We start from the raw sequence: 229,653 nt of genomic DNA, 5'->3' as shown, positions 1-229,653 counted from the left end.
CGCAACACTTCGTGCTGAGCCGCGCCCGGGACACGAGATCGGTACTTGCGGGGTGCAGAAGCAATGAGCGCTCTCCTCGAGGTCGAAGGCCTGGTCAAGCATTTCGTCGCCGAGCGCTCGCTGTTCGGCCGCGCATTGGCGCACGTCAAGGCCGTCGATGGCGTTTCGTTCTCGCTCGACGCCGGCAAGACGCTGGCGCTGGTCGGCGAGTCCGGTTGCGGCAAATCCACTGTCAGCCGCCTGGTCTTGCGGCTGATCGAGCCGGACGCCGGCACGGTTCGCTTCGAGGGCCGCGATCTGCTCTCGCTCGACGCCAACGGCTTGCGCGCCTTCCGGCGTAAAGCCCAGATCATCTTCCAGGATCCTTATGCCTCGCTCAATCCGCGCATGACGATCGGCCAGATCCTGACCGAGCCGCTGGCGCTGCACGATCTCGTTCCGGCACCGCGACGATCCGAGCGCGTCGCCGAGCTGCTGCGGCTGGTCGGGCTCGAGCCGCGGCTGGCACGGCGCTATCCGCATGAGTTCTCCGGCGGTCAGCGCCAGCGCATCGCCATCGCGCGCGCGCTCGCGGTCGAGCCGAAGCTGATCATCTGCGACGAGCCGGTCTCGGCGCTCGACGTCTCGATCCGCTCGCAGATCCTGAACTTGCTGCGCGAGCTGCAGGACCGGCTCGGCCTTGCCTACATTTTCGTTTCGCACGACCTGGCCGTGGTCAAGCACATCGCCGACCACGTCGCGGTGATGAATCTCGGCCAGATCGTCGAGACCGCGGAGGCGGACGCGCTGTTCGCCGCACCGCACCATCCCTACAGCCGGGCGCTGCTGTCCGCGATCCCCGTGCCTAAACCGCGGGCAAAGAGCAGCCGGATTGTGCTGCAGGGAGAGATCCCCAGCGCGCTCAATCCGCCACCGGGATGCCGCTTTCACACCCGCTGCCCTTATGTGGTCGATCGCTGCCGCAGCGAAATGCCTCGACTCGTCGCGGATGGCATCGGACATGCAACGGCCTGCCACCGAACATCGGAACTGCCCTCCTCGGAGGCGATCGTCCCAATGGACGGCGGCTTCTCGCCGGTCCTGGAAAAACTGGTCGCAGCCTTCAGCGGCGGGCCGGAAGCAGCACGCGGCGGCGGGGTTCGTTCATTGGGGGCGGCCCCCACAACGCCGTGAAACAGAGGTTGAGAACGATGAGCTTTGTGCGTTTGACAATCCTGGCGTCGGCATTGCTGACGTCGCTCGCGGGCACCGCCCAGGCGCAGACCACGCTTCGCATCGGCATCGCCGAGGACCCCGACATCCTCGATCCCAGCATCGGCCGCACTTATGTCGGCCGTATCGTCTTCTCCGCGTTCTGTGACAAGCTGTTCGACATCGACGAGAAGCTCAACATCGTGCCACAGCTGGCGTTGTCCTACGAGACATCGGCCGACGGCAAGGCCATGACGATCAAGCTTCGGCCGGGCGTCAAATTCCACGACGGCGAACCGCTGAACGCGGAAGCCGCGAAATTCTCGATCGAGCGTCACATGACGCTGCCGACCTCGTTCCGCAAGTCCGAGCTCGCCAGCGTCGACCATGTCGAGGTGGTCGATCCTCTCACCATCAAGCTGGTGCTGAAAACGCCCTACTCGCCGCTGATCGCCCAGCTCACCGACCGCTCCGGCATGATGGTCTCGCCCAAGGCTGCGAAGGAGGCCGGTGACAAGTTCGGCCTGCATCCGGTCTGCGCCGGTCCCTACAAATTCGTCGAGCGCGTCCAGCAGGACCGCATGGTGTTCGAGAAATTCGCCGACTACTGGAACAAGGACAACATCCACATCGACCGCGTCGTGTTCCAGCCGATCGTCGATGCCACCGTGCGCCTCGCCAATCTGAAATCCGGCGCGCTCGACCTGATCGAGCGCGTGCTCGCCACCGACATCAAGGACGTCCGCGCCGATTCCCGGCTCGTATTGTCGACCGCGCCGGAACTTGGCTATCTCGGCCTGACCATCAACATCGGTAACGACAAGAACAAGGGCCCGCTGAGCCAGTCGGCCAAAGTCCGGCAGGCGCTCGATCTGTCCATCGATCGCGAGGCGCTCAACCAGGTCGTGTTCAACGGAGAATTCACCCCGGGCAATCAGTGGGTCAGCCCGACGCATCCCTATTACCAGAAGGCATTCCCGGTTCGCGGCCGCGACGTTGCCAAGGCCAAGGCGCTCCTGAAGGAAGCGGGCGTCACCCTGCCGGTGACGGTGGATTACATGATCCCGAAGGGCGCGGAGAACGAGGCCGTCGCCCAGGTCGTCCAGTCGATGGCGGCGGAAGCCGGCTTCGACATCAAGATCCGCGCGGTCGAATTTGCGACCACCTTCAAGCAGGCCCAGGCCGGCGAGTTCCAGGTCTTCCAGATCAACTGGAGCGGCCGGATCGATCCCGACGGCAATTCCTACATCTTCATGCGCAGCAAGGCGCCGCAGAATGACGGAGGCTATTCCAACCCCGAGGCCGACAAGCTGATGGAAGAGGGGCGAGCGACAGCGAACGTCGACGAGCGCAAGGCGATCTACGCCAAGCTGGCCAAGATCCTGCTCGAGGACCTGCCGATCATCTATATCTATCATCGCACGCTCCTGATCGCGCACACCAAGAAGCTCGAGGGTTACCGGCAGATGCCCGATGGCCTCGTGCGCGTGGTCGGGCTGAAGTTCAAGTGATAGATCTGATGACGACGATGGCGTGTCCCGGACGCGGCGCAGCGCATAAGCGCTGCTCCGCAGAGCCGGGACCCACAGCAGCAGCGAACCGCGGCCATTGGGTCCCGGTTCAGCAGCGCAACATTGCATGTTGCGCAGCGCCCGGGACACAAGCCGCACCATGCTGAACTTCCTCGCCCGCCGCATCGCGCAGATCGTGCCGACACTGTTCTTCGTGTCGGTGCTGATCTTCTCGTTGCAGCAATTGTTGCCGGGCGATCCCGCGCTAGTGATGGCCGGCGAGGAGCGCGATCCCGCGGTGATCGAGCAGATCCGCCAGCAGTACAAGCTCGATCAGCCGGTCCCGGTCCAATATGTCTACTGGCTCAAGGGCGTCCTGACAGGCAATTTCGGCGAGTCGCTGCGCAACAAGATGCCGGTCCGCGAGCTGATCGCGCAGAAGCTGCCGGTGACGCTGCAGCTCGGCTCGATGGCGATCCTGATCGCGTTCTGCATCGGCATTCCCGCCGGCATCGTCTCCGCGGTGAAGAAGGGCACGGCCTGGGACTATGGCGCCAATCTGTTCGCGCTGTGGGGCATCTCGACGCCGAATTTCTGGCTCGGAATCCTCCTGATCTTCCTGTTCTCGATCAAGCTCGGCTGGCTGCCGGCCTCGGGCTACGTGCCGCTGACCGAGGACTGGCGCGCGAGTCTCGCCGCCACCATCATGCCGGCCTTCGTGCTCGGCAACGCGATTTCCGCGATCCTGATGCGACACACCCGCAGCGCCATGCTCCAGGTGCTGGAGAGCGACTATGTCCGCACCGCTCGCGCGAAGGGTCTTTCCGAGCGCTCGGTCATCCTCAAGCACGCCATGCGCAATGCGCTGACGCCGATCATCACGCTCGGCGCGCTCGAGCTCGGCACGCTGCTGTCGGGCGCGGTGCTGACCGAGCAGATCTTCTCCATTCCAGGCTTCGGCAAGCTGATCGTGGACGCCGTGTTCAATCGCGACTACGCCGTGGTGCAAGGCGTGGTGCTGGTGACGGCCACGGTTTACATCACCCTGAACCTCGTCGCCGACGTCGCCTATGTCCTCGTCAATCCGCGGCTGAGGGGCTAAGGCGATGACGGACACTGCGCTGCCCGCCAGCCCCGCCGCCCAAGCCTACGAGCTGGACAGCCCGGCGCGCCGCGCCCGGCGGCGGCTGTTCAAGCGCAAGGCGGCCGTGTTCGGGCTTGTCGTGATCACGGCATTCATCCTCCTTGCGGCGCTCGCGCCACTCGTCGTTCCCTACGATCCGATCGCGACGAGCTGGAGCCTGGTGCGCAAGCCGCCGACGGCAGCGCACTGGTTCGGCACCGACGAGCTCGGCCGCGACATCCTGAGCCGCGTCGTCTACGGCGCGCGCGCCTCCCTGCTTGCAGGCCTCATCTCGGTCGCGATCGCGCTCGGCATTGGCGTGCCGCTCGGCCTTCTCGCCGGCTATCGCGGCGGCTTCACCGATGCGCTGATCAGCCGGATCACCGATGCGATGCTGGCCTGCCCGTTCCTGATCCTGGCGATCGCGCTCGCGGCATTCCTCGGGCCGAGCCTCGGCAATGCCATGATCGCGATCGGCATCTCGGCGACCCCGATCTTCATCCGCCTGACCCGCGGCCAGGTGCTCGTCGTCAAGGCCGAGGACTATGTCGAGGCCGCGCGGGCGCTCGGCAATCCGCCATGGCGGATCGCGTTCTCCCATATCCTGCCGAACATCCTGCCCGCGCTACTGGTGCAGGCGACGCTCTCGATCGCCGCCGCCATCATCGCGGAAGCTGCTCTGTCCTTCCTCGGCCTCGGCCAGCAGCCGCCCGCGCCGTCCTGGGGCAGTATGCTCAACGCCGCGCAACGCTTCCTGACCCAGGCGCCCTGGATGGCGATCTGGCCCGGGCTTGCGATCTTTCTCGTGGTGCTGTCTCTGAACCTGCTCGGCGACGGCCTTCGCGATGCGCTCGATCCGCGGCAGCGCTAGATCACAACCTCGCGCATCACGCGGCGGCAATCCATCTCGTATTCGAGATCGACGACCGGTGGCCGGGCAAAATGCCAGGTCAGGCCGGAGCGCAAGGCGCCGCGACGGACCAGCTCATCGACCATCGCGTGGTGGAAGTCGTGCACGGAATAGGCCTGCACGCCGGTCGTGTCCTTCCAGCCGAAGCCGAAAGCGGCCATCCGGCTCTCCATTTGCGAGGTCGTGGTGAAGCGAACCTTTTCCCGCAAGCCTTCCGGACTGAGATCACGGTAGCGCACGGTGCGCTCGACATAGGTACCGCTGCCCTCGCGTGCCTCGGCGCCGCCGGCGATGACGAAGCTGGGCGTGTTTGATCGCGTCGGTCGCGTGAAGGAGAATGCGTAGAAGGACGGCTCTGACGGCGGATCGATCTCCGGACAGACATTGCTGCGCGCCACCGGATTGGTGGTGCCGTCGAAGATGCCCCACTCGGACAACGTCTTCACATAATGCAGGTTGAACGCACGAAAGCCCTCCTCGCTGAAGGCCGCCGGCGAGCGCAGCTCGCAGGCACAGAACGCCGTCAATGGACGCCCCGCCTCCTGGATAAATTTTGCGGCCAGCGCAAATCCTTCAGCGAGCGGCACCAGGCGGTCGAACCGGACGCGTTCGATCTCATAACCCTCATCCGCGGCGGCGCCGGCGGAATACTGGAACACGGATGGAATGAAACGATAATTTCCGGCGGAGAATTCGCGCGTCATGACGGACTCCTATTCCAATTGCATGCGAGTGCCCTTGGCGCCGTTGAGCAGGCGCCTCAGGTGAAAACCGGCCAGCGGATCGTCGGCATGCATCCCGACCAGCGCGGCAAAGGCCGGCATGGCGGCGGCATCGCCGGCCTCCATCTTGGCAAAAGCTTCGGAATATTGCGCCGTCGCCGGGGCTTCGAACTTCGCCTGGAGCAGCGGTTCGAACGCACGCAGCGGCTCGCTGCGCCCGCGCAGCATCAGGTCGCCCACGGGCCGACCATGGAAGTTCGCAGCCCCCTTGGCCACGCTGGCACTGACGCAGATGCGCGTTCCCAGATACTTGTTGGCCGCCTCCAGCCGCGCTGCCGTATTGACGGTGTCGCCATAGGCCGTGTAGTCGAAGAAGCGGTTGCCGCCGAAATTGCCGACCAGCGCGGGGCCAGCATGGGCACCGATGCGGGTGGTCCCGAAATTCACGCCTCTCGCCTTCCAGCGCGCCGAAAAGTCCTCCGCCCAGGCGTCGAGGTCATGGGCACAGGCGACTGCACGCGTCGCATAGTCCGGCTGGTCGCCGGGTGCATTGAACAGCACCTGGATCGCATCGCCGATGATCTTGGCGACCGTCCCCTCATGAGCGAAGACAATCTCGGTCATGCCGCCGAAATATTCGTTGAGAAGCTCGCCCAGTGTCTGCGGGGCCGCGGACTCGACCAGCGAGGTGAAGCCGGTGATGTCGGTGAAGAGGGTGGCGACATCGCGCCAATGCACCTCAATGCCGTCACCCTGGACATCCGCCGCCAAGCGCCTTGCGATCTCCGGCGAGAAGAAACGCGACAGCGAGGCATAAGCGCGCTCGGCTTCCATCTGGCGCCGCCGCACTTCGCGCAGCATCTCCACATGACGAATGGTCTTCTCGATCGTGGTCTCCAGATCGGCGAAGTCGATCGGCTTGGTCAGGAAGTCGAACGCGCCGCGGTTCATGGCGATGCGGATATTGCTCATGTCGCCATAAGCAGAGACGATGATGGTCGACTTCTTGTCCTCGGCCTCCTGGAGCTTCGCCAGCAGCGACAGCCCGTCCATCCGCGGCATGTTGATGTCGGAAACCACCATGTCGACATGCGGGTTCAGCTCGAGCGACTCCAGCGCCTCCAGGCCATCGCGCGCGAATATGAGAGCGAGCTTCCCATCGCGAATCTGCCTGCGGAATTTCTGCAGGATCAGCGCCTCGAGGTCAGGCTCGTCGTCGACGAAGAGGATGGTCGCAGTCATGCGGCTTGCTCGAGCCTCGTGTCGATCTCCTGCCGCAGCAGCGCGAAGTCGATCGGCTTGGTGAGAAGCCCGACGGCACCGCGCTCGATTGCCTTTCGGCGCGTCTCGGCGTCGCCATAGGCCGTGATCATGATGACGGGCACATCCGGATGCGCGGCACGCACCTTCGGCAGCATGTCGAGCCCGCTCATGCCGGGCATGTTGATATCAGACAGGATCAGGATCAGCGAGGGATCGCGAACCTCGGCCGCGCGCTTCAGCGCCTCGGGGGCCGAGAGCGCGAACTCCATCTGGAAGCGGCCGGTGCGCAGGTCGCGCCGGAACTGTTGCCGAAACAGCGCCTCGACGTCGGGCTCGTCATCGACGACCAGGATGTAAACGTTCAAGACTTGCCTCCGGGTGTGCTGCCAGTCGTGCCGCCTGTTGCCATCACCCGCGGCAGGGTGATGATGAATTCGGTGAATACACCGGGCTCGGTGTTCACGTCGATCGTGCCGCCGTGCTGTTTCACGATGATATCATGGCTCATGGACAGACCGAGCCCCGTCCCCTCGCCGGCCGGCTTGGTGGTGAAGAAGGGGTTGAACATCCTCTCCTTCACCTCGGGGGGAATCCCGGTACCGTTGTCGCGGATCCGGATTTCGACGCTGCCGCCGAGATCCTTCGTTGTCGCGCCCAAGGTGGGCGCGAAGCTGTCCCCCTCGCTCTCCTTGCGCTTGGCCGCCGCGTAGAAGCCGTTCGAGATCAGGTTGAGGAAGACGCGCGTGATCTCCTGCGGATAAATGTCGACCATGCCGGCAGCGGGATCGAACGCGCGCTCGAGCGTGACGTTGAATGCCGGCCTTTCGGCACGCGCGCCGTGATAGGCCAGATTGAGGCTTTCCTCCACGACGGCATTGATGTCGACGGCGCGATGCTCGCCGGAGCCTTCGCGCGAATGCAGCAGCATGTTCCGCACGATGGAATCGGCGCGCCTGCCGTGCTGCACCACCTTCTCGAGGTTACCCCTGAGCATGCCGGTCAGCTCCTCGACCTCCTCCTTCGTCTTGCCGTCGAGAGCGGCGGATCGCAACGTTTCGTTGAGCTCGTCGATCAGCTCCGTCGACACTGCGGAGAAATTGTTGACGAAGTTGAGCGGGTTCTTGATCTCGTGAGCGATGCCGGCGGTGAGTTGGCCGAGAGATGCAAGCTTCTCGGTCTGGATCAGGCGGTTCTGCGCGGTGCGCAGATCGTTGAGAGATTGGCGGAGTTCCGCGGTGCGCTGCTCGACCTTGTTCTCCAGGTCAGCATAGGATTCCTGCAAGCGTGCACCCATGTCGTTGAACTGGTCGGCGAGCCCTTCAAGCTCGTCGCCGGTCCTGATCGAGATGCGCTGGGAGAAGTCGCCGCCCCCGATCCGCTCGGCACCGCTGCGCAGAGCCTGGATCGGCACGACCATGCGGCGCGCCAGGAAGATCCCGGCGAGCACCGCGAAGATGGATGCTGCGAGCAGCACGATCGCAAGCCGCTGCAATGAAGCATAGAGCGCGGCATAGGCCTCCTCGACCGGCAGCTCGACGAACATGGTCCAGTGCAGCGGCTCGATCGGGGCCGATGCGGTCAGCACCTTCTGGCCCTGGATGTTGCGCGCTTCGGAAAGCGCGTCGGCGACGGTACCGCTCCCGGCCAGCGCGGCACGTACCTGCGCCAGGTTCGACATGTCGGTGTTGCGCAGGACGAGGCTGATGTCGGGATGCGCGATCAGTCGTCCCTCCGGACCGACCACGTAGGCGTGTCCGTGCTCGCCGACCTTGATCTGGGACACAACGTCCCAGATCAGCTTGAGATTGACCTCCGCGATGCTGACGCCGGCATCCTTGCGGGCACCGGCCAGCGCCAGCGTCATGTAGGGCTCGGACTCCCGGCGGAAATAAACCGGGCCGTAATAGACCTTGTGCGCGACCGCCTCGGTGAACTTCGGGTCGGCCGACAGGTCGATTCCGCTGTCGAGCGCGTCCATCGCCAGCCGCGAGACCCGCAACCGCTCCTTGCCGGTCGAATCCACTTGCGCAAGCTCGGTGATAGCAGGCACCTGGCGCAGGAGGCGCAGCGCATCGAACCGGCGCTGCTCGATCGAACCTCCCGACCAGGGCAGTTGCGTGGTCCAGCCGAGCTGGCTCTCGATCTCCTTGACGAACTGGCCGATCTTGGCCGCGGCGGCCTCGGCCTGCTCGTGCTGGACTCTGATCAGCGAAGCCTTGTGCTCGCGATAATAGAAGAAGACCTCGAACAAGCCATTGGCGAGCAGAGCGATGGCGACAACGGCCACGAACAGCGCGACGTATTTGGTGAACAGCCGCATTCTGATTCCGCGGCCCGCCGTTCCGCCGGACGCTGCCTTGCCTGGGGCCGCGCTCGGCAGCGTCCCGGCTCGAGGTGTGTCGGAGTGGAGGGAAAGGCTCATCCCGCGAAACCTAGCAAGAAGACCGGACCTTGTCTCTCGCAAGCGCAGGAAAGGGCCTCCCCCAGGACACAACGAAAAAGGGGCGGCAGCGGATGTCCGCTGCCGCCCCTGGACTGGCTTGTCTTGCAGCCTCAGGTCGGCCGCAGCACCTTGGAGTCGAGGTCGAGCTCGTTGACCTGCTTGTTCCGCTCCGAATCGGCCGCCGCGCGATGGTCGGTCGCCAGCACCACATAGACCGCCGGCAGCACGAACAGCGTGAACAGCGTGCCGATCGACATGCCGGCCACGACGACCAGACCGATCGAGAAGCGGCTGGCCGCGCCTGCGCCGGTCGCGGTCAGGAGCGGGATCAGGCCGGTGACCATGGCGGCCGTCGTCATCAGGATCGGCCGCAAGCGGATGCGGGCCGACATTTCGATGGCGGAGCGGCGGTCGAGCCGCTCTTTGACCTGGAGCTCGTTGGCGAACTCCACCATCAGGATGCCGTGCTTGGTGATCAGGCCGACCAGGGTGAGCAGACCGACCTGGGTGTAGATGTTCATGGTCGCCGCGCCGAAGAACAGCGGGATCAGTGCGCCGACGATCGCCATCGGCACCGAGATCATGATCACCAGCGGGTCGCGGAGGCTCTCGAACTGCGCGGCCAGCACCAGGAAGATGATGATCAGCGCGAAGCCGAAGGTGATCGCGAGCTGATTGCCTTCCTGCACATATTGCCGGGAGTCGGCCAGATAGTCGTGGCTGAAGCCCTGCGGCAGCTTCTTGGCCTCGCCTTCGAGGAAGTCCACCGCCGCACCGACGGTCACACCCGGCATCGGCACCGCCGAGAACGTCGCCGAATTGAGCTGATTGAAGTGAGTCAGCGAATTCGGGTCGGTCTTGGTTTCAATGGACACCACCGTCGACAGCGGCAGCTGCTGGCCGGTATTGGTCGTCACGTAGTAGCCGCCGAGCGATTCCGGCGACAGCCGCTTGGCGCGCGGCACCTGCGGGATCACCTGGTAGGACCGGCCCTCGAGATTGAAGCGGTTGATGTAGTTGCCGCCGAGCAGCACCGCGAGCGTAGCGCCGAGGTTCTGCATGCTGACGCCAAGGTCCTGCGCCTTGGTACGGTCGATGGTCACCTTCACGTTCGGCTGGTTGTAGGCGAGGTCGCTGTCGGAGACGATGAACATGCCGCTCTTGCGCGCGGCCTCCTTCAGCTTCTCCATCTGCTCATAGACGGTCTGGAACCCGGCGGTGGAGTTGATCACCATCTGGATCGGCAGGCCGCCCGGACCACCCGGCAGCGGCGGCAGGTTGAACGCGAAGGCCTGCACGCCCTCGATCTTGGAGAGCTCGGCCTGCACCAGCGGCTTGAGCTGGATCGACGAACGCGTGCGCTCGTCCCAGGGCTTGAGCAGCATGCCGGCGATGCCGCCCTGCGGGCCGTTGATGCCATTCAGCACGAAGCGCAGATCGGTCTCGGGGAATTTCTGGAACTCCTTGTCGAGCTTGTCGCCGTAGAAATCGACATAATCGATGTTGGCGTATTTCGGTGCCTTGGTCACCGCGAACACGATGCCCTGGTCTTCTTCGGGTGCCAGCTCCTTCGAGGTGTGCATGTAGAGGAAGCCGACGAGGCCGAGGATCGTGATCGCAAACAGGCCGGTGATGGCCTTGTAGTCGAGCGAGCGATCGAGCTTACGGCCGTACCAGCGCGTCATCGCACCGAAGACCCTGTTGACCAGCTTTGCGAAGCGGCCCTCCTCGGTGTTCTTCAGCAGCATCGAGCACATCATCGGCGACAATGTCAGCGCGATCACGCCCGACACGATCACCGAGCCCGCGAGGGTAAAGGCGAATTCGCGGAACAGCGAGCCGGTGAGGCCGCCGAGGAAGCCGATCGGCGCGTACACCGCCGCGAGCGTGATCGTCATGGAGATGACGGGGCCCACGATCTCGCGCGCACCTTGCAGCGAGGCCTGAACCGGTGTCTTGCCCTCCTCAAGGTGGCGATGGATGTTCTCCACCACGACGATGGCGTCGTCGACGACGAGGCCGATCGCCAGCACCATCGCGAGCAGGGTCAGGAGATTGAAGCTGAAGCCCAACGCCAGCATCAGGGTGCAGACACCGATCATCGACAGCGGAATGGTGACGACGGGAATGATGACCGAGCGAAGCGAAGCGAGGAACAGGAAGATCACCACGATCACGATGATCACCGCTTCGCCCAGCGTCTTCTCCACCTCGTCGATCGAGGACTGGATGAACTTGGTGGAGTCGTAGGCGACCTTCATCTTCATCGACGGCGGCAGATTGCGCTCGAGCTCGGGGAACAGCGCGCGCACGCCCTTGACCAGCGTCAGCGGGTTGCCCTGAGGCGTTGCCTGCACGCCGATGAAGATCGCGTGCTCGCCGTTGAAGGCAACACTGGCGTCCGTGCTCTGGGCGGCAAGCTCGACGGTGGCGATATCCTCCATCCGCACGAAGCCGCCGTCCTTGGCCTTGACGATCATCTTCTTGAACTGGTTGACGTCGGTGAGGCCGGTATTCGTCGAGACGTTCGAGACGATGAGATAGCCCTTGGTCTGGCCCGCCGCGGACTGGAAGTTGTTGGCGGTGATTGCCGCGGCGACGTCGGCCGGCGACACATTGCGGCCGGCCATCTTCACGGGATCGAGCCACAGACGCATCGCGAAGGTCTGGCCGCCGAGAATGTCGGCCGAGGCGACGCCGTCGACGGTCGACAGCACCGGCTGCACCACGCGCGTCAGATAATCGGAGATCGCCGAACCGGACAGTTCCTCGGACGAGAAGCCGAGATACATCACGGCCGTGGTCTGGCCGGTTGTCTTGGTGACGATCGGATCGTTGGATTCCTTCGGGATCAGGTACTTCACCGAGTTCGTCTTCGCCAGCACCTCGGTGAGCGCCTGGTTCGGATCGAAATTCAGCTTGATGTAGACCTGAATCGTCGAAGTGCCGAGCACGGAGGACGAGGTGATGTAGTCGACGCCCTCGGCGGAGGCGACTGCCTGCTCGATCGGCGTGGTGATGAAGCCCTGGATCAGGTCCGCGGACGCGCCGGGATAGACGGTCGTGATGTTGATGACCGTGTTCGACAGCTTCGGATATTGCCGGATCGGCAGCATCATCGCCGCGCGCAGGCCGATCAGCAGGATCAGCAGGCTGACGACGACCGACAGGACCGGGCGCTTGATGAAAATATCGGTAAGGGCCATCGCGGCGATCTCGATTTCCGATCTGGATTTCTATGTCTCAAGAGACGTGATCCGGCCGGGCCGGATCACGCGAGGATGTCGTCAGTAGCGCGGCGGCTGCGCCGGGATCGGCGGAGCCGGGTCGGTCGAGATCGATACCGGCGCGCCCGATTGCAGCTTGAGCTGGCCGACGGCGACGACCTTGTCGCCCGCTTTCAGGCCCTTGAGGATTTCGACACGACCCTCGACCCGGTTGCCGGTCTGCACGAAGGTGCGCACCGCCGAGAGGCTGGACTTGCCGTCCGCTTCCTTTTTCTCGGCGATCACGAACACCGAGTCGCCGTACAGGGTGTAGTCGACCGCCGTCTCGGGCACGGTGATCACGGCCGGCTTGTCCGGCAGCACCACCGTGGTGGTCACGAACATGCCGGGCTTGAGGATCTTCTCCGGATTGGCGATCGTCGCCTGCACGCGGATGTTGCGGGTGTCGGTCGAGATCTGCGGCTCGATCGTGGTGATCTTGCCCTCGAAGGTGCGGCCCGGATAGGCGTCGACCTTGAGCCGAACGGCCTGGCCGACCTTGAGGTTGCCGGAGTCCTTTTCCGTCACCGTGAAGTTGGCCCACAGCTCGGACAGATCGGTCAGCGACACGATCGCCGTACCTGCCGTCAGATATTGGCCGACCTCGACCTTGCGCATGCCGAGATCGCCGGAGAACGGCGCGCGCACCAGCTTCTGCGAGATCAACGCCTCGGTCTTGGCGATGCCGGCCTGCGCCTGGTCGTAGGCGGCCTGCGCGGTATCGACGGTCGCCTGCGGACCGAACTGGCGCGCGGCCAGTTGCTTGGCGCGGTCAAGCGACAGCTGCGCGACGGTCGCCTGCGCCTTGTAATTGGCGAGGTCGCCCTGCTCGGGCGCGTCGAACAGCTGGACCAGCGGCGTGCCGGCCTCGACACGCGTACCCGGCTCGAACTTGATCTCCGTGACGCGGCCGTTGACGTCGGCGCTGACGTCGACCTGATGCACGGCGACGAGGCTGCCGACCGCGGTGAGCAGGTTCGGCACCACCTCGGACTTCGCCTCGGCCGCGCTGACGGCCGTCGGCGGCGGCTTGTTGTTGGCGAAGAACTGCTGGATCATCTGGCCGCGGAAATAGTTGAACCAGACGAGTCCACCGACGAGCGCGGCCAGAAGCGTGCCGACGATGATGAACCAGAGCACCGGCCGGACCGGACGCTTGGGAGCCTTGTTGTCGATCGGTTCGCCCGAAATCTTGTGTTCGGTTACGATGTTCATGTCATGCACTTTCTGCAATCGCCGCCTTGCCGGCATCCGCGGCCTGATCGCGGCCCAGATGCGAAGCAATTGCGGCGTCGTTAAGTCCTATACCCCTCAGGAGAAACTCACAGAGCTGCCGCTCCAGGTGGTTCGCCTTGCCGTAAGCGAGACAAGGCGTGGCCGGCAGCCTGGTCAGCGCCGCGGTCATCACCGCATGATGCGCAAACCAGAACAGGTTGAGCGGATCGCCAGCGTAGGGCCGCGCATCCCCGGCGGCCACGGCGCGCTCGAGCGAGCCGACAAAAGCCGCCCCAATCAGTGTCTCGATCTTGGCATATAGCAAACGCGCGAATTCGCCGTCATCCAGATGGCTCGTGGCCATGAGTCGCAGGCGCTGGGCCTCTTCCTGATCGGGACCATCGGCAATGTGCAGGAAATGCCCGACCATCCTGCGGATCACCTCGACCAGCGTGGCGGTCGATGGCTCCCGCTCGAGAAGCTCGATGAATGCCGGATCCGCTTCGCATTCGTCGCTGAGAATTTCTGCATAGAGCGCCGCCTTGGATGGGAAATGCTTGAACAGCAGCGCCTCGGAAATGGCAGCGGCGGCCGCCACGCTCTTCGTCGTGGTGCCGGTGTAGCCATGTCGGGCAAAGCAGCGCTTCGCGGCACCGAGGATCAATTGACGCCTCAGGTCGCTCGTCATACGCAATGAGCTCATGGTGGGTGAGTAAACACTCACCCACGCAGAAGTCAAGCACTATGTTGCATCGCAACCTGAGTGCGTTGCGAATTCACGGGAAATTCCCACCACCACTCGGGCTGCTTGCAGGGTGACCACCCCCTCCGACAGCAGCGCCGCTAGATCGGCTGGAAGCCGAGGTCGCCGCGGATCCGGTTGAGGATATAGGTCCCATCCCGGCTTGGGAGGATCCGCTCCAGGCTGGCGCTGTCGATCTTCACATTGGCAAAGCGCGGCCCGGCCGAAACGTCGTGGACGGCTTTGGCAAGGGCCTCGACCTCGGCCATGGTCGTGACGGCCCGGCTGTTCGCAATGCCACATGCCTTGGCGATGCCGACGAGGTCGGCGGCGGCCGAGGTGTGGCTGGTCTGCCCGCCGGTCTCGCCATAGGCCTCGTTGTCGAGCACTGCGATCGACAGATTGGGCGGCCTTTGCAGGCCGATGGTGGCAAGGCTGCCCATCCCCATCAGCATTTCACCGTCCCCGGTGATGACCAGCACCGGCAGCTTCGGCTGCGCCAGAGCGAGGCCGAGCCCGATCATCGCGGCGCCGCCCATGCCACCCCACAGGTAGAAATTGCGCGCATGGTCGCCGGCCGCACACATGTCGTTGGTGGAGGCCCCCAGGCCTCCGATCGCGACGACGTCGTTGCGGTCCGCAAGCAGCGTGGACACCACCTTGCGGCGGTCGAGGAGATTGGCCTTGCTCATTTGGTGAAAACCTTGGCGCCGATCAGGCGCTGCGACAGAAGGACGGCGGTCGGCGTGAGCGCGTTGTAGGCCTGCGCGGCGGCGGCATCGAGCACGGCGGGCACCTCGGCGGCGTTCGAGGCGCGCAGCACCTTGACGCCGGAGAGCTCGAACACGCCCTGCGTGGTCGATCCCATCGGCACCTGCCACGGATTGAACTCGCCCCACTCGCCGCGCATAGTCACCAGCGTGAGGAACGGAAAGCGCAGGATCGGGATCAGCGACAGCATGTTGATGCAATTGCCGACGCCGCTCGATTGCATCAGCAGCACGCCACGCTGTCCGCCGGCCCAGGCGCCGGCGAGCAGCGCCACCCCCTCCTCCTCCGTCGTCAGCGGAATGCCGCGCATGGTGGAGGAGTCCAGCACGCGCTGGATCAGCCTGGAATGACCGGCGTCGGGCACATACGGCACCTGCCGGACGTCGAAGCGCTGCAATGTTGCGAAGATATCGTCGGGCCAGTTCGGGGCCGTGTCGGCAGCGTCAGCGCGTGCGTGCATTTTCCTGTCCGGTCGGCTAGCAAGGTGCAAAGACTGTAGACGTATGCATGCGCCGACCAGAACAACAAAAACGGCATATCGGCTTTAACCGGCGAGTATAACGGGATGAACGCAGATGCGAAGGCGCTGGCGGCCAGCTTCGACCTCGAGAAGCTGACGCCCGAGTTCTACGACAACCCCTATCCGACTTATCGTGCACTGCGGGAGAACGAGCCGGTCAAGCGCCTGCCGAACGGCACCGTGTTCCTGACCCGCTACGACGACCTCGTCACCACCTACAAGAACACAAAATCCTTCAGCTCGGACAAGAAGCGCGAGTTCGCGCCGAAATACGGCGACACCCCGCTTTACGAGCACCACACCACCAGTCTCGTCTTCAACGATCCGCCATCCCATACCCGTGTGCGCCGCCTGATCATGGGCGCGCTGTCGCCGCGGGCGATCGCGAGCATGGAGGGCGACCTCATCAAGCTGGTCGACGGCCTGCTCGACGCCATCGCCGCCAAGGGCTCTTGCGAGCTGATCGAGGATTTCGCCGCCTCCATTCCCATCGAGGTGATCGGCAATCTGCTCGACGTTCCCCATGACGAGCGCATGCCGCTGCGCGACTGGTCGCTGGCGATCCTGGGCGCGCTCGAACCCGTGGTGTCGCCCGAAGCCGCGGCGCGCGGCAACAAGGCGGTGACGGATTTCCTCGCCTATCTCGAAACGCTGGTGGCGCGGCGGCGCGCCAAGCCGGGCAATCCCGAGCGCGACGTGCTGACGCGGCTGATCCAGGGAGAGGAGAACGGCGAGCGGCTCACCGAGAAGGAGCTGCTGCACAATTGCATCTTCCTGCTCAATGCCGGCCATGAGACCACCACCAATTTGATCGGCAACGGCCTCGTGGCGCTGGCCCGTCATTCCGACCAGAAGCAGCGGCTGATCGACAACCCCGACATGATCAAGACCGCCGTCGAAGAGATGCTGCGCTATGAAAGCTCGAACCAGCTCGGCAATCGCATGACCACGGAGCGTGTCGAGCTCGGCGGCGTCGTGCTCGATGCCGCCACGTCGGTGACGCTGTGCATCGGTGCGGCCAACCGCGATCCCGCGCAGTTTCCAGACCCGGAACGCTTCGACATCGCACGCACGCCGAACCGGCACCTCGCCTTCGCCACCGGCGCGCATCAATGCGCCGGCATGGCGCTGGCGCGGCTGGAAGGTGCCATCGCGATCTCGCGCTTCCTCGAGCGCTTCCCGAACTATGCCGTGAGCGGGCAGCCGGTGCGGGGCGGACGGGTGCGGTTCCGCGGCTTCTTGAGCGTGCCCTGCGCGATCCGCTGAGGCCTCCAAGCAAAAATGACGAAAACAACCCCATGCACAGTAGAGGCCGGTCGACGAACGACACCCTGCGGATCCGCAGAACTATCGGACGTTTCAGGCGAATCGGGCTGCGCCACGCCATCGGCGCATGAAGGCTTCCAAGCCGGCCGGCGAATACCCAAATCAAGCTGAAGACCACCGGTGCAGTCAGTTGAGGACCCCGCGCGCAGCAATGGAGTGACGACAGATGAGCTCGTCGGTCATTGATTTCATCGCAACGGAAGCACGGTTTGGCGCCCATAATTACGAGCCGATCGGGGTCGTCTTGTCGCGCGGCGAAGGTGTCTGGGTCTGGGATACCGAAGGCAACCGCTATCTCGATTGCCTCTCGGCCTATTCGGCGGTCAGCCAGGGCCACTGCCACCCCAAGATCCTGGCGGCGATGGTCGAACAGGCGCACAGGCTGACGCTCACCTCGAGGGCCTTCCACAACGACCAGCTCGCCCTGTTCTACGAGGAGATCGCCGCGCTCACCGGCTCCCACAAGGTGCTGCCGATGAACAGCGGCGCCGAGGCGGTCGAAAGCGCGATCAAGGCGGTTCGCAAATGGGGCTATGAGGTGAAGGGTGTGCCGGACGGTGCGGCCGAGATCATCGTCTGCGCCAACAATTTTCACGGGCGCACGCTTGGCATCGTCGGCTTTTCAACCGACCCCGAGACACGCACACATTTCGGGCCGTTCGCGCCGGGTTTCAGGATCATCCCGTTCGGCGACGCCGCGGCGTTGCAAGACGCCATTACCCCAAACACCGTCGCCTTTCTGGTCGAGCCGATCCAGGGCGAAGCCGGTGTCATCATTCCTCCGGCCGGCTATTTCACTGAGGTGCGCCAGCTCTGCACCGCCAATAACGTGATGCTGGTGCTCGACGAGATCCAGACCGGGCTCGGCCGCACCGGCAAGCTGCTGGCCGAGCAGCACGAGGGAATCGAGGCGGACGTGACGCTGCTCGGCAAGGCCCTGTCCGGCGGTTTCTATCCGGTGTCGGCCGTGCTCTCGAACAACGACGTGCTCGGGACTTTGAGACCCGGGCAGCATGGTTCGACCTTCGGCGGCAACCCGCTTGCCTGCGCGGTGGCGCGTGCGGCAATGCGCGTGCTGGTCGAGGAAGGCATGATCGAGAACGCGGCCACGCAGGGCGCGCGCTTTCTGAAAGGCTTGAAAGACATTCGTGCCAATACGATCCGCGAGGTTCGCGGGCGCGGCTTGATGCTGGCGGTCGAGCTGCATCCCGAGGCCGGCCGCGCTCGCCGCTACTGCGAGGCGCTTCACGGCAAGGGCATCCTCGCCAAGGATACCCACGAGCAAACGATCCGCATCGCCCCGCCGCTGGTGATCACAAGCGACCAGGTCGACTGGGCGCTGGAGCGGCTCGCCACCACCCTGACGCAGGATTTCTCTTGAGACTGCCTGCGTCGGAAGATCGCAATGGCGGCCGTGGCCAACAACGAACGATTCCCCCAGCCGTGCGTTGAATGTCGTGGGCGATTACGAGCTGGGAGCCACAATCATGCTTCCGCGTGGCGTTTGCCTTACGGCTGTTCTAGTTGGTGCCTCGATGCTGGGGGCGAGCGTCATCGCGTTCGCCCAAGGACCCGGACAGGGACATGGAAGGGGCGGGCCACCGGGTCCAGCCGCAGCGCCGGCAGCACGGCCAGCAGCACCACCGGCCATGGCACGCCCGGCGGCGCCGCCAGCGATGGCACGTCCCGCCGCGCCGGCATCCCATCCTCCTTCCATGCCGCAGCGACCGGCCATGGCGCCACGTCCGGCACCACATGTCGCCTCGCCGCCACCGCGTCCGGCCCCACATGTCGCTGCGCCACCGCGAGCCGCCCCGCACGTGGCGGCGCCACGGCCTGAAGTCCATCGCCCGCCGGCAGCACCGCAACGTCCGGCCATGGCACCGCGGCCGACGCCGCACATCGCCGCCCCCTCGCGCCCGAGCGCGCCGCCCATAAGCGAGCGGCTGTCGCGACGGGAGCAGATCGAACAGCGTGCGCAGCAGCATCAGCAGCAGATCCAGCAGCGCCAGCAGGTGGTGCAGCAGCGACAGCGCGAGACGCTGTCGCGCCAGACGACGGAGCGCCAGACCCGCATCGATCGTCTGCAGCAGCGCGTTCAGCAATTGCAATCCCAAAAGGTGGAAGGCGCGCGAGCGCAACGCGAGCAGCAACGGATGCTCCAGACCCAGAACCGCTTGCTCGGTCGTGAGCAGCGCGCGCAGCAACTCGACCTGGCGCGCCAGCAGCGGCTCGGACTGCAGGCTCCGGCCGGGCGCGCCGCGGCGACTGCGGCCGCCGTGCAGGCCGCCGAGCGCGGGCGGTTCGCAGCGCGCTTCCGCGAGCATGCCACTCCGCAGACCCAGGCGGCCCTCGTCGCTCGCCAGAGCGGCTGGGCGCCCCGGCAAGCCTGGCGTCACCGTCATCCCGCGGTGTTCGTGGCATGGCTTGGGCCGGTGTTCTGGCCTTACGCTTATTCTGACATTTTCAACTATACGTTCTGGTCCTATGCTTACGAGCCCGGCTATTGGGCCTACGCCTATGACGATTTCGTCGATACCGTGTTCTGGGGTGGTGATAGCCCCTATTCCGCCTATGCCAGCACCACCCCGTATGACTATCCGCAAGCCCGCGGCGACCGCGCCCGTCCGCGCGCCAGCGTGAGCCGACAAACGGTACAGCAATTGTGCGGCACACCGGACAAGGGCGTGACCGCCTGGCCGCTTGCCGATATCGCGCGCGCGGTGCAGCCGACGCCGGAGCAACGCGCACTGCTCGACGAGTTGAAGACAGCGGCGGCCAACGCTGCCGGCGTGTTCAAGGACTCCTGCGCGGAGACCTATGCACTAACTCCGCCTGGCCGCCTGCGCGCGATGATGAACCGCATCAGCGCGACCCTGGAGGCCGTCAAGATCGTGCGACCGGCACTGGAGAACTTCTACAACTCGCTCAGTGACGAGCAGCAGGCCCGCTTCAACGCGCTCGGCCCCAATGTCGGCGACCGCTCATCCCAGCAGCAGGAAGCGAGTAGCGAGAGCTGCGGCGATCCGAAGTCCAGCCTAACGCAGTTGCCGATCCAGAGGGTCGAGGCTGTGCTCCACCCCGCAGGCAAGCAGAAGGAGGCGCTCGACCGTCTCAGCGATGCGACGGCCAAGGGCGTTGAAGCCTTGCAGGCGGCCTGTCCGAACGATGTGCCCCTGACGCCGGTTGGACGGCTCGAAGCGATGCAGCGTAGGCTTGAAGCCATGCTGACGGCCGCCAAGCTGGTCGAACCTGCGCTGGACGAGTTCTACGCCACGCTGAGCAGCGAGCAGAAGGCGCGTTTCAACACCTTACAACAGGTCGCAAGCCCGTGAGGGCACCGCGCCTGACCTGGAGCACGATGAAATTTGGCTCGGTCGGTTGTTCCAGGTTCACCTCTCCCCAGCGGGGAGAGGTGCTAGCATCGATTCAACCCAAACTCATACCGCATTAGACCACCGTCTTGTGCCGCGCGATGCAGGTGCGCAGCACCTCGTTCATCGGCTTGCCCCACCAGTCGTTGGAGAAGATCTCGATCTCGGAATAGCCGGCAAAGCCTTGCGCTTCGACCGCCTGACGCACCGATTTGATGTCGATGACGCCGTCGCCCATCATGCCGCGGTCGTTGAGGATGTCTTTTGTCGGCACCAGCCAGTCGCAGACGTGGAACGCGAGCAGGCGATCCTGGCCGGCACGCGCGATCTGCCCCATCAGCTCCGGGTCCCACCAGATGTGATAGACGTCGAGCGCGACGCCGAGCATGCCGGTGCGATCAGGGTCGAGCCGGTCGCAAATGTCGAGCGCCTGCTTCGTGGTGTTCACGCAGGCGCGGTCGGCTGCATAGGCCGGATGCAATGGCTCGATCGCCAGCGGCAGCTTCGCCTGTCGGGCGTAGTCGAGCATCTCGGCAAGCGCGTCCTCGGCCTGTCGGCGCGCCGCCACGATGTCCTTCGAGGCTTCGCTGCCCGGCCGCGAATATTGCGGCAGGCCGCCGACCACGAGGACGATGCAGGGCGCGCCCAGCGCCTTGGCCTCGTCGACGCAACGCCTGTTGTCGTCCCGCACCTCGCCCCGGCGCGAGGCGTCCGAGGTGAACATGCCGCCGCGGCAATAGCCTGACAGCTCGAGGCCGGCCTCGCGCACGGCGCGCACGGCGCGCTCGAGACCGACGGCAGCGACCTGGTCGCGCCAGGGATCGATGGCACGGATGCCGTGCTTGGCACAGGCATCGATGATCGCGACGAGGTCACCCTGCTTGCGGACGGTCGCCGTGTTCAGCGACAGCCAGCGGTGGTCGGACGAGAAGTCGCGCATCAGGGCTCCAGTCCGTGCGAGGCGAGCACCGTCTTCATCCGCCGCGTCGCCAACTCCGGATTGGAAAGCAAACCGGCCTGATCGGCCAGACGAAACAGCTCGGCCAGATGCAGCATCGATCGCGCGCTCTCCTGGCCCCCGACCATGGTGAAATGGTCCTGATGGCCGTTGAGATACGCCATGAACACGACGCCCGTCTTGTAGAAGCGCGTCGGCGCCTTGAAGATGTGACGCGACAGCGGCACGGTCGGCCCGAGCACGTCGTGGAAGCCGGTCTCGTCGCCGGCCGCCAGCCGCGACAACGCGTAGGACGCCGCCGGCGCGATCGCATCGAAGATGCCGAGCAGCGCATGCGAGAAGCCCTGCTCGTCGCCGGCGATCAGCTCGGCGTAATTGAAGTCGTCGCCGGTATACATCTTGATGCGCTTGTCGAGACGACGGCGCATGTCGATCTCGCGCTGCTTGTCGAGCAGCGAAACCTTGACGCCGTCGACCTTGGCTGCGTTGCCGTTGATGATGGCGACCGCCGTGTCCATCGCCTTGTCGAGATCCCTAGTGCCCCAATAGCCCGTCAGCGCGGGATCGAACATGTCCCCGAGCCAGTGAATGATCACGGGCTCGCGAACCTGCGACAGCACGCGGTCATAGACCTTGGCATAGTCGTCGGCGTTGCGGCCAAGCCTGGCCAGTGCGCGCGACGCCATCAGGATGATGCGACCGCCGACCTTCTCGACTGCCGAGATCTGCTCCTCGTAAGCACGGATGACGTCGTCAAGGCTCTTGGCATCCTCGACCGCGAGATGGTCCGTGCCGGCCCCGGAGAACACCAGCGCGTTGCGACGCTTGGCGGCGCCGACCGAGCGCGTGATCAGCTCCAGCGACGTCGGCCAGTCCAGCCCCATGCCGCGCTGCGCAGTGTCCATGGCTTCGGCAACGCCAAGGCCGAGATCCCAGACGTGCTCGCGGAAGGCGATGGTCTTGTCCCAGTCGACGGCGACCGAGAGCCAGGGATCGTTGTCAGCGAAGGGATCGGCGACGGTGTGCACGGCGGAGAAGGCGATGCGGTTTAGCGGTCCCTCGAGCTTTGCGGGAAACGTGCGCGAGGCCGCGAGCCGGTAGGTCTCGATCGAGCGATCGGCCTTCGGCAGCTTCAACGACAATGACGACATCGGCAGGACGGGTTTGTTCATTGTTCCACCCTCAGGCCTTGATTGGGGCGACGTCGATCCAGCGCCGCTCCTTCCAGCTCTTCAGCGCGCATTCGGCGAGCTGCACGCCCTTGGCGCCTTCGAGCAGCGTGAACTTGTAGGGCGCATCCTCGTAGACGTGGCGGATGAACATCTCCCACTGCTCCTTGAAGCCGTTGTCGTAGGTGACGTTGTCGGGCAGCTTCTGCCAGTCGCCGTAGAAATCGTGCAGCCGCTTCTCGTCGGGATTCCACACCGGCCGGGGCGTCGCCTGCCGCGCCTGGATCATGCAATCGGTAAGGCCTGCGACCGCCGAGCCGTGCGTGCCGTCGACCTGGAAGGTGACGAGGTCGTCACGATAGACGCGCGTCACCCAGGACATGTTGATGTGAGCGATGATGCCGCCCTCGAGCTGGAACGTGGCGTAGGCGGAATCGTCCGCGGTCGCCTTGTACTTCTTGCCCTGCTCGTCGTAGCGCTCGGGGATGTCGGTGTTGCCGATGCAGACCACGCTCTGGACGTTGCCGAACAGGTTGTCGAGCACGTAGCGCCAGTGGCAGACCATGTCCAGGATGATGCCGCCGCCGTCCTCGTCGCGGTAATTCCAGGACGGCCGCTGCGCCTCCTGCCAGCCGCCTTCGAACACCCAATAGCCGAACTCACCGCGCACCGAGAGGATGCGGCCGAAGAAGCCTGAATCGCGCAGGAAGGCGATCTTCTTCAGGCCCGGCAGGAACAGCTTATCCTGGACCGTGCCGTGCTTGACTCCCTTGGAATTGGCGAGCTTGACCACTTCGAGCGCTTCTTCGAAGTTCGTGGCGATCGGCTTCTCGCAATAGACGTGCTTGCCCGCATTGATGGCTTGCGTCAGCAGACCGGGGCGCGCCTGCGTGGTCGCGGCGTCGAAGAACATGGTATCGTTCTTGTCGGCGAGCGCTGCATCGAGATCGGTGGTCCAGCGTGTGATGTTGAAGCGCTTGGAAAGCGCCTCGACTTTCTCGGCGCTGCGGCCGACCAGGATCGGATCGGGCATGACGCGGTCGCCGTTCTTCAGGCGGACGCCACCCTGGTCGCGGATCGCGACGATCGAGCGGATCAGATGCTGGTTGAGCCCCATGCGGCCGGTGACGCCGTTCATGATGAGGCCGAGGCGTTGCGTGGTCATGCCAATTACTCCCAAAGTGAATTTGGCTGTTCGAGCGGGCGCAGCGCCGACCAGTCCGGATGGACCGACGTCGCAAAGCCAGTTGCGTGAAGCGGTTCGGTGAGAAGATCGCCGTCGTGGATGGAGAGCCGGACGCCCTGCCCGGCGTCGGCATAGAGATCGGGATGCGCGGCCGCGAAGGCCTGGGCTTCTGCTATGGGCGTTTCACCAAAGCCGTCGACATAGTGGTGGCCGTTACGCTCGGCGTGGGTGACGCCGATGAAGGCACCCAGCGCGAGGTCCTGCTGCACGGCAAGACCGGCCTGGCAGGTGAGGTCCTCGCCGGTCACGAAGTACTGCTCGCCGCCCGCGCTCCATTTCGCCGCGCGCGTCGCATTGACGATGGATTTGTAGAGGCCCTTGCAGGATTTGGAGGAGATGCCGCGATAGCCGAGGGCCCGGGCGGCCGGAAAAGCATCGTAGGAATCGTCGGCTTCGTCGATGATGAAGCCGTGCGCGGCCAGCGAGCCGAGCGGCGATTGCCGGGTGATGTCGCGCGGCATTGGCTGTTCGACATAAAGCAATCGCGCCGCGATCTGGCGCAGCGCGGCGTCATGATCAAGCCGGTCGATCAGCGCTCGCAACGCGGCGAGGTCGGCGTACTGCTCGTTGGCGTCGAGCGTCAGCTTGTAGTCATACCCCAGCGTATCGAGCTCCTTGCCGATCCGGGCAAGCCGCGCCGCGTCGGCCGCGGGATCGCCCGACAGCTTGAGCTTGAAATAGCGCGCACCCGCGTTCTCCCGCGGGTCGGCAACGCCGCCCTCGCCTTCTACGGGATCATCAAGACCGACGGTGTGCCTGATGGCAACACGCTCCAGCGGCGCCCGGCCGCGGAGGAACGTGGCGATGTCCGCCCCCACAAGGTCAGGCGAGAGTCGCGCGTCCATGCCGGCGATGTTGCCGGCCATCCCGTCGAAGAAATTGGTTTCAACGCCTCGCAGCAGCGCATCGAGGATCGCCTTGTCGATCTCGGCCGGCCCGTAAGCAGCGGCGAGCGCCGGAATGTTCTTCTTCGCGCAGGTCGCGATCTGCGCCCCGATGCACGAGGCATGCAGATCGAACGCGGTCTGGTATCCGGTCCGCGCCAGGTAGAGACCGCGCGCGATCTCCAGCGAGCGGCGCAAGCCGTCCACCGTCTGCGCCGGCGACAGCTCCGGCCGCTTGTCGAACCATTTCGGCACCAGCAGCTCGGCGCTGGCGCCGACGGCACCTCCCCTGCCCTCGACCTCGATCTCCACCCGCACGAACAACTGCGGCGTCGCGTTGATCGTGATCGCGCCGAAGCGGAACGGCCGTGCGAACTGCACAGGTCGTTCGAACAATGCGATGTCTCGCAGCTTCAGGCGGGGTGACATGGTGTTAGTTGGCTCCCGAGATGCGGCAGTGCACCTCTCCCGCTTGCGGGAGAGGTCGGCGCAAAGCGCCGGGTGAGGGCTTTCTCCTCTGGGGGGTTCTCGCGAGCGGAGACACCCTCTCCCCAACCCTCCCCCGCAGGCGGGGGAGGGAGCGCACCGATCGCGCAGCTGTCATCGGCATTCTCATCGCCCTAATCCAGCGCACCTTGCGAGAAGAAGTGCTTGCGGATGCGCTGCACGAGCTCGGTGAAGACAGGATCGGCCATCGCGTCGAGCGAGCGCGGGCGCGGCAGCGGCACGTCGTAGATCGCGGCGATCGCGCCGGGGCGCTCGGTCATGACCAGGACGCGGTCGGCGAGGAACACGGCCTCGGGAATCGAATGCGTGATGAGCAGCACCGTCTTCTTCGTCTCGCGCTGGATCCGCATCAATTCGACATTCATGCGTTCGCGCGTCAATGCATCGAGCGCGCCGAACGGCTCGTCCATCAGCATGATCCTGGGATCGTGCACCAGCGCGCGGCAGATCGAGGCACGCTGCTGCATGCCGCCGGAGAGCTGCCAGGGCAGCTTCTTCTCGAAGCCTTCGAGCCCGACCAGCTTCAGGAGCGCCTTGGCGCGATCGAGATATTCCTGCCGCGGCAGGCGCTTCATGTCGATCGGCAGCATCACGTTGGACAGGATGTTGCGCCATGGCAGCAGCAGCGCGTTCTGGAAGACGATGCCGACATTGCCGTGCGGCGCCGTTACCTTCTGGCCCTCGACCAGGATCTCGCCCGTGGTCGGCGCCAGCAGGCCCGAGATCAGCTTGAGCAGCGTGGACTTGCCGCAGCCGGATGGGCCGACCACGACGAAAAACTCGCCGTCGTTGATGTGGAAGTCGAGCGGCCGCAGCGACGGCACGTCGCCGTCGCGCGTCCGATATGTCTTCGACACGCCTGACAACTTGATGCCCGACGCATCGCCCGCCCGGTCGCTCACCAGTCGCAGATGGGCGGCCGGTGTGCTGACATCGATTGGTTTGGTCGCAGGACTCATCGCAGCCTTCTCCACCCGTCGTCCCTGCGAACGCAGGGACCCATACGCCGTGCCGGCGCGTTCGGGCATACGGGGAGAGACCTTCCGCACCAATTGAGGCCGGTGGTTATGGGTCCCTGCGTTCGCAGGGACGACAGCGGAGAATGATCGCTCACGTGCCACTCTTCGGCAGATAATCGTTGGTGTAGAAGGCCTTCGGATTGTCTTTGGCCTTGGCGTCGAGACCGCCATATTCGACCATCAGATTGACTGAATCCGTCATGTTCTGATCGGTGACCTGGAACGGCCGTTTGCCCTTGGTCTCCGCGGTCCGGTAGAGCGGAATGGTCAGCTCGAAACCCTGCGTCAGCGTGTCGATCTTGCCGCCCTTGGGGTTGGCATCGAGGATCGCCTGCGCTGCGGCTTTGGGCTCCTTCTCGGCGGCTTCGACGGCCTTGGTCGTCGCCGACATGAAGCGGCGGACGAGATCGGCATTGGCCTTCACATAATCGGCGTTGGCGATGATGCCCGACGACACCATGTTGATGCCGTAGTCGGCGAACTTAATCGGATAGACGTCCTTGCCGGTGGCGTCCTTGATCTTCATCGACTGGTCCATGACGTAGCCGAGCAAAAGGTCGGCCTGGCCATTGATGACGGCGTTGAGCTTGGTCTGGCCGTCGCCGGCCACGGTCTTGAAATCGCTCTCCTTCAGGCCGGTCTTCTTCAGGAACAGCGGCCAGATCTGGGTCATGGAGTCGGCCGGCGTGATCGCCACCGTTTTGCCCTTGATGTCCTCGGGCTTCCTGATGTTCTTGTCGGCGAAGCCCATCGCGGACATCGGGCTGGTCTGGAGCAGCACGCCGGTCGCAACCACGGGCGCGCCCTTGATCGCGGCACGCATCATGGTGGGGACGTCGACATAGCCGAAGTCCGCGGTCTTGGCAGCGACGGCCTGCGTGGTCGCAGCCGAGCCGCGGCCTTCCTGGATCTCGAGGTCGATGCCTTCAGCGGCATAAATGCCCTTGGCCTTGCCGTAATAGAACGGTGCGTGCTCGCCATAGACGTACCAGTTGAGCATCAGCACGACCTTGTCGGCCGCCTGGGCCGGCATGGCCGCAAAGGTCATCAGCACCGCCGAGACAACCCCAATCAAGCGCTTCATCGTCAATCTCCCTTGCCCTTGTTGCGTCGGCCGTTGGTGGCCGTTCGTTGCTTCATTTCAGAGCCGAAAATACTCAAGCGGCGAAAATCACGTCCTCGCGCTGGCTGACATGCCAGGGAATGACCAGCTTCTCGATCCGGTCCACGATCCAGAACAGGACCACGCCGAGCAGCGCGAGGATCACCAGCGCCGCGAACATCGTCGGCAGGTCGAACGTGCCGATCGAGCGCTGCATCACGTAACCTAAGCCGGAATTGGAGCCGACGAACTCGCCGACGACGGCGCCGACCACGGCGAGCGTCACCGACACTTTGAGGCCGGAGAAGATCGCCGGCAGCGCATGCGGCAGGTTCACCGCGCGGAACACCTGGAAACGGCTGCCCTGCATGGCGCGGGCGAGATCGACCATGTCAGGATCGACCGACTTGAAGCCCTGCACCGCCGAGACCACCACGGGGAAAAAGCCGAGCAGGAACGCGGAGATCACCTTTGGAATGATGCCGAAGCCGAACCAGACCACGAACAGCGGCGCGATCGCGATCTTGGGCACCGACTGCGAGAACACCAGCAGCGGATAGACGTAGCTCTCCACCGTCTTCGAGCCCGCGATCAGCATCGCGATGGGAATGCCGAACAGCGCCGAGAGCACGAAGCCGCAGATGGTCGCATAGGTGGTTGGCCATGACTGGCGCAGCAGTTCCGGCCATTCGGTGCGAAGCACCGCGACGACATCGAGCGGCGACGGGATCTGATAGGCGGGAATCCTGAAGATTCGGATCGCGAGATCCCAGGCGACCACGATGAAGACCAGGAACAGAAACGGCCGAACCCAGGCCGCGTTCAGCATCTTGGAGACCGCGTTTTGCGGCTTCAGCTCGGCCAATTTTCACTCCCGGCATCTTCTTCGTTGTGCGCAGAAATTAACCCGTTGGATAAATACTGTCCAGAGCTTTCCCTGTGACGTTTTGCGCCGGGTTCCGGCAGCGGAAGCCACGCGAGGGATGTGAGTGAATGGCAGCGTGGCAGGACCGTCGCGCCCCCATCTCCGGTGTCATTCCCCGCGAAAGCGGGGAATCCAGTACGCCGCGGCTTGTCCGCATCCCACCAGCGTCTCTGGAATACTGGATCGCCCGATCAAGTCGGGCGATGACAGCGGAGATTGGGAAGAACAGCGACTACGCCGTCTGCACCACCGCGCTGCGCGACTTCGGCGCCTTGGCAATCTCGAACAGTGCCACGGATTGCCCTGTCAGCGCGGCAAGCACGAGGCCGACCATATGGGCAAGCCGCTCGTCCTTGGCCTTCTTGTCCAGGAGATCGCGGCCGAAGATCACGCTGAGCGTGGCCGAATTGGAAAGATAGAAGAAGCTCAGCGCCGCGATCGAGATGTAGAGCTGCACCGGATCGACCGCGACCTGGAAGTCGCCGCTGTCGACACCGCGCCGCACCACGGTGCGGATCATCTCGACGAAGGGCGAATGCATCGACTTGACCTTGGTCGATTTCTTCAGGTGTTTTGCGCGTGCGAGGTTCTCGGTCTGGAGCAGCGACAGGAACTCCGGATTGCGCAGGAAGTAATTCCAGGTGAACTCGATCAGGCGGCGGATCGCCTCGGGCGGATCGAGGTGCTCGAGATCGAGCCCCCGCTCCTCGCTGCGGATCTTGTCATAGGCGCCTTCGAGCACGGCGAGATAGAGCTCGTCCTTGTTGCCGACGTGATAGTACAGCATGCGCTTGTTCGCGCCGGCCTTGGCGGCGATGCGGTCGACGCGCGCGCCGGCGAGCCCATGGGCGGAGAACTCCTGCTTGGCAGCTTCGAGAATGCGCAGCCGCATCCCCTCGGGATCGCGCTGCCATTTCAGAGTTCGCTTTGCCTTCGCCAAACCGGGTGCTCGCTGGAGGTTCTCGGGTCAGCGTGTAACACGCGTGCGGGCGTTTGAGAACGATCTCGTGCCCCAGACGCAATTTCGTAGGGTGGGCAAAGGCGCACTTGCGCCGTGCCCACGCCTTCTCATCAAGCCGCCAAGACGTGGGCACGCTTCGCTTTGCCCACCCTAGGGAGTCTTCGACGGAGGAGAGAGCGACGTCCCTCACTCCACCGGCTTCGGCGAGCGCTCCAGCAGCACGGTCTGAATCCCGCAGGTCCCGTTGCGCACCGTCATGATCCGCGTGCCCGGCTTGCGGCCGTTGCGGACTTCGCTGACGTCGAGGCCGGCAGCGATCAAGCGGGCACGAGTGGCGTCGATGTCGGCGACCCGCCAGCTCAGGCCCCAGAGCCGGTCATGCGTGAGGTCACCGCCGGCGACGGGCCGGCGCACCACCTCGACAATGAGGTCGCCGCAGCGGAAAAACATCAGCTGGCCCCAGTCCTGGTGCGAGCGGTCGAGCGCGAGATCGAGCCCGAGCCGGGCGCCGTAGAGCGCGGCGGCGCGCTCGGAATCCTCGGTGGTGATGACGACGTGGTCGAGCGCGTCGATCGGCGCGATGTCGGTCGCGACCGACTTCGGACGCTCGTCGGCCAGTTCGAGGAAGAACATGCGCACGCCGCGCGTGAGCTCCGTGGCGGCACGCGTGCGCTTCCAGTGCAGCACGGCATCGCTGACCGCATCGCTGCTTTCGACCTCCGCAACCGGGTCCGGCCTCAGGGCCACCCGCTCCAGCCGCCGGTGCATCCTGCCGATGTCCGCGACCCGAAAGCACAGGCTGGCGAGCATGCCCTCCTGGTCCTCGAGCAGTGCGCGCATGCGGTCGGCGGTGACGCTGAAGCCGCTCGGCGCCATCAATTCGATCGTCATGTTGTCGAGGGTGAACAGCACCCGGTCAGCGCCCTCGCCGGAGTTCTGCCAGGCCGGCGCGCGGGCGAGCAGCGTCTGATAGGCCGCCTTGGCCGCACCGATATCGCTCACCAGAACGACGATGTGATCGAGGCCGGTGATCATCCTGCACCCTTAAATCGACTTGGAACCCATGGACCGACAGACGGCGTTTGTCCGGGCTTGGCATCGGCCCGACATGGTCGTATTCCGGCACCATGCTGACCTCAAGCGCTTCGGGCGGCAGTTTTGCGAATAATTTCAGCGTCCCTCCGGAGCGGAACCGGTGCTAGAGTAATCCCGCCGGCCGGGACCACAAGCGCATCACGGACAAGCAATGCAGGCTCTCTTCATCGGACAGACCTATATCGACGTCGTCTTCATCACCGACCACATGCCGACCGGCGACGAGAAGCACGTGGCTTCGGACTACGCGGTTTCCTTCGGCGGCAATGCGGTGACGGCGGCCTTCTGCTGCGCCAAGCTCGGCATCGTGCCGGACCTGATCGCGACCGCAGCCAATGACTGGCTGGGGCGCATGTTCCAGGACATGTGCGCGAAGTACGGCATCTCGCTGCATGGGCGCAAGGTCAACCAGTCCTCGCTCTCCTTCATCATGCCCAAGGACGGCAAGCGCGCCATCGTCCGCTGCCGCGACGACGAGCACATCCACCCATTCCCGATGCTCAATCTCGGCGGCTGCCGCGCGCTGCATGTCGACGGCCACCAGCCGGACGCCGCGATCCACTACGCCAAGGTGTGCCGGGAGGCGGGCATCCTGACCTCGCTCGACGGCGGCGGCCTGCGCACCAACACGCATGAGCTGCTCGAATATATCGACGTCGCCATCGTCGCCGAGCGGCTGTGCGAGCAGATGGACCTGACGCCGGAGAAGATGCTCGATTACCTCAAGGGCCGCGGCTGCAGGATCGGCGGCGTCACCATGGGCGAGAAGGGCCTGCTCTGGTACGACGAGACAGGGACGGTGCAGGTGATGCCGGCGATGCCGATCCCGCGCGAGCGCGTCATCGACACCAACGGCGCCGGCGACGTCTTCCACGGTGCCTATGTCTATTCCTACCTCGCCCATCCCGGCAAAAGCTGGCGCGAGCATTTCGATTTCGCGCGCGCCGCCTCGACCTTCAAGATCCAGCGCCTCGGCAACGAGGCGGGCTTGCCGACACTCGTCGACATCGCCAAGGTCAGGCATGAGTTCGAGGTCAGGGTCTAGCGGTCGCAGGGAATACGATGGGACGCGTCTACGTCGCCGGCAGCATCAACATGGATGTAGTGGCGACCGCCGATCGCCATCCGAAGGTCGGCGAGACAGTCGCCGGCCGCCAGGTGCTGTACTTTCCGGGCGGCAAGGGAGCGAACCAGGCGGTCGCGGCGTCAAGGCTTGGCGCGCGGACCACGCTGATCGGGCGGCTGGGGAAGGATTCATTCGGAGGCGAGCTGAAGGCCTTTCTCGGCGAGCAGGGCATCGATCTCGGTTACGTCCAGGAGACGGCGGAGGCCCACACCGGGACGGCCATCATCACGGTGGCGGAGGCCGACAACACCATCGTCGTCATTCCCGGGGCGAACGGGCTGGTCGGCGCCGACGACGTCGAGGTCGTGCCGCTGCTGGCGGGCGACGTCGCCGTCAGCCAGTTCGAGATTCCGCTGCCGGCCATCGCCGCGTTCTTCCAGCGCGCCCGCGGCGCCGGAGCTACGACGCTGTTCAACCCGGCACCGGCGCAGGCCATGTCCCGCGAGCTGCTCGCGCTCGTCGACATCCTCGTGCTGAACGAGACCGAGCTCGGCTTCCTCGCAGGCAGCGGGCTCTCCGAGAGCGACGAGGCGGCAAGGATCATTGCCGTGGCGCGGCAGCTTCAAGCGCGGGAGGACCAGACCATCTGCGTCACGCTCGGCAAGCGCGGCGTGCTCGCGCTGGCGGGGCGCGAGGAGATTGCCGTGCCCGGCCGCGTGGTCAAGGCGCTCGACACCACGGGCGCCGGCGACTGCTTCGTCGGCGCGCTGGCGGCGCAACTGGCCGACGATGTGCCCTTGCGCGCCGCCCTCGCCTTCGCCAATGCCGCCGCCTCGATCAGCGTGCAGCGGATGGGCGCCGGACCGTCGATGCCGACGGCCGCCGAGGTCACGGCGGTTTTGCCGCGCTAAGCGCTCACGCCAGCGCGCTCTTCAGGTCGAAGCTCTCGTCTGCGGCCTGCTCCGGAGTGATCGTGCGGTCCATACCCTGCAAGCGGCGGCCGAACATATGGTCGCCGGCGCGGTTGATGGATTCGATGCCGAGCAGCTTGTCGCCCTTGTAGCAGAACGCCGAGAACGCCTTCTTGGCGGGATCACCGCGCAGCACGACGCGGTCGTAGCCGGTGGTGAGCCCTGCGATCTGGAGCTTGTCGTCGCCCTGGTCGCTCCAGAACCAGGGATGGCCGTCGTAGGGCTTCTTGTCGCCGGTCAGGCGCGCCGCAAGGCAGCGGGCGTGATCGGTGGCGTTCTGCACCGATTCCAGCCGCAGCGATCCGCCGAAGCGCGGGCTCGCGAACAGCGCGCAATCGCCGATCGCGGAGATGTCGGGATCGGCCGTCGCAAGATATTCGTCGACGATGATGCCGGCCGCGACCGGCAGCCCCGCCTCGGCCGCAAGCTCGATGTTCGGCAGCACGCCGACGCCGACCACGACGAGATCGGCCGGCAGATGCCGTCCGTCGCTCAAGGAAACGCCGGTGACCTCGCCGCCCTCCGCCTCGATCGCGGTGGCCTGCACGCCGAGATGGATGCGGATGCCGGCCTCGCGATGGCGGTCCTGGAAATATTCCGAGACCTCGGCGGTCACTGCGCGCGCCATCACGCGCGGGGCGAGTTCGAGCACGTCGACCTCGAGGCCCTTGATCCGCGCGGTGGAGGCGAATTCGAGGCCGATGAAGCCGGCGCCGATGATCACCGCGCGTGTCTTCGACGGCATGATCTTGCGTAGCGCCTCGCTGTCGTCGAGGATGCGCAAATATCTCACGTCGGGCAGGTTGGCATTGGGCAGGTCGAGCAGGCGATTGCGCGCGCCGGTCGCCAGCACGAGGTGGCCGTAGGACAGCGTCTCGCCGGATGCGAGATGCACCTTGCGCCCCGCGCGGTCGATCGAGGCGGCGCGGCCCGCGATCAGCTCGATCTTCTGGTCCTGGTAGAATTTCTCGGGCCGGAACATCAGGCTCTCCGGCCCCGCCGAGCCCTTGATGTAGGCCTTCGACAGCGGCGGGCGCTGATAGGGCAGATGCGCCTCTTCGTTGACCAGGCAGATGCGCTCCGAAAAGCCGGCCTGGCGCAGCGATGCCGCGGCCTGGTAGCCGCCATGGCCGGCGCCGACGATGATCACCGGACCGCCCGTCATTGGACAGCCCATTTCTGGAAGACACGAGCGTAACCCATGCCGTCTCCTCTCTCGCTGATTTTGGTTTGCTGGCCTTAGGTGGAGCCGGCGCTCGTGTCCGTTCCCTGGCGAAGGCGGGCCTATTTGAGCCTATCGTTCCGCCCCGCGCAAGGGCGGCGGCTGGGGATTGTCACCCCTCGCCTTCTGCGATTTAGTTCGAGCCTCGACCTCCTGCCGGGGATTTTCCAGATGACTGCTCCCGTCTCAAAGCCCGATGATCCCGCGCTGCTGCGGATCGACGGCCCGATCGCGACCATCACGCTGAACCGCCCTGCTGCGTTCAACGCGATCAACCTTGCGATTGCCCAGAAGCTCGAACAGCTCGCGGCCTATATCGAAGCCGCGGACGACATCCGCGTCGTCGTCCTCGAAGGCGAAGGCCGCGCGTTTTGCGCCGGCGGCGATCTGCAGACGATCGGAGCCGCCGCCGAAGCCGGCACGGTGACGCCCGTCGTCGGCGAGCTGCTCAAGCACTATCATGCCTTCATCGAGATCGTCAGGCGCATGCCGAAGATCTCGCTGTCCAGCGTGCACGGCTCGGCCGCCGGCGCCGGCATGGGCCTCGCCTTCGTTACCGACCTCTGCATCGCCGCCGACGACGCCAGGTTCACGCCCGCCTATGCCAAGATCGGGGTGTCGCCGGACGGCGGCTCGACCGTCGGCATCGTCGGTACGGTAGGCTCGCGCCGGGCGCTGCAGATCTTTCTCGCCGAGGACAATTTTACCGCGCAGCAGGCCTATGAATGGGGCCTCGTCGCCAAGACCGTTCCCGCAACCGAGCTGAAAGCGGCGACGCGGCAGCTTGCCGAACGGCTGGCGCAGAACCCGCCGGCCGCGATCGCCGGCACCAAGCAGCTGGTCTACCAGGCCGCGACCACGCCGGTGAAGCAGCAGCTCGATGCCGAGGAGCACAAGATCATCATGGCGATGAACACGGAGGCGTTCCGCACCGCCGTGAAGAAGTTCACCAGCAAGGGGAAATAGCGGCGCGGTCGCTCAGCCCTTTGCGGCTCCGGGCCCGGTCCTCTGCATGAAGTCGAAGTCGCAGCCCTCGTCGGCCTGCATGATGGTCTCGTTGAACAGCCAGGCGTAGCCGCGCCGCGTTTCCTCGGGGACGGCGGCCGGCTTCAGCGCGGCGCGGCGCCGCTCCAGCTCGGCGGCATCGACCAGCAGCTCGATGCTGCGCTTTTCGACGTCGAGGCGGATCATGTCGCCGTTCTCGACCAGCGCCAGCGGCCCGCCGACGGCGGATTCCGGCGTGATATGCAGCACGATGGTGCCGAACGCGGTGCCGCTCATGCGTGCATCCGAAATGCGCACCATGTCCTTGGTGCCGCCGCGCGCGAGCTTCTTCGGGATCGGCAGATAGCCGGCTTCCGGCATGCCCGGCGCGCCTTTCGGGCCGGCGTTGCGCAGCACCAGCACGTCGTCGGCGGTGACGTCGAGATCGGGATCGTCGACCCGCAAGGTCATGTCCTCGACCGATTCGAAAACGACTGCCCGCCCGGTGTGCCGCAACAGTTTCAGGCTTGCGGCCGACTGCTTGATGACGGCGCCGCGCGGTGCGAGATTGCCGTGCAGGATGGCGAGGCCTCCTTCCTTCTTGATCGGATTGTCGCGCGGGCGGATCGCGTCCTGACCGGGCACGTCCTCCGCGTTCGCCGCGACATCGCGCAGCGTCTGGCCCGAGATGGTCCTGGCGTCGAGATCGACGAGATCGCCGAGCTGCGCCAGCAATTTCGGCACGCCGCCGGCGTGATGGAAATGCTCCATGTAATGCTCGCCGGACGGCTTGAGATCGACCAAGACCGGCACCTGGCGCCCGATCCGGTCAAACACTTCGAGATCGATCCGGTGCGGCGAGCGATGCGCCATCGCGGTCAGATGGATCAGGCCATTGGTCGAGCCGCCGATCGCCTGGAGGACGACCTGCGCATTCCTGAAAGAGGCCGGCGTCAGCAACTCGCTGGGCTTCGGCCCCTTCGTCTTCGCCATCTCGGCGGCCACCTTGCCGCTCGCCTCGGCGAGACGGAAGCGCTCGGCATGCGGCGCCGGGATCGTTGCGCTCATCGGTAGCGACAGGCCCATGGCTTCGATCATGCAGGCCATGGTCGAGGCCGTGCCCATCACCATGCAGGTGCCGACCGACGGCGCGAGGCGCCCGTTCACCGCCTCGATCTCGACGTCGTCCATGTCGCCGGCGCGATATTTCGCCCATAGCCGGCGGCAATCGGTGCAGGCGCCCAGCACCTCGCCCTTGTGATGGCCGACCACCATGGGCCCCACCGGGATCACCACCGTCGGCAGATCCGCGCTGATCGCAGCCATCACCTGCGCCGGCAGCGTCTTGTCGCAGCCGCCGATCACGATCACCGAATCCATCGGCTGGGCGCGGATCATCTCCTCGGTGTCCATCGCCATCAGATTGCGCAGGTACATCGAGGTCGGATGCGCAAAGCTCTCGGCGATCGAGATGGTCGGAAACACGAACGGCATCGCGCCCGACAGCATCACGCCGCGCTTGGCGGCTTCGATGATGTCAGGGACATTGCCGTGGCAGGGATTGTAGTCGCTATAGGTGTTGGTGATGCCGACGATCGGGCGCTCCAGCGCGTCGTCGGAGTAGCCCATCGCCTTGATGAACGCCTTGCGCAGGAACAGCGAGAAGCCGGCATCGCCGTAGCTGGTCAAACCCTTGCGCAAGCCACTCGTCATCAGGTCGCTCCCTTCAGCTTTGTCGCCGTGGTAAGGCCAGCCCCCTGATTGTCAATAAGCCGAGTTGCAGCCCTGACGCTTGGTGGCCGGGGCCCTCCTCGAGCGAGCATGCCACAGCACGGCTCGTCGCAGGTTCAACTCCCGAAGGTGATCCCGCATCCGGTTTGCCGATTTCGACGCTCCCCGAACGAGTGTGGAGTGCTCCGGCTTTCCGGCTTCTCTGGCGCGGATTCGGTGGAACTCGACGCAGCTCCAATTCTCATGGTGCAAGCAGCCTGAACCTCGTGGCCACCAGCACAGCTGCGCACCTTCAGATTTCCCTCGCTCTCTGGCCTCGAACGCAACTAAGAACGATTAGCAAGTAGTTGCATTCCCGGCAATTCTATGGGATCTTCTTGCGAATGACTTGCAATCGCAGGGCGCTTGCGCGCGAACCCACAGCCCCCTGCGTCGATTAGTGCCCTGGTTTGCGTGGGTTGGTGGACTGTTGTGGTGAGAAAATCGAGATTCCCGGGCGCAATGGCAGCGGCAGCCATCGTCGCCGGTCATCTGGCGAGCTGCGCCTCCGCTTCCGCTGACGAGGGCGCACGCGGCCTCGCCTATGCCGCTCCCTGGCCCGGCTCCGCACCCGGCCTCGGCGTCGACAAGCTGGCGGGCGGGTTGCCGTCGACCCATGCGGAGATCGACACCGAGCACATCTTCGGTTTCAGCATGGGATCCGACATCGGCAAGCCCGGGGAAATCGAAGTGGAATTCGAAAATGTCGGCGCGTTCGGCAAGCGCTCCGGCACCTACGCGGCCTGGGCCAATCTCAATCAGGTCAAGTACACGGTCTCGGACAATTTCCGGATCGCACCGGGATTTGCTCTGAGCGGACAGCGCATCAACGGCGTTCCGGGACTTGCCGATCATTCGGATGTCGCTTTCGGCGGCGCCGCGCTTGAACTGCGCTACAAGCTGGTCGATCGCGCCGTCGCACCCTTTGGGCTCACCCTCCACGCACAGCCCGGCTGGAGCCGGATCGACGACGCCAGCGGCATGCATATCCAGCAATATGGCGCAGAGTTTGCCGCGCTGTTCGATCGCGAGCTGGTCAAGGACAGGCTGTTTGCGGCCTTCAACGTCTGGTACGGGACCGGCGGAACCCGCGAGATCGTCACCAATCTTTGGCGACACGATTCCGAGATGCAGCTGCAGGCAGCGATCTCGTACGCAGTGCAGCCCGAGCTCGTGCTCGGCCTCGGCGTTCGCTACGCGCGGGCGTATGACGGCGGCGCACTCGACCGCTTCGTAGGCGATGCGGTCTTCGCCGGCCCGACCTTCTCCTACACCATCTCGAAGGAAGTCGGCATCTCCGGCACCTGGCAGATGCAAGTTACAGGCAGCGCGGTCGGCGACAGCCGCAGCCTCAACCTGGAGCAGTTCGAGCGGCACCAGGCGCTACTGCGTCTCAACCTGCATTTCTGATGTCCGCGCCCGACACAGTCACGTCCGCTGCTTCCGCAACGCCACGTCCCGGGGCATGTCGGCCAGGCGCGCCCTCAGGCGCGGTACTGCAAAATCGAGAAAGGCTCGCAGTTTGGCCGGCATGAAGCGGTTGGGCGAATAGACGAAGTTGACCGGCTGCGGCGGCGGCTGAAAGTCCTGCAGAAGCGCGACCAGCTCTCCGGACCGCAGCGGGTCGGCGACGAGGTATGAGAACGCGACGGTGACTCCTATGCCTGCGCGCGCGGCATCGAAGGCCGATTCGAGATTGCTCGCAATGAAGCGCGACCGCACCGGGACAGCATACTCGGTCTGCCCTCGTTTGAACCTCCAGATGTTCGGCGACTGAAGCGGAGGATAGCTGATGCAGTCATGCGCAGAGAGATCGTCGGGGGACTTCGGTATCCCGCGCAATTCCAAATAGGCCGGACTGGCGCAGGCCACGCGGCGAATTTCTCCCGCTCGCACGGCGATCAGGCCGCTGTCGGCGAGATCCCCGACGCGAAGCGCGACGTCAATGTGCTCGTCCAGGAGATTGAGCGTCCGGTCCTGCAGGTTGAGCTGAACGTCCACTTCCGGGAATGCCGCAAGGAACTCGGCCAGAATTGGCTGCAGGCACAGGCGACCGAGTGCGACGAGCGTCGTGACGCTCAGATCTCCGCGCGGCGTGGTGTATTCGCCGGAGGCAACGCGCTCGGCCTCGGCGAGATCGGCGAGAATTCGCTTGGCCGCGGCGATGTAGGAGCGCCCGGCGTCGGTGGGAACGAGGACGCGGCTCGATCGGTGAAAGAGCTTGGTGCGCAGGTGCTCCTCGAGCTCCGACACCTTCCGGCTCACCGTTGCCAGCGGCATTTTCTGACGGCGTGCGGCGGCGGACAGGCTGCCGGCCTCCGCCACCGCCAAAACCACCGACATGCTTTCGAGACGATCCATGGGAAACTTCCATATTCTGGAAGGATACATCCCGATTTTGCCAGATGCCCGTCATTTCCGGAAGCACCTATTCCTCTCCGCACCGAAACGGAGAGACGAAAATGACCCAGACCAGAAAAGGCATTGCCCTCATCACCGGTGCTTCGACCGGAATCGGCGCGATCTACGCCGACCGCCTGGCGAAGCGCGGCCACGACCTCATCCTCGTTGCGCGCAACAGGCAGCGGCTCGCATCGCTGGCGCGCAGGCTCGCCAACGAAAGCGGCGGCAAGGTGGAGACGGTGCAAGCCGATCTCACATCCCCTGCCGACCTGCGCCATGTCGAGCAACTCCTCAGAACTAACAGCCACATCTCGATGCTGGTCAACAACGCCGGCGTCGGCGCCTCAGCTCCGCTGATTGCCTCCGACGTCGAGAAGATGGAGGACATGATCCGCCTCAACGTCAGTGCACTGACGCGCCTGACCTACGCAGCGGTGCCCGGATTCATCGACCGCGGCCACGGTACAATCATCAACATCGCTTCCATCGCCGCGATCGCGCCGGAGCTGCTCAACGGCGTCTACGGCGGCTCGAAAGCGTTCGTGCTCGCATTCACCCAGTCACTCGCTCACGAGCTCGCCGGCAAGGGCATCCGCATTCAGGCCGTGCTGCCGGGCGCCACTGCGACCGAGTTCTGGGATGTCGCCGGTACACCAGTTCATCAACTGCCCGCCGAGATCGTCATGTCGGCCGACGACATGGTCGACGCGGCACTCGCGGGTCTCGACCTCGGCGAGGTCGTGACGATCCCGGCGCTGGCCGACAATTCCGCATGGGATCGCCACGAGAGCACGCGGCTCGCCATGACGAACAAGCTCTCGAGCGCCATTCCCGCCCCTCGCTACAACCTGCACACGCACGTGAATGCGTGAGCGATACCCAGCGTCAAAACGGAGACAACCATGTCACGCATCATCAGCCACCCGTCCACCTCACCCATCGCGCTGAGCCGCACCATCAGCTGGCGCGATCAGACTGAACGCCTGCTCGCCTACGCCGAACCGGTCAGCCGGATCGGTCTCTATGCGTCGCTCGCAATCATTTATGCCTGGTTCGGCGGGATGAAGTTCAGCGATTACGAAGCGCAGGGGCTGGTGCCTCTGGTGGAAAACAGCCCGCTGTTGCGCTGGTTCTACGCGCTGTTTTCGGTCCGCGGCTTCTCCACTTTTCTCGGTTTCGTCGAACTGAGCATCGGGCTTCTGATCGCGCTCCGGCTGTCCAGTCCGATCTATTCCGCGGCCGGCGGCCTTCTCTCGGCCGGACTGTTCGTCACGACGCTGAGCTTCATGATCTCGACCCCCGGCGTCGTCGTGCCGGAGCTCGGGGCGCCCGCGATCACGGTCGCTCCGGGGCAGTTCCTGCTGAAGGACGTCGGCCTGCTCGCCGCTTCCTTCTGGGTGTTCACGGACTCGCTGAAGGCCGCCATCCGCAGGTGAAAACTCACCCCGCAGCGCAACAGACACGAATTCGAAAACAGGAGACCCTCCATGAAAGTGCCAGACGGGTCTACCGCACCGGTGAGAGCTTTTACGAGCCGCCGGGCTCCCGTCATCCCGTCAGCCGCAATGCGAGCCGGTCCAAACCCGCAAGCCTGCTCGCAGTATTCGTCGTCGACAGCAGCGAGAAGGATCTGACCACTGCCGTCCAGCAGAATCATCATCAAGGAGAGAAACATGAGTAAGCGTCTCGACTACAACCAGATCGCGCCGGCAGGCATCAGGGCGCTCGGCGGCGTCTACGGCTACGTCCTGCAGAGCCGGCTCTCCGCCACGCTGATCGAGCTGGTTTATCTGCGGATCTCGCAGATCAACAATTGCGCCTACTGTCTCGACATGCACACGCGCGACCTGCTCAAGAAGGAAGAGAAGGTCGAGAAGATCGCGTTGCTGCAGGCCTGGCGCGAGGCCGGCAATCTCTTCGACGAACGCGAACAGGCTGCCCTGGCATGGGCGGAAACGGTGACACGGGTTGCCGAGACGGGCGTGCCCGACGAGGCATACCAGGCCGCACGCGCCGTGTTCGAGGAGCGTGAGCTTGTGGACCTCACGATCGCCATCAGCCTGATGAATGCCTACAACCGCGTGGCCATCAGCTTTCGCGCAACGCCGGCGGCTGCCGCCGGCTGATGCGCTCCCCACCAACATCTTGCACGACCCGAAAGGACATTCACATGACGAAACGTGGGATCATCGTTGCGGCGGCGCTAATCGCCGCAACCAGCCTGACTTCGTTCGCCGCACGATCCGAAGAGCCACGGCTCGGAGACATCAAGCGCACCCATCTCATGAAGGAAGCTCTGAGCGCGCCCGGGCGCGAGGTCGTCCAGGTCCGCGTCGACTTTCCTCCGGGCGTCGTTGCCGTCAGGCACAGTCATCCGGGCGAAGAGCTCGTCTATCTGATCGAAGGCGAGCTGGAATATCGGCTCGACGGCAGGCCGCCGGTGATCCTGAAGGCCGACGAGGTGCTGCTCATTCCTCACGGCGTACATCATGCGGTGACGAACGTCGGCAGCGGCAACGCGGCGGAGCTTGCGACCTACATTGTCGAGACGGGCAAGCCGTTGTTGACGCTCGGCAGGTGAGCCGCTTTTAACGCTTGGTCCAGTCGATCACGCCGCCTGGGTCGGCATCGAACTCCATGCTGCAGAAGGTGCCGCCCTGGAAATAATCGCCGACGGGATCCGGCTTGAGCTTGGCCTGCTCCGCCATCGCGTGGTCACGGAAATCTTCGGCGCGGCCGGTCGGGCGATAGCCGAGCTCGTAGGCGCGGTGATTGTCCCACCAGGCACGCTCGTTGAAAGAGGCGCCGTAAAAGACCTCGAAATGGATGTCAGGATGTTCGAGCCCGATGCGGCAGAGCTGCACGAGATCATCGGGCTTGAGCCAGATCGCCAGCCGGCGCTGGTCGAGCGGCATGTCGCCGAAATTGCCGATGCGCAGGCAAGTCACCTTCAGGCCGTGCTTGTCGGCGTAGAGCGCGCCGACGGCCTCGCCGAACACCTTGCTGACGCCGTAGCGGCTGTCGGGCCGCGCGGTGACGTCGGTGCCGATCTTGTGGTGGCGCGGATAGAAGCCGACGGCGTGGTTCGACGAGGCGAACACCACGCGCTTGACGCCCTTGCGATACGCGGCCTCGAACAGATTGTAGCCGCCGATGATGTTGGCCTGGAGGATTTGACCCCAGGTGCCTTCGACCGAATAGCCGCCGAAATGGAGGATGCCGTCGACGCCCTCGCAAATCGCCTCGCACTGCGCGAGATCGGCGAGGTCCGCCGCCTTGAATTTCTCGTTGGCTCCGAGATCGGCCGGTGGCTTGATGTCGGAGAGCAGCAGATCCGGATAGATCGGCGGCAGCAGTTTGCGAAGGCGCGTTCCGATTCCGCCCGAAGCTCCCGTCATCAAGATGCGCGGCATGTCTTTCCTCGTCTTATCGACCGATTTGCGACCATGGATATCTGATGCTAGCAGACTTGGACAGAGGGAACGCAACAACGAGAACCGCACATGAACGATGCCTCGTCCCATAGCCAAGGCTGGCGGCCGGCGACCTATTACCCTGACCCCGCGATCAAAGCGCTCGATCCCCGCTTCGAGAAATACTGGCTGAAACTGTCGGCGGTGGAGCGGCTGACGACCGGCATGCGCTGGGCCGAAGGTCCGGTGTGGTTCGGCGACGGGCGCTATCTGCTCTGCAGCGACATTCCGAACCAGCGCATCCTCAAATGGGAGGAAGAGACCGGCACCGTCAGCGTGTTCCGCAAGCCCTCGAACTTTGCCAATGGCAACACCCGCGACCGGCAGGGGCGGCTCATCACCTGCGAGCATGGCGGGCGGCGCGTTGTTCGCACCGAGTATGACGGCAGCATCACCGTGCTGATGGATCAATTCAACGGCAAGCGGTTGAACTCGCCGAACGATGTCGTCGTCAAATCGGACGGCTCGATCTGGTTCACCGATCCGACCTTCGGCCTGCTCGGCAATTACGAGGGCTACACGGCAGAACCCGAGATCGAGCCGAACGTCTACCGGCTCGATCCCGCGACCGGCAAGGCGACGATCGTCGCCGAAGGCGTGCTCGGTCCGAATGGGCTGTGCTTCTCGCCGGACGAGAAGATTTTGTATGTCGTGGAATCGCGCGGCGTGCCGAACCGCAAGATCCTCGCCTATGACGTCTCGCCTGACGGCACCACGATTTCCAACAAGCGCGTCCACATCGATGCCGGTCCCGGCACGCCCGACGGCATGCGCTGCGACATCGACGGCAATCTCTGGTGCGGCTGGGGCATGGGCGATCCCGAACTCGACGGCGTCGTGGTGTTCGCGCCCGACGGCGTCATGATCGGCCGCATCGCGCTGCCCGAGCGCTGCGCCAACGTCTGCTTCGGCGGCGTCAAGCGCAACCGCCTGTTCATGGCGGCGAGCCAGTCGATCTACGCGCTGTATGTGAATACGCAGGGCGCTGTGGGAGGATAGGCTCCACAGCGCGCCCACCACGACCTACCGCCCCTACCCTTTCTTCTCCTGAGCCGCTGCGGTCTGCTTGACGAGCGCCTCTTCGAAGGCCTTCTCCAGCGATGCCGCATAGACCTTGAACTCGCCGGGATCGACGAACGGATTGGGTCCGCCGTCGGCGAGCTTGGCGCGCTTCTCGGCCATCTTGTACATCTCGGGATGAGGAGCCAGCAGGATGTCGACCTTCATGTCCTTGGCGCGCGCAAAGGTCTTGCGATAGTCGTCAACGATGCCGGAATAGGTCGGGTTGCCGACAAGCCGGTTCAGCGCGACCGTGCCGCTGCAGAAGATCAGCACCGAGCGTGTTGCATCGCCATCCTTCACCGAGAATGCCCAGCTGGTGCAGCCCGGCGAATGGCCGGGCGTCTCGCGCGCCGTTAGCGTAACGCTGCCGACCGCAACGGTGTCGCCCTCACGCACCGTTCGGTCCACTTTCACCGGCGGAAAGTCGAGCGCCTTCTCCTCCTGCGCACCCGGATAATAGCCGCCTTCGAGCAACGGCTTGTCGGCCTCGCCCGCGACCATCTGCGCGCCGCTCGCCTGCTTCAACTCGGCAAAGCCACCGGTGTGGTCGATATGGGCGTGGGTGTTGATGAGATACTTGATGTCGCTGATCTTGAAGCCGAGCTTCTCGATGCTCGTCCTGATCTGCGACGTCGATTCCGGCATCACGGTATCGACCAGAATATGCCCCTGGGGCGATGTGATCAGGTAGGACGCAAGTCCGTTGGTGCCGACATAGTAGACGCTGTCGATGATCTTGAACGGCTCGGTCGGTTCGTTCCATTTCGCCCTGAGCGTGTTGAGCAGATCCTTCACCGTCTGGGCCTGCGCAGCGCCTGACAGCGGCAGCAGCGCAACGAATGCGATGATCAATTTTCGCACGTTCCGTCCCTTTGCTTTTCTTGATTTGACGGGCTGTTGTCGCAGTGAAGCGGCCGGTCTCTGAGCAAAGAATGCCGGCTTCCTTGGAAGCCGGCATTCCCTGTAGTGCAAGCGCCGTATGAACTACGCCGCGTTGAAGCCGGCGACGGCCTTCACTTCGAGGAAATCCTCGAGACCGAACTTGCCCCACTCGCGACCGTTGCCGGACTGCTTGTAGCCGCCGAACGGCGCGGTGCGGTCGTTGGGCACGCCCTGGAGATTGACGTTGCCGGCGCGGATCTGGCGGCCGACGCGCTTGGCGTCCTCGACCGACGGACCGTAGACGTAGCCGGCGAGACCATAGGGCGTGTCGTTGGCGATCTGCACCGCGTCGGCTTCGTCCTTGGCGCCGATGATGGTCAGCACCGGTCCGAATATTTCTTCGCGCGCGATCGTCATGTCGGGCGTGACATCGGCGAAGATAGTCGGACGGACATAGAAGCCCTTGTTGACGCCCTCGGGCAGGCCCGGGCCGCCGGCGACGAGGGTTGCGCCCTCGTCGATGCCTTTCTTGATCAGGCCCTGGATCTTGTCCCACTGGCCGCGATTGACCACGGGTCCGATGGTGGTGCCTTCGGCGCGGGGATCGCCGGCCTTGGTCTTGTCGGCCACCGCCTTCGCGATCGCGGCGACTTCCTTCATCTTGGACAGCGGCACGATCATGCGCGAGGGCGCGTTGCAGGACTGGCCGGAGTTGTTGAACATGTGCATCACGCCGCCGGTCACGGCCTTCGTGAGGTCGGCGCCTTCGAGGATGACGTTCGGCGACTTGCCGCCGAGCTCCTGGCTGACGCGCTTCACGGTCGGCGCCGCGCGCTTGGCGACGTCGATGCCGGCGCGGGTCGAGCCGGTGAAGGAGATCATGTCGATGTCGGGATGCTCGCTCATGGCGGCGCCGACCTCGGGGCCGAGACCGTTGACGAGGTTGAACACGCCTTTGGGCACACCGGCTTCATGGAGGATTTCCGCGAAGATCAGCGCCGAGGTCGGCGTAAACTCGCTGGGCTTCAGGATCATGGTGCAGCCGGCGGCGAGCGCGGGCGCGACCTTGCAGGCGATCTGGTTCAGCGGCCAGTTCCAGGGCGTGATCATGCCGACCACGCCGATCGGCTCACGCAGCACCATGGCGGTGCCGACCGGCTCCTCGAAATGATAGTTCTTGAGCACGTCGAGCGTGGTCATGAGATGGCCGAGGCCGGCGCCGGCCTGGAGCTTTTCCGCCATCGGCAGCGGCGCGCCCATCTCGTCGGAGACAGCAGCGCCGATCTCCTTGAGACGGCCCTTGTAGACCTCGATGACCTTCGACAGCAGCGCAACGCGCTCCTCGCGGCTGGTCTGGGAGAAGGTCGCAAAGGCGCGCTTGGCGGCGGCGACGGCCTTGTCCACGTCGGCCTTGGAGCCCAGCGCAACCTCGTACATCGCCTCTTCCGTCGCCGGATTGACCACGGCGGTGGACTTCTTGACGGCGGGATCGACCCAGGCGCCGTCGATGTAGAATTGCATGCGATTGACCATCGTTAACCTCTTCTTGGGGCTTGGAGGGGGCGTTTCGGCAGGCATCCTTGCACGAAAGCGCCGGCAATTGAACCCGCCATATGCGGGGCCAGCGTTGCGGCGAGCGGAGGCTATATGAGCCGATGGCGGGAACGTGGCAAGATTCTCTCAGCAGTCATTCCGGGGCGATGCGAAGCATCGAACCCGGAATCTCGAGATTCCGGGTTCGGCTCTCCGAGCCGCCCCGGAATGACACCGTGGCTACCTCGACTACACCGCCATCTTCCGGTGCAGCACCGGCGCACCGGTGGTGAGGCTTTCGGCCGCATCGATGATGGCGTTGGCGTCGATGCCGTAGTGCCGATAAAGGTCCGCGATGCTGCCGGTCTGGCCGAACTGCTCGACGCCGAGCGCCTCGACGCGGTGGCCGCGGACGCTGCCGAGCCAGCCGAGCGCGGCAGGATGGCCGTCGATCACGGTCACGATGCCGCAGTCGCGCGGCAGCGGCGCCAGCAGTTTCTCGATGTGGCTGAGATGCTGGACGCCGCGGCGGTCGCGCCGCAATTTCCGCGCGGCGGTCCAACCGGCGTGGAGACGATCCGCCGAGGTGATCGCGAGCAGGCCGACGTCGCGGCGGCTCTCGCCGATGAAGCCGGTCGCCTCGATCGCCTCGGGCGCGACTGCGCCGGTATAGGCGATCACGACTTCGGCATTCGGGCCCGGCTTGCGCAGCCAATAAGCGCCATCGGTGATGCCCTGCCTCAGCTCAGGCGTGATGATCCGCTGCGCCTGCTCGATGCTGCGCGTCGAAAGGCGCAAGTAAACCGAGCCGCCCTCGCCGGGATCGCGCTGCATGTGGTCAAAGCCGAAAGCCATGATGACGGCGAGCTCGTCGACGAAGGCCGGCTCGAACGAGGCCAGGCCATCCTGCGCCATGCCGATCAAGGGCGTCGCGATCGACTGGTGCGCGCCGCCCTCCGGCGCGAGCGTGATGCCGGACGGCGTCGCCGCCACCATGAAGCGGGCATCCTGGTAGCAGGCATAGTTCAGCGCATCGAGCCCGCGCTCGATGAAGGGATCGTAGAGCGTGCCGACCGGCAGCAGCCGCTCGCCGTTGATCTGGTGCGACAGGCCGAGCGCGGAGAGCATGATGAACAGGTTCATCTCGGCAATGCCGAGCTCGAGATGCTGGCCCTTGGGCGAGGCGTCCCAGTTGTAGGTCGACGGAATTTTCTCACTGCGGAATAAATCCGCCTTCTCGGCGCGCGCGAACAGGCCACGGCGGTTAACCCAGGGGCCGAGATTGGTCGAGACGGTGACGTCGGGCGAGGTCGTCACGATGCGCCTCGCCAGCTCGCTGTCGCTGCGCGCGATCTCGTTGAGCACGAGGCCAAAGCCCTGCTGGGTCGACATCTGCGGCGACGGCTTGAAGGCGAGCTGCTGGGGCACCTCGACGACGGGAGCCGTCAGCCGGCGGCCGTCCTGGTTGAACGGCACCCGCGCGAGGAAAGCTTCGAGTTCGGCCGCATCCTGCGTCAGCCCTTCGAACTTGTCCCATTCATGCCCGGGCCGGATGTTCTGGCTGTCGCGGTACTTCTCCATCTGCGCGACGGTCATCAGGCCGGCGTGGTTGTCCTTGTGGCCCTGGAACGGCAGGCCGACGCCCTTGATGGTGTAGGCGATGAAGCAGACCGGGCGATCATGATCGATCGAGTCGAACGCCTCGAGCATGCTCGCCATGTCATGGCCGCCGAGATTCGACATCAGCGCGAGCAGCTCCTCGTCGCTGCGCCTGTCGATCAGCTTCGTGATCGGGCCCTGGTCGCCGATCTCGTCGTGCAGATGCTTGCGGAAGGCCGCGCCGCCCTGGAAGCATAGCGCCGCGTAGAGCGCGTTCGGGCAGTTGTCGATCCAGCGCTTCAAGGCTTCGCCGCCTGCTTCCGCAAAGGCCTCGCGCATCAGCCGGCCGTACTTCACGATCACCACGTCCCAGCCGAAATTGCGGAACATGGTCTCGAACTTTTCCCAGAGCCCTTCGCGGACGACGGCGTCGAGCGACTGCCTGTTGTAGTCGACCACCCACCAGGTGTTGCGCAGGCCGTGCTTCCAGCCCTCTGCCAGAGCCTCGAAGATGTTGCCCTCGTCCATCTCGGCGTCGCCGACGAGGGCGATCATCCGGCCTTCGCGGCGGTCCTTCATCCAGCCATGCGCCTTGACGTAGTCCTGCACCAGCGAAGAGAACAGCGTCTGCGCGACGCCGAGGCCGACCGAGCCGGTGGAGAAATCGACGTCGTCGACGTCCTTGGTCCGCGAAGGATAGGACTGCGCGCCCCTGAAGCCGCGAAAATTCTCCAGCTTCTCACGGGTCTGGCGGCCGAACAGATACTGGATGGCGTGGAACACCGGGCTCGCATGCGGCTTCACCGCGATGCGGTCCTCGGGGCGCAGCACATGGAAGTACAGCGCGGACATGATGGTCGCCAGCGAGGCGGAGGAGGCCTGGTGGCCGCCGACCTTGAGGCCGTCCGCATTGGCGCGGATGTGGTTGGCGTGGTGAATGGTCCAGGACGACAGCCACAGCGCCTTGCGGGCAAGCGCGGTCAGTGTGTCGAGGCGAGCGGGATCAACGGGCATGGCGATGCTCCGGGAAATAAGCCCCGATCATACGCCTGCGAGCCGCGCCAAACTTCTCAATTTTTCGCGCCATACCGGTCAAGATTGGGATATTTTACCAATCAGACGCCTCCTGACCCAGGTTCCATCCCAATGCCAGAGCTCGACGCCATCGACCGAAAAATCCTCAGCCATCTCCAGAACGACAGCCGGATGACCATGCAGGAGCTCGCCGACAAGGTCGGGCTCTCGGTCTCGCCCTGTCATCGCCGGGTCAAGCTGCTGGAGGAACGCGGCGTCATCTCGCGCTATATCGCGACCGTGGACCAGAAGGCGCTGGGGTTGCATGTCAGCGTCTTCATCTCGATCAAGCTGGCGCGCCAGAAGGAGGAGGACCTCAACCGCTTCGCCCGCGCGATCTCGAAATGGGACGAGGTCCTGGAGTGCTACCTGATGACCGGCAACCGCGACTACCTCTTACGCGTTGTCGCAGCCGACCTCGCCTCCTACGAGACGTTCCTCAAGACCAAGCTCACCCGGCTCGACGGCATCGCCTCCATCGAGTCGAGCTTTGCGCTCAGCCAGGTGAAGTATTCGATCGCGCTGCCGGTGTGACCTGCGTCGGCGGGATCGCATGTCACATGGACGCAACAAACCCCGCCGATGGTCGTTGTGACTGGTATCCGAGCCGAGAGAAGGACCATGACCGCATCCGATCGAAAATCCGAGATCTCCAAGCGCGAGCGCATCATCCAGGAAATGGCCGATGATCTCGACGAGGAACTGGAGATGGAGCTGGATGATGCCCGTCTCGACGAGCTCCTTGACGAGGCCGGAACGCTGAGGCCGACGGTCGATCGCAGGCTCTATTTCCGGGAACTGCTTCGCCTGCAGGGCGAGCTCGTCAAGCTCCAGGACTGGGTGCAGAGCGAGAAGAAAAAGGTCGTGGTGCTGTTCGAGGGCCGCGACTCCGCCGGCAAGGGCGGCGTGATCAAGCGCATCACCCAGCGACTCAATCCCCGCATCTGCCGCGTCGCGGCGCTTCCGGCGCCGAGCGAGCGCGAGCGCACGCAATGGTACTTCCAGCGCTACGTCGCGCACTTGCCGGCCGGCGGCGAAATCGTGCTGTTCGACCGTAGCTGGTACAACCGCGCCGGCGTCGAGCGCGTGATGGGCTTCTGCTCGGAGGACGAGTATCAGGAGTTCTTCAAGTCAGTGCCGGAATTCGAGCGCATGCTGATCCGCTCCGGCATCATCCTGGTCAAGTACTGGTTCTCGATCACCGACGACGAACAGCAGTTCCGCTTCACCATGCGGATCAAGGATCCCTTGAAGCAGTGGAAGCTGAGCCCAATGGACGTCGAGTCCCGCAGTCGCTGGGAGGCGTACACCAAGGCCAAGGAGACGATGCTGGAGCACACGCATCTGCCGGATAGCCCATGGTGGATCGTCGATGCCGTGGACAAGAAGCGCGCCCGGCTCAACTGCATCGCGCATCTATTGACCCAGATCCCGTACCAGGAGGTCGCACGGGCTCCGGTGAGGCTGCCGCCGCGCGTGCGCAACCCCGACTATCAGCGAGGCCCGGTCCCGCCGGAGATGTACGTGCCGGCGAAATATTGACGGTGGTCTCGCAGGGTGGGCAAAGGCGCGTAGCGCCATGCCCACCATGCGTCCGCGTTTGTGGTGAGAATGGTGGGCACGCTACCGCTTTGCCGACCCTACGTGGCCGTCACCGCCACGGCTGCACGATGATCTTGGTATGCATCTCGGGATTGGCGAGATCGGCGAACGCCTTGGCGACGCCGTCGATGCCGACCTCGGCGGTCACCATTGCAGCAGCATCCACCTGCCCTTCCGCGATCAGGCGCAGTGAGCTTGCGAATTCGTCCGGCGTGTAGCCGAGCACGTATTGCACGCTCAGTTCCTTCATGATGCCGAGCATGGGCTCGCTTCTGTCGGTCTCCATGCAGACCCCGACCACCACGATCCTGGCGTCGCGCGGCGCGCCTTCGAACACCTGTTGCAACAGCCCGGGCACGCCGACGCATTCGAAGATGATCGCCGGCTTCAGCGCCGGCAGCATGGCCTGGAACGGTGGCCGCGCCGCTTTCTCGGCCTCCGACATCTGCGCGTGCTCGGCCCAGGTCGCATAGGGCTGTGATACCTTGGGATCGACGACGACGTCGGCGCCGAGCTGTGCGGCGAGCGCGCGCCGGGCCGGCGAATAGTCCGCGGCGATGATCGGATGCAGGCCCTTGAGCCTGAGCGCGGCGATCACCGCGAGCCCGACTGGGCCGCAGCCGATCACGAGCGGCACCTCGCCGCCGCTTATATTGGCTTTCGCCACGGCGTGGACCCCGACCGCCAGCGGCTCGGTGAGCGCGGCATGCTCGGGCGCAAGCCCGTTGGGCACCGCAAGCAGCAGCGCCTCGCTCAGCAGCATCGCCTCGGCGTAGCCGCCGACATTGTCGTTGGAATAGCCGATGCCTTCGATACCCTGCGGCGTCAGCAGCGCCGGCAGCGAGCAGACGCGGGTGCCGGACTTGAGCTTGCGTTCGGTGCCGGTGCCGTAGTCGACGATTTCGCAGCAGAACTCGTGGCCGAACACGACGTCGCGGGAGAGATCCATCGGCTTGCGCCCGACCTTCCGTGCCATCTCCACCATGCGATGGGCGTGCTGGCGCGCGTGCAGATCGGAGCCGCAGATGCCGCAGGCAAGCGTCCTGACCAGCACCTGGCCGGGGCCCGGCTTCGGCTCGGCGATCCGGTCGACGACGATCTCTCCGTTCCTGAAAATCGCGGCCCGCATCCGACTCCTCCCGTATTGTTTGGAGCGCTGATACCACGAAGCACGAGGGGCGAACTTGCGTCAGGCGTTCGGCGAACGCTCTTCCAGCACCAGGAGCTGGGCGCGACGGACACGCTCGCGATGGGCGATGTAGAGGCCGCTGGCGACGATGAAGGCCGCGCCGGTGATGGTCCAGATGTCGGGCACTTCGCCGAAGATGAAGAAGCCCAAAATACTGACCCAGAGCAGCTGCGTATAGGAGAAGGGCGCCAGCACCGAGGCATCGCCGTAGCGATAGGCGAGGACGACGATCCACTGACCTGCGGTCGAGGCGACACCGATGAAGATGCCGAGCGCGACCGCGGTCCAGGATGGCGTGACCCAGACGAACGGCACCAGCGCGGTCAGGATCGCAAGGCCCGTCAGCGAGGAATAGGCCATGGTGGTGACGACGGCTTCCCGCCCGCTCATCATGCGCGTCAGGATCAAAGTGCCGGCCCAGCATGCCGCCGAGACCAACGGAAAGAATGCGGCGGGGTGAAACGCGCTGGTGCCCGGGCGCAGGATGATCAGCACGCCAATGAGGCCGAGCGCGGTCGCGAGCCAGCGGCGCATGCCGACCTTCTCGCCGAGGAAGACGATCGAGAGCGCAGTAACGAACAGCGGGGCGACGAAGCCGGTGGCGGATGCCTCCGCGATCGGCAGGAAGCCGAGGCCCGTGATGAAGAACAGCGAGGAGCCAAGCAGCGCCGCCCCGCGCATCACGTGCAGGCCGGGACGCTTGGTGCGCATCGCATAGAGCGGCGATGCGGGCAGCATCACCGGCGTGAACAGCAGCGTGAAGGTGAGGAAGCGGATCCAGGTGATCTCGATCGAGGGCAAGCTCGTCGACAGATATTTCGCGGTGACGTCGGAGCAGCCGAGGAACACCGTCGAGAGCAGGATCAGTGCGATGCCTCTGAAGGGATGATCGACGCGCGCGGGTGCGCGGCGACCGACATGCTTCCTCTCGGGCATGGACATGGAAATACTATCGAGCCTTGCGGCTGCGGCTGGCGGCGGGGTCACGGCTGGAACTCGGGAAAAATGCGAATCGAGCGCCCTAAAAAACGACAAATGCGTCGCGTTCACAACTTCCGAAAACAGGATGCCGATATGCGCGGGCCGCCGCGCGCGTCAATGCTCCGTTAATATTGCCCGTTGTGCATTACAGCATGGGCAGGCCGCGCGGCTTCGGCCCGCGCGGAAACGCCGCGTCAAGCGCCGCAACCTCGTCTTTCGTCAGCGCGAGATCGCCCGCGGCCGCATTTTCGCCGGCATGTTCCGCGGACGAGGCCTTCGGGATCGCGAACACCGTAGTCGCACGGGTGAGGAAGCTCAGTGCGACCTGACGCGGCGTCGCGCTACGCGCCTCCGCGATGCGCGCCAGCACCGCGCCGCCCTTGCTGCTGCTCGCCGGGAAATCGTCGTGCCCGAACGGCGAGTAGGCAACGACGGCGACGCCGTGCCGCTCGCACCACGGGATCACCGCATGCTCGATCGCGCGCTCCTTCAGATGATAGAGCACCTGGTTGCACGCGATCCGGCCTTCGCCAGCGACCTCGAGAATTTCGTCGAGATCGTCCGCGTCGAAATTGGAGACGCCCCAGGACTTGATCTTGCCTGATGTCGCCAGATCCTCGAATGCAGCGACGGTGTCCTCCAGTGGATAGGAGCCGCGCCAGTGCAAGAGATAGCAGTCGAGCCGGTCGGTCTTGAGCCGCTTCAGCGAGCGCTCGCAAGCGGTGATGGTTCCGCGGCGCGAGGCGTTGCTGGGCAGCACCTTCGAAACGAGGAACACCTCGTCGCGCCGGCTCGCGATCGCATCCGCGATGACGAGCTCGGCATCGCCATACATCTCGGCGGTGTCGACATGGGTCATGCCGAGATCGAGCCCGCGCTGAAGCGCCGCGATCGCGCGCTTGCGGTCGCCGTGGTCGAGATACCAGGTGCCCTGCCCGATGACGGAGACGTTGGCGCCGGTCCGGCCGAAGGGATGTGTGTTCATGTTTACTCCTTCAGATGCTCTACAGCATGATCCGGAAAAGTGTGCAGCGGTTTTCCGAAAAGATCATGCTCAAACAATGACCCAAAGCGCGATGACGATTCATCCAATCGCATCGCGCTTTAGAGATCACTGATGTCGGCAACCAGCACGCTGCCCGTCGCCGACTCCGTGATATAGAGCCGATCCTTCTTCGCGCCACCGATCGCGACATTGGTGCAGTTCGGCCCCGCGCAGGATTTGATCCGCGCGATCAGTTCGCCGTTGGGCGCGAACGCGAAGACGTGGCCGAGCGAGGCGTGGCCGACGAACAGGCGGCCTTTGGCATCCATGGTCATGCCGTCAGGACCGCTCGTGCCGAACAGCGAGCAGAAGCGGCCGACCTTGGACACGCTGCCGTCCTTCATGAAGGGCAACCGCCACACCGCGTTGTCGCGCGTCATCGCGACGAACAGCACGGTCTCGGTCGGGTCGAGCACGAGTCCATTCGGGCTGATGCCGGTGTCGATCAGGCAATCGAGCCTGCCGCTCGACGCGAGACGATAGACCCGGCCGCTGGGGTCGTGCAGCCCGGTCTGACCCTGATCGGTGAAATAGACGTCGCCATTGGTGGCGAGGTGGAGATCGTTGCAGCCGCGGAACGATTCCGAATTGCGCGCAGTCAGCACCGGTTTGATCCGCCCGGCCTTCGCATCGAGCTCCATGATGCCGTGCATGTAATCGGCAACCAGGATGCGGCCGTCTGATGCGATCTTCAGCCCGTTCGGCCAGCCCTCATATTCGGCGACCTGCGACCACTCGCCGTCAGGCGCAATACGGAAGATGCGGCCGAAGGGAATGTCGACGATGTAGAGGTTGCCATCCTCGTCGAATGAAGGACCTTCGATGAAGCTGTCGGTGGCAATGCCCGGCCGGTTGGCGTCGGCCCACTCCGTCCGCACGCCCTTGCGGCGGAACTTGTCGGGCATTGTGGAGAAGACTTTTGTCTCGATCAGGCGGGGCGGCGTTTCCAGGTACATCATTGTTGTTGTGATTGCAGAGGGGGAGCGCGGCAGCATAGGGCACAATCGACGGCGCGTCGATTGGCGTGGGCGGCATGGCGCCTCGCCCTCATTGTCATTCCCCGCGAAAGCGGGGAATCCAGTACACCGCGGCCTCACCGCTTAATCATAAGTGTCTCGGCGTACTGGATCGCCCGGTCAAGCCGGGCGATGACATCGGAATATTCGGCGACGCCCCAGAAAAGCAGCGCTACCCCGCCGCGCCAGCGACCTTCACCTGCTTTGCCGGCACCGCCTCGGTCGTCGCGATCAGGCGCTTCATCTCGGGGATGCAGGAGCCGCAATTGGTGCCGGCCTTGAGCCTGGCGCCGATCTCGGCGGCGGTGCGTGCGCCGCCAGCTATGGTGTCGCAGATGGTGCCGCGGCCGACGCCGAAGCAGGCGCAGACGATCGGGCCGGTCGAAGCGGCGCCCTCTATCGACTTGCCGGACAGCAGCATGCGGCGCTGCTCGTCGGTCACCTGGTCGGCGGCGAATGCGCTTTTCACCACCTCCCAATCGCCGGCATCGTGCGCGGGTCCGACGAACAGGCAGGTCTCGATGCGGTCGCCTGCGAACGAGCCGGCGCGATAGACCCCGCCGCCGAAGTCGCGGTACTCGGCAACGTCCGCGCCCGCGACGTTCTCGAGCCAGGCGGGCCAGCGCGAAAGATCGCCGTTGTCCGCAAAGAGATAGCCGAAGCCGCCGGCGACCGTGACGCGGGTCCACAACAGGTTCTCCGGCAGGTCGATCTGCTTTCGCGACAGCGCGAAGCCGCGGAAGACGAATTCGTAAGGAGCGATCGCGGCCGGTGTCGCCTTCGCCTCCGGCTGGCCCGAGAATGGATCGGTGAACGACTGCACCAGCGCGCCAACGCGGCCGTGCGAGGTATTCATCGCGCTCCAGTGGATCGGCACGAACAGGGTGCCGCGCTGCTGCCGTTCGCTGACGACGGCCTTCAGGATGCACTGGCCGTAATCGGTGGTGATGCGGGCATAGCCGTCATGGGCGATGCCGTATTTGCTGGCGTCATCGGGATGAATCTCGACGAAGGGCTCCGGCAAATGCGCGCCCAGGCGCTGGCTGAGACCCGTGCGCGTCATGGTGTGCCACTGGTCGCGGATGCGCCCGGTGTTGAGCCTCAGGGGACGCGACGGACCGGTCTCGCCGCGCAGCGCCGGCACCTCCGGCGCGACGAAGCGGCCCTTGCCGTCATTGGTGAAGAACCCGCCGCTCGCAAAGAAGCGCTCGCCGGGCGTCTGCCCCTCGCGCGCGGGCCATTGCACCGGCTTCAAGGCGTCGAACGCTTCGTCGGACACCGAACTCAGCGCGCCGATATCGAAATCGCGGCTGCCATTGTTCTCGAAAGCCGAGAGTGCGGCGTGCTCGCGGAAGATATCGGCGGCGGATTTGTAGTTGAAGCTGTCGCCGAAACCGAAACGTTTTGCGATCTCGCTGAGAATCCACCAATCGGGGCGCGCCTCGCCCGGCGCCGGCAGGAACGAGCGCTGGCGCGAGATGCGCCGCTCGGAATTGGTCACCGTGCCCGACTTCTCGCCCCAGGCCAGCGCCGGCAGCAGCACATGCGGACCGGCCTCGACCGTGTCGTTGGAGAGCACGTTCTCGGAGACCACGAACAGCTCGAGCTTCTTCAGGGCATCGCGGACCATGTCGGCATCCGGCAGCGACACCGCCGGGTTGGTGCCCATCACCCACAGCGCCTTGACCTCGCCGCGGTTGATGGCCTCGAACAATTGCACCGCCTTCAGCCCCTCATGGGTGGCGATGCGCGGCGCCTTCCAGAACCGCCTGACACGATCGATGTCGGGCGGCGTGAAACCCATATGGGCGGCAAGCATGTTGGCGAGGCCGCCGACCTCGCGACCGCCCATCGCATTGGGCTGGCCGGTGAGCGAGAACGGCGAGGCACCGGGCTTGCCGATGCGCCCCGTCGCGAGATGGCAGTTCAGGATGGCGTTGACCTTGTCGGTACCCTGCGCCGACTGGTTGACGCCTTGCGAATAGAGCGTGACGACCTTCTCGGTGTCACGGAACATCCTGAAGAAGGTGGCGACGTCCTGCTCGGAGAGGCCCGTGGCAAGCGCCGTCGCAGTGACACTGCCTGCGATGTTGCGCGCACGCGCCAGCGCGTCGTCGTATCCGCTGGTATTCTGCGCGATGTAGTCCCGATCGAGCGCGCCATTGTCGACGAGATGAACGAAGAGGCCGGAGAACAGCGCCGTGTCGGTGCCGGGCTTGAGGCCGAGGAAGAGATCGACATCACCAGCGGTGTCGGTACGGCGCGGGTCGATCACGATCATGCGCGCGCCACGCTCCTGCCGGTTCTTCAGCATTCGCTGGAACAGCACGGGATGGCACCAGGCCGCATTCGAGCCGACGAAGACGAGCAGGTCGGCCTGGTCGAGATCCTCGTAGCAGCCGGGCACGGTGTCGGCGCCGAAAGCACGGCGGTGACCGGCGACCGAGGAGGACATGCAGAGCCGCGAATTGGTGTCGACATTCGCCGTGCCGACAAATCCCTTCATCAGCTTGTTGGCGACGTAATAGTCCTCGGTGAGGAGCTGGCCGGAGAGATAGAAGGCGACCGCGTCGGCGCCGTCGCGCGCCACGATGTGCTGCATGCGATGGGCGACATGATCGAGCGCATCGCTCCAGGCAACGCGCTCCAGCACGCCCTTGCAACGGATCATCGGGTAGAGCAGCCGGCTTTCGAGCCCGACGGTCTCGCCGAGCGCTGAGCCCTTTGAGCATAGCCGGCCGAAATTGGCGGGGTGGTCGGGATCACCGGCGATAGCCGCCCCGCCCTTGCCGTCGGGTGTCGCCAGCACGCCGCAGCCGACACCACAATAGGGGCACGTCGTCTTGGTGGTGCGGAGCGCGGGATCGATCGCCGTCATCGTCAAACAGCCTTGTCAAGCAGCCTTGGAGGGGTGCGCCAGCGCGCGGCCGAACATCATGTCTGTACGGATCGCCGCGACCTTGTCGCGATTGCGGATCAGCTCGAGATACCAGAGCGCATCGACGGTATCGCCGATCAGCACGGCGCCGGTGAGCCGGCCGTCGGCAATCACGAGCTTCTTGTAGGTGCCGCGGCTGCGGTCCGACAGCACGAGGCTCTCGCTGCCATCCCCGCCCATGAAGTCGCCGGCGGAAAACACGCTGACGCCGGAGACCTTCAGATTGGTCGAGACCACGCTGCCCTGATAGGCGGCGGGGCGGCCGGCAAGATGCCGCGCCAGCACGCGCGCCTGCTCGTAAGCGGGTTCGACAAGACCATAGCAGGTGCCGCGATGCTCGGCGCATTCGCCGAGCGCGAAGATGTCGGGCGAGGAGGTCTGCATGACGTCGTTGACGACGATGCCGCGATTGACCGCGATGCCCGCATCCTTCGCCAGCACGACGTTCGGCTTGATGCCGGCAGCGAAAATCACGGCGTCGGCCTCGATGCGGCTGCCGTCGGCAAGCTCGACGGCCTCGACATGACCGTCGCCATGGATGCACTTCGTGCTGGCGTTGAGCAGGATGCGGATGCCCTTGCGCTCGACCAGCGTCTTGAGCAGGTCGGCGGCGGGCGCATCGAGCTGGCGCTCCATCAGCCGGTCCATCAGATGCAGCAGCGTCACGGGGGCACCGGCCTTGGCGAGGCCGTAGGCCGCCTCCAGCCCGAGCAAGCCGCCGCCGACCACGACGACGCGCTTCTTCGCCGCGGCCAGCGTCAGCAGCAGGTCGACGTCGCGGGTGTCGCGAAAGGTGTGCACGCCGGAGAGATCGGCACCCGGCACGTTGAGCCGCAGCGGCGTCGAGCCGGTGGCGAGGACGAGCCTGGAGTACTCCATGCTCTCCTCGCCTTCGATCTTCAGCTCGCGGCGGCCGACGTCGATCTCGGTGACGCGATAGCCGTAGCGAACCGTCACGCCGCGATGGCGCCACCACTCGGCCGGCCGCAGTTCGATCTCGTGCGATCCGGTCTCGCCGGCCAGCACAGAGGAGAGCAGCACGCGGTTGTAAGCGAGCCGCGGCTCTTCGCCGATCACGGCGACGGCGTAGCGGCCGAGCGCGGTCTTCGCGAGCTCGTCGACCAGACGCGCGGCCGCCATACCGTTACCGACGATGACCAGCGGTTCACTCACGAGGCATCTCCTATTCGGCGGCCTGCGCTTGTGCGCCATAGGCCTCGGATATCATGTAGCCGGACAGCACGCCGTAGGCGTCGGTCCAGGCCTTGGCGAGTTCGGGCGTCCAGGCTTCGCCAAGACCCTTCTCCAGGGTCCACAGCAAGGTCGCGCCGACCACAGGGTAGTGCTCGGCCTTGGCGCCGTAGGCGACGTGACGCTTGGCGAGGGCGGAGGCCGCGGGAAGAATCGACTCGAGGTTCGACAGGCCGCCGACCACGGCAGCGAGCATGCCCATCAGTTTCTTGCGCTGCTCGGTCATGTCCTCGGGAAACATCGCGCGCACGGACGGCGCCACCTCGAACAGGCGATCGTAGAACAGCACCGCGGCCTGCTCCGATATCGGCGCGACCTTGGCGAAGCTCTGCTGAATGAGGGCGATCTGCTCTGGCGTCATGATGTTCTCCTGTCTGTTTCGGTCTGCCTTCGTCCGCGCCGTTGCGGAAGAAGTTCATGGGTCAAACGTCATCAGAGAGACTTCTCCCCGCGTACGGGGAGAAGCGACATTCGTGCCAAGTGCTCGCGCTCACACACGTGCTTCGGCGAGGCTTGGCGCGCCTTCACCCTGCGGGCTGCGACGCAGGTAGAACCACCAGGTGAGAGCTAGGCAGGAGGCGTAGAAGGCGAGATAGACCGCGAGCGCGAGCTGCGGCCCGCCGGTCATGGCGATCGACTTGCCGAAGCCGCTCGGGATCAGATAGCCGCCGACGGCACCGATCGCGCCGATGAAGCCGACCGCCGCGCCGCTTTCGATGCTCGCGGTCTTCAGCGCGGCCGCACGCGCGACATCGCCCTTGCCGCGCACCTTGAACAGATTCTCCTCGCGGAAGATCGAGGGGATCATGCGGTAGGTCGAGCCGTTGCCGATGCCCGTCGTCACGAACAGGATCAGGAACATCGACAGAAAGCCGATGAAATCCTTCTGCCCGACGAAGTAGAGCACGCCGACCGTGGCGCCCGCCATCGCGATGAAATTCCAGAAGGTGATGATGGAGCCGCCGACCCGGTCTGCGAGCCAGCCGCCGAGCGGACGCGACAACGAGCCGACCAGCGGGCCCAGGAAGGCGATCGAGATCGTCACGGCGGGGAATTGCGTCTTGATCAGAAGCGGGAACGCCGCGGAGTAGCCGATGAAGGACCCGAATGTGCCGATATAGAGATACGCCATGATCCAGGTGTGCTTGCGCCTGACGATCGCAAGCTGGTTCTTCACCGACGATTTCGCCGTGGTGAGATTGTTCATGAAGAACACCGCGCCGAACACCGCGATCGCGATCGGCAGCACCCACATGAGTCCGGCATTCTGCAGGAAGACGCCGTCGACGGGCGTTGCCTGGAACAGGTTGAAGACGGCGAGCGTCATCAGGATCGGGGTCAGGAGCTGCACGCTGGAGACACCGATATTGCCGCCGGCCGCGTTGAGTCCGAGCGCCCATCCCTTCATCCGGTCGGGGAAGAAGAAGGAGATGTTGGTCATGCTGGAGGCGAAATTGCCGCCGCCGAGACCCGCGGTCGAGGCGACCAGCAGCATCAGCCAGAACGGCGTGTCGGGCTGGCTCACGAAATAGGCAAGCGACAAGGTCGGAATGAACAGGATCGCCGCGCTGAAGATGGTCCAGTTGCGGCCGCCGAAGGTCGTCACTGCGAAGGTGTAGGGAAAGCGCATCAAGGCGCCGATCAGCCCCGGCACGGCGACGAGCTGGAACAGCTGGTCGGTGGTGTAGTGGAAGCCCGCCTGCGGCAGCTTGGTCGTGACGATGCTCCAGATCAGCCAGACCGAGAAGCCGATATGTTCGGCTACGATCGACCAGATCAGGTTCCGCCGCGCGATCGTCTTGCCGGTCGCGTTCCAGAACGCCTCATCTTCGGGGCGCCAGTCAGAAATCCAAGTGGGACTCTTCGTCATTGCATATCCCTTCCAGTCTCACCGCTGCGTCGTTGCAGGCTCAGCCTCCGGCCACGGAGGCGCGCTCCGAGGCTTCACCCCGGTGGCGAGTTCACGATGCTGATTGATGATGTTGAGGGACGTCGTCGTTGGCGTCGCGCAAAGACGCTTCAATTTCCGTGCCAGTTGCGCGCATCCTGGAAACGCAGGGATTTCAGGGTGTTGTTCGTGTCGCCCGAAATATTCGCAGGGCTTTCTCGCACGCCAAATTTGCGATTCGCTCAATCCTTGTGCGACGCACAAGGATTGAGCGGGGTGTCGATTATTTGGGCGCGTGCATGTCGTTGCGCTAAACTCTTCGCTTACGCGGCCTCGACGAAGCGGTGACGCTCGTAGAGGAATTCGAGCACGCGCTGGCGGCACTTCAGATAGGTGGCGTTGGTCGCGAGCTCGAGCCGCTTGCGCGGCCGCGCCAGCGGCACCTCCAGCACCTCGCCGATGCGCGCGCTCGGCCCGTTCGTCATCATCACGATGCGGTCGGACAACAGCACGGCCTCGTCGACGTCGTGGGTGATCATCAGAATGGTGTTGCCGAGCTTCTGATGCAGCGCCATGACCGAGTCCTGCAAGTGGGCGCGGGTCAGCGCGTCGAGCGCGCCGAAGGGCTCATCCAGCAACAGCACCTTCGGCTCCATGGCGAGCGCCCGCGCGATGCCGACGCGCTGCTTCATGCCGCCGGAGATTTCGGAAGGACGCTTGTCCCTGGCATGAGCCATCTGCACGAGGTTGAGATTGTGCATCACCCAGGCGTCTCGCTCGGCGCGGGACTTGGTCTTGGCGAAGACCTTGTCGACGCCGAGCCTGACGTTCTCGTAGACGGTCAGCCACGGCAGCAGGCTGTGATTCTGGAACACCACGGCGCGATCGGGCCCCGGCGAGTTCACCTCGCGGTTTTCCAGCAGCACGCCGCCGGTGGTGGCGCCGGTCAGCCCTGCGATGATGTTGAGCAGGGTCGACTTGCCGCAGCCGGAATGGCCGATGATCGAAACGTACTCGCCCTTCTCGATCGTGAGGTTGATGTCCTTCAGCACCTCCGTGGTGGCGGCGCCGCGGGTAAAGACCTTGTCGATGTGGTCGAGCTTCAGATAAGCAGTCATGTCCCCACTCCTTTCAGTTCTGCGCGGTGCCGCGGGTGACGAACTTGCCGAGGCCCGCGATCAGGCGGTCCAGCACGAAGCCGACGATGCCGACATAGAACAGCGCCAGGACGATCTCGCTGATATGCGAGGAGTTCCAGGCGTCCCAGATGAAGAAGCCGATGCCGACGCCGCCGATCAGCATTTCCGCAGCGACGATCGCAAGCCACGACAGGCCGATGCCGATGCGAAGGCCGGTGAAGATGTACGGCGCCGCCGCCGGGATCATGATCTTTGCGAAGAACTCGAGCGGATTGAGCTGCACCACGGCCGCGACGTTGCGGTAGTCCTGCGGGATGTTGCGGATGCCGACCGCGGTGTTGATGATGATCGGCCAGATCGAGGTGATGAAGATGACGAAGATCGCCGAGGGCTGGCCGTCGCGGAACGCCGCGAGCGACAACGGCAGCCAGGCGAGCGGCGGAATGGTGCGCAGCACCTGGAACAACGGATCGAGCCCGCGCATCGCCCAGACCGACTGGCCGACCAGCACGCCGAGCGCGATGCCCGCGATCGCCGAGAGCGAGTAGCCGAAGGCAACGCGCTGGAGACTGGCGGAAAGATGCCAGAACAGGCCCTTGTCGATGCCGCCATGGTCGAAGAACGGATCGAGGATCAGCTCCTTGGTGTCCGTGAACACCTTTGACGGCGGCGGCAGCGCCGAGCCGGCGCGGCGGCAGACCAGCTCCCACACCAGCGTGAGCAGCGCGATCACGACCAGCGGCGGGATGACGCGGGCGGCCGTCTCCCGTGCCATGCGTGCGTAAGCTTCACTGCGAGGCGGACGCTTCGGCGTCATCGTAACGACCGGCGCGGCACCGACCGCAGGCATCGCGGTCTCAATTTCGATCTTGGCGGCAGGCATATTCATCGCAATATCTCTCCGGCTCCAAAAAACGATGCGGTCACCCGAAGGCGGCCGCTGGCTCCATCAGACTTCGACGCGCTTGATCGCGAGCGACTTCAGATAGGCGGCCGGATTTTCCGGATCGAACACCTTGCCGTCGAAGAAGGTCTCCTTGCCGCGCGAGGTGGAGGTCGGAATGTCGGCAGCCGCGACGCCGAGGGTCTTGGCCGCGTCCTTCCAGAGGTCCTCGCGGTTGACCTTGGCAATCAGCGCCTTGGTGTCGAAGTTCGGCTCGTACTTGCCCCAGCGGATGTCCTCGGTGAGGAACCAGAGATCGTGGCTCTGGAACGGATAGGAGGCATGGTCGCGCCAGTACTTCATGATGTGCGGGGAGTTCTCGACCACCTTGCCGGGGATGCCGTAGTCGAACTTGCCGGCGCTGCGGTCGAGCACGTCCTCGACCGGGCAGTTCATCCACTGCCGCTTGCCCATGATGGCGGCGAGCTCGGCCTTGTTCTCGGCCTTGTCGGCCCATTGCTGGGCTTCCATCACCGCCATCAGCAGCGCCTTCGCCGCCTTTGGATATTTGTCGACGAAGGCGGCGCGCATGCCGAAGGACTTCTCCGGATGCTTGTTCCAGAGCTCGCCGGTATTGACCGCGGTATAGCCGATCTTCTGATGGATCAGCTGCAGGTTCCAGGGCTCGCCGACGCAGAAGCAGTCCATGGTGCCGACCTTCATGTTGGCCACCATCTGCGGCGGCGGCACCACGATGGTCTCGATGTCCTTGTCGGGATCGATGCCGCCGGCGGCGAGCCAATAGCGGATCCAGAGATCGTGGGTGCCGCCGGGGAAGGTCATCGCGGCCTTCACGGCCTTGCCGGAGGCCTTCTTCTTCTCCAGCGCGGCCTTGAACGGCGCGGCATCGACGCCGAGCTTCAGGTCGGCATATTCGTTCGCGACGGAGATGCACTGGCTGTCGAGGTTGAGCCGCGCCAGGATGTACATCGGCGTCGGCTGGTTGTTCTGCGTCACCTTGCCGGCCGAGATCAGATACGGCATCGGGGTGAGGATATGCGCGCCGTCGATGCCGTTGCCTTCGGAGCCGAGCACGAGGTTGTCGCGCGTCGTGCCCCAGGACGCCTGCTTTTGCACGTCGGTGTCGGGCATCCCATATTTGGCGAACAGCCCCTTGTCCTTGGCGACGAAGAGCGGGCCGGCATCGCTGAGCGCAATGAAGCCGAGCTTGGCGCCCTTGACCTCGGGGCCCGCATCCTGCGCGAAGGCGCCGGCAGGGAAATTCAGTTTTGCGGCGGCGAGAAGTGCCGCGGTCGAGCCGGTGGCCTTCAACAATTGACGGCGGCTGAGGCCAGTCGTTTCGGAGGGCCGGCGGGTGCGCTTGGTCATAGGCTGTGTCGTCCTTTGCGTCTTTGCGGAATGATTTGCGGCTGTGCGCGCGAGCGACCCGTCCGTCCGGTTGCGCCGAATTTGGCGCATGCGAACGCGCGACGGGGAGGACCCCCGTCTGGTGGCGTCAGCAAATCGGATGAGAATTCTCGCGGGACGGCTTCAATGGCGTCGGCTGGAACCATTCAAGCTTCATGCCAAGCCCGGCGTTATGAAAAGAACAAACGAATCAATTTGTTATAGCGGTAGCGCAAGACTGTCGCAGGTCGGTTCCGCATGAGAAATTTGCGACCTGCACATTGCTTGTGCGGCGCACAAAGCTTGTGCAATAGCTTAAGGAAGTGGCCGAGGCGGCGTCAGAATCAGATCGGTCAGAGCGGCATCGCATTGAAATCACTTGGTATTTTTGACGCCCGCGCCGGCACGCAACTTGCATTTCTTTCGGCGTCAACGAAGACTGCGGCTCGCCGCATTGATGCAGCCTCTGGCGGCTGCATCCCGGAAGCTCACCTGCTTCGCGGCCCTCCCGGCTCAAAGTCCTCGTGACGCGATTCCCAAAGCTTCCAGATTTTCCATAGCCCTCGTGCGCGGCAGGCCAGCCCGCACGGCCGATGACGTTCAGCCGCGCTCTCCGGAGCGTGTCGATCTCACTTACGAAGCAAAAGGAACCATTGATGTCGTATCTCGCGCCTTCGGAATTCGTCACCAAGATGGTGGATGCGGGCGAGTCCAAGATCTTCATGTCCACCCGGGATACCATCATCCGAGCCTATATGGCGGGCGCCATCCTGGCGCTGGCGGCCTGGTTCGCCGTGACGATCAACGTCAACACGGGCCAGCCGCTGATCGGCGCGCTGCTGTTTCCGGTCGGCTTCGTCATGCTCTATCTGCTGGGCTTCGATCTCCTCACCGGCGTCTTCGTGCTTTCCCCGCTCGCCCTGATCGACAAGCGTCCGGGCGTCACCCTCGGCGGCGTGCTGCGCAATTGGGGCCTCGTGTTCGTCGGCAACTTCGCCGGCGCCTTTACGGTGGCCTTCATGATGGCTTTCGTCACGACCTTCGGCTTCACCCAGGCGCCGGACAAGGTCGGCGCCGCCATCGGCAATATCGGCGAAGGGCGAACCCTCGGCTACGCCGCGCACGGCGCGGCAGGCATGGCGACGCTGTTCTTGCGCGGCATGCTCTGCAACTGGATGGTCTCGACCGGCGTCGTCGGCGCCATGATCTCGACCTCGGTCCCGGGCAAGGTCATCGCGATGTGGATGCCGATCCTGGTGTTCTTCTACATGGTGTTCGAGCATTCCGTCGTGAACATGTTCCTGTTCCCGTCCGGGCTACTGCTCGGCGCGAAGTTCTCGATCATGGATTATCTGATCTGGAACGAGATCCCGACCGTGCTCGGCAACCTCGTCGGCGGCCTCGCCTTCACCGGCATGACGCTCTATGCCACGCACGTCATGACCCTGCCGAAGCGCCAGGCCACCAAGGTTGCGAAGCCCCGCGTTGCGGCCTGATCGAATCCATCTCGACAGAGGAGCCTCGCCCGATCAGGGTGAGGCTCCCCTTTGCCGGTGATGACGATGCCCCGCGGACTCCTGATTTCGGTCGGCCAGCATTCCGACAAGGGCCGCAAGCCCATCAACCAGGACTTTCACGGCGTCCTGATTCCGGAAGAGCCGCTGCTCAGCCTGAAAGGCATCGCGGCCGTCCTCGCCGACGGCATCTCCTCCAGCACGGTGAGCCAGATCGCCAGCGAGTCGGCGGTCAAGAGCTTCCTGATGGACTATTATTGCACGTCGGAATCCTGGACGGTGAAGACCTCCGCCCGCCGCGTGCTGGACGCGACCAATTCCTGGCTGCATGCGCAGACGCGCAAGAGCCAATATGCCTATGACCGGGACAAGGGCTATGTCTGCACCCTCAGCGCCATGGTCATCAAGGCGACCACCGCGCACATCTTTCATGTCGGCGATTGCCGCGTCTACCGCCTCGCCGGCAAGACGCTCGAGCAGCTGACCGACGATCACCGCATCATCGTGTCGTCGGAGCAGACCTATCTCGGCCGCGCGCTCGGCATCAATCCGCAGCTCGAGATCGACTATCAGGCCTTCGAGGTCGAGGCCGGCGACATCTTTCTGCTGGCAACCGACGGCGCCTATGAATTTGTCGATGCACGGTTTGTCACGAGCGCGATCACCGAGCATGCGGGCAATCTCGACCACGCGGCAAAATCCATCGTCGAGGAAGCCTACCGGCGCGGCAGCGACGACAACATCACCGTCCAGATTCTGCGCATCGATGCGGTGCCGGAGGAAACGGGCGTTTTCGATCGGACCTCGACGCTGCCCCTGCCTCCCCTGCTGGAGCCGCGGGCGATGTTCGATGGCTATCGGATCATCCGGGAAATCCATGGCAGCAGCCGCAGCCACATCTATCTCGCCGTCGACGCGGCGACCGAAGAACCGGTCGCACTCAAGATTCCCTCGATCGATCTGCGCGGCAACCAGGCCTATTTGAAGCGCTTCCTTATGGAGGAATGGATCGCGCGACGGATCGACAGCCCATACGTGCTGAAACCCAGGTCGCGATCGGAGCGTCGCAGCTATCTGTATGTCGCCACCGAGTTCGTCGAGGGGCAAACGCTAAGGCAATGGATGCTCGACAACCCCCGCCCCGATCTGGAGACGGTCCGCACGATCGTCGAGCAGATCGCCGCGGGGCTTCGCGCCTTCCACCGGATGGAGATGCTGCACCAGGACCTCAGGCCCGACAATGTCCTGATCGACAAGACCGGCACCGCCAAGATCATCGACTTCGGATCGGTCAGGGTCGCAGGGGTCGCCGAAGCGACGCCCAACATGGACGCGGAGGAAATTCTCGGCACCGTTCAATATACGGCACCGGAGTATTTCCTCGGTGAGGGCGGATCGCCCCGGTCCGATATGTTTTCACTGGCCGCCATTTGCTACCAGATGCTCACCGGACATCTGCCTTACGGCGCCCAGCTTGCCAAGATCCGGGGAAAATCGGACGCATGGAAATTGAGATATCGTCCGGCGATCGATGCCGAACGAGGCATCCCGGGCTGGATCGACGGCGCGCTCAGGAAAGCGCTGCATCCCGATCCCTACAAGCGCCACGAAGACATCTCCGAGTTCTTGTTCGAGCTCAGAAACCCAAATCCGGCCTATCTCGCCACGCGGACAACGCCTCTGTTGGAGCGCAATCCGCTGCTGTTCTGGAAGCTGACCACCGCGATCCTGGCCTGCACCGTCGTGGCCCTGCTCGCCGCCCTTCGGCTGCGATAGCCGAACGAGATCGTCAGGCCGGCTCTGCCGCTTTCGTCCCCAGCGGCTTCGGCGCCATGCCGCCGCCCGGCTTGAGGTGGAATTCGTAGCTCATCAGGTGCCATTGCCCGTTCGCCTTGGTGCCGTCGGGCATCTCAAGGTCGTTGCGCGGCTCGACCTTGGCGATGAGATCGTCCTTGACGCCGAACACCACGTCCGAGTCCAGATACTTGTCGCCACCGATGAAGACGTGGGTGATCAGCGGCTCATAGCCCTTGGCATTGACCAGGAAATGCACATGCGCCGGGCGCATCGGATGACGCTTGGTTTGCACGATCATCTCGCCGACCGGGCCGTCGGTCGGGATCGGGTAGCTGCACGGCAGGATGGTGCGGAAGAAGAAGCGGCCGTCGCTGTCGGTGATGAAGCGCGCCCGCGCCGAGGCGCCGACCTCGTCATAGTTCGGCTTCTGGGAATCGTAGAAGCCGTCATCGTCGGCATGCCAGACGTCCACAGGAACGCCCGCGAGCGGCTTGCCCTTGAGATCGGTGACGCGGCTCTGCACGAACATCTTCTCGCCGGTGAGATTGTGCGGCGAGATGTCGGTGCCATGCGCGGTCACCTTGTGCTCGCCGACATAGAACGGACCGAGCACCGTGGTCTCTGTGGCGCCCTCGCGGTCGCGGTGGTTGACGGCGTCGACCAGCATGGAGACGCCGAGCACGTCGGACAACAGGATGAACTCCTGGCGCGTGTCGGTGCATTTCTGCCCCGTCCGGGTCAGGAAATCGATGGCGTATTCCCATTCCTCGAAGGTCAGGCCGGTCTTGCTCACGTAATCGTGCAGCGACTTCACCAATTCCTGCAGCAGGAATTTTGCCCGCGTATCAGGCGTCTGGTCGAAGCTCTTGACGACGGCTTCGGTGAGTTCGGTCTCGTTGAACTGGGTCATAATGCGTTGCCCTCGCGTTTTTCTCGTTGGCCCGGGCGGGCTCCCTGGAGGCGTTCCGCCGCCGAGCCTACACCAGTCGGCCCGGCCGCGTTAAGCGCAACCGACTTGGAATGGAGCCGCCATTTCGGTATCAACTTTCCGACAAAACGCCCCGGAGGAACTGATGCTCGCCCCCACCCCCGCCTCGCCCGAATCCGTCGGCCTGTCCAAGGCCGCGCTCGACCGCGTCGATGCGCATCTGAAGAACCGGTACATCGATGCCGGCCGTTTCCCCGGCACGCAGCTCCTGGTCTATCGCCGCGGCAAGATCGCTCACAGCTCGGTGCAGGGCTTTGCCGACGTCGAGCGCAAGGTGCCGGTGAAGGACGACACCATCTACCGCATCTACTCCATGACCAAGCCGCTCACCAGCGTCGCCTTCATGATGCTGGTCGAGGAAGGCCTCGTTGCGATCGACGAGCCCGTCGCCAAGTACATTCCGGAATGGAAGGATCTCGGCGTGTTCGTCGCCGGCACCTACCCGGCCTTCCTGACCCGGCCGCCGTCCCGGCCGATGCTGATCGTCGACCTGCTGCGCCACACCTCCGGCCTCACCTACGGCTTCCAGCAGCGCTCCAATGTCGATGCCGCCTATCGCAGCGAGAAGATCGGCGAGGTCGAGAAGTCAGGCACGCTCCAGACCATGATCGAGGGATTGGCAAAGATCCCGCTGGAATTCTCGCCGGGCGAATCCTGGAACTACTCCGTCTCAACCGACGTGATCGGCTACCTCGTCGGCAAGATCTCGGGGATGCCTTTCGAGCAGTTTCTCAAGCAGCGGATTCTCGATCCGCTCGGCATGACCGACACCGGTTTCCACGTGCCGGCCTCGAAGGCGCATCGCTTCGCCGCCTGCTACTCGGCGGACCCCGGCGGCGGCATGACCTTCCACGCCGGCCAGCGTCGCGAGGGCCTCACGCTGCAGGACGATCCGACGACGAGCTCGTTCCTGTCACCGCCCTCCTTCATCTCCGGCGGCGGCGGGCTGTGCTCGACGGTCGCCGACTATCTCACCTTCTGCCGCGCCCTGCTCAATGGTGGTGAGCTCGGTGGTGTCAGGCTGATCGGGCCGAAGACGCTGGCGCTGATGACGAGCAACCACATCCCGGGCGGACGCGCGCTGCCGGAGGTGTCGCGCTCGCTGTTCTCCGAAGCCACCTATAACGGCATCGGCTTCGGCCTCGGCTTCGCCGTCACCATGCGCCCGGCGGAGACGCTGATCGCCGGCAGCCCTGGCGAATACAATTGGGGCGGCGCGGCCACGACCTCGTTCTGGATCGATCCGGCCGAGGAGCTGATCACGATCTTCATGACGCAGGTGCTGCCGTCGAGCGCCTATCCGATCCGCCGCGAACTGCGCAGCATGGTCTACGCGGCCATCACCGAGAGCAATCTGTAACCGGTGGAATCGATCCCGCGGCCGTCCGCCGCGGGATCGCACTCTCAGAAGCTCATTTGCCGACGCTCATTTCAGCATCTCCGGCACGATCAGACGCGGCAGGAACAGCGACACGCTGGGCCAGACGATGACCGCCGCAAGCACGAGCAGCATCGGTATCAGCATGATCACGGTGTCCTTCAGGGCGTAGCGCAGCCGCACGCCCGCGATCGAGCAGGCGATCATCAGACAGAGGCCGTAGGGTGGCGTCACCAGCCCGAAGGCGAGCGATACGATGGAAATGATCGCGAACTGAACCGGATGGAGATCGACGGACTTGGCGAGCGGCTCCAGCACGGTGCCGACGATGATGATCGCCGGGATGGCGTCGAGGAAGCAGCCCACGACCAGAAAGCAGAAGGAAATGAAGAAGCCGGCCGTAACAGCGCCCATGCCCCAGGTCGAGACATTGGCCAGCAGCTCTTGCGGGATCTTGTAATAGGCGAGCAGCCAGCCGAACGCGCTCGCGGTGCCGACACAAAACAGCGCCACGCCGGCAAGGCGCCCGGTGTCGAGCAAGGCCTTGTACAATTCGCGTGGCCCCGTCTCGCGGTAGAAGAATGTCGAGAGCGCCACGGAATAGAGCACCGCGACGCAGGCGGACTCGGTCGCGGTGAACCAGCCGAGCAGAATACCGCCGACGACGATGAACGGCGTCATCAGCGCCGGTATCGACCGCCAGATAGCGGATCCCATCTCGACCCAGGTCGATTTCGGATAGGTGGGGTAGCCCCGGCGCACGGCATAGATGTGCACCGTCGCCATCTGCGCGCCCGCGATCAGCAGGCCCGGCACGATGCCGGCCAGATACATCGCCGCGATCGAGGTCGAGATCAGCCCACCCCACACGATCATCAGGATCGACGGCGGAATGATGACTGCAAGCACCGCCGACACCGCGGTGATGGCGATAGAGAACGAAAGGTCGTAGCCCTCCTTGTTCTGCGCATCGATGAAGATCTTGGACTGACTCGCCGCATCGGCGGTGGAGGAGCCCGAGATACCGGCAAAGAACACCGACAGCACGACGTTGATCTGCGCCAGGGATCCCGGCCAGTGCCCGACCATCGAGCGCGACAGCGTCACGAGGCGATCGGTGATGCCGCCGATGCTCATCAGGTTCGCCGTCAGCAGGAAGAACGGCACCGCGAGCAGGATGAATGAATTGTACGCATTGAAGGTCTCCTGCGCGAGCGTCATCAGCGACAGGCGCGGCTCGATCAGCAGGATCGGCACGCAGGCAAGACCGAGCGCGAAAGCGACCGGCACGCGCGCGATGAGCAGGCCGACGAAGACCCCGAACAGCACCATCGCAGCCTGTCCGGCAGAAAGTACAGTACCGCTCATCTCTGTGCCCCGACCAGAACGCGCATTTCATCGATGATCTGTTCACCCGCAAAGACGATCCACGTCAGACCGGCCACCGGCCAGGCGACGTGGATCAGCCAGAGCGGCAGATCGGCCAATTCCGACGTTCTGTTCCAGGCAAAACGGGTGAACTCTATGCCGGCGGTTACGAACACCAGCGCCAGCGCCAGCACGCCGAGTCGCGCGAGGATCCGCACCGCGGCCTCCGACCGCCGCGACAGGTCGGGCCATACGTCGACCTCGAAATGCTGCGCCTCCCGGATGCCCACCATGGCGCCAATCATGATCGTCCAGATGAACAGGAAGCGCGCCATTTCCTCCGTCCAGATATAGGACGGAATGAACGGCGTGTAGCGTGAGACGATTTGCAGCGTGACCGGAACAACGAGGATGCCGACGCAGGCGGCCAGCAGGAATTCCAGCAATTTCGCATAGGCCGCGGTGACGCGACGCCACAGCGACGGTGTGGACGGGACGGGCATGTCGGACATTGGGGCTCCGTACGGCGCTCATCCGCCAGGTCCGGGCAGGAAGCGGGGCCTGCCCGGACGATCGCCGGCGGACAGAGCGACCTCAGACGACGTTGATCTTCTCGAAAATGCCTTCCGCGCCAATTTCCTTGGCGTAGGTGGCCATCACGGGATCGGCGAGCTTCTTCATGGCGTCCCGCTCTTCGAATGGAACGCGCTTGAGCTTGCCGGCCTTTTCGAGCGTGTCGAGCTTGACGACCTCTTCGCTCGACTCCAGCTGGCGCCCGTAATCGCCGGCCTCCTTGCCGGCCTTCATGATCGCGTCCTGCAGATCCTTCGGCAAGGTCTTCAGCGTCTTCACCGAGAAGCAGATCGGCCGGATCGATACGGCGTGCTGGGTCAGGTTGAGATGCGGGGCGACTTCGTAGAACTTCATCGCCTCGACGCCGGCCGCCTCGTTCTCGCCGGCCGAGATCACGCCGTTCTGGATCGCGTTGTAGATTTCGTTATAGGCGATCACGGTCGGGCTCATGCCGACGGCCGCGAACGTCTTCGACCAGATCGGCGCCCCCTGCACGCGGACCTTGAGCCCCTTGAGGTCGGCGAGGTTCTTGAGCGGCTTGTTGGCGAAGATGTTGCGGATGCCGCCGCCGGCATAACCGATCAGAACGACGTCGGCCTTCGCCGCGACCTCGTCGGCGACCGGCGCCAGGATATTGGCTTCGACGACCTTGTTCATGTGCTCGATACCCTTGAACACGAAGGGCGCATCGATGAACGGGGCAGCCTTGGCGAAGGTCGACATGTGAGCCGGCGAGACGATACCGTAATCGACAGCCTTGCCCTGCGACATGTACTCGAAATACTGCTTCTCGAGGCCGAGCGAGGAGTTCTTGTGCAGGGTGAAGTTGACGGGCTTGCCGTAGTATTTCTTCACCAGCTCCTCGAACCGGATCAGTGCCCGGTTGAAGGCATGGTCGTCATTGAACTGGACCGCGCCGTTCAGCGTGATCGGGGCTTGCGCCCTGAGGATCGACGGCATGCCGAGCGTAGCCGCCGCAGTGGTCGCACCGATACCAGCGAGAAATGACCTTCGCTTCATCGTCTCCCCTCCCTTTGATGCTCCGCCCCTGTCGCCGGGGCGTGAGCGCAGCCGCTATGCGGCTTGCATTCATGGAGCGTATGAAAAACTACGGCGGGACGGAAGTCATTTCGCTTGGCCTGGACGTCCTCTTCGTCGCAGAACTCCGGCCGCGCCGCCTGCTGCACTGCAACTCGCTTGCTGCGTTCGCCGGCTTCCTTGTCGACGTCGGCGCACTTCCTCCTGGTGTTGCGTCCTGCTCGACATAGGACTCCCTGAGCGACGTCGAGCTCGATGCTCTTGCCGGATCGGCTCCGGACGCGAAAATCGTGGCACCGAGCAAGTACTGCCCTTATGGTCCTCCCAAAACCATGATCCGGCGCCGCTGCGCTGGAACCGGGACGCCCGCGCTTGTCAAAGCTCACCCTGCCGGTCCGGCTCGCCCTCCTGGTCGCGGGAACGATGTTGCCGCTGATCGTCTTTGCGGTCGGCCTTGCCTATTCCAACTATCGCCAGGATCGCAACGAGGCGACGCGCCGGGTGCTGGAGACGGTGCGAAGCATGCGCCTCGTGCTCGACTCCGAGGTGCAGCGGATGACGGGCGGCTTGCAGGTGCTCGCGCTCAGCGATTCCCTGCAAAGCGGCGATTTCGACGGCTTCCGCCGGCTGGCGGCCGAGTTCACGAGCCAGTATGGCGGCGACAGCGTCCTGCTGCTGGCCGACAGATCCGGCCACCAGTTGTTTTCGACGGCCACGACGCAAGCAGCGGACTTGCCACCGCGCAACAACCGCGAAATCGTCGAGCGGGTGTTTGCAAGCAAGGCGCCACAATATTCCGACCTGTTCATCGGTTCGACCAAGAAGCGGCCGATCGTGACCGTGGAAGTTCCAGTGCTTCGCAATGGCGAAGTCGCCTATGCACTCTCCTTCAGCCCGCCGATCGCGATATTCCAGAAATTGGTGGAGCAGCAGCGGCCAAACGATCAATGGACGGTGTCGCTGCTGGACACCAAGGCTCGCGTGTTCGCGCGTACACCCAACCCTGCCGAGACGTTCGGCAAGCAGGCTTCCGGCGCACTCTTCGATACGATGTCCGGCACGCCGGAGGCCGCGCTTTCGACCGTTTCGCTCGACGGCGTGGCGCTGTCTTCCGCCTTCACCAGATCGCAGCTGACCGGCTGGACGGTCGTGGCCGGCGTCAGCGAGAGCTCGCTGATCGCGCCGCTCTGGCGCGACATCGCGATCACCAGCCTAATCGGCGGCATCCTGCTGCTGGTGGGCCTCACCTTCGCGGTGCGGATGGCGACCACGATCGCGCGCGGCGAGATGCTGCACAATCTCCTGATCGAGGAGCTCAACCATCGCGTCAAGAACACGCTGGCCCTGATGCAGGCGATCGCGGTGCAGACCTTCCGCAGCGCCAGCCGGGACGAGCGGACCAAGTTCGAGGGACGGCTCGGCGCGCTGGCCGAAGCGCATAATCTCCTGAGCCAGGAGAAATGGGCAGGCTCGGAGCTAAGGGACGTGATCGTTCGCGCGCTCCAGCCGTTCCTGCTGAGCAATCACGACCGCATCCGCATGGCCGGCCCGGCCGTACCGCTGTCGCCGCGGCTCGCCGTAGTGCTGTCGATGATCGTGCACGAGATCGCCACCAACGCCGCGAAATACGGCGCGCTGTCCAACGAGACCGGCCGGGTGACGCTGGACTGGGAAGTCATCGCTGATGCGCCGAAGCCGCGACTGCGGCTGATATGGACCGAGACCGGCGGGCCGCCGGTGACGGCGCCGGTGCAACGCGGTTTCGGCTCGCGCCTGATCGAGCGCAGCGCGCGCGACCAGCTCGACGGTGAGGCAACCGTCGACTTCCTGCCGCGCGGCGTGGTCTGCACGGTGATCTGCACGCTGGACGAGGCGCCCTGATCCACGGCCTCCCAAGCGCATATCGCAACGCAGCACAGTCATGCTGCGACAATTGCGCTTGCCCGCACCCAATCATCCGATGTTAAACATCGGATGATTGTGAAGCTGCTGGCGTGGCAGCCAACGACAAATGAACCGGCCGCGACAGGCCGGACGGGAGAAACGTACGAGTGGCAAGAGCGCGCCCGAGCCCCGTCGACAAACTGGTCAAGCCCGGCCGCATTCGCGCCGTGCTGACGACGCTCGGCCGCGAGATCGCCCAGGATCTCATTCCCGTCGGGACGACCCTGCCGCCGGAGCCGGAGCTCGAAACCCGTTTCGGCGTCGGGCGCGGCGTGGTGCGCGAGGCCATCAAGACGCTTGCCGCGAAGGGCCTCGTCAGCGTGCGCCCGCGCCACGGCACGCAGGTGCTGCCGCGCCACGAATGGAGCCTGCTCGACCGCGACGTGCTGAGCTGGCTCGTCGGCCAGGACGAGCCCGACCGCGACCTCCTGCTGGCAATCCAGGAGGTGCGCTCGATCATCGAACCTGCAGCCGCAGCTCTCGCCGCCGAACGTGCCACCAGGAACGACCGCTGGCGGATCGACACGGCCTTGGCCGCGATGCAGACCGCAAAGGACCAGGCCAGCGCCCTCGCCGCCGACAAGGCATTCCATCTCGCCATCCTGGACGCGACCCACAACCCGGTCCTCCAGGGCTTTCGCGGCGCGATCGATACCATCCTGAGCACCGTCTTCACCGTCGCCGTCGTCAGCACCGGCGGCTGGTTCAGGGATAATCTGCCGAACCACGTGGCGGCGGCGCGAGCCATCGAGAGCGGCAACCCGGAGAAGGCGCGCGCCGCGATGGAACGCCTGCTGGGCTACACCCGATTGAAGCTTTCGAACCGGAAGACGGCCATCGCCGCGGCGACCCGTAAAACGGTCGGATCGGCCGTGCGCTCGCCCAAGAAAACGAACCTCAAGAACACGAGAAAACGCCATGGACCGTGACACGAAGGGCTCGGCCCAGATCCTCGCTCCGCCGGGAATCGTAAGGCTCGCACACCGACGGAGATATGCCATTGCGCGGGACGTGGTTACGATGGCGGGAAGATCAGCGTGAAATGCCGGCACAGGCATAGCTGAGCCAGGGAGGTCCAATGCAGGTGACGGGCAGTCTGAAGGGGCGATCGTCCCGGCTGATGCGCAGCGTCAATTCGCTGGCGGGAGCCGCGATGTTCGTCGCGCCGCTGCTTGCGCTCGTCGCGATCTGGGCCATCGTCGTGCCGCTGTTCAACGTCAATCCGCGCGTGTTTCCCTCGGTCGGTGCGGTCGGCGCGGCCGCGCTGGACTCGATCCGCGACGGCACGTTGTTCGCCCATGTCGGCGCGAGCCTCTTGCGTGTCGGCCTGGGCACGCTGATCGGGATCGCAACGGCCGTGCCGCTCGGCATCGCCATGGGCGTCAGCCCGACGGTCGCGGCCTTCCTGACGCCGCTGTTCCGCTTCTTCTCCGTGCTCGCCGGCATTGCCTGGATCCCGATCGCGACGCTGTGGTTCGGCTACGGCTTCGGCGCGATCGTCTTCGTGATTTTCAACGCCGTGTTCTTCGTCGTCGCCTACAACACCCTGCTCGGCGTCAGGACCATCCCACACACGCTGCGCAATGCCGCCGCCTCGCTCGGCGCCGGCCGCTGGGCGCTGCTGACCGAAGTGCTGCTGCCGGGCGCGCTCCCCAACATCGTCACCGGCATTCGGACCGGCCTTGGCTTCGCCTGGCGCGGGCTGATCGCCGCCGAGATGATCGCGACCAATGTCGGGCTCGGCTACATGCTGTTCGTCGCGCGCGACTTCTACCGCACCGAGGTGATCGTGTTCGGCATGATCGTGATCGGCGTGCTCTGGCTTCTGATCGACCGTCTGCTGCTGGTCCCGCTGGAACGCGCGACCATCGAGCGCTGGGGCATGGTGAGGCGCGCATGAATCTGATGCTGCAAATCTGGGCCGGCTATACCCGCCTGACCCGGCGCTGGCCGGGGCTCGCCGCGGTCATTCCCTTCATCCCGGTGCTGGCGCTGTGGACGGCGGTGAGCGAGGCCGGCTTGTTTCCGCGCGCGTTCTTTCCGGGCCCGGCCGACGTCATGCGCGCGTTCTTCACCCTCACCTACAAGGGCATCCTGCCCGATTATCTCCAGGACAGCCTGATCCGGCTCGCGACCGGCGCTGCGGTCGGCATGGCGCTCGGCATTCCCTTGGGGGTCCTGATCGGCACCAGCCGCTGGGCGCACCGCATCTGCTGGCCGGTGCTGCTGTTCTTCCAGGCGATCGGCGACATCGCTTGGCTGCCGATCCTCTTGATCTGGTTCGGCTTCGGATTGACGACGATGACCTTCGTCATCGTCTACACCGTGCTGTTCCCGGTCGTGCTCAACACCGTGCTCGGCGTCGAATCCGTGCCGCGCGACCTCGCGCGCGCCGCCCTGAGCCTCGGGGCCTCGCGCGCGCGCGTGCTGTGGGAGGTGACGCTGCCGGGCGCGCTGCCCAACATCATCACGGGCCTGCGCAACGGGCTCGGCTATGGCTGGCGCGCGCTGATCGCAGTCGAGATGATCGTCGGCACGTCGGGCATCGGCTTCATGATGTTCGACGCCCGCCGCGCCGGCTCGACCGTCGAGATCCTGCTCGGCATGATCATTCTCGGATTGCTCTGGTACATCGTGGACGCCTGGATCCTCGCGCCGCTCGAGCGCGCGACCGGCCAGCGTTGGGGATTGGTGACATCATGAAGACGCTCTCGCTGCGAAATCTCGGCAAGACCTATTTCGATCCCTATGCGGGCGCGCATGTCACCGCCGTCCACGACGTCTCGCTCGACGTCGAGCCCGGCGAATTCATCTCGGTGGTCGGCCCCTCCGGCTGTGGCAAGACGACGATCCTGAACATGATCGCGGGCTTCATCCCCTATTCGAAGGGCGACATCCTGCTCGACGGCAAGCCGGTGCACGGGCCCGGCCCCGAGCGTGGCGTCGTGTTCCAGTCATTCGCGCTGTTTCCCTGGAAGACGGTGCTCGACAATGTCGGTTTCGGCCCGAAGATGCGCGGCGTGCCGAGGGCCGAGCGCGACCGCATCGCGCGCGAATATCTGGCGCTTGCCGGACTCTCGCACGCGGCGCACCGCTATCCCAACGAGCTCTCCGGCGGCATGCAGCAGCGGGTCGGCGTGGTGCGCGCGCTCGCCAACAACCCCGACGTCCTGCTGATGGACGAGCCGTTCGCCAGCGTCGACGCGCAGACGCGCATGACGCTCCAGGAGGAACTGACCCGCATCTGGCAGGAGCGCAAACCGACGGTGATCTTCATCACCCACGACGTGGCGGAAGCGGTGTTTCTCGCCAACCGCGTCGTCGTGCTGTCGAAGGGACGCGTGCTCGACCAGATCGCGGTCGACCTGCCGCGGCCCCGGGTCTGGGACGACCTGGTCAAGGACGACCGCTTCAAGCAGCTCTCGGCGCGCGTACTGCAGATGGTGCGCGCAGCATGAGCATCGCCTCCGAGGTCCTGCGCTCGCCCAAGGGCCGCATCGTGCTCGGCACGATCGCCGCATGGGCGCTGTTTCAGCTCTGGCTGACGATCGCGGCGCCGGGCAAGATTTCGCCGGAGCTCACCGGCACATCGGAGAAGGTCAACGTGCAGATCGAGCTGCCGTTCATGCCGGAGCGCTTCCACGTGCTCGCGTTCCAGCAATACGGACGCGTCTCGGGCACGGACGAGCACTCGATCGAACTTCGCGGTGTCAAAAGAACGGACCTCAACGCCGTGGCTCGACCTTACTGGGTCACGGCGGTGGGGCCGATAAAAGAGGGAGGCTGAGGACATGAAACGACTCTTGCTGCTTGCGATCGCGCTTCTAGCCGGCATGGTGCCGGCGAGCGCCCAGACCTTGACGAAAGTGAAGGCCGGCATGGTCACCGGCATCGACCAGATCGGCCTGCCGATCGCACTAGAGCGCGGCTTCTTCGAGAAGTACGGGCTCGACGTCACGATCGCGCGCCCCCTACGCGACCGGCGTCGACGCGCTGAACGCGCTGCAGGCCGGCGAGAGCGAGATCGTGCAGGTCGGCGTGCCCATGATCGGCGCCGTGCTGCGCGGCATGGACCTCGTCGCGCTCGGCAATTACAGCGGAAACGCCACCAAGGCCGGCTCCGACGCGACGATGGCGATCGTCGCGCGCGAAGGTTCGGGCATCGTCAAGGGCGACCTGTCGACGCTGAAGGGCAAGAAGATCGCGGCGTCCTTCGGTACGATCAACCATCTCTACATCCTGGCGACGCTGGAGAAGGCCGGACTGAAGCCCGACGACGTGACGCTGGTCAACACGCCGCCGCCGGACATGACCGTCGCCCTGCTCGCCAAGGGTATCGATGCGTTCTCGGGCTGGGACCCCTGGCCGATCGTCGCCGGCAAGGATGTGCCGGGCGCAGTCGAGATCATCCGCGGCGGCGACGTGATCTCCTATATCGGCTTCAACGTCGCGCTTCGCCCCTGGGTGCAGGCCAATGGCGAGACCATCGAGAAATTCCTCGCGGCCGTCTCCGAGGCCGACCAATGGATGCGCAAGAACCCGAAGCTGGCGGCGCAAGTCGCCACGCGCTGGATTCCGGGGCTCAAGCAGGAAGTCGCCGAGGCGGCGATGCAGTTCAACATCCAGCAGGCCGACCGCCGACTGTCGGCGAACAATTACCGCGCGCTGTGGAGCGCCGAGGACCGGCTCTCCCGGCTCGGCATCCTGAAATCGACCTTCGACGTCAATGCGCATATCGAGCCGAAGCACATTCTCAAGGTCATGAAGGATCGCCCCGAGCTGTTCGCCGACCTGCCGCCGATCCCGGAGACGGCGGCGATCACGCCGGGCTATGTGTTCAAGCCCTGAGCCGGCCGCACACATCGAGATCGGCGCGCTCAGTGCGCCGGTCTCGCCACGCACTGGATTATCGTTCGAGCACGACCTCTCGGAGAACCGCTGCACCGTTCTCCGGAGCGCGCCCTAACCGATCGTCTGCAGCGCCGGAAACGTCTCGAGCAGCCAAATGCTCACATTCGAGACCGCGCCGGTGAGAAAGCCGATGCCGGTGATCACCATCAAGACGCCCATGGCGCGCTCGACATTGACGAGGTGGCCCTTCATGCGCGCGAACAGCGCGGAGAACTGTTCGATCATCAGCGCGGCGATCAGGAAGGGAATGCCGAGGCCCGCGGAATAGACCGCGAGCAGGCCGGCGCCCTTCGTCACCGTGGCTTCGGCCGCGGCGATCGAGAGGATCGCGGCGAGGATCGGGCCGATACAGGGCGTCCAGCCGAAGGCGAAAGCGAGGCCCATGATGTAGGCGCCCCAGAGGCCGACCGGTTTGGGGATCGGCAGCCGTCCCTCGCGCATCAAGAGGCCGATGCGCGTCAGGCCGAGGAAATGCAGGCCCATGATGATGATGACGATGCCGGCGAGAATCGACAGCTCCGCCGACCAGGCACGGATCAGCCCGCCGACCAGCGAAGCGCTGGCGCCGAGCGCCACGAACACCGTGGAAAAGCCGAGCACGAACAGAAGTGCCGACATCATGATCGCGCGCTTGGAGGCAGCGACCGGCTCGTCGCTTTCGACATGCTCGATCGTGGCGCCCGTCAGGTAAACCAGATAGGGCGGAACCAGAGGCAGGACGCAAGGCGAGAGGAAGCTGACGAGTCCGGCAATCAGCGCCGCCGGGATCGAAACATTTTGCATGATGCAATCGGAGCCATCTCAGGCACCGGTACAGCGCGCAAGGAATGCGCCCGGCCCGGAGCCGAACCGGCTCTGGTGTAGCCGATGGCTGAGAATGCGCAACAGAGGCGCACAAAAACCAGGGCTCCTCCCGATGCCATCCGTGATCACAGATGCGGCATCGGGACGCGCACAAACCTCGCCAAAAAGCGAGATTCGGCGGCGCGGCTACTTCACCACGCGGAGCAGCGGACGCCGGGGCTGGTCCTGCGTCTGCTTGGAAGGGGTTGGCGGCTCGCTCGCAGCGCTCCGCAGCATTTCGTCGCACAGCGCCTTGAGATCGGCACTGTCAATTCCTTTCAGCTTCATCCGCACGTCGAGGATGACAATGGACAGCATCTCGGCCGACTCACGGTTGTTGCACTCGTTGAGAGCCCTGCGGCACTCCTCGAGCGTTCCCAGCACCGACTGCAACTGTTCGTCTGAATGCGACACTTGCGTTCTTTCCGTTAACTCGGCCTGCGAGACGTGCTTGTGGCGCCCCCTTTGGCCCGCATGGAAGACCAAAGATAGCACGAGGCTACTGTGCCTCCGAACCTGATTTCAGTGTGTTTCTGCCGTGGGACCGCGGTTCCGGCCGCAGTCGCCCCGCAGCAGCATTGGCGATCGCCGAACTGGTCCGGGAGCAAACGTCTTGCGCGGTGCGATCGATCCATCGCGTGAGACGGCATTTGCCTTCGCGCAAGAATTTCCATCACGGACAGCGCCAGCAATCCCGCAGCCATTTCACGGCTCGCAACGGAACTCACGCCACACCCCCCTCAGACGGGCAATAGCTGCCCGATCCCCCAACCCAAGACAGCACCCCAATACCGCCCACAAGTTGATAAGGATGACGTTCAAAACTCGTCATTCCCCAACCCGCCGTGGTTGTGGTTTGCGTCAGATTCTGCCAGTTTAGCTACCTAAAGGAAATTGTATGCACTCCTTGGCGGCAAGGGGCGTTCCGCTGGCGGAACGCCCAAAAACAAACCTCAGCGGCCTCTCGGATTGGGATGCGGCCCGCATATTCCTGGAAGTCGTCCGATGCGGAAGTTTCCGCTCGGCCGCCGAGCGTTTGTCGCTGTCGATCAACGCCGTGCGCCGGCGGATCGACGATTTCGAACGCCAGACCGGCACCACCCTGTTCACCCGCGACGTCCACGGTACCCATCTGACCGACGAAGGCGCCCTGGTGGTCTCCGCCGTCGAGCGCATGGAGGCGGCCACGTTCGACGTGCTGCGCGCCAGCGATTCGATGGCCAACGCCTTGTCCGGCGAAGTCCGTGTTGCCGTCACCGAAGGGCTCGGCACGTTCTGGCTGGCCCCGCGCCTGGTCGAATTCCAGCAGGCCTATCCGAAGATCCTGGTGGACCTGCATTGCGCGATGCGCTCGGCCGACGTCTCGCGCCATGAGGCCGACGTCGCCATCCATCTGTCGCGTCCCTCGGCGCTCGACGTCAAGCTGGTGCGGCTCGGCCGCATGCATCTGATGTTCTGGGCCTCCGAGAAATACATCGCAAAGCATGGCGCGCCGCGTTCGGCGGCGGAATTGATCAAGCATCGCCTGGTGCTGCAATTCGCCGACCAGCTCGCTGCCAAGGAATCCTTCGAAAGCTTTTTCCCTGGCGTTCCGGAACGTGACCTTCTGGTCATGAAGACCAATGTCTCGAGCGCCAACTACTGGGCGGTCGCGAACGGCGCCGGCATAGGCGTATTCCCGAGCTATGCCATTGCGCTTGGCGGGAAGTTGATTCCACTGGAGGTCGAGCTGAACCGACCGCTCGATATCTGGCTGTCCTACCATCCCGGTAGCGGCCGTATTCCGCGCGTGCGGCACATGATTGACTGGCTGATCGAGGCTTTCAATCCGGCTCGCTTCCCGTGGTTTAAGGAAGAGTTCGTGCACCCGCATGAATTCAAGGACTCGTATATGGGCGAACCCCTGACCCAGCTCTTCGGGGGATTTTCAACCGAAGAACAAAGGTGAGAACAGAGATGAAAGCAGCGGCAAAAAGAATGAAGCAGCGCAGTGCCGGCAAGCCGGACATTGAGCTTGGCAAGCGGATCCGTCTGCGGCGCGTCGAGATGAAGATCTCGCAGGCCGAGCTCGGCGAGAAGCTGGGTGTCAGCTTCCAGCAGGTTCAGAAATACGAGAAGGGCGTCAATCGCGTCGGCGCGGCTCGGCTTCAGCAGATCGCCACCGCCCTCGATGTGCCCGTGACCTTCTTCTACGACGGCGACAACAAGGCCCGCGAAGTCGAGAGCCTGCTCTTCCTCGACTCCGCCTTCAGCCTCCGCCTGCTGCGCGCCTACAGCAAGATCAAGGACCAGACGGTGCAGCGTCAGCTCGTCTCGCTGATGGAATCGATCGCGGCGAACGAGAGCTGAGCTCGATCGGCGATCTGGCCTTTATGGCCAATGTTCAATCCGCCGCGTCACAGGGCGCGGCCGGATTGAACGAGATCCGATGAGATATGTCTGCGCCCGCACGCTTGCGCGCGGTCTGTCTCGGGGCGGCCTGGCCGTCCTCTTTTCTTGGCGGTTTGCCGCCATTCGCCGAACTTCGCGCGCCATGCAATCACAGCACAGGCGGATGCAAGCTCTCCTCCCCTGCGCCGGTTGACCTCGGCGGCGGCTGCGCCGCACATTGCGCTCGGCCACCGACAAGCGAGCGCGCGATGCCCGACATTTCCAGCACGACCGGAACTCCTTACGCCGACGGCAAGATCCTCAAGCACTCGGCCGGTGGCGTCGGCGTGATCACTTTCAACAATCCCGACAAGCGCAACGCGATGTCGCTGGAGATGTGGGAGGGATTTGGCGAGGCGCTGACGGCCTTGCGCGACGACGACACCGTGCGCGTCGTGATCCTGCGCGGCGCCGGGGGCAAGGCGTTCGTCTCGGGTGCCGACATCAGCCAGTTCGAGAAAGTCAGGCACAATGCAGCGGCGTCGGAGGAGTACGCCAGGCGCAGCGCCGCCCAGCGCGCGCTGCTCGCCGACTATCCCAAGCCGACCATCGCCTGCATCGACGGATACTGCCTTGGCGGAGGCATGCAGGTTGCGATGCTCGCCGACATCCGCCTCGCCTCGCACGGCAGCCAGTTCGGCATTCCCGCAGCCAAGCTCGGCATCGCCTACGGCTATGACGGCTTGCGGCATCTGGTGTCGCTGGTCGGCCCAGCCTGGGCGCGGCTTCTGATGTACACGGGCATGCGGATCGATTCCGCCGAGGCGCTGCGCATCGGTCTCGTCGAGCGCCTGTTCCCGGTCGACGACTTCTGGGGCGAGACCATGACGATCGCCGAGTCGATCGCGCAGAACGCCCCGCTCGCGATCAAGGCCGCCAAGATCACCATTGCGCAGGTGCTGAAGGACGAAAGCGCGCGCGACATGGAGGCGATCAAGGCGATCGGCAACGCCTGCATGGACTCGGAGGATTTCCGCGAGGGCCGGCAGGCCTTCATGGAGAAGCGCAAACCGAAGTTCCGGGGGCGCTGAAGCTGAACCCGCGTTCAGGTAGATTAAATTCCTCGTGCAACTCAGCACAGCCGCAACCACTTGATGTCGCGAAAGTTCTCCCGCCACCAACGAGGGAGATTACGATGACACTGAAATTAGCTGTTCTTGGTCTGGCTGCCGTCGGCGCTGTGGCCTTCGCGTCGGGACCGGCCCTCGCGGCAATGCCGAACGGCATCCCGCAGGCCGACAAGATTGCAAGCGGACCGGCCGCTGACGTCGATCAGGTGCGGTGGGGTGTGTAACCCCTGGGGCCGCTGCTGGTGGCGCCCGAACTATTATCGCGCCTACGGCTATTACGGCGGCCCGCGCTTCTACGGCCCGCGTCCGTGGGGCTGGCGTCATCACCATCACTGGCGCCGCTGGTGAACGACAAAGGGGCCCTCGGGCCCCTTTCCTTTGATTACAGCGCCGCGAGCACGGCCTTCGTGATATCCGCCGTGCCGTTGCTGCCGCCGAACTCCATCGGCTTGATGCCGCCGGCATAGACCTGGTCCACCGCGCGCTCGATGGTCTCGCCCGCCTCGGCCGCGCTCTCGATGCCGTGCTTGTCGGCGAGCCAGTCCAGCATCATCGCGGCCGACAGGATCATGCCGGTCGGATTGGCCTTGCCCTGCCCCATGATGTCGGGCGCGGTGCCGTGGCACGGCTGGAACACCGCATACTTGTCGCCGATGTCGGCCGAGGGCGCCATGCCGAGGCCGCCGATCAGGCTGGCGGTGATGTCGGAGACGATGTCGCCGAACATGTTCTCCATCACCATCACGTCGAAGTCCCAGGGACGCTTCACCAGCATCGCCGAGCAGGCATCGACATAGAGGCGGTCGGTCTTCACCTCGGGATGCTTCTTGGCGATCTCGTCGAAGATGCCGCGGAAGAAGGCAAACGCCTTGAACACGTTCGCCTTGTCGACGCAGGTGAGCATTCCCGGCTTGCCGCGGGCCTTGCGCCGCTCGGCCAGGCGAAACGAGAACTCGAACAGGCGCTCGGACGTCTTGCGGGTGATCACCATGGTCTCGCGCGCGTCCTCATGGGTGACGACGCCCTTGCCCATCGAGGCGAACAGGCCTTCGGTCGATTCCCTGATGACGACGAGATCGATGCCACGCTGGTCGGCGCCGACGATCGGGCTCGGCACGCCCGGAATGAGGCGCGCCGGACGCACGCCGGCATAGAGATCGAAGATGAACCGCAGCTCGATCTGCGGCGCGATTTCGGTGTTGTCAGGGTAGCGCACCGACGGCAGCCCGCAGGCCCCGAGCAGAATCGCATCCGCCTCCTCGCACAGCTTGATCGTGGTGTCAGGCATCGATTTGCCGGTTGCGAGATAATGGTTCGCGCCGGCCGGCGCGTCGGTGAAGCGGAAGCGCAGGCCGGATTTCTCGCCGACCTTGCGCAGCACCTCAAGCGCCGGCGCCATGACTTCGGGACCGATGCCGTCACCGGCGAGCACGGCAATGTGGAAGGCGTTGTTTGCGGACATGGGATTCCTACTCTCTCCACCGTCATGCCCGGGCTTGACCCGGGCATCCACGTCTCGATGCTGTCTCTGTGGCCAGACGTGGATGGCCGGGTCAAGCCCGGCCATGACGACAAACCAACGATGAAATTACGGCGTCAGCACCGTGCGTCCGACCACCGCGCCCTGCTGCAACTGCACCAGCGCGTCATTGGCCTTGGCGAGCGGCTGCCGCGTCACCGGGATCGGCGGCACCTTCTTGGTTCGCACGAGCTCCAGCAGTTCCTGCGTCTCGCGCAGATTGCCGACATAGCTGCCCTGGATCGTCACGGCCTTGATCGGAATCAGCGGCAGCGCCCAGGTCGCACCGCCGCCGAACAGGCCGACGATGACGAGCTTGCCACCCTTGGTCAGGCAGTCGAAGCCGAGCTGCGTCGTGGCGGCGTTGCCGACAAGGTCGATCACGGCGCGAATGGGGCCGCCCGCTTTCTTGGCAAGCTGCTCCAGCGCGTCCGGCGCCTTGGGATCGACGGTCGCCAGCGCGCCGGCCTTCTCGGCGGCCTCACGCTTCTTCGCGTCGATATCGACCATGATCGCGCCCTTGCCACCCATGGCCTTCAGCAGCGACAGCGCCATCAGGCCGAGGCCGCCGGCGCCGAACATCACGATCGGCGTGTCGAAATGCTGCTCGACCTTCTTCAGTGCGCTGTAGGTGGTGACGCCCGAGCAGGCATAGGGCGCGGTCGTCGCGGGATCGAGCCCCCGGAGGTTGAGCAGGTAGCGCGGATGCGGCACCAGCATGTGGTCGGCATAGCCGCCGTCGCAATAGACGCCGAGCGAGCGCGGCGTCAGGCACATGTTCTCGTCGCCGGCCAGGCACGTGGCGCATTTGCCGCAGCCGATCCAGGGATAGACCAGGCCGACATCGCCGACCTTCAGATCGCCCTGGTCGGTCGGCTTCACGTCGGGACCGAAGGCGAGGACTTCCCCGACGGTCTCGTGGCCCATCGTGAGCGGCAGGTTGATGCCGCGGTCCTTCAGTGACAACGGCTTGCGGCCATGGCCGAGATCGTAGCCGCCTTCCCAGATGTGGAGATCGCTGTGGCAAACGCCGGCCGCCTTCACCTTGATCAGCACCTGCGTGCCCGATGGCTGCGGCGTCGCCTCGTCGACCTCCTTCAGCGGCGCCTTGAAATCGGCAACCTTGAAACTCTTCATTGGCGTCCTCCCGGAATGCTTCTCGTTCGCGGCGCAGCATGCCATGGCCGGCGCAACGAGACAAACCCGGGAGCGGTCTTAGTTCAGGCCAGCGGATGATGGCAAGCGGCGAACTGGCCGGGTGCGATCTCGCGCAACTCCGGTATCTCCGCGCTGCATCGCTGATCGGCCCGCGGGCAGCGGGTGCGGAAGCGGCAGCCGGACGGCGGCGCAATCGGTGATGGCGGCTCGCCGGTCGCCACGCTCTCGGCGGGACGAACGTCCGGATCTGGCACCGGGATCGCCTGCAGCAACAGGCCGGTGTAGGGATGCGCCGGACTTGCGAACAATTGCTCTGACGGCCCGACCTCGCAGAGCCGGCCGAGATACATCACCGCGACGCGATCGCTGACCGCTTTGACCACCGCGAGGTCGTGTGCGATGAACAGCAGCGTCAGACCGAAGCGCGCCTTCATCTCCTCGAGCAGGTTGAGGATCTGCGCGCGGATGGAAACGTCGAGCGCCGAGACCGGCTCGTCGCAGACGATGAACTCCGGGTTGAGCACCAGCGCTCGCGCGATGCAGATGCGCTGGCACTGACCGCCGGAGAATTCGTGCGGCAGACGGCCCGCCACAATATCGGGATCGAGCCCGACCGCGGAGAGCACTTCGTGAACCCGCCGCTTGCGCTCGGCAGCATCCTTGACGCCGGCGATGATCAGCGGCTCGGCCACGATATCGCCGATGCGACGGCGCGGATTGAGCGAGGCGATCGGGTCCTGGAAGATGAGCTGCACGCGGCGGCGCATCCTGCGCAGCGCCTCGCCCTCCATGGCCGTGAGGTCCTCACCGTCGAACAGCACGCGACCAGATTTGGCGCGGCGCAACTGCAGCACCGCGCGTCCCAGCGTCGACTTGCCGCAGCCGGATTCGCCGACCAAGCCCAGCGTCTCGCCGCGTGCGACCTTGAGGCTGACACCGGAGACGGCGTGCACCGTCTTGTTGCCGAGACCATATTCGACGACGAGATTGTCGACATTCAGAAGCGGTTCGGGGCGCACGGCAAGCTGCATCATGCGCCGATCCTTTCCGTCATTCGGATCGGATGGAAGCAGGCATAGAGGTGCCCGGGCATCTCGGCACTCTTCAGCTCGGGCTTGACCTCACGGCAGCGCTCCCCGACATAGCGGCAGCGCGGCGCAAAGGAGCAGCCTTTCATCGGCCGTGTCGGATCGGGCGGGCGGCCGGAGATGGCAGGCAGCGGCGTATGCGGCGCGGTCTCCAGCTTCGGGATCGCGGCCAGCAGCGCCTCGGTGTAGGGCATGTGCATGCGCTTGAACAAGGCCTGTGTCGGCGCACGCTCCACCACCCGGCCCGCATACATCACGGCGACCTCGTCGGCACGGCCGGCTACGACACCGAGATCGTGGGTGATGATGATCATGGCCATGTGCCGGCGGCGCTGCTCGCGCGCCAGCAGATCGAGAATCTGCGCCTGGATGGTGACGTCGAGCGCGGTGGTGGGCTCGTCCGCGATCAGCAGCTTCGGCTCGCAGGACAATGCGATCGCGATGGCGATGCGCTGGCGCATGCCGCCGGAACATTGGTGCGGATATTGCGCAAGCCGCTGCTCCGGCGCGGGAATGCCGACGGCCGCGAGCAGCTCGATGCTGCGCTTGCGCGCCGCCGGCGCATCCAGCTCGAGATGCTCCTGGATCGTCTCCATCAACTGCGTGCCGATGGTCAGCACCGGATTGAGCGAGGTCATTGGGTCCTGGAAGACGACCGCGAGATCGCGCCCGCGCAGGCGACGCAGTCTTTCAGGCGCGAGCCGCACCAGGTCCTGACCATCGAACATCACGCGCCCCGTCAGCTTCGCCTTCTTCGGCAGCAGCTGAAGCACCGCGCGCGACAGCATGGTCTTGCCGCAGCCGGACTCGCCGACGATTCCGAGCGTGCGGCCGGCCTCCAGCGACAGATCGACATGATCCACCGCGCGCAAATTGCCGCGCGGGGTCGGCAGCTCGACCGCGACGTCCTCGATCGTCAGCAGCGGCGCGTTCACAGCGCCCCCTGACGCGGATCGGTCAGTGCCCGCAAGGTATCGCCGACGAGGTTGAACGCCAGCACGGTCACAAACAGGGCCGCGGCCGGCAGGAAGGCGAGCCGCGGCGCGATGTCGAGACTCTCGCGGCCCTCCCCGATCATGCTGCCCCAGCTCGCCATCGGCGGCGGCACGCCGAGACCGAGGAAGGACAGCGCGCCCTCGACCACGATGGTGACGGCGACGCCGAGCAGGAAGAAGGCGAGCAGCGGCAGGATCACGTTCGGCAGCAGCTCGCGGAGCAGGATGCGCGCGTGGCTGGCGCCGAGCGCTTCGGCGGCGATCACGAACTCGCGCCGCGCCAGGGTCAGCGTCGCCGCGCGCGCCACCCGCATGAAGGCGGGAATGCCGAGCACGCCAAGGATCAAGGTGAGATTGGGAATGGACTGGCCGAGATAGGCCGTCACGGCGAGCGCGAAGATCAGCGGCGGAAAGGCGAGCAGCACGTCCATGCTGCCGACCACCAGCGTCTCGAACCTGCCGCGGAAATAGCCGGCCAGCAGCCCGAGCGCACCACCGACAATGAGGCCGATCATCGGCGCAATCAGCCCCACCGTTAGCGACACCCGCGCACCAAAGATCAGGCGGGCGAGCTCGTCGCGGCCGAGCCCGTCGGTGCCGAGCCAGTGCTCCCCAGAGAACGCGGCGCGGCGCTCCAGCATGTCCATGTCGGTCGGGTTCTGCAGCGGCAGCACCGGCGCGAGGATTGCGAGCGCAAGAATGATCGCGACCCAGCCGCTCGCGAGCCAGAACAGGAAGCCGAGCTTGCGCCTGCCGCGAACGGGCGCGGACGCTGCCTCGTCCTGAATTGACAGCTCAAGCGTGGCCATGGCGGATCCTCGGGTCGAGCACGGCGTAGAGCATGTCGACGATGAAATTGACGATGACGAAGCCGCAGGCGACCAGCAGCACCACGCCCTGGAGGATGACGAGGTCGCGGGTGTAGATCGCGCCGACCAGCAGCCGGCCGATGCCGGGCAGCGCGAAGATCGATTCCACGATCAGCGTGCCGCCGAGCAGGCGGCCGATATTGATGCCTGTCACCGTCACCAGGGTCAGCGACGAAGGCTTGAGCGCATGCACGAACAGGATGCGGGATGGCTTGAGGCCCTTTGCTTTCGCGAGCGCGATATAATCCTCCTGCAAGGTCGCGATCATGTCGGAGCGCAGCACCCGCATGATGCCCGGCCATTCCGCGAGCGCGAGTGTCAGGGCCGGCAGCACGAAGAAGCGCAAGTTCGCAAGCGGCTCCTCGGTGAACGGCACATAGCCGGTCGCCGGCAGCCAGTGCAGCTCGACCGCGAACAGATAGATCAGCAGGATCGCGGTGAGAAAAGAAGGCATCGACAGCATGGCGAAGGCGCTTCCGGTCATGAAGCGGTCGAAGGGGCCGCCGGCGCGCGCGGCGCAGGCGATCGCAACGGGAACGCCGATCAGGAGCCCGATGAATTCGGCCATCAGCATCAGTTGAAGCGAGACCGGGATGCGCTCGGCGACTGCCTGCAACACCGTCTGCCCGGTGCGGAACGAACGTCCGAGATCGCCCTGCAACACGTGGCCGAGCCAGCTCAGGTAACGCCACCACAGCGGCTGATCCAGCCCCATGTCACGCCGCAGCGCCGCGACATTCTCCGGCGTCGCCTGGTCGCCGAGGATGACGAAGGCGAGATCGCCCGGCAGCAGCGAGGCGATCAGGAAGGTGAGCAGCGAGACGGCTAGCAGAACCGGCAGGATGGCAAGGAGCCGCCGCGCGACGAAGTTCAGCATCGCGTGGTCATTCCAGCCAGGTGTTCGAGACGTCGATCACACCGTTGTAGATTTTCGGAAAGCCCTTCAGCTTGGCGCTCGACAGCGCGTAATAGGTGTTCTGGAAGGTCCAGAACCAGATCGCCTCCTTGTTGATCAGGCGGCTGATGGCGCAGTAATCCTCGGTACGCTGGCCGAGGTCGGCAGTGACGCGTGCGTGGTCCAGAAGCTTGTCGAGCTCGGGATTCGAGAAGCCGGAGAGTGCCAGCGGGCTGCCGCTGCGGAAGTTCGCGTACATCTGCGGATCGGGATCGGCGAGATCGACGATGCGCCACGGCGTCAGCTGGAACTGCCGCGTGAAGGCGCGTGACGGAATGGTGGCCTGGTCCACCTGCTCGATCTCCATGTTGGCGCCGACGCGCTTCCAGAATTGCTGGAGCACCTGGCCGACCATGCGGCCGCGGGGCGTCGCAGTCACCAGCATCTTGAACTCGACCGGCTTGCCATAATCCTTGATCAGCGCCTTGGCCTTCTCGACGTCGAACGGCAGCGCGCCGTCGTCCTTGCACTTGACCCAGGAGCCGTCGCCGTAAGGATTGCTCGCGGGCCGGCTGAGGCCGTTGCTGATCGCCTGCGACATCTTGGGACGATCGATCGCCATCACCAGCGCCTGGCGCACGCGGACATCGTCGAACGGCGCAACCTTGGTGTTGAAGGCGTAGACCTGCGCGCCCGAGCCCTTGTAGGTGTGCACGGTGAGCTTGGGGTCCTTCTGCGCCTTCATGATGTTGTCGGCATCGTTCTCGTCGTCCCAGATGATGTCGGCCTCGCCCGATTGCAGCGAGGCGAAGCGCGATTGCGCGTCAGGCAGCGGCTTCAGGATGATGCGGTCGAGATAGGGACGGCTCTTGTCCCAGTAGTTGGGATTCTTCTCCAGCACCATGCGGTCGCCGGCAGTCCATGATTTCAGGATGTAGGGACCGGTGCCGACGGGATTGCGATTGTAGTCGTCACCCTTGGTCTTCCAGGCGGTCGGAGAATGCACCGCATTGTTCTGGCTCTGGATGGTGATCACCGCCGGCAGGTTCACGGAGGGGTCGGTGAGTTTGTAGACGACGGTATACTCGTCCGGCGCCAGCACCTCCTTGACGTTGGTGATGTAGAAGGCGCAGCGGCACTTGTTGGCGGGGTCCTTCTGCCGGTCGAAGTTCTCCTTGAAGGCTTGCGCATTGAACGGCGTGCCGTCGTGGAATTTCACGCCCTGGCGCAGCTTGAAGGTCCAGCTCTTGTAGTCGTCGGAATGGGTCCATGACACCGCCAGTTTTGGTGCGGCCTCGCCCTTGTCGTCGAGCGTGGTCAGCGTGTCGAAGATCGCGGCCGCCGCGGTGAAGGTCGAGGTGTCGTAGACACCGACCTTGAGGGGATCGAAGCCCGGGATATCCAGCTCCTGGCCGACCGTGATGCTGCCGCCCGGCTTCTGCGCCTGGGCGGGCCCGGCCAGTGCAAACGCCGCAACGAGGAAAATCGGCACGTGCTTGCGCACTGCGGCAGCAATGTTCGTCATGGTTCCTCCCGGGATCCCTCGTCCGATGTTTCGGATCGCTGAACGACTTGAGGGCGAGATTGGCGACAAATGCTCGCCACGGCAAGAGGAACACACAGGAGTTCAAACGCCGCATGCGGCGGCGATGTTGCTCAATATGTCTTGGCTGTTTTGCCTGGCGGAATTGGCGCATCGCCTGCGAGGCCGATCTCGTCGCGCAGCGCATCCGTGTGCTCGCCAAGCGCAGCCATCGTCTTGCCCGGTGTGGTATCGGCGCCGGACATCCGGAACGGGAGATTGAGCACCCGGAACGAGCCACCCTCGTCCCGCACCTCGGAGAGCGCCTGCCGATGCGCGAGCTGCGGATCGGCCAGCGCCTCGGACACGGTGCGATAGGCCGAGGCCGGCACGCCGGCAGCACCAAGCGCGAGGAGGCATGCATCGGTCGTGAGCTGACGCGACCAGACTTCGACGCCATCCATCAAATCCGCCCAGTTCTCGCGGCGCGCGGCGTAGGTGGCGAATCGTGGATCGGAGATCCATTCGGGGCGTCCGATCACGCCCATCAATCCCTGAAACGTCTTCTCGCTGGCGACCGTGATCATGACATAGCCATTGCCCGTTTCGGTCGGGCCGAACATCGGGCGCGGCGGCGGCTTCACCGCGAATTGCGCGCTCTGCAGTTCGATCACGGTCAAGGTCAGCATCGATTCCAGCATGGAGACGTCGATGTGCTGGCCAAGCCCGGTGACCGTGCGCTGATAGAGCGCCGAGGCAATCGCGCCGAAGCCGTAGATGCCGGTGACGACGTCGGCATGGTAGATGCCGCAATAATCGGGACGGCTGCGGCCTGGCTGGTAGGCCAGATGCGCCATGTCGTAACCGGAAGCCGCATGGATCACGGGAGCGTAGGCCGGCAGTTCGGCCGAGGGGCCGGTCTGGCCGTAGCCGGAGATCGAGCAGTAGATCAGCCTCGGGTTGACCTGATACAGCCTGTCGTAGTCGAGCCGCAGCCGGTGCATCACGCCAGGGCGGAAATTCTCCACCAGAATGTCGGCCGTCGCGGCCAGCCGGCTCACCGCCTCCCTGCCGTCCTCGGACTTGAGGTCGAGGACCACGCTCTTCTTGCCGACATTGAGCTGGCCGAACACGGTGCTGCACCCCTTGCGCAGCGGCGGCCGAGTCCGCATCGTCTCTCCGCCGTCGGTCTCGATCTTGATGACCTCGGCGCCCATGTCGGCGAGCATCCGCGTGCAATGGGGGCCGGCGATGGTGGTCGAGAAGTCCAGGACCCGCAAGCCCGCCATGACTTTTGTCAACGTCCCCTCATGCTTATCTGATAGCTGCATGTCTGCTCACGCCTTGGGTCTCGTAGGAACCAACGAAGTGCTTTGTTGTTGATGCGGCGACCCTAGAGGGCGGCGGCCGAGTAGGAAAGTGTTTACCGGACGGACGCGTCGCGTGGGCGGGCTTGGGAATTCCAGGACAACTGGACCCGTTCTTGCATAGCAGCAAGCGGGATCGGAAGAGGGCAGCTGTTCTTGAGGGTCTTGTTCGTCACCACAGAGTTGGACGACTTCGTCCGCGTTGGCGGACTGGGCGCCGTTTCCGCCGCCCTTCCCCGTGCGCTTCGCTCCTTCGCCGATATCCGGATCATGCTGCCCGGCTATCGCGACATCATCGAGCAACTCACGCATATTCAGATCGTTGGCCGCTGCCCTGCATTCGCGGAGATGCCGGCCTGCTCGCTCGGCCGGGCCGCGACCAAGGACGGCCTGCCGGTCTATGTGCTGTTGTGCTCACAGCTCTACGACCGGCCCGGCAATCCCTACGGCGACGAGTCCGGACGCGACTGGCCCGACAACGACATCCGCTTCGCGCGCTTTGCCTCGGCGGCGGCTGAGCTCGCCATGGGCAAGCTGGACAAGAATTGGGCAGCAGATCTGATCCATGCCAATGACTGGCAGGCCTCGCTCGTACCGGCGTACCTTGCCTGGCGCGGCGCCAAGCTGCCGTCGATCCTGACCATTCATAACCTCGCTTATCAGGGCCTCTTCCCGAAGGACTCGCTGCGGCGGATCGGCGCACCGGAGAGCTCCTTCCACATCGACGGCGTCGAGTTCTACGATCAGGTCTCCTTCCTCAAGGCCGGGCTGGTCTACGCCTCGCACCTCACCACCGTCAGCGGCACCTATGCGCGGGAAATCACCACGGCCGAATTCGGCTGCGGCCTGGAAGGCCTGCTTCGCATCCGCTCCGATGCGGCCGAGCTCACCGGCATTCTCAACGGCATCGACGAGAGCTGGGATCCGCGCTCCTGCGCCCAGCTCGCCCAGCAGTTCGGCGCCGGCGACTGGGCCGGCAAGAAGGCCAACGCGGATTACGTGCGCAAGCAGTTCGGGCTTGCGGTCTCGCGCGGCCCGATGTTCGGCATCGTCGCGCGGCTCGTGCACCAGAAGGGCATCGACCTCGTGCTGTCGGCGGCGGACGAGATCGTCGACGCCGGCGGACAGATCGTGGTCACCGGCTCCGGCGAGCCGGCGCTCGAGCAGGCCCTGATCGACGCGCATCGCCGCCGCCCCGACGCCATCGGCGTCGCGATCGGCTTCAACGACGCCCAAGCTCGCCGCATCTTCGCCGGCAGCGACTTCACGCTGATGCCGTCGCGCTTCGAGCCGTGCGGCCTCAGCCAGATGTATGCCCAGCGTTTCGGCTCGCTGCCGATCGGGCACCAGACCGGCGGCCTCGCCGAGACCATCACCGACGGCGAGACCGGATTCCTGTTCTCGAGGCCCTCGCGCGAATCTTTCCTCGGCGGCGTCCGCCGGGCCTTCTCGGCCTTCATGGCGCAGGACCAGCTCGATACCATGCGCCGCAGCGCCATGGGACGATCGTTCTCCTGGAGCATCTCGGCCGGCAGCTACAGCGCACTGTACCGGAAGCTGGCGTCGGTGTGAGGCGCCGCTGTCATTCCGGGGCGCGCCGCCTGGCGCGAGCCCGGAATCCATCGTGCGGCCGGAATGCTCTGAGAAATGGATTCCGGGCTCGCGCTCCGCGCGCCCCGGAATGACCGAGGAATGACGGCGGGCCGTGAACTGCACGGATAACCGACTTCCAAGACCCTACTTCCCGCGTACGTCCATCTGCGGCCGTCCGATCCAGGCGCGATTGAGACAGCGGGTCATCCAGTCGGGCTGCGTCTCGCCCCGCAGCCGCGCCTGCGCCTCCTGGTAGGGGCCGACATAGCGCAGCCTGTCAGGCAATTTCGGATAGACGCGCCTGATCCATCGCAGGGCATTGTCGGCGGATCGGATCTCCCGCTCGTCAAGCTCGAAACCAAAGCCGGCGCGCAAGCGCTCGGGCAGCATCCTCGCCGTGAGCGCGCGATACCATGGCGGTGGCCGCAACCACGGACGCGCGCCCGTAAAGATCTGCGTGGCGATCTCGCGTGCCGCCGTGCTGACGGTCAGCGTGTCCGACTGCGCCATCGCCGCGGTGTAGTCGGCGAAGCCGGCCCAGTCCGCGGGCAGTTCATTCCCCGTCAGGCCGAACAGGGCACCGAACATCCGGCTCTCGGCCCAGTAGCGCTCGCGCTCTTCCGCCGAGAGCGGTGCCAGAACGAGGTCATGCGCCATCAACGCGGTCTCGACCAGCGTGGCGTGGACCCAGCGCAGCGACGGAACGTCATTGGCGCAGTAGCGCGAGCCTGCCGCGAACGGGCCGACGGTCTCGGGCATCTCGCCGACGATCATGCCATGACGCCGGTGCAGCTGCCGCGACGCCAACAGCGCCCGGTCGAGCGAGCCGAACACCATGGCGAAGACGATGTCGAAGGTGCGATGGAAGCGGCCGATCGGATCGGCAAAGGTGTTGGAATGCTCGGCGATGGCGGCTGCGACCCAGGGATGGGCGAGCTGCAGCAACAACGCGCGGCCGGCGCCGAGGAAGATCACGGCCTCACGGTCGATCCGCCAGGTGACGGAGTTCGGGCCGAACACGCCCGCAACCGGGCCCGCGGCGTGAGCGCGGACCTGTTCGAGGGACAGTTCCAGATCTTTCCCGGAAACCAATTGCGAGAACTTTCGACTGCGGGCCAACACCGACGATCCGCAAGGCCTGTGGCAATTCGATGAAGAGGGACGCCGCCCCTACTCCGCCGCCATCGGCATCTCGTCCATATGCTCGTGCAGCACCACGCCGGCGAGCGGATCGAATTCGCCGATCCAGGGCTTGCGCGCCAGCACCGCCTTCGTATGAGCATAGCCAGCATGCCACCGCCGCGTGATCCCGGACGGACTGAAATCGATGTCCTTGGTATGGGTCTCGCGCTCGAGCTGCGGCGCCAGCAGCCGCACCACATGCATGCGGGTCGGACAGCCGTAGCTCGTCAGCTCGCGCACGGCGGGGTCGTTGCGCTCGTTCTCGGGCAGCCGCGCCGCAAGCTGGTTGATCACGTGGCGCAGGCGATGGGCCTGCTGCTGTCGCACGATCTGGCTCGCGATGCGGCTGGAATATTGCACGTCCTTGTGCCGGTTCAGCACCTCCGCCATCGTGGTCGGCTCGGGCCCGACGGGATTCCACAGATGCACGGAGAAGATCAGCGAATCCCTGCGGGGATTGTCGTCGAACACCGCTTCCGTCGGCGTGTTCGACAGGATGCCGCCGTCCCAATAGAGCTCACCGTCGATGCGCACGGCCGGGAAAGCTGGCGGCAGCGCGCCCGAAGCCATCACATGCTTCACCGTCAGCTCGCCGTCGCGGCTGTCGAAATAGCGCATCTCGCTGGTGCCGACATGAGCCGCACCGACCGTCAGGCGCGGCGCGCAGCGATTGGCCAGGTCGAAATCGACGAGCTCGCTCAGCGTCTGCTCCAGCGGAGCGGTCGAATAATAGCTCGCGTGATCGGCACCCAGTGGATAGGAATCTCCGGCATGCGCCAGCGGATTGGGGCGGAAGAAGCCTGGAATGCCGTGGGTGACGGTCGACCAATAGGCCAGCTTTTCGTTGAAGCCGGGAAATCCGGCACGCCAGTCCCAGACCGGCTGCTGCTCCATCCGCTTCCAGAACTCCCTCAAGCGCGCGAGCCGTTGCGCCGGCGCGTTGCCCGCGATCAGGCTCGCATTGATGGCGCCGATCGAGGTGCCGATCACCCAGTCCGGCTCTATGCCGGCCTCGTGCAGCGCCTGGTAGACGCCCGCCTGGTACGAGCCGAGCGCGCCGCCGCCCTGGAGCACCAGCACGACCTGACCTGGGATGTCCGCACCTGTGCCCTTGATGCCGTTCATGCTACGCTCCTGGTGAGCCTGCACCGGTCGAATTTCGTCGGACGCGGCGGTGTTGTTACGCGCGATCTTAAAAGATCCCGGGGCCTTTTGGAATGCCGGTTGGCTTCCGAGTCCATACGTCCGCGCTATCGCGCCGAGCATGTCATTTCCCGCCCCGATCGGCTAGATTTGAAGCTGATCCTGCTGGGAGCCGATCCATGGAAATGCACCAGGTCCGCTATTTCCTCGCGGTGGCGCAGCTCTTGAATTTCACGCGCGCGGCCGAGGAGTGCAACGTCACGCAGCCGTCGCTGACGCGCGCGATCAAGCAGCTCGAGGCCGAGCTCGGCGGCGACCTGTTCCGCCGCGAACGGCCGGCGGCGCAATTGACCGAGCTCGGTCAACGCATGCATCCGCTTCTGAAGCAGTGCTATGACGCCGCCGCCGGCGCACGTTCGCTGGCCTCCTCGTTCAAAAGCGGCGAGATCGGTGCGCTCCGCATTGCGCTGACGCATTCGATCGACCTCGCCTTGCTCATTCCGCATCTCAACGAGATCAAGCGGCAGTTCAACCGGCTCGAATTCCGCTTCCTGCGCGGCTCGAACCGGGAGGTCGGCGATTTCCTGAAGAAGGGCGAAGCTGAGCTCGGCATCGCCGCGGAAATCGACGAGGCCTGGGACCGGCTCGACGTATGGCCGCTGTTCACCGAGAATTTCGAGCTCGTGGTCGGCGACGGACACCGGCTGGCCGGCCGCGCCAGCATCGATCTGGACGATTTGCGATCCGAGCAGCTGCTGAGCCGCACCTTCTGCGAGCACGCGCGCAGCATTTCCGCGAGCCTGCGCGAACACGGCATCGACATCGAGCATGGCCATGAGGTCTCGAACGAGCGCGATCTGATTGAGCTGGTCGAGGCCGACATGGGCGTCGCCATGGTGCCGCACACCTCGCCCGTGCCTGAGCGGCTGACGCGCGCCGCGGTCGCAGGGCTGGACGCCCGCCGTACCGTCAACCTTTATGGGGTCGCGGGCCGGCAACGCACGGCCGTAGGCAATGCCGTGATGCGCATGCTGCGCGGCGCCGATTGGCGGGAGATCGCGGGGTAGCGCGGACGCTGCTTTCCCTTTTCCTCTCGTAGGCGAGAAGGAAGAAAGTGCGCGCCTCAGCGCTCCCGGCTCGCGCTCTCCAGCGCTTCGATCAGATCGTCGATCTCCATGCGCTTGCGGAAATCTGGATCGACGAAGCGGGCTTTCACGATGCCGTCGCGGCCGACGACGAACACGGCCGGGATCGGCAGCATCCAGCCGTCATTGCCGTGGAATTTCGCCATGTCCTGATAGGACAACAGTTGCTGAACCTCGGTGCCGAGCCAGATCGCGAGATTGAGTGACAGCGCGTAGCCGTTGTCGAGATCGGTCAGGATCGGAAACGGCGCGCCGGATTCGGCCTTGAGCTGCCCGGTATATTCCTGCGTCTCCGGCATGATCGCCACGACCTGTGCCCCCATCGCCTTGATGCGGTCCAGCGCCTGGACTACGGCGCGGACATTGAGCCGGCAATAGGGACACCAATGGCCGCGGAAGAACATCACGGCGAGCGGACCGCGCGCCAGCAGCGCGGGCAGCGCGACGAGACGCCCGCCCTCGTCGGGCAGCATGAACGGCGGCATTGCATCGCCCGGGCGCGGCGCCGTCGCGCCGCCGCCGTTTCCGTCCAATCGCGCCACCAGGCGATCGACCGCCTCGCCATAGGCCGGGAAGACCTTGCGGCTGGCATCGGCATAGGCGCGGAGCTGCTCATTCAGCGTGCCGTCCATGTCGCGGCAGCGCTGGAAGGCGAGCCTGAGCTGTTCGGCGTCGGCTGGCGACAGAGACGTCATCTTTCTGCTCCGGCATTCCTGGGGCGAATACTAGTTTCCCGGTTCGGCCGCCCGCAAGGGGCGGCCGCGATGCCGGGATCGGTTCAGTTCACGTAGAAGTTGCCGGTGGGATCGAGCCGCCCCGAGGCAGAGTACAGCGTGCCGTTGTCCATGAAGAAGACCGTGTTTTCGGGGACCTTCTTCGCGTGCTTCATCATGGCCTCGTGGTTCTTCTCGGCCGGCGCCATCGCCATCGCCGACATCTTGCCGGGCCCGCCATAGACATAGGCCATGCCGGCCTTGAAATCCCAGGCAGCCTCCGAGAGGGCCGATGTGGCGATGACCGCAAACGCGGCGGTGGCGATCAGGGTCTTGGACAGTCTTGTCATGGGATTGCTCCTCCGGATTGACGTGAACGCCCGCCAATCGGGCGCTTTGCCATCGAACAGCGGAAGCTGCGCAAGCGGAAATGCCGATCCACAATCAGTTCGATAGCCGCCGCCTATCGGCATAGCGCCGGGCTATTGCACCGAGAGCGAAAGGGCATTTCAGGACGAGCCGTGGCTCGAAGAAACTCCTGCCGCAGCCGGCGACCAGCGAGGTTGCGGCCAACACAGGAGACCTCCCCATGTTCACGAGCCACGCTCTGTCGCGCCTGACCTGGCCAGGCCTTGCAATCGTCGGCGCGCTGATCCTCTCGGCGCAGCCGGCATTCGCCGGCGAATGCCCGGCCGGCAAGATCAAGCCGAACGCGCAGCAGATGGTCGACCACAAAGCCGTCGGCGTTACCGACGTCACGCTCGGGGCGATCGATCTCGGCAAGCAGCCGGCGCATATCGAGGGCCGCGAGCTGCGCTTCCGCAAGCTGACCATCGCGCCCGGCGGCATCGTGCCCTGGCACAGCCATGACGACCGCCCCGCCCTGATCTTCGTGCAGCAGGGCGAGATCGTCGAATACGCCTCCAACTGCGTCGATCCGATCGTGCACAAGGCCGGCGACATCCGCCCCGAAGTCTACGGCACCTCGCATTGGTGGAAAAATCTCGGCAAGGACACCGTCATTCTCTACGTCGGCGACGTCCGCAAGGATCCCAACGACCATCACATGTGACGAGCACCGAGTGTGCCGTCGTTCCGGGGCGCGGAGCGAACCCGGAACCTCGAGATTCCGGGTCTGGTGCTCCGGCCCGCGCTGTGCGCGTCCCGTCCGCACCAGCCCGGAATGACCACTATCGTTGGAGGAGAAGCCATCTCAATGACCGATCTTTCCGCTCCCATCAAACAGGACGCGATGACGACCGGAGCGCATTCCCCCGGTCTCGCGCGTCGCTCGCTCGTGATCGGCCTCACCGCCTTCCTGACCGTCGTCGATCTCTTCGCGACGCAGGCGATCCTGCCCTCGTTGACGCGGCACTACGGCGTCACCCCTGCAGCGATGGGCTTTGCCGTCAATGCCAGCACCTTCGGCATGGCGGTCGCCGGTCTCGTCGTCGGCTTCTTCAGCCCGCATATCGACCGGCGGACCGGCATCCTGCTCAGCCTGACGCTTCTTGCGATTCCCACCAGCCTGCTGGCGTCCGCGTCCGATCTTGTCGTCTTCACCGCCTTGCGGGTCGCGCAGGGCCTGTGCATGGCGTCCGCTTTCGCACTCACCCTCGCCCATCTCGGCGAGCAATGCAGCGCCACGGATGCCGGCAGCGCGTTTGCCGCCTACATCACGGGCAATGTCGCCAGCAATCTCGTCGGCCGGGTGGTCTCGGCGGCGGTTGCCGATGGCCTTGGCCTTGCCTGGAACTTCTATTTCTTCGCGGGGCTCAATCTTGCCGGCGCGTTGCTGGTCTATTTCACCATCCAGCGCGTGCGGCCGATGCATGCGATGATGCCGGCGGCTTCGCCCTTCTCCGCCACCATCGCACATTGGCGCGATCGGCGGCTGCGCGCCGCTTTCGGCATCGGCTTCTGCATCCTGTTCGCGTTCATCGGCACCTTCACCTTCGTCAATTTCGTTCTGGTCCGGCCGCCGCTGTCGCTCGGCATGATGGATCTGGGCCTCGTCTATTTGGTTTTTCCTGCCGTCCGTCGTCACGACGCTGCTGGCCGGCAAGGCGGTCGGGCGGCTGGGAACGCGGCCCACGATCTGGAGCGCGCTCGCTGTCGCCGGGCTGGGCCTGCCCTTGATGCTGGCGCCGCATCTGGGCGCGGTGCTCGCCGGCATGGTTCTGGTCGGCGCCGGCACATTCTTCGCGCAGGCCGCCGCGACGGGCTTCGTCGGACAGGCCGCAACCGACAACCGCGGCATCGCCAGCGGGACCTACCTTGCGTGTTATTTCTGCGGCGGGCTCGTCGGCACGGCCGTGCTCGGCCCACTGTTCGATGCTCTCGGCTGGCAGGCCTGCGTCGCCGGTGTGGGCGTGGCGCTCGCGCTGGCGGCCTTGTCGAGCTTCGCCCTGAAACCCTAGCGTTTGACCGGGGCCTCCTGCGGCGGCTCGTCGTCGGCGATGGCGCGCCACGCGGCACCGTCGAGATCGTCGTACTGGCCACTCCTGAGCGACCAGAGGAAAGCGACGAGACCGGCACCTCCGAGCATCAAAGCCAGCGGCACCAGGATGACGAGGATCTCCATCACACGATCTCCCGCGAGGCGCTGCGGGCACGCAGCGAATTCAGCATGACCAGGATCGAGGATCCGCTCATGGCCGCTGCCGCGATCAGGGGCGTCACGACACCGCTGATCGCGACCGGAACGGCAAGCACATTATAGCCGATCGCAAGCCAGAGGTTCTGCCGCATCAGGTGCAACGCCTTGCGCGAAGCATCGATCGCGGCGACCACGGGGGCGAGCGGCCGGCCGAGGAAGACGAGATCGGCGGTGGCCTGGCTGAGATGCGCGGCCGAGATCGGCGACATCGACACATGGGCGGCCGCCAATGACGGCGCATCGTTCATGCCGTCGCCGACCATCAGCACCTTGGCGCCGCGCTGCTTCAGCTCCTCGATCCGCGCGATCTTGTCGGCCGGCGTGACGCCGGCGCGCCACTCGGGAATGGCGAGCGCATGCGCCGCCGCCTTCACCGCCGGCTCGCGGTCGCCGGACAGGATCTCGATGCCGATGTTGCGCGCTTTCAGGGCCGCGATCACGGCCTGCGCATCCGGGCGCAGGCCCTGGCGAACCGAGAGGACGAATTTGTCGCTGCCCTTGCTGAAGGCGACGACGGAGGCTTCGGGATCGAGCGTGGCGCCGCCGACCAGCGCCTCGGCACCGCAGTAGGACGGACGGCCGAGGCGAAGCTCGACGCCGTCCACGGTCGCGCGGACGCCCTGCCCGGGTTCCTCGACCGCGCCGACGATCGGAGACTTCGCATCGGCAGCCTGAGCGACGGCGGCGGCGACCGGATGATGGCTCGACAGCGCGAGCCGGCCGGCGAGCTCGAAGATGTCGGCGGGGATGTCGGCCGCATTCATCACTTCGAGATCGGGCAGCGTCAGCGTGCCAGTCTTGTCGAAGATGACATGGTCGGCTTCTGCCAGCCGCTCGATCGCGTCGCCGGAATTCAGCAGCACCCCGGACTTGAACATCGCGCCGGAGGCGATCGTCTGCACGGTCGGAATGGCAAGGCCCAGCGCACAGGGGCAGGTAATGATGAGGACGGCAACGCCGGTGACGATCGCGTCATGCCAGCTCGCGCCGGCGATGACCCAGCCGAGGATGGTCAGAAGCGCGGTCGCATGCACCACCGGCGCGTACAGCCGCGAGGCGCGGTCGGCGAGCCGCATGTAGCGCGAGCGCGCCTGCAGCGCATTGTCCAACAGCCGCGTGATCTCGGCGAGCAGCGTCGCCTCCGAGGCCGCCGAGACCCGCACCCGCAGCGTGCCCGAGATGTTCATCGATCCCGCATAGACCGGCGTGCCCTGCTCCGCCGTGACATAGAGCGTCTCGCCGGTGATCAGGCTCTGGTCGATCTCGGAACGCCCCTCGATCACGGTGCCGTCGACCGCGCAGCGCTCACCGGGCCGCAGCAGCACGATGTCGCCGGGGTGGATGGCTGCCACCGGCACTTGCGAGATTTCGCCGGGACCCACGAACTTCGCAGCCGTCTCCGCTTTCAGCGCCGCGAGATTGCCGGCGACCGCGCGGGTCCGCCGCCGCATGTTCTGGTCGAGGAAGCGGCCGACCAGCAGGAAGGTCAGCAGCATGATCGCGGCGTCGAAATAGGCGTGCTCGGCGTGATTGATGGTCTCGACCACGGACATGCCGAGCGCCAGGATCACGCCGATGGAAATCGGCACGTCCATGTTGGTGGTCTTGGCGGACAGCGCGCGCCAGGCGGAGCGGAAGAACGGCTGGCCGGCATAGGCCGCCGCCGGCAGCGCGATCAGCGCCGAGAGCCAGTGGAAGAAGTCGCGCTGCTCGGGCAGCATGTCCGAGACGTTGCCCGACCACACCGGGATCGACAGCATCATCACGTTCATGGTGGCGAATGCCGCGACGCCGAGGCACCGCAGCAGGAAGCGCGATTCGGCGACCTCGGCCTCCTCCGCGCTTTCGGTCTCGAACGGATAGGCCTTGTAGCCGAGCTCCTCGAGGCGATCGATGAAACGGCCGGGATCGAGCGTGCCCGCCTTCCATTCCAGCGCGACGCGGCGGTCGGTGAGGTTCACGCGTGCCAGCGTGACGTCGGGGATGGCGGACAGGCCGCGTTCGATCTTGGCCATGCACCCGGCGCAGTGAACGCCTTCGACCGCGAGATCGATGTGCTGGATGCCCTCGCCCGCGCTTCGGACGAAATGCGAGAAATCCCGCGTGACGTGCATGACGAAGTCCTTCAGTTCAGGATCACGCGGTTGCGCGACAGGAACACGCGTGTTCCCCGCGCCTCGCCCTCGATCACCAGGTCCCATTGGCCCGCCGCGACGGACGCGGCGCTGCCGCGATAAAGACCGATGCCGGATTCGGTGAGCTCGACGGCGAGATCGGCACGCTTGTCGGTCGGCCGCTCCAGCCGGCCGCCGAACTTGAGCCCGGAGATCGGCTGGCCGCCGGCATCGCGGGCCTCGACCTGGACCGAGGCGCCGCCGTCGCTGCGGCGCTCGATATGGGCGTTGACCTTCCATTTGCGCGCGGCCTGGTCCTGCGCCGCCGAGATCTCGCGGTCATAGACGAGGCCCGCGGCGTAGGGGCTGTCGACGTCGGTGCCGGGCAGCGTCGCGATCGCGAGCTTCATCATGGTCCCGTTGACTCCGATCACGACGCCGAAGAAAGCGACCAGCATCAGCAAGACCTTGGTTCCGGTCAGAGGCTTGGAAGCCATGGCAGTCTCCTGATCCCTAAGGCGCGACGAAATTGTCGGTGGCGGACGCGACGACGCCGAGTCCGATGTCCGTGACGTGGAAGCGGACCGGAATCGACTTCTCCGGGTTGTTGTCGGCCGGCGCGGTGACGAGCAGGCGGAGCTCGCTCGTCGAGTCGCGCGGGATCACGATCATCGGCCGATCCGGGGTCACCGAATCGACGCCGACGACGTGAATGGTCGAATTGACCGGCCCGTCAGCGTCGATCGCGATGACGCGGTCATAGCCGCTCTTGTTCAGCAGCCGCACCGTGTAGGCGTTGCGGATCGAGCCGTCGCTGAGCTTGACCGCGACCGGATTGCGGTCGTGCAGCACGTTGACGTCGAGCAGGCTGCGGGTCGCGAGCGTGTAGATCATGATGCCGCCGACCGCCGCGATGATCGCGCTGTAGACGACGGTGCGGGCGCGGACGATGCGGTAGACCGGCGCCTTGCCTTCCTGGCGGCGGTGGATGTTGATGTCGTTGTCGTAGCCGATCAGGCGCTTCGGCCGGCCGATCTTCGCCATCACGTTGTCGCAGGCGTCGATGCAGAGCCCGCACTGGATGCATTCGAGCTGTGGTCCGTTGCGGATGTCGATGCCGGTCGGGCAGACCGCGACACATTGGTAGCAGTCGACGCAATCGCCGACCTGCTGGCCGAGCGCGCGCAGCTCGGCCGCCTTCTTCACCGACGTGCGCTTCTCGCCGCGGTCGTAGCGATACGTGACGTTGAGCGCCCATTCGTCCGTGAGCGCCGCCTGGATCCGCGGCCACGGGCACATATAGGTGCAGACCTGCTCGCGCATGAAGCCGGCGAGGAGGTAGGTCGTCGCGGTGAGGATGCCGATCCAGATATAGGCGATCATCGGCGCCTGGAAGGTGACGAGCTCCTTCACCAGGGTCGGCGCGTCGCTGAAATAGAGCACCCAGGCGCCGCCGGTCCACCAGGCGATCATGATCCAGATCGAATGCTTGAGCACGATCTCGGAGATGCGCTCGAGCTTCAGCGGATCGGACGATTTGTCCTTCTTCATCCGCTCGCGCCGGTCCCCCTCGACCAGACGTTCGACGGCGTAGAATAGGTCGGTCCACACCGTCTGCGGACAGAGATAGCCGCACCAGATGCGGCCGCCGACCGAGTTCATCAGGAACAGCGCCACCGCGGCCACGATCAACAGGCCGGTGAAGTAGTAGACCTCCTGCGGCCACAGCTCGATGAAGAAGAAATAAAAGCGGCTGTTGGGAAGATCGATCAGCACCGCCTGGCTGGGGGCGCCGAGGCCGCGATTCCAGCGTACGAACGGCAGGAAATAATAGACGCCGAGGCAGATCGCCATCAGGGTCCATTTGATCCGCCGAAACGTGCCCGAGACGCTCTGCGGGTAGACCTTCTTGCGGGCCGCATAGAGTGGCCCGCTGTCGTCCGCAGGCTTCAGTTCGTTCGGATTGACGGCCTTGTTCATCGCTGAATCTTTCAAGAGGTGCGATTAAACCTAGACCCGACGCCGGAAAGTCCCTTGATCCAACGCAAACGGGGGCGCTTTTCTTCGCCCCCGCCGGAAGTCGTCGGTCGCGGATCGGCTATTTGCCGCCGCCGAGCGAGTGGACATAGACCGCCATCGCCTTGATGGTGGCGGGATCGAGCCGGCCTTCCCAGGCCGGCATCACGCCGGCGCGGCCTTGGCCGATGGTCTCGATCAGGCTCGCCTCGTCGGAGCCGTAGAGCCAAATCTTGTCGGTCAGGTTCGGTGCGCCGAGCTCCTGGTTGCCCTTGCCGGCATCGCCGTGACAGGCGGCGCAGTTCTCCGCAAAGATCTTCTGCCCCTTGGCGGCGTCGTAGCCGTTGCGGGTGGAAAGGCCCGACAGCGACCGCACGTAATTGGCGACCGTGACGATCTCGTCCGGCTTCAGCACGCCGTCCTTGCCGAAGGCGAGCATCTGGCCCTCATGCGTCTTGGCATGACCGGACCGCGCGCCGAACTGGATGGTCTGCATGATCTGGTCCAGCGTGCCGCCCCACAGCCAGTCGTCGTCGTTCAGGTTGGGATAGCCCTTGGCGCCGGCGGCGCCGGAGCCGTGGCACGGCGCGCAATTGTCGCCGAACACGGTCTTGCCTTTGGCGCGGGCGAGCGCCAGCAGAGCGGGGTCCTTCTCGATGTCGGCAAGCGAGGCCGCACCCAGTGCCACCATCTTGTCACCGCGGATCTTCTCGAGGTTGGCGAGCTCGACCGCGACGTCGGCGCGCGACGAGTAGCCGAACACGCCGGTGGTGTTGCTGGAGATCAGCGGCCAGGCCGGATAGACGATCCAGTAGCCGATCGACCAGACGATGGTGAGATAGAAGGTGATCACCCACCAGCGCGGCAGCGGCGTGTTGAGCTCCTTGATGCCGTCCCACTCGTGACCGGTCGTGGACTTGCCGGAGACGGAATCGATGTCGCTAGAATGATCGGTCATGGTTCTCTACTCCTCCCGCAACGGCAGGTGCGCTGCTTTATCGAACACAGCCTTGTTACGGGGCCAAAAAGCGTAGGCGACGATCGCGAGAAAGATCGCGACGAACACCGGTGTCCAGATCGTCGTCACGAGATCGGACGCAAGATTATGGACGGTCAGGATGGCTTTCATCGTTCATGCCTTCTCAGCGAAGATTGGCTTTCTCGTTGTAGATCTTGAAGTCGACCAGCGTGCCGAGCATCTGCAGGTACGCGATCAGCGCGTCCATCTCCGTCGGCGTGCCGGTCTTGCCGTCGAAATTGCGCACGACGGCCTTGGCGTAGCGCTTGCCGAAGGCATCGGTGCCGGCGTTGTCCGGATCGGCCTGCGCCCTCAGGTCGGCGGCGGCATTGGCAATCTGCTCGTCGCTATAGGGTACGCCGACGGTCCTGAGCGTGCGCATGTCGCCGGCGATCGCATCCGGGTCGATCTCCGCCCTGCTGAGGAACGGATAGCCCGGCATCACCGACTGCGGCACGATCGCGCGCGGGTTGGTCAGATGGGTCACGTGCCAGTCGTCGGAGTATTTGGCGCCGACGCGGGCGAGGTCCGGACCGGTGCGCTTGGAACCCCACTGGAACGGATGGTCGAACATGCTCTCGGCGGCGAGCGAGAAGTGACCGTAGCGCTCGACCTCGTCACGCAGCGGCCGGACCATCTGCGAATGGCAGAGATAGCAGCCCTCGCGGACGTAGACGTTGCGTCCGGCGAGCTCCAGCGGCGTGTAGGGCCTGACCCCGTCGACCTTCTCGATCGTGCTCTTGAGGTAGAACAGCGGCGTGATCTCGACGAGTCCGCCGATCGCGATCACCAGCAGGATGCCGACGACCAGAATGATCGAGTTCTTTTCGAAGATTTGGTGGCGTGTCCAGAACGACATTTCTTTAGCTCCTCATTCCGCCGGCTGAAGAGCGACGGGCATCTGGACTTCCGCCTCGCCGACGCGAACCGTCATCCAGAGATTGTAGGCCATGATCAGCGCGCCGATCAGGAACAGCCCGCCGCCGGCGGCGCGGATGATGTAGAAGGGATGCATCGCCTCGACGGTCTCGATGAAGGAATATTCGAGGAAGCCGAGCGAGGTGTAGGCGCGCCACATCAGGCCCTGAAGGATGCCGGACACCCACATCGCCGAGATGTAGAGAACGATGCCGAGGGTCGCGATCCAGAAGTGCCAGTTGACGAGCTTCAGGCTGTAGAGGCCCTTGCGATTCCAGGCCCACGGCACCAGGCAGTAGAGCGCGCCGAAGGAGACGAAGCCGACCCAGCCGAGCGCGCCGGAGTGCACGTGACCGATGGTCCAGTCGGTGTAGTGGCTGAGCGAGTTGACCACCTTGATCGACATCATCGGCCCTTCGAAGGTCGACATGCCGTAGAAGGCGACGGAGACCACGAGCATGCGCAGCACGGGATCGGTGCGCAGCTTGTCCCAGGCGCCCGACAGCGTCATCAGGCCGTTGATCATGCCGCCCCAGGAGGGCATCCACAGCATGATCGAGAAGGTCATGCCCAGCGTCTGCGTCCAGTCCGGCAGCGCCGTGTAGTGCAGATGGTGCGGGCCGGCCCAGATGTAGAGGAAGATCAGCGCCCAGAAGTGGATGATCGAGAGCCGGTAGGAATAGATCGGCCGCTCGGCCCGCTTCGGGATGAAGTAGTACATGATGGCGAGGAAGCCGGCGGTCAGGAAGAAGCCGACCGCGTTGTGCCCGTACCACCACTGGAACATGGCGTCCTGGATGCCACCCCAGGCGACGTAGGACTTCGAGCCGAACACCGAGACGGGGAGCGCCGGATTGTTGCCGAGATGCAGGACCGCGATCGTCACGATGAAGGCGAGATAGAACCAGTTCGCGACGAAGATGTGCGGCTCCTTGCGCTTGAAGATGGTGGCAAGGAAGACCAGCAGATAGACGACCCACACGATGGTCAGCCACAGGTCGGCGTACCATTCCGGCTCGGCATATTCCTTCGACTGGGTGACGCCGAGCAGATAGCCCGTGCCGGCGATCAGAATGAAGAAGTTGTAGCCCAGCACGACGAACCACGGCGCGAGGTCGCCGGCGAGGCGCGCGCGGCAGGACTTCTGCACCACGTAGAAGGAGGTCGCGATCAAGACGTTGCCGCCGAAGGCGAAGATCACGGCGGAGGTGTGCAGAGGCCGCAGGCGGCCGAAGCTGATCCAGGGCAGATCGAAGTTCAGTGCGGGCCAGGCCAGCTGCGAGGCGATGATGAGGCCGACGAGGAATCCGGCAATGCCCCAGAACATCGCCATGAAGGCCGAGAATTTGATCGGCCCCATGTTGTAGTTCGGGCGGCCGTTGATTTCCTGGGGCGGCAACGCCGCCGGCCGTTCGAAGTAGCGGTTGACGATGAAGAACACCGCAGCCAGGCTCGCCGCCGCGCTGAGCGCGGCGTGAAAGGCGAAGGGCGCATCGAGCGCCTTGGCCGAGGCGATCACGCAAAGGAAAGCGGTGACTGCGAACACGACAGCCAAGCCGCTTTCACCGATGGTCATGGATTTGGGGATGGAGGGCTGGCTCATGCGGATTCTCTCTGAAAGAACACGCTGCCAGAAATCACATTCACCCTCGCGGGGAATTGATTGAAATCAAGCTGAATGGATTTCTGTTAATGTGAGCCGATACGCCGCCAGTTGAAGTGTCCTCTCCCCCTATGATTGTGTTGCAAAACTCCAGTTGAGGCGACTCGCGAACCGTGATTCCGTTGGTTTGAGGCGGCATTTGCGGGAGCAGCGGATGTTAGGGCGGCAGGAGAGCGGTCAGGGCCAGTTCTTTTACTCCTTTGATCTCGACAGGGTGGTGCCGGCTGATCACTTGGTACGACAAATCGACGGTTTGCTGGACCTGAGTTGGGTGCACAACGAGCTCGCTCCGTTCTACTCGCACACTGGCCGGCCTTCGATTGATCCGGTGCTCATGATCCGGATGCTGGTCTTGGGCTACGTATTTGCACTTCGTTCCGAGCGTCGGCTCTGCGCCGAGGTCCAGGTCAATCTGGCTTACAGATGGTTTTGCAAGCTCGGCATCGAGGATCATATCCCTGATCACTCGGTGTTTTGCCGGGCGCGGCGCGAACGCTTCCGTGAGAGCGATGCCTTACGCCGGGTTTTTGAGCGTGTAGTGACGCTGTGTATTTCGGCGGGGCTGGTCGGAGGCGAAGCGTTCTCAGTCGATGCGAGCCTGATCAAGGCAGATGTGAACAAGACTAGGCGACTTCCCGGCGACCAGCCTATTACCTGGCCAAAGGCGGAGGAAGCATCCCATGCGGTTCGGGAGTACATCGCAGCGCTTGATGCCGCCAATAGCGATAAGGACAGCGATGAAGACGGCGGCGGTTCAAGTGAAGGCAGCCGTCGCCGCAAGCCTCCCAAGGAAGTCTCGCTCACCGATCCGCAAGCAACATGGGTTACGAGGCCGGGCGTGGATCCATTCTTTGCTTATGATGCGAACTATCTGATCGACAACAAGGCCGGGATCATCCTCGATGCGGTAGGCACGCGCGCGAACCGTGCGGTTGAGATTGCTGTCACCCAGATCATGGTGGACCGCGTTGAGCGTCGCTTCGATCTGCGCCCCAAAAGGTTGGCAGGCGACACGGCTTACGGCGCGGTCAGACTGCTCAAATGGCTGGTGGATCGCAAGATCACGCCGCACGTTCCGGTGTGGGACAAGTCGGCACGCCCCGATGGCACCTTTAACCGAGCGGACTTCGTCTTCGACCAGAAGCGCAATGTCTATGTTTGCCCGGGTGGCGCGGAACTGACCAGCACCGGCAATATCGATCAAGGTCACATCGTTTACTACAGGGCCAGCAAGAGCGATTGCTCTGGCTGCGCCTTGAAGCCCAAATGCACGACGGCGGTCGTGCGCAAAATTACCCGCGACGTCAACGAAGATGTGCGCGATCATGTCCGTGCGCTGGCCAATACGGAAGCCTTCGAGCAATCGCGCCGCGAGCGCAAAAAGGTCGAGATGCGGTTTGCTCATATGAAGCGCATTCTCAGGCTCGACCGGCTTCGGCTGCGGGGCCTGAATGGCGTCAGGGACGAAGTGCTGCTCACAGCCACCGCGCAGAACCTGAGGCGGCTGGCCAAGCTAATCTGCCGTCCTCCGCCACAACTGGCAGTCGCGTGCTGAAATCCACCAGCAAAACGGAAACCGCCGACACCCCGTACCCAAAAAAACCGCCGAAACTCAAAAGCCAAGCTCGCCCCAAGTCAGAAACCAGTTTTGCAACACAATCCCTATGGGGGAGGACGAGGCGCGGCAAACTTCGGCGTCTTCGAGAACGGCGGCCGAAGGCCGCCTATGCCACTTCTCCCACAAGGGGAGAAGGGAAGAGGAGAAACATCTCCGTAAAATCACGGAGCTCCTCTTCAGTCCCGCGCCGTCGCCTTGAGCGCCGCGATGACGTCCTCGCGGGCAATGATGCCGACCAGCTTCTGTGCACCGTCGAGCACGATGATGCTCCTGATGCGGTGCTCGACCATGATCTGGAGCACGCGTGTCAGCCGCGTGTCGGGGCTGACATAGATGAACTCGGGAGTCATGATGTCGCCGATCTTGCGTCTCATCAGGTCATCGTAGCGCGGCAACATCTGGCTCGGCGTGAAGGCGAAGCACTTCAGGATGTCGAACTTGGTGACGATGCCGACCACCTGCCCGTCGTCTTCGACCGGATAGGAGTTGAAATCGTCGGCCTCGAACATCTCGCTGAGCTGGAACAAGTCGAGGCCGCGCTGCACCGTCTTGACGTTGCGCGTCATGTAGCCGTCGACAGTCTGTTCAAGAAATTTATACACGACGCGTCCTCCTCGATTCGATACTGACCGGCCGGCGGTCAGTGCGACAGCAGCACGCTGCGGGCGGTTTGCGTGACCAGATGCTGGGTGACGCCCCCGAGGATCAGTTCGCGAAACCTCGAATGACCATAAGCGCCGGCGACGATCAGGCCGGCGCCGACGTCGCCGGCGACCTTCTCCAGATGCGCCGCGGGGCTTTCGTCTCTTGCGGCCTCCGAGACGCGTGCGGTCGCGGTGACGCCGTGACGGCCGAGCCAGGCGGCGACGTCGATGACGCCGGCCATCACGGCCGAACGGTCGTCGTCCTTCTCTGGAATTTCAACGATGGTGACCTCCCTCGCCTTGCGCAGCATCGGCAGCGCGTCGGCCACCGCCCGCCGCGCCTCCGGCGTATCCTTCCACGCCACCAGCACGTTGCGCAGGTCGAGCCAGTTGAGCCGATCGGGGACGACGAGAAGCGGACGGCCGGCCTGCAGCACCAGATCCTTGGGGCTCGCGAGCGAGAAAGCATCGGAGAAGGCCGGGCTCCGCCCTCCGCTGACGACGATGTCGGCGCAACGCGCCTGCGCCAGGACGAATCGCGCCGGAAAATCCATGGCGCTGCGCCACTCCACATGCCCGCCGCGATTCTTCGTGGCCGCGCGGAATTGTGCTTCCAGGTCTGCCAGCCGCCGCTTGACCGAAGCTTCGCCCTCGTCGATCAGCGCTTGCGCCTCGGTGCCGTCGGTGAAATAGAGTGGCGGCGCGAACTGCGCTGCGGCGACCCCGACGATAGCAGCCTCGAATCGTTCGGCGAGCTCGCCCGCGACCTGAAGACGCGCCTCGTTGGGCTGATCGAGTGTCAAGCTGACCATGACGGTCGCATATGTCATCGGGTATCTCCAGCATCACCAAATTTTCTCGAATCCTAAACCTGCTGACGCGCAACAGGCTGAGATAGATCAAAACAAGCGCTTCTGGCTCCCGCGCCGTTCAGCGGGAAATCCGCCAGCGAATTCAACGTCCGCGCTTGCCTCCGAGCGAGCCTTGGGCGAAATTGCCGTAGCGGTAAAGGCATCCTGCCTGCCCGCCGAGGATAGGAGCAGAGCTTGGCGTCGACCCGCGTGACCCATCCGGCAGACGATGGTCGGGGCGAACATTTCCGGATCCGCATCGAGGGACTCGGGGTGGGCACCTGGGACCTTGATCTGCAGACGCGCGAACTTGAATGGTCGGAGACGGCCAAGCGGCTGTTTGGCCTCGAGCGGGACCAGGCCGTCGGCTACGATCTCTTTCTTTCGCTGCTGGAGCCGGGCGATCGGGACCACCTCCTGGAGGAGATCGGGCGCACCTCGGACGGCGGCGGGGGACTTGACCTGTCCTTCAAGGTCGGCGACGCGTCCGGAAACGGTCAATGGATCCGAGCCAGGGCCGGTGTGATCCGGGACGATTCGGGCGCGCCACGTCATCTCAGCGGGATATTCCTCGACATCAACGAGGAAAAGCAGCTCGAGGAGGCCCTGCGCTCGCAGGAGAATCATCTTCGCTCGATTCTCGAAACGGTGCCCGACGCCATGATCGTCATCGATTCGCGCGGCATCATGCAGCTCTTCAGCAGCGCCGCGGAGCGGCTGTTCGGCTACAGCAAGCAGGAAGCCATCGGCCGGAACGTGAGCATTCTCATGCCGGAGCCCGACCAGTCGCGTCATGACGGCTATCTCGCGCGCTATCTCCGGACGAATGATCCGCACATTATCGGCATCGGCCGGATTGTGACGGGCAAGCGCCGCAACGGCACGACTTTCCCGATGCACCTCTCCGTCGGGCAGACGCAACGCGCGGGCGAGCCCCATTTCACCGGCTTCGTGCGCGACCTCACCGAGCACCAGCAGACCCAGGCGCGGCTCCAGGAGCTGCAATCCGAGCTCGTGCACGTGTCGCGGTTGACCGCGATGGGCGAAATGGCCTCCGCTCTCGCCCACGAGCTCAACCAGCCGCTGGCGGCGATCAGCAACTACATGAAAGGATCGCGGCGCCTCCTCGCGGGCAGCAGCGATCCCAACACGCCGAAAGTCGAGAGTGCGCTGGATCGGGCGGCGGAGCAGGCCTTGCGCGCCGGCCAGATCATCCGGCGCCTGCGCGACTTCGTCTCCCGCGGAGAATCGGAGAAGCGGGTCGAGAGCCTGTCCAAGCTGATCGAGGAAGCCGGCGCGCTCGGGCTCGCCGGCGCGCGCGAGCAGAACGTGCAACTCCGCTTCAGCCTCGATCCCGACGCCGATCTCGTCCTCGCCGACCGCGTACAGGTTCAGCAGGTGCTGGTGAACCTGTTCCGCAACGCGCTCGAAGCGATGGCGCAGTCGCCGCACCGCGAGCTCGTCGTCGCCAACACCCGTGTCGGCGACGACATGATCGAGGTGGAGGTCTCAGACACCGGCATCGGCTTCCGGGACGACGTCATTCCAAACCTGTTCCAGACCTTCTTCACCACCAAAGAGACCGGCATGGGCGTGGGACTGTCCATCAGCCGCTCGATCATCGAGGCTCACGGCGGTCGTATGTGGGCCGAGAGCAACGCGGCGGGCGGAGCGACATTCCGCTTCACCTTGCCGGCAACCGACGAGAGCTGAATCATGACGACCAAGGGACACGTCTACGTCATCGACGACGATGCAGCGATGCGGGACTCGTTGAATTTCCTGCTGGATTCCGCCGGTTTCGACGTCACCCTGTTCGACGATGCCCTGGCCTTTCTCGAAGCCCTGCCCGGCCTCGACTTCGGCTGCGTGGTCTCCGACGTGCGCATGCCCGGCCTCGACGGAATCGAGCTGCTGAAGCGGATGAAGGCGCAGCAAAGCCCCTTCCCGATCGTGATCATGACCGGTCATGGCGACGTGCCGCTCGCGGTCGAGGCCATGAAGCTCGGGGCGGTCGATTTCCTGGAAAAACCGTTCGATGACGACCGCCTCACCGCCATGATCGATTCGGCGATCCGCCAGGCCGAGCCCGCCGCCAAGAACGAAGCCGTCGCGCAGGACATCGCCGCCCGCGTTGCGTCCTTGAGCCCCCGGGAGCGTCAGGTCATGGAAGGGCTGGTCGCGGGCCTTTCCAACAAGCTGATCGCCCGCGAATACGACATCAGCCCGCGCACCATCGAGGTCTACCGGGCCAACGTCATGACCAAGATGCAGGCGAGCAGCCTCTCGGAACTGGTCCGCCTGGCGATGCGCGCCGGCATGCTCAACGATTGAGGCAGGTCAAGGCGCCTTTCCGGGGCCATGCTAACTGGAAAGGATGATCGAGGTCAGCTCACATCGCGCGTGGACGTCGTCCTCCCCACAGCCCACCGTCTTTGTGGTCGACGATGATGCCGCCGTCTTGGGATCCCTGCGGTTCCTGCTGGAGACCGACGGCTTCGCCGTGCGGACCTTCAGGAGCGGCACGGCGCTGCTCAATGTCAGCGCGCCTGGACCGGACTGCTACGTCATCGACTACAAGATGCCGGACATCAATGGCATCGAGCTGGCCGGCCGCCTGCGCAAATCCGACCGCGACGCGCCTGTGGTCCTGATCACCGGCTATCCCGACGACAACATCTCGGCCCGGGCGGCGACGGCAGGCATCAAAGACGTGGTTTTGAAGCCGCTACTCGATGAAAACCTGGTCAAGTGCATCCGCCACGCCATCCAGGACCGCCCCCGCGCCTGACCTACGGGATTCTACGTAAGGCACCCCCCTTAAGATATCGCTCGAAATTTTCGAAGCCCCCGATACCGCGTAGGAAAGCGCCATCACAACGGAGATGGCGCAGATGCTGACCCAGACAATCAACACCCAGGCGATCAACACCCAAATCGGTGGCAAGATTGCCCCTGCCCACCCCGTAACCGACCAGTTCGGCGCGATCACGGGCCATGTCGGCCTGGTTGCCACCGAGTTCTCCTACGGCAAGGACGAGGAGATCTACGGCGACGACGAGGCGGCCGAATACGTCTATCAGGTGGTCACCGGCGCGGTGCGCAGCTACAAGCTTCTCTCCGACGGTCGCCGTCAGATCGGTGCCTTCCATCTCCCCGGCGACGTGTTTGGCCTCGAATCCGGTCCCACTCACCGCCTCGCCGCGGAAGCCATCATCGACACCACCGTGCGCCTGGTGAAGCGCGCGAGCCTCGAGAAGGCCGCCGGCACCGACGTGCAGGTTGCCCGCAAGCTCTGGGCGATGACCGCCGGTGAGCTTCGTCATGCCGAGGACCACATGCTGCTGCTGGGCCGCAAGACCGCGATGGAGCGTGTTGCGACTTTCCTGCTCGAAATGGACCGCCGTCTCGCAGTTGCCGGCATGATGGCGCTGCCGATGTGCCGCCGCGACATCGGCGATTACCTTGGCCTCACCCTCGAAACCGTGTCGCGCGCACTGTCGCAGCTTCACGCCCAGGGCATTCTCGGTTTCTCCGGCGCCCGCCAGATCGTGCTGCGCAACCGCCAGCGCCTGCACAATCTCGACGCCTGACCGGTTTTTCTCCCCCGTGACTTGGCTGGCCGAACCCGATTCGGCCGGCCTTTTCTTTTGTCGCGATCATGCCTTGCGCCGGGTTTCCGGCATCATCAGCAGGATCAGAAGGAGCCCCGTCGCGGCGACGCCGGACAGCCCGATGAACGCGGTGGCATTGCCGAACTTGTCGCTGACATAGCCGCCGAGCACCGTGCTCAGCGATGCGCCGATGCCGGTCGCAGTCCCCACGATCCCCTGCGCCAGGTTGAAATGACCGCTGCCGAAGGCGACGTCGGCCACGATCAGCGGAATCATGACTGCGAACACCGCGGCGGTGAAGCCGTCGAACACCTGCACCAGCACCAGCAGATAGGGATCGCGCACGGTCGCAAACAGCAGTCCGCGAATCGTCAGCGCGCCGAATCCGATCAGGAGCAGCGGACGCCGGCCCCAGAGCTGCGCCTTGCGCCCGACCGTGGGCGACAGCAGCGCCACGATCGCCTGCGGCACGATGATGCAGGCGGCGACGAGCACGGTCGCCCATTGGCTCGACCGCGCCGTCACCGCGCTCGCCATCAGCGGCATCATCGCGGCGTTCGCGAGCTGCAACAACAGCACGCTGAGCGCGAAGACGATGAACGGACGCTGCCGGATCAAGTGCCAGATGTTGGTATCGCCGCGGTCCGCGGCTTCAGGCGGCATCTCGCCGTGACTGCGCCTGATGTCGACCTCATTCTCGCGGATGCGCGAGAGCGCGATCAGCGTCGGGATCGCGAGCAGGAAGGTGACCAGGAACACCGAGCGGCTCGACAGGAGATAGCCCGCGGTGCCCATCACCGCCGCCGCGACCCCGTTGCCCAGCGAGGCGAACCGCGCGTTGCGGCCGAGCCGCTCGCCGATCGCGAACGGACCGACGAGGCCAAGGCTGATCGCGGCGATCGCCGGCCCGAGCACGCAGCTCGCCGCTGCGTGCAAGGTGGCGGCGGCGACCACAACGGGGAAGATCGGCATGGCGGCATAGGCAAGCGCGCAGGCGCCGATGGTCGCAATCGCGAGGCCGGCGACCAGACGCTCCGACTTCGCGGCATCGATGATCGCGCCGCCCGGCATCTGTCCGATCAACGCGACGATGCCGCCGATCGACAGCACGAGGCCGATCTCGACCTGGGTCCATTTTTGCGTCGTCAGGTAGACCGCGATGAAGGGACCGAAGCCGGTCTGCACGTCGGCGAGGAAGAAGATGAACCAGTCGAGGCCGCGCAGGCTCTGGCGCGAGGGCGCCGGAATACCCGCGGCCGACGGCGCAGCGACGTTGTCCTGCTCGGCGCGGCCGCCGCGATCCGCATGGTTTGGCTTCCTCGACAACAGCACAGGCGTTGAGCCCTCCCGGCACCTCACTGGATCGCTTGCAGCGGCTGAAGGCTGCCGGACGCGCCGAGCACGACGATCGGCGTGTCTTCCTTGTACTCCGGCGCGGCCGCGACCTGCGCCTTGGTCAATTCGAGCGTGATGCTGTCCTTCTTGTTGGCGATCTTGCCGAAGCGCAGCGCGTTCCAGTCCACCACGATCTTGCGGCTGCCGACGCCGAGGAAGCCGCCGAAATCGATCGCCGCAGCGCGCACATGGCCGGTGCGATCGACGATGACGTCGACGATACGGCCCATGTCCTCGCCGGCGGCGCTGCGAACGTCGCGGCCGAGCACGCCGTGGGCCTCGCTCGCGCCGATGATGGTCACCGAGGGTGGCGGCGCGGCGTCCTTGGGCGTCACCGGAACGGTCGAGACCGGCGGCTGTGCCGTCGGCGGCGCATTCGCCTCATTCTGCCCTGCCGGCTGATCCTCCGCGGCGCGCGACGGTGCGACCGTCAGGGCAACCACGATCGCCACGCTCAGGATCAACGCTCCGATCGCACGCATGACACCCTCCTCACGATGCACCGCTAGCGCGCCAGCACGATCGAGACCTGGATCTGGCCGCGTGTGCGCAGCACCTCCAGCGCCACGTCGTCGCCGTGGCGGCTGACGCGAAGATCGACGCTGGATTCGCCGAGGCGCAGATCACGCAGGATCACCTCGTTGAGGAACGCCGGCAGATGCGGATTGCGCAGGCGAATCTCGCCGCGCGCCACGTCGAACTCGAGGCCGAGCGCCGCCTCCAGCAGCGTGAACGGCGTCGCGCTGGCCCAGGCCTGCGGCGCGCAGGCGACCGGGTAGAGCGTCGGGCCGCGACGCTTCTCGCGCCGGAAGCCGCAGAACAATTCGGGCAGCCGGCGCAGATCCATATAGGTCGCGGCATCGAACAGCCCCTTGAAGACATGCGCCACCGTATGCTTGAGGCCGTAGCGCGCGAGCCCGAGCGCGATCAGCGCATTGTCGTGCGGCCAGATCGACCCGTCGTGATAGGACATCGGATTGTAGCGCACTTCGCCTTGCGCGACGGTGCGGATGCCCCAGCCGGAGAAGAAATGCGGCCGCATCAGATCGGCGGCGACGAGGCGGGCGCGATCCTCGCGGATCATGCCGCTGAACAGGACCTGCCCGGCGTTGGAGGTCCGCACCTTGCAGGGCCGCTTCTCGCCGTCGAGCGCGAGCGCATAGGTGCCGAGCTCTTCGCACCAGTACGACGTCTCGAAGCGCTCGGCGAGTGCCCTGGCTTCGGTCTCGAGCTTGCGTCCCCGCTCCGGCTTGCCGAGCCGTAGCGCGCAACGCGCCGCGAGCTGCTTGGCGGCAAAGACGTAGCCCTGGACTTCCGCGAGCGCGATATTGCCCTCAGCAAGCTGTCCGTCGGCATGGAAGATCGCGTCGTAGGAGTCCTTCCAGCCCTGGTTCGCCAGCCCCTTCTCGGTCGCGCGCTGGTATTCGACGAACCCGTCCTGGTCAGGATCACCAGGGCCGTCGATCCAGGCCAGCCCCGCCTCGATCGCCGGCCACAGCTCGATCAGCGTGGCCTCGTCGCCGGTGCGCTCGAAATAGCTTCCTGCGAGCAGCACGAACAGCGCGGTCGAATCGACGCTGCCGTAATAATGCGCGAACGGCACCTCCCCGAGCGCCGCCATCTCGCCGCCGCGCATCTCGTGCAGGATCTTTCCGGGCGCAGCGTCCGCGAGCGGATCGATCGCCGTGGCCTGGAAATGCGCGAGCCGGCGCAGGACGCCCTTGGCGACGCGCGGATCGACCCAGAGCATCTGGAGCGCCGTGATGAGGCCGTCGCGACCGAACGTCGTCGAGTACCAGGGGATGCCGGCATAGGGGTATCGCCCCTGCGGCGTTTCGGTCATCAGCATGTTGAGGTCGGCCATGGCCTGGCACAGCACCTCGTTGAAGATGTTGTTGGAGGTCTCGATGCTGGCCGCGCCCATGGTCAACTGCCGCATCTCGCGGCGGTGCGCCAGCAGCCCCGGGAAGAACCGCACCGGCTTTTCCGTCACCGGCCGGTTGCAGGACACGGCCACGAACAGCGATTTGGCCTGATGCGGCTCCAGGTCGAGCTCCCAGGTCGCGGCATTTGCCGAGAGCCGCGTCGGACGCGGGTCGAAATGCAGTCCGGTGGCCCGTTCGGCCTCGTCGAGGCCGCGATATTCGAACAGGATGTCGGTCGGCCCGAGCAGCCGGCTGGTTCCGATCCCGCGGCGCGGCCGCCGCTCGCCGCGGACCTCGAACAAGTCGGCGAAGTCGTTGCCGAACAGCAGCGTCAGGTCGACGCTGGTGCGCCGGTCGCCATGGTTCTGCACGCCGATGCGCTGATAGGCCGTGCCGCGCCACAGGAAGATCGTGCGCACGATGTGCAGCAGGTCCTTCTGCAGAACGAGGCTGCCCTGCCGGTAGATGTCCGGATTGGTGAGATCGACGGTCAATGCCGAATTGTCGTCGCGCAGATTCGAGCCGAGCAGCAGCGGCTGGAGATCGTCGAGCACGAGCTCGAGCCGCGCGAGGTAGCGCGTATCGTGATGGAACAGGCCGTCCGGCCCGCCGGCGGATGCGCCGATGTCGCCATGGCTGTCGAGCACGATGAAGGTGTCGTCGTGCTTGAGCGAACGCCGTGGCCGTGCCGACGGCCCCGTCATCGGGATATAGAACGGCTGTTCCGCGACCTGTTCCGAGGTCCGCGTCACGGAGACGAATTGGGTGACGGCTTCGGCCGACATGAGCTGCTCCCCTGCGCCTGTTTCAAAACGCAACCGACTCGAGAAACGCGACTGTTGGTTTACGCGGCAGCTTGCGCGAGCCGGCTCATTTCCTGCGTGACCAGCTCACGATACGGCCCGTGGCCCTGCATCAGACGCTCGGGCGAGCCGTCCTCGATGATCTTACCATTTCTCAGCACCACCACGCGGTCGAAATTGCGCAGCGTCGCCAGTCGATGCGCGATCGCGATCACGGTGCGGCCGCGCATCAGGCGCGACAGCGCCTCGCGGATCGCCTCCTCGGACTCGCTGTCGAGCGCGGCAGTCGCCTCGTCCAGCAGCAGGATCGGCGCATCCTTCAGGAAGGCGCGCGCGATCGCGATGCGCTGGCGCTGGCCGCCGGACATCTTGACACCGCGGTCCCCGACCATGGTGTCGAGGCCGTCAGGCAGGCTCTCGACGAAGTCGCAGCGCGCAGCGATCGCCGCGCGCAGCACCTCGTCGTCGGTCGCGTTCGGCCGGCCGTAGCGGATGTTCTCGCGAATGGAGCGATGAAACAAGGAAATGTCCTGGGGCACGACGGAAATCGCCTCGCGCAGGCTCAGCTGCGTCACCTTGGAGATGTCCTGGCCGTCGATGGTGACGCTGCCTTCGTCGACGTCGTAGAAGCGCTGGAGCAGTGTAAACAGGGTCGACTTGCCGCCGCCGGACTGCCCGACGAGGCCGACGCGCTGGCCCGGCTGGAGGCGCAGGCTGAACCGCTCGAAGATCTTCTCGCCGCCGGGATAGCCGAAGGTGACGTTGTTGAATGCGATTGCAGCGCCGCTCTTCACCAGCGGCTCGGCCTCGGGGTGGTCGCGCAATTCGTGCGGCACCAGCAGCGTGGCGATCGCCTCGGTCAGGCGTGCGACGTGCTGGGTGACGTCGACCAGCGCCACCGCAAGATCGCGCGTGGCGCTCAGGATGGAGATGCCAAGCGTACAGACCAGCACGACATCGCCGGTCGTCGCCTGGCCCTTCTGCCACAGCGTGATTGCCCAGGCCATCAGCGCGATCGTCAAAAGCACGGTGATAACGGCATGCAACAGCCGCAGCTTTTCCAGATAACGCAGGCTGCGGCTTCGCGCGGTGAGCTCCCGGTTCACCGTCGCGTCGAATCGCTCATGCTCGTGGCCGATGCCGCAGAAGGCACGGACCAGCGGCATGTTGCTGATCACGTCGATCATCTCGCCGTCGACCACCGCGGCCTTGTCGGCGAAATCGTCATGCAGCGGCTTGCCGGCGGCTGCCAGATGGAACATCGCAACCACCATGCCGCCGGCGATCACGATCAGGCCGAGTGCCATGTAAGGACTGACGGTTCCAATCAGGGCAATTGCCGCAATTGTGGCAATGCAGGGCGGCAACACGTTCCAGACGAACATGTTCTCGACGGTGAACACCGCGTTCGACGTTGCCGTGATGCGGCTCGTCAGCATGCCGGGCATCCGGTCCGAGAAGTAGCTCGGCGCATGCCCGGTCAGATGACGAAATATGTCACGGCGCAAATCACCCGTGACACGGACGAAGGTGAAGCTGGCCGTCCAGCTCGCGATCCGCCACAGGAAGTTGTCGGCCGCGATCAGCGACATGAGCAGAATGAATGCCAGCCATACGCTGCCGCCATGCCCCGGTCCGGCGGACAGGCTGTCGACCAGGGATTTGACGCCATACTGGGTGCCCACGGAGCAGGCAACGGCCGCTACGACGGCGGCCAGGATCACCGAATGCGAAGCGAGACGACGCCGGAGATAGCGCAAGACAAAGGCAAATGGCCTGCGCGCGTATCCAGAAAGCTGATCCATATGGCTATCGCCCCGTTATGCTGATTTTCGTTTCGTTACTGGTCGAGTGAACATCGACCGCTTCGCCTCGGTTCCCGGGCAACGCCATCACGACATGCGGATGCGGGCGATGTGCGAAGATCTAGTGGCAGCATCGCGACGGTCCCCCGACGTGTCGAATATGTAACGTTCGGAGGAAGGAACTTCGCAGGTGCGGGAACGTTCCCTTGGCTGGGCATAGCCGGTGCCGATGTACGGGGGCTTTCAACGTTCATGATCGCAGAGGAGATGGTGAGATGCGCATCGCGCAGGTAGCTCCGTTGACGGAGGCTGTTCCACCCAAGCTGTATGGCGGCACCGAGCGGGTGGTGCATTGGTTGACGGAGGAGCTGGTAGCCCTTGGACACGACGTAACATTGTTCGCAAGCGGCGACTCGCAGACCTCGGCAAAGCTGGACGCGTTGTGGCCGAAGGCGCTCCGTCTCGACGGTTCCGTGCGCGATCCCAATGCGCTGCACATGGTGCTGCTGGAGCGGGTGCGGCAGAAATGTGACGACGAGGAGTTCGACTTCCTCCACTTCCATCTCGACTACTATCCGTGGTCGCTGTTCCATCGGCAGCCGACGCCATTCGTGACCACGCTGCACGGCCGGCTCGACTTGCCGGAGCATCAGCCGGTCTTCAACACCTTCTCCAAGATTCCCGTCATCTCGATCTCCAACGCGCAGCGGCGACCGGTGCCGCAGGCGAACTGGGTGACGACCATCCATCACGGCCTGCCGGAGAATCTGCTGACCCCGAAGCCGGCGAAACAGGAATATCTCGCGGTGCTCGGCCGCATCGCGCCGGAAAAAGGCGTCGACCGCGCCATCAAGATCGCGACTCATTGCGGCATTCCGCTCAAGATCGCGGCCAAGGTCGATCGCGCCGACCAGGATTATTACGACGAGCTGATCCGGCCGATGATCGAGAACAACCCGCTGGTCGAGTTCATCGGCGAGATCGGCGATCACGAGAAGTCGGACTTCCTGAGCGGCGCGCTCGGCCTCCTGCTGCCGATCGACTGGCCGGAGCCGTTCGGCCTCGTCATGATCGAATCCATGGCCTGTGGGACGCCGGTGGTCGCCTTCAACCGCGGCTCGGTTCCGGAGATCGTCGACGATGGGCTGACCGGCTTCATCGTCGAGGACGTCATCAGCGCCGCCGGTGTGGTGAAACGCCTGCCGCAACTCGACCGCACCGCGATCCGCAAGCAGTTCGAGACGCGCTTCACGGCACGGCGCATGGCGCTGGATTATCTTGCGGCCTATCGCAGCCTGACCGAGGCGCAGGCGCCGCGCATCAAGCTGGTGAGCAGCGCGGAGTAAGAGCCACTCTCACCAAAGGCACACTGTCATGCCCCGGCTTGACCGGGGCATCCACTACGCCGCGGCGTCTCGGCTCAAGCACTGCATTCTCTGGAATGCTGGATCGCGCGGTCAAGCCGGGCGATGACAGCGAATATGCGGTGGACGGATCACGGCACATGCGCGGCGAACTGCACCGCCCTACACCACCACCGTCCGCTTCGGCTCGACGATCTCGAACATGCGCGGGAAGTCGTCCATCAGGCCCATCAGCTCGGCTAGGCGCATCGGGTTGCCCGATAGCTCGATCTTGCCGGCGGCGACCGCTTCCGGAAAGCTCGTCAGCTTCGCGATCACCTCGTCCAGCGTCGACCGTGCCAGCGTGAAGCTGGCGTCCGCATTTTCCGCCTGCACCCCCTCGGTGTAAGTGAGCGCGCAGTTCTCCAGATTGAGCACGAAGGTCTCGCCGGTATCGGAAAATCGCCAGTTCAGGACGATGTGCTTGCCTTCCGCCTTGGGACCGTTGAGGCGGATGCCGAGCACGTCCCAGAGCTGGGAGGTACGCAGCGCCGCCAGCGTCTCCCGCGGCATCGGCGGGCGCGCCGGCACCTTCGGCATGCCCTGGCGCAATTCCTGCGCGCCGAACAGATAGGCGTTGCGCCAGGTCGCGCTCTCGGCGGCATAACCGAGCTGCTCCAGCGTATCGGCCAAGAGTGCGCGCGCCACCGCATTGTCAGGCTCGGCAAAGACGAGATGGCCGAGCACCTGCGCGACGAAACGGAACTCCCCCTTGTCGAAATCGGTGCGCGCCCGCGCCAGGATCGCGTCCGCGCCGCCCATGTACTCGACATACTTCCTGCCCGACTCGACCGGCGGCAGCGGATCGAGATTGACCGGATTGGCATCGTACCAGCCGAGATATTTCTGGTAGATCGCCTTCACATTGTGCCGGATATGGCCGTAATAGCCGCGGCCGTGCCAGGCGCCTTCCAGGCTCTTCGGCAGCTGGATCGTTTCGGCGATTTCGGCCGCGGTCAGGCCGTGGTTCATCAGACGGATGGTCTGGTCATGCGCGAACTTGTAGAGGTCGCGCTGCTGCCGGATCATCGTGCCGATGCGCTCGCGTCCCCACACCGGCCAATGGTGCTGGCCGCACATCGCCTCGGCCTTGCCGTCCCAGAGCTGCAAGGCCTCGCCCAGATATTTCGACCAGGCCAGCGCGTCACGCACGTCGGCGCCGCGGAAGGGCAACAGATTGTGGAAATTGTGCGTGCAGTTCTCGGCGAGGTTCAACAGCCTGTAGCGCGGAACGAAGAAGTGCATCTCCGCCGGCGCTTCGCTGTTCGGCGCCATCTGGAATTCGAATGCGACGCCGTCGATCACGCGCGTCTCGCCGGTCGCCATGATCAGATCCGTGGGGCGCAGCAGCGCGACGGAGCCCGCCGCCATCGACTTGCCGAGGCCGCAATCGACCTGCCCGCGCACGCCCTTGGCCAGAAGGGGTCCGAACTGGTACTGCGCCCGGCGCAGCATCGCAGGTCCTGCGATGATGTTCTCGGAGACGGCGTGCTCCATGAACAGGTTCGGCGCGATGATCGGCACGCTGCCAGTGGCGAGCGCATCCTCCGCCAGCACGCCGCGCGCGCCACCCCAATGGTCGGTGTGGGTGTGGGTGAAGATGATTGCCGCGACCGGCCGGGCGCCGCGGTGCTTGAAATAGAGATCGAGCGCGGCGCGGGCGCCTTCGATCGAGGTCAGCGTGTCCACGACGATGACGCCGCTGTCGCCCTCGATCAGCGTCATGTTGGCGATGTCGAGCCCGCGCACCTGGTAGACGCCGGGCACGACCTCGAACAGGCCGTGCAGCATGTTGAGGCGCGACTGCCGCCACAGGCTCGGATTGACCGTGTGCGGTGCCTGCTCGGCGGACAGGAAGCCATAGGGCTCGAGGCTCCAGACCGTCCGCCCTTGCGGATTCGTGATCGCCGCATTCTCGATCGTGCCGAGAAAGCCGCGCGCGGCGTCATCGAAGTCGCGCGTGTCGGAAAACGGCAGTGCGTTGAGCATGGCCTCGTGCTGAGCGATGACGGACGGCGATGCGTCCTTTGGCTCGCTGCTGGATTCCGTCATGTTGCTCCTCCCCGCCTGATGCACGGCATCTAACCGCATCTTGCGGTCGATTGCCATTGGAGGACACGAAGGAAATGGAGCCAGATGCCTTCTCCCTTCCCCACGAGGAGAGGGTGCATGGGCTAGGCAGCGACGCCTTCAACGGCTTGGCGCGATGCCATGGCGTTGTCCGCCATCCGCAGCTCGCTGGCCAGCACGTAGCCGCCACGATTTTGCTTGGCCCGATAGAGCGCCTTGTCCGAGCGCGACAACAGCGCCTCTGCGGTTCGGCCGTCGTCCGGGGCGACGGCAACACCGACGCTCGCACCGAGATCGATCACCTGTCCGTCAACCTCGTATGGCGTGCCGATCGATTGCACGATCCGCCGTGCCATCGCCTCCGCGTCGGACGCGGCGCGCTGCACCAGAACGAACTCGTCGCCGCCCATGCGGATCACGAGGTCGTCAGGCGCGGCCAGCGCCTTGAGCCGCCCGGCGACCTGCTTCAGCAGCGCATCGCCGGCGGGGTGGCCGAACCGGTCGTTCGCTTCCTTGAAGCGGTCGAGATCCAGCGTATGGACGGCAACCATCCCGGCCGACAGCATCACGGGCAGATCCCTTGCCAGCACCGAACGATTGGACACGCCGGTCATCGGGTCGGAGCGTGCGAGCTGCTCGAACTGGCGCTTGAGCGTGATCTGGCTGATCGAGGCGTTGAAGCTGAGCCGAACCATCTCGAAGCTCGCGACCACGTACATCAGAATGAGGAGACCGAGCCCGACATGGCGGAGATCGGGCTGCATGAAGCTCACGATCGCGGCAGGCGCGGCGATCGCGGCGAGATCGAGCAGCGCCGCAGCGGGACGCAGCGCCAGCCGCGCCACCACGCCGGCGCCGAAGCCGAAACCGATGCCGACCGCCATCACGCAGCAGAGCGCATCGCCCAGCACGATGCTGCGCGCGGCAAACACGCCAAGCACGAGGGCCGTTACAACGGTGCCGGCAATGTAGCGCCGCTCCCAGCGCACGGCCTCGGCCCGGCCGAGCCGTGGCGGAGCCGCGAGGCGGCGGCGGAATGCAAGTATCTCGACGAGACGGACAATCGCCACCACCAGCCCGGCGACCGTCAGGCCGGCCGTCATCATGTCACCGGTCTCGTAGGTCGTGATGGCGCCGACCATCGCCTGGCAGGCGGCCGCGAGAATGGTGGGCATCATCGTGCCGTGAAGGCCCGTGATGACTTCCAAATGGACGGCGTCCGAAATCGACGCCGGTCCGGATTCCATTCTGTTGAAGAACATGCCAGCTCCCATCCACTGGCATTTATCTACCGAAGACCCGTAAAGATGCGTTCGCTACTCAAGGATCGCATTTGAGCGTGCGGATTTACCGCGCATTAGCCATGTCTCGCCCCAGGACGGACGGAGACGCATACTGATTGTCTCCGTCCCCGCCTCGCGGCGGCTACATGCCCAGCAGCCGCGGCAGCCACAATGACAGGCCGGGCCAATACGTCACCACGACGAGGAATCCCAGCATGGTCAGGAGCCACGGCCACACCGCGACCGTCAGCTCGGTGATGCCCATCTTGGCGATGCCGGAGGCGACGTAGAGGTTGAGGCCGACCGGCGGATGGCACAGCCCGACCTCCATGTTGACCGTCATCAGGATGCCGAAATGAATCGGATCGATGCCGAGCTTGATGGCGACCGGAAACAGGATCGGCGCCATGATCAGGATGATCGAGGACGGCTCCATCACGTTGCCCGCCACCAGCAACAGCAGGTTGACGAGCAGCAGGAAGCCGATCCACCCCAGGCCCTGGTCGATCATCCATTGCGCCAGCGCCTGCGGTACGTTCTCGTAGGTCATCAGGAACGAGAACAGCACGGCGTTGGTGATGATGTAGAGCAGCATCGCGGAGAGATTCGCCGACGACAGCAGCACGCGCGGCACGTCGCGCAGCCTCAGGTCCTTGTAGATGAACACGGCGACGATGAAGGCGTAGACCGCGCTGACGGCGGCAGCTTCAGTCGGCGTGAACAGGCCGCTGTAGATGCCGCCGATCACGATCACGATCAGCAGGATGCCCCAGATCGACTTGCGGAACGCATCGAGACGCTCGAGGAAGGTGGCCTTCCGCATCCGCGGATAGTCGTTGCGCCAGGCCCGATAGAACGTCGTGGCGCCGAGCAGCGAGGCGAGCGCAAGCCCCGGCACGATGCCGGCGATGAACAGCTTGCCGACCGAGCTGTTGGTGGACACGGCGTAGAGCACCATCGGGATCGACGGCGGAATGAGAATGCCGAGCGAGCCCGACGTCGTGATCACGCCCGCGCCGAACCGTTTCGGAAAGCCTTGTGCGACCATGGCGGGAAGGATCACCGAGCCGATCGCCACGACGGTTGCCGGCGAGGAGCCGGAGATGGCGGCAAACAACGCGCAGGCGACCACGCCCGACAGAGCCAGACCGCCGTACCAATGGCCCACCAGCGAGGTTGCGAAGGTGATCATCCGCCGCGCCACGCCGCCATGGGTCAGGAAGTTGCCGGCGAGGATGAAGAACGGGATCGCCATGATCTCGAAATTCTCGATGCCGGTGAACAGCTTCAGCGCCACCGATTCGGTCCGCACGTCGGTCAGCGTGAACATGAAGCTGAGCACGGTCAGACCCAGCGCGATCGAGATCGGCATGCCCGTCAGCATCAGCGAGAGCAGCAGCGCGAACACGATGGCGACGCGCACGCCCTGCGGCAGCGTGATGAGATGGCCTGCATGGGCGAAGCATATCGCGACGATCAGGACCGGCAGCAGCATCAGGATCCAGCCAAGCGGGCTGCGCTCGTCGCGGACGACCTGGCTCGGCGTGACCGGCGCCGGATGCACCGGATCCGCCTCGACGCCTTCGACGCCGGCCATGTCGTGATGCGGCAACTCGCCGGTGCGGTAGAACGACCAGGCGACCTGCAGGAAGCGGAAACACATCAGGCCGGAGCCGAGCGGGATCGTGAGATAGACCATCCACATCGGCGCTTCGAGATCGTTGGATTGCTGGCCGCTCTGCCACATGTGGCCGACGAAGGCGGCCCCGAAATAGCCGACGATGGCGGTGAAGAGCGCGCCGCACAGAAGACCGAAAGTGATGACGCGCCGGCGCGATCCGCCGGGAAGCAGGTTGACCAGCACGTCGACGCCGACATGGATGCCGGTCCGCACGCCATAGGCGGCGCCGAACTTCGCCATCCAGATGAACATGTAGATGCAGAGCTCCTGCGCCCAGGACAGGTCGAGTGCGGCAAGCCAGACGAACGCCGCGCGCGCGGGGACTGCGAGGAAGGCAAGGTTGCGGGCTTCCGCCCATTTGGCGATGTCGATCGACAGCCCGGCACCGTAGCGGTGCAGCACGGCGACGAAGATGAGCGATGTCGCAGCCGCGATCATCGTCGCGATCAGCCACTCCTCGAGATGATCGAGAAAACGATTCAGCGCACGCAGCAACTTGGTCCCCCCAGGTTGGATCATTCAAGCGCAACGGCCGGGAGTGCGATCACCCCCGACCGTTGGTATTGTTCTTGTTAGGGCGCAGCCCGTCAGTTCATCTTGACGTCGAGTTCCTTGGCGACGAGATCGAGCACCTCCTGCCCGACCCGCCCCTTTGCCCATTTATACGTCGGCTGCATCGCCTCCTGCCAGGCCTTGCGGTCGGCGTCGGTGAGATAATGCAGACTGGTCTTCCCCGTCTTCTTGATCTCGGCCAGCGCGTCCTCGTTCTCCTGCCGCGCGATCGAGTTGGTGTAGTCGGTCGCCTCCGCCATCGCCTTGTCCAGCTTGGTGCGGATATCGGGCGGAAGACCTGACCAGAACTTCGAATTGACGATGACAGCATATTGCAGATGCGCGTGATAGGATACGGTGATGTCCTTCTGCACCTCGTAGAACTTTTGCGTGAGGTAGTTTGACGCCGTGTTCTCGCAGCCGTCAACCACGCCGGTCTGCAAGGCCTGGTAAACTTCCGAGAACGCCATGATCTGCGGGATCGAGCCCATGATGCGGAGATACTGGTCGGCGACCTTCGATCCGGAGATGCGGAATTTCAGCCCCTGGAAATCGGTCGGCTTCAGCAAGGGACGGTTGGCGGACAGCATGTGGAAGCCGTTGTCCCAATAGGCGAGCCCGGTGATGCCCTTGGCCTCGAGCTTCTGGAACAGCCACTTGCCGATCGTGCCCTTCATCGCGTTGGCATAGGTCTGGTCGTCCCTGAACAGCCAGGGCAGGTCGAGCGCCTCGAACTCCTTGACGCCGAGTGGCGCGAATTTCGCCGTCGAGGGCGCAAGCATCTGCACCGAGCCGAGCTGCAGCGCCTCGATCTCCTCCTTGTCCTTGTAGAGCGTGGAGTTCGGGTAGACTTCGACCTTGACCTTGCCGTCGGTGTACTTCTCGGCGAGCTCCTTGAATTTCAGCGCGCCCTTGCCCTTCGGGGTCTCGTTGGCGACCACGTGGCTAAACTTGATGACGATGGGACTCTGGGCTTGGGCGATGGCGGGAGCCAAGAGAACAGCCGCGGCGGCGACCGCGGCAAGCAGCGTGCGCATGAACGTACCTCCAACAACTCGGAAACCGGGTTCTTCTTGTTTTTCAGGTCGGTCCTGGCAGCAATCCGCTACCCGAACAACTAGACCTAAGCCCCATTTGCCGCAGCCAAGCTAACTTGAGGACGGCTGCATGCGCAACCCGGCGTCCGCGCGAGTCCAAAGGGAACGAACGCTTGTGCCGCAATGCGGCAGTGCAATCAGCCTTTGCGCTGGGCGACCATGAAGAGGCGCCGGAACGGGAACAGCGTCTGCCCCGCAGCATTCTTCGGATAGGCCTTTGCGACGCGCCTCCCGTAGGCGGCTTCGAACGCGATCTTCTCCTCGCCTTGCAGGACGTCGAGATAGCGCGTCAGCCAGGTCCCCTTGGTCCATTCCTTCACGGGGTTCTCGCCCTCGAGCACCTGGAGGTATTCGGTCTCCCAGATGTCGATGCTGGCTGACATCGGCGCAAGCAGATCGTGATAGAAGGCCGGTTCCTCGACCGGCGGCGGCGTGACGAGATGCTCGACCTTGGACCGCCACGGACCATCCAGCGCGGTCTCGCCGATCAGCACATGCGAAGGCGCGGTGAAGTTGCGCGGCATCTGCACCGCGAGCATGCCCCCACGCGCCACCTTCTCCATCAGCGACGGAAACAGTGCCGCATGATCGGGCAGCCAGTGCAGTGCGGCATTGGAATAGATCAAGTCGTACTGCCCGGCGGGACTCCAATGGCCGAGATCCTCATGCGACCATTCCACGTCGGGCGCCGCCTTCCGCCCCGCGGCGACCATCTCGGCCGAGCCCTCGACACCGGTCACGCGCGCATCCGGCCAGCGCTCCCTGATCAGCTTCGTCACGTTGCCGGCGCCGGCGCCGAGATCGGCGATCGCGCGCGGGGCAAAATCCGGAATCCGCATCAGGAGGTCGACGGCGGGCCGGAGCCGATGGCCGGAGAACTTCAGATATTGCTGCGGGTCCCAGACCATCGTGTCAGCCTTTTCTTTTTCGTGTTTCCTTCGCCGAAGCGCTTGGTTACCACTGCTCGTCTCGGTTCGGCAAATCGCCGCACTCGGGACGGGGCAGGAAACGAACAGCAAAGCGCAAGGCAACCAAGAGAGCGTGCGACCATGGACCTCGGGCTAAAATCGAAAACCGCTGTCGTCACTGGCGCGAGCATCGGCATCGGCCGCGCCATCGCCAAGGGCCTGGCGGCGGAAGGCGTGCGCGTCATCGGCGTGGCACGCCGCACCGATCTGCTGGCCGAGCTGGCGAAAGAAGTCGGCGGCGGATTGATCACACCGTTCGAGCAGGACGTGATGGCCAAGGACGCCGCTGAAAACATTGCGGCCTTCGCGCTGAAGGAGCTCGGCCATGTCGACATCCTCGTCAACAATGCCGGCGGCAGCCGTCCCCTCCCCGTCGATGCGCCCGACAGCAAGTGGGACGAGGCGATCGCGCTGAACTTCACCAGCTATCGCCGCATCGCGCATGCGCTGCTGCCGCAGATGATCGAACGCAAATGGGGCCGCATCGTCAACATTACCGGCAAGTCCGAGCCGGAAGGCCTCAACGCCGCCTTCGCCGCCAAGGCCGCCGTGCACGCCTGGGCCAAGGGCCTGTCGCGCGAGATCGGCGCGCACGGCATCACCATCAACTGCATCCCGCCCGGCCGCATCATGAGCGAGCAGATCCGCCGCAACTACGCGCCGGATTATCGCGAGCGCTTTGCGGAAGAGGAAATCCCGGTCGGCTATTGGGGCGAGCCGGAGGACCTCGCGGCCCTCGCGGTGTTCCTGGCCTCGCCGGTGGCGCGCTACATCACGGGGACGGTGATCCCGGTGGATGGGGGGCTGCGGAGGTATCAGTTTTAGGCAGGCAGATGCCCCAAGGCGCGCACGTCGTCCGCGTCGCGCGACGGAGCGATCTGCCCGCCGAACTGGCGCAGGAGGTGTGCGGCGAATTGATCACGCCGTTCGAGCAGGACGTGATGGCGGAGGTCGCCGCTGAAAACACGGCCGCCCTCGCGCTGAGGGAGTTCGGCCACGTCGACATCTTCGTCAACAATGACGGCGGCAGCCGCCCGCTCGCGCTGGCCTTCACGGGCTATGGCCGCATCGCGCATGCGCTGTTGCCGCGGATGATCGAACGCAAACGGGGCCGCATCGTCAGCATCGGAATCCACTCGGCCGGCGAAACGCATGCGGTGCCCGCTTTGGCGCCCGATCTCACGGTTTGACGTAGCTCCAGCCCTGTTCCTGCAACTCCATGACGCGGACGACACCGGATTTGACAACCGTGGCCTGCGGAATCAGACTTATGTCCTTGTTCTCCGCCTTACGCATGTTTTCCTGCGTATTGCCGCAAGCCTTGAAGGAGATTTCCGGATGGCTCATCGCGAGGAGCTCGATGCGCGGCTTTACCGGCGAGGTGTCATCGCGCAGCATGTGAAGCCCGGGACCAAAGGTGACGACCTCGATCGACACTGGTTCACCGAGATCGCGGTAGTATTGCGCGACGTTGGTCGCATTGTTGAGTGTGAGGTTCATCATCGCTGGTTCGTTGGAATTGACCTGCAAGATCAGCCGATGTGACTTTCTGGCGGCCTCAGGTTTGGTCATCTGAGCCAGCGCTCCCTCGTTCGCGGGGTTGCGCTTGCTGGTGTGAAGCTGCCCAGGTTTTCCCGCTTGCTTATCTCGACTTGAATGCTTCTGGCTGCCCGCCTGGGTCGTCGCGCTCGCCTGCAGGATCGACTGGTTGTCCTGCTGCGCCTGCGCGTCCGGTCCGGCCAAAAGCAGCATCGCCAAGCTGCTGATGACTGCCATCGCCAACTTTGGATTGATCATCTCGTTTCTCCCTCTCCCTGATCCTCACCGTCCTGGTCTGGCGACCGCATGTGGCCATTTGCATGCAGCCCCAACTTTCTCGCGCACGTTCCTGAATCCGCCGAGCGGGAATTGTCCCTCCTGCACCACGCCGGTGCGGATGGAGAGACGCACATTGATGTAACCGTCATCGGGCAGCGACCTCAGCAACCGCACGACGTCGCCCCCGAAAGCAACGCCGGAGCCGAATGACGGCGCGGCAGCCGCGAGTTGCATTGGCGGCTCCGCATTGAGCTGAAGGGAGACGGCGTATTCATTGGCACTGCGTGACATCGTCGGTCCTGCGACTACGATTTCCGTGCGGCCTTTACGGCAGTGGATTGCGAGTTGCATCGCAGCACCATCCGAACTGCCGATCGAAGAGGTGGTGGCCGTGACGATCGGTGAATAGTCGACTGGCGAAGTGGTCTCGCTGATCAGCCAGCCATCGTCTGACGCGCGCCGGCCGGGCGGTGGAATCCTGCGTGACAGATCCTGAAGACATTCCACCCGGCCTTGCCCCGCCATCGCCGAGCAAGCCCGAAGTGCTTCCATGGGATCGCTCGCGCTTTGCGCGTAGGCGATTCCGCAGGCCACATTGAAAGCGACGGCGAGCGGAGGAGCCGCACTCTTCATGGCCGAGCCTGTGCGCTGCGCGCCTTGCGATCCAGCCAATCCTGTGCGGCCTGGAAGCGAGTGAGCCCTGGCACGGTTGCCGCGAGATTGATCGACTGCCATTTCGAATCGAAGCCCGGCGCCTGCAGCCTGTCGATTCGCGAGAACAGATAGTCGACGAGGCGCGCCACGCGTTGGTAGCGATTCGATTGTTGCGGCCAGTTGAACGCAACGAGCGCTGTCGGCACCGCAATCGTCGAGATCCGCTCGCCTTGCCTGATCAGACTGGGATACTCGTTGGCCTCAAGGGTCGCGGGCAGATAATAGTCCTCGAACTTCCTGTCGTAGTTGACCGGCAGGAACTTGAATCCAGCATCCCAGCGGCCCCTCACGAAGGCGTCGACGGGTTTCGATGTAATGAACACGACGGCCGACATCTCGCCTTTGCGCATCTGTTCCAGGGCCAACTGATGCGGAATGAACGTCTTGTCGACATCGATGCCGAGACGGCTGAAGATCAGTGGTCCTGAATAGGCCGCTGCGGTGCCCAGGGTGTTGAAGTTCACCTTCTTGCCGGCAAGATCCTTCAGGCTTGTGATCTCGGGCCGTACGAAAATGTGCAGCTCGGATGGGAAGAGATTGAGCAGATACGTGATGCGGCTTCGGATCTGCGGTGCCTGAACCTTATATTCGTCGAGCGCATCGGAATTGATGATGGCGGTATCGACGCCACGCAAATACAGCAGCGCATTCAGATTGTCGGTGGCTCCCCGCGTGACGATCGGCAGGAGATGCAGGTTTGCTCCGTCGTCGACGACGCGAGCCATTTCTGCGGCGAGGCGGATCGGTGCGCCCTCGAGCAGACCGCCGGCGAGCCCGACCGTCCAGGCGTTCATCCGATCCTTTTCATTCTCCGGCGGGAGCGGCCTTCGGACGAGTTGAGCATCAGTCCTGGTATTTCCCGCCGTTTGCGCTTCGAGGCAGGCCGTCTGAAGCAGCATCGCGACCGGCAGCAACCCGGCGAGCAGGAGCAGCGAGAGTGACCTTGGCGCCTTGTTCATGTCGTTTCCCTTCCGAATCAGCCACCGCAACCGTTGGTCCGCAGGACTGCAACACGTCCACTCTCAGCGCTGCAGCGCCTCCAGGCGTTCCTTTGCTTCGCGAATGCCGCCCCGGTGTGCCTTCGCGTAGAGCTCTCGCGCCTTGGCCGCTTCGCCGCGCGTTCCATAGGTCCCCCAGGCGGAAAGAACCGCCGGATCGTATGTCTCCGCGAGCATGAAGCTTGCCTGCGCAATGTCCTTCTCGGCCGCGAGTTCGAGAACGATCCGCGCTGCACCGATATTTCCCTGATCGAGCAACGCCCTGGCGCGCGGGATCAATCGGGCCTCCGCCTCGGCCTGGTTTGCGGCTTTCAGCGGCTCCGCGACAGTCGCTTCCGCGCTCCGCGCCGCCGGCAAGATCGGGCCTCGATTTGTTTGCTCCGCCTGGTGGCGAGCATCGGCTGGGGCCGATGCCGATGCACGGTCTTTTTGCCTGGCCTCGGTCCCGCTTCGCTGCTGTTGCAGCGACTGCCGCAGTTCGGCAATCTCCCGGTTCGCTGCCTGTCTCTGCTGCGAAGCGGCATCGTTCGCCTCGCGCAATCGCACGTTCCGGGTTTCGATCTCACGGCGCGTTTCCGCAAGCTCCCTCGCCAGCGCGGTTGCATGCGCCTGGGCCTCTTCGAGAGCTCGGTGTTGTTGTTCGGCATTGGCCGCTACCGCTCGCGCTGCTTCGGCCTGGGCAACGAGGTCGGCGTTCTTCTGCCGCTCGGCTTGCAGGGACTGACGCAGCTCCGCAACCTCCCGTCCCACGACCTCCTTTTGTTCCGCGGCCGCAGCTTCCGCCGTAAGCGATGCGCGAGGTATTGCGGCGAGTTCGCTCGCGAGCGCGGCGGCGCGTGACTGCGCCTCGTGGCGTTCCTGCTCGGCGCTCGCCGCAGCCGCCTGCGCTGCATTCGCCTGCTTCACGAGGAGTCCACTTCTTTGCCGCTCCTGCTGCAGGGCCTGCTGCAGTTCCGCGATCTCCCGCGCCGCCGCATCTCTCTGCTGCGCGGCCACATCGTCCGCGTTGCGGGATTTCGCGTTGCCGGCGTCGATCTCGCGGCGGGCTCCGGCAAGTTCGTTCGCGAGCTCGGCGCTGTGGGCTTGCTCCTGTTGAAGTGATTTCCGCAGCACCTCCGCCGCGATTTCCGCCGTGTGCGCGCGCTGGACCGCCTCGTCGAGCTCCCTGCGCGCTTCGGCCAGCTCGTTGGCGGACGCATCAATGCGCGGCGCGTCTTTGCCCAGCCGCTGGCTTGGTTGCACCACACTCGCTGGCTCCGCCTGCATCAGGGCTCCGGTCGCTTCGCGCTGAAGGAGTGCTAGCGAGCCGGTCGGGATTTCCAGCCGCTGATCGAGGCTGACGGCGATATCGCCGCCGATGCGCGTCATGTTCGGTTGCGCCGTGAATGGCGTGAACACGCCGAGCAGCGAAACCCCGACGAAGATGACGGGGATCAGAATTGCAGCCGTCACGAGTGAACCGCCCGATTGATCGTCTTCCGGATCGACATCCTCCATTGCGGGGTACCAATGGGTGGGCGCAGGATCGATCGGAGAACCGTCCTGCCAGACCCATTTGCCTGCCTCGGGTGACCAGTGGCCGACCTCAGTAGCCCCCGTCGCATCTTCTACCCAGATGCCTTCTCCGCTCCTCGGTGCTGTTTCAATTGGCCGGCGCATTCATCAGGCCTCTCTCGACGGCAACTCTAATGGCGCGGATGACTCGGCCTGTTCGCATGGTCCGGTGCTCGGTGAGAACACGCTCGATCGAAATTGACGTCAGGGCGGCGCCCGCCACGATTAAATTTATTAAATATATAAAAGCTATATAGTTTTAACTACATGGTAAGTCAAATTAAATAATCGATGCCTGGATTCGCCGCTTCCGACGCCGGGTTTGGTCTCCGCGCAATGTCATTTCATTGTCCGCCTGCGGTCCCCGCCCGCGCAAACACCGCATAGATGAAGACAATCAAGGCGCCGACAAACCATGCCGAGCGCCCGCTGGCAGTGATAAAGGCCGACGTAGCGGTTGCAATGGGGGCAACGAACCGCGCGATCCGGGAGGCGCTGCCGAGCGCGATGCTGAAGCCATGTCGAGCCGGTCCTTGCGCGCGGCGGCAAAGGCCACCGCAGATTCGGCGGCGGCGCGCCGACCAACGCCTTCATCGAATCTACAAAGATTTCCCTGACCAGCGCGACCAGCGCCGTGACGACCAGCAGATGCCGAAGTCGATTCCGATCGGCCAGTGCGCCTCCTTGTCGTCGCCATGATCAGAGCTTGCGAACAACTCCTTGTGCGTAACAAGCGAGAACAGCAGGCCGAGCGCATCGGCGATGATTGAGCAGGATTGAAATGCCGCTGGTGCGAGGACGAATACCACGATGGCATCCTGCCAGTGTTTTGCCCGACGGGTCAACTTGATCGGAGCCGCGAATGTCCCTGCAACGCGGCTGTAAAATCCCTTTCGGATCAAGGGCACTTCTACTGTGCATGGGGTTGTTTTTCGGGTTTTGGAGTCGATCGCCGTAACCATGGACCGAAAGCAGGCGAACCGGCTCGCTCGCCTCGCCCTTTGCGCGATGCGACCGGCATCGGCGCATATACAGCATGCACGCATAAGGCTGTGGCCGACAGCCAAGCTGTAGTACACGGCGCATAGCCCACGCCGCCGCGGCAACGCTGCGAGCGCACAACACCGAGCCGATGACAATCACGTTACCTGCCGCGGCGCGCGAGCCCGACCATCCGACCGCCGACGGCCTTCCGGTCACGCAGCGGCGCTGGGCGATTGCTGCGATCTTCACCGCGCTGGCGATGGCCTCGCTCGACACCGCGATCGCCAACATCGCCCTGCCCGCCATCGCCGCCGATCTGCATGTAAGCCCGGAGCAGTCGGTCTGGGTCGTCAACGTCTACCAGATCGCGCTGGTCGCAACCCTGCTGCCGCTGGGCGCGCTCGGCGAGATCGTCGGGCACCAGCGCATCTATCTCGGCGGCCTCATCCTGTTCACCATCGCTTCGCTGTTCTGCGCGGTGGCGTGGTCGCTGGACAGCCTGCTGGTCGCGCGCACCCTGCAAGGGCTCGGCGCGAGCGGGATCATGAGCGTCAACACGGCGCTGGTGCGCTTCGTCTATCCCGGACGGATGCAGGGCCGCGGTTTCGGCCACAACGCGCTGGTGGTCGCAACCGCCTTTACCTTCGGGCCGTCCATTGCATCGGCGATCCTCGCGGTCGGCCCGTGGCCCTGGCTGTTCGCCGTCAACATCCCGTTCGGCCTCGTCGCCATCGGCATCGGCTTTGCGATGCTGCCGAAGACCCCGCGCGCCGATCACGGTTTCGACTTTCTCGGCGCGATCCTCGCCACCGCCTGCCTCGGCCTGTTCATCACCGGCATCGGCAGCGCCGCGCACAATTTGTCGCCGGTGGTCGTCGGCATCGAGCTGGTCACCGCCCTCGCGCTCGGCTTCATCCTGACGCGCCGCCATGCCGACCATCCCGCGCCGATGCTGCCGATCGACCTGTTCAGCCGGCCGATGTTCGCGCTGTCGGCGGCGACCGCGGTGTGCTCCTTCGCCGTGCAGGGCCTCGCCTTCGTCTCGCTGCCGTTCTACTTCGAGGACGTGCTCGGCCGCTCTCAGGTCGAGACCGGCTTCTTCATGACGCCCTGGCCGCTGGTGGTCGGCATCATGGCGCCGATCGCGGGGCGCCTCTCCGACCGCTATGCCGTCGGCCTGCTCGGCGGCATCGGCCTCGTGCTGCTCGGCCTCGGCATGGCGCTGCTCGCCATGCTGCCGGCCAATCCTGCGATCCCCGACATCATCTGGCGCATGGTGATCTGCGGCATGGGGTTCGGCTTCTTCCAGGCGCCGAACATGAAGGCGGTGATGTCAAGCGCGCCGCCGCACCGCAGCGGCAGCGCCTCGGGCATCGTCGCCACTGCGCGCCTGACGGGGCAGACGACCGGCGCGGCGCTCGCCGCAGCCTGCTTCGCGCTCGCGGGCCATGACGGTGCGACATTGGCGCTGGCGCTCGGCGCAGGCTTCGCCGCGCTCGGCAGCGTGATGAGCTTTTTGCGACTGGCAGTGAAGTAGACCGGACACTTTCGCGCGCTTCATCAGCAGCCGGCTGTCACGGAGCCTTGTCCGCGATCGGACGGCTCGCGACTGCCGCCGCATCGAGCGGCTCGCATTTGATCGTCCGCGTCAGCCTTGGCGGCCCTGTCCAACCCGCGGTCTCGCTGACGGGCACAAACGTGCTCCCTTGCGGCGCCAGGATGATCGGCTCCGACTTCAGGCAGAGATCGGGAAATGCGATGCCATGGCCGCCGGCTCGGGTGAACTGCCCGACCAGCATCTGGGAGGCCTGCATCCGCGTCGCCGGCGACGCCCGCATCGTACGCTCGGGATCGAACGCGCGGTAGCACGGCCAATCGGTGTGGTTCGGTGCGAACTCGTACACGATCCGGCACGCCGCTCCGGCCGTTTTCACGAAGGGCATATTCGAAGGCGCCGCGGCATCGCGTTCGAAGACCAATGTCTGCAACGTCAACGCTTCCGTCGTCGCGCCGGACGTGACGGACTTGCCCGCTTGGACCGCGACTTCTCCACGCGAGAACACCAGCTTGGTTCTGGGTCGCGCGTCCCTGGTCTCCAGCACCAGCATGGGCCTCTCCGCCCAGGAGCGATCCAGGTCCACCTCGCCGTTGCCCATCATCAGCTGCACATTGGCGACGGAGGGCTTGTCCTTGGCGAAATCGATCATGCGAAGGTGCACGCTCGACTTTGCCGCCTCGAGGCTCAGGAAGCGCAGGTCGTCCGCCTTGCGCGTGATCGGCATCATCGGATCGAAGCGATCGTCGATGTTGAACCGGACGATCTTCTTCAGCCTGGCCGAGAGAGGCCCTTTTGCGGCGAGCGGCGGTGCAACGTCGATCACAAGCAGGGCGCCTTCGGGCGAAAAGGTATTGCCAAAGGCGCGCTGCCAGGCGGCGGTCAGCAGCGAGTCCGTCTGCTGGGCGATGTCCCGCGCGAAATAGATCTGCTGCCCGGGACGAACCAGCGGAAAGTTCTGAAATGCGCCGAGCGCCGCGCCCTTGCGGACCTCCGTTTCGGGGAAGGTGACGCATTTGGACCGGTCGTCATGGTCGGTCTCCTCGACCTTCCGGGACGCAGAGCGCGAACAGAAGCTCAGATGTTGCTCTGTCGTCTTCTGTGGGCTGGCCGAGGTCGCATAGATGAGATCCGAACTTCCGGGTACTTCCATCGGAAGCGGAGAGGTCGCGAACATGTCGACTTCCACGCGGGTCAGCGATGGGCCCGCATCGACCGAGCAGAGATCCCGGGTCGGCAAGGTATTAGTGAGCAGCCGCGCCGCATCGGCGATGACGACACAGGATATGCTGTTCTCCGAGTTGTTCCGGCTCATCCAGATCAGATGGTGCTTGCCCGCTCCATCGACCAGGAGATGCGGCGCGGCGTGCCGCCGGCGCGGCGGCAACCAGACCGGCATGGTTTCGGTCAGCATGGGCACGCGCTTGAGCAGCACGTCCGGCAACCGCGTCACCCCGACAGAGCTCAGTTCGGCGCTGACGGCGTTGGGATCGGTCGTCCACTCGAGAACGGGAACAGTCGCGCAGGTGATGCAGGTCACGGCCAGATTGGAGCGAAGGTTCTCGAACATGAGAATGACCTGATCGGGGTCACCCGCGTATTTGGCCGGTGCAATCGCCTTGAATGGATGATCGACCACGCGACTGACCTGAAACCCGTTCGATCGCGACGGATCCGAGTCGAATTCGAAATAGGTCGATCGGTCCCAGCCGCGATAGGCGTTGTAGCCTCCGAGACTCACGCCGGCCAGAACCATCTTGGAATCGGTCTGACAGCGCGCCGCGCTGCTCTCCTGACTGCTGTTTCGTATGTAGATGCACAGCCGAAAAGCCGCGTTTTGCAGAATGCGGTCGCAATCGTTCTGGTTGTAGCCGTAGGTCGCAAGGCCGTGGCGATAGCACAGGTCGTGAAAGACGCAGGCCTGCCTGAAGCGCTGCAGGACGAGATGGCGCTTCTGGTTGGAATCCGTCCCGCCGTCGAACAATATGTTGGCCCAGGGCGGCAGGCTGCAGTTCAAGCCCTCGCCGCTTCCGCCGATGGTACTGACGACGTCCGGCCCCGATTGAAAGGCGGTGACGGTGGCGGGCATCTCGCCGTCGGTGATGTCGTCGACGTTCTTGTAGATGGAATCGGCGATGAAGGAGGGCAGATACGCAAAGGCCAGAGCCGCCACGACAATCAATGCAATCGACCAGCGGATCACCTTCCTGAACATGGCTCAACCCCGCTAAGCCAATCTGGCTATGACGCAGCCGCGCACCGAAATCATGGCAGGCCCGGCGTCGTCCTGATGACGATCAGCTTGAGGTTGTTCGGCTGTCAAGCCGGGATCTCACACATGACAGCCACTTTGATTGCCGGAGGGCCTGGCCGGCGGCGCATCAAAGCGCCCCGCGGCCCCCATAGGCTCTCCGGATCTCAGGCCAGATGTCGAACCTCGGTCGCGTCCATAGCCACGACGGGATTGGGCATGTGCCCGTCCAGCGCGGCCAGGCGCTCATCGATGGCCGCGATCACCTTGCGCGAGAACGGTCCGAGATGCGCATAGGCCGCGATCATCTGCACGGCGATGCGTGCGGACGAGGTGTCGCGCTTGGCGCAATTCATGAAGGTCTGCCAGAGCGGCCCCCGTGCCTCGGGAAGGGCGGTGACCACCTTGTGGACCGTCTCCATCGCCCCGAGCCTGGCGCGGATATCTCCTTCTGCCAGCTCGGGACGCTGCCTGGATCGGTCGAGCAGCGTCATCAGGCGGTCGACGCGTCCTGCATAGGCCGCCGGGCTGTAGGTGTGCTCCAGCACCCGCCTGTAGTCCATCAGGATGTCGCGCAACGGGCGGACCGGATCGAAGTTGATGCCGGCCGTGCACTGATCGGCGCCGATGGTCGGCGCCACATCGTGGCCTGGATGCAGCCGGCCTTCGCGCTCGAGTCGGCGCGTGAGCTGCGTGTTCGGCAAGGCATAGAGCAGGCCGACCATGGCGACGGGAATCGCCGCCTCTTCGATGAAGTCGATCATGGCCTCCGCCATCGAGACCTTCTCGTTGTCGAAGCCGACGATGAAGCCCGCGGTGACGAGCATGCCGGCGGCGTAGATCTTGTGGATGCTCTCGGCGATGTTGCGCCGCGTGTTCTGTTTCTTCCGCATCGCGACCAGCGTCGCCGGGTCCGGACTTTCGATGCCGACGAAGATGCCGAAGAAGTTGGCCGCCCCCATCAGCTCCAGCAGCTCCGGATCGTCGGCGAGGTTGACCGAGGCTTCCGTGGAGAATTCGAAGGGATAGCCGTGCGTGCGCTGCCATTCGGCGAGCCTTGGCAGGAATTGCCGCAGCGACTTCTTGTTGCCGATGAAATTGTCGTCGACGAAGTCGAGATGGCCGCGGTAGCCCATCCGATAGAGCGTCTCGAGCTCGACGAACATCTGCTCGACCGTCTTGGTCCGCGGCACGCGCCCGTAGAGCTCGATGATGTCGCAGAATTCGCAGGTGAAGGGACAGCCCCGCGAATACTGCACACCGAGATAGAGATAGTCTTCGAACCTGAGCAGGTCGAAACGCGGCACCGGCGTCTTGGTGACGTCGGCCTGGAATTTCGGCGCGGTGAAGACGCCGGACCGCGCGCCGCTTTCCCAGGCCGCGATGAATTCGTCGATGACGCTCTCGGCCTCGCCGAGCACCCGGAAGTCGGCCCGCTCATAGAGGTGGGGGCTCGAGGTGGGATCGGGACCGCCGACGACCACCGGCTTGCCAGCGGCGCGGCAGAGCTCGATCAGGCGCAGCGTGTCGGCCTGCTGCGGCATCATCCCGCCGGTGAACACGACGTCGGCCCAGGCGAGATCGTCGTCGCCGAGCGGCGCCGTGTTGCAATCGATCAGCCGGACCGTCCAGCTCTCGGGCAACATCGCGGCGACGGTGATCAGGCCCAAGGGGGCGGCAGGGCGCTTGACGCCCATCACTTTGCAGGATTCGCCAAAGCTCCAGAAGGACTCTGCCGAGAACAGCGGGTAGAGCATCAGCACGTTGCAGGGACTCGGCACGTTCATGGAACTCCTTTTGCTTCGGCCCAGTGTACCAGAGCGGAGGCGTCTTGCATCCCGGCAAAAGGGACAAACTGTCGCCGCTGCGCAGGGCGCGACCCGGGCCTGGAACCGGCCTTGACGGCCGGTCGTCGCCTGAGGCCGCGGATTGGCGCCCATGGAGGAGACGTCAACCCGAATCGATTGACGAAGGGATGAGGCAAAACAGCGCCGCGGTCCATACTCTCACGCGGCCGGGCTATGCATCCCGGCTAGCCCTCGGAGTGTTGATTTGAACAGTTCCAGTTTGCCGGACAGATTGCGCCCCTGAGTTCAATCGGTGGATTGGGCCAATCAGGGACTTGCGATGGCAAACCTAACAATCAACGGAAAACCCTTCACCCTCGACGTCGAGCCGGATACGCCGCTGCTCTGGGCGATCCGCGAGAATGCCGGCCTGACCGGCACCAAATACGGCTGCGGCATCGCGCAATGCGGCGCCTGCACGGTTCACATCGACGGCGTAGCCATGCGCTCCTGCGGGATCTCGGTCAGCGAGGCCGAGGGCAAGAAGATCACCACGATCGAAGGGCTCGCCTCAGGCGATGCGCTGCACAAGGTGCAGGACGCCTGGATCGCCCAGGACGTGCCGCAATGCGGCTATTGCCAGAGCGGCATGATCATGGCGGTGGCGGCGCTGCTTAACGAGAAGCCGAAGCCGACCGACGCCGATATCGACGAGGCCATCACCAACATCTGCCGCTGCGGCACCTTCCAGCAGGTGCGCGAGGCGATCCACACGATCGCAAGCGCGTAAGGAGCCGCCCCATGAACAAGCACGTCTCTCCCAAGATGAACCGTCGTGCCTTCGTCATCGGCAGCGCTGCTGTCGGCGCGGGCCTTGCAATCGGCCTCGACATCCCCTTCGGCGGCCCCGCCGTGGTGCGCGCCGCCGACGGCTCGCCCGAAATCGGCGCCTGGGTCGTGGTCAGGCCCGACGACACCGTGGTGATCCGCATCGCCCGCTCCGAGATGGGCCAGGGCTCGCTCACCGGTCTCGCCCAGCTCGTCGCCGAAGAGCTCGAATGCGACTGGACCAAGGTCACGACCGAATATCCGACCCCGGGCCAGAGCGTCGCGCGCAAGCGCGTCTGGGGCGATTTCTCGACCGGCGGCAGCCGCGGCATCCGTTCTTCGCAGGACTATGTCCGCAAGGGCGGCGCCACCGCGCGCGTGATGCTGATCCAGGCCGCCGCCGATGCGTGGAAAGTGCCGGCCTCCGAATGCACGGCCGCGAACAGCGTCATCACCCATACACGCTCGGGCCGGACCACGACCTACGGCAAGGTCGCCGAGGCTGCGGCGAAGCTGACGCCGCCAGCGGACGTCAAGCTGAAGGATCCGAAGGACTGGAAGCTGATCGGCAAGGGCGTGAAGCGGCTCGACACCGTCGACAAGACCACCGGCGCCATGATCTACGGCATCGACGTCAAGCTGCCGGGCATGCTGAACGCCGCGATCAAGGACTGCCCGGTGTTCGGCGGCAAGCTGAAGAGCTTCGACGACACCAAGATTGCCGGCATGAAAGGCGTCAAGAAGGTGGTCAAGGTCGGCGATACCGCGGTCGCCGTCGTTGCCGACACCTGGTGGCACGCCAAGACCGCACTGGAGGCGCTGCCGATCGTCTGGGACGAGGGCGACAACGCCAAGGTCTCCAGTGCGTCGATTGCGAAGTGGCTGGCCGAGGGGCTCGACGACGCGCAGCCGGCCTATGTCGGCAACAAGAACGGCGACGCCAAGGCGGCGATCGCCGGCGCCGCGAAAAAGGTCGAGGCCGTCTACAGCTATCCCTACCAGAACCACGCCACCATGGAGCCGATGAACGCCACCGCGATCTACACGGCGGACAAATGCGAGGTCTGGTGCGGCACGCAGAATGGCGAGGCGGCCTTCGCTGCCGTGCTGGAGGCTTCCGGCCTGCCGGCAGAGAAGTGCGACGTGCACAAGGTGATGCCAGGCGGCGGCTTCGGCCGGCGCGGTCAGACCGACTATGTGCGCCAGGCGGTCATGATCGCCAAGCAGATGCCGGGCACGCCGATCAAGCTGTTGTGGTCGCGCGAAGAGGACATGGCGCAGGGCAGGTATCACCCGATCACCCAGTGCAAGATGACCGGCGCGTTCGACGCCAACAACAATCTGATCGCGCTGCACTACCGCCTGTCCGGCCAGTCGATCCTGTTCTCGCTTCGCCCCGAAGCGCTGCAGAACGGCATGGATCCCGTCGCGTTCCAGGGCGTCGCCCAGTCCGGAGACGCCGCGTTCGGCTATTCGGTGCCGAACCTGCTGATCGAGCATGCGATGCGCAACCCGCACGTTCCGCCGGGCTTCTGGCGCGGCGTCAACGTCAATCACAATGCGATCTACATGGAATGCTTCATGGACGAGCTGGCCCAGGCCGCAGGCCAGGACCCACTCGAATTCCGCCGCAAGCTGATGGGCCATCACCCCAAGCACCTCGCGGTGCTCAATGCCGTGGCCGAGAAGATCGGCTGGGACACGCCGGCGCCGCAGGGCGTCTATCGCGGCATCGCGCAGGTCATGGGCTACGGTAGCTATGTCGCCGGCGCCGCCGAGATCTCGGTGACCGACGGCAGCAAGATCAAGGTGCATCGCATCGTCGCCTCCACCGATCCCGGCTACGTCGTCAATCCGGCGCAGGTGGAGCGGCAGATCGCGGGCTCTTTCGTCTATGGTCTCTCCGCGCTGTTCTATGGCGGCTGCACCGTCAAGGACGGCAAGATCGAGCAGACCAACTTCGACACCTACAACTCGATGCGCATCAACGAGATGCCGAAGGTGGAATCGGTGATGGTGCCGAGCGGCGGGTTCTGGGGCGGTGTCGGCGAGCCGACCATCGGCGTCGCGGCCCCGGCCGTGCTCAATGCGTACTTCGCCGCGACCGGCAAGCGCATCCGCTCGGTACCGCTGCGGGACCAGAACATCACCTTCGCGTAAAGCATGATCCGGAAAAGTGCGAAGCGGTTTTCCGAAAAAGATCATGCTCAAACAACGACTCGCGGCGGCCACGCCGGCCGCCGCAGCATTTTCCGGACAAGCCTCATGAATGCGCCGGTGACGCGGCGGAATGCCGTCCTCGGCATCGCCGTCGCGGCCACATCGCTCGCCGCACCTTCGGTCCTGCGCGCGCAATCGGCGGGCCGCGTCGTCGTGGTCGGCGGCGGCTTTGGCGGCGCGGCTTGCGCCCGCGCGCTCAAGCGCGCCGACGCCAGATTGCAGGTCACCCTGATCGAGCCGAACAAGACCTACATCTCCTGCCCCTTCAGCAACGAGGTGATCGCGGGCCTGCGCGAGATCGACGCGCAGCAGTTCGGCTACGACAGGCTCGCCGCCGCTGGCATCACCGTCGTCGCACAGGCTGCGACGGCCATCGACGCGCAAGAGCGTCGCGTGACCACGCGCGATGGCACCGCGTTTGGCTATGACCGGCTCGTGCTCTCGCCCGGCATCGACTTCCATCTCGATGCCCTGCCCGGCTACGACGAGGCCGCGTCGGAGACGATGCCGCACGCCTGGAAGGCCGGCGCGCAAACGCTTTTGCTCCGCAGGCAACTCGAAGCGATGCCGGACGGCGGCACCGTCGCCATTGCCATCCCGGCCAATCCCTCTCGTTGCCCGCCCGCGCCTTACGAGCGCGCAGGCCTGATCGCGCATTACCTGAAGACGAAGAAGGCGCGCTCGAAAGTTCTGATCCTCGATGCCAAGGACACCTTCTCCCTGCAGCGACTGTTCGAACAGGCATGGAAGGAACTCTACGGCGACATGATCGAGCGCGTCGCCCTCTCGCAAGGCGGCCGCGTCACCTCAATCGATGCCGCGACCAAGACCATCGTCACCGAATTCGGCAACTACACCCCTGATGTCGCCAACGTCATCCCACCGCAACGCGCCGGCCGCATTGCGGCGGTCGCGGGCGTTGCGGATGCGACCGGCTGGTGCCCGATCGATCCTGTCACATTCGAGTCGAAACTTGTCCCGAACATTCACGTCATTGGCGACGCCTGCCTTGGCGGCGGCATCCCAAAATCGGCCTCCGCTGCAACCGCGCAGGGCAAGGCCGGCGCTAGCGCGATCGTTAGCCTGCTCGCGGGTCGCACACCGGAGGCGCCACGACTCACAGGGGTCTGCTACAGCACCGTCGCGCCCGGCTATGGCTTCTCGCTCGCCGGCAACTACCAGCCCAGGGGCGACATCTTCGCCGAGGTCGAGGGCGGCGCGACCAGCCCGGTCGATGCGCCGCGCGAATTGCGCGCGCGCGAGGCAGCCGAGGCCGAGCGATGGTTTCAGACCATCACGGCGGACACCTTTGGCTAACGCAAGATGAGAGCAGGCTGTCACCACGAACAAGGTGCGCCCCCTCCCCCGCCTGCGGGGGAGGGTTGGGGAGAGGGTGTCTCCACCCGCGAGAACTCCCAAGAGGAAAGAGCCCTCACCCGCCGCTGCGCAGCGACCTCTCCCGCAAGCGGGAGAGGTAAGTGGAGTTCGCGGCGGCACCGTGCATCCCGTCCGACATCTGCGATTGCTGTACTTATTGCAGCCTGCCTCGCACTGTCATCAACCAAGGCGAACGAGCTTGTCCCCTACACAATCGTCAACGACGGCATTCCAGCCTCGCTCACAGGCTCCCCTGGCGATGCCGCGCGCGGCCGCGCGCTGGTGCTGGCGCGCACCACGACCTGCATTCTCTGCCATTCCGGCCCATTTCCGGAAACGCGGTTCCAGGGTGATCTCGCGCCAGATCTCACCGGCGCCGGGAACCGGTGGTCGGTAAACCAGTTGCGGCTTCGACTGGTCGATGCCTCGCGCTTCAACCCGCAGACCATCATGCCGTCCTACTATCGCGCCGGCGGCCTCGTCCGCGTCGGACGCAACTTCGCCGGCAAGCCGATCTTGTCGGCTGCGGAGATCGAGGACATCGTGGCTTTTCTTGCAACGCTTCGGGACTAGGGTCATGCCAACCACGCGACGACAATTCCTGGGCCTCGCCGGCGGCGTGACAGTCGCCGGCACGATCCCGATCGTCACCCTGCGGCCGCTCGAGGCGACACCGGCGATGCTCAACACCGCGATCCGCAACGTCGTCGGCGAAGCACAGATTCGCAGCGGCAGGGTGAAGCTCGACATTCCGCCGCTGGTCGAGAACGGCAACACGGTGCCGATGACGGTGAGCGTTGCAAGCCCGATGACGGCCGATGACCACGTCAAGAGCATCCACGTCTTCAACGAAAAGAACCCGCAGCCGAACATCGGCAATTTCTATTTCGGCCCCTCCTCCGGCCGAGCCCAGGTCTCGACCCGGATCCGGCTCGCCGACACGCAGAAGGTCGTCGCGATCGCGCATCTCTCCGACGACACGTTCTGGCAAATTGCCGCCGACGTCGTCGTGACGTTGGCCGCCTGCACCGAGGAGACGAACTGATGGCCGCCCTCATCAACGTTCCGGCAAAGGCCAAACGCGGCGACATCATCGAGATCCGCACGCTGACCTCGCACATCATGGAGACCGGCTTCCGCCACACCGCCGACGGCAAGCTGGTGCCGCGCGACATCATCACGAGTTTTGCATGTCGCTACAACGGCACGGAGATTTTTCGCGCCGATCTTTTTCCGGCGATCGCGGCGAACCCGTACTTGTCGTTCTTCACGGTCGCGAAGGACAGCGGCAGGTTCGAGTTCGAATGGATCGGCGACAACGGCTATTCGACAACCGCGTCGGCATCGATCACGGTCGAATGATCTCCTGGCGCGCGATAGCGGTGGCAACCTTGTTCGCCGCAGCCCCTGCCCTGCTCGCCGGTGAAATCCCGCCCGATGCGCGCCGCTCCGGCTACACCTTCATGGGCCCGGACACGCGCGCCATGCAGGACGACGACACCGCCAATCCCGGCATGCTGTTCGTGCTCGACGGCGAGGCGCTCTGGGCGAAGAAGACCGGCAGCGCCAACAAGGCCTGCGCGGATTGTCATGGCGATGCGCGCAGCAGCATGAAAGGCGCCGCGGCGCGCTACCCCGCCTTCGACCAGGCACTCGGCCGTCCCGTCACGCTCGATCAGCGGATCAATCTCTGCCGCGCCGATCATCAGCAGGCGGAGCCGCTGCCCTACGAGGATCGCGAGCTGCTCGCATTGTCCGCCTTCGTCGCCCACCAGTCGCGCGGCACCGCGATCACGGCCGGTGACGATCCAAAGCTCAAGCCGTTTGTCGAGCAGGGCCGCGCGCTCTTCATGCAGCGCGAGGGCCAGCTCAACCTCGCCTGCACCAACTGCCATGACGACAATTTCGACAAGCGGCTTGCGGGCGCGCCGATCACGCAGGGACAGCCGACCGGCTATCCGCTCTACCGGCTGGAGTGGCAGACGCTGGGATCGCTCGAGCGGCGGCTGCGCAGCTGCATGACCGGCGTCCGCGCCCAGGCCTATGGCTACGGCTCACCCGAGTTGGTCGCGCTCGAGCTCTATCTGATGTCGCGGGCGCGTGGCCTGCCGATGGAGACGCCAGCCGTGCGCCCCTGAAAAGAAACCGGCCGGGACACGCCCGGCCGTTCCTCGACGCTTGAGGTCCACGCCTACTCCGCCGGCGCGGCAGACATCTCCGGATGCGCGGCGTAGGGTTCGCTGGCGCCGAGCTTGCTTGCGGCGAACAGGCCGGCGGCCATCACGGCGTAGGCCAGCGCGACCGCGGGCGTCACGCCAAAGCCGCCGCCGATGCCGACGGCCTCGCGCATGCATGAAGCCGAAGTAAGTCAGGATCGCCCCGACCAGCGCAAAGGCGGACGCCTTCTCGAAATCCCGCTCGATGATGAAGACGCCGATCGCGCCCAGGATGAGGCCGCCGAGGATGGAGCCGCCGCCCATCACCTCAAGCCCATGATAGAACACGCCCTGCTGCGGCAGCGCGGCGATCGCGGCGGCCTTGACCGCATCGGCCTTGTCGGCGGCAAGCCCGCCCACGGTGGCCGCCGCATTCATGGTCGAGCCGAGCATGGTGTCGATCTGAAGCTTGGCCCAGGCGGCGAGATGCGGGGTCAGCGCCAGCACGATGGCGGGCGCGTGCTTGACCGGCGTGGTCTGGAACGCCTGCGCGCCGATCAGCATGCCGATATAGAGCAGGATCGGCGAGATCGCGACGACGGGCACGAGCGCCAGCAGCACCGAGATGATGCCGAACCACGACAGCACGACCACTATGATGCCGGTCGCCGCCGAGTAACCGATCCGACCGCCCATCGCCTTCCAGCCGGGGTGGCCGATATAGACGGCGTTGATGAAGGGATTGCCCATCAGGCAGCCGATCAGGCTGACGACGCCGTCAGCGGTGAGCACGCGCGTGGTCGGATAGTTGTCGCCGGCAGCCTCCGCGCTCTCGACATTGTCCATGGCCTCGACGAGGTCGTAGATGCCGAACGGAATGGCCGTGACCAGAATGATGCCGAGGAATTCGAAACCGGAGAAGACGTAGCCCACCGCCGGGATCGGCACCGAGAAGCCGAAGTTTGCGAAGGCAGCGCCAACGCCTGCGATGCTCAATCCGCCAAGGCCGAGCCCGAACAGGTTGGAGCCCCATGCGATGATCATGCCGGCTGCGATGGCGACGAGACCCGCCGGAATGCCGCGCCAGTATTTCACGCCACCGAACCAGCTCACCAGGATGATGGCGAAGCAGACCAGACCAATCTGCGGCGTCATGTACATTTCGAGCGCCGGCCGCATCGAGATGAAGGTGACGGAAACGCCGGCAAGCGTGCCGAGCAGCGCTGCGCGCGGCGTGATCCTGCGGATGAGCGGCGCGATGAAGCCGCCGATCATGAGAATGAAGCTCTGGAAGAACACCCAGACGAGGCCCGCCGACCAGCCCTTGAGCGGGTCGCCGGTCTTGAGCGTGATCGGCAGCATGATCACGAAGGTGACGATGAACATGTGCGGCACGCTGACGCCGGAAGGCAGCGCGCAGACGTCGTTGCGGCCGGTCTTCTGCGCCAGCCGGTACGCGAGATACGCATAATAGAAGGTGGACAGGCACATCATCAGCCCGAGGGCAGGCAGGATGCGGCCGAACACGAGGCTATCAGGCATCTTGAGCACGAAGCGCAAGAGGCCCGTGAGCACCAGCATGTTGACGAGGATGTTGGTGCCGAAGCCGAAAAGCGCGTTCCAGTCGCCCGATGTCCATAGCGCCGGTTTGAACCCGGACGTGTTCAGATCAGATTTGCCGGCCGTCCCCGTCAATGTGCTCATGATGTCACCCCTAAAGTGGTCGAACTCTTCATCGCCTCCAGGACTGCGGCTGAGCTCGCGACCCAGCCGAAGATGCCGCCCTGGGCCTTGATCATCTTCAGGCCCATCTCGTGAAATTCGGGGAAGTAGGATGCGCAGCCGTCGGAGATGACGACGCAGCGATAGCCGCGGTCATTGGCCTCGCGCACGGTGGTGTTGACGCACACTTCTGTCGTGACGCCGCACACCAGGAGATTCTCGATACCGTGTTTCTCCAGGACATCGTCGAGCTCGGTGGCGTAGAAGGCGCCCTTGCCCGGCTTGTCGATCACGATTTCACTGTCGAGCGGATAGAGCTCGGGAATGATGTCGTGACCGGCCTCACCGCGAATGAGAATGCGCCCCATCGGGCCGGGATCGCCGATGCGAAGGCTCGGCGCGCCGCGCTCGACTTTCGCCGGCGGTGCGTCGGAGAGATCGGGCAGATGCCCCTCGCGCGTATGTATGACCAGCATGCCGGTGTCGCGCGCCGCCGTCAGCACCGCGCCGATCGGCTTCACCGCGCGCGCAAGCTGGCTGACATCGTTGCCGAGCGTTTCGCCGAAGCCGCCGGGCTCCATGAAGTCCCGCTGCATGTCGATGATGAGGAGCGCGGTGGCGGGCCAGTCGAGCGTGATCGGCTCGGGCTCGGCGCTGATGACGCCCTTTGCCGGCTTGACTGAGTTCAACATGACGCAGACCCCCGCGAGAACTCTCTTGGCCAGGAGTTCTGCAAGCGCCGTGCCATTGTGTACAATAGCGATAGGAAGGAGAGATTCGAGAAATTCGCTGCTATGTCAAAATGTTATGAGACGAGAGCGCGTGTGCTCATTCGCTGTGCGGCGGTTTTACGGCGTGCATTTGCTCAATGCTTAAGCGGCGGCGAGACTTTCACCAGCCGTCATTCCGGGGCGCGACGCAGTCGCGAGCCCGGAATCCATCGGGCCGCAGTACCCGAGGTGAAATGGATTCCGGGCTCGACGCTACGCGTCGCCCCGGAATGACGACGCACGTGTGTGGCGACGCCTTGCCCCTACCGCCCAGCCCCATACAGCCGCCGATACTCTTCCTCATACGGCGCATAGGAATCCTTCAGCGTCGCCATGTTCAGCAGCATGGTCGCCACCATCGCGCCCGTCTTGTCGAACACGCGTGTCTTCACCCAGGCGCTCTCGGTACGTCGGCTGCCGGAGAGCGCAACGACCTCGCGCTCGACTTCGTACGCCTCGTCGACGAAGAGCGGGCCCCTCACGAGGCGGATCTCCTGGTCGGCGAACAGGCCGACGGCCGGGCCCTTGGCCGGCAGCGGATCGTCCTTGGAGCGGTACTGGAACAGCACGCTCAGCATCTCCATCGGGATGATAGGCTTGCCCCACGGATTATCCGCGCCCGAGTAGTAGGGCGAACTCTCGGTGATGACGGCGAGCTTCTGCCGGAGTGAGAACGGGTAGAGGTCGCCCATGGTCTGATCGAAGGCCATGCGCACCGACTGCCGCTTGCCGGTCTGCGCCACCTTCACATCGCGCAGGATTACGGGATCGATGAGCGGCTTGAGCTCGCCGAGGCGCGTCTCGAGCGCGGTCGCAACCGGCGCATCGGCGGCCGAGGCCGTACCGCGCAGCACCTCGATGCCGTCGCGCTTGACCATCTGAATCTGGCACTGGCTCGTGCCGGGCAATGGCTTCGACAGGATCGCCTGCACCTCCTCACCTTCGTAGCAGACGCTGCGATAATGCGCGGAAAGGCAGCCCGTCTCGAACCAGGCACGACCCCATAGCCGTTCGCCGAGCGGAGCGAACTGGCTGAAATGGGTCGGTCCTTCGATGGTGCCGCCCTTGAAGCCGAGCTTCTGGGCGGTGGCGTCGTCGTGGATGGAGGCGTGCGCGTCGTAGGTTTGCGCTTGCAGCATCTGGCGCGGCTGGCGCCACGGCCCGATCAGCGCTTCGGCCGTTTCCGTGATATCGGTGTCGAATGCGTTTGCAGTCATGGTGCTCTCCACAGGCAGCCATGACTAGCAGGAGCGCCACGGATGCGGCCAGCGATATTGACTTCGCTGGCGCATACTCTTGACTGTCACAATCCGCGTCGCGCCGCCGCACTTCCTCCCGCAGCGCAAACTCCACGCCGAACGAAAGACAAGGACTCCCGAAATGACGCTGATGCAGGTCGAGCTGGATGATAAATACCGGCTCGAATCGAAGCGGATATTCCTGTCCGGCACGCAGGCTCTGGTTCGACTGCCCATGTTGCAGCGCGAGCGCGACCGGCTCCAGGGGCTCAACACCGGCGGCTTCATCTCGGGCTATCGCGGTTCCCCGCTTGGCATGTACGACCACGCATTGTGGCGGGCGAAGTCGCACCTCCAGCAGCACGACATTGCCTTCGTCCCCGGGCTGAACGAGGACTTAGCTGCAACCGCCGTGTGGGGCAGCCAGCAGGTCGGCCTGTTTCCCGGCGCCAAGGTCGATGGCGTGTTCGGCATCTGGTACGGCAAGGGGCCCGGCGTCGATCGCTCGGTGGATGCGCTCAAGCATGCCAATGCAGCCGGCACCTCGCTGAACGGCGGCGTGCTCGCGCTTGCCGGCGACGACCACGGCTGCCAGTCCTCGACGCTGGCGCATCAGAGCGAGCAGGTGTTCGCGGCGGCGCTGATCCCGGTGATCAATCCCGCGACGCTGCAGGACTATCTCGACCTCGGCCTCTACGGCTTCGCGCTGTCGCGCTTCTCCGGCTGCTGGGTCGGCTTCAAGGCGATCAGCGAGACCGTCGAGAGTTCGGCCTCGATCTACAGCGACCCTGAACGTATCCAGATCAAGCTGCCCGACGATTTCGAGATGCCGCCCGGCGGCCTCAACATCCGCTGGCCCGATCCGCCGCTCGAAGCCGAGAAGCGCCTGTTCGGCCCGAAGATGGCCGCCGTCCAGGCCTTCGCCCGCGCCAACCAGCTCGACCGCATCGTGCTCGATTCAAAGCCGGCGCGGCTCGGCATCGTCGCGACCGGCAAGGCTTATCTTGATCTGCGCCAGGCGCTCGCCGATTTGGGCATTACGGACAAGGACGCGCAGGATCTGGGCTTGCGCATCTACAAGGTCGCGCTGACCTGGCCTCTCGAGGAAAGCGGCGCCAAGCGTTTCGCCGAAGGCCTTCAGGACGTGCTGGTGGTCGAGGAGAAGCGCGGCTTCATCGAAGACCAGCTCATGCGCATCCTCTACAATGTCGACGCGTCGAAGCGCCCGACCGTCGCGGGAAAACGCGACGAGCGCGGCGCGCCGCTGCTGCCGGGCGAGGGCGAGCTGACGCCGACCATCGTCGCGGGCGCACTGGTGGCACGCTTGCGCAAGCTTGGCCATCACAGCCCGGTGCTGGAGCAGCGCCTCGCCCGGCTCGAGGCCTTCGACAATCCCGTCACCACCGGCACGCAGATCAAGCTGGCGCGCACGCCGTTCTTCTGCTCGGGCTGCCCGCACAACACCTCCACGCGCGTGCCGGAGGGCAGCCGCGCCATGGCCGGCATCGGCTGCCACGGCATGGCCCTGAGCATGCCGACCCGCCGGACAGACCTGATCTCGCATATGGGCGCCGAGGGCGTGAACTGGATCGGCCAATCGCCCTTCACGAGCGAGACGCACATCTTCCAGAATCTCGGCGACGGCACCTATACCCACTCCGGTCTTCTGGCGCTGCGCGCCGCTTCCGCCGCCGGCATCAACATCACCTACAAGATCCTCTACAACGATGCCGTCGCCATGACCGGCGGCCAGCCGGCCGAAGGCGCCTTCAACGTCGCGCAGATCGCGCATCAGGTCTGGGCCGAAGGCGTCAAGCGGCTCGCGATCGTTTCCGACGATCCAGGCAAATATCCGCAAGGAAACTACTTCCCGCAGGGCGCGACCATCCATCACCGCCGCGAGCTCGATGCCGTGCAGCGCGAGCTGCGCGACATCAAGGGCCTCACCGTCATCGTCTACGACCAGACCTGCGCCGCCGAAAAGCGCCGCCGCCGCAAGCGCGGGCTCTATCCCGATCCCGCCAAGCGCGCCTTCATCAACGAGCTCGTCTGCGAAGGCTGCGGTGACTGTTCGCAGGCTTCCAATTGCGTCTCGGTGCAGCCGCTGGAGACCGAGTTCGGCCGCAAGCGTCAGATCGACCAGTCGAACTGCAACAAGGACTTTTCCTGCGTCGAGGGCTTCTGCCCGAGCTTTGTCACGGTGCATGGTGGAACGTTGAAGCGGATGAAGACCTCGGCGGTCGATTCCGGGCAATTGTTCGCCGATCTGCCGCTGCCGCCGGCGCGAGAGCTCGACGGCCCCTACAACATCCTCGTCACCGGCATCGGCGGCACCGGCGTCATCACCATCGGTGCGCTGCTCGGCATGGCTGCCCATGTCGATGGCCGCGGCTGCTCGGCGCTCGACTTCACCGGCCTGTCGCAGAAGAACGGCGCGGTGATGAGCCATGTGCGCATCGCGCCGAAGCCGGAAGATATCTCCGCGGTCCGCATCACCACGGGCGGTGCCGACGTCATCCTCGGCTGCGACATGATCGTTTCGGCCGGCCCGACCGCACTCAGCCGCGCCGCGCGCGGCGTGACGAAGGCCTACATCAACGCCGACCTGCAGCCGACTGCGAGCTTCGTGCAAAACCCCGATCTCGATTTCGAAATGGGCACGATGCAGACCGTGCTGCGTGACGCGATCGGGGACAAGAATCTCGACATCATCGATGCGACGGGCATTGCCGCCGCGCTGATGGGCGACAGCATCGCAACCAATCCCTTCATGCTCGGCTTCGCCTTCCAGAAGGGCGCGATCCCGCTGTCGCTGGAGGCCCTGCTCCGCGCCATCGAGATCAACGGCGCCGCGATCGAGATGAACAAGCTCGCCTTCACCTGGGGCCGTCTCGCCGCCCACGACATGTCGCGGGTGCGCAGCGTGCTCCAGTTCAAGAGCCGCGCATCCGCGCCAACGAAATCGCTCGACGACATCATCGCAGCCCGCGCCGAGTTCCTGACCTTCTATCAGGACAAGGCCTACGCCGACCGCTATCTCGCGGCGGTCGCCAAGGTGCGCAAGGCGGAGAGCGCAGCTTCGCCCGCGTCGACGGAGCTGACCGAGGCCGTCGCGAAGAACCTGTTCAAGCTGATGTCCTACAAGGATGAATACGAGGTCGCACGGCTCTACACCGACGGCAGCTTTGCCAGGAAGGTGTCGGAGAAATTCGACGGGGACTTCACACTGAAGTACCACCTCGCCCCGCCGATCTTCGCAAAGCGCGACAAGGTGACCGGACACCTGCAGAAGCAGGAGTTCGGCGGCTGGATGATCCATGCCTTCCGCATGCTCGCAAAGCTCAAGTTCCTGCGCGGCGGCCTGCTCGATCCGTTCGGCCGCACCGAGGAGCGCCGGACCGAGCGGAAGCTGATCGCGGATTACCTGGCGATGATCGATCAGCGGATCGTCGGGCTGCAAGCGGCACAGATCCCGCTGCTGGCGCGGCTTGCACGCGTGCCCGAGACGGTCCGCGGCTTCGGCCACGTCAAGGAAGCCAATATCAGGCTGGCGGCGGCGGAGAAGGCCCGGCTGGAAGCGGAGCTCGAGAACAGCCGCTTTGCGGCCGCTGCGGAGTAGGAGAAGGCGTTTCGCCACACTCTCGGTGTCATCGCCCGGCTTGACCGGGCGATCCCGTACTCCGAGACGGCTGTGATTCCTCGATGGGCCGCGGCGTACTGGATGCCCCGCTTTCGCGGGGCATGACAGGGGTGGGGACGGCTAGACTGGTGTCGTGGCCAGCCTTGGTGGCAGCGCCACGCTGCCCTCAGCCAGATGCCGCCCCGCGATGTACCCGAACGTCAGCGCGGGGCCGAGCGTGATGCCCGGAGCCGGATAGTTGCCGTTCATAATCGAGCCCATGTCGTTGCCGCAGGCGTAGAGGCCGGCGACCGGGGTGCCGTCCTTGCGCAGCACACGCGCTTGCGCATCCACCGTCATGCCGATGGCCGTGCCGAGATCCGCCGGATAGACGCGCAGCGTGAAGAACGGCGCGCGGACGATCGGCGCGACGCAAGGGTTGGGCTTGTGCGCGGCATCGCCGAGATGGCGCTGATAGATGGTGCTGCCGCGACCGAACTCGGGATCGCGCCCCTCCTTCGCAGCGGCGTTGTAACTGGCGATCGTCGCTGCAAGCACGGACGGCTTGATGCCGATCTCGACTGCAAGCTGCGCGACATCCGCCGCCTCGATCAACTCACCGCTCGCTACATAGCGCCGGTAATTGCGCGTGAATGGCTTGATGCGGCCGAGGCCGTAAGCCCACAGGAACAGGCGGTCGCAGATCAGGTGGAACGGCTGATCCGGCTCACCTTTGGCCTCGCGCAGCATGGCCAGCACGAACTCGTGGTGGGACAGCGCCTCGTTGACGAAGCGCCGGCCGGCCGCATTGACGGCGATCAGGCCGGGCTTGGCGCGGTCGGTCACCATGTGCGGGAACACGCCGCGACTGCCATCAGTGCGGCGGAACAGCGAGGCCGGGACCCAATAGGCCACGTTCGTCGCGTCCGTGTTGAGCGCTGCACCGGCCGCAGTCGCCAGACGAATCCCGTCGCCCGTCGCCGACGCAGTGGCCGCCGAGATAAAACCTGCCCCGGCCGGGAAGAAGCGTTTGCGCATGCTCGCATCGTGCGAGAAGCCCCCGGTCGCGAGCACGACGCCGCGGCGCGCCGCGATCAGGCGGTCGCGGGCGCCGTGGCGGATCACCACGCCGGCGACGCGCTCGTCCCGCATCGATAAGCCCTCGACATGAGCGCTGAAGAGGATCTCGACCTGCCGCACCAGCAGCGTGGCATACAGCTGTGCGGCGAGCGCATTGCCGCGATGCAACGTTGTGCCGCGCGGCGATCGCAAGCGCTGCCACGCATCCGCAGAAACCAACTGGGCCGCGCGCAAGGCCGAGCGCAGCAACTTTCCGATCCTGCCTAGATGCGGCATGTCGAGGCGGCTGACCATCATCCCGCCGAACCGCGTGCACTCCGGCAGCGGTGGCCGCAATCGCGCGAAACCCTTTCCCAGCCGTGCGCCGTCGAAAACAACCGGCTCCAGCACGCGGCCGCCGGGCGTCGCCCCCAGCCGCTCCGGATAATAGTCCGGACAGGCCTTCACCGGCTGGAAGGCGCACCTCGGTGTTGGCTTCGAGATAGGCGATCGCCTCCGGCCCGCGCGCGAGGAAGGCGGCGCGCAGGCCGGCATTGGCGGGCTCGGGGACCGTGCTCGACAGATACCGGACTGCATCGGTGACGCTGTCGGAAAGTCCCGCCTCTTTCATCCTGGGGTTGGCGGGGATCCAGACCATGCCGCCAGACCACGCGGTGGTGCCGCCGACGAAGGCGGTCTTCTCGACCACCAGCACGCGCAGGCCTTCGGCGGCGGCGACGGCCGCGGCCGTCATGCCACCGGCACCGGCGCCGATGACAATGACGTCGTAGGTCTCGTGCGCCGGCATCATGCGGCCAGCTTCCGTGAGCGAGGCATGACGGTGTCATACCGCGCCCAGGCGCCCGAGCGCTAGCGCGCCTTCTTGCGCTCGATCGGATCGATATCGATCGCTCGCAGGCGGCCGAGCCGCAGCACGTCCATGGCGAGCCGCCGGCCGATCCGGTCGCGGTCGAGCACGCGGATCAGATCATCGACGCCGTTAATCTCGACGCCGTCGAGCCTGATCACGACGTCGCCGGGCAACAGGCCCGCCTTGGCCGCGGGTCCATCCGGCTCGATCTGCATCAAGAGCGCGCCCATCTTGTTCTCGACGCCGGCCAGCACCGCATGCCGCCGCGGGACCGGCGCGGTCTGGCCGGCAACACCGATATAGGCGCGGCGGACATAGCCGTGGCGGATGATCTCCGACAGCACGAATTGCGCGGTATTGCTGGCGACCGCAAAGCAGATGCCTTGCGCGCCGTTGATGATGGCGGTGTTGATGCCGATGACCTCGGCATTCGACGACACCAGCGGGCCACCCGAATTGCCGGGGTTGAGCGCGGCATCGGTCTGGATCACGTCCTCGATGGTGCGCCCGCTCACCGAGCGGATCGAGCGCCCGAGCGCCGACACGACGCCGGCGGTCACGGTCGATTCGAAGCCGAGCGGATTGCCGATCGCGATCACCAGCTGGCCGCGGCGCAGGATCTTGGAGTTACCTAACGCGGCATAAGGCAAGTGGCGCGCGCCGTTGGCGCGCAGCAGCGCAAGATCGGTGTCGGGATCGACGCCGAGCACCTGCGCGTCGCCGACATGGCCCTCGACGTCGCGCAGCCGAATTTCCTTCGAACTGCCGACCACATGGCTGTTGGTGAGGACGAGCCCATCGGGCGAGATCACGATGCCCGAGCCGAGCCCGCCGCGCTCGCGGCCGTTCGGCACCTTCGGCCCGGTCTCGACGCGCACGACCGCGGGACCGACACGGTCGGTCACGTCGATCACGGCATTGGAATAGGCGTCCAGCAGGGCCCCGTCGTCCACAGGGGCAAATGTTGTCGTTCGCGATGACGGCGCGTCATCGACGATGTCTGAGGTGAAGTCCAGCATGGCAAGAGTCCTTGAGGCTCACACAGATGGTGGCCTGCTCCCGCTCGCGCAAGTGCCCGCTCGGGACGCAAGGCTGGGCTGCCAAGGCCGGGCTACGAACGCCGGGCTACGAAGGCGGGGCTGCTAGCGGGCCCGCCTCAGAGAGCCTCCTCTTGCCTTGACCGGGTCGAGCAGCGACCAGTCCCCATCCGGGAGCACGTGCCCCTTGGGGAACGGCGCGCGCAGCTCCAGCCCGAGCGAGCGCAGCACGCGGTCGTCGCGGTAGTAGCATTGCAGGACCACGCGGACGAGCGTTGCGGCGGCGACGCCGGAGTTGCGGAACTGCTGGGCGACGCCGTCGCGCGCGGCGGGCTCGAGATCGGCCAGCGGCATGCCGGCGAGCCGCGACAGGTGATCCAGCGCCGTCACGACCTGTTCGGTGTCGCGGCCGAGCGTTGCGAGAATGTCGGCCTGGATGATGTCGTCATCGGCGCCGGGCACACGGTATTCCTCGCTCGCCGGAATGATCATCCCGGCGATGGTGCGGAGGTCGTCACGCTGCCGCAGCGTCAGAGAGAGTTGATCAGACATTGTGTTCTCTTCCAAATCTCGTGCGGCGATGAAGGTCTGCTCCCTCCCCCGCCTGCGGGGGAGGGTTGGGGAGAGGGTGTCTCCACAGAGGGGCTCCCCCAGAGGAGAAAACCCTCACCCGGCGCGCGGGACGATGCTTCGCATCGCCCGGACGCGCCGACCTCTCCCGCAGGCGGGAGAGGTGCAGCAAGCGCGTGGCTGGGTCTGAACATCATCATTCTCAATCGAACAAATTGGCGAGGCGCTGCTTCATCTGGTCGGCGATGTAGAGCGCGAGGGCCTGGATGGTCGACGTCGGGTTCACGCCGCCCGAGGTGACGAAGATGCTGCCGTCGACGATGAAGAGGTTCTTCACGTCGTGCGAGCGGCCCCATTCGTTGACCACGGAACGTTCTGGATCGGTGCCCATCCGCGCGGTGCCGAGCAGATGCCAGCCGCCCCAGGGGATCGGATTGTTGATGCAGATGTCGGTCGCGCCGGCGGTCTCGAGAATCTCCCGGCCGCGCGCCAGCCCGTGCTCCATCATTTTCCGGCTGTTCTCGCTGATGGTATAGTCGACCTTCGGCGCGGGGATGCCGTGACTGTCCTTCAGCACGGGATCGAGCGTGACGCGGTTGTGCTCCTCGGGTAGATCCTCGCAGATTGCCGACACCGCGAGCCGATGACCGTTGAGCTTACGGAATACGCGATGATGGTCGGCGCCCCATGGCAGAATGCCCTTCTGCTCGCTCGCCACCGCCTCGAACACCGGCCCCGCGCCACGGCCGAACTGGATGCCGTAGCCGCGCACGAAGCCGCGCGACGGGTCAGTGTCGTAAAACTCCTTGCTCCACAGGCAGGTCGGCGGCGCGCGATTGCTGTCGGTCGGCTCCTTCACAAATCCGTAGATTTGAGCATAGGGATGGAACATCAGGTTCTTGCCGACGAGGCCGGACGAATTTGCAAGCCCGTTGGGAAAGCGCCCCGAGGCCGAGTTCAAAAGCAGGCGCGGCGTGCCCACGCCGTTGCAGGCGATGATGACAACATGCGCGGGCTGAAACTGCTCGACGCCGTCCTTATCGTAATAGACGACCCCCGAAGCCATGCCGTTCTCGTCGGTGGTGATCTCCCGCACGCGGCAATGGGTGCGCAGCTCGACGCCGGCGCGGATCGCATGCGGCCAATAGGTGATGTCGGTGGAGGACTTTGCGCCTTGCGCGCAGGCCGGCGTGCAATGGCCGAGGTTGATGCAGCGCGCCCGGCCCTCATAGTCCATGGTCGCGACTGTCGTGTCCGACGGCCACCAGTGCCAGCCGAGCTTGTTCATGGCCTTGCCGATGATGGCGCCGGACAATCCGAGCGGCTGTTGCGGCATCGGCGGATGCGTCAACGGCGAGAGTGGATCGCCTGACAGGCCGGACGTCCCCATCATGCGGTCGTTCTCTTCGAAGAACGGGGTCAGCGCGTCGTAGTCGATCGGCCAGTCGTCGGCGACGCCGTCCAGCGTCTTCACCTTGAAATCGGAGGGATGCAGCCGCGGCCAATGCGCGGTGTACATCACCGTCGAGCCGCCGACCGCATTGTAGTTGACGACCTTGATCGGGGAGTTGTCGTCGTTGATCGGGTAGTCCTCGGGCCGGCCGCGGACGTTGGGGCTCGACGACCACTCGCCGTAGAATTTGGCCTCCCAATCCCGGCCGGTGCTGGGATATTCCGCCGGATTCATCCAGCCGCCCTGCTCCAGGCAGAGGATGTGCATCTTGGTCTCGGCCAGCGACCACGCCACCGCCGCGCCGGAAGCGCCGGCGCCGATGATCAGGACGTCCACGGGGTCTTTCATCGCAAGCTTTTCCTCCCCCTCGCCGCTTCCCGGGCGATTCGGCCTTTCGCGCTCGGCGAGGCCGGCGAACGATAGGGTCAGAGCGACGGCCGAGTAAAGCCGCGAGGCCGGAATGTCGCACTTCGCGGGGTGCAGACCATTGGTATCGCCACATCCCGATGCTAGGAACGAGACGCACGAGCCATCGATAGCGAGACCGTATGTCCTTCCGATTTTACTTTGCCAGCGCCCGCGCTTTTGCGCTCGTTTCGTTTTTCGCCTTGTCCGGATTTCTGGGCACCTCCTCCCCTGCCTCGGCGCTGACCGGCGCCGCCACGGCCCGCGACGGCAACTCCATCCAGCTTGGCGACGTGACGTATCGGCTGGACGGCGTCGATGCGCCCGAGCTGGACCAGGTCTGCATCGACGATCACGCCGATGCCTGGACCTGCGGTATCGAGGCCCGCGATCAGCTCACGAAGCTCATCAAGGGACGCGTGGTGCGCTGCGACGATGTCGGGCCGGAAAAGAGCTTCGGCAAGCGACACCGGGCGATCTGCACGGCCGAGGGCGACAAGTCGACCTTGAACGAACAGCTGGTCAGGCTCGGCTTTGCCGTCGCCCGGGAGCCGATCAAGGCCAACGTCAAGGCCGCTGCGGCCGAAGCCAAGACAGCCGCCGCCGGGATCTGGAAGGGCTGTTTTGTTGCACCGCAAGATTTCCGCGCCGGCAAGAAGGACGGCACACTCCTGGGCGCCGCCTGCCGGCCCGACCGCGACAAGGAGATTCGCGCCGTGCTGTTTCCGGAGGAACTGACGATGCCGCCCAGCTGCAGCATCAAGGGCAAGCTTGCGGTGCGCGCCCGCGTCACCGGCAATATCGGCATCTATCATTTGCGCGGTTGCCCGAGCTATCCCGCGACCACCAAACCGGACCGCTGGTTCTGCTCGGAGGACGACGCCCAGGCGGCCGGCTTCCGCAAGGCCTATAATTGCCGCCGGCCAAAGTGAATAAGCGGGTTCCGCACCCGTGAGTAGTATTCCGGGTACGTATTGATCCGGAATTGAACTTCATCGGCAGTTGCTGCATTGGTAAGCCTACGCGAGCGCCTTGCGCGAGCGTTTCCTTGGCAACAATCCGGCTCCGGCCCGATTGTCTTTGCTCGGGCGTTTCCTCCCTAGACTTGGCCGCTTGTCACAAGCAAGCGGCCGTTCTTTTCTGTGCGCCGCTGTGCAAGCCGAGGCGTCGTGCCCGCAACGAGCCATGACGCAACGTCAGCGCTCCGGATGCACCGTGACGCCTTGATGCGATCGTTGCGCGCGATCACTGCATCCGCATGATCTGGTCCATCGGCGGCATGTTCGCGTTGAGATGCGCCATGATCCAGACCGTCCCGCCCACCACCAGGAAGACGACCAGCAGGCCGAAGGCGAGCGCCAGCACGTTGTTGGTATTGTCGGGGCCCGTGGTGATGTGCAGGAAAAATACGAGATGCACACCCATCTGTGCGATCGCAAGCACGATCAGCGCGACGGGAATCGAGGGCTGCCAGACCAGATCGGTGCCGGCGATGAAGAACGAGGTCGCCGTAAGCAGCAGCGCGAGCACGAGCCCGACGACGTAACCGAGAATCCTCGCGCCGACACTATGCTGCTCTTCCTCGCCCGGTGCGAGGTCGTGTTTGACCACCCCATGCGTCTGCTCGCTCATGGCGCACTCCCGAGCAGGTAAACGACCGAGAACACCGCGACCCAGATGATGTCGAGCGCGTGCCAGAACAGCGCAAAGCACGTCATCCGGCGCAGGATGTCGGCACGAAAGCCCTTTGCGAAAACCTGGGCCATCATGGTGAGCAGCCACAGCACGCCGGCGGAGACGTGCAGCCCGTGGCAGCCGACCAGCGAGAAGAACGCGGTCAGGAACGCGCTACGCGACGGACCGTAGCCGCGGGCGACGAGATCGGCGAATTCGCGGAACTCGAGGACGAGAAATATCAGCCCGAGCACGCAGGTCACGGTCATGCCGAGATAGAACCAGAACCGGTTGCGCACGTCGGCGGCGATGCTGGCCATGCCGCAGGTGAAGCTCGAGAGCAGCAGGCAGACCGTCTCGATCGCGACATTCCTCTGATCGAAGATCTCCGCACCCTTGGGGCCGCCGGCAGTCTGGCCGGACAGCACCGCATAGGCCGCGAAGAAGCAGGAGAACATCACGATGTCGGAGAGCAGGAAGATCCAGAAGCCGTAGGCGGTCACGATCCGCTTCGGCGCTGGCCCGGGATGCTCGATGACGACGCCGATGTGATGGGGATCGGCCCGGGCGTGGTCGGCAGTCGCGGTCATCGCCATCAGACCGCTCCCGCCATGCTGACGAGGCCGCGCCGCTCATCGACGTTGATGCGGTCGATGCGGGCGACCTCCTCGGCAGGAATGACGTACTCGTCATGGTCGCGCCAGGCGGACACGACGAAAGTCGCGAACGCGCCGATGCCGCCCAGGATCACCATCCACCAGATGTGCCAGATCAGCGCGAAGCCCATGATGGTGGCGAAGAACGCGCAGACGAATCCGGTCGGCGAATTGCGGGGCATCTCGATGTCCTGATATTCGGGCTCTTCGTGCTCGAGCGATTGCTGCCGGGCGTGGACCTTCATCTCCCAATAGGCGTCCTCGCCGCGCACATCGGGATTGAAGGCGAAGTTGAATACCGGCGGCGGCGACGAGGTCGCCCATTCCAGCGAGCGCCCGTCCCAGGGATCGCCGGTGCGATCGCGCAATGCCTCGCGATTGCGGATGCTGACCACGAGCTGCACGATCTGGCAGATCACGCCGATCGTCAGCACGGCCATACCGACCGCCGCAACGATCATCCAGGGCCGCCAGGCCGCGACGTCGTAATGCTGCATGCGGCGGGTCATGCCGAGCATGCCGGCGATGTAGAGGGGCATGAAGGTGACGTAGAAGCCGAGGAAGGTGAACCAGAACGCGGCCTTGCCCCAGCGCTCGTCGAGGCGGAAACCGAACGCCTTCGGAAACCAGTATTCGAAGCCGGCGAAGGCGCCGAACAGCACGCCACCGATGATGACGTTGTGGAAGTGCGCGACCAGGAACATGCTGTTGTGGAGCATGAAGTCGGCCGGCGGCACCGCGACGAGGACGCCCGTCAATCCGCCGATGATGAAGGTGACCATGAAGCCGACCGACCACAACATCGGCGTCGCAAAACGGATGCGACCGCCATACATCGTGAACAGCCAGTTGTAGATCTTCACGCCGGTCGGTATCGCAATGATCATGCTGGCGATGCCGAAGATGGCATTGACGTCGGGCCCCGCCCCCATCGTGAAGAAATGATGCAGCCAGACCATGAAGGAAACGACGCAGATTGCCATGGTCGCGAGCACCATGGAGCGATAGCCGAACAGCGCCTTGCCGGAGAAGGTCGAGACCACCTCCGAGAAGATGCCGAAGGCGGGCAGCACCAGGATGTAGACCTCGGGATGGCCCCAGGCCCAGATCAGGTTCATGAACATCATGACGTTGCCGCCGGCCTCGTTGGTGAAGAAGTGGAAGCCGAGATAGCGGTCCAGCAGCAGCATCGCGAGCGTGGCGGTGAGGATCGGAAAGGCCGCGACGATAAGAAGGTTCGAGGCCAGCGTGGTCCAGCAGAACATCGGCATGCGCAGATAGTTCATGCCCTTCGTGCGCAGCTTCAGCACGGTCGTGACGAGATTGATGCCGGCGACCAGAGTCCCGACGCCGGAGATCTGCAATGACCAGGCGTAATAGTCGACGCCGACACCGGGCGAGTAGACAAGCCCCGACAGCGGCGGAAAGGCGAGCCAGCCGGTGCGCGCGAACTCCCCGACCACGAGCGAGACATTGACCAGCAGCGCCCCGGTCGCGGTCAGCCAGAAGCCGACCGAATTGAGCGTCGGAAACGCGACGTCGCGCACGCCGAGCTGAAGCGGCACGACGAGGTTCATCAGCCCGATCACGAAGGGCATCGCCACGAAGAAGATCATGATGGTGCCATGCGCGGAGAAGATCTGGTTGTAGTGCTCCGGCGGCAGATAGCCCTGCGACTGATAGGCGACCGCCTGCTGGATCCGCATCATGATGGCGTCGCTGCCGCCGCGCAGCAGCATCACCGAAGCGAGCAGGATATACATGACGCCGATGCGCTTGTGATCGACGCTGGTGATCCATTCGCTCCAGAGATAGGGCAGATGCCCCTTCGCCACGACCCACGTCAAGACGCCGAGGATTGCGACCAGCACCACCGCGCCGGCGACGAGCGGAATCGGTTGATCAAGCGGAATGGCCGACCAATCGAGCTTACCGAGCATCATGGCCTCCACTGTGCGACCGGCCTGCTTCGGATGCGAGCTCCGGCCCTGGCCCCGGCGGAATGTGCTGGGTCGCGATCAGGTCGAACAGCCGTGGATCGTCCAGGCGGTAGACAGGCCGGCCCTTCTCGATGCCCTGCTGCATCAGCTTCTTGTAGCTGTCCGCGTTCAGAACTGCATCCGTCTTGGCGGTATTCGCCACCCATTCCGGAAAGGCGAGCGGCGAGACGACGTTGACGTCGAACATCATGTCGGGGAACCCATCGCCGGAGAAATGCGCGGACAGGCCCTGGAGCTTGCCTTCATTGTCGGCGCGCAGGTTGAGCTTCGTCACCATGCCGTTCATGGTGTAGATCATGCTGCCAAGCTGCGGGATGAAGAACGTGTTCATCACGCTCGACGATGTCAGCTGGAAATTCAGCTCGGCGCCCGCAGGCACCGTCAACGTGTTGATGGTGGCGATGCGCTGGTCCGGATAGATGAACAGCCATTTCCAGTCGAGCGACACGGCCTGGATCCGCACCGGGCTTCCGGTGCCCGGCACGGGCGCGGCCGGATCGAGCTGGTGCGAGCCGATCCAGGCGACACCGCCGAGCAGGATGACCGTGAGTGCAGGGATCGACCACACCACCATTTCGACGCGACCGGAATAGACGAAGTGCGGCTGGTAATGCGCTTTCGAATTCGAGGCGCGAAACCAGAAAGCAAAGCCGAGGATCGCGATGATGGTGGGCACCACGATCACGAGCATGATGAAGACGGAATCGACCAGAATGGTGCTGTTGCCCGCAGCCACGGGCCCTTGCGGATCGAGCAGATTCATCGGCAAGCCACTGGCGGTTGGGAGCCCCCGGACCGAGCCTAGCGCGGGAAAGGCTCCGGCAGCAAACGCTGCGACCTCGGAACGGTTCCTGCACTGCAAGGCTCAGTCATACGCGACAGGCCCGCCGCAACATGCAATTCCATGTGATGTCAATGACATGCACGCGGGCGCCACGCCCTTCTCTCCGGACGGGGCGATTGCTAATCTGCACGAAAATAATGGGACGAACGGTGCCCGTGCCGGGGAGTGAACCGAGATGCGCTTGAAGGACAAGGTCGCGATCGTCGTCGGGGCCGGGCAAAGTCCCGGCGAAGGCATGGGCAACGGCCGCGCCACCGCGCTCACCTTCGCGCGCGAAGGCGCGAAGGTCTTGTGCGTCGACCATCACCTGGAGTCGGCGCAGGAAACGGTGGCGATGATCACCGCGAAACTCGGCACGGCCGCGGCCTTCAAGGCCGACGTGACCAAGTCTGCCGACATCAAGGCGATGGTGGCCGACGCGCAATCGCGCTGGGGCCGGATCGACGTGCTGCACAACAATGTCGGCGTCAGCCTGTCCGGCGGCGACGCCGAGCTGCTGCAACTGACCGAGGAGGCGTTCGACCGCGTCGTCGCCATCAATCTGAAGAGCTGCATACTCGCCGCGAAGGAGGTGATCCCGATCATGCGCGCTCAACGAAGCGGCGCCATCATCAACATCTCCTCGATGGCCGCGATCACGACGTATCCCTATGTCGCCTACAAGGCTACGAAATCCGCGATGATCGCCTTCACCGAACAGCTCGCCTATCAAAACGCGGAATACGGCATCCGTGCCAACGTCATCCTGCCCGGCCTGATGAACACGCCGATGGCCGTCGACACCCGGGCCCGCGAATGGCACAAGACCCGCGCCGAGGTCGAAGCCGAACGCGACAGCAAGGTGCCGCTGCGCAGGAAGATGGGCACCGGATGGGACGTCGCCAACGCCGCGCTGTTTCTGGCGTCGGACGAGGCGAACTTCATCACCGGCGTAACGCTGCCGGTGGATGGCGGCGCGAGCGTGAGGCGGGGGTAGGTTCGTTCTCCCTCTCCCCGCTTGCGGGGAGAGGCGACGCATGCTCGCTCACCGCGAATATGTCACCCGCCAGATCGTGCCGTTGCCGTCCTCCGACACCAGCAGCGATCCATCCTTCGCCATGGCGACGCCGACCGGACGGCCCCAGACCTCCGAGTCGCTCACGACGAACCCCGTGACGAAATCCTCGTACTCCCCGGTCGGCTTGCCGTCTTTCATCCGGATGCGGATCACCTTGTAGCCGGTGCGCTTCGAGCGGTTCCAGGAGCCGTGCTCGGCGGCGAAGGCGTCGCCCTGGTATTCGGACGGAAACTGCGTGCCCTGATAGAAGGTCATGCCGAGCGAGGCCGAGTGCGGCTGGATCAGCACGTCGGGCACCGTCACCTTGTCCTTCAGGTCCGGGCGCGCGCCGGCGTGGCGCGGGTCCTCGTTGCCGCCGATGTAGAACCACGGCCAGCCGTAGAACGCGCCCTCCTTCACGCTGGTCACGTAATCGGGGACGAGATCGTCGCCGAGGCCGTCACGCTCGTTGGTCGAGCACCAGGGCAGACCGGTCTGCGGCTGGATTGCGAGGCCGACGCAGTTGCGGAGGCCGGTGGCGTAGATCTTCCGCTCCTTGCCGTCAGGATTGAAGGCCAGCACGGTCGCGCGCTCGGTTTCGCTCGCCCAGGCCGCGCCAAGCGGCTGCGCCTTCGACCACGCCTCCAATCCGCCCGGCGGAGTACCGATGCCCTCCGCGACGTTGCTGAGCGAACCGACCGAGACCAGCATGCGCTTGTTGTCGAGCGTGAAAGCGATATCGCGTGTGGAATGGCCGCCGTCATGCGGCAGGCTTGCCACGATCGTCTCCGCCTTGCCGCGCGCCTTGAGATCGCCGGCCTGATAGGGAAAGCGGACGACGCCGTCGGTGTTGGCGATATAGACCCATTGCGGATTGTCGCCGTTCGGAAAGAAGGCGATGCCGAACGGCTGCCGCAGTCCGCCGGCGAACACCTCGTTGGTCGCGACCTTGCCGCCCTCCCCGGCGCGCAACACGCGGATGTTACCGGCCCGTGTCTCCGCGACGAAGACGTCGCCGTTCGGGGCCACGCGTATGATGCGCGGCGCGCGCAGGCCTTCGGCGAACAGCTCGATCTTGAAGCCGGCCGGCACTTGGAGCGCGGCCTCCGGCGGACGCGGCACCACGCGCGACGAGCTCGCAACCGACCGCGTGGCGCCGGGCCTTACCAGATCCTGGGGCCGGATCAGCCTGACCGTGCCGGGCTTGTCGGCCCGCCAGTCGCCATAGGCGTCCTTGCCCTGCAACACCGGCTCGGCCTGCGCGCCGGCTGCAACCGCCACCAGCAGCCCCGCGGATATTGCCGCGAACGAAATCCTGTTCTTCACGTCGTCTTCCTCCCACTTGTACGCACCGAGCGTCAACGCCGTTCATCCGCAAACGTTCTGCGGCAGGTCAAACACCCGCCGCATTCGACGCCGGCTCATGCCCGCACGATAGGCATCCGGTGCACCCATCGTACTGGAAAACACCGCAGATAGATGCGACACATTGCAAGGGTGCGGTTGCGGTCATGAAAGCTGCGACATCGCCGTCGCGACTGATGGGAAGATCATGTGGGGATCCGTGATATCGGAATGGGCGAGCCTGCTGCTGCGCTGGCTGCACGTGGTGGCGGCGATCGCCTGGATCGGAAGTTCGTTCTATTTCATCGCCCTCGACCTCAGCCTCAAGCCCAGGAGCAACCTGACAGGCGACCTGCCTGATGGCGTGCAGGGCGAGGCCTGGCAGGTTCATGGCGGCGGCTTCTACCGGATCATGAAGTATCTGGAGGCCCCAAGCCGGATGCCGGACGAGCTGACCTGGTTCAAATGGGAGGCTTACACCACCTGGCTGTCCGGCTTCGCGCTGATGGTGGTGGTGTATTATCTCGAGGCCGACCTGTTCCTGGTCGACAGGGCGATCCTCGACATCACGCCCTTCCAGGCCGGGCTGTTCAGCTTCTGCAGCCTCGCGCTCGCGTGGCTGCTTTATGAAGCCGCCTGTCGCACCGGGCTTGCGCAGCACGAATTGCCCTTCGCCATCGGCGGCTATCTGTTCCTGGTCGCGCTGACTTACGCCTTCACCCACGTGCTGAGCGGCCGCGGCGCCTTCAACCAGATCGGCGCGATCATCGGCACGATCATGGTCGCCAACGTCTTCGCGCTGATCATCCCGAACCAGAAGAGGATCGTGGCCAGCCTGATCGCGGGCGAGGCGCCCGATCCAAAGCTCGGCAAGGCCAGCAAGGAGCGGTCGGTCCACAACAACTATCTGACGCTCCCTGTGGTCGTGCTGATGATCAGCAACCACTATCCCCTGCTCTACGCCACGCGCTTCAACTGGATCATCGTTGCGATCATCCTGGCGCTCGGGCCGGTGATCCGCCACTTCTTCAACGAACGACACGCGGGGCGCAGATCGCCGTGGTGGACGTGGGGCGTGGCGGCAATCGGCGTGGTCGCGATCTTGTTCCTCTCCGCGGCCGGCCCTCGCGAAGCCAGGACAAGCGCGCTGGCGGCACGGCCGACGCTCGCCAATGTCGAGGAGATCGTGATGTCCCGCTGCAGCATGTGCCACGCGGCCGAGCCGGCCTGGGCCGGCATCGTGACCGCCCCGAAAGGCGTCCTGCTCGACGCGCCCGAGCACATCCATCGCAACATCCGCCTGATCGGCCGTGTCGCCGCCTGGTCGAACGCCATGCCGCCGGGCAACATCACGGAGATGACCAGCGAGGAGCGGGCGCTTATCGCCGCCTATATCGAGCAGGCGCGCTGACGCCGTCGCGCGAGGATGCCTTGCGCGGAATGAAATTCCGCATCTGCCGCTGAATTGAAAATGACTTGACCGCCTAACCGGCGTAGACAGGAGCCGTGGCCGCCGGCGCGGCGCAAGATCAGTTTGCAATCGGGGAATGAACAGTGGCCCTCAAGAACGTCATCGGTATCGACCACGCCGTGGTCATGGTGAAGGACCTCGACAAGGCCGCCGAGAACTACCGGCAGCTCGGCTTCACAGTGTCGCCGCGCGGCACCCACAGCGCGCATATGGGCACCGGCAACTACACCATCATGTTCGATCCCGACTACATGGAGCTGCTCGGCGTGCTCGCCGCGACCGAGCAGAACGCGCCGGCGCGCGCGTTCCTCGACAAGCAGGGAGAGGGCATCGAGCGCATCGCGTTCACTGCGGTCGATTCCGCCGCCGGCGCGGAGGAGATCCGCGCACGGGGCCTGGCGCCGATCGGCCCGACCGATTTCGAGCGGCCGGTGACGCTGCCTGACGGCACGGTCTCGGCGGCGAAATTCCGCACCTTCATGTGGCCGACTGCGGAAGCGCCCGGCGGCGTGCGCATCTTCGCGTGCCAGCACAAGACGCGCGAGACCGTGTGGATTCCCGAACTGATGCAGCACGCCAATGCGGCCAAGCGGATCAAGCAGGCGCTGATCGCAACGCCCGAGCCGGCGCAGGAAGCTGCGCATCTCGGTCGTCTGATCGACCGCGCGCCGCACGCGGAGGCGGACGGCGCGGTCACAGTACCTTCCGGCGGCGATCGCGCCGACTTCGTCTATCTGACGCTGGACCAGCTCGGCAAACGCTATCCCGGCGTGCCGCTGACGGGTCTCTCCGAGCGCGGCGGTGCCGCGCTGGTGCTGGTCAGCGGCGATCTCGCGGCAACCGGGAAGGCGCTGGGTTCAGCCGCTGTCCGCAGCGGCGATGCGATCTGCGTGCCGCCGGCCAAGGCCAACGGCACCCTGCTCGCCTTCGTTGCCGGCTGATTTGAACTAATTCTTTAACGGGTGTTTACCCCGGCGGCCCTAGGATTCCCGGCAATCCAAGTCGCCGGGACCATACGCATGTTCAAAGAGGAATCGCCGATCGCCTATGACGCGCCGGCCGAATTGAAGAAGTGGCCGTCGCTGAGGGGCGAGAGGCTGAAGGATCGCGGCCCACCCTATCTCGTCTACAACGGCACGCTCGCCGAATGCGTCCGCGAGCTCATGGGCAAGCCAATCAAAGGCATCTCGCTCTACGACATCATGACGACGCCACAACCGGCCTTCGACCAGACCGTGCTGTCGCCGGGCGATGCCGCCGAGATCGCCATGCGCAAGGATTTCCCCAAAGACTAGTTCGAGGCACGCTTCGCCGCGGGCCCGCCCTGCTGCTCCGAGGAGGTATCCGTCGGCGCATCGAGGAAGACAACGGGCGTGCCGCGCTTGACGTTCTCGCCGATCACACGAGCGTCCCAATTGGTCAGCCTGACGCAGCCGTGAGACGCCGACTTGCCGACCTTGTCGGGCTCTGCCGTTCCGTGGATGCCATAGCCCTGCGCCGACAGGCCGATCCAGTACGCTCCGACGGGATTGTTCGGACCCGGCTTGATGTCGAACGGCCGTTTGGATCTGACGCTCTTGAACTTGTAGTCGGGATTGTAGCGATAGGTCGGATTCTCGTGTGTGCCGGTGACCTTCAGCGTCCCCGTCGGCGTCGGGCGATCCGGACTGCCGACTGACGCCGGATAGAACGCCAGCAGAGCGCCGCTTGCGTCGAACGCCTTCAATGTCCCGTTCGTCTTGTCGACATCGAGTCGGGCCATGCGCGGCAGCTCTCGCCGTGCCGGAACGTTGGCAACGACGATCGTCTCTCCCACCTTGTCGAAGGCCTTGCCCGGGTTGAGCGCCCTGAGCAGATCCGCGCTCATGTGGAATTTCTCGGCAAGTCCTTCGAGAGGGCTGGTGTAGCTCAGCGCCTTCAGCGATTTCATGTCATCGAGCTTGCCCGGCAACTCCTTCAGGAACGGGCCTCTTACGTCGGTGTCGGCGATCCTGTAGTCGGCGACGATGGGACCCTCGCTCGCCGCTGTCAGCTTGTCCCAGAGATCCGGCGCTATTGTCTTGTCGGATGCGATGCCGCTCTGCTCCGCGAATGCCTTGAGCGCCTTCTGCGCATTCTCGCCGAACCTGCCGTCAATCTCGCCAGGCGAGAATTGCGCACGATCGAGCAGGACCTGAAGCTTCACCACCGCTGGATTGATCTTGTCGGTGGCCGGCGGCTTCGCAGGGCGCGCAGCGTCATTCACCGCACCCGGATCGAGATTGCCTGCGAGCGCCGGGCCGATGAACCACAGCGAAACCACCGCGCCCAGCATCGATCGCATCGTCATCGCGCATCCCACTCGCAAGCGGCCCGCAAGGCCATGGAGGGTTTCCCTTCGGGAACACCGTAGTAACCGAAGGAACCGACGAGATCGCAGCTTTGCCGCAATCGGACGGTTAAGAACTCCTTGTCGCCGGCGCATCGCCGACCGTTCATCCCACAGTTCGAGGTTGTCTCCGCAAATGCGATTTGTCGTCGCGGCTTGCGCCGCATTCCTGATTCTGATGTGCGACCTCGATCCGTCGGCATCCCGGCAAGCATCACCGTTCCACACCACCATTGTTCAGAACAATCATGCCTCGCCACTTGTTCCGGTGGTCGAACTCTTCGTCGCCAGCGTGCAGGCCATCGAATTCGCGAACGCGCACGCGGCCTATGAGCAGGTGATCGAGGCACCGCGCGCGGCCGAGCCGGCGGTACAAGCTCCGGTTTCACCAACCGAACAATTCTGTCACGCGCTTCGTGAAGCCGCCGAGTCCAGCGGCATTCCGGTGCCCTTCTTCGCCCGCCTGCTCTGGCAGGAGAGCCGCTTCAAGTCCAACGAGGTCAGCCATGCCGGCGCGCAAGGCGTCGCGCAGTTCATGCCGGAGACGGCCGCCGAGGTCGGGCTCGACGACCCCTTCGATCCGATGAAGGCGCTGCCGGCATCGGCAAAATTCCTGCGCAAGCTTCGCGACGATTTCGGCAATCTCGGCCTTGCTGCCGCCGCCTACAACGCAGGTCCCGGCCGCATCCAGAAATGGCTTGCCAGAGAGAGCGAGCTGCCGCGCGAGACGCGCGACTATGTCCGGATCATCACCGGCACCAAAGCCGAAGACTGGATCGAACGCTCCGAGGCGCTTGCGATCCGCATCGACCTGCCGCGCGAAGCGCCGTGCGAAGGCATCGGCAGTCTCTCCAAGGCCAAGGACGTCGCCTGGGTTCCGGTCAACCTGACGCCTTCGGTCGCGAGCATCATTCACAAGGCCGAGCAGCTCGCCACGCGGGTGGCGACGAGCCGGGCGCGCAAGCGGTTCGCAACCCTGTTGCGGAAGAATGCCACGGCCCACGGCAAGGCGCGCAGCCTGATCGCGGCACGCGCCGCCGGAAGGAGCGCGAAGGCGCGCGCCGTTCGCATCGCCGCTCGGGAACGCTCTGCGATTTGACACGAAGATGGAGAAGCCGCTTGATAGATCGGCTTCCGACCGACATGCGACTACTCGATCACCCGACGCTCACGGGGCTCGATGCGCCAAACGCTCGGTTCTTCTTCCCGAGCGAAGGCCGCGCCTCTTTCCTGCGGAACCTGAGATGCCATCGAAGAGTGCCGGGATCATCGCCTATCGGAAGCGCGGGGAGATCGAGGTTCTCCTCGTTCATCCCGGGGGCCCGTTCTGGCGCAACAAGGATCTCGGTGCGTGGTCGATTCCGAAGGGCGAGTATGCGGACGCAGAAGATGCGGAAGCCGCCGCGCGACGGGAGTTTGCCGAGGAGCTTGGCCTCGAGGTGACGGTGCCGCTGACGGCGCTGGGTCAGGTCAAGCAACGCGGCGGGAAGGTCGTCACCGCGTTCGCGGCCGAGCTCGACATCGACACGGCCAGCATTCGCAGCAACACGTTCGAGATGGAATGGCCGCCTCGCAGCGGCAAGCGGCAGACGTTCCCGGAGGTCGACCGCGCCGCATGGTTCACGCTCGAAGCGGCGCAGGAGAGGATCAACGCAGGACAACGTCCGCTGCTTGACCGGCTGGCGCAGCTGGCAGGCAGCGAATAGGCTGCCTCGCGAGCGGAGCCCTATTCCGCCTTGATGTTCGCGGCCACGACGACCTCGGCGAGATCCTTTGTCTCCTTCGCGATCTTCGCGGCGTAGTCGGCCGGGCTGAGCACGCTGACGACGCCCTGCGAGCCGAGCTTCTCCGCGACCGCCGGATCCTTGGCAGCCGTGACGATCTCCCGGTGCAGCGTCTCCAGGATCGGCGCGGGCGTCGCCTTCGGCATGAAGAAGCCGACCCAGAACGAGATGTCGAAGCCGGGATAGCCGGCTTCCGCGACGGTCGGCACATCAGGCAGCGCGGGCAAGCGTTCGGCCGACGACACCGCCAGCGCGCGCAGCTTGCCGGCCTTCACCAGCGGCACGGCGGAGAGCGGATCGAACACCGCCAGCACCTCCTGCGCGAGGATGCCGACCTCGGCGGCCGAACCGCCGCGATAGGGCACGTGGATCATCTTGATACCGGCCTTCTGGCCGAGCAGCTCCATGGCGAGATGGGCGAGATTGCCGTTGCCGCCCGAGCCGTAGGCGAGCGCCCCGGGCGCAGCCTTTGCCGCGGCGACGAGATCGGCGACGGTCTTGATGTCGGCCGTCTTGGGATTCTCGGGATTGACGACGAGCACGAGCGGCGCCGAGACGACGGTGGTCAGCGGCGCGAAGTCTCCCTGCGGGTCATAGCGGACGTCCTTGAACAGCGTCTTGTTCAGCGTGATCGTGGACGAGTTGCAGGCGAGCATGGTGTAGCCGTCCGCGTCCGCGCGCGCGACGCCTTCGGCGGCGATCATGCCGTTGGCGCCGGCGCGGTTCTCGACCACGAAGGGCTGCCCGAGCTTGTTGCTGAGCCGATCGCCGATGATGCGCGCGACCACGTCGACCGGGCCGCCCGCGCTGAAGCCGACCATGACCTTGACCGGCCGCACCGGGTATTTCTGAGCCAGGGCCTGCGTCGACAGCGCAGAAGCGCACAATCCGGCGATGATTGCCAGCAGGCGGACCGTTCGTTGCATTCGTTCTCTCCCAGGCCTCACAGCGCCGCTTGTGCATGCTTGTTCGTGCGACGCATTCGAGGACCATGAATAGCGGCCACGCCGGATTTCGCAATCGCGTTCGGGCGCCGGCATTCCGCCGCACGGCACGTACGACCCCTTCCAAACAAAAAATGCGAAAACAACCCCATGCACAGTAGGCGGCCCCTGTCGAAACAAGGACTTGCGTTGGGCAGCGAACTTCGGATGTTACGAAATCGACTTTGACTCGTCGGGCAAAACAGGGGCATAATGGCATCATCGCGATAACCGTGAGCACCCCGGCCTGCCCGGCCATGGCGCTTCGCTCCGATCGCGCCCAAGCCCTTCATCGACATCTGAAAAATCGCAACCGCCGCACGGCAGCTGCGCGGGTCGGCCTCGCCCAGCGAGCCTCCTCGCCCCTGCCGCGGGGCCCAAGGACATATCGACATGACGACAGCCCTGACACGCAACAGCACGACGCCCGTCACCAAATGCGATGGCGGCAGGCCGAGCCCACGGATCAAGCTCAGCCGACGGCGCATCGTGATCCAGCATCCCGACGCGCAGGCCGGCGAGCGCCTGCTGGCCGACGCGCTCGGTGCCGTCGATCACGACGCGCTGCACGGCATCCTGAAGCAGCTGATGAAGGCCAGCGTGGTCCTGCAGAAGCCCGACGAACCCAATCTTGCCTTCATGATCTCGATGATGAAGAGCATCGCGCCGAGGGATTCGCTCGAAGCCATGCTGGTGGCGCAGATGGTGTCCGTTCACGTTGCCACAATGCGGTCTGCCTGCCGCCTCGCCTGCACCGAAGACCTCTCGCAGCAGGAAGGCATCACCCGCACATTGACCCGGCTGGCACGCACCTTCGCTGCCCAGATGGAGACCCTCAACCGCCACCGCGGCAACGGCGAGCGTCCGATCACGGTGCAGAATTTGTCGGTGCAGGATGGCGGCAGCGCAATCATGGGCAACGTCACGCAGCATGCGCATCTGATCGTAGGCGAGCCCGGCACCGCAACGGAGGCGGGACAGATCCCGTCCCAAGCCGGCGAGCGCGAACAGACCCTCGCCAGCCGGGGCAATGTCCCGTGAGCGGCAATCACATCCGCAACACCGGCGCGATGATGACAAGCCCACGCTGCGGGGCCGCGACGCGCAACGGCACCGCCTGCCGCGCGCCGGCGGTGCACGGCAGGCCCCGCTGCCGTATGCACGGCGGCGCGTGGAGATCAGGCGCGCCAATAGGGAATCAGAATGCGCGGAAGCACGGCGTGTTCGCCCAGGATGGGATTGCGGAACGGCGGGCCATACGCGAGTTGCTGGGCGAGACGCAGAAGCTGTTGGCCGAGATCAAGTCAGGCTGACGGCGGAGAAGCGACGTGGCGACTTGATCGAGATAAATCATCCGATCGCCCGCTGCAGAGCTAGCGCGTCGAGCTCTCAGGATCGACGGCAGCAATCTGCAGCCCGGCCTCGTTCAGCGCATCAGCGATCTGCTTCGCCAGCAGCTTCGCTTCTTCAATTCCGATCTTAGCGTCGGGATGTTCCTTGAAGAAGGCGCAAACCGTCGTTGCGATGATGGTGTTGACCTGGTGCGCATCAACCATCTGCGGCTCGCGAATCGCAGACTGCTTCACCTGATCGGCGGTGCGTCAGCGTGCAGAACGGAGACGGTCATCGCAAGCCAAAGAACGAAAGAACGGCCGCGATCACAACGACTAGTCCTATGAGATAAATCAGGCCGTTCATTGCAATTCTCCTTCCCAAGAGGACGAGTTGAATCTATTCGGGGCTCGCGGGCGCGTTCTTGGAATTACACTGCTGAATGGCCAGCCTTTCGAGCTCCACTTCCTTTTCTATGGCGGCCAGAGAGTTACCGATCTTGTCAACGATCCTGGCCAAATCGGTATCGGAGATGCCAAGCCGTCTTCGGACGGACTTTACCTGCTCCGCATTCGCAAGATCGAGCGTCGTGCGAATGGGCCGCGGCGGTCTCGAGCACAGCATGAGCAGGCCTCCTGACCGGGGTAAGCGCGATGATGTCTTTTTTGTTCCTATCGTCCGCCGGCCGGAAGGCCTCACCTCCCTGTCGTCGCGGCACAATAGCGGCGCAACCAGACACCGGCCGAGCCGATCCCGGAGAGAAGCAGGAATGCTCCTTGTCCGCTCTCGGCGAGCCGCCTCACGAGCTGATCGCCGGCTGCCCGAATCTGGTCTTTCATGCGGCGATCCCGAGAGGCCCACAAATCGGAATGAGGGGGTCCCGCTCCCACCATTGGCGCCCGCCTCGCCATCATGTAACCCCATCCAAAACCATCTCGGGACGGGACGCTCATGACCACTGCCGCCAACGACGCGGGCACAACCACCCGCGTGCTGATCTTCGCGCTGGTGGCGCTCGCCTGCGGGCACATGCTCTCGACCTTGCTGCGCACCATTCCGGCCGTGAGCCTCGACCTGATGGCGGCGGATTTCCACATGGAGCCGCAGGCGCTGGCGAGCCTCACGTCGATCTATCCTTTCGCCTTTGCGGCGGCGCAGATCCCGGTCGGGGCGGCGATGGACCGGTTCGGCGTGCGGCCGGTGTCGCTGAGCCTGCTCGCGGGGACCGTGTTCGGCGCGGTCGCGTCGGGGTTTGCGACGGGGCCGGAAAGCTTTGCCGTCGGGCAGCTGCTGCTGGGCGTTGCCACCTCGGGCATGCTGATGTGCCCGATGACGCTGGCGGCCAAGCAATTGTCGGCGACGCGGTTCGGGCTGTGGTCGGGCGCGATCCTCTCGATCGGCAATATCGGCATGCTGCTGTCGTCGAGCCCGCTCGCTTTCGTGGTGGACGCTTACGGCTGGCGCGCCGGATTCTGGATGTCCGCGATTGGCGGAATCGCGGTGGCGCTTGCGGTGTTCGCGCTGGTCCCGCATCAGCCGGCCGAGCACAAGGACGAGTCCTCGCCGCTGACACAGATGATCGAAGTGCTCAGGCTCGGCCTCTCGCGCCCGCTGCGCGGGCTGATCGCGCTGGCGCTGGTGTCGCTGGCGACCTCGCTGGTGCTGCGCGGCCTGTGGGGCGGACCGTGGCTGATGGACGTCAAGGGACTTTCGCGGGTCGAGGCCGGCAACCAGCTCGGCGCGTTCACACTGGCGATGATCGCGGGCCCCCTGTGCATCGGCATGATCGACCGCAGGCTCGGTCGCCGCCGCGCGCTGGTGGCGGGCTCGCATATGGCCGGGGCGGTGCTGCTGGCGCTGATGGCGTTGGGCGCGCCGCATCATGCGGTCTCCACACTGTTCGGCCTGCCCGTGATGCCGCCGCAATACGACCTCGTGCTGTTCGTGCTGATCGGGCTTGCGACCTCCGCCCAGCCGCTGCTGTTCGGCATGTCCAGGCAGCTGGTGGACGCGCAAGTCGCGGGCAAGGCCCTCGCGGCCGTCAACCTCGCCTTCTTCCTCGGCGCGGCGCTGATGCAGTCGGTCACCGGCGCGGTGGCGGCGCTCGCGGGCTTGCCGGCGGTGCTGCTGTTCATGGCTGCCATGCTGGCCTTGGGTGTGCTGATCTTCTTGGCTTACACCTCGCGGGGCCCATAGGATGACGCGCCCCGCTCGCCAAAGGAATCACTCATGCCCGTCGACACCAAGGCCGCCACCGACCGCCTCATGCGCTTCCTCGCCGTCGAGGGCGTGACTGGACAGGAGGCGGCGATCGGGCGCGAGCTTGCCGCCGCGCTGAAGGAGGCCGGCGTGCCGGCGAAGGCGATCCGGCTCGACGACGCCAATACCCGCATTCCCGTGCCGACCGAGACCGGCAACCTCATCGTCGACCTGCCCGGCCGCGGCGCGCTGCACAACCAGCCCCGCATCATGTTCATGACCCACATGGACACCGTGCCGCTCTGCGCCGGCGCGAAGCCGAAGAAGTCGGGACGCAAGATCGTCAACGAAGCCAGGACCGCGCTCGGCGGCGACAACCGCTGCGGCTGCGGCGTGCTGGTGACGCTGGCCGCCGAGCTTGCCAGGCAGAAGCTCGATCACCCGCCGATCACGCTGCTGTTCTGTGTGCGCGAGGAAAGCGGGCTCTATGGCGCGCGCCACGTCAGGCTGGACGAGCTCGGCTCGCCGGTGATGGCCTTCAACTATGACGGCGGCTCCGCCTCCAACGTCGTCATCGGTGCCGTCGGCGCCGATCGCTGGAGCGTCGAGATCTTCGGCCGCGCTTCGCATGCCGGCGTCGCGCCGGAGCGCGGTATCTCCTCGACCATGATCATGGCGCTCGCGCTTGCGGACGTGAAAGCCGGCGGCTGGTTCGGCAAGGTGGTGAAGGGCAAGCGGCAGGGCACCAGCAATGTCGGCCCGGTCACCGGCGGCGAGGGCCGCCCGGCGGGCGACGCCACCAATGTCGTCACCGACTACGTGCATGTGCGCGGCGAGAGCCGCAGCCATGACGGCAAGTTCTTCAAGGAGATCACCAGGGCCTACAAGGCCGCGTTCGAGAAGGCGGCCAAGAAGGTCACCAACGCGCAAGGCAAGTCCGGCAAGGTCAAGTTCAAGGCGGAGACGGACTATTACCCGTTCCGCATGAAGGACAGCCAACCCGTCATCAAGCGCGCTGTCGAGGCCGTGTCCGCGGTCGGCGGTACGCCGAACGTCCGCACCGCCAATGGCGGCCTCGACGCCAATTGGATGGTCCGCCACGGCATTCCGACCGTGACCTTCGGTGCGGGGCAGAACGAGGCGCACACGGTCGACGAATGGATCAATCTCGACGAATATGACCGCGCCTGCGCGCTGGCGGTGCAACTCGCGACGATGCGATAAGCTGCCTTGCGCGACGCGCGCTTGCCGGGCCTCGCACATCGTCCTAGCCTGCAAGAAAAAGGCAGGAGGGAACCATGGCGCGCATCGCAACGACCGAGACCGGGCTCTACCGGATCCCCCTCCCCGTCACGCTCTCCGACTCCACCCATGGCGAGATCGCCGCGTTCGAGCTGATCACCTGCCGCGTCCGCGATGCCGACGGTGCCGAGGGCGTCGGCTACACCTACACGGTCGGGCGCAATGGCGGGGCGACTGCGGATATCCTCACGCGCGAGATTGCGCCGCTGGTCGAAGGGCGCGAGGCCGAGGACACCGAAGCGATCTGGCACCACGGCTGGTGGGCGCTGCATTATGGCGGGCGCGGCGGGCCGACGGTGCTGGCGCTCTCCGCGCTCGACATCGCGCTGTGGGATCTGAAGGCGCGGCGCGCCAGGCTGCCGCTGTTCCGCCTGCTCGGCGGCTTCGATGCGGGCGTGCCGTGCTATGCCGGCGGCATCGACCTCGATCTCTCTGTCGATGCGCTGCTCAAGCAGACCGACGGCAATCTCGCCAAGGGATTTCGCGCCATCAAGATGAAGGTGGGCCGGCCCGACCTGAAATCCGACGTCGCGAAGGTCTCCGCGATGCGACAGCATCTCGGCGACGGTTTTCCGCTGATGGTGGACGCCAACATGAAATGGACGGTCGAGGAAGCGATCCGTGCCGCCCGCGCGTTCGTTCCCTATGACCTCACCTGGCTGGAGGAGCCGATCATCCCCGACGACGTCGCCGGGCACGCCCGCATCATGCAGGCCGGCGGCGTGCCGATCGCGGCGGGCGAGAATCTGCGCTCGCTGTGGGAGTTCAAGAACTACATCGCCTCGGGCGCGGTGTCCTATCCCGAGCCCGACGTCACCAACTGCGGCGGCGTCAGCACCTTCATGAAGATCGCCCGGCTGGCGGAAGCGTTCAACCTGCCCGTCACCAGCCACGGCGCGCACGACATCACCGTGCACCTGCTCGCGGCCTGTCCGAACCGTTCCTATCTGGAGGCGCACGGCTTCGGGCTCGACAAATATATCGAGCATCCGCTGGTGCTGAAGGACGGCATGGCGCTCGCGCCGGACCGCCCCGGGCATGGCATCAGCTTCGACTGGCCGGGGCTGGCGAAGCTGATGGCTTAGAGAGATGCGACAAAGCGAGGTGCGCCCCCTCTCCCGCTTGCGGGAGAGGGTTGGGGAGAGGGTGTCTCCGCAGTGAGACTCCCAATGACGATCCAGCCCTCTCCCGGCCTCACTCGCAAGCGGGAGAGGTGAAGTGGAGCACACGGCACGGTTGGTGCCCCAGCGATCACCGATCTCATTGCTGCACGCGAGGCATTCCAAGGCGCTTGATGCATGGCGCGGACAATCCGCTATTGTGCCGGCAACCTACATTTCGCGAAAGACCCCAGCCTTGATCCCCGAGCTGCACCAGAAACTGACCGCGTGGCGCCGGCATCTTCACGCCCACCCGGAGCTGTCGCTTCAGGAAAAGGCCACTTCCGCCTTCGTGCAGGAACGGCTCACTGAACTCGGCATTCCGTTCGAGGCAGGCATCGGCGGGCACGGCATCGTCGCGACATTGACGCGCGGCCACGCACGGAGCCGGGTCGGCCTGCGCGCCGACATGGATGCGCTGCCGATCACCGAGGACACCGGCCTGCCCTATGCTTCAGAGACTCCCGGCGTGATGCATGCTTGCGGACATGACGGCCACACCGCCGCGCTGCTCGGCGCCGCCGCACTGCTCGTCGCCGACGCCAGCTGGAGCGGCACGGTCGATTTCATCTTCCAGCCGGCCGAGGAGGGCTTTGGCGGCTCGCGCGCGATGGTCGCGGCCGGGCTGTTCGACCGCTTTCCGATGGAACGGGTGTTCGGCTTCCACAACTGGCCGGGCCTTGCGGCAGGCACCATCGCGGTACATGACGGCGTCGTCATGGCCTCCGGCGGGCGCATCACCATCACCATCGAGGGCCATGCCGGCCACGCCGGGATGCCGCATCTGACGCGCGATCCGGTGGTGGCGGCGGGGCACCTGATCGTGGCGCTGCAATCGGTCACCTCGCGCGGAGTCAATCCGCTCGACACCGCCGTACTGTCGCTGTGCACGATCGAAGGCGGCACCGCGCCGAACCAGATCGCCGGGCGCGTCACCATCCGTGGCACGCTGCGCTACCATCGCGAGGCGGTCAAGGACACCATCCTCGCCGGCATCGAGCGCACCTGCGCAGGGATTGCGACGAGCTTCGGCGTCAAGGTCACGCCCGAGATCGTCTGGGGCGTGGGCGTCGTGATCAACACGCCGGCCGAAGCGGACCTCGCCCGCATCGCTGCGGAGAAAGTGCAGGCGCCCGTGCGGCGCGACCTCGCGCCGAGCATGGCCGGCGAGGATTTTGCCCATTATCTGCAGCAGCGGCCGGGCGCCTTCGTCTGGATCGGCAATGGCGAGTTGCGCGACGGCGCGGAGCTGCACGGCCCGCGCTACGATTTCAACGACGCGATCCTGCCGGTGGCCTCCGGCTGGATGGCCGAGGTCGCCAAGGCGGCGCTGGCGTCGAACTGAAGCGCGATGAGATTGGGTTTAATCGCTTTCCACATGACAGGTGCTCTCCCTCTCCCGCTTGCGGGAGAGGGCTGGGGAGAGGGTGTTTCCGCAATGGGATAGTCCCCTAGAGGAGAAAGCCCTCACCCACGCCTTTGGCGCGACCTCTCCCGCAAGCGGGAGAGGTTGCACCGAGCCCGCGGCCATCGATTTCTACCCAAAAGGCATTTCGCTTTAGGCCCGATCAAGAGATCTCGCGCGGCAGCTTCCAGCCCGGCCGCGGCTCGAACGTCTCCTCGACGCGCCCGACGTGAATAGCCGGCGGGCAGAAGCCGGCTGCCCTGCTCGTCCGCGACCGGAACGTCGGTGACGAGGCCTTCGATCAAGGCGGCTTCCCACACCTCCTTCTCGGTTGGAAAGGGATTGCCGATCTGCTTGTTGCCTTCGAACAGCGCGTACATCGGTTCCGGTCCTGCGTTGATCAAGCTCACGAGCAACGTATCGGCGGCACGGGCGTTCCCTCCCGGCAGATGACAAGGGATGGCACTTAAGACATGGCGCGCGTTCTGATCGGAACCTCCGGCTGGCACTACGCCTCCTGGCGCGGCCCGTTCTTCCCCGAGGGCGTGACGCTGAAGCAGCAGCTTCGCTACTATGCCGGGCAGTTCGACACCACGGAGCTGAACGGGGTGTTCTACCGCACGCCGACGCCGGAGGCGGTGAAAGGCTGGCGCGAGCAGACCGGCCGCGACTTCGTATTCGCCTGGAAGGCGTCCAAGTTCATCACGCACTGGAAGCGCCTGTCGGACCGCTCCGTCAACAGCCTCGAGCTGCTGGAGGACCGTATCTCGAGGCTCGGGGGCAAGGCCGGCCCGATCCTGTTCCAGCTGCCGCCGCAATTCGAGGCGAACGCGGACCGGCTCGCCTCCTTCTTCAAGCTGCTGTCGCGGAAACGGCGTTACAGCTTCGAGTTTCGCCATCCGAGCTGGTATCAGCCGCGCATCCTGCGGATGCTGGCGGATGAGAATATTTCGCTGTGCCTGTCCGACCATCACGATGCGCCGGCGCCGTGGAAGCGCACGGCGGATTTCGTCTATGTGCGCGGGCACGGGCCGGGCGGGCGCTATCACGGCCACTACACCAAGGCCACGCTGGGGCAATGGGCGAAGCGCATCAAGTCCTGGAAACGGCAGGGCTGCGACGTCTACGTCTATTTCGACAACGACCAGAAGAGTGCGGCGCCAGCCGATGCAAAGGCGTTGAAACAATTGCTGTGATGCCAGGCGGAATGCGTTCTGGTTGAATTGATGCAAGCCTGAACACCAGCCGGGATGATCTCGTCCTACGCTCGATGATGCCGCCCTGCCGAAGCACCGCGATCACCGCCTCGCCGCAGTCCGGAACCGGTTTCTGGAAGTGGGATGCTCCACTTTGGTTATCGCATCGCGAACAGCTCCTGATGAAACCGGTTGTTCGACGGGGAAGCCGTGCGCGCTGAGGTCTCGCCTGAGCGCTTCACCGAAGGCGGGCGGACCGCAGAACCAGATGCTCGCCTTGCGCCATTCCGGTACGGCTTCGCGAATGCGTTCGCCGGTCAATCGTCCATCACGAGCGTCGACGAGAACGTGCAACCGGACATCGGCTGACCGCGCATCTGCTGCGAGCTTGCCGAGAGCCTCGTCGTCGACATCAGTCGTGGTGTGAAACAGGTCGACCGGCTGCGCCACGGTGCAGTTCGGAGCATCCTTCGGCATGGTCATCTGTTTCATGCGAGCGACGAAGGGCGTGATGCCGATGCCGCCGCCGATCCAGATCTGATGCGAGCAATCATCGTCGAAAGTGAAGCAGCCATAGGGCCCTTCCACCTTCACCTCCTGTCCGACACGGAGCGTCTCCCGCAGCCGGCTGGTGTGGTCCCCAAGCTCCTTGGTGATGAAGGTGATCCTGGGATACTCGGCGTTCCAGCAGGAGGCAATCGTGTAGGGATGCGCGCCTTCCGAGGTATCCGACGTGGCGAAGGCGAACTGGCCCGGCTTATGCCCTGGCCAACCCTCGGGCACCTCGATTTCGGTCTCGATTGCTCTGACGCCGGGATAATATCTGAGCGCGGTAATCCTCCCTTTGACCTGGCGCCCGGCGCCGATACGCCGCAAGAGCGCAAGAGCCGCCGCCCATGTCCCACAGGCAAGCAGCGCCCCCATGATCCATCCGAGGGGCGACATCCAGTAACTGAACTTCATCAGCGTGACCGCGTGAAAGACCAGCACCAGGTAAGCAACCGCGAGGAGCCGATGGGTCTTGTAGAAGAGCCGGTACGGGAACACTTGAATGAGCGCCAGAGCAATCAGCACCACTGTGCCGTAGAAGGCCCATTCGCCCAGGCCCTCCGCCGGTCCACGCAGGCTTGCAAGGAAGGCCTCGATCGGATTCTCAATCGCAGTCCTTGCCCCACGCTCCGGTCGCGTCAGCAAACCCAAGCCGACCGCCCATTTCGGGCCGCTGGCCCAGAGCCAATGGACGAATGCAATCACGAGGGCCGCGATGCCGAGCCATTTGTGCAGGCGGTACATCTTGTCGAGGCCGCCCAGCCATGCCTCCGGCCAGCGCGGTCGCAGTGCAAGAATCATCGCCATGCTCATGCACCCGATTGCCAGGATGCCGCTCAACTGCACCATTCTCTCGCGAAGCGGGAAAAAGGGGCCCGGCCCCAGCGGCTGCGGTTCCACAACGAGCCACAGCAGCACCAGAGCCGCCAAACTGCCCCAAAATGCCCGTTTGAGATTCTGCATGTGGCGCTCTCTCGTGACGATATTGGTGCCACATTGACCTGATTGAGCAGCGTCGCATTGAGCTGACTCAAGGCCGCATGCCATCAGTTGCACTGCCGAGGAATCCAGGACTGGAAAATGGTGTCGTCAGGCGCGTTGGCTGACGACCGCCTGGCGTTCTCAGCTTTCGGTGGACGTGAGCGCTTGTCGCGGCATGCACGACCGGTCTTCGCCGGATGGGTAGAGACGACGCCGCTGACCGCCCCCTTCACCCAACATCTTGCCAGTGGCGATGTTGACGAAGTGCAACGAGCCGCAAGCGGGACATCGAACGGAGACGTGCGTATCCGCGGCGTCGGACATTGCGCCGGGAAGCCAGTGCTGCACGTTCATGCCAGTGCGCGGGCACTTGAAAATGATGTTGCGCTCCATGCTGCCCATATGCGCCCGCCGCTCCAGCATTGAAATTGCGGGCCAATACTTAGGCAACTGTCCTGAACGGATCGACGCGGGAGTGGCGAGGATATCGCGCGGCGCCGGCGCGCAAGTCGTCAATCGAGAGCGCTCAGTCGAGCGCTTCCGGCCACGCCGACTTACGCAAACATACGTAAGGAGATCGCCCTACGAATCCTCCCGAAATATCCGGGCACGATGCGCTCGCGTATTGGAACTCCATCAAAAGGAGATTCCGATGCTGACCACCGCCCTCAACGTCAATCGGCCGCTTCGCCCTAAACCGACCCAGGCGTCCCGCGTGTCCGATCCATTCGCGGCCATGGCGGGACTGGTTGCGAGCGAGTTCTCCTACCACAAGGACGAGGAGATCTTTGGCGACGACGAGCCGGCCGAGTATGTCTACCAGGTCGTGTCGGGTTCCGTCAGAACATACAAGCTACTCTCGGACGGACGGCGTCAGATCGGATCATTCCATCTGCCCGGCGATGTCTTCGGCCTGGAATCCGGAGCGACCCACCGCCTCGCGGCTGAAGCGATCGTCGATACGACGGTGCGTCTCGTGAAGCGCTCGGCGCTCGAAAGGGCCGCAACCACCGACGTCCAGGTCGCGCGCAGATTGTGGGACATGACGGCCGCCGAGCTCAATCACGCCGAAAATCACATGCTGCTGCTGGGTCGCAAGACCGCCATGGAGAAGGTCGCGGCGTTCCTTCTCGAAATGGATCGCCGGCTGGCGGGCGCGGGCATGCTGGCGCTCCCGATGTGCCGCCGGGATATCGGCGACTATCTCGGACTGACGCTGGAGACGATTTCTCGCGCACTGTCCCAGCTCCACAGCGGAGGCATTCTCGGCTTTTCCGGTGCCAGGCAGATCGTGCTGCGCAATCGACAGCACCTCAGGGACATGAACGCCTGATCGCGCCTTTGAGCTGGATCAAGACATGTTGGTGACCCCGATTGTAGCGTCGTATCGGCATCGGGAACGCTTGCTGAGGTTCCGTTGCCCGAAGGAGCGAAATCCGGATTCCCAGGCATTCCGGGCGTCGCCTTCATAGACAGGTGCAAAAACCGCGAGCATGGAGCAGGCCGGAGCGCGGCTCCGCCGGAGAGTTCGATGGAACGAAGGTCGGCAACGCGGGTTTGTTGGAAGAGCTCGGACCCTGAATGGGAGAACCAAGCGAACAATCGGCCTCGGCGCTCCCATGGAGCCCGGGGCCGATTTTCGTCGACCCCATAGGATCGTCCGGGCAGAGGAGTACGCTGATCAGGAGAGCCGACATGCTTACCGACATTCACACCGACGATCTCACCGCGGTCGTGCGCTACGCACTGGAGACGACCCGCGCGACGACTGTTTGCCCCTTCCACCGCGACGTGGTCGTCCGCATCGGAGATGACGCTGCCGAGAGCCACGCCTTCGAACGCGTGAAGCGAATGGCCAGAAGTGACGGCACGAAATGGGAGAAAGAGTCTCTCAGGATGGAGATTGGCCGTCAGCTCGGAGCAGCCGCCGACGGACGCTGCCCCAAGTGCGATCCGACGCCCCCGGGGCGTTGAGCCCGGCGCGAGTGAAGGGGATCAGGCAGATGGAACTGGTTCTTTTCCTGAACGGTGCGCGCAGCTCTATCCAGAGGCCAGAATTCCCGTGAAGCTGACAAAGCCCACCGCCTCCATCGTTCGCGGGGGATCCCGGACGGATACTCCGTCAGCGGACGAATGCGATGATCGTCGGCTTTCGCCATCAGCCGAGAGGCGTCAGGTCATCGACGAGTACGCCGACAATTTGAGGAAGATCATCCGAAGACTCCTCGGAAGGCTGAATTGATCCCGCTCAGGCGCCTCACGCCGAAGCACCAATTTCGAATTCACCGTCAGCTGCTTCTCTCGACCCTGTTCGCTGCGCCTCTTCTTAACGAGATCCGGCGGCGGGAACGCGAAAGCTTGATTCAGCGCAAAGGCCTGGAACGGGGGCCTGATAGTAAAGGGCGAAACTGACAGGGAATGCTCGGATGACGCTAAAACATTGGTGCGTGGTTCTCGCGATTTCGGCGGGTGCGGTCACATCCGCGATCGCTCAGTCCGACTTTCCACCGTCCGCGAGCGCGAAACAAGAGGTGCCTCGTCTCGTCGAGGTCATGGGCATGGCGCAGCTCGAGCATCTCAAGCTGTGGTATGCAGGCAAGGCGAAAAACTGGGACCTGGCCGCGTATGAGCTCAGGCAGCTGACGAATAGCCTGGCCGAAGCAGCCGTCTTCTATCCGGCGGTGCCCATCAGCAACGTGACCACGATGAGGGAGCCGCTGGTCTCGCTCGCCGACGCGATCGCGGCGGGAGATGATCGCAAGTTCACCGCTTCCATGCGCGCGCTGACCGACGGCTGCAATGCATGCCACACCGCGATGGGCCGCGGCTTCGTGACCATCGCCGTTCCGACCGGCGGGCAGCCACCTGCCAACCAGATATTTTCGCCGTCGGCGAACAGCCGGAAGAAATGATGCGCTGAAGCAGCGCGTCGCTCAGAACATCAGCACGAGGAGGTGAGATGCCGGCAGCCAGCTTTGCGCTCAGTCGCGCCCACAGCAGGAATATCGAGCGGTATCACCGCTTGCTGAAGACGCATCTCACCGACGTCGAGCGCAACTACATCGAGTGGCGCCTGTCGCATGAGCAGGCCGCCCTCGCCGCTATCGATCGGCCGCATCAGGATGGTGCTCACGCAGACGCAGGTCGTGCGGTGTCCGTCTATTAGGAATCCTGTACGCGCATCGATTCGACCAAAGTTCATCCCACTCTCGGCTCCGTACGTCTCATTGTGGTGCTGCGGCACGGCGCATCGGAATCTGCCGCTCACAGCCTGTGTCACCCGAAGCCGAGTTGAGCTGCGTCAACCCGGGGATCGAATAGCCTCTTACGCTCGCCTGGCCCAGATGTCAGTGACCGGCGAGCCCTCCCAATGATCGCGCAATCCATTCCGGCGGAGGCGTTGGCTGCCGAATTCTGGCAGACGCCAAAGGACGAGCTCTGCCGCGCGCTCGGCTCAGGTCCGGAAGGCCTGACACAAACCGAAGCGAAACGAAGGCTGGCAATCTTCGGAGCAAACCGCGCTGACGCCTCCCAAAGCCGGTCAGCCCTGCGCAAGCTCGGCCAACGCCTCTGGAATCCCTTGATTGCGATGCTGCTGGCAGCCGCACTCGTATCCGGGCTGAGCGGCGACATCGGCAGTTTTGCCATCATCGCGACCGTGCTGTCCCTATCCATCACGCTCGATATCGTTCAGGAGCATCGCGCCGAGCGGACGGCCGAAGCGCTGCGGGAATCCGTCGCCATTCAGGCCAACGTCGTCAGGGGCGGCAGCGACATGACCGTTTCGGTGACGGCTCTCGTCCCCGGAGACGTTGTGAAGCTCCGCATCGGCGATCTGATACCGGCCGATGGCATCGTCCTCGATGCCCAGGAACTACATGTCAATGAAGCCCTGATGACGGGCGAGCCGTTTCCGGCCTTCAAGACGGACGCTCCTTGCGCGGCGGCACTGCCTGCGGACGCCACGAACGCCCTGTTCGCGGGAACCAGCACCGTGGGCGGAAGCGGCAGGATGCTGGTCGTAAGGACCGGAGGCCGGACGCGCTTCGGCGCGATCGCCTCGGCAATGGCCGCCGACGCACCGCCGACGGCTCTCGAGGAGGGCGTCCGAAGGCTCGGAGTGCTGATCCTTCGGCTGACACTCTTTCTCACGCTCTTTGTGCTGATGACTCATCTCGTCGCGCATCGTCCCGCAATGGAGTCCTTCCTCTTCGCCGTCGCACTCGCCGTCGGCCTGACTCCCGAGCTGCTGCCCATGGTGATGACGGTAACCCTCGCCCGTGGCGCGCTGCGCATGGCGAAGCGAAAAGTCATCGTCAAGCGACTGTCCGCCATTCACGACCTGGGCGCGATGGACACGCTTTGCGTCGACAAGACCGGAACGTTGACGGAAGCCAGGATCACGCTGGAGGCGCATATCGATCCGCAGGATCGGTCCAGCGATCGCGTCCTGAGCTTCGCGCACCTGAACAGCACGTTCCAGGCCGGTGTCCGAAGTCCTCTCGACGACGCGATCCTGTCAGCGAGCCGCGATGGCACGGACGGCTGGGTCCGGCTTTCGGAAGTCCCGTTCGACTTCGAGCGGAGGTGCTTGTCCGTTCTCGTCGCACGGCAGGACGAGCACATGCTGATCGCAAAGGGGGCTCCGGAATCCATCCTGGCCCGCTGCGCTGCCGTGGAGATCGATGGCCTGGCCCATCCGCTCGACGCCGCATGGCAACAGAAAATGGCAGACATCCAGGCTCGATATGCCCGCGACGGCTTCCGGCTTCTTGCCGTCGCCATCAGGTCCATTCCGGCCGGGCAACGGACGATTGCCGTCGGTGACGAGACCAATCTGACCATGCTCGGCTTCTGTGTCTTCGCCGATCCGCCGAAGCAGGATGCGGCCTCGGCGATTGAAGCGCTCACCTCGCTCGGCGTGACGATAAAGATCCTCTCGGGTGACCATGACGCCGTGGTCTCCCATGTCGCGCGAGCGGTCGGTCTCCCGTCGGGACGCGTCATGACCGGAGCCGAAATCTCCGAGCTCACCGATGCCGCGCTCGTCGCCCGGGTCGATGACGTCGATCTGTTTGCCCGGATCGACCCCGATCAGAAGCGGCGGATCATTGCCGCACTCCGGCGCCGCAATCACGTCGTCGGTTTCATGGGAGACGGCGTCAATGATGCGCCGGCGATCCACGCAGCACATGCCGGCATATCCGTCACGGGCGCGACCGAGGTCGCCCGCGCAGCCGCCGACATGATCCTGGTGACTCCCGACCTGTCAGTGCTTGCGGCCGGCGTGCGCGAGGGCCGCAGAACCTTTGCCAACATCCTGAAATATGTCCGAATGGGAACGAGCTCGAATTTCGGCAACATGCTTTCGATGGCCTTGGCGTCGATCGTTCTTCCATTTCTGCCGTTGCTGCCGCTGCAGATCCTGCTGAACAATCTGATCTACGATCTCTCCGAAATCGGCATCCCGTTCGACGAGGTCGACCGCGAAGACGTGGCCCAGCCCGAAACTTGGAACATGGCCGGCATCCTGCGCTTCTCCATCGTCATGGGAATGGCGTCCTCCCTGTTCGATGCGATCACCTTCGTCGTTCTCCTCGAGGTGTTCGAGGCGGATGCAGCACTGTTTCGAACCGGGTGGTTCGTGGAATCGATACTCACCCAGATCCTGGTCATCTTCGTCATCCGGTCTCGCCGCATGCCCTGGCGCGCGAACCGCCCCCACAACATCCTGATCGCGACGTCTGTCGGCGCCCTTCTCGCCGGACTGGCGCTTGCGCTTGGTCCGTGGCGCGGGCTGTTCGGCTTTACCGGGCTTTCCGGAGGAATACTTGCGGCGATAATTGCCATCGCAGCGGCCTATCTGATCTCGGCGAACGCCGCCAAGCGCCTGGCAATCTCAGAGCCTTGACATTCGAGTCGGTCGATCTGGGTCGATGCCATGCGTGAAGGCGCTGGCGCGCCGCGCGGCCTGCATCCAGCTGGAAGCAGAGCATCCCTACTTTGGCGGCTGAAGACCCCGAGAGTTGACCCATTCGTCGAGGTGAGCTGCGACATCGGCCTGACGAACCTTCGCGAGCAGGTCGGCCCGCTCGCGGCCAGGCTTCAGCCTGGCGGCCTGCTTACGGAGCTGTTCGGCCCACGCCGAAACGCGGTCCTGAAACGATACGGTTTGCTTGGTCTGCTGCCGCTTCATGGTGCTTCACCCCTCCCAGGCACCTTCCGTTCAGCACCTGTTGGGCGAGGGACACGAGCACTCCGACCCGGCGCTTTGATTTAAGCTAGAAGCCGATCGGCCTGCGGCTTTGCGCCAAATCAATGAGGGGGGCGAATTTTCGCGATGTGGGGCGATCAGGGCGTCAGGGAGAGAGCCGCGCTACATCCCAGTACCGGTGTCAGGTGGCGTTTGAATAAATCCGTTCGCGGTGAACTTCCCGGCCGTTCTCGTCGATGACGACGATCTGGAGCGCGGGGTGACCTTTCGGTTTCTCTTTGCGTACCTTGTCGGCGAGGTTCTTGCTGTGTGCGATGGCTGCGCCATCACTCACAAGCTCCAATCCTGACTTGTCGCGGACGGGCACGCCGTCCTTGATATCGAAATAGTAGGTGGGCATCGGCTCATTCCCGCGGTCCCACACAGCTTGGCTGAAATAATCATCAGAAAAAAAGAGCCGCCGAGATACGGTGGGATGGACCTCGGCGGCGACTTGGGGGCGTAACCGTGGGGTCGTGTTACGCAAAATAAATACTAACGGGCCCGCGAAGCCCGAGCTTGATCGGGATCAAGCCCGATCTGCCGCGACTTCTGTTTCGCGACTTGGATCGCCGTTCAGAAGATCACGGATATTCTGGTTTACCGCTCTCGTTCCTGCTACTATAATACCGCGGCGGCCTACCCACCCAAAGGCGGTCATCTTTCGTCGCCTGCCCTTGCGGTGGTAATATAGGGCTACGGGGAGTGCGCCATGCATCGCTACATCGCACGGGCGAATGTCGACCATTACATCGCGCTGTTGAGCGGCGCCGACCTCATGCCTGACCGCCGAAGCGCGATCACCAAGATGCTGATCTCCGAAGCGGACGAGCTCGGCCATGATCTGGAGCAACTCGAGTTCTTCGAAAATCGAGCGGCAGCCGGACGCAAGCGCGTGGAGACCGTCGCGCATCTGCGCGACGGTTTTGCTTTCGGAACACCAGATCGGCGACAAGCAGAGGAGCTGCTGGTGAACATCGAGAATCTTCAAACTCTCCTGGAAGATGCGTGTCATCGCCTGCGCCGGAAGATCAACTCGCGCGGCCTTTGATCGCGTCGGCAGGCTTGATGCGCGCTCCTGCAGAGCGAGCCGCAGCCGTTGATGCGTGCCGCGATCACGCGGCGACCGGCTTGCTCTCCTCGCTGCGCTGGCCCCGCAGCGGCGCGAACTGCTCGGACGTCACCGTTTCGTTCGCGATCAACAGCTCCACACCGGCGTCCAGGTCACCACGCCGGCGCTGGAGGATATCCCGGGCGCGGCGGTCTCCCTCCTCGATCAGGTTGCGGACGGCCAGATCGATCTCGCGGCCCGTTGCCTCGGCAGCCCCGACGATCTTGTCCTGGGCCGCCCCGAGAAACGCTTGCGGCTTCGGCGCATAGGTGCGTTGCCCCACCGTCTCGTCCATGCCGTACTTGGTCACCATTTCGATCGCGACTTCGGTCGCACGCTGAAGATCGTCGGCGGCGCCGGTGGAGATCGCACCGTCGAAAATCAGGCGCTCCGATGCGCGTCCCCCCATCAGCACCGCGATGCGGTTCTTGAGCTCCTCGATCGTCAGCAGGAACCTGTCCTCGGTCGGACGCTGGATGGTGTATCCCAACGCGCCGATCCCGCGCGGAATGATCGAGACCTTCTGCACCGGGTCGACGCCGGGCAGGCTGGCCGCGACGAGGGCATGGCCCATCTCGTGATAGGCAACCCTGCGCCGTTCGTCCTTGCTGAGCACCCTGCTCTTCTTCTCGATGCCGGCCACGATCCGCTCGATCGCCGTGACGAAATCGTCGAACGTGACCTCCTCACCGCTTCGTCTGGTCGCGGCGATCGCGGCTTCGTTGATGAGATTTGCGAGATCGGCGCCGGTAAATCCGGTCGTGAGTCCCGCCACCTTGTCGAGGTCGACGTCGTTGCCCATGCGGATCTTGCGGACATGGACCTTGAGAATGGCGACGCGCCCGTTCTTGTCCGGCCGGTCAACCAGAACCTGGCGGTCGAACCGGCCTGCCCTTAGCAGCGCGGGATCCAGGATCTCGGGGCGATTGGTGGCTGCGAGCAAGATGACGCCGGCGCTCGGGTCGAAGCCGTCAAGCTCGGACAGCAGCTGGTTGAGGGTTTGCTCCTTCTCGTCGTAACCACCGAACGAGAGTGGCCCGCGGCTGCGTCCCAATGCGTCGAGCTCGTCGACGAAGATGATGCACGGTGCCGCCTTTCGGGCCTGCTCGAACAGATCCCGGACGCGCGCTGCGCCGACGCCGACGAACATCTCCACGAATTCCGAGCCCGAGATCGAGAAGAACGGAACACCGGCCTCTCCCGCCACGGCGCGGGCCAGCAGCGTCTTTCCCGTTCCCGGTGGTCCGACCAGCAATATTCCCTTCGGCACGTGCGCTCCCAAGCGGCCATAGCTCTTGGGGTCCTTGAGGAATGAAACGACTTCCTGGAGCTCGAACTTCGCCTCGTCCACTCCGGCGACGTCCGCGAAGGTGACCTTGATGTCCTTTTCGACATAGACCTTTGCGCGGGACTTGCCGATCGCCATCAGCCCGCCCAGGCCCTGGCCGCCTCCCATGCGGCGGCCGATCCAGAACCAGATCACGAAGAAGGCAATGACGGGGAAGATCCAGGACAGCAAGTTCTGCAGCAGACCGCCACTGGGAACGCCGGTCACACTCGTGCCTTTTGCCGCGAGCTTTTCGGCCAAAGCCATATCGACCCGCGCCGTGATGAATGCGGACTTTCCACTCGGAAGCGGTTCTTTCAATTTCCCCTGAATCATATCCGAGCCGACGGACACCTCGGCGATCTTGTCCTGCGCCAGCAGCTGCTCGAATTGGCTGTAGGGAATGGTTTCGATTGAACTGTACGTCGCGAGCCCGAACTGCAGCATGACGAGCAGCAGGCCGCCTGCCAAAACAGCGGCCATGACCATGGTCTGATTCCGTGAACCTTGATCGGACTCCACTCTGCTTCTCCCATCACCGTCGGCTGCACTGTAAATGGTAATGGAGAACGGCGACCTCTGCTTGATTCAGGTCAACACCGCGGTCCCACACGACCGGGCCGATGAACTCGACAGGACTGACAGCACATGACGCTTGCGCTGGATTCCCAGCGTTCAATGCTGCGCAATCCGGCCGTCGATCACCTCGATGATGCGGTCGCAGCGGCGCGCGAGGTCCAGATTGTGGGTGACGAGCAGGAAGCTGGTGCCGCTCTCCCGATTGACCCGTCGCATCAGTTCGAAGACGGCATCGGCCGACTTCGAATCGAGATTTCCGGTCGGCTCGTCCGCCAGCACGAGATCCGGATTCATCGCGAGCGCCCTGGCCACGGCCACCCGCTGCTGCTGGCCGCCCGACATGTTGTTGGCGAGATTGTTTCCGAATCTCTCGAGACCGACCTCGGCAAGGAGGCGATCGGCCCGGGCCGCGATCTCGGCACTCGGAAATCCGCGGTCCGCGAGCATCGGCATCATGATGTTTTCGCGCGCGGTGAAGGCAGAGATCAGCAAATGATGCTGAAACACGAAGCCGATGGTGTGGCCTCTGAGATGCGTGAGCTCGTTGTCGCCCAGCAACCCGGTGTCGCGTCCCTTGATGAGGAGCCGGCCGGACGTCGGCCGATCGAGCAGACCGACGATGTTGAGCAGCGTGCTCTTGCCGGAGCCGGACGGACCCATCAAGGCCAGGAACTCGCCATGAGCGAGCTCGAGATCGATGTCGTGCAATACCTCGACCTCCGTTGGCAGGCCCACATTGTAGGCCTTGCAGACGCGCTCGAGCCTCAGGATCTCGTCAGCCACGGATCGCTACCACCGGATCGAGTTTCGCGGCGCGCACCGCCGGCGCCGTCGCAGCCAACAGGCCGGTGACCGTGGCGAGCACCGCCGTATAGATGAAGAGGTTTCGCTCCAGGATCAACGGAAAGAACTCGCTTCCATCCGCCTGGCGGGCAACAGCGTGCCAATAGATCAGCGCAAGGGCGCCCATCGTCGCGCCGAACAGCGAGCCAATAAAGCCGAGCAGACCACCCTGGAGCAGGAACACCCGCAGGATCTGGCCGCGCGAGGTGCCCATCGCCCTGAGGATGCCGATCTCCTTGGAGCGCTGGATCACCGAGACGATGAGCACCGCGGCAATGCCAAAGGCCACAGACAGGCCCACGAACACACGGATCAAGGTGTTCGTGTAGATCTGCGCCTGGACGGCGGTGTAGAACTGCGCGTTGGTGGCTATCCAGCTATCGGCCTCGACGGCCGTCGCGGCCTGGATCCGCTTGGCGATGGTTTCTGCCGCATAGATGTCCTTGATCGTCATGTCGATGGTGGTGACGCCGCCGATCATGCCGAGCAGAGACTGTCCGGTCCGCAGTGCGATGAAGGCCACCCGCTGATTGGCGGCCTTGTTGCCGAAATCGACCAGGCCGGAGATCGTCAGCACCCGGTTGGCAGAGCTTGCCGCCTGGAGGTTCAGCTTGTCACCCACGGTGGCGCCGAGATTCTTGGCGAGCTCGGTGCCGATGATGATGTCCTCGCTGGTCAGCCGCGCGCTGCCGGCGACGATGTAGTCCGGCACCTTGACGATGTTGAAATAGGTGTCCGGCTCGATTCCGGTCAGCGTCACCGCCCGGCTGGCGTCGCCGCGGATGGCCAGCGCGGATCCGGTGATGGTGGGTGAGACCGCGGTGACTTCGGGCATCGCCAGCATCTGGGCTCGGATCTTCGGCCACTGGTCGATCGAGATCACCCGCTGGCTCGGCCGCTGCACCACCGCGTCCTCGATCTCGCCGGCGGCATTGCGCAAAGGGCGCGCGACCTGGTCCGGCGTGAGGAGCTGGATCTGTGGCTGCGACGTCAGCACGCGCTTGATGAAATTCGCCTCCATGCCCGCGAGCATCGCCGACATGAAGACAATAACGCCAACGCCGATCGAAATGCCGCCGATGATGAAGGCGGTCTGCAATCTCCCCTCACGCAGGAAGCGCACGGCAGCGATCCACTCGAATGGAAGCCAGCGATTCATGGCCGGACGGGCCGCACGCGCTGCCCGGTCACCACGCCGGAGCTTTGCGGAATCGCGACATCACCGGCTTCGAGCCCCTCGACGATCTCGATGTTGCTGTTGCCGCGCAGGCCGAGCTTCACCGGACGCTTGACCGCACGACCGCCCTCCACGGTCAGGACCCAGGGCTGTCCGGAGAGGACGTCATGGACCGAGCGGACGGGAAGCACCTTCGCATTGTCTTTCGCGGCAACCTCGATGTCGACCGAGACGGTCATGTCCTGGCGCAGATCGTCGGATGGCTCCACCACCGTCAGCTTCACCTGGACGGTCGCGCGGGAAATGTCGATGCCCGGATTGATGTAGGAGACCTTGGCGGCGAAACGCCGGTCCGGGTAGGCATCCGCGGAGGCCAGTGCGCTCTGTCCGAGCGCGAGCTTGCCGAGATTGCGCTCGTCGATCTGCAAGACCAGCTGCAAGTCACCTGACGGCGCCAGCACCAAGAGCGCCTTCCCCGCCTGCACCACGGTGCCTCGCTCGACGTTCCGGGTGATGAGAACGCCGTCGCGAGGAGCCACGATCGTCGCATAGCCCAGGCGGGATTCCGCCGTGTCCAGATTGGCTCGTGCCTGGTTGAGCTGCGTCTGCGCCATGACATAGTCGCTGCCGCCCGGGCTTGCGGTATAGACCTGGAACTCCGCCGCACGCTTCACGGCGCGCGCGACATCGAGCGTCTTCTGCGCGTCATCCAAGGCTGCCTTGGTCGCGTAGCCATTGTGTTCGAGCTGCGCCGTGCGGTTATAGGTCTGCTGGGCGTTCAGAAGCGTCGCTTGCGCTTGTGTCAGAGCCTCCTTCGCGGAGGGCAGCGTCAGCTCTTCGAGCTGCCTGATCCGGGCTTCGGCCTGGGCTACCGCCCCCTGCGCCTGGATCACGCTCGCTTTGAGTTCCCGCGCCTCCAGCGAGATCAGCGGCTGGCCCTTGGTGACCTTCTGGCCTTCATGCACCAGCACGTCCGCGACCGTGCCGGTGATCTGGCTACCGATCTCGACGCGGTACGGTGTCTCGACATGCCCGCTCGCCACCACGGTCTCGATCAATCGCCCGCGCGCGACCTGGTCGACCACGACGGCAGGTCCGAACAGGATGCGGACGCCCTGCCAGGCACCAAGGGCGAGCAGAACAAGGATCGCGAGCACGAACCATTTGTGGGCGAGGACTCCCGACCACGCCGACGCGGCGGAGAGCCCGCTCATATGCTCCTGCTTGGGAACAGATAGTGTTTGCTCGACCATGACTCTGCGCTGCTGCGAATTCCGCCGAACTGAATACCGCACCGCCCCAGCTTCAGATTGCGCCAAGTCAACGCCCTGCCGGCAAAATGCGCGCGGTCCCGAAACATTGTCGCGTTTGCATCGATCGACGCCTGTCGAAAGCTCCGCCGCCTGGGAGCTTCGTTGACGAAGATCAATTCGGTCGCAGCTCACTCGTCCAAACTGGCCCGCCAAAATCGCATTGGCAGCGGCAGCAAAGCAGAGGACATGAAAAATGGCGCACAAGCAGGTCCTGTTTCACTCGGCGGCTCGTGAAAAAGTCTTGCGCGGCGCGTCCCTTCTCGCCGATGCCGTGCGCGTCACGCTCGGGCCGAAGTCGAAATCCGTCCTGATCCAGAAGTCGTGGGGCGCACCCATCGTGTGCAACGATGGGGTCACCATTGCCAAGGAATTCGATCTCAAGGACGCGGAAGAGAACCTGGGCGCCCAGGTGCTGCGGCAGGCCGCCGAGAAAACCGGCGATGTCGTCGGCGACGGCACCAGCACGTCGACCATCCTGGCCCATGCCATCCTTGCGGACGGCGTCCGGAACGTCGTCGCCGGCGCGAGCGCGATCGACCTCAAACGCGGCCTCGATCGCGGGACGCAGGCCGCCATCGCCGCCCTGCACGCCATGGCGAAGCCGGTGAAGACCAGGGCGGAAAAGGTCCAGGTCGCCACGATCTCGGCGCACAACGACCTCTCCATCGGTGAGCTGGTGGCGGATGCGATCGAGAAGGTCGGCGGTGACGGCGTGATCTCGGTGGAGGAGTCCAAGACCACCGAGACGCTGCTGGAAGTCGTGGAAGGCATGAAGTTCGATCGCGGCTTCCTGTCGCCCTACTTCGTCACGGATGCCGACCGCATGGAAGCCGTATTGCAGGATCCCTACGTGCTGCTCTGTGATCACAAGATCGGGGCCCTGCGCGATCTGGTTCCCCTGCTCGAGCAGGTCGCCAAGAGCGGCCGGTCGCTTCTGATCATCGCCGAGGACATCGAGGGCGAAGCGCTGGCGACCCTCATCGTCAATCAGCTTCGCGGCGTGCTCAAGGCCTGCGCAGTCAAGGCGCCCGGATTCGGCGACCGGCGCAAGGCCATGCTGGAAGATATTGCCATCCTTACCGGCGCGCAGGTGATCTCGGAGGAGATCGGGCTCAAACTGGAAAATGCCACCCTCCAGCAACTCGGTCGCGCCGCACGGGTGGTCGCCGACAAGGAGAACACCACCCTGATCGGGAGTGGCGGCGATCGCGCCCGTATCGACGCACGGCTCGCTCAGATCCGCGTCGAGATCGAGAAGACGACCAGCGACTACGACCGCGAGAAGCTCGAAGAGCGCCTCGCCAAGCTGTCGGGCGGCGTCGCCGTCATCCGGGTGGGAGCACCGACCGAGGCCGAGATGAAGGCCAAGAAGGAAGCGCTCGACGATGCGATCAGCTCGACCAAAGCTGCGGTGGCCGAGGGCATCGTGCCGGGCGGCGGGCTTGCCCTGCTTCGCACGATCGCGGCGGTGGCCAAGGAGGAGAGCACCTGCGAGGGCGACGAAAGAACGGGCGTGCAGATCCTGAAGCGCGCGCTCGAAGCTCCCGCGCGCCAGATCGCCGAAAATTCCGCAACCGATGGCGGCGTCGTCGTTGCCCGGATGCTGGCCAGCGAGGGCAATTCCGGCTTCGATGCCGCCCGGAAGGTCTATGTCGACCTCGTAGAAGCCGGCATCGTCGATCCGGTGAAGGTCGTACGGACCGCACTCGAAAATGCGGTGTCCGTCGCAAGCGTGCTTCTTCTCACGGAGGCGACGATGACGGAGATCCCGGAGCCGAAGCGCGAGCGGCTGCCCGAGTCCGACATGGCGATGTAGCAGCCGCAGGCCCTGCAGCGAACGCAGCGGCATCAGCCGTCGGCGCAAGGGGGGCGAAGATTCCGCACAGGATGCAACGATGCCCTATCGCTCGAACAAGGACCTTCCCCCTGGCGTACGGCACCACCTGCCACCTCATGCCCTGGACATCTACCGGGAGGCGTTCAACCACGCCTTCGCCTCGCATGCCGGGGACCTCCGGCAGGAAGAGATCGCTCACCGCACGGCCTGGGCTGCCGTGAAGCGCTCTTACGTGAAACTTGGCGACCAATGGTTGCCAAGGAGACCGGCTTCATAAACCCCACATGTTCTCGACTGCCCCTGCAGCCGAGAAATGTCTCTGGACCTGCCCCATTTTGCTCGACACAGGAATGCGGAACGACGAGTTCCATACCCGCACGGGACATGATCGTCCTGTGCCTGCCGACGCATCCAATTTCGCGCGCGCAGCTCCCGAGTTTGAGCGAAATCAACCAGCGCACGATGGCCGAGACTATCCTTGGTAGCGACCGGAATGGTCAAGCTCGAAGGAGAACATGATCATGGCGACCGAAACCAAACTTCCTGTCACCAAGACGTCCACCGCGCCTGCAGCCGCCGGCGAGGCATGGCAGCCGTTCCAGGCGCTGAGAAACGAAATCGACCAGATCTTCGACGATTTCGGTAGCGGCTTCTGGAAACGGCCGTTCCGCTCGCTCGCACGGCTGGAGCGCGACCTGTCCAAGAACTTCAATGCGCCGGCCGTCGACGTCGCCGAAAGCGACAAGGCCTACGAGATCACGGCTGAGCTTCCCGGCCTCGACGAGAAGAACATCGACGTCAAGCTCGTCAACGGGGGTCTCACCATCAGAGGCGAGAAGAAGGAAGAGACCGAAGAGAAGAAGAAGGACTACTACGTTTCCGAGCGCCGTTACGGCTCGTTCGAGCGCTACTTCGCGCTCCCGGACGATGTCAATGCCGACAAGATCGAGGCGACGTTCAAGAACGGCGTGCTCAAGGTCGTCCTTCCCAAGACCGAAGAAGCCCAGAAGCCGGCCAAGACCATCAGTGTGAAGGCCGCCTGACGGCCCCCGACGCGAGGCTGCGACAGCCGCAGCCTCGCCTCACCCAGGAAACTCGCCAGCGAACTCGAGGACACACCATGCGCGCGCATCATATCATGACGAAGGACCTCGTTGCCGTAACGCCGCACACGACGATCGAGGAGGCGGCCAAGATCATGCTCCGAATGCACATCAGCGGACTGCCCGTCATCGACGATGCTGGCAATCTCGTCGGCGTGGTCTCGGAAAGCGACTTCCTCCGCCGCAGCGAGATCGGCACCGGCCGCAGGCACGCCGCCTGGCTGAAGTTCTTCATGGGACCAGGACGCGCTGCCGCCGAGTTCGTTCACGAGCGCGGCCGCAAGGTCGAGGACGTCATGACGAAGCAGGTCGTCTCGGTGCAGGAAGACACAGATCTGGCCGAACTGGTCGACCTGATGGAGAAGAACGACATCAAGCGCGTTCCCGTGATGCGGGGCAAGACGCCCGTCGGGATCGTCACGAGGACGAACCTGCTGCAAGCCGTGGCGAGCCTTCTGCACGAAATTCCCGACCCGACCGCCGATGACGAGCACATTCGCGAGCGCATCACGCGCGCGGTCAACGGCACCGACTGGCGTCCGATCGGCTTTGAGGTGAATGTCCGCAAGGGCGTCGTGCATCTGCACGGCCTCGTCACCACCGACGAGGCCCGTCAGGCCGCGATCGTCGCCGCCGAGAGCACCGCCGGCGTCAAGAAAGTTCACGACCATCTCTGCTTCGTCGACACTTACACCGGCTTGTATGTGGAATCGCCCGAAGACATGAAGGCCGCTGGCTGAACTCCCTACGGATCGAGGCCGCCATGCTCGGATGGTTCGTTCGGATTCTCTTCGCCATAGCAGCGCCGATCACGGCGCTGTTCGTGGCGCGTGACGCGCTGAACTTCGGCTTGATCCAGACCATCGTGACCATGTTGCTCGTGACTGCCCTGGTCGGGCTGATTGCCGCCTGTACCGGGCGGGACCGACAGGCACCGCGCTAAAGCATGATCCGGAAAAGTGCGCAGCGGTTTTCCGAAAAGATCATGCTTAAACAACAATCCAAAGCGCGATGACGATTCAGCCTAAACGCATCGCGCTTTAGCTGCCGACGCGACACGGTGGCCGCCCCCTGAAGTCGCCGCCCTACCGGCTCGCCCGCTCCTGCCGAACCGATGCGCGAGGCCCCCGATGGCGTTTGCCGGCACAGCAAAGGTAAGGCGGTGAGCCGGTATTCCAGGAGTGCAAGTGTTGCGCGCTCTTCCGTACGGCTACGGACATCACCTTAGGTGAAGCCCCCAAATTTCGGCCGGACGATTTATCCGATAGTAAGGGTTCGTCAGGACGCACCGGCAAGGGGCCTGCAAATGAACCACTCGATTTACACTGCAGACAGGGCAACGCATCTGAAAGTGGTCGTCGCCGGATTGCTTGCCGGCATCGCCGTCGCAGCGACCACGCTGACCGTACACTTGGCCCAACCTGAATTGAGCTTGCAGAAGGCGAAGACGCTGGCCGTCTACCAGGCACGTCCAATGCATGCACTGACCGAAATGGCCCAACGCTAGTTGAGATCGGCTGTTGGAGGATATTCAGATGACGAACGAAGCAATCAAGGCGCTAATGCTATTCGCGATGTATGGCATCCTCGAGCTCGCGCTCTATTTTTCGTCGACCGCCAGACCTGCCAAGCAATCGGTTCGTTCGAAACCCGGCCAGACTGCGAATCCCGATTTCACCCGTCCCGTGGCGGAGGACTAGGTCGATCCGCGCGGTCGCCCGTCGGGAGACCGCGGCCTGGGACGATGGTCACAATGGTTCGTCATCGAGGGTGGATGGTTCTGCCTGCAGCGAGACGAAGTCACCGCCGCCGTAATCGTCCTCCGGATCGGGACTGACCGATTGAAGGCACAGGCGGTCATCGACGCCGCGCACGCCTGAGGCGTTCTCGCAAGCCACGATAGCCGCGCGCCGGGCGTTGTCGCCCTTGACGACGCCGCGCAGCGTCACCACCCCGTCCCTGACGCTCACGTTCAAGCCGAAGGGCTGCCAGGGCATCCCGGCCATCGCCGCAAGGACCGAACGGCGGATCTGACTGTCGTCTTCCGAATAGCCGGGTGCGCCAGTCAGCGGACCGGCAACTGCGGACAGGAAGTCGGACCGGGTGATGATGCCGACAATGCGATCATCGCGCATGACCGGAACGTGATTCAGGTTTCGACGCTCCATCAGGTCGGCAATCTCCTCGAGGGGAGTCTCCTCCCTGGTCGTCGCCGGATCACGCGTCATCACCTGCTCGACCTTGCGCCCGTGCTCCTTGACGAATTCGCGCGCCATCCGGTCTGTTCCGAGCAGGACGGTCAGCAGCCGGTTGCGCGTGTGCTCCGTTTCGAGCTCGGCCCGCCTGAGGAAGTCGCTTTCGCAAATGATGCCAACGAGCTTTCCCGCCGCATCCGTGACCGGCAGTCCACTGATGTGGTGACCAAGCATGACCCTGATGGCATCGGCGATCGAAGCCTCGGGCCGGATAGTCATCACCCGTCGGGACATGATCTGGTGCGCGCGCATGTCTTCAACTCCAGAGAGAACTCACAGGTAGTCGCCGCCCCTGACGGGGTCTTGATCGAAATCAACCGCCCGGCCGCGATCGAGTGCCATGCTGCGGTCAAATCTGGACATTGGGGCATGCGCCTGCAAGCATTGTTCATGGCCGCGATCCTTGCGACGGTCGCGGCGCCGAGCGCCGGAGCGCCGGCCGCAACGACGTCGGTCGACGTCTCTGCAGCGCTCTCCGATCTCATGACCCGGCTTCAGCTCCAGCATGCCAAGCTCTGGTTTGCGGGGAAGCTCAGCAACTGGGGCCTGGCGAGCTACGAAATCCAACGAATCGAGGCCAATCTCGAAGCGACGGGCAAGCTCTTGCCCGATCCAATGCGGATCGCTCCTGCAAAGGATCAGCTGCAAGCCGCACGCGAGGCGATCCAACAGAAAAACGTGCCTGCCTTCACCAAGGCTTATTCGGCCCTCACGAACGAATGCAACAGCTGCCATCGGGCCAGCGGCTACGCCTCGATCACAATCCAGGTACCGGTGCGCCCGCCTGTCACCAACCAATTGTTCGTCGATCAGGTCACCGAAGGCCGGGCGCTGGCCCACGCCTCCTGCGGAACCTGCCATATCGTCGAGAATGCCGCCAGGGAATCGCCCGCGTCGCGCCCCCCGGCGCCGAGCCTCATGGAGATCGTCAATCGCCCCTCGTTCTCCACCGATGACATCAGGCAGTTCCTGGCATCAGGCCACCGCAGGCTCGGACCTGACCAGGCCATGCCGAACCCGCGGCTCGCGGAGTACCAGATCGAGGAGATCGTGGCGTACCTCGAAACCTTGAGAGCCGGCCCGCCGCGCTAGCCCCCGCTCCACTCGCCCGTCGCTTGCCCGGCGGTTGATCTCGGTCAAGCGGTGATCGGCAAAGAGCAGCATTGTGGACCTAACACAATCTGAACTGCGCCATCGCAAGGCAGGCACATGACAATGACAGACGGAGCCGCTCCCTCACCTCAGTCGCGCGTGCCGGCTGCCAATTCATTTCTGTGGGGCGTCTCGACCTCGAGCTTCCAGATCGAGGGCGCCTCCCACGTGGATGGGCGCGGCGACAGCATATGGGACAGCTATTGCCGGCAGAAAGGCCGCATCAAGAATGGCGATACCGGCGATATCGCCTGCGATCATTATCACCGCTACCGTGAAGACATCGGCACGATGCGCGATATCGGCGTCGGCGCTTACCGATTCTCGATCTCGTGGCCGCGCATCCTGCCTCGCGGTCGCGGGGCTGCGAACGAGGCGGGCCTCGATTTCTACGACAGGCTCGTCGATGCACTTCTGACTGCCGGCATAGAACCCTGGGTCTGTCTCTATCACTGGGATCTGCCGCAGGCGCTGCAGGATCTTGGCGGCTGGCAGAACCGGGACATCGCAGGATGGTTCGCCGACTATGCCGCGCTGGCGGCCCAACGCTTCGGCGACCGGGTCAAGCGGTTCGCCACCTTCAACGAGCCATGCGTATTCACGTTGTTCGGATACGGTCTCGGCTGGAACGCGCCCGGCATTGCCGACAGGGGCGCTTTGCACCGAGCCATTCACCACGTCAACCTGAGTCACGGCCGTGCCATCGACGTGCTCCGGCAATCGGTGACGGATGCATCGCTCGGTGCCATTCACAACCGCCAGCCCTGTTATCCCGCCACCACGCGGGAGGAGGACGTTGCGGCGACGCAGCGCCTTGCGCCGTACTGGAATGACGCATTCCCGTATCCGCAGCACTTTGCCTACTATCCTCCGGAGCTTGCCGAGGCCATCGAGCCTTACGTCAAGCCCGGTGACATGGCGCAGATCGCACGGCCGGTCGACTGGTTCGGGCTCAACCACTATTCGCCGCACTACATCAAGGCCGACAGCAATCCGATCGGCGCTGGCTTCGGTGCACCGCCTGATGGCGTACGCCGCACCACAATCGGCTGGCCCATCATTCCCGACGCGTTCCGCGATACGTTGCTGGACATCCATCGGCGCTTCCGGCTGCCGATCTACGTGCTGGAGAACGGAACCGCCGCGGACGACAAGCCGGACGATAGCGGCCGTGTTCAGGACACCGCACGAATTGCCTATCTCGACGCCTATACGACGGCAATGCAGGAAGCGATCCGGGCCGGAGCCAACGTCAAGGGCTATTTCGTGTGGTCGCTGCTCGACAATTTCGAGTGGGCATCGGGCTATTCGCAACGCTTCGGTCTCGTGCATGTGGATTTTGCCACGCAGAAGCGAACCCCGAAGGCGTCGGCGCACTGGTATTCCGATCTCATTCGGTCGTCGCGACGGTCGCAGGTTGCCGCAGGCCGTGCGGGGCTCGACAACGTGACGGCAACGCCCGGCGCGATGGCCGCCTCCACGGTCTCCAGCTGAGCCGATGAGCGCGATCCTCACGATCACGCCCAATCCGGCGGTCGACGTGTCGACATCGGTGGACAGGATCGTTCCTGTCGCCAAGCTGCGCGGCATCGGGCAGCGCCGCGATCCCGGCGGCGGTGGCATCAACGTTGCGCGCGTGGTCAAGCGCCTCGGCGGCAATGCCACCGCGCTCTATCCGGTGGGCGGACTGACGGGAGACCTGCTGCGTCAATTGCTGGACAAGGAGGGCGTCGAAAGCCTGACCTTTCCGATCGCCGGCGAGACCCGGCAAGACTTCTTCGTCCGCGAGATCGGCACGGGCCAGCCCTATCGCTTCATCCTGCCAGGGCCGCCTCTTGCCGAGGACGAATGGCAGAGATGCCTTGCCCTGCTGTCGGCGCTGCAGCCGTTTCCCGGCTTCGTGGTTGCCAGCGGAAGCCTGCCGGCAGGGGTGCCCGACGACTTCTATGCAAGGGTCGCGAGGATCGTCAAACAGCGCGGCGCCAAGATGATCCTTGATACCTCGGGTCAGGCCCTCGTTGCCGCGGTGGCGGAAGGGGTCGAGCTGGTCAAGCCGAACCTGCGGGAGATGCGCGAGCTGGTCGGCCAGGAGCCGTCTGATTCCGCCGAATGGGAAGCTGCTGCCGGAACGCTGGTGCGCAGCGGCAAAGCGGCGATGGTCGCCCTCACGATGGGACATCTCGGCGCCGCGCTGGTGACGAGCGACCGCGTGTGGCGCGCCAAACCTCTCGCGATCGTGCCCGTCGGCGCCGTCGGCGCGGGCGACAGTTTTCTCGGCGCGCTGGTCTACGGGCTGGCATCTGGAGCGAGCCTCGAACACTGCTTTCGACAGGCGGTCGCCGCCGGCGCCGCCGCCCTGCTCAATCCCGGCACAGAACTCTGCCGGCCCGACGACATCAAGCGTCTCGCCGAGCAGGTCATTCTCTCTACGGCAATTTGACCGAGCCGGTCGGAAGCGCCGGGGACTCTGCCTGCTGCGGCGGCATGTCCCGGTTGAGGCGGTCGAGCGACAGCAGGAGACTGCCGACCCGTTCCAGCGACGACATCCAATCGGCAATACGCCCATAATTGTCGACAATCCAGTTGAACGAGGCCTGCACCAGCGTGAAGGCCGCGGCGGCTTGTGTGAGCTCGCCCAGTGTCATGGCCCCGGAGAGAAATTTCGGCGCGCACAGCACCAGCCCGATGATCGGTGCCAGAAGCGAGTTGCCGTGCGACACGATCGTCGTCCGCATCAATTGCCAGCACAGGCGGCGCCACTGGTCCATGGTGGTTCTGAGAGTGCTCCGAAGGTCACGGCAGACTTCCGGCCGTTGTTCTTGCGGCGCGATACCCTCCCCGATATCGCGGAGCTGGTGTGCCGCCGTGATCAACTCCGCCTCCGCCTGGTTCTTGATCTGAACCAGCCGGGTCAGCGGCGCCCCGACCGTCATCATCGCAGTGGTCACGATGCCGGAATAGAGCGCCACACCCAGGACAAGGTAGCCCGGAATCCGGACGGAATGACTTCCCACGGGGATCGCGATGTCGCCACCGACCGTCCAGAGGACCTGAATGAAAATGACCGCGCTGAGCAACGCGGACACCAGTCCGAGCGCCAAGTCGATCGGCGCGTCCGTCGCGATCCTGACATCCTCGGCGATCCGGTATTCGGGAATCTGCTGCTCGCTCTGCACAGCCGCGAGGCGGGCGTAACGGTCATCCTCCACCCAATAGTCGATCACTTTGCCGGTCAGCCATTCCCGCCATTGTCTCTGCACGGTCATGCGGCCCCAGACCGACGTCACGGCGAGCGTGATGCTCCCGATGCACAAGGGGACGAGCAGGAACGCCTGCCCTCTCAGCCGCGCAGGATCGCGGCTCTCCAGCGCATCGAAGAAGTCGCGGTTCCAGTAGTTGAAGCGAAATTGCACGTAGAGCTGGAGGACGACGACCATCACCAACAGCCCGCATAGCAGCCATACGCGCCAGGCCGATGCTCCCCGCCAGAAGCCGGAGGCGCTCTGCCAAAATCGCGACTTCGCCCGCGAAGAGCCGTTCTGGTCTGGTTCGATCATCATCAATGTTCACAGCTAAAGCCGGCATGTGCTGCGCACTTGATCTTGCGCAAACCGACGGCGCGGAGATGCGCGAAAGTCGTCGCCATTCAGACCCATTCTGCAGCGCGGGAGAATGCGCGATGGACGCATCGAGCTACATTCGCTGGTTCAGGGACATACGTCTTGCCGACGTGCCGCTGGTCGGAGGCAAGACCGCATCCCTGGGCGAATTGTATTCGGCGCTGACGCCGGAGGGCGTCAAGGTCCCGAACGGTTTTGCGCTGACCGCGGCCGCGTATCGGGACGCCCTGACCGAGGCGGGCGCATGGGACAAGCTCGGCCGGCTCCTCGCCGGGCTGGACAAGCGGCGGATCGCCGATCTTGCCCGCCGCGCCGCCGCCGCGCGCGCGATCGTCTACGCGGCGACCGACCGGGAGGATCTGCGCCATCAGGTCAGACAGGCGTATCGGCAGCTGGAGCAGGAGTACGGACGCAACGTCGCGGTCGCAGTCCGCAGCTCGGCCACGGCCGAGGACCTTCCGACCGCAAGCTTTGCCGGTCAGCACGACAGCTTTCTCAACATCCGGGGCGCAGACGGGCTGATAGAGGCCTGCCGCCGCTGCTTTGCTTCACTGTTCACGGATCGTGCGATCTCCTATCGGATCGACAATGGTTTCGATCACTTCAAGGTCGCGCTGTCGGTTGCCGTGATGAAGATGGTCCGCTCGGATATCGCGGCAAGCGGCGTCACCTTCACGCTCGATACCGAGACCGGGTTTCGCGACGTCGTATTCGTGACCGGCGTCTACGGACTCGGTGAAAATATCGTGCAGGGCGTCGTCGATCCCGATGAATTCTACGTTCACAAGCCGACCTTCAACGCCGGCTTCCGCGCGGTTCTGTCGCGCCGCCTGGGATCCAAGGCAAAGCGGATGGTCTACGGCCGCGGACACAATGCAACAAGGAACGTTGCAACGCCGGCGGGCGAGCGCCAGCAATTCTGCATCAATGACAACGAGGTCCTGACGCTGGCCGAATGCGCGATGCTCGTCGAGAAGCATTACTCGCAAAAGTCCGGCAAGCCGACCCCGATGGACGTGGAATGGGCCAAGGACGGCAAGGACGGTTCGCTCTACATCATCCAGGCCCGGCCCGAGACGGTCGCCTCCCGGCGGAAGCCAGAGGCGCTCGAGAGCTATGTCCTGAAATCACCCGGGACGGCGCTGGCCGAAGGCCGCGCCGTCGGGGAAAAGATCGCGGCAGGGCGCATCCGGCTGATCAGGAACGAGCGGGATCTCCAGAAATTCCGCCCCGGCGAGGTGCTTGTCGCGACGGCTACGCGTCCGGACTGGGAGCCCGTCATGAAGCTCGCCGCCGCGATCGTGACCGATCATGGCGGCCGGACCTGCCATGCCGCCATCATCGCACGCGAGCTCGGCGTGCCCGCGGTGGTCGGAACAGGCGGTTTCAGCAAGAGAGCCAAGACGGGCGCGGCCGTGACGGTGTCCTGCGCGGAAGGTGACATCGGTCACGTCTTCGAGGGGACCCTGCCATACGAGGTCGAACGGACCGCCATCGAAAGCGTGCAGAAGCCGCGCACCGAAATCATGGTGAACCTCGGCAATCCCGAGGTCGCGTTCAAGACCGCATCCCTGCCGAGCGATGGCGTTGGCCTTGCGCGTATGGAATTCATCATCAACCAGCATATCGGAATCCATCCGATGGCGCTCGCCTGCCCCGACAAGGTGACCTCAGTGCGGGACCGGCGGAAGATCAAGCTGCTGACCGCACGCCACAAGCAGCCGTCCGAGTTCTTCGTGGAGCGGCTTTCGGAGGGCGTCGGCACCATCGCGGCCGCGTTCTATCCCCGGCCGGTGATCGTGCGCCTCTCCGATTTCAAGACCAATGAATATGCGAACCTTCTCGGCGGCGCCGATTTCGAACCTCGCGAGGAGAACCCGATGCTCGGCTTTCGGGGCGCCGCACGCTACGCGCACCCCGCCTATGCGCAAGGATTTGCGCTGGAATGCGCTGCGATGAAGCGGGTGCGCGAGGCGATGGGCCTTACCAATCTCAAGATCATGATTCCGTTCTGCCGGCGTGTCGAGGAAGCGCGCAAGGTCATTGCAGCCATGGCAACTCATGGCCTCAAGCGAGGCGAGGGCGGCCTGGAAATATTCATGATGTGCGAGATCCCGAACAACGTTATCCTGATCGACCAGTTCGCGCAGTTGTTCGACGGCTTCTCCATCGGCTCCAATGATCTCACCCAGCTGACGCTCGGCGTCGACCGGGACTCCGAGATCGTCGCCTTCGACTTCGACGAGCGCGATCCCGGCATGCTGCAAATGCTGTCGATGGCCGTGCTTGGCGCCAAGCGCAACCGACGCCACGTCGGCATCTGTGGCGAGGCTCCCGCCAACTATCCGGAGATCGCGCAGTATCTGGCTGAGCTCGGGATCGACTCGATCAGCGTGAATCCGTCGAGCGTATTGCGGACCATCGAGATCGTCCGTGCCGCGGAGCGCGACAGCGGGGAAGGCCGGCGGGCTGCGGGTTAAGCGCGATGAGATCAGGACGAGACGTCACCGCGCCTTGGGTTACTGTTTGAGCATGATCTCCGCGCAAACCCGTTCCGCGTTTGTCGCGCGGGAAAACCGTCGCGCGCTTCTCGGGATCATGCTTCAGGGGCGCTTGTCCCTGCGATGTACGCCAAGCGCCTGACGCACCTCGTCGTCCTCGAGGGCATCCCTGATCGCGCGGTCGGCCGGCCTTGTCTCCAGGACCGGTGCGTCGACCGGCGCGGCGCGATCAGGTCCGGGCACTTCCGCCTTTCGCTTCGCCACGCTCTTCTTCGCCGCTCGACCATCCTTGTCCATTTGCACACTCTCCTGTGACGTGGACGTCAGTGCGACATCAACAGGCAGACCGGAGCGTGCTCCAGAAGGCTCTGCGTCATGCCGCCGAAAACCCACTCGCCCAACCGGCTGTGCCCATACCCTCCGGTCACGATGAGGTCGGCGCCGACATCGGCGGCCAGCCGAACGAGGTAGCCCGCGTCAGGCTCCGCCGTATGCACGCGCACCTCGTGCTGGCAGCTCACGCCGTGACGCTGAAGATATCTGGTCACGTCCCGCACCCGGTCTCGCGCCGCATCCTGTTCGGCCGACGTGCAGATTTCGGCGACCGTGACCTGCGAAGCTCGGGTCAGGAACGGCAGCGCATCCCGAACGGCCAGGCGCGACTCCCGGGCATCCTTCCAGCCGACCACGATCCGATCGCCCGTCAATCGGGTGACGCCGTCCGGCACCGAGAGGATCGGACGGCCCAGCCGCAACATGGCTCCCGCCGCATCGAGGTGACGGGAGTAGTTCGGCTTCAGCCGACTGCGCCTCACCACGACGAGGTCCGCCGCCCTGGACTGCTCGACCAGGAACTCGGTCGGAAGACCGATCGTCCAGCGCCATTCCACCTTTTCACTCGGCAGGCGAACGATGCGCCTGAACCACGCCTCCTTGTCCGACAGCGTTGCGCGTATGCGCTTGAGATCCTCCTCGGTGGTCTGTTCGATGATCACGCCTTCGGCGACGAACGGAGGCTCTATTGCGACGGCCGAGACGCCGAGCAAGGCGGCCTCAAAGCCGCTCGCGACCGCCTCGGCGACGGCAATCTGCCCTTCGTCCTGCTGCTCGGAATCGACGTAGACCATGACGCTGGCAAGAGACATGTCATTGCTCCATTACTCGAATGATACCCTTATCTCGCGGTTTCCCGATGATCCCGTTGACGCAAATCAAGCGGTCCGGCGCTCCTTGATCCCGATCAATCCGGTTGGCCCGAAACGCGGCAAGATGTCAGGAACCAACACGGAGGCCTGCCATGCAAGCACACGACGTGATGATCGCCCCGGTGGTGACCGTCGGCGCAAATGCAACCGTCCGCGAAGTCGCCAAGATCCTGCTCGAGCGCCGCATCAGCGCAGTGCCGGTCGTCGATGCCGACAACAAAATCCTCGGGATCGTGACCGAAGGCGACCTGATGCATCGAACCGAATCCGGCACCGAGCGGCACTATGCCTGGTGGCTTCGCCTCCTGACCGGCGACGCGCAGATGGCGACTGACTACGTCAAGTCGCATGCGGTCAAGGTCGAGGATATCATGACCCGCGAGGTCGTGACTGCCACCCCCGAAACGCCGTTGAGCGACATCGCCATGCTGCTCGAGGAGCGTCAGATCAAGCGTGTGCCGATCGTCAACAAGCAGGATCAGCTCGTCGGGATCGTCAGCCGGGCCAATCTGCTGCAGGCGATCGCGAGCGCCCGGCCGAAGCTGGAGATTTCACTTTCCGATTCGACCATCAGGAAGAGATTCCTTGAAGAAATCAAGAAGCAGCCTTGGGCGCATACGTTCAACCTGAACGCAACCGTCCAGAACGGCATCATCGACATCTGGGGCTTCGCGCCATCTGCGGCCGAACGCACAGCCATCCGCGTCGCGGCCGAGGCGATCCCGGGCGTCGTGCTGGTGAATGACCACCTGCTCGAAACTCCGGCTTTCGTTTACTGACGCAGATCGGATCGCGTGCTCCGGCTCCGAGGCGACCTTGATGGCGATCAAGAGGCGCGCACCCGCCACAGCGTTGCGGCAAGCAGGAGATAGGCGGCGCAAGTCCACATCGCCTGCCAGTTTGCCGGCCCTTCGTTGAACCCTACATAGACCGCCGCTCCGACAAACACGCCCGCAAACAACGTCTCCGCCACAGGACGGCTTCCCTTCCCGGGCGGATTGAGCAGCGTCACGGCCGCGAGAGGTAACGCCGCCATGGTGAGAGCCGCAAAAGGAAAGTCGATAAAGCGCGGGTCGAACACAAGCCCGAGCGCAGTGGCCGTACCGATTACGGCCGTTCCGATCAGGGCCAACCCGTGCATGGTCACGAGCATCGACTCCGTCCGGTAGCCTTTGGGGCCGAGCAATTCCTGGCAACTGGGCAGTGGGCGCCCCGATATCAGGGCGTTGGCACCGAGCACCGGCGAAACCGTGGCGGCCACCAGCAGAGAGCTCCACAGGAGCCAGCCACCCATTCCGATACTTTCAAAGAACACCTTCTGGGCGGCCACGCCAAACAGGATTCCGGCTGTCGTCGCCGATATTGCGACCCCAAACCATGAAGCCAGGCCAGCGCGCCCGGGCTTACGACGCGAGGTCAACCACGCCGCGCCGAAGACCAGCGTCGCCAGCGCAATTCCACTGCACATCTGCAGCTTCCAGAGCGGATAGTTGCTGACGGGGATGCCGGCAGGATATTTGAGCACGCGTTCTTCGCCTCCGAACAGGCCCCATGATCCGCCGACCGTGCCCTCGATCTCCCGCTTCCAGGATTCGTCATAGGCCTCGAACAGGTTGACGCGAAAATGCTCGCGTCGGGCAAGGTCGAGGACCTCCGAGACCACCCGGGCCTGATTGACAGGGGACGGCAACGCCGATTCCCGCATCCGTCCCTGGCTCGGCCAACCTATTTCTCCGATCAGGATTTCCTTGCCCGGAAAAGCCGCCGCGATCTGTCGGCGTATTGCGTCGGCGTGCGTGGCAGCGGATTCCGCCGGGATTGGCACGTTCTCCCAATATGGCAGGATATGAATCGTGACGAAATCGACGACGTCATAGAGCTCACGATTGCTCAGCCAGAATTCCCAGACGTCGGCATAGGTCACGGGGACACTGACCTGCGCCTTCACCGAGCGGATCGTGTCGGCGAGATCGGATACAGTTATGTCCTTGCGCAGCAGCGTCTCGTTTCCGACCACGAGCGCGATCACGGTCTCGGGATATTCCCTGGCGAGGCGTATCGCCGTCGAAATCTGCGTTCGGTTCTTCTGCTTGTCCTTGTCGAGGAAAATGCCCTGGATGACCTTCAGCCCCGCTCTGGCCGCAAGTTCGGGGATCTGGTCGAGACCAAGATCGTTCGCATAGGTACGGATGCAGTCGGTTATCTCCGCCAGCTGGGCAAGATCCTCCGCGATCTGCTCACGCGATACCTGCGTCGCAGGCGAAAGTGACGTCTGATGGTTGCGGAATGGAGCGTATGAGATGCACTGGACCTTGTCGTTCGGATCGATGGGTGCGCGCACCAGATGGACTGGAGTCCCCAACCACCACCACACGACGGCGATGGCGCCCAGCGATATCAGGAAGAGCGCGAGCGAAACGCGGACAGCATCCCGGGGTCTTCCGGCAGGCGCGACGTGACTGGCTTCCTCGCTTGGCGAGAGCAACAGCCTGGAGAACCAGCTTGCTTTCCGAGGATAGACCAACTGATCACACGTGAGGTGCCGCTTTTCACCTGCCGCGATGTCGCGGACGCGCCACATTGCTTCAAGTGCGCGCCTGCGATCGCGACTGCATGAGAAGCAAGGGGATCATGCAATTGAACTTGTTCGACGGTCGCTCCCGAAGGAATTATAGGATCGCTCGCGTTTCCACAAGCCGGTTGATTCAGGCCAGTTCCGGTGCGGCGAACGCACGGCGCGTAATAGTCGCCCCCTGAACTGGCGCAGATCACCCGTCGGACGACCGATCGAAACAAGACATGACGATTGCCGGGCTGCGATGCGCGCCCGTCATCTCAGCGAGATCGTGATGTGGCTGAGATTGGCGGCGAATTCCACCCCGGCCTTTGGTCCCTGCAGCACCATCGTGACGCCCTTGTCGTTCCGGAGATGGACGCCATTGACGCCGCCGACCAGAGCGGCGCCGCCACCGACGGAACTGTAGGTGCCGGCGAAGTCGCCGATGTGGCGAATTCCTGACGCCCAACCATCGAGCCGGCCGACCGTCGCACCAGCGGTGATGCCCAGGCTGACGCCAGTCATGCGGAACGGATAGTCGCGGCCACGATAGGTCAGAACGCCGCTGCCGGCGCCACCACCGACCAGCAGACCCGCCTTCACGATCTTGACCCGCACCTGGCCGGACGCTTGGGCAAGCGACGGCGTCACCGGCACTGAAATTGCCAGGAGCGCCAGCGCCGCCAGGCGAATGACGAACGCCCGCCGTGCAGGGCGCATGTGGTCACGGCTTGGCAGCATCGACTTTCTTCCAGGTCTGGTCGGGATCGAACAGCGTGATGCGCCGCGCGACGAACTCCGTCCGCCTGCCGAGGTCCTTCTGGTAGACGGTGCCGGCGTGATTGACCAGGAAGGTCATGACGCCGGAATTTCCGTACTCCGCGGGCCAGGCGATCAACGCGAAGCCGCCGATCATCTTGCCCTTGACCACGTAGTTGAGCGCGCCGCCCGGCGCATCGGACCCCTGCCCTTTGAGGATACGGAAGTAATAGCCGTGATACGGCGCCGGTCTCTCACCAGCCTTGTAGCCTTCGGCTGAGGCCTGTGCCGCCAGCGCGCCAAGCGGGCTCGGATCGCTGTCGTCCCACCAGAACAACCCATCCTTCTTGCCGGCCGTAGAGACAATGCGTTGCGCGTAGACGCCTGCGCCCTCGCCGCGATCCTTGTCGGCATATTCGTTCTGGGCATCGACATAGGCGAGACAAGTCTGGATCGCATCGAGCTCGTTGCGGCCGATACGGCGACGAAGCACCTCGATGCGTCCTTCGTCGGTGTCGAACTCCCAGCCCGTTCTGGTGTTGACGAGTGGAATCGGGAACGGGAAGTCCTCGGGTCCGAGCATCAGCGTGGCCTTCTTGTTGCCCTCCGCCTTGATCGCATGCTTGGAGTCATACATGGAGACGAAGCGCGCACGGATATCGGCATCAGCGACCTCGTCTCCGGACGAGACGATGTCGACCGCCGATCTGCCGAGGACCTTCAGGATCTCACGCGGACCGCTCTTGACCGCCTCGGCGAGCGCGGACCCCGCTTCCTCAGGCGTCCGGTAGGATTGCTGAGCCAGGCTCGCGGTACACATCAGCGCGAGCGCCATGACGCTCGGCAAGACAGCGCGACGACATGATTTCAAACCGATCATGGCGTCACCTCCGCCGGGATCGTCGCGCCGGCGGCGAGCCAGTCGCGGTAGGTGCGGAATTTCAGGCCGAGCTTCTCGTAATGGACCCGCAGATACCCGTCGCTGCCGCGCATGACGGCGTTCGGCATGATTTGCTCGACCTCCTGCGCCATGACGCCGACATAAGCCTTGTCGCTGCCGATATAGCTGAAGCGATAGTAGCCGAGCCCATTGCCGAGATGGCCGAGCAGGACGACATCATGCTTCAGCGCCACATCGGAGCGCCGGCCGCCGCCACCACCGCGGCCGCCTCCTCCGCCGCGGAAGCCGCCGCCACCCCCCATCGACATTCCGCCGCCACCACGGCCGGCCATGCTCGGTCCGCCACCGCCGCGCGGCATGCTCGCCATGCTGGACCGACCGCGCGCCGACGCCGCGGCCGCCGACCGCCCGGACGAGACGTTCATCGCGCCGCCACGATTGCCACCACCGCCGCGGTTTGCCGCACCGCCACCGGCGCGGTTCGCCGCCTTGGCGCGATCGCCGTCACCTTTGGCACGATCCCCGGCACCTTTGGCACGATCGCTTGCGCCCGCGCGATCGCCGCCGCCCGGACGATCTCGCGCACCGGCACCGGCGCGATCCCCTGCTCCCTGACGATCGCCCGCACGGTCACCCGCGCGATCGCCAGCACCCTGACTAGGACGCAGCACCTGATTGCCATCACGGCCGCGGAAATCCATGCGGTCCGACGCGCCGGCCTTGATATTGTTGTTGCCAAAACGCTGCGACACGTTGGCATTGTTGTAGCGCACGCCCTGACGATGCGTCGGATTATGCTGCCAGCCGGCGTTGATGTTGGTGGCCCGGTGATTGACGTAGACGTTGCGGTTGCCCCAATTGCAGCCGCCTCCCCAATAATTGCCCCAGCGTCCGATCGCCCAGGCCGTACCGAACGCGAGACCCGCGGCGATTACGCCGGCGCCGATATACGACGGATATCCGAAGTAGTAGGGAGGATATTCTGCGTAAGGCCACGTTCCGTAGACCGTTGCCGGATCGTAATACGGCACGTAGATCGCCTCGGGATCCGCGGACTGAATCACGACGACTTGCTTGTTCTCCTGGGTTTGAACGCTGACCTTCTGCTGCTTCGTCGTAGCAAGCTTCTTGTTGTCGTAGGCCTTGGTGCGCAGGCGCTGGATCGCGTCCATCACGTCCGGCTGCTGGGCGAGGAACGCATCGCCCAGATTCTTGGTCCAATCGATCTTGTCGCTCATCATGGCGAGAACGTCCGCAGTGCTCGTGAGCGCCTTGACACTGTCATCCCAGGGCTGCTTGTCGACCTCAGTTCTCAATGCATCGCCCTTCAGTGACTTGCGCTCCTTGAGCCATCGGTCTGCCTGCACCACCTCCAGTGGGTAGGTGGAGGCGGCCAGCACGTTCGCGAGCAGATCGTCCGGGTAAAGAGCGATCGGTGCCACGAGCGCCTCGATCTGCTCGGGTTTCAGCAGTTCCGCGGACGGCGCGGCCGGGCTCGCCGGTTGCATCGCCGGGGCCGCTGGCTTGTCGGACGTCTGCGCGAACGTTGCGACGGGTGTCGCCATAAACAGCATGAGCGCAATCAGGGTCTTGCCGCCACGAAACATCGCATCCTCCAATATCGAGGCAGGTGTCAGCATCGGCGCGCCAAGCCGGCCTTCGTTGACAAAGATCAAAGAAACCCCGCGCAGGCGATTTGCTGCGACGCGCCCGCCGACAGTTCAGCGACCGACGGTCAATGCACGATGGGCAGCCGGATCGTGAACAGCGCACCGCGTGATGGCCGGTTCTCGACAGCGATGTTGCCGCCGTGGGCTTCAACGATGGTCCTGACGATGGCAAGGCCCATGCCCATGCCTTGCGGCTTGGTGCTGAAGAACGGGTTGAAGATATTCTTTACGTCTGCGGGAGAAATTCCCGGCCCGCTGTCGCCGATCCGGATCTCCGCAAACGCATCGGACCGGGCCGTTGCCACATGGATCTCCCGCTCCGTCGTACCGGCCTGCGAGATCGCGTCGATCGCGTTGATGATCAGGTTGAGAATGACCTGCTGAAGCTGAATGGGATCGCCCTTGACCCGCAGCACGCTGGCGGATGGCGCAAATTTCAGGGCAATTCGGCGCCCATCGCTGACGGCGGACATCAGCCTGATTGCCTCGCCCACCGTGTCGTTGAGGTCGATATTGGCGATCTCGAACGGCGTCTTCTTCAGGATGCTGCGCAGCCTGCGGATCACCTCGCTGGCCCGCTGGTCGTCGCGCCGGATATCAGCGAGAATTTCTCCGATTTCCACCAGATTGGGCGACTCGCTCTTCAACATCAGCTCCGCCGTCTCGGTGTTCGTCAGGATCGACCCCAACGGCTGATTCAGCTCGTGGGCAATCGACGTGGTCAGCTCTCCTGCCGCCGCGTACCGGTTGACGTGGGCCAGCTCCGCAAGACGCTGCCGGGACTCGACCTCGGCCACGAGCCGCCGGCGTCGCTCGTAAAGCAGGCCGCCGATCAGACCCGCCTGGATCAGGATGACGGTGGCGAGCATTGCGATCTGCCAGCGGTACGTCTCCCAAAGGCCCGCCTGCCGAAACAGTACTTCGCTTCCAGCGGGAAGGTCGCTCTCGCTGATGCCCCAGCGCTGCATTTCACGCCAATCGTATTTCGGAGGCCCGAACTGGAGGGGCTCGAACTTCATCGTGCCTGGTCTCTCGCCGGCCAGGATGCGGATCACGGCTTCGACCGTCTTCGTGGTGGTCGCGCCGATCGAATGCATCGGGCCGCCGACCGTATAGCCGTTGAAAAACGGCTCCTGATAAGAAAATATCGGAGCATTGGCGACGGCGCGAAGACTGCGCAGGGCAAGATCGCTTTCATGGACAATGCCGGCCCCGTCGACCGACATCAAGCCCCAGAACAGAACCGTGTGCGGCGGAAGCACCGATGCTCTCTTCAGAATCTCGTCGAACGACAGTTCATTGTACCAGACGAAGGCCACGCGCCCTTCGAAAGGTGCCGTCTCGCGCTTGATCTCGTCGAGCCAGAACTTTTCCAGGCGAGAGGCGCCGATCACGACAGCGATCGTCTTCGTCTCCGGCAGGACCTTGAGGACACCGTTGAACGCAGCCGTGAAGTTGTTCCGGACGGAGATCACGGTGTCGTTGTCGGTCAAGTCCGAGCGGTTCACCAGCCGCTCTTCGACCACGGTCAGAACCATCGGCGTATCGGGAAAAAGCTGATCGCGATATTTCTGGACAAATCGTGCAGCCGGCGCCCCGATGCTAACAACAACATCTGGGGGGACGCCCGCGTAAAGGGAGCGGAGATAGTTGACGAACGGCTCCTCAGGCCCGGGATTGTTGAACCGTGCCGTCAGCAGGGTGTGCTCCTGGACATCGAGCGGCCACTGCGCCTGCTGCTCCAGCGCGGCCTTGATGCTCAGCGCATACTCGCTCCATGGGCGAAAGTCTCGCCCGAAAGAATGCAGCAACAATATCCGTTTGGGCGCGTTGCGCTCGGCACCCATCGCCGGCGCGGAGACGACGACCAGAAAGGCGACCAGGCAAGCGGCAAGGCACGCGGCCCGGCCGGATGAGGCGCCTACAGCAATGGGGACACGTCCGGTCATGCTCTCTTTCGGCGGCCACAATGATCGAACGGCTCTCATCAAAGCACAATTCGAGCACGGCCGCACGGAAGAAGCGTCTCGCCCTGGCGGGTCCTGTCAGCAGCGCGTCACGACCCGGCCATAGGCATCGACGACCTGCACGCAGGAGGAGCCGTAGTAGGCACCGGCAGCTCCCGCCGCGCCTACGGCGACCGCGCGGCGTGTGGTTCTCCGGGCAACACCGGCATAGCTCATGGGAGTCAAGGGGCGCCCGACCCTCGCCTGGGCCTCGGCAAAGAACCTTCCTTCGATGAGGCCATTTGTTTCATTCGAGGACAATCCGGCGCTGAAGGCGGTTACCCCTGCGGCAAACAGGATGACTTTTCGAAGCGCGATCATTTCTTTGCTCCTGTCGGTGTACCAGGGGGAAGCTCGTCGAACTCTGCAATTGCGGCACCCTCCAGATCGACCTTGGTGGCGCCCGCCGGCGCAACGAATGCGAAGACATCGGCGTTCAGAGCGTCAGTCTTCCAATCCTTGATCCGGAGCGTGTATTGCGGCGCCCCGGCGAGTGTCTTGCTGATGATGACGTATTTGTGCGGCACGGGCCTGGCGCCGGCCTCGATCCAGATCTGCCAGTCCGTGTCCGGCGTGCGGAACGCAAGATGCTCGCACTCGACGCCATCGACGACACCCTGCCCGATATGCTTGCCCTCGATGACGGTGGCCATCAGTTCGTCGAACGCATTGGAGAGCAGCAGGTCGGCGCCTGGCATCCCGGCGCCGGAACGCACCTGAAGCGCATCGACCATCTTGTCGATGGTCCCAGGCGCGTCTGCCTGAACATAGCTCTTGGCATTGTTGCCATAGATCGAAATCAGCTTGCCGTCATAAACCAGCTCGACATCGGAATAACCGCCGGTGCGCCTGACCCGGAGCTTGTCCGGGCGACTCATCTTGATTTCGCCGGAGCTCGCGAACTGGATCTTCTGGAGTTCGGGCGTGATGATCTCGATGTCGCTGTCGAAGGACGCGGACAGCGTCTTCTGACCGGCGAGATGGTCCGACATCGACTTGAGAATCCTGGCCGGATCGTCCGCGTGCGCTCGGACGCCAGGAGCGACCACAACCATCGCTGCTCCGAGCATCGCGTAGATCGTCTTGTGAACACGTCTGTTGGATGTCATGTCTATCCTCCCGGGGATGAACGGCACTTGACGCCTACGCGCACGCAGTTGCTTGACATGCATCAAGCCTACGCGACCGCTTGCTCAATTGAACGGGCAGCGATGATAAATGATCTCCATGTCCGCCATCCCCGGAAACAGCCGGGCGATGCTGTTCGCATCGAGCTGCTTCAGGCTGAACTGAACACTGGACAGCATAATGTCCGTTGCGCAGGACGCGACCAGGTTGACATTTGGACCGTCGTCTTTCCGTGCCTTGACCGTGCACCGCGCGAACTTGCCGATCAGTTGCCTGCCATCGACGATGAAGCCGCCGCCGTAGACTTCGGACATGTCCGTGAAGCCGATCCTCCCGCCTTCGCGGGTGAACACCTTGTCGCATTGATCCGCGCTGCTCGCCCAGGCGCCGTTCAGCTCGACCGCCCCCGCGCCGCCGGCTGATGCGAACAAGGCGCCGAGCGATAGCGCTACTCCCGCGACCGGGGCTCTCACATCATACATGCATCTGTTCCTCATCCGTGACCGCCCCCGAACACCAGCGTCTTGAACGGCAGCAGCAAAGCCTGGATGCGCAGCAGCAAGGCATGCACGAACCCGATGCCGTCGATGACATGGAGTGCGATCTTGCGGCCGGTCGACGTCTTGGGGTCGACGATCTCGTCGTGATTGCTGGTGTAGGCATTGACGATGCAGCTGCTGCCGGCCGTCACCCCGTCGAGACCGCCTTTGTAAAGCGGTTCGAGGAACACGAGAATGGTACCGGGCTTGGCGAGGTTCTGCGCCTCGATGAGTTGCTCGCCGGACCGGAACTGCCCCGCTGCGATGTAATCCTGAACGGACGTCACCACCAGAGGGACGATCACCCATGGCTTCGAGATGCAGGTCGCCTCGGCGACCATCCCCTCCCGCATGATGCCGGACTCGATCTGGTCGAACCCGGCTTGCAGCTTGGCCTGACCGGCGCCCTCGGGAATGAGGATACCGGCCGGCCGCATCAACTGATTGACCACGTCGCCGGCGCGAATGAGGAATTGTTCAACGCGTCCGTCGACGCCGGCGCGAACGAAGGTCTTGTCCAGGTCAACCTGAGCCTCAGCCCGCGCGGCTTGAGCGCTCGCCTTCTCCGCTGGCAGGAGCGTCGAGACTCGCAAGGCCGCCGACTGCAACGTGGCCCTCGCCGCGTCAATTCCCGCCTGCCGCTGATCGACTATAACCTGCAGCTTCTCGATATCGCGCTGCGGCACGATGCCGGGATTCCGGCGCTGCAGCTCGATCTTGACGTCCAGTTCGTCCTTTGCCTGCTGATAGTTGGCCTTTGCTTCCCCGAGCTGCGCTTCAGCCTTGACCACGTCGGACTTCGCGGTCTCCAGTGAGGCATCGATTTCCGCGACCTTGCGCGTGGCGGTTTCGAGCGCGGCTTTCTGCTTCGAACTGTCCAGCGTGAACAGAACGTCGCCCTTCTTCACTGCCGCGCTGTAGCCGAAATTGACTTCGACCACGCGCCCCGAGCCCTCGGGCAGGATCGGGACGGTCCGGAACAACAGCGCCGCGTTCCGGGTCGCCGGATGGAAGAAGAAGACGCTTGTGATCAGCGCCACCGTCAGCATCAGGCAGCCGGTGATGCCCCATCTGAGCTCGTACCAGACGGAGAAGAGCGTGATCTCTTTGCCGAACCGCTTGCCCTGCGCGAAACGGCGGTAGAGATAGTCCGGAAGAATCGTCAAGAGTGAGCAGATGGCTAGCTCAAGCATGGCTGGGTACCTTGCTGCCGGATGCCGCCGGATGCAGCTCTTGGGGCCGCGTCTCCGTCGAAGGCGTATCACCGACGGTTACCCGATCGTCGTCGCTCGGCGACGCACCGTCCGCGATCCGTTCGACCGATCCTGCAATGCTGCGCAAGGGCGTCCCGAAATCCGGAAGCTCGATCATCGCAAGCACCAACGCTGCAATCCAGTAGAGATGCTCGTGCGTGAACAGCGCGATCAAGCCCAGCACTGCCACAACCTCGAACTGCAACTTCTGCGTCTTGTGAGCCATGCGCTCGGGCAGGCTGTGCAGATACAAATAAAGCAGCCCGACGCTGAAAACTGCGCCGATCAAGATCAGCCCGGTCGCCACCATCAGCCAGTCGGTCTCACCGGGCGCAACAATGTAGAAGGGCAGATGATGCGGGCCCATCGGGTGCAGCTGCTCGCTCAACGTTCCCTCCTGACCGGGACCGCGTGTCCCCTGAATTGCGCCGAGAGTGACGACCCCGGCCCCGAATTGCTTGATTTGCATCAAGGGAATGCACTTCGCCCCGCCTAGCCTCGATCACTGGAACAAACCAGAAATCAGGAGCCGCCGCCATGCCAGGCATTGACGATCTCATCCCCAGTGCAACGCAGATCCGGAAGGAAGCCGCGCTGAAGGAGGCCGAGAAGGCAGAACAATATGTCCGCGTCGCCGCCGCCGCTGAAGCCGAGAAGCTGGCTTTGATCGAGCGGCTGAGCAAACCATCCGGGAAGTCGGAGGAGGAGAAGATCAAGCTCGCCTCGACCGTCATTCAGCGTGCGGTGCGAAACGGCCTCACGGAAGTGCAGGTCTACCGCTTTCCCAACACGCTGTGCACGGACAGGGGACGCGCCATCAACCAGATGGAGCCCGGCTGGGAGAACACGCTGACCGGCATTCCGAAGGAGATCTTCCAGCTCTGGACGGACTATCTGAAGCCGCGCGGCTATCGCATCGCCTACCAGATCATCGATTTCCCGGGTGGCATGCCGGGGGACATCGGCGTGACCATCTCCTGGGGAGACGACTAGCGTTTTCCTGACGCCGTCGCAGCAGATGTTACGAAGAGGGACGCATGGCAAAGAACGAACCTGCGGAACGAATGAAGCGCAAGGACTATGAGAAGCATCTCGAAAAGCTTCAAGTCGAGCTGTGCCAACTGCAGGACTTCGTGAAGGCGAACAAGCTGCGGGTCATCGTCCTCTTCGAGGGCAGAGACGCCGCCGGCAAGGGCGGCACGATCAAGGCCATTACGGAGAAGGTCAGTCCGCGGGTCTTTCGCGTCGTCGCGCTTCCGGCGCCGTCCGATCGGGAAAAGACGCAGCTCTTCTTCCAGCGCTACATGGAGCAGTTTCCCGCCGGCGGTGAGATCGTGATCTTTGACCGGAGCTGGTACAATCGCGCCGGCGTCGAATATGTCATGGGCTTCTGTACGGCCAGGGAGCACGACCGATTTCTGACCCTCTGTCCTCAAATGGAAAAATACGCGATCGACGGCGGAATTATTCTGGTCAAGATCTGGCTCGAGGTCGGAATGGACGAGCAGGAACGCCGTTTCAGAGCCAGGATCGATGATCCAGTACGACAATGGAAGCTGAGCCCGATGGATCTTGAATCCTATCGTCGCTGGTACGACTATTCGCGGGCCCGCGATCTCATGCTCAAGCGGACCAGTACGAAACACGCGCCATGGTACATCATCCGCTCCGACGACAAGCGCCGGGCACGGTTGAACTGCATCGCGCATTTGCTGAAGTCGATCCCCCACAAGCGGATCAAGAAGGACAAGGTCAAGCTGCCGCCACGCTCCGATAAGGGACGTTACAATGACCAGGCGGGCTTACGCGGAATGAACTTCGTCGCCGAGCGATATTGACCGCAGCGACGCTCAACGAACATCAGGCAACGTCGGTACAGCCGCGCCGATTTTTCGAGGGATTCGGCAATGGCTTCTGATGAACTCAATCGAGGCTCATGAGACGCCATCGCTCGCTCCGGTCGTAGACCGTCAGAAAGATGGATCCATGTAACGCATCCCACCGCGCAGGACGACGGGCCACGCATCGACGCGGCCCGTCGTTCCGATTATTTGAGGCGAATGGTGACACCGCCCACGGCGGCCGAGACCTCCGCGCCGATTTTCGGGCCGCTCAGCTGCAGGATGACGCCGTTCGCGTTCTGCAGCTGAACCGCGCCGGCCCCCGCGGCAACCGCCCCGCCCGCTCCGCCTACGGCATAGGAGCCTTCGATGGAGGCGGGGCCCCTCAGGTTGAGAGCGCGGCCGACCAGCTTGGTGGTCGAGGCGCCGATCGTGAAGCCCACGCTCATGCCCGACACCGTAAAGGGATATCTCTTGCCCCGAAGCAGCAGAACGCCCTCGCCACCCCCGACGCCGACGATGAGGCCGCCCTTGGTGAAGACGACCGCAACCTCGCCAGTCTCGGCGCGCGACGGCGTGCTGAATCCGGCGACGCCGGTGAGGAAGGCGATCAGGGCCGCATAGATAACAGGCTTTCTCATGGTTTTCGTTTCCTCCTGGAGTTTGACGCCAGACTATTGGGCGAGCAGCAGCCCGAAGTAGCCGAGCCTGCGTGTCGTATGCGCACCGAAAGTCGGTGGGACCAGCTCGGGCACATCGCCGTTGCCATCGTCCTTCGCGTTGCAGTCGCCGGATGCTGGCGGAAGGATCGCGTCGCCAACGCCTGGGTGTTCCGTGTCGCAAGGGCAAGCGACGTTGCCCCATCGCTGGCCGCCGCTGCTTCGCGTAGCGCCCCCATCCGTCGCAGGCCGGGATAGCCGTGAAACTCCCCCGTGATCGAGAGATCGGCCAGCGCCGCATCGTATTTCGCGCGGTCGCCGCCGCGGGCGCATGCTTTTGCAGCATCCACCCGATCACGCCAATCGTCAGCCCGTGCACCGGGCCCCGAAAAGAACCGATCAATGCGCTTCTGCGTGGGCTTGGCGTCCGTGGACATAGGTATCTCCCGATTCTTATCGGTTCGCGCGGAAGGTGATGATGGACCGTGGACGGCGGGGGGCCCGCTCCTTTGATCCACGTCAACAGTCGCGAGATATCGGAGACGCGTTGGTGACTTTGCGCTCGGACGCTTCGCGCTGCAGCAGAGGCTATTTGACTTGAAAGTCGCCGAGGACGCTGTCGAGCGATCGCAGCCACCGCGAACTGTCGGTCTTCTCCGCGAGCCCCTCCGCCTGCAACAGGTCGCGCAATTGCGCATGAGCGCCAACAATGCAGAAGGCGACGTGACGAGAGGCGAGCTCATCATGGAGATCTCGCAACATACGCGCGCCAGCCAGATCGATGTAGGGCGATGCGGAGAGGTCGCAGGCCACCAGCTTGATGTCTGACGACTTCTGTAGGGCTTCGAGGACCACCGCCAGGATCGTTTCGGCATTGATATAGAGGAGCGAGGCTTCGGGACGGAACGCGATGACGCCAACGAGCGGCTCGACGCCGTCGTGCCGGGCGCTGTCGGAATAGCGACCGGTTCCCGGAAGCCTGCCGAGGAATGCAATGTTCGGATGCGATGCGCGCGCCAGCAGGAGGAAAATCGATGCAATCGACGCAAGCAGGACACCCTGCAGGATGCCGAGCAGCAGAACGGCCACGAGCGCAATCGCCGCAGCATAGAAGTCGAGCCTGCTGACCTTCCACATTCGCAGCAGGGCATGGACGTCCACGAGCCGATACACTGCGGCAAAGACGATGGCGGCCAAGACGGCCTTCGGCAGATTCGTCAGTAGTCCCGTGAAGAACAGCAGGCACAGCGCCAGCGCGATCGAGCAGATCAGCAGCGCCAGTGGCGTGCGCGCCCCAGCGCTGTCGTTGACAGCCGATTGCGACAGCCCACCGGCGACGGGATAGCCGTGGCCGCAAGCTGCGGCGAGATTCGCAGCTCCCAACCCCAGGAATTCCTGTCGCACATCCAGTGCGTAGCCATGTTTGGCCGCGAAGCTGCGAGCAGCCGAGACGCCCTCTATGTAGGCCAGCAGCACGCATCCCGCGGCGAGCGGAAAGAGATCGTCGAACTGCAGAAGACCAAACGTCGGCAGCGCCAGCGTCGGCAGTCCCTCCGGGATCTTCCCGGTCACCGGCACGCCGGCGGCCGGCAGGGAGAGCAGCGTGGAAGCGAGGATCGACAGCGCGACGATCGTGATGCCGACCGGCTTTCCCGGCAAAAGCCGTTCGCCGAGCAGCAAAAGCGCGAGCGCCACCGCGCCGATCGTCACGATGAGAAGGTTGGTGTCGCCGATCTGCGCTACGAGTCGCAACGCACGATCGAAGAAATTGTGCCCACCGCCCGCGACGCCGAACAGGCTCGGCAATTGGCTCATGATGATGGTGAGCCCGGCGCCGGCCTTGAAGCCAACCAGTATGCTGTCGCTGACCAGGCGGACGAGGACGCTGAGCTTGAACAGCCAACAGACGAAGCACAGGACCGCGACCGCAAAAGCCGCAAGGCTGGCGATCTGCGCGTATCGCACCGCGTCCCCGCCGGCGAGCACCCCGACGGTGGAGGCAATCATCAGCGAAATTGCCGAGGTCGGGCCGATTGCGAGCTGCCGCGACGACCCAAGCAGCGCATAGCCGATACCGCCGAGCATGTAGCCATAGATGCCAACCTGCGGCGCCAGACCGGCGAGCGTCGCATAGGCCAGCGATACGGGAATCGCGTACGCGGCCAGCGTTATTCCGGCCACTGCGTCCGATGCCAGCCATTCGCCGCGATAGGCAACAAGCCAGCCGGAGACTGGGAAGAATCGCGACCACCCCACAGGTCGATCGGACGGCGAGCTCATGCGGGCACCTCGCTCCGTTCGATTTCGCAGCGCAACAGGATGATCAGCAGAGCGGTCACGGGAATGCCAAACGTGAGATCGGGAATGCCTTTGGTCGCAAAGGCCCCGACGGCCGCGCCCACGCCGAAAGCGACGCAAAGCGCGGCAAATATGCCGGAGCGGCGCAGCGGCCCGCGCGGACCACCACCTGATAGAGCCATGAGAACGCCTTTGGTGAAAGCGACAGTCTGCATCGCCGCGACGAACGAGATTCCGAGCGTGCCGGCGAGATCCGGCAGGCGGTTGTGCAGGGCGCCGATCGTCACCAGCAGCGCGATCTGCACCGTCTCGTCGCGGCGCAGCGAAGGACTGGCGGTATTCATCAGGCTCATGTTCGTGACGTAGGTCGTCGCGGGTGCATTGGACCATCAAGAGTGGTCTCGCTCGTGAAAGGGTTGACTTGGATCAACCATCCCACTGCTTGCGAGCCCAGCTTGGCCTGCCACGAGGCTTCGGGATCCACGACGATGAACGCAGTCAGGGGAATCATTTCAACTGCGCCCGAGATCTTTCTGCTGCTGTCGAGGAGAAACGCATGCAATTTTGGCATAGCTCTTTCTATCGATCTCTCCTCAAAGTGGTGCTGCTCATGGCCTGTTTTGTCGATCCTTCGCGCGCGGGTGATCAGGGCACCTCGCATCCGATCCGGGAGGAGATATGGGCGCTGCCCCTGCCGCTCCCGACGTTTGCCTATGTGGTGCGTCCAATCGGCGACGGTCCGTTTCCGCTCGTTATCATGAACCATGGCGTGTCGCTCAATCCGATAGAGCGAAGCTTCTTTCCACTGGTTGAATTTCGCGACGCAGCCAAATGGTTCGCGACGCGCGGGCACCTCGTGGTGGCGCCGGTTGGCACCGGATATGGCGCCTCCGCGATCGACATCCCTGAACGTGCACTCTACGGCCCGTTCATCACAAAAGTCGGCAAGTGCAGCAATCCCAACTTCCGCTCCGCCGGCATGGCCGTCGCACAGGTCGACATCTGGATCATCGACTATATGGTCGCGGAGATGCGCATCGTGCCCAAGGACGTCATCGTCGTCGGGCAATCGGGGGGCGGCTGGGGGTCCATCGCCTTGTCCAGCCTCAATCCGCCGCAAGTCAAGGCGATCATCACCTTCGCGGCCGGCCGCGGCGGCCGCGTCGACGGCAAGCCGAACAATAACTGCGCGCCTGACAAGCTGGTCGAAGCAACCCGTGAGTTCGGTCGCACCTCGCGTGTACCGATGCTCTGGATCTATATCGAAAACGACACGTTCTTCGGCCCCGCATTGTCGAAGCGCATGCACGAGGCTTTCACCGCCTCCGGCGGCCGCGCGGAATATCACCTGATGCCGCCGTTCGGCAACGAGGGCCACTTCTTCATAGGATCGCCGGACGCAATCCCGATCTGGTCGCCGCTCGTCGCGAAATTTCTGGAGGCTCAAAGATAGCCGAAGTTACCCATGTCTGGAGATACGGCCATGATCACCGCGCGCTATTGTCTGTCTGCCTCACTCATTGCAGCCATCACCACGACAGCGCCGGTTCTGGAGGCGGTCGCGCGCGAAAAGCCGCCGGCGGCCAAGCCTGCCGAAGTCGCACCCCGGGGCCAGCGCGAGGCAAAGGACATTACATACGGAAGCTGGCGCAAGCGGTGCTTCAAGGCAGGTGCAGCTCCGAGAGTGTGCCGGACCTCGATTACCGGCACCTTTCCCACCGGTCAGATGGCCGTC

Annotated in this window: 205 protein-coding genes and 7 pseudogenes (1 of these 212 cut by a window edge); 91 read left to right on the top strand and 121 right to left on the bottom strand. The window is 64.6% G+C overall.

Annotated elements, in window-relative coordinates; all coding sequences use genetic code 11:
* Positions 1–63 precede the first annotated feature (63 nt).
* The 4 genes from ABIA42_RS06500 (at position 64) to ABIA42_RS06485 (ending at position 4,696) form a co-directional block, all read left to right on the top strand.
* Positions 64–1,173 carry an ABC transporter ATP-binding protein gene (locus ABIA42_RS06500; RefSeq protein WP_271529954.1) on the top strand — a complete coding sequence of 370 codons (1,110 nt, stop codon included), beginning with the start codon at positions 64–66 and terminating at the stop codon, positions 1,171–1,173.
* A 17-nt stretch (positions 1,174–1,190) separates the two neighbouring features.
* On the top strand, positions 1,191–2,702 hold the full coding sequence (locus ABIA42_RS06495) for an ABC transporter substrate-binding protein (RefSeq protein ID WP_370114793.1): 1,512 nt from the start codon (positions 1,191–1,193) through the stop codon (positions 2,700–2,702).
* A gap of 160 nt (positions 2,703–2,862) precedes the next feature.
* On the top strand, positions 2,863–3,804 hold the full coding sequence (locus ABIA42_RS06490; RefSeq protein WP_028178275.1) for an ABC transporter permease: 942 nt from the start codon (positions 2,863–2,865) through the stop codon (positions 3,802–3,804).
* Between the two features lie 4 nt (positions 3,805–3,808).
* The gene (locus ABIA42_RS06485) at positions 3,809–4,696 is read left to right on the top strand and encodes an ABC transporter permease (RefSeq protein WP_271529957.1); all 888 of its coding nucleotides are present in this window, start codon (positions 3,809–3,811) and stop codon (positions 4,694–4,696) included.
* Here the strand turns inward: ABIA42_RS06485 and ABIA42_RS06480 are convergent.
* The 9 genes from ABIA42_RS06480 to ABIA42_RS06440 form a co-directional block, all read right to left on the bottom strand.
* Positions 4,693–5,439 (bottom strand): hypothetical protein, encoded by a 747-nt coding sequence (locus ABIA42_RS06480; protein ID WP_370114796.1) that lies wholly within the window; start codon positions 5,437–5,439, stop codon positions 4,693–4,695. The genes ABIA42_RS06485 and ABIA42_RS06480 overlap by 4 nt on opposite strands.
* Before the next feature lie 9 nt (positions 5,440–5,448).
* A complete protein-coding gene (locus tag ABIA42_RS06475; protein ID WP_370114798.1) occupies positions 5,449–6,699 on the bottom strand; it encodes an adenylate/guanylate cyclase domain-containing protein in 1,251 nt (416 codons plus the stop codon).
* On the bottom strand, positions 6,696–7,085 hold the full coding sequence (locus ABIA42_RS06470) for a response regulator (protein ID WP_370114800.1): 390 nt from the start codon (positions 7,083–7,085) through the stop codon (positions 6,696–6,698). The genes ABIA42_RS06475 and ABIA42_RS06470 overlap by 4 nt, the downstream gene beginning before the upstream one ends.
* Positions 7,082–9,142 (bottom strand): ATP-binding protein, encoded by a 2,061-nt coding sequence (locus tag ABIA42_RS06465; RefSeq protein WP_370114802.1) that lies wholly within the window; start codon positions 9,140–9,142, stop codon positions 7,082–7,084. The genes ABIA42_RS06470 and ABIA42_RS06465 overlap by 4 nt, the downstream gene beginning before the upstream one ends.
* A gap of 131 nt (positions 9,143–9,273) precedes the next feature.
* Complete coding sequence (locus ABIA42_RS06460) at positions 9,274–12,369, bottom strand: MexW/MexI family multidrug efflux RND transporter permease subunit (RefSeq protein ID WP_271529961.1); 3,096 nt, start codon at positions 12,367–12,369, stop codon at positions 9,274–9,276.
* An 81-nt stretch (positions 12,370–12,450) separates the two neighbouring features.
* Complete coding sequence (locus tag ABIA42_RS06455; RefSeq protein WP_370114804.1) at positions 12,451–13,644, bottom strand: efflux RND transporter periplasmic adaptor subunit; 1,194 nt, start codon at positions 13,642–13,644, stop codon at positions 12,451–12,453.
* 1 nt (position 13,645) lies between these two features.
* A complete protein-coding gene (locus ABIA42_RS06450; protein ID WP_271529963.1) occupies positions 13,646–14,332 on the bottom strand; it encodes a TetR/AcrR family transcriptional regulator in 687 nt (228 codons plus the stop codon).
* A gap of 155 nt (positions 14,333–14,487) precedes the next feature.
* Entirely contained in the window at positions 14,488–15,078 is a 591-nt protein-coding gene (locus tag ABIA42_RS06445) for a thiamine pyrophosphate-dependent enzyme (RefSeq protein ID WP_370114807.1), read from the bottom strand.
* Positions 15,075–15,617, bottom strand: a complete 543-nt coding sequence (locus ABIA42_RS06440) for a phosphonopyruvate decarboxylase (RefSeq protein WP_271529965.1) — start codon at positions 15,615–15,617, stop codon at positions 15,075–15,077. Before ABIA42_RS06440 ends, ABIA42_RS06445 begins: the two co-directional genes overlap by 4 nt.
* Positions 15,618–15,722: 105 nt before the next feature.
* Between ABIA42_RS06440 and ABIA42_RS06435 the strand changes: the two genes are divergently transcribed.
* The 3 genes from ABIA42_RS06435 to ABIA42_RS06425 all read left to right on the top strand — a co-directional run bounded on the left by ABIA42_RS06435 (position 15,723) and on the right by ABIA42_RS06425 (position 20,338).
* Positions 15,723–16,943 (top strand): cytochrome P450, encoded by a 1,221-nt coding sequence (locus tag ABIA42_RS06435; RefSeq protein ID WP_370114809.1) that lies wholly within the window; start codon positions 15,723–15,725, stop codon positions 16,941–16,943.
* 226 nt (positions 16,944–17,169) lie between these two features.
* The gene (gene rocD / locus ABIA42_RS06430) at positions 17,170–18,384 is read left to right on the top strand and encodes an ornithine--oxo-acid transaminase (protein ID WP_370114811.1); all 1,215 of its coding nucleotides are present in this window, start codon (positions 17,170–17,172) and stop codon (positions 18,382–18,384) included.
* Between the two features lie 496 nt (positions 18,385–18,880).
* Complete coding sequence (locus ABIA42_RS06425) at positions 18,881–20,338, top strand: Spy/CpxP family protein refolding chaperone (protein ID WP_370114813.1); 1,458 nt, start codon at positions 18,881–18,883, stop codon at positions 20,336–20,338.
* Between the two features lie 115 nt (positions 20,339–20,453).
* On the opposite strand, the gene ABIA42_RS06420 is transcribed toward ABIA42_RS06425, so the two are convergent.
* The 9 genes from ABIA42_RS06420 to ABIA42_RS06380 all read right to left on the bottom strand — a co-directional run bounded on the left by ABIA42_RS06420 (position 20,454) and on the right by ABIA42_RS06380 (position 30,183).
* Complete coding sequence (locus tag ABIA42_RS06420) at positions 20,454–21,317, bottom strand: sugar phosphate isomerase/epimerase family protein (RefSeq protein ID WP_370114815.1); 864 nt, start codon at positions 21,315–21,317, stop codon at positions 20,454–20,456.
* Complete coding sequence (locus ABIA42_RS06415; RefSeq protein WP_370114817.1) at positions 21,317–22,507, bottom strand: dihydrodipicolinate synthase family protein; 1,191 nt, start codon at positions 22,505–22,507, stop codon at positions 21,317–21,319. Before ABIA42_RS06415 ends, ABIA42_RS06420 begins: the two co-directional genes overlap by 1 nt.
* Before the next feature lie 10 nt (positions 22,508–22,517).
* Positions 22,518–23,669 carry a Gfo/Idh/MocA family protein gene (locus ABIA42_RS06410; protein ID WP_370114819.1) on the bottom strand — a complete coding sequence of 384 codons (1,152 nt, stop codon included), beginning with the start codon at positions 23,667–23,669 and terminating at the stop codon, positions 22,518–22,520.
* A 5-nt stretch (positions 23,670–23,674) separates the two neighbouring features.
* Positions 23,675–25,063, bottom strand: a complete 1,389-nt coding sequence (locus ABIA42_RS06405) for a hypothetical protein (protein ID WP_370114821.1) — start codon at positions 25,061–25,063, stop codon at positions 23,675–23,677.
* A gap of 191 nt (positions 25,064–25,254) precedes the next feature.
* Positions 25,255–26,100, bottom strand: a complete 846-nt coding sequence (locus tag ABIA42_RS06400) for an ABC transporter ATP-binding protein (protein ID WP_370114823.1) — start codon at positions 26,098–26,100, stop codon at positions 25,255–25,257.
* Between the two features lie 151 nt (positions 26,101–26,251).
* A complete protein-coding gene (locus tag ABIA42_RS06395; RefSeq protein ID WP_370114825.1) occupies positions 26,252–27,244 on the bottom strand; it encodes an ABC transporter substrate-binding protein in 993 nt (330 codons plus the stop codon).
* Between the two features lie 73 nt (positions 27,245–27,317).
* Positions 27,318–28,127, bottom strand: a complete 810-nt coding sequence (locus tag ABIA42_RS06390) for an ABC transporter permease (protein WP_370114827.1) — start codon at positions 28,125–28,127, stop codon at positions 27,318–27,320.
* A gap of 292 nt (positions 28,128–28,419) precedes the next feature.
* The gene (locus ABIA42_RS06385; protein ID WP_271529976.1) at positions 28,420–29,127 is read right to left on the bottom strand and encodes a TetR/AcrR family transcriptional regulator; all 708 of its coding nucleotides are present in this window, start codon (positions 29,125–29,127) and stop codon (positions 28,420–28,422) included.
* 207 nt (positions 29,128–29,334) lie between these two features.
* On the bottom strand, positions 29,335–30,183 hold the full coding sequence (locus tag ABIA42_RS06380) for a VOC family protein (RefSeq protein WP_370114829.1): 849 nt from the start codon (positions 30,181–30,183) through the stop codon (positions 29,335–29,337).
* A 211-nt stretch (positions 30,184–30,394) separates the two neighbouring features.
* On the opposite strand from ABIA42_RS06380, the gene ABIA42_RS06375 reads away from it, so the two are divergent.
* The gene (locus ABIA42_RS06375) at positions 30,395–31,288 is read left to right on the top strand and encodes a sugar kinase (protein ID WP_035679928.1); all 894 of its coding nucleotides are present in this window, start codon (positions 30,395–30,397) and stop codon (positions 31,286–31,288) included.
* Between the two features lie 17 nt (positions 31,289–31,305).
* A complete protein-coding gene (locus tag ABIA42_RS06370; RefSeq protein WP_370114831.1) occupies positions 31,306–32,220 on the top strand; it encodes a ribokinase in 915 nt (304 codons plus the stop codon).
* A 4-nt stretch (positions 32,221–32,224) separates the two neighbouring features.
* On the opposite strand, the gene ABIA42_RS06365 is transcribed toward ABIA42_RS06370, so the two are convergent.
* Positions 32,225–33,445, bottom strand: coding sequence for an NAD(P)/FAD-dependent oxidoreductase (locus ABIA42_RS06365; RefSeq protein ID WP_370114833.1), 1,221 nt, complete (start codon positions 33,443–33,445; stop codon positions 32,225–32,227).
* Between the two features lie 228 nt (positions 33,446–33,673).
* On the opposite strand from ABIA42_RS06365, the gene ABIA42_RS06360 reads away from it, so the two are divergent.
* Positions 33,674–34,468, top strand: a complete 795-nt coding sequence (locus tag ABIA42_RS06360) for an enoyl-CoA hydratase/isomerase family protein (RefSeq protein WP_370114835.1) — start codon at positions 33,674–33,676, stop codon at positions 34,466–34,468.
* Positions 34,469–34,480: 12 nt separating this feature from the next.
* Here ABIA42_RS06360 and ABIA42_RS06355 read toward each other — a convergent pair whose 3' ends face one another.
* A complete protein-coding gene (locus ABIA42_RS06355; protein WP_370114837.1) occupies positions 34,481–36,199 on the bottom strand; it encodes an IlvD/Edd family dehydratase in 1,719 nt (572 codons plus the stop codon).
* Positions 36,200–36,718: 519 nt separating this feature from the next.
* Between ABIA42_RS06355 and ABIA42_RS06350 the strand changes: the two genes are divergently transcribed.
* Positions 36,719–37,666, top strand: a complete 948-nt coding sequence (locus ABIA42_RS06350) for a hypothetical protein (RefSeq protein ID WP_370114839.1) — start codon at positions 36,719–36,721, stop codon at positions 37,664–37,666.
* Positions 37,667–37,684: 18 nt separating this feature from the next.
* Here the strand turns inward: ABIA42_RS06350 and ABIA42_RS06345 are convergent, their stop codons facing one another.
* Positions 37,685–38,617 carry a LysR family transcriptional regulator gene (locus ABIA42_RS06345; RefSeq protein ID WP_271529984.1) on the bottom strand — a complete coding sequence of 311 codons (933 nt, stop codon included), beginning with the start codon at positions 38,615–38,617 and terminating at the stop codon, positions 37,685–37,687.
* 101 nt (positions 38,618–38,718) lie between these two features.
* On the opposite strand from ABIA42_RS06345, the gene ABIA42_RS06340 reads away from it, so the two are divergent.
* From ABIA42_RS06340 to ABIA42_RS06325, 4 genes are all read left to right on the top strand, one after another.
* Entirely contained in the window at positions 38,719–39,531 is an 813-nt protein-coding gene (locus ABIA42_RS06340; protein ID WP_370114841.1) for an SDR family NAD(P)-dependent oxidoreductase, read from the top strand.
* Between the two features lie 30 nt (positions 39,532–39,561).
* Positions 39,562–40,095: a YkgB family protein gene (locus ABIA42_RS06335; protein ID WP_370114843.1), complete on the top strand. Its 534-nt coding sequence runs from the start codon at positions 39,562–39,564 to the stop codon at positions 40,093–40,095.
* 237 nt (positions 40,096–40,332) lie between these two features.
* On the top strand, positions 40,333–40,785 hold the full coding sequence (locus tag ABIA42_RS06330) for a carboxymuconolactone decarboxylase family protein (RefSeq protein ID WP_370114845.1): 453 nt from the start codon (positions 40,333–40,335) through the stop codon (positions 40,783–40,785).
* Between the two features lie 44 nt (positions 40,786–40,829).
* Positions 40,830–41,240, top strand: coding sequence for a cupin domain-containing protein (locus ABIA42_RS06325; RefSeq protein WP_370114847.1), 411 nt, complete (start codon positions 40,830–40,832; stop codon positions 41,238–41,240).
* A gap of 7 nt (positions 41,241–41,247) precedes the next feature.
* On the opposite strand, the gene ABIA42_RS06320 is transcribed toward ABIA42_RS06325, so the two are convergent.
* Positions 41,248–42,072 carry an NAD-dependent epimerase/dehydratase family protein gene (locus ABIA42_RS06320; protein ID WP_370114849.1) on the bottom strand — a complete coding sequence of 275 codons (825 nt, stop codon included), beginning with the start codon at positions 42,070–42,072 and terminating at the stop codon, positions 41,248–41,250.
* Between the two features lie 90 nt (positions 42,073–42,162).
* Between ABIA42_RS06320 and ABIA42_RS06315 the strand changes: the two genes are divergently transcribed.
* Positions 42,163–43,131 (top strand): SMP-30/gluconolactonase/LRE family protein, encoded by a 969-nt coding sequence (locus ABIA42_RS06315; protein ID WP_370114851.1) that lies wholly within the window; start codon positions 42,163–42,165, stop codon positions 43,129–43,131.
* A 33-nt stretch (positions 43,132–43,164) separates the two neighbouring features.
* Here the strand turns inward: ABIA42_RS06315 and bla are convergent, their stop codons facing one another.
* From bla to ABIA42_RS06300, 3 genes are all read right to left on the bottom strand, one after another.
* Complete coding sequence (bla, locus tag ABIA42_RS06310; protein WP_271529992.1) at positions 43,165–44,055, bottom strand: subclass B3 metallo-beta-lactamase; 891 nt, start codon at positions 44,053–44,055, stop codon at positions 43,165–43,167.
* Between the two features lie 123 nt (positions 44,056–44,178).
* Positions 44,179–45,609, bottom strand: a complete 1,431-nt coding sequence (locus ABIA42_RS06305; RefSeq protein WP_271529993.1) for an aldehyde dehydrogenase family protein — start codon at positions 45,607–45,609, stop codon at positions 44,179–44,181.
* Between the two features lie 249 nt (positions 45,610–45,858).
* Positions 45,859–48,222, bottom strand: coding sequence for a transketolase (locus tag ABIA42_RS06300; protein ID WP_370114853.1), 2,364 nt, complete (start codon positions 48,220–48,222; stop codon positions 45,859–45,861).
* Between the two features lie 132 nt (positions 48,223–48,354).
* Between ABIA42_RS06300 and ABIA42_RS06295 the strand changes: the two genes are divergently transcribed.
* Positions 48,355–48,816 (top strand): Lrp/AsnC family transcriptional regulator, encoded by a 462-nt coding sequence (locus tag ABIA42_RS06295; RefSeq protein WP_028177825.1) that lies wholly within the window; start codon positions 48,355–48,357, stop codon positions 48,814–48,816.
* Positions 48,817–48,903: 87 nt separating this feature from the next.
* Complete coding sequence (ppk2, locus tag ABIA42_RS06290) at positions 48,904–49,824, top strand: polyphosphate kinase 2 (RefSeq protein WP_370114855.1); 921 nt, start codon at positions 48,904–48,906, stop codon at positions 49,822–49,824.
* Between the two features lie 109 nt (positions 49,825–49,933).
* On the opposite strand, the gene ABIA42_RS06285 is transcribed toward ppk2 (ABIA42_RS06290), so the two are convergent.
* The 11 genes from ABIA42_RS06285 to ABIA42_RS06235 form a co-directional block, all read right to left on the bottom strand.
* Positions 49,934–51,013: a zinc-binding dehydrogenase gene (locus ABIA42_RS06285; RefSeq protein WP_370114857.1), complete on the bottom strand. Its 1,080-nt coding sequence runs from the start codon at positions 51,011–51,013 to the stop codon at positions 49,934–49,936.
* A gap of 60 nt (positions 51,014–51,073) precedes the next feature.
* Positions 51,074–52,015, bottom strand: coding sequence for a DMT family transporter (locus ABIA42_RS06280; protein WP_271529997.1), 942 nt, complete (start codon positions 52,013–52,015; stop codon positions 51,074–51,076).
* Positions 52,016–52,199: 184 nt separating this feature from the next.
* Complete coding sequence (locus tag ABIA42_RS06275; protein ID WP_370114860.1) at positions 52,200–53,039, bottom strand: aldo/keto reductase; 840 nt, start codon at positions 53,037–53,039, stop codon at positions 52,200–52,202.
* A gap of 119 nt (positions 53,040–53,158) precedes the next feature.
* Positions 53,159–54,055 carry an SMP-30/gluconolactonase/LRE family protein gene (locus tag ABIA42_RS06270; protein WP_370123622.1) on the bottom strand — a complete coding sequence of 299 codons (897 nt, stop codon included), beginning with the start codon at positions 54,053–54,055 and terminating at the stop codon, positions 53,159–53,161.
* Positions 54,056–54,287: 232 nt separating this feature from the next.
* Entirely contained in the window at positions 54,288–56,993 is a 2,706-nt protein-coding gene (locus ABIA42_RS06265; RefSeq protein ID WP_370114862.1) for a molybdopterin-dependent oxidoreductase, read from the bottom strand.
* A gap of 15 nt (positions 56,994–57,008) precedes the next feature.
* Positions 57,009–58,226: an NAD(P)/FAD-dependent oxidoreductase gene (locus ABIA42_RS06260; protein ID WP_370114864.1), complete on the bottom strand. Its 1,218-nt coding sequence runs from the start codon at positions 58,224–58,226 to the stop codon at positions 57,009–57,011.
* 10 nt (positions 58,227–58,236) lie between these two features.
* On the bottom strand, positions 58,237–58,665 hold the full coding sequence (locus tag ABIA42_RS06255) for a globin family protein (protein ID WP_028177818.1): 429 nt from the start codon (positions 58,663–58,665) through the stop codon (positions 58,237–58,239).
* Between the two features lie 129 nt (positions 58,666–58,794).
* Complete coding sequence (locus tag ABIA42_RS06250; protein WP_370114866.1) at positions 58,795–60,174, bottom strand: MFS transporter; 1,380 nt, start codon at positions 60,172–60,174, stop codon at positions 58,795–58,797.
* 341 nt (positions 60,175–60,515) lie between these two features.
* Positions 60,516–61,310, bottom strand: a complete 795-nt coding sequence (locus ABIA42_RS06245; RefSeq protein ID WP_370114868.1) for an ABC transporter ATP-binding protein — start codon at positions 61,308–61,310, stop codon at positions 60,516–60,518.
* Between the two features lie 13 nt (positions 61,311–61,323).
* A complete protein-coding gene (ntrB, locus tag ABIA42_RS06240; RefSeq protein WP_370114870.1) occupies positions 61,324–62,220 on the bottom strand; it encodes a nitrate ABC transporter permease in 897 nt (298 codons plus the stop codon).
* A gap of 60 nt (positions 62,221–62,280) precedes the next feature.
* Entirely contained in the window at positions 62,281–63,603 is a 1,323-nt protein-coding gene (locus ABIA42_RS06235) for a CmpA/NrtA family ABC transporter substrate-binding protein (RefSeq protein WP_271530004.1), read from the bottom strand.
* A 674-nt stretch (positions 63,604–64,277) separates the two neighbouring features.
* Between ABIA42_RS06235 and ABIA42_RS06230 the strand changes: the two genes are divergently transcribed.
* The gene (locus ABIA42_RS06230; RefSeq protein WP_271530005.1) at positions 64,278–65,117 is read left to right on the top strand and encodes a formate/nitrite transporter family protein; all 840 of its coding nucleotides are present in this window, start codon (positions 64,278–64,280) and stop codon (positions 65,115–65,117) included.
* A 60-nt stretch (positions 65,118–65,177) separates the two neighbouring features.
* The gene (locus tag ABIA42_RS06225) at positions 65,178–66,911 is read left to right on the top strand and encodes a protein kinase (protein WP_370143745.1); all 1,734 of its coding nucleotides are present in this window, start codon (positions 65,178–65,180) and stop codon (positions 66,909–66,911) included.
* Positions 66,912–66,924: 13 nt separating this feature from the next.
* On the opposite strand, the gene ABIA42_RS06220 is transcribed toward ABIA42_RS06225, so the two are convergent.
* Positions 66,925–67,842, bottom strand: a complete 918-nt coding sequence (locus ABIA42_RS06220) for an intradiol ring-cleavage dioxygenase (protein WP_370114873.1) — start codon at positions 67,840–67,842, stop codon at positions 66,925–66,927.
* Positions 67,843–68,005: 163 nt separating this feature from the next.
* Here ABIA42_RS06220 and ABIA42_RS06215 point away from each other — a divergent pair, with 163 nt between their 5' ends.
* Complete coding sequence (locus ABIA42_RS06215) at positions 68,006–69,280, top strand: serine hydrolase domain-containing protein (protein WP_370114875.1); 1,275 nt, start codon at positions 68,006–68,008, stop codon at positions 69,278–69,280.
* A gap of 66 nt (positions 69,281–69,346) precedes the next feature.
* Here the strand turns inward: ABIA42_RS06215 and ABIA42_RS06210 are convergent, their stop codons facing one another.
* The 3 genes from ABIA42_RS06210 to ABIA42_RS06200 all read right to left on the bottom strand — a co-directional run bounded on the left by ABIA42_RS06210 (position 69,347) and on the right by ABIA42_RS06200 (position 72,259).
* On the bottom strand, positions 69,347–70,666 hold the full coding sequence (locus tag ABIA42_RS06210; protein ID WP_370114876.1) for a TRAP transporter large permease: 1,320 nt from the start codon (positions 70,664–70,666) through the stop codon (positions 69,347–69,349).
* A complete protein-coding gene (locus ABIA42_RS06205) occupies positions 70,663–71,178 on the bottom strand; it encodes a TRAP transporter small permease (protein ID WP_370114878.1) in 516 nt (171 codons plus the stop codon). Before ABIA42_RS06205 ends, ABIA42_RS06210 begins: the two co-directional genes overlap by 4 nt.
* An 82-nt stretch (positions 71,179–71,260) precedes the next feature.
* On the bottom strand, positions 71,261–72,259 hold the full coding sequence (locus ABIA42_RS06200; RefSeq protein WP_370114879.1) for a TRAP transporter substrate-binding protein: 999 nt from the start codon (positions 72,257–72,259) through the stop codon (positions 71,261–71,263).
* Between the two features lie 80 nt (positions 72,260–72,339).
* Between ABIA42_RS06200 and ABIA42_RS06195 the strand changes: the two genes are divergently transcribed.
* The 8 genes from ABIA42_RS06195 to ABIA42_RS06160 all read left to right on the top strand — a co-directional run bounded on the left by ABIA42_RS06195 (position 72,340) and on the right by ABIA42_RS06160 (position 79,069).
* Positions 72,340–72,507 carry a hypothetical protein gene (locus ABIA42_RS06195; RefSeq protein WP_370114881.1) on the top strand — a complete coding sequence of 56 codons (168 nt, stop codon included), beginning with the start codon at positions 72,340–72,342 and terminating at the stop codon, positions 72,505–72,507.
* Between the two features lie 193 nt (positions 72,508–72,700).
* A complete protein-coding gene (locus ABIA42_RS06190; RefSeq protein WP_370123625.1) occupies positions 72,701–74,158 on the top strand; it encodes a sensor histidine kinase in 1,458 nt (485 codons plus the stop codon).
* Between the two features lie 170 nt (positions 74,159–74,328).
* Positions 74,329–75,150 carry a FadR/GntR family transcriptional regulator gene (locus tag ABIA42_RS06185; RefSeq protein ID WP_370114883.1) on the top strand — a complete coding sequence of 274 codons (822 nt, stop codon included), beginning with the start codon at positions 74,329–74,331 and terminating at the stop codon, positions 75,148–75,150.
* A gap of 149 nt (positions 75,151–75,299) precedes the next feature.
* Positions 75,300–76,121 (top strand): ABC transporter permease, encoded by an 822-nt coding sequence (locus ABIA42_RS06180; RefSeq protein WP_035670422.1) that lies wholly within the window; start codon positions 75,300–75,302, stop codon positions 76,119–76,121.
* On the top strand, positions 76,118–76,924 hold the full coding sequence (locus ABIA42_RS06175) for an ABC transporter permease (protein WP_370114887.1): 807 nt from the start codon (positions 76,118–76,120) through the stop codon (positions 76,922–76,924). The genes ABIA42_RS06180 and ABIA42_RS06175 overlap by 4 nt, the downstream gene beginning before the upstream one ends.
* Entirely contained in the window at positions 76,921–77,679 is a 759-nt protein-coding gene (locus ABIA42_RS06170) for an ABC transporter ATP-binding protein (RefSeq protein WP_271530013.1), read from the top strand. Before ABIA42_RS06175 ends, ABIA42_RS06170 begins: the two co-directional genes overlap by 4 nt.
* Positions 77,676–78,008 (top strand): hypothetical protein, encoded by a 333-nt coding sequence (locus tag ABIA42_RS06165; protein ID WP_194388857.1) that lies wholly within the window; start codon positions 77,676–77,678, stop codon positions 78,006–78,008. The genes ABIA42_RS06170 and ABIA42_RS06165 overlap by 4 nt, the downstream gene beginning before the upstream one ends.
* Positions 78,009–78,247: 239 nt before the next feature.
* On the top strand, positions 78,248–79,069 hold the full coding sequence (locus ABIA42_RS06160; protein WP_370157123.1) for an ABC transporter substrate-binding protein: 822 nt from the start codon (positions 78,248–78,250) through the stop codon (positions 79,067–79,069).
* A gap of 114 nt (positions 79,070–79,183) precedes the next feature.
* On the opposite strand, the gene ABIA42_RS06155 is transcribed toward ABIA42_RS06160, so the two are convergent.
* Both ABIA42_RS06155 and ABIA42_RS06150 read right to left on the bottom strand, forming a co-directional pair.
* The gene (locus tag ABIA42_RS06155) at positions 79,184–79,915 is read right to left on the bottom strand and encodes a cytochrome c biogenesis CcdA family protein (protein WP_239622146.1); all 732 of its coding nucleotides are present in this window, start codon (positions 79,913–79,915) and stop codon (positions 79,184–79,186) included.
* 207 nt (positions 79,916–80,122) lie between these two features.
* Complete coding sequence (locus tag ABIA42_RS06150; RefSeq protein ID WP_028179978.1) at positions 80,123–80,389, bottom strand: hypothetical protein; 267 nt, start codon at positions 80,387–80,389, stop codon at positions 80,123–80,125.
* A 484-nt stretch (positions 80,390–80,873) separates the two neighbouring features.
* Here ABIA42_RS06150 and ABIA42_RS06145 point away from each other — a divergent pair, with 484 nt between their 5' ends.
* The 4 genes and pseudogenes from ABIA42_RS06145 (at position 80,874) to ABIA42_RS06130 (ending at position 83,823) form a co-directional block, all read left to right on the top strand.
* Complete coding sequence (locus ABIA42_RS06145; RefSeq protein WP_271530016.1) at positions 80,874–81,923, top strand: LysR family transcriptional regulator; 1,050 nt, start codon at positions 80,874–80,876, stop codon at positions 81,921–81,923.
* A 29-nt stretch (positions 81,924–81,952) separates the two neighbouring features.
* Positions 81,953–82,324, top strand: coding sequence for a helix-turn-helix domain-containing protein (locus ABIA42_RS06140; protein WP_028179980.1), 372 nt, complete (start codon positions 81,953–81,955; stop codon positions 82,322–82,324).
* A 290-nt stretch (positions 82,325–82,614) separates the two neighbouring features.
* A complete protein-coding gene (locus ABIA42_RS06135; RefSeq protein WP_370114891.1) occupies positions 82,615–83,436 on the top strand; it encodes an enoyl-CoA hydratase in 822 nt (273 codons plus the stop codon).
* 104 nt (positions 83,437–83,540) lie between these two features.
* Positions 83,541–83,823: pseudogene (locus ABIA42_RS06130) on the top strand (hypothetical protein).
* Positions 83,824–83,857: 34 nt separating this feature from the next.
* Here the strand turns inward: ABIA42_RS06130 and ABIA42_RS06125 are convergent.
* The 8 genes from ABIA42_RS06125 to ABIA42_RS06090 form a co-directional block, all read right to left on the bottom strand.
* Positions 83,858–84,937, bottom strand: coding sequence for an isocitrate/isopropylmalate dehydrogenase family protein (locus tag ABIA42_RS06125; protein WP_370114894.1), 1,080 nt, complete (start codon positions 84,935–84,937; stop codon positions 83,858–83,860).
* 126 nt (positions 84,938–85,063) lie between these two features.
* The gene (locus ABIA42_RS06120) at positions 85,064–86,131 is read right to left on the bottom strand and encodes an alcohol dehydrogenase (RefSeq protein WP_370114896.1); all 1,068 of its coding nucleotides are present in this window, start codon (positions 86,129–86,131) and stop codon (positions 85,064–85,066) included.
* A gap of 83 nt (positions 86,132–86,214) precedes the next feature.
* Positions 86,215–87,186, bottom strand: a complete 972-nt coding sequence (locus ABIA42_RS06115; RefSeq protein WP_370114897.1) for an ABC transporter ATP-binding protein — start codon at positions 87,184–87,186, stop codon at positions 86,215–86,217.
* Positions 87,183–88,175, bottom strand: coding sequence for an ABC transporter ATP-binding protein (locus tag ABIA42_RS06110; RefSeq protein ID WP_370114899.1), 993 nt, complete (start codon positions 88,173–88,175; stop codon positions 87,183–87,185). Before ABIA42_RS06110 ends, ABIA42_RS06115 begins: the two co-directional genes overlap by 4 nt.
* The gene (locus tag ABIA42_RS06105) at positions 88,172–89,044 is read right to left on the bottom strand and encodes an ABC transporter permease (protein ID WP_271530023.1); all 873 of its coding nucleotides are present in this window, start codon (positions 89,042–89,044) and stop codon (positions 88,172–88,174) included. Before ABIA42_RS06105 ends, ABIA42_RS06110 begins: the two co-directional genes overlap by 4 nt.
* The gene (locus ABIA42_RS06100; protein ID WP_370114901.1) at positions 89,031–89,981 is read right to left on the bottom strand and encodes an ABC transporter permease; all 951 of its coding nucleotides are present in this window, start codon (positions 89,979–89,981) and stop codon (positions 89,031–89,033) included. Before ABIA42_RS06100 ends, ABIA42_RS06105 begins: the two co-directional genes overlap by 14 nt.
* 7 nt (positions 89,982–89,988) lie before the next feature.
* Entirely contained in the window at positions 89,989–91,524 is a 1,536-nt protein-coding gene (locus ABIA42_RS06095; RefSeq protein ID WP_370114903.1) for an ABC transporter substrate-binding protein, read from the bottom strand.
* 131 nt (positions 91,525–91,655) lie between these two features.
* Complete coding sequence (locus ABIA42_RS06090) at positions 91,656–92,852, bottom strand: CaiB/BaiF CoA transferase family protein (protein ID WP_370114905.1); 1,197 nt, start codon at positions 92,850–92,852, stop codon at positions 91,656–91,658.
* Between the two features lie 192 nt (positions 92,853–93,044).
* Here ABIA42_RS06090 and glgA point away from each other — a divergent pair, with 192 nt between their 5' ends.
* Positions 93,045–94,460, top strand: a complete 1,416-nt coding sequence (gene glgA, locus ABIA42_RS06085; protein ID WP_271530027.1) for a glycogen synthase GlgA — start codon at positions 93,045–93,047, stop codon at positions 94,458–94,460.
* 165 nt (positions 94,461–94,625) lie between these two features.
* Here the strand turns inward: glgA and ABIA42_RS06080 are convergent, their stop codons facing one another.
* Both ABIA42_RS06080 and ABIA42_RS06075 read right to left on the bottom strand, forming a co-directional pair.
* Entirely contained in the window at positions 94,626–95,573 is a 948-nt protein-coding gene (locus ABIA42_RS06080; protein ID WP_370123627.1) for an oxygenase MpaB family protein, read from the bottom strand.
* A 78-nt stretch (positions 95,574–95,651) separates the two neighbouring features.
* The gene (locus tag ABIA42_RS06075) at positions 95,652–96,788 is read right to left on the bottom strand and encodes a DUF3734 domain-containing protein (protein ID WP_370114907.1); all 1,137 of its coding nucleotides are present in this window, start codon (positions 96,786–96,788) and stop codon (positions 95,652–95,654) included.
* Between the two features lie 197 nt (positions 96,789–96,985).
* On the opposite strand from ABIA42_RS06075, the gene ABIA42_RS06070 reads away from it, so the two are divergent.
* Positions 96,986–97,873 carry a LysR family transcriptional regulator gene (locus ABIA42_RS06070; protein ID WP_370114909.1) on the top strand — a complete coding sequence of 296 codons (888 nt, stop codon included), beginning with the start codon at positions 96,986–96,988 and terminating at the stop codon, positions 97,871–97,873.
* A 56-nt stretch (positions 97,874–97,929) separates the two neighbouring features.
* Here ABIA42_RS06070 and ABIA42_RS06065 read toward each other — a convergent pair whose 3' ends face one another.
* Positions 97,930–98,646 carry a peroxiredoxin-like family protein gene (locus ABIA42_RS06065; protein ID WP_370114911.1) on the bottom strand — a complete coding sequence of 239 codons (717 nt, stop codon included), beginning with the start codon at positions 98,644–98,646 and terminating at the stop codon, positions 97,930–97,932.
* Between the two features lie 83 nt (positions 98,647–98,729).
* Positions 98,730–99,014, bottom strand: a complete 285-nt coding sequence (locus ABIA42_RS06060) for a hypothetical protein (protein WP_194388896.1) — start codon at positions 99,012–99,014, stop codon at positions 98,730–98,732.
* A 239-nt stretch (positions 99,015–99,253) separates the two neighbouring features.
* Between ABIA42_RS06060 and ABIA42_RS06055 the strand changes: the two genes are divergently transcribed.
* Together ABIA42_RS06055 and ABIA42_RS06050 are read left to right on the top strand one after the other, a co-directional pair.
* Positions 99,254–99,736 (top strand): cupin, encoded by a 483-nt coding sequence (locus tag ABIA42_RS06055; protein ID WP_370114913.1) that lies wholly within the window; start codon positions 99,254–99,256, stop codon positions 99,734–99,736.
* 144 nt (positions 99,737–99,880) lie between these two features.
* Positions 99,881–101,084, top strand: a pseudogene (locus ABIA42_RS06050) (MFS transporter).
* On the opposite strand, the gene ccoS reads toward ABIA42_RS06050, so the two are convergent.
* The 8 genes from ccoS to ccoN all read right to left on the bottom strand — a co-directional run bounded on the left by ccoS (position 101,081) and on the right by ccoN (position 108,992).
* Positions 101,081–101,248, bottom strand: a complete 168-nt coding sequence (gene ccoS / locus ABIA42_RS06045) for a cbb3-type cytochrome oxidase assembly protein CcoS (RefSeq protein ID WP_008138466.1) — start codon at positions 101,246–101,248, stop codon at positions 101,081–101,083. The pseudogene ABIA42_RS06050 and the gene ccoS overlap by 4 nt on opposite strands.
* The gene (locus ABIA42_RS06040) at positions 101,248–103,437 is read right to left on the bottom strand and encodes a cation-translocating P-type ATPase (RefSeq protein ID WP_271530034.1); all 2,190 of its coding nucleotides are present in this window, start codon (positions 103,435–103,437) and stop codon (positions 101,248–101,250) included. The genes ccoS and ABIA42_RS06040 overlap by 1 nt, the downstream gene beginning before the upstream one ends.
* 11 nt (positions 103,438–103,448) lie before the next feature.
* The gene (locus tag ABIA42_RS06035; RefSeq protein ID WP_271530035.1) at positions 103,449–103,934 is read right to left on the bottom strand and encodes a FixH family protein; all 486 of its coding nucleotides are present in this window, start codon (positions 103,932–103,934) and stop codon (positions 103,449–103,451) included.
* Positions 103,935–103,950: 16 nt separating this feature from the next.
* Positions 103,951–105,417 carry a cytochrome c oxidase accessory protein CcoG gene (ccoG, locus tag ABIA42_RS06030; protein WP_370114918.1) on the bottom strand — a complete coding sequence of 489 codons (1,467 nt, stop codon included), beginning with the start codon at positions 105,415–105,417 and terminating at the stop codon, positions 103,951–103,953.
* 118 nt (positions 105,418–105,535) lie between these two features.
* On the bottom strand, positions 105,536–106,411 hold the full coding sequence (gene ccoP / locus ABIA42_RS06025; protein WP_271530037.1) for a cytochrome-c oxidase, cbb3-type subunit III: 876 nt from the start codon (positions 106,409–106,411) through the stop codon (positions 105,536–105,538).
* A 6-nt stretch (positions 106,412–106,417) separates the two neighbouring features.
* Positions 106,418–106,582 (bottom strand): cbb3-type cytochrome c oxidase subunit 3, encoded by a 165-nt coding sequence (locus tag ABIA42_RS06020; RefSeq protein WP_028179361.1) that lies wholly within the window; start codon positions 106,580–106,582, stop codon positions 106,418–106,420.
* Positions 106,583–106,595: 13 nt separating this feature from the next.
* Complete coding sequence (gene ccoO, locus ABIA42_RS06015) at positions 106,596–107,330, bottom strand: cytochrome-c oxidase, cbb3-type subunit II (protein WP_271530038.1); 735 nt, start codon at positions 107,328–107,330, stop codon at positions 106,596–106,598.
* Between the two features lie 12 nt (positions 107,331–107,342).
* Positions 107,343–108,992, bottom strand: a complete 1,650-nt coding sequence (gene ccoN / locus ABIA42_RS06010; protein ID WP_271530039.1) for a cytochrome-c oxidase, cbb3-type subunit I — start codon at positions 108,990–108,992, stop codon at positions 107,343–107,345.
* A 214-nt stretch (positions 108,993–109,206) separates the two neighbouring features.
* On the opposite strand from ccoN, the gene ABIA42_RS06005 reads away from it, so the two are divergent.
* Positions 109,207–110,607 carry an IS1182 family transposase gene (locus ABIA42_RS06005; protein WP_370114641.1) on the top strand — a complete coding sequence of 467 codons (1,401 nt, stop codon included), beginning with the start codon at positions 109,207–109,209 and terminating at the stop codon, positions 110,605–110,607.
* 239 nt (positions 110,608–110,846) lie between these two features.
* Here ABIA42_RS06005 and ABIA42_RS06000 read toward each other — a convergent pair whose 3' ends face one another.
* Both ABIA42_RS06000 and ABIA42_RS05995 read right to left on the bottom strand, forming a co-directional pair.
* The gene (locus ABIA42_RS06000) at positions 110,847–111,272 is read right to left on the bottom strand and encodes an HPP family protein (protein WP_370114921.1); all 426 of its coding nucleotides are present in this window, start codon (positions 111,270–111,272) and stop codon (positions 110,847–110,849) included.
* Between the two features lie 38 nt (positions 111,273–111,310).
* The gene (locus tag ABIA42_RS05995) at positions 111,311–112,144 is read right to left on the bottom strand and encodes a universal stress protein (RefSeq protein WP_370114922.1); all 834 of its coding nucleotides are present in this window, start codon (positions 112,142–112,144) and stop codon (positions 111,311–111,313) included.
* Between the two features lie 216 nt (positions 112,145–112,360).
* On the opposite strand from ABIA42_RS05995, the gene fixL reads away from it, so the two are divergent.
* The 4 genes from fixL (at position 112,361) to ABIA42_RS05975 (ending at position 115,758) form a co-directional block, all read left to right on the top strand.
* On the top strand, positions 112,361–113,878 hold the full coding sequence (fixL, locus tag ABIA42_RS05990) for a sensor protein FixL (protein ID WP_370114924.1): 1,518 nt from the start codon (positions 112,361–112,363) through the stop codon (positions 113,876–113,878).
* A 3-nt stretch (positions 113,879–113,881) separates the two neighbouring features.
* On the top strand, positions 113,882–114,499 hold the full coding sequence (gene fixJ / locus ABIA42_RS05985) for a response regulator FixJ (protein ID WP_239622118.1): 618 nt from the start codon (positions 113,882–113,884) through the stop codon (positions 114,497–114,499).
* 43 nt (positions 114,500–114,542) lie between these two features.
* Complete coding sequence (locus tag ABIA42_RS05980) at positions 114,543–114,956, top strand: response regulator transcription factor (protein ID WP_370114925.1); 414 nt, start codon at positions 114,543–114,545, stop codon at positions 114,954–114,956.
* Positions 114,957–115,059: 103 nt separating this feature from the next.
* Entirely contained in the window at positions 115,060–115,758 is a 699-nt protein-coding gene (locus ABIA42_RS05975; protein WP_370114926.1) for a helix-turn-helix domain-containing protein, read from the top strand.
* A gap of 66 nt (positions 115,759–115,824) precedes the next feature.
* On the opposite strand, the gene ABIA42_RS05970 is transcribed toward ABIA42_RS05975, so the two are convergent.
* The 4 genes from ABIA42_RS05970 to ABIA42_RS05955 are packed head-to-tail and all read right to left on the bottom strand — an operon-like array spanning position 115,825 to position 121,707.
* On the bottom strand, positions 115,825–117,111 hold the full coding sequence (locus tag ABIA42_RS05970) for an MFS transporter (RefSeq protein ID WP_271530045.1): 1,287 nt from the start codon (positions 117,109–117,111) through the stop codon (positions 115,825–115,827).
* Positions 117,112–117,134: 23 nt separating this feature from the next.
* Positions 117,135–117,656 (bottom strand): PRC-barrel domain-containing protein, encoded by a 522-nt coding sequence (locus ABIA42_RS05965; RefSeq protein ID WP_370114928.1) that lies wholly within the window; start codon positions 117,654–117,656, stop codon positions 117,135–117,137.
* Positions 117,657–117,679: 23 nt separating this feature from the next.
* A complete protein-coding gene (locus tag ABIA42_RS05960; RefSeq protein WP_370114930.1) occupies positions 117,680–119,884 on the bottom strand; it encodes a glycogen debranching N-terminal domain-containing protein in 2,205 nt (734 codons plus the stop codon).
* Positions 119,885–119,943: 59 nt separating this feature from the next.
* The gene (locus tag ABIA42_RS05955; RefSeq protein ID WP_271530048.1) at positions 119,944–121,707 is read right to left on the bottom strand and encodes an ABC transporter ATP-binding protein; all 1,764 of its coding nucleotides are present in this window, start codon (positions 121,705–121,707) and stop codon (positions 119,944–119,946) included.
* Positions 121,708–121,982: 275 nt separating this feature from the next.
* On the opposite strand from ABIA42_RS05955, the gene ABIA42_RS05950 reads away from it, so the two are divergent.
* Positions 121,983–123,053, top strand: coding sequence for a glycosyltransferase family 4 protein (locus tag ABIA42_RS05950; RefSeq protein ID WP_370114932.1), 1,071 nt, complete (start codon positions 121,983–121,985; stop codon positions 123,051–123,053).
* A 180-nt stretch (positions 123,054–123,233) separates the two neighbouring features.
* On the opposite strand, the gene ABIA42_RS05945 is transcribed toward ABIA42_RS05950, so the two are convergent.
* The 6 genes and pseudogenes from ABIA42_RS05945 to ABIA42_RS05920 form a co-directional block, all read right to left on the bottom strand.
* On the bottom strand, positions 123,234–125,162 hold the full coding sequence (locus ABIA42_RS05945) for an alkyl/aryl-sulfatase (protein WP_370114934.1): 1,929 nt from the start codon (positions 125,160–125,162) through the stop codon (positions 123,234–123,236).
* A 122-nt stretch (positions 125,163–125,284) separates the two neighbouring features.
* Positions 125,285–126,442: a GGDEF domain-containing protein gene (locus ABIA42_RS05940; RefSeq protein WP_271530051.1), complete on the bottom strand. Its 1,158-nt coding sequence runs from the start codon at positions 126,440–126,442 to the stop codon at positions 125,285–125,287.
* A gap of 163 nt (positions 126,443–126,605) precedes the next feature.
* A complete protein-coding gene (locus ABIA42_RS05935) occupies positions 126,606–127,886 on the bottom strand; it encodes a TRAP transporter large permease subunit (protein WP_333921854.1) in 1,281 nt (426 codons plus the stop codon).
* A 219-nt stretch (positions 127,887–128,105) separates the two neighbouring features.
* A pseudogene (locus tag ABIA42_RS05930) lies at positions 128,106–128,582 on the bottom strand (TRAP transporter small permease); the annotation flags it as partial.
* A 149-nt stretch (positions 128,583–128,731) separates the two neighbouring features.
* Positions 128,732–129,733 carry a DctP family TRAP transporter solute-binding subunit gene (locus tag ABIA42_RS05925; RefSeq protein ID WP_370114936.1) on the bottom strand — a complete coding sequence of 334 codons (1,002 nt, stop codon included), beginning with the start codon at positions 129,731–129,733 and terminating at the stop codon, positions 128,732–128,734.
* Positions 129,734–129,930: 197 nt separating this feature from the next.
* On the bottom strand, positions 129,931–130,701 hold the full coding sequence (locus tag ABIA42_RS05920) for a methyltransferase domain-containing protein (RefSeq protein WP_370114938.1): 771 nt from the start codon (positions 130,699–130,701) through the stop codon (positions 129,931–129,933).
* A gap of 141 nt (positions 130,702–130,842) precedes the next feature.
* Here ABIA42_RS05920 and ABIA42_RS05915 point away from each other — a divergent pair, with 141 nt between their 5' ends.
* A complete protein-coding gene (locus tag ABIA42_RS05915) occupies positions 130,843–131,586 on the top strand; it encodes an SDR family NAD(P)-dependent oxidoreductase (protein ID WP_370114940.1) in 744 nt (247 codons plus the stop codon).
* A gap of 8 nt (positions 131,587–131,594) precedes the next feature.
* Positions 131,595–131,951 carry an SDR family NAD(P)-dependent oxidoreductase gene (locus ABIA42_RS05910; RefSeq protein WP_370114942.1) on the top strand — a complete coding sequence of 119 codons (357 nt, stop codon included), beginning with the start codon at positions 131,595–131,597 and terminating at the stop codon, positions 131,949–131,951.
* Here the strand turns inward: ABIA42_RS05910 and ABIA42_RS05905 are convergent.
* The 5 genes from ABIA42_RS05905 to ABIA42_RS05885 form a co-directional block, all read right to left on the bottom strand.
* Positions 131,941–132,558, bottom strand: coding sequence for a hypothetical protein (locus ABIA42_RS05905; RefSeq protein ID WP_271530057.1), 618 nt, complete (start codon positions 132,556–132,558; stop codon positions 131,941–131,943). The genes ABIA42_RS05910 and ABIA42_RS05905 overlap by 11 nt on opposite strands.
* Positions 132,559–132,582: 24 nt before the next feature.
* Entirely contained in the window at positions 132,583–133,212 is a 630-nt protein-coding gene (locus tag ABIA42_RS05900) for a hypothetical protein (RefSeq protein WP_271530058.1), read from the bottom strand.
* A complete protein-coding gene (locus tag ABIA42_RS05895; RefSeq protein ID WP_271530059.1) occupies positions 133,209–134,252 on the bottom strand; it encodes a TAXI family TRAP transporter solute-binding subunit in 1,044 nt (347 codons plus the stop codon). Before ABIA42_RS05895 ends, ABIA42_RS05900 begins: the two co-directional genes overlap by 4 nt.
* A 63-nt stretch (positions 134,253–134,315) precedes the next feature.
* A complete protein-coding gene (locus tag ABIA42_RS05890) occupies positions 134,316–135,950 on the bottom strand; it encodes a hypothetical protein (protein ID WP_370114945.1) in 1,635 nt (544 codons plus the stop codon).
* 494 nt (positions 135,951–136,444) lie between these two features.
* On the bottom strand, positions 136,445–136,747 hold the full coding sequence (locus ABIA42_RS05885) for a hypothetical protein (RefSeq protein WP_370114947.1): 303 nt from the start codon (positions 136,745–136,747) through the stop codon (positions 136,445–136,447).
* A gap of 230 nt (positions 136,748–136,977) precedes the next feature.
* Here ABIA42_RS05885 and ABIA42_RS05880 point away from each other — a divergent pair, with 230 nt between their 5' ends.
* Positions 136,978–138,366 (top strand): MFS transporter, encoded by a 1,389-nt coding sequence (locus ABIA42_RS05880; RefSeq protein ID WP_370114949.1) that lies wholly within the window; start codon positions 136,978–136,980, stop codon positions 138,364–138,366.
* A 37-nt stretch (positions 138,367–138,403) separates the two neighbouring features.
* On the opposite strand, the gene ABIA42_RS05875 is transcribed toward ABIA42_RS05880, so the two are convergent.
* A complete protein-coding gene (locus ABIA42_RS05875; protein ID WP_370114951.1) occupies positions 138,404–140,599 on the bottom strand; it encodes a hypothetical protein in 2,196 nt (731 codons plus the stop codon).
* Positions 140,600–140,802: 203 nt separating this feature from the next.
* The gene (locus ABIA42_RS05870; RefSeq protein WP_028180375.1) at positions 140,803–142,422 is read right to left on the bottom strand and encodes a B12-binding domain-containing radical SAM protein; all 1,620 of its coding nucleotides are present in this window, start codon (positions 142,420–142,422) and stop codon (positions 140,803–140,805) included.
* A gap of 340 nt (positions 142,423–142,762) precedes the next feature.
* Between ABIA42_RS05870 and ABIA42_RS05865 the strand changes: the two genes are divergently transcribed.
* The 7 genes from ABIA42_RS05865 to soxA all read left to right on the top strand — a co-directional run bounded on the left by ABIA42_RS05865 (position 142,763) and on the right by soxA (position 148,985).
* Positions 142,763–143,212, top strand: coding sequence for a (2Fe-2S)-binding protein (locus tag ABIA42_RS05865; protein WP_271530063.1), 450 nt, complete (start codon positions 142,763–142,765; stop codon positions 143,210–143,212).
* 11 nt (positions 143,213–143,223) lie between these two features.
* Positions 143,224–145,410 (top strand): molybdopterin cofactor-binding domain-containing protein, encoded by a 2,187-nt coding sequence (locus ABIA42_RS05860; protein WP_370114953.1) that lies wholly within the window; start codon positions 143,224–143,226, stop codon positions 145,408–145,410.
* 105 nt (positions 145,411–145,515) lie between these two features.
* Entirely contained in the window at positions 145,516–146,787 is a 1,272-nt protein-coding gene (locus ABIA42_RS05855; protein WP_370114955.1) for an FCSD flavin-binding domain-containing protein, read from the top strand.
* 204 nt (positions 146,788–146,991) lie between these two features.
* Positions 146,992–147,420 carry a sulfur oxidation c-type cytochrome SoxX gene (gene soxX / locus ABIA42_RS05850; protein ID WP_271530265.1) on the top strand — a complete coding sequence of 143 codons (429 nt, stop codon included), beginning with the start codon at positions 146,992–146,994 and terminating at the stop codon, positions 147,418–147,420.
* A gap of 4 nt (positions 147,421–147,424) precedes the next feature.
* Positions 147,425–147,892, top strand: a complete 468-nt coding sequence (locus ABIA42_RS05845) for a SoxY-related AACIE arm protein (protein ID WP_271530066.1) — start codon at positions 147,425–147,427, stop codon at positions 147,890–147,892.
* The gene (gene soxZ / locus ABIA42_RS05840; protein WP_271530067.1) at positions 147,892–148,209 is read left to right on the top strand and encodes a thiosulfate oxidation carrier complex protein SoxZ; all 318 of its coding nucleotides are present in this window, start codon (positions 147,892–147,894) and stop codon (positions 148,207–148,209) included. The genes ABIA42_RS05845 and soxZ overlap by 1 nt, the downstream gene beginning before the upstream one ends.
* Positions 148,206–148,985 carry a sulfur oxidation c-type cytochrome SoxA gene (gene soxA, locus ABIA42_RS05835; RefSeq protein ID WP_271530266.1) on the top strand — a complete coding sequence of 260 codons (780 nt, stop codon included), beginning with the start codon at positions 148,206–148,208 and terminating at the stop codon, positions 148,983–148,985. The genes soxZ and soxA overlap by 4 nt, the downstream gene beginning before the upstream one ends.
* Positions 148,986–149,038: 53 nt before the next feature.
* Here the strand turns inward: soxA and ABIA42_RS05830 are convergent.
* The 3 genes and pseudogenes from ABIA42_RS05830 to ABIA42_RS05820 all read right to left on the bottom strand — a co-directional run bounded on the left by ABIA42_RS05830 (position 149,039) and on the right by ABIA42_RS05820 (position 152,712).
* A pseudogene (locus tag ABIA42_RS05830) lies at positions 149,039–150,707 on the bottom strand (regulator).
* Complete coding sequence (locus tag ABIA42_RS05825) at positions 150,704–151,417, bottom strand: cysteine hydrolase family protein (protein WP_370114960.1); 714 nt, start codon at positions 151,415–151,417, stop codon at positions 150,704–150,706. The pseudogene ABIA42_RS05830 and the gene ABIA42_RS05825 overlap by 4 nt, the downstream one beginning before the upstream one ends.
* Before the next feature lie 341 nt (positions 151,418–151,758).
* A complete protein-coding gene (locus tag ABIA42_RS05820; RefSeq protein WP_370114962.1) occupies positions 151,759–152,712 on the bottom strand; it encodes a hypothetical protein in 954 nt (317 codons plus the stop codon).
* 163 nt (positions 152,713–152,875) lie between these two features.
* On the opposite strand from ABIA42_RS05820, the gene ABIA42_RS05815 reads away from it, so the two are divergent.
* Positions 152,876–156,352, top strand: coding sequence for an indolepyruvate ferredoxin oxidoreductase family protein (locus ABIA42_RS05815; RefSeq protein WP_370114964.1), 3,477 nt, complete (start codon positions 152,876–152,878; stop codon positions 156,350–156,352).
* A 141-nt stretch (positions 156,353–156,493) separates the two neighbouring features.
* Here ABIA42_RS05815 and ABIA42_RS05810 read toward each other — a convergent pair.
* The 4 genes and pseudogenes from ABIA42_RS05810 to ABIA42_RS05795 all read right to left on the bottom strand — a co-directional run bounded on the left by ABIA42_RS05810 (position 156,494) and on the right by ABIA42_RS05795 (position 161,690).
* Positions 156,494–158,222 (bottom strand): annotated as a pseudogene (locus tag ABIA42_RS05810) (FAD-dependent oxidoreductase).
* A gap of 59 nt (positions 158,223–158,281) precedes the next feature.
* Positions 158,282–159,301, bottom strand: coding sequence for a S1C family serine protease (locus ABIA42_RS05805; protein WP_370114967.1), 1,020 nt, complete (start codon positions 159,299–159,301; stop codon positions 158,282–158,284).
* A 123-nt stretch (positions 159,302–159,424) separates the two neighbouring features.
* Positions 159,425–159,871 (bottom strand): hypothetical protein, encoded by a 447-nt coding sequence (locus ABIA42_RS05800; protein ID WP_370114969.1) that lies wholly within the window; start codon positions 159,869–159,871, stop codon positions 159,425–159,427.
* 220 nt (positions 159,872–160,091) lie between these two features.
* Complete coding sequence (locus ABIA42_RS05795; RefSeq protein ID WP_370114971.1) at positions 160,092–161,690, bottom strand: GMC family oxidoreductase; 1,599 nt, start codon at positions 161,688–161,690, stop codon at positions 160,092–160,094.
* Positions 161,691–161,890: 200 nt separating this feature from the next.
* Between ABIA42_RS05795 and ABIA42_RS05790 the strand changes: the two genes are divergently transcribed.
* A complete protein-coding gene (locus ABIA42_RS05790; RefSeq protein WP_271530076.1) occupies positions 161,891–162,679 on the top strand; it encodes a thermonuclease family protein in 789 nt (262 codons plus the stop codon).
* 313 nt (positions 162,680–162,992) lie between these two features.
* Here the strand turns inward: ABIA42_RS05790 and cyoD are convergent, their stop codons facing one another.
* From cyoD to ABIA42_RS05770, 4 genes are read right to left on the bottom strand one after another with little or no spacing between them, the layout of a single operon-like run.
* Positions 162,993–163,379: a cytochrome o ubiquinol oxidase subunit IV gene (gene cyoD / locus ABIA42_RS05785; RefSeq protein ID WP_271530077.1), complete on the bottom strand. Its 387-nt coding sequence runs from the start codon at positions 163,377–163,379 to the stop codon at positions 162,993–162,995.
* Complete coding sequence (locus tag ABIA42_RS05780; protein WP_271530078.1) at positions 163,376–164,017, bottom strand: cytochrome (ubi)quinol oxidase subunit III; 642 nt, start codon at positions 164,015–164,017, stop codon at positions 163,376–163,378. Before ABIA42_RS05780 ends, cyoD begins: the two co-directional genes overlap by 4 nt.
* The gene (gene cyoB, locus ABIA42_RS05775) at positions 164,017–166,017 is read right to left on the bottom strand and encodes a cytochrome o ubiquinol oxidase subunit I (protein WP_370123632.1); all 2,001 of its coding nucleotides are present in this window, start codon (positions 166,015–166,017) and stop codon (positions 164,017–164,019) included. Before cyoB ends, ABIA42_RS05780 begins: the two co-directional genes overlap by 1 nt.
* The gene (locus ABIA42_RS05770; protein WP_370114974.1) at positions 166,007–166,840 is read right to left on the bottom strand and encodes a cytochrome ubiquinol oxidase subunit II; all 834 of its coding nucleotides are present in this window, start codon (positions 166,838–166,840) and stop codon (positions 166,007–166,009) included. The genes cyoB and ABIA42_RS05770 overlap by 11 nt, the downstream gene beginning before the upstream one ends.
* Positions 166,841–167,096: 256 nt before the next feature.
* Between ABIA42_RS05770 and ABIA42_RS05765 the strand changes: the two genes are divergently transcribed.
* Entirely contained in the window at positions 167,097–167,897 is an 801-nt protein-coding gene (locus ABIA42_RS05765) for an SDR family NAD(P)-dependent oxidoreductase (protein WP_370114976.1), read from the top strand.
* A 48-nt stretch (positions 167,898–167,945) separates the two neighbouring features.
* On the opposite strand, the gene ABIA42_RS05760 is transcribed toward ABIA42_RS05765, so the two are convergent.
* Positions 167,946–169,283 carry a sorbosone dehydrogenase family protein gene (locus tag ABIA42_RS05760; protein WP_370114978.1) on the bottom strand — a complete coding sequence of 446 codons (1,338 nt, stop codon included), beginning with the start codon at positions 169,281–169,283 and terminating at the stop codon, positions 167,946–167,948.
* 226 nt (positions 169,284–169,509) lie between these two features.
* Between ABIA42_RS05760 and ABIA42_RS05755 the strand changes: the two genes are divergently transcribed.
* From ABIA42_RS05755 to ABIA42_RS05745, 3 genes are all read left to right on the top strand, one after another.
* On the top strand, positions 169,510–170,712 hold the full coding sequence (locus tag ABIA42_RS05755; RefSeq protein ID WP_370114980.1) for a urate hydroxylase PuuD: 1,203 nt from the start codon (positions 169,510–169,512) through the stop codon (positions 170,710–170,712).
* Positions 170,713–170,855: 143 nt separating this feature from the next.
* On the top strand, positions 170,856–171,713 hold the full coding sequence (locus ABIA42_RS05750; protein WP_370114982.1) for a VOC family protein: 858 nt from the start codon (positions 170,856–170,858) through the stop codon (positions 171,711–171,713).
* Positions 171,714–171,791: 78 nt separating this feature from the next.
* The gene (locus ABIA42_RS05745; RefSeq protein ID WP_370114984.1) at positions 171,792–172,067 is read left to right on the top strand and encodes a hypothetical protein; all 276 of its coding nucleotides are present in this window, start codon (positions 171,792–171,794) and stop codon (positions 172,065–172,067) included.
* Here ABIA42_RS05745 and ABIA42_RS05740 read toward each other — a convergent pair.
* Entirely contained in the window at positions 172,064–173,095 is a 1,032-nt protein-coding gene (locus ABIA42_RS05740; RefSeq protein ID WP_370123635.1) for a L,D-transpeptidase family protein, read from the bottom strand. The genes ABIA42_RS05745 and ABIA42_RS05740 overlap by 4 nt on opposite strands.
* Positions 173,096–173,276: 181 nt before the next feature.
* Between ABIA42_RS05740 and ABIA42_RS05735 the strand changes: the two genes are divergently transcribed.
* Together ABIA42_RS05735 and ABIA42_RS05730 are read left to right on the top strand one after the other, a co-directional pair.
* The gene (locus tag ABIA42_RS05735; protein WP_271530086.1) at positions 173,277–174,239 is read left to right on the top strand and encodes a lytic transglycosylase domain-containing protein; all 963 of its coding nucleotides are present in this window, start codon (positions 173,277–173,279) and stop codon (positions 174,237–174,239) included.
* Between the two features lie 145 nt (positions 174,240–174,384).
* Positions 174,385–174,846, top strand: a complete 462-nt coding sequence (locus tag ABIA42_RS05730) for an NUDIX domain-containing protein (protein WP_370114986.1) — start codon at positions 174,385–174,387, stop codon at positions 174,844–174,846.
* A gap of 20 nt (positions 174,847–174,866) precedes the next feature.
* Here ABIA42_RS05730 and ABIA42_RS05725 read toward each other — a convergent pair whose 3' ends face one another.
* Positions 174,867–175,850 carry a Bug family tripartite tricarboxylate transporter substrate binding protein gene (locus ABIA42_RS05725; RefSeq protein ID WP_370114988.1) on the bottom strand — a complete coding sequence of 328 codons (984 nt, stop codon included), beginning with the start codon at positions 175,848–175,850 and terminating at the stop codon, positions 174,867–174,869.
* 450 nt (positions 175,851–176,300) lie between these two features.
* On the opposite strand from ABIA42_RS05725, the gene ABIA42_RS05720 reads away from it, so the two are divergent.
* Both ABIA42_RS05720 and ABIA42_RS05715 read left to right on the top strand, forming a co-directional pair.
* On the top strand, positions 176,301–176,948 hold the full coding sequence (locus ABIA42_RS05720) for a hypothetical protein (RefSeq protein ID WP_370114990.1): 648 nt from the start codon (positions 176,301–176,303) through the stop codon (positions 176,946–176,948).
* Positions 176,945–177,220, top strand: a complete 276-nt coding sequence (locus ABIA42_RS05715) for an HGGxSTG domain-containing protein (RefSeq protein ID WP_370114992.1) — start codon at positions 176,945–176,947, stop codon at positions 177,218–177,220. Before ABIA42_RS05720 ends, ABIA42_RS05715 begins: the two co-directional genes overlap by 4 nt.
* A 60-nt stretch (positions 177,221–177,280) precedes the next feature.
* On the opposite strand, the gene ABIA42_RS05710 is transcribed toward ABIA42_RS05715, so the two are convergent.
* Both ABIA42_RS05710 and ABIA42_RS05705 read right to left on the bottom strand, forming a co-directional pair.
* Positions 177,281–177,463, bottom strand: a complete 183-nt coding sequence (locus tag ABIA42_RS05710; RefSeq protein WP_239622074.1) for a hypothetical protein — start codon at positions 177,461–177,463, stop codon at positions 177,281–177,283.
* A gap of 471 nt (positions 177,464–177,934) precedes the next feature.
* Positions 177,935–178,078, bottom strand: coding sequence for a hypothetical protein (locus ABIA42_RS05705; protein ID WP_370114994.1), 144 nt, complete (start codon positions 178,076–178,078; stop codon positions 177,935–177,937).
* 112 nt (positions 178,079–178,190) lie between these two features.
* Between ABIA42_RS05705 and ABIA42_RS05700 the strand changes: the two genes are divergently transcribed.
* From ABIA42_RS05700 to ABIA42_RS05680, 5 genes are all read left to right on the top strand, one after another.
* A complete protein-coding gene (locus ABIA42_RS05700; RefSeq protein ID WP_370114996.1) occupies positions 178,191–179,435 on the top strand; it encodes an MFS transporter in 1,245 nt (414 codons plus the stop codon).
* A 33-nt stretch (positions 179,436–179,468) separates the two neighbouring features.
* On the top strand, positions 179,469–180,662 hold the full coding sequence (locus tag ABIA42_RS05695; protein WP_370114998.1) for a M20/M25/M40 family metallo-hydrolase: 1,194 nt from the start codon (positions 179,469–179,471) through the stop codon (positions 180,660–180,662).
* A 74-nt stretch (positions 180,663–180,736) separates the two neighbouring features.
* Entirely contained in the window at positions 180,737–181,825 is a 1,089-nt protein-coding gene (locus tag ABIA42_RS05690) for a mandelate racemase/muconate lactonizing enzyme family protein (RefSeq protein ID WP_370115000.1), read from the top strand.
* Between the two features lie 271 nt (positions 181,826–182,096).
* Complete coding sequence (locus ABIA42_RS05685) at positions 182,097–183,245, top strand: amidohydrolase (RefSeq protein WP_370115002.1); 1,149 nt, start codon at positions 182,097–182,099, stop codon at positions 183,243–183,245.
* Positions 183,246–183,778: 533 nt separating this feature from the next.
* Positions 183,779–184,501 (top strand): DUF72 domain-containing protein, encoded by a 723-nt coding sequence (locus ABIA42_RS05680; RefSeq protein ID WP_370115004.1) that lies wholly within the window; start codon positions 183,779–183,781, stop codon positions 184,499–184,501.
* Positions 184,502–184,659: 158 nt separating this feature from the next.
* Here ABIA42_RS05680 and ABIA42_RS05675 read toward each other — a convergent pair.
* Positions 184,660–186,013 (bottom strand): annotated as a pseudogene (locus ABIA42_RS05675) (ferric reductase-like transmembrane domain-containing protein).
* 670 nt (positions 186,014–186,683) lie between these two features.
* On the opposite strand from ABIA42_RS05675, the gene ABIA42_RS05670 reads away from it, so the two are divergent.
* The 5 genes from ABIA42_RS05670 (at position 186,684) to mgtA (ending at position 191,942) form a co-directional block, all read left to right on the top strand.
* The gene (locus ABIA42_RS05670; protein ID WP_370115007.1) at positions 186,684–187,364 is read left to right on the top strand and encodes a helix-turn-helix domain-containing protein; all 681 of its coding nucleotides are present in this window, start codon (positions 186,684–186,686) and stop codon (positions 187,362–187,364) included.
* 362 nt (positions 187,365–187,726) lie between these two features.
* Entirely contained in the window at positions 187,727–188,005 is a 279-nt protein-coding gene (locus ABIA42_RS05665; protein ID WP_370115009.1) for a hypothetical protein, read from the top strand.
* A gap of 584 nt (positions 188,006–188,589) precedes the next feature.
* Positions 188,590–188,943, top strand: coding sequence for a hypothetical protein (locus ABIA42_RS05660; RefSeq protein ID WP_370115011.1), 354 nt, complete (start codon positions 188,590–188,592; stop codon positions 188,941–188,943).
* 47 nt (positions 188,944–188,990) lie between these two features.
* On the top strand, positions 188,991–189,197 hold the full coding sequence (locus ABIA42_RS05655) for a hypothetical protein (protein WP_271530100.1): 207 nt from the start codon (positions 188,991–188,993) through the stop codon (positions 189,195–189,197).
* A gap of 204 nt (positions 189,198–189,401) precedes the next feature.
* Positions 189,402–191,942, top strand: a complete 2,541-nt coding sequence (mgtA, locus tag ABIA42_RS05650; protein WP_370115013.1) for a magnesium-translocating P-type ATPase — start codon at positions 189,402–189,404, stop codon at positions 191,940–191,942.
* An 87-nt stretch (positions 191,943–192,029) separates the two neighbouring features.
* Here the strand turns inward: mgtA and ABIA42_RS05645 are convergent, their stop codons facing one another.
* Positions 192,030–192,227 (bottom strand): hypothetical protein, encoded by a 198-nt coding sequence (locus tag ABIA42_RS05645; RefSeq protein WP_271530102.1) that lies wholly within the window; start codon positions 192,225–192,227, stop codon positions 192,030–192,032.
* A 199-nt stretch (positions 192,228–192,426) separates the two neighbouring features.
* Positions 192,427–192,645 (bottom strand): hypothetical protein, encoded by a 219-nt coding sequence (locus tag ABIA42_RS05640; protein WP_271530103.1) that lies wholly within the window; start codon positions 192,643–192,645, stop codon positions 192,427–192,429.
* 399 nt (positions 192,646–193,044) lie between these two features.
* On the opposite strand from ABIA42_RS05640, the gene ABIA42_RS05635 reads away from it, so the two are divergent.
* Positions 193,045–193,335: a hypothetical protein gene (locus ABIA42_RS05635; protein ID WP_271530104.1), complete on the top strand. Its 291-nt coding sequence runs from the start codon at positions 193,045–193,047 to the stop codon at positions 193,333–193,335.
* 64 nt (positions 193,336–193,399) lie between these two features.
* Here the strand turns inward: ABIA42_RS05635 and ftsH are convergent, their stop codons facing one another.
* The 4 genes from ftsH to ABIA42_RS05615 all read right to left on the bottom strand — a co-directional run bounded on the left by ftsH (position 193,400) and on the right by ABIA42_RS05615 (position 198,535).
* Positions 193,400–195,244: an ATP-dependent zinc metalloprotease FtsH gene (ftsH, locus tag ABIA42_RS05630; RefSeq protein WP_370115017.1), complete on the bottom strand. Its 1,845-nt coding sequence runs from the start codon at positions 195,242–195,244 to the stop codon at positions 193,400–193,402.
* A gap of 153 nt (positions 195,245–195,397) precedes the next feature.
* A complete protein-coding gene (locus ABIA42_RS05625; RefSeq protein WP_271530106.1) occupies positions 195,398–196,084 on the bottom strand; it encodes an ABC transporter ATP-binding protein in 687 nt (228 codons plus the stop codon).
* Positions 196,077–197,303 carry an ABC transporter permease gene (locus tag ABIA42_RS05620; protein ID WP_370115019.1) on the bottom strand — a complete coding sequence of 409 codons (1,227 nt, stop codon included), beginning with the start codon at positions 197,301–197,303 and terminating at the stop codon, positions 196,077–196,079. Before ABIA42_RS05620 ends, ABIA42_RS05625 begins: the two co-directional genes overlap by 8 nt.
* Positions 197,300–198,535, bottom strand: coding sequence for an efflux RND transporter periplasmic adaptor subunit (locus tag ABIA42_RS05615; protein WP_370115021.1), 1,236 nt, complete (start codon positions 198,533–198,535; stop codon positions 197,300–197,302). Before ABIA42_RS05615 ends, ABIA42_RS05620 begins: the two co-directional genes overlap by 4 nt.
* Positions 198,536–198,736: 201 nt before the next feature.
* Here ABIA42_RS05615 and ABIA42_RS05610 point away from each other — a divergent pair, with 201 nt between their 5' ends.
* The 8 genes from ABIA42_RS05610 (at position 198,737) to ABIA42_RS05575 (ending at position 203,274) form a co-directional block, all read left to right on the top strand.
* Positions 198,737–198,868 (top strand): hypothetical protein, encoded by a 132-nt coding sequence (locus ABIA42_RS05610; RefSeq protein ID WP_370115023.1) that lies wholly within the window; start codon positions 198,737–198,739, stop codon positions 198,866–198,868.
* On the top strand, positions 198,828–200,450 hold the full coding sequence (gene groL / locus ABIA42_RS05605) for a chaperonin GroEL (RefSeq protein ID WP_370115025.1): 1,623 nt from the start codon (positions 198,828–198,830) through the stop codon (positions 200,448–200,450). The genes ABIA42_RS05610 and groL overlap by 41 nt, the downstream gene beginning before the upstream one ends.
* Before the next feature lie 79 nt (positions 200,451–200,529).
* Positions 200,530–200,748 (top strand): ChaB family protein, encoded by a 219-nt coding sequence (locus ABIA42_RS05600; RefSeq protein WP_271530110.1) that lies wholly within the window; start codon positions 200,530–200,532, stop codon positions 200,746–200,748.
* Positions 200,749–200,992: 244 nt separating this feature from the next.
* A complete protein-coding gene (locus ABIA42_RS05595; protein WP_028177080.1) occupies positions 200,993–201,514 on the top strand; it encodes an Hsp20/alpha crystallin family protein in 522 nt (173 codons plus the stop codon).
* A gap of 77 nt (positions 201,515–201,591) precedes the next feature.
* A complete protein-coding gene (locus ABIA42_RS05590; RefSeq protein ID WP_271530111.1) occupies positions 201,592–202,314 on the top strand; it encodes a CBS domain-containing protein in 723 nt (240 codons plus the stop codon).
* A gap of 23 nt (positions 202,315–202,337) precedes the next feature.
* Positions 202,338–202,517, top strand: a complete 180-nt coding sequence (locus tag ABIA42_RS05585) for a hypothetical protein (protein WP_035717310.1) — start codon at positions 202,338–202,340, stop codon at positions 202,515–202,517.
* 363 nt (positions 202,518–202,880) lie between these two features.
* On the top strand, positions 202,881–203,081 hold the full coding sequence (locus tag ABIA42_RS05580; RefSeq protein ID WP_271530112.1) for a hypothetical protein: 201 nt from the start codon (positions 202,881–202,883) through the stop codon (positions 203,079–203,081).
* Positions 203,082–203,109: 28 nt separating this feature from the next.
* Entirely contained in the window at positions 203,110–203,274 is a 165-nt protein-coding gene (locus ABIA42_RS05575) for a hypothetical protein (protein ID WP_271530113.1), read from the top strand.
* 48 nt (positions 203,275–203,322) lie between these two features.
* Here the strand turns inward: ABIA42_RS05575 and ABIA42_RS05570 are convergent, their stop codons facing one another.
* Positions 203,323–204,081: a CBS domain-containing protein gene (locus tag ABIA42_RS05570; RefSeq protein WP_271530114.1), complete on the bottom strand. Its 759-nt coding sequence runs from the start codon at positions 204,079–204,081 to the stop codon at positions 203,323–203,325.
* A 117-nt stretch (positions 204,082–204,198) separates the two neighbouring features.
* On the opposite strand from ABIA42_RS05570, the gene ABIA42_RS05565 reads away from it, so the two are divergent.
* From ABIA42_RS05565 to ABIA42_RS05555, 3 genes are all read left to right on the top strand, one after another.
* Positions 204,199–204,921, top strand: coding sequence for a c-type cytochrome (locus ABIA42_RS05565; RefSeq protein WP_370115029.1), 723 nt, complete (start codon positions 204,199–204,201; stop codon positions 204,919–204,921).
* Positions 204,922–205,044: 123 nt separating this feature from the next.
* Positions 205,045–206,475 (top strand): GH1 family beta-glucosidase, encoded by a 1,431-nt coding sequence (locus ABIA42_RS05560; RefSeq protein ID WP_370115031.1) that lies wholly within the window; start codon positions 205,045–205,047, stop codon positions 206,473–206,475.
* Positions 206,476–206,479: 4 nt separating this feature from the next.
* Positions 206,480–207,421, top strand: a complete 942-nt coding sequence (locus ABIA42_RS05555; protein WP_271530117.1) for a 1-phosphofructokinase family hexose kinase — start codon at positions 206,480–206,482, stop codon at positions 207,419–207,421.
* Here ABIA42_RS05555 and ABIA42_RS05550 read toward each other — a convergent pair.
* Complete coding sequence (locus ABIA42_RS05550) at positions 207,408–208,538, bottom strand: SbmA/BacA-like family transporter (protein ID WP_370123638.1); 1,131 nt, start codon at positions 208,536–208,538, stop codon at positions 207,408–207,410. The two genes, ABIA42_RS05555 and ABIA42_RS05550, sit on opposite strands and share 14 nt — an antisense overlap.
* Positions 208,539–208,660: 122 nt before the next feature.
* Between ABIA42_RS05550 and ppsA the strand changes: the two genes are divergently transcribed.
* Positions 208,661–211,081 (top strand): phosphoenolpyruvate synthase, encoded by a 2,421-nt coding sequence (gene ppsA, locus ABIA42_RS05545; RefSeq protein WP_370115033.1) that lies wholly within the window; start codon positions 208,661–208,663, stop codon positions 211,079–211,081.
* A gap of 123 nt (positions 211,082–211,204) precedes the next feature.
* Here the strand turns inward: ppsA and ABIA42_RS05540 are convergent, their stop codons facing one another.
* The gene (locus ABIA42_RS05540) at positions 211,205–211,399 is read right to left on the bottom strand and encodes a hypothetical protein (protein ID WP_370115035.1); all 195 of its coding nucleotides are present in this window, start codon (positions 211,397–211,399) and stop codon (positions 211,205–211,207) included.
* A 26-nt stretch (positions 211,400–211,425) separates the two neighbouring features.
* Positions 211,426–212,247: a universal stress protein gene (locus ABIA42_RS05535; protein ID WP_370115037.1), complete on the bottom strand. Its 822-nt coding sequence runs from the start codon at positions 212,245–212,247 to the stop codon at positions 211,426–211,428.
* 152 nt (positions 212,248–212,399) lie between these two features.
* Between ABIA42_RS05535 and ABIA42_RS05530 the strand changes: the two genes are divergently transcribed.
* Complete coding sequence (locus ABIA42_RS05530; RefSeq protein WP_370115039.1) at positions 212,400–213,086, top strand: CBS domain-containing protein; 687 nt, start codon at positions 212,400–212,402, stop codon at positions 213,084–213,086.
* A 47-nt stretch (positions 213,087–213,133) separates the two neighbouring features.
* On the opposite strand, the gene ABIA42_RS05525 is transcribed toward ABIA42_RS05530, so the two are convergent.
* The 10 genes from ABIA42_RS05525 to ABIA42_RS05480 all read right to left on the bottom strand — a co-directional run bounded on the left by ABIA42_RS05525 (position 213,134) and on the right by ABIA42_RS05480 (position 223,508).
* Positions 213,134–214,888 carry a beta-(1-6) glucans synthase gene (locus ABIA42_RS05525; RefSeq protein WP_370157122.1) on the bottom strand — a complete coding sequence of 585 codons (1,755 nt, stop codon included), beginning with the start codon at positions 214,886–214,888 and terminating at the stop codon, positions 213,134–213,136.
* Positions 214,889–215,137: 249 nt separating this feature from the next.
* The gene (locus tag ABIA42_RS05520) at positions 215,138–215,605 is read right to left on the bottom strand and encodes a hypothetical protein (RefSeq protein WP_271530122.1); all 468 of its coding nucleotides are present in this window, start codon (positions 215,603–215,605) and stop codon (positions 215,138–215,140) included.
* Positions 215,589–216,503, bottom strand: a complete 915-nt coding sequence (locus tag ABIA42_RS05515) for a DUF2950 domain-containing protein (RefSeq protein WP_370115041.1) — start codon at positions 216,501–216,503, stop codon at positions 215,589–215,591. The genes ABIA42_RS05520 and ABIA42_RS05515 overlap by 17 nt, the downstream gene beginning before the upstream one ends.
* Positions 216,500–218,131, bottom strand: coding sequence for a DUF3300 domain-containing protein (locus tag ABIA42_RS05510; RefSeq protein WP_370123640.1), 1,632 nt, complete (start codon positions 218,129–218,131; stop codon positions 216,500–216,502). The genes ABIA42_RS05515 and ABIA42_RS05510 overlap by 4 nt, the downstream gene beginning before the upstream one ends.
* 128 nt (positions 218,132–218,259) lie before the next feature.
* A complete protein-coding gene (locus ABIA42_RS05505) occupies positions 218,260–220,143 on the bottom strand; it encodes an ATP-binding protein (protein ID WP_370115043.1) in 1,884 nt (627 codons plus the stop codon).
* A gap of 96 nt (positions 220,144–220,239) precedes the next feature.
* Positions 220,240–220,521, bottom strand: coding sequence for a hypothetical protein (locus ABIA42_RS05500; protein ID WP_028177092.1), 282 nt, complete (start codon positions 220,519–220,521; stop codon positions 220,240–220,242).
* On the bottom strand, positions 220,518–221,309 hold the full coding sequence (locus tag ABIA42_RS05495) for a DUF2092 domain-containing protein (RefSeq protein ID WP_370115045.1): 792 nt from the start codon (positions 221,307–221,309) through the stop codon (positions 220,518–220,520). Before ABIA42_RS05495 ends, ABIA42_RS05500 begins: the two co-directional genes overlap by 4 nt.
* A gap of 84 nt (positions 221,310–221,393) precedes the next feature.
* A complete protein-coding gene (locus ABIA42_RS05490) occupies positions 221,394–221,810 on the bottom strand; it encodes a hypothetical protein (protein WP_271530127.1) in 417 nt (138 codons plus the stop codon).
* 11 nt (positions 221,811–221,821) lie between these two features.
* Complete coding sequence (locus ABIA42_RS05485) at positions 221,822–223,060, bottom strand: HlyD family secretion protein (protein ID WP_271530128.1); 1,239 nt, start codon at positions 223,058–223,060, stop codon at positions 221,822–221,824.
* On the bottom strand, positions 223,053–223,508 hold the full coding sequence (locus ABIA42_RS05480) for a hypothetical protein (protein WP_370115048.1): 456 nt from the start codon (positions 223,506–223,508) through the stop codon (positions 223,053–223,055). The genes ABIA42_RS05485 and ABIA42_RS05480 overlap by 8 nt, the downstream gene beginning before the upstream one ends.
* A 149-nt stretch (positions 223,509–223,657) precedes the next feature.
* On the opposite strand from ABIA42_RS05480, the gene ABIA42_RS05475 reads away from it, so the two are divergent.
* A complete protein-coding gene (locus ABIA42_RS05475) occupies positions 223,658–224,113 on the top strand; it encodes a hypothetical protein (RefSeq protein ID WP_271530130.1) in 456 nt (151 codons plus the stop codon).
* A gap of 44 nt (positions 224,114–224,157) precedes the next feature.
* Entirely contained in the window at positions 224,158–224,958 is an 801-nt protein-coding gene (ppk2, locus tag ABIA42_RS05470; RefSeq protein WP_271530131.1) for a polyphosphate kinase 2, read from the top strand.
* A gap of 209 nt (positions 224,959–225,167) precedes the next feature.
* Here the strand turns inward: ppk2 (ABIA42_RS05470) and ABIA42_RS05465 are convergent, their stop codons facing one another.
* The 3 genes and pseudogenes from ABIA42_RS05465 to ABIA42_RS05455 all read right to left on the bottom strand — a co-directional run.
* Positions 225,168–225,602: a hypothetical protein gene (locus ABIA42_RS05465; protein WP_271530132.1), complete on the bottom strand. Its 435-nt coding sequence runs from the start codon at positions 225,600–225,602 to the stop codon at positions 225,168–225,170.
* A 606-nt stretch (positions 225,603–226,208) separates the two neighbouring features.
* Positions 226,209–227,900 (bottom strand): SulP family inorganic anion transporter, encoded by a 1,692-nt coding sequence (locus ABIA42_RS05460; protein ID WP_370115051.1) that lies wholly within the window; start codon positions 227,898–227,900, stop codon positions 226,209–226,211.
* Positions 227,897–228,223: pseudogene (locus ABIA42_RS05455) on the bottom strand (DUF1275 domain-containing protein); the annotation flags it as partial. The pseudogene ABIA42_RS05455 and the gene ABIA42_RS05460, both read right to left, overlap by 4 nt.
* A gap of 305 nt (positions 228,224–228,528) precedes the next feature.
* Here ABIA42_RS05455 and ABIA42_RS05450 point away from each other — a divergent pair.
* Positions 228,529–229,371 (top strand): alpha/beta hydrolase family protein, encoded by an 843-nt coding sequence (locus ABIA42_RS05450; protein ID WP_370123642.1) that lies wholly within the window; start codon positions 228,529–228,531, stop codon positions 229,369–229,371.
* A gap of 30 nt (positions 229,372–229,401) precedes the next feature.
* Positions 229,402–229,653, top strand: the start of a protein-coding gene (locus ABIA42_RS05445) for an invasion associated locus B family protein (RefSeq protein ID WP_370115053.1). Its footprint extends 333 nt past the window's final position; 252 of the gene's 585 nt are visible here — the first part of the coding sequence; its start codon is at positions 229,402–229,404; the stop codon falls past the right edge of the window.

It is taken from the genome of Bradyrhizobium sp. USDA 327 (assembly GCF_041262065.1).
GTDB lineage: Bacteria > Pseudomonadota > Alphaproteobacteria > Rhizobiales > Xanthobacteraceae > Bradyrhizobium > Bradyrhizobium liaoningense.
This window is presented reverse-complemented; position numbering and strand designations above follow the sequence as displayed.

Bases quoted from the DNA above. Each gene is read 5' to 3' on its own strand.
- ABIA42_RS05730 (WP_370114986.1), top strand. From the start codon at position 174,385: ATGCCATCGAAGAGTGCCGGGATCATCGCCTATCGGAAGCGCGGGGAG.
- ABIA42_RS05995 (WP_370114922.1), bottom strand. From the start codon at position 112,144: ATGACATATGCGACCGTCATGGTCAGCTTGACACTCGATCAGCCCAAC.
- rocD (WP_370114811.1), top strand. From the start codon at position 17,170: ATGAGCTCGTCGGTCATTGATTTCATCGCAACGGAAGCACGGTTTGGC.
- ABIA42_RS06455 (WP_370114804.1), bottom strand. From the start codon at position 13,644: ATGAACATCGTAACCGAACACAAGATTTCGGGCGAACCGATCGACAAC.
- ABIA42_RS05515 (WP_370115041.1), bottom strand. From the start codon at position 216,503: ATGATCGGTTTGAAATCATGTCGTCGCGCTGTCTTGCCGAGCGTCATG.
- ABIA42_RS05640 (WP_271530103.1), bottom strand. From the start codon at position 192,645: ATGCCCACCTACTATTTCGATATCAAGGACGGCGTGCCCGTCCGCGAC.
- ABIA42_RS05505 (WP_370115043.1), bottom strand. From the start codon at position 220,143: ATGACCGGACGTGTCCCCATTGCTGTAGGCGCCTCATCCGGCCGGGCC.
- ABIA42_RS05965 (WP_370114928.1), bottom strand. From the start codon at position 117,656: ATGCGTGCGATCGGAGCGTTGATCCTGAGCGTGGCGATCGTGGTTGCC.
- ABIA42_RS05910 (WP_370114942.1), top strand. From the start codon at position 131,595: ATGCCCCAAGGCGCGCACGTCGTCCGCGTCGCGCGACGGAGCGATCTG.
- ABIA42_RS05790 (WP_271530076.1), top strand. From the start codon at position 161,891: ATGTCCTTCCGATTTTACTTTGCCAGCGCCCGCGCTTTTGCGCTCGTT.
- soxA (WP_271530266.1), top strand. From the start codon at position 148,206: ATGATCTCCTGGCGCGCGATAGCGGTGGCAACCTTGTTCGCCGCAGCC.
- ABIA42_RS05660 (WP_370115011.1), top strand. From the start codon at position 188,590: ATGGCGCAGCTCGAGCATCTCAAGCTGTGGTATGCAGGCAAGGCGAAA.
- ABIA42_RS05950 (WP_370114932.1), top strand. From the start codon at position 121,983: ATGCGCATCGCGCAGGTAGCTCCGTTGACGGAGGCTGTTCCACCCAAG.
- ABIA42_RS06060 (WP_194388896.1), bottom strand. From the start codon at position 99,014: ATGACAAGACTGTCCAAGACCCTGATCGCCACCGCCGCGTTTGCGGTC.
- ABIA42_RS05865 (WP_271530063.1), top strand. From the start codon at position 142,763: ATGGCAAACCTAACAATCAACGGAAAACCCTTCACCCTCGACGTCGAG.
- ABIA42_RS05580 (WP_271530112.1), top strand. From the start codon at position 202,881: ATGAACCACTCGATTTACACTGCAGACAGGGCAACGCATCTGAAAGTG.
- ABIA42_RS05600 (WP_271530110.1), top strand. From the start codon at position 200,530: ATGCCCTATCGCTCGAACAAGGACCTTCCCCCTGGCGTACGGCACCAC.
- ABIA42_RS05905 (WP_271530057.1), bottom strand. From the start codon at position 132,558: ATGATCAATCCAAAGTTGGCGATGGCAGTCATCAGCAGCTTGGCGATG.
- ABIA42_RS05805 (WP_370114967.1), bottom strand. From the start codon at position 159,301: ATGCTGGACTTCACCTCAGACATCGTCGATGACGCGCCGTCATCGCGA.
- ABIA42_RS06170 (WP_271530013.1), top strand. From the start codon at position 76,921: ATGAAGACGCTCTCGCTGCGAAATCTCGGCAAGACCTATTTCGATCCC.
- ABIA42_RS06345 (WP_271529984.1), bottom strand. From the start codon at position 38,617: ATGGATCGTCTCGAAAGCATGTCGGTGGTTTTGGCGGTGGCGGAGGCC.
- ABIA42_RS06005 (WP_370114641.1), top strand. From the start codon at position 109,207: ATGTTAGGGCGGCAGGAGAGCGGTCAGGGCCAGTTCTTTTACTCCTTT.
- ABIA42_RS06210 (WP_370114876.1), bottom strand. From the start codon at position 70,666: ATGAGCGGTACTGTACTTTCTGCCGGACAGGCTGCGATGGTGCTGTTC.
- ABIA42_RS06495 (WP_370114793.1), top strand. From the start codon at position 1,191: ATGAGCTTTGTGCGTTTGACAATCCTGGCGTCGGCATTGCTGACGTCG.
- ABIA42_RS06100 (WP_370114901.1), bottom strand. From the start codon at position 89,981: ATGCTGAACTTCGTCGCGCGGCGGCTCCTTGCCATCCTGCCGGTTCTG.
- ABIA42_RS05765 (WP_370114976.1), top strand. From the start codon at position 167,097: ATGCGCTTGAAGGACAAGGTCGCGATCGTCGTCGGGGCCGGGCAAAGT.
- ABIA42_RS05975 (WP_370114926.1), top strand. From the start codon at position 115,060: ATGCTGACCCAGACAATCAACACCCAGGCGATCAACACCCAAATCGGT.
- ABIA42_RS06330 (WP_370114845.1), top strand. From the start codon at position 40,333: ATGAGTAAGCGTCTCGACTACAACCAGATCGCGCCGGCAGGCATCAGG.
- ABIA42_RS06230 (WP_271530005.1), top strand. From the start codon at position 64,278: ATGTCGTATCTCGCGCCTTCGGAATTCGTCACCAAGATGGTGGATGCG.
- ABIA42_RS05590 (WP_271530111.1), top strand. From the start codon at position 201,592: ATGCGCGCGCATCATATCATGACGAAGGACCTCGTTGCCGTAACGCCG.
- ABIA42_RS06250 (WP_370114866.1), bottom strand. From the start codon at position 60,174: ATGACGAAGAGTCCCACTTGGATTTCTGACTGGCGCCCCGAAGATGAG.
- ABIA42_RS05595 (WP_028177080.1), top strand. From the start codon at position 200,993: ATGGCGACCGAAACCAAACTTCCTGTCACCAAGACGTCCACCGCGCCT.
- ABIA42_RS05825 (WP_370114960.1), bottom strand. From the start codon at position 151,417: ATGTTGAACTCAGTCAAGCCGGCAAAGGGCGTCATCAGCGCCGAGCCC.
- ABIA42_RS06320 (WP_370114849.1), bottom strand. From the start codon at position 42,072: ATGCCGCGCATCTTGATGACGGGAGCTTCGGGCGGAATCGGAACGCGC.
- ABIA42_RS05725 (WP_370114988.1), bottom strand. From the start codon at position 175,850: ATGCAACGAACGGTCCGCCTGCTGGCAATCATCGCCGGATTGTGCGCT.
- ABIA42_RS05485 (WP_271530128.1), bottom strand. From the start codon at position 223,060: ATGCTTGAGCTAGCCATCTGCTCACTCTTGACGATTCTTCCGGACTAT.
- ABIA42_RS06075 (WP_370114907.1), bottom strand. From the start codon at position 96,788: ATGAACGGCATCAAGGGCACAGGTGCGGACATCCCAGGTCAGGTCGTG.
- ABIA42_RS05915 (WP_370114940.1), top strand. From the start codon at position 130,843: ATGGACCTCGGGCTAAAATCGAAAACCGCTGTCGTCACTGGCGCGAGC.
- ABIA42_RS06475 (WP_370114798.1), bottom strand. From the start codon at position 6,699: ATGACTGCGACCATCCTCTTCGTCGACGACGAGCCTGACCTCGAGGCG.
- ABIA42_RS06105 (WP_271530023.1), bottom strand. From the start codon at position 89,044: ATGGCCACGCTTGAGCTGTCAATTCAGGACGAGGCAGCGTCCGCGCCC.
- ABIA42_RS05465 (WP_271530132.1), bottom strand. From the start codon at position 225,602: ATGAGAAAGCCTGTTATCTATGCGGCCCTGATCGCCTTCCTCACCGGC.
- groL (WP_370115025.1), top strand. From the start codon at position 198,828: ATGGCGCACAAGCAGGTCCTGTTTCACTCGGCGGCTCGTGAAAAAGTC.
- ABIA42_RS05700 (WP_370114996.1), top strand. From the start codon at position 178,191: ATGACCACTGCCGCCAACGACGCGGGCACAACCACCCGCGTGCTGATC.
- ABIA42_RS05495 (WP_370115045.1), bottom strand. From the start codon at position 221,309: ATGACATCCAACAGACGTGTTCACAAGACGATCTACGCGATGCTCGGA.
- ABIA42_RS06220 (WP_370114873.1), bottom strand. From the start codon at position 67,842: ATGACCCAGTTCAACGAGACCGAACTCACCGAAGCCGTCGTCAAGAGC.
- ABIA42_RS05555 (WP_271530117.1), top strand. From the start codon at position 206,480: ATGAGCGCGATCCTCACGATCACGCCCAATCCGGCGGTCGACGTGTCG.
- ccoS (WP_008138466.1), bottom strand. From the start codon at position 101,248: ATGGAGATCCTCGTCATCCTGGTGCCGCTGGCTTTGATGCTCGGAGGT.
- ABIA42_RS06270 (WP_370123622.1), bottom strand. From the start codon at position 54,055: ATGTACCTGGAAACGCCGCCCCGCCTGATCGAGACAAAAGTCTTCTCC.
- ABIA42_RS05770 (WP_370114974.1), bottom strand. From the start codon at position 166,840: ATGAATCTGCTCGATCCGCAAGGGCCCGTGGCTGCGGGCAACAGCACC.
- ABIA42_RS06120 (WP_370114896.1), bottom strand. From the start codon at position 86,131: ATGAAGAGTTTCAAGGTTGCCGATTTCAAGGCGCCGCTGAAGGAGGTC.
- ABIA42_RS05560 (WP_370115031.1), top strand. From the start codon at position 205,045: ATGACAGACGGAGCCGCTCCCTCACCTCAGTCGCGCGTGCCGGCTGCC.
- ABIA42_RS06485 (WP_271529957.1), top strand. From the start codon at position 3,809: ATGACGGACACTGCGCTGCCCGCCAGCCCCGCCGCCCAAGCCTACGAG.
- ABIA42_RS05845 (WP_271530066.1), top strand. From the start codon at position 147,425: ATGCCAACCACGCGACGACAATTCCTGGGCCTCGCCGGCGGCGTGACA.
- ABIA42_RS05720 (WP_370114990.1), top strand. From the start codon at position 176,301: ATGACGACAGCCCTGACACGCAACAGCACGACGCCCGTCACCAAATGC.
- ABIA42_RS06465 (WP_370114802.1), bottom strand. From the start codon at position 9,142: ATGAGCCTTTCCCTCCACTCCGACACACCTCGAGCCGGGACGCTGCCG.
- ABIA42_RS06380 (WP_370114829.1), bottom strand. From the start codon at position 30,183: ATGATCACCGGCCTCGATCACATCGTCGTTCTGGTGAGCGATATCGGT.
- ABIA42_RS06115 (WP_370114897.1), bottom strand. From the start codon at position 87,186: ATGATGCAGCTTGCCGTGCGCCCCGAACCGCTTCTGAATGTCGACAAT.
- ABIA42_RS05575 (WP_271530113.1), top strand. From the start codon at position 203,110: ATGACGAACGAAGCAATCAAGGCGCTAATGCTATTCGCGATGTATGGC.
- ccoP (WP_271530037.1), bottom strand. From the start codon at position 106,411: ATGACCGATCATTCTAGCGACATCGATTCCGTCTCCGGCAAGTCCACG.
- ABIA42_RS06070 (WP_370114909.1), top strand. From the start codon at position 96,986: ATGGAAATGCACCAGGTCCGCTATTTCCTCGCGGTGGCGCAGCTCTTG.
- ABIA42_RS06265 (WP_370114862.1), bottom strand. From the start codon at position 56,993: ATGACGGCGATCGATCCCGCGCTCCGCACCACCAAGACGACGTGCCCC.
- ABIA42_RS05855 (WP_370114955.1), top strand. From the start codon at position 145,516: ATGAATGCGCCGGTGACGCGGCGGAATGCCGTCCTCGGCATCGCCGTC.
- ABIA42_RS05490 (WP_271530127.1), bottom strand. From the start codon at position 221,810: ATGTATGATGTGAGAGCCCCGGTCGCGGGAGTAGCGCTATCGCTCGGC.
- ABIA42_RS06325 (WP_370114847.1), top strand. From the start codon at position 40,830: ATGACGAAACGTGGGATCATCGTTGCGGCGGCGCTAATCGCCGCAACC.
- ABIA42_RS05945 (WP_370114934.1), bottom strand. From the start codon at position 125,162: ATGACGGAATCCAGCAGCGAGCCAAAGGACGCATCGCCGTCCGTCATC.
- ABIA42_RS05665 (WP_370115009.1), top strand. From the start codon at position 187,727: ATGCTTACCGACATTCACACCGACGATCTCACCGCGGTCGTGCGCTAC.
- ABIA42_RS06395 (WP_370114825.1), bottom strand. From the start codon at position 27,244: ATGAAGCGCTTGATTGGGGTTGTCTCGGCGGTGCTGATGACCTTTGCG.
- ABIA42_RS06095 (WP_370114903.1), bottom strand. From the start codon at position 91,524: ATGACGAACATTGCTGCCGCAGTGCGCAAGCACGTGCCGATTTTCCTC.
- ABIA42_RS06400 (WP_370114823.1), bottom strand. From the start codon at position 26,100: ATGAGTCCTGCGACCAAACCAATCGATGTCAGCACACCGGCCGCCCAT.
- ABIA42_RS05530 (WP_370115039.1), top strand. From the start codon at position 212,400: ATGCAAGCACACGACGTGATGATCGCCCCGGTGGTGACCGTCGGCGCA.
- ABIA42_RS06335 (WP_370114843.1), top strand. From the start codon at position 39,562: ATGTCACGCATCATCAGCCACCCGTCCACCTCACCCATCGCGCTGAGC.
- ABIA42_RS05955 (WP_271530048.1), bottom strand. From the start codon at position 121,707: ATGGATCAGCTTTCTGGATACGCGCGCAGGCCATTTGCCTTTGTCTTG.
- ABIA42_RS05920 (WP_370114938.1), bottom strand. From the start codon at position 130,701: ATGGTCTGGGACCCGCAGCAATATCTGAAGTTCTCCGGCCATCGGCTC.
- ABIA42_RS06340 (WP_370114841.1), top strand. From the start codon at position 38,719: ATGACCCAGACCAGAAAAGGCATTGCCCTCATCACCGGTGCTTCGACC.
- ABIA42_RS05710 (WP_239622074.1), bottom strand. From the start codon at position 177,463: ATGGTTGATGCGCACCAGGTCAACACCATCATCGCAACGACGGTTTGC.
- ABIA42_RS05745 (WP_370114984.1), top strand. From the start codon at position 171,792: ATGTTCAAAGAGGAATCGCCGATCGCCTATGACGCGCCGGCCGAATTG.
- ABIA42_RS05980 (WP_370114925.1), top strand. From the start codon at position 114,543: ATGATCGAGGTCAGCTCACATCGCGCGTGGACGTCGTCCTCCCCACAG.
- ABIA42_RS06440 (WP_271529965.1), bottom strand. From the start codon at position 15,617: ATGCACGCACGCGCTGACGCTGCCGACACGGCCCCGAACTGGCCCGAC.
- ABIA42_RS05895 (WP_271530059.1), bottom strand. From the start codon at position 134,252: ATGAACAAGGCGCCAAGGTCACTCTCGCTGCTCCTGCTCGCCGGGTTG.
- ABIA42_RS05540 (WP_370115035.1), bottom strand. From the start codon at position 211,399: ATGGACAAGGATGGTCGAGCGGCGAAGAAGAGCGTGGCGAAGCGAAAG.
- ABIA42_RS06480 (WP_370114796.1), bottom strand. From the start codon at position 5,439: ATGACGCGCGAATTCTCCGCCGGAAATTATCGTTTCATTCCATCCGTG.
- ntrB (WP_370114870.1), bottom strand. From the start codon at position 62,220: ATGAATATGCCTGCCGCCAAGATCGAAATTGAGACCGCGATGCCTGCG.
- ABIA42_RS05800 (WP_370114969.1), bottom strand. From the start codon at position 159,871: ATGTCTGATCAACTCTCTCTGACGCTGCGGCAGCGTGACGACCTCCGC.
- ABIA42_RS06420 (WP_370114815.1), bottom strand. From the start codon at position 21,317: ATGCGCGACTTCTCGTCCGACCACCGCTGGCTGTCGCTGAACACGGCG.
- ABIA42_RS05565 (WP_370115029.1), top strand. From the start codon at position 204,199: ATGCGCCTGCAAGCATTGTTCATGGCCGCGATCCTTGCGACGGTCGCG.
- ABIA42_RS05860 (WP_370114953.1), top strand. From the start codon at position 143,224: ATGAACAAGCACGTCTCTCCCAAGATGAACCGTCGTGCCTTCGTCATC.
- ABIA42_RS05525 (WP_370157122.1), bottom strand. From the start codon at position 214,888: ATGTGGCGCGTCCGCGACATCGCGGCAGGTGAAAAGCGGCACCTCACG.
- ABIA42_RS06255 (WP_028177818.1), bottom strand. From the start codon at position 58,665: ATGACGCCAGAGCAGATCGCCCTCATTCAGCAGAGCTTCGCCAAGGTC.
- ABIA42_RS05925 (WP_370114936.1), bottom strand. From the start codon at position 129,733: ATGCGCACGCTGCTTGCCGCGGTCGCCGCCGCGGCTGTTCTCTTGGCT.
- ccoO (WP_271530038.1), bottom strand. From the start codon at position 107,330: ATGTCGTTCTGGACACGCCACCAAATCTTCGAAAAGAACTCGATCATT.
- ABIA42_RS06370 (WP_370114831.1), top strand. From the start codon at position 31,306: ATGGGACGCGTCTACGTCGCCGGCAGCATCAACATGGATGTAGTGGCG.
- ABIA42_RS05460 (WP_370115051.1), bottom strand. From the start codon at position 227,900: ATGAGCTCGCCGTCCGATCGACCTGTGGGGTGGTCGCGATTCTTCCCA.
- ABIA42_RS06355 (WP_370114837.1), bottom strand. From the start codon at position 36,199: ATGACGAGTGGCTTGCGCAAGGGTTTGACCAGCTACGGCGATGCCGGC.
- ABIA42_RS06235 (WP_271530004.1), bottom strand. From the start codon at position 63,603: ATGACCAAGCGCACCCGCCGGCCCTCCGAAACGACTGGCCTCAGCCGC.
- ppk2 (WP_271530131.1), top strand. From the start codon at position 224,158: ATGGCAAAGAACGAACCTGCGGAACGAATGAAGCGCAAGGACTATGAG.
- mgtA (WP_370115013.1), top strand. From the start codon at position 189,402: ATGATCGCGCAATCCATTCCGGCGGAGGCGTTGGCTGCCGAATTCTGG.
- ABIA42_RS06365 (WP_370114833.1), bottom strand. From the start codon at position 33,445: ATGACGGGCGGTCCGGTGATCATCGTCGGCGCCGGCCATGGCGGCTAC.
- ABIA42_RS06145 (WP_271530016.1), top strand. From the start codon at position 80,874: ATGCACTCCTTGGCGGCAAGGGGCGTTCCGCTGGCGGAACGCCCAAAA.
- ABIA42_RS06450 (WP_271529963.1), bottom strand. From the start codon at position 14,332: ATGACGAGCGACCTGAGGCGTCAATTGATCCTCGGTGCCGCGAAGCGC.
- ABIA42_RS05500 (WP_028177092.1), bottom strand. From the start codon at position 220,521: ATGATCGCGCTTCGAAAAGTCATCCTGTTTGCCGCAGGGGTAACCGCC.
- ABIA42_RS05645 (WP_271530102.1), bottom strand. From the start codon at position 192,227: ATGAAGCGGCAGCAGACCAAGCAAACCGTATCGTTTCAGGACCGCGTT.
- ABIA42_RS06350 (WP_370114839.1), top strand. From the start codon at position 36,719: ATGGCAGCGGCAGCCATCGTCGCCGGTCATCTGGCGAGCTGCGCCTCC.
- ABIA42_RS06445 (WP_370114807.1), bottom strand. From the start codon at position 15,078: ATGAGCAAGGCCAATCTCCTCGACCGCCGCAAGGTGGTGTCCACGCTG.
- soxZ (WP_271530067.1), top strand. From the start codon at position 147,892: ATGGCCGCCCTCATCAACGTTCCGGCAAAGGCCAAACGCGGCGACATC.
- ABIA42_RS06020 (WP_028179361.1), bottom strand. From the start codon at position 106,582: ATGAAAGCCATCCTGACCGTCCATAATCTTGCGTCCGATCTCGTGACG.
- ABIA42_RS05820 (WP_370114962.1), bottom strand. From the start codon at position 152,712: ATGACTGCAAACGCATTCGACACCGATATCACGGAAACGGCCGAAGCG.
- ABIA42_RS06205 (WP_370114878.1), bottom strand. From the start codon at position 71,178: ATGTCCGACATGCCCGTCCCGTCCACACCGTCGCTGTGGCGTCGCGTC.
- ABIA42_RS06125 (WP_370114894.1), bottom strand. From the start codon at position 84,937: ATGTCCGCAAACAACGCCTTCCACATTGCCGTGCTCGCCGGTGACGGC.
- ABIA42_RS06215 (WP_370114875.1), top strand. From the start codon at position 68,006: ATGCTCGCCCCCACCCCCGCCTCGCCCGAATCCGTCGGCCTGTCCAAG.
- ABIA42_RS06300 (WP_370114853.1), bottom strand. From the start codon at position 48,222: ATGCCCGTTGATCCCGCTCGCCTCGACACACTGACCGCGCTTGCCCGC.
- fixJ (WP_239622118.1), top strand. From the start codon at position 113,882: ATGACGACCAAGGGACACGTCTACGTCATCGACGACGATGCAGCGATG.
- ABIA42_RS06275 (WP_370114860.1), bottom strand. From the start codon at position 53,039: ATGAACACACATCCCTTCGGCCGGACCGGCGCCAACGTCTCCGTCATC.
- ABIA42_RS06245 (WP_370114868.1), bottom strand. From the start codon at position 61,310: ATGACTGCTTATCTGAAGCTCGACCACATCGACAAGGTCTTTACCCGC.
- ABIA42_RS05740 (WP_370123635.1), bottom strand. From the start codon at position 173,095: ATGCGATCGATGCTGGGCGCGGTGGTTTCGCTGTGGTTCATCGGCCCG.
- ppk2 (WP_370114855.1), top strand. From the start codon at position 48,904: ATGACCGCATCCGATCGAAAATCCGAGATCTCCAAGCGCGAGCGCATC.
- ccoG (WP_370114918.1), bottom strand. From the start codon at position 105,417: ATGAACAAGGCCGTCAATCCGAACGAACTGAAGCCTGCGGACGACAGC.
- ABIA42_RS06295 (WP_028177825.1), top strand. From the start codon at position 48,355: ATGCCAGAGCTCGACGCCATCGACCGAAAAATCCTCAGCCATCTCCAG.
- ABIA42_RS05550 (WP_370123638.1), bottom strand. From the start codon at position 208,538: ATGATCGAACCAGACCAGAACGGCTCTTCGCGGGCGAAGTCGCGATTT.
- ABIA42_RS06460 (WP_271529961.1), bottom strand. From the start codon at position 12,369: ATGGCCCTTACCGATATTTTCATCAAGCGCCCGGTCCTGTCGGTCGTC.
- ABIA42_RS05735 (WP_271530086.1), top strand. From the start codon at position 173,277: ATGCGATTTGTCGTCGCGGCTTGCGCCGCATTCCTGATTCTGATGTGC.
- ABIA42_RS05655 (WP_271530100.1), top strand. From the start codon at position 188,991: ATGCCGGCAGCCAGCTTTGCGCTCAGTCGCGCCCACAGCAGGAATATC.
- ABIA42_RS05475 (WP_271530130.1), top strand. From the start codon at position 223,658: ATGCCAGGCATTGACGATCTCATCCCCAGTGCAACGCAGATCCGGAAG.
- ccoN (WP_271530039.1), bottom strand. From the start codon at position 108,992: ATGAGCCAGCCCTCCATCCCCAAATCCATGACCATCGGTGAAAGCGGC.
- ABIA42_RS06135 (WP_370114891.1), top strand. From the start codon at position 82,615: ATGCCCGACATTTCCAGCACGACCGGAACTCCTTACGCCGACGGCAAG.
- ABIA42_RS05875 (WP_370114951.1), bottom strand. From the start codon at position 140,599: ATGTTCAGGAAGGTGATCCGCTGGTCGATTGCATTGATTGTCGTGGCG.
- ABIA42_RS06285 (WP_370114857.1), bottom strand. From the start codon at position 51,013: ATGCGGGCCGCGATTTTCAGGAACGGAGAGATCGTCGTCGACCGGATC.
- cyoD (WP_271530077.1), bottom strand. From the start codon at position 163,379: ATGAGCGAGCAGACGCATGGGGTGGTCAAACACGACCTCGCACCGGGC.
- ABIA42_RS05670 (WP_370115007.1), top strand. From the start codon at position 186,684: ATGCTGACCACCGCCCTCAACGTCAATCGGCCGCTTCGCCCTAAACCG.
- ABIA42_RS06165 (WP_194388857.1), top strand. From the start codon at position 77,676: ATGAGCATCGCCTCCGAGGTCCTGCGCTCGCCCAAGGGCCGCATCGTG.
- ABIA42_RS06195 (WP_370114881.1), top strand. From the start codon at position 72,340: ATGAAAAACTACGGCGGGACGGAAGTCATTTCGCTTGGCCTGGACGTC.
- ABIA42_RS06375 (WP_035679928.1), top strand. From the start codon at position 30,395: ATGCAGGCTCTCTTCATCGGACAGACCTATATCGACGTCGTCTTCATC.
- ABIA42_RS05585 (WP_035717310.1), top strand. From the start codon at position 202,338: ATGCTCGGATGGTTCGTTCGGATTCTCTTCGCCATAGCAGCGCCGATC.
- ABIA42_RS06410 (WP_370114819.1), bottom strand. From the start codon at position 23,669: ATGACCACGCAACGCCTCGGCCTCATCATGAACGGCGTCACCGGCCGC.
- ABIA42_RS06035 (WP_271530035.1), bottom strand. From the start codon at position 103,934: ATGGCTTCCAAGCCTCTGACCGGAACCAAGGTCTTGCTGATGCTGGTC.
- ABIA42_RS05615 (WP_370115021.1), bottom strand. From the start codon at position 198,535: ATGAGCGGGCTCTCCGCCGCGTCGGCGTGGTCGGGAGTCCTCGCCCAC.
- ABIA42_RS05940 (WP_271530051.1), bottom strand. From the start codon at position 126,442: ATGTTCTTCAACAGAATGGAATCCGGACCGGCGTCGATTTCGGACGCC.
- ABIA42_RS06225 (WP_370143745.1), top strand. From the start codon at position 65,178: ATGACGATGCCCCGCGGACTCCTGATTTCGGTCGGCCAGCATTCCGAC.
- ABIA42_RS06140 (WP_028179980.1), top strand. From the start codon at position 81,953: ATGAAGCAGCGCAGTGCCGGCAAGCCGGACATTGAGCTTGGCAAGCGG.
- ABIA42_RS06435 (WP_370114809.1), top strand. From the start codon at position 15,723: ATGAACGCAGATGCGAAGGCGCTGGCGGCCAGCTTCGACCTCGAGAAG.
- ABIA42_RS05535 (WP_370115037.1), bottom strand. From the start codon at position 212,247: ATGTCTCTTGCCAGCGTCATGGTCTACGTCGATTCCGAGCAGCAGGAC.
- ABIA42_RS06200 (WP_370114879.1), bottom strand. From the start codon at position 72,259: ATGAAGCGAAGGTCATTTCTCGCTGGTATCGGTGCGACCACTGCGGCG.
- ABIA42_RS05520 (WP_271530122.1), bottom strand. From the start codon at position 215,605: ATGCTGCCAAGCCGTGACCACATGCGCCCTGCACGGCGGGCGTTCGTC.
- ABIA42_RS05795 (WP_370114971.1), bottom strand. From the start codon at position 161,690: ATGAAAGACCCCGTGGACGTCCTGATCATCGGCGCCGGCGCTTCCGGC.
- ABIA42_RS05780 (WP_271530078.1), bottom strand. From the start codon at position 164,017: ATGGCGATGACCGCGACTGCCGACCACGCCCGGGCCGATCCCCATCAC.
- ABIA42_RS05960 (WP_370114930.1), bottom strand. From the start codon at position 119,884: ATGTCGGCCGAAGCCGTCACCCAATTCGTCTCCGTGACGCGGACCTCG.
- ABIA42_RS06040 (WP_271530034.1), bottom strand. From the start codon at position 103,437: ATGCACGTCACGCGGGATTTCTCGCATTTCGTCCGAAGCGCGGGCGAG.
- ABIA42_RS05690 (WP_370115000.1), top strand. From the start codon at position 180,737: ATGGCGCGCATCGCAACGACCGAGACCGGGCTCTACCGGATCCCCCTC.
- ABIA42_RS06305 (WP_271529993.1), bottom strand. From the start codon at position 45,609: ATGGTCAATCGCATGCAATTCTACATCGACGGCGCCTGGGTCGATCCC.
- cyoB (WP_370123632.1), bottom strand. From the start codon at position 166,017: ATGCTCGGTAAGCTCGATTGGTCGGCCATTCCGCTTGATCAACCGATT.
- ABIA42_RS05870 (WP_028180375.1), bottom strand. From the start codon at position 142,422: ATGAACGTGCCGAGTCCCTGCAACGTGCTGATGCTCTACCCGCTGTTC.
- ABIA42_RS06090 (WP_370114905.1), bottom strand. From the start codon at position 92,852: ATGCAGCTATCAGATAAGCATGAGGGGACGTTGACAAAAGTCATGGCG.
- ABIA42_RS05570 (WP_271530114.1), bottom strand. From the start codon at position 204,081: ATGCGCGCGCACCAGATCATGTCCCGACGGGTGATGACTATCCGGCCC.
- ABIA42_RS06190 (WP_370123625.1), top strand. From the start codon at position 72,701: ATGTTGCCGCTGATCGTCTTTGCGGTCGGCCTTGCCTATTCCAACTAT.
- ABIA42_RS05695 (WP_370114998.1), top strand. From the start codon at position 179,469: ATGCCCGTCGACACCAAGGCCGCCACCGACCGCCTCATGCGCTTCCTC.
- ABIA42_RS06180 (WP_035670422.1), top strand. From the start codon at position 75,300: ATGCAGGTGACGGGCAGTCTGAAGGGGCGATCGTCCCGGCTGATGCGC.
- ABIA42_RS06405 (WP_370114821.1), bottom strand. From the start codon at position 25,063: ATGTCACCCCGCCTGAAGCTGCGAGACATCGCATTGTTCGAACGACCT.
- ABIA42_RS05815 (WP_370114964.1), top strand. From the start codon at position 152,876: ATGACGCTGATGCAGGTCGAGCTGGATGATAAATACCGGCTCGAATCG.
- ABIA42_RS06415 (WP_370114817.1), bottom strand. From the start codon at position 22,507: ATGAACAAACCCGTCCTGCCGATGTCGTCATTGTCGTTGAAGCTGCCG.
- ABIA42_RS06280 (WP_271529997.1), bottom strand. From the start codon at position 52,015: ATGTCCATGCCCGAGAGGAAGCATGTCGGTCGCCGCGCACCCGCGCGC.
- ABIA42_RS05450 (WP_370123642.1), top strand. From the start codon at position 228,529: ATGGCCTGTTTTGTCGATCCTTCGCGCGCGGGTGATCAGGGCACCTCG.
- ABIA42_RS06490 (WP_028178275.1), top strand. From the start codon at position 2,863: ATGCTGAACTTCCTCGCCCGCCGCATCGCGCAGATCGTGCCGACACTG.
- ABIA42_RS05620 (WP_370115019.1), bottom strand. From the start codon at position 197,303: ATGAATCGCTGGCTTCCATTCGAGTGGATCGCTGCCGTGCGCTTCCTG.
- ABIA42_RS06425 (WP_370114813.1), top strand. From the start codon at position 18,881: ATGGCACCGCGGCCGACGCCGCACATCGCCGCCCCCTCGCGCCCGAGC.
- ABIA42_RS06360 (WP_370114835.1), top strand. From the start codon at position 33,674: ATGACTGCTCCCGTCTCAAAGCCCGATGATCCCGCGCTGCTGCGGATC.
- ABIA42_RS06175 (WP_370114887.1), top strand. From the start codon at position 76,118: ATGAATCTGATGCTGCAAATCTGGGCCGGCTATACCCGCCTGACCCGG.
- ABIA42_RS06155 (WP_239622146.1), bottom strand. From the start codon at position 79,915: ATGCAAAATGTTTCGATCCCGGCGGCGCTGATTGCCGGACTCGTCAGC.
- ABIA42_RS05510 (WP_370123640.1), bottom strand. From the start codon at position 218,131: ATGTTTCGTGGCGGCAAGACCCTGATTGCGCTCATGCTGTTTATGGCG.
- ppsA (WP_370115033.1), top strand. From the start codon at position 208,661: ATGGACGCATCGAGCTACATTCGCTGGTTCAGGGACATACGTCTTGCC.
- ABIA42_RS05890 (WP_370114945.1), bottom strand. From the start codon at position 135,950: ATGCGCCGGCCAATTGAAACAGCACCGAGGAGCGGAGAAGGCATCTGG.
- ABIA42_RS06065 (WP_370114911.1), bottom strand. From the start codon at position 98,646: ATGACGTCTCTGTCGCCAGCCGACGCCGAACAGCTCAGGCTCGCCTTC.
- ABIA42_RS05755 (WP_370114980.1), top strand. From the start codon at position 169,510: ATGTGGGGATCCGTGATATCGGAATGGGCGAGCCTGCTGCTGCGCTGG.
- ABIA42_RS06315 (WP_370114851.1), top strand. From the start codon at position 42,163: ATGAACGATGCCTCGTCCCATAGCCAAGGCTGGCGGCCGGCGACCTAT.
- ABIA42_RS06055 (WP_370114913.1), top strand. From the start codon at position 99,254: ATGTTCACGAGCCACGCTCTGTCGCGCCTGACCTGGCCAGGCCTTGCA.
- ABIA42_RS06500 (WP_271529954.1), top strand. From the start codon at position 64: ATGAGCGCTCTCCTCGAGGTCGAAGGCCTGGTCAAGCATTTCGTCGCC.
- ABIA42_RS05900 (WP_271530058.1), bottom strand. From the start codon at position 133,212: ATGAAGAGTGCGGCTCCTCCGCTCGCCGTCGCTTTCAATGTGGCCTGC.
- ABIA42_RS05880 (WP_370114949.1), top strand. From the start codon at position 136,978: ATGACAATCACGTTACCTGCCGCGGCGCGCGAGCCCGACCATCCGACC.
- ABIA42_RS05705 (WP_370114994.1), bottom strand. From the start codon at position 178,078: ATGAAAGACCAGATTCGGGCAGCCGGCGATCAGCTCGTGAGGCGGCTC.
- ABIA42_RS05680 (WP_370115004.1), top strand. From the start codon at position 183,779: ATGGCGCGCGTTCTGATCGGAACCTCCGGCTGGCACTACGCCTCCTGG.